At 70.1% G+C, this 229392-nt stretch carries 212 protein-coding genes and 2 riboswitches (2 of these 214 only partly in view); of the genes, 144 read left to right on the plus strand and 68 right to left on the minus strand.

The features are described from left to right. The 4 genes from rplL to OHT76_RS25840 form a co-directional block, all read left to right on the plus strand. Positions 1-234, plus strand: partial view of a 50S ribosomal protein L7/L12 gene (gene rplL, locus OHT76_RS25825; RefSeq protein WP_443049932.1) — the 3' portion only. 105 nt of this gene lie to the left of the window's left edge; 234 of the gene's 339 nt are visible here — the last part of the coding sequence; the start codon falls outside the window, past its left edge; its stop codon occupies positions 232-234. Between the two features lie 570 nt (positions 235-804). Then, positions 805-4290: a DNA-directed RNA polymerase subunit beta gene (rpoB, locus tag OHT76_RS25830; protein ID WP_328873244.1), complete on the plus strand. Its 3486-nt coding sequence runs from the start codon at positions 805-807 to the stop codon at positions 4288-4290. 97 nt (positions 4291-4387) lie between these two features. Then, positions 4388-8287: a DNA-directed RNA polymerase subunit beta' gene (locus tag OHT76_RS25835; protein ID WP_328873245.1), complete on the plus strand. Its 3900-nt coding sequence runs from the start codon at positions 4388-4390 to the stop codon at positions 8285-8287. 167 nt (positions 8288-8454) lie between these two features. Further along, the gene (locus OHT76_RS25840) at positions 8455-9126 is read left to right on the plus strand and encodes a hypothetical protein (protein ID WP_328873246.1); all 672 of its coding nucleotides are present in this window, start codon (positions 8455-8457) and stop codon (positions 9124-9126) included. A gap of 11 nt (positions 9127-9137) precedes the next feature. Here the strand turns inward: OHT76_RS25840 and OHT76_RS25845 are convergent, their stop codons facing one another. Then, positions 9138-10064: a hypothetical protein gene (locus tag OHT76_RS25845; RefSeq protein WP_328873247.1), complete on the minus strand. Its 927-nt coding sequence runs from the start codon at positions 10062-10064 to the stop codon at positions 9138-9140. 151 nt (positions 10065-10215) lie between these two features. Here OHT76_RS25845 and OHT76_RS25850 point away from each other — a divergent pair, with 151 nt between their 5' ends. The 39 genes from OHT76_RS25850 to truA all read left to right on the plus strand — a co-directional run bounded on the left by OHT76_RS25850 (position 10216) and on the right by truA (position 39658). Next, positions 10216-10707 carry a DUF1707 and DUF4190 domain-containing protein gene (locus OHT76_RS25850; RefSeq protein WP_328873248.1) on the plus strand — a complete coding sequence of 164 codons (492 nt, stop codon included), beginning with the start codon at positions 10216-10218 and terminating at the stop codon, positions 10705-10707. Between the two features lie 308 nt (positions 10708-11015). Then, a complete protein-coding gene (gene rpsL / locus OHT76_RS25855) occupies positions 11016-11387 on the plus strand; it encodes a 30S ribosomal protein S12 (protein WP_003948652.1) in 372 nt (123 codons plus the stop codon). A 2-nt stretch (positions 11388-11389) separates the two neighbouring features. Next, a complete protein-coding gene (gene rpsG / locus OHT76_RS25860) occupies positions 11390-11860 on the plus strand; it encodes a 30S ribosomal protein S7 (RefSeq protein WP_003992340.1) in 471 nt (156 codons plus the stop codon). A gap of 39 nt (positions 11861-11899) precedes the next feature. Beyond that, entirely contained in the window at positions 11900-14026 is a 2127-nt protein-coding gene (gene fusA / locus OHT76_RS25865; protein WP_328873249.1) for an elongation factor G, read from the plus strand. Positions 14027-14182: 156 nt separating this feature from the next. Continuing rightward, positions 14183-15376, plus strand: a complete 1194-nt coding sequence (tuf, locus tag OHT76_RS25870; protein WP_217237702.1) for an elongation factor Tu — start codon at positions 14183-14185, stop codon at positions 15374-15376. 228 nt (positions 15377-15604) lie between these two features. Continuing rightward, the gene (locus tag OHT76_RS25875; RefSeq protein WP_443049835.1) at positions 15605-16747 is read left to right on the plus strand and encodes an acyltransferase family protein; all 1143 of its coding nucleotides are present in this window, start codon (positions 15605-15607) and stop codon (positions 16745-16747) included. Positions 16748-16830: 83 nt separating this feature from the next. Then, positions 16831-21387, plus strand: a complete 4557-nt coding sequence (locus OHT76_RS25880; protein WP_328873250.1) for a DUF6531 domain-containing protein — start codon at positions 16831-16833, stop codon at positions 21385-21387. Next, complete coding sequence (locus OHT76_RS25885) at positions 21384-21968, plus strand: hypothetical protein (protein WP_328873251.1); 585 nt, start codon at positions 21384-21386, stop codon at positions 21966-21968. The genes OHT76_RS25880 and OHT76_RS25885 overlap by 4 nt, the downstream gene beginning before the upstream one ends. Positions 21969-22398: 430 nt before the next feature. Further along, a complete protein-coding gene (gene rpsJ / locus OHT76_RS25890; protein WP_003948644.1) occupies positions 22399-22707 on the plus strand; it encodes a 30S ribosomal protein S10 in 309 nt (102 codons plus the stop codon). A 17-nt stretch (positions 22708-22724) separates the two neighbouring features. Further along, positions 22725-23369: a 50S ribosomal protein L3 gene (gene rplC / locus OHT76_RS25895; RefSeq protein WP_123991105.1), complete on the plus strand. Its 645-nt coding sequence runs from the start codon at positions 22725-22727 to the stop codon at positions 23367-23369. Positions 23370-23374: 5 nt separating this feature from the next. After that, positions 23375-24031 (plus strand): 50S ribosomal protein L4, encoded by a 657-nt coding sequence (gene rplD, locus OHT76_RS25900; RefSeq protein ID WP_328873252.1) that lies wholly within the window; start codon positions 23375-23377, stop codon positions 24029-24031. After that, positions 24031-24450, plus strand: coding sequence for a 50S ribosomal protein L23 (rplW, locus tag OHT76_RS25905; RefSeq protein WP_328873253.1), 420 nt, complete (start codon positions 24031-24033; stop codon positions 24448-24450). Before rplD ends, rplW begins: the two co-directional genes overlap by 1 nt. A gap of 38 nt (positions 24451-24488) precedes the next feature. Then, positions 24489-25325 (plus strand): 50S ribosomal protein L2, encoded by an 837-nt coding sequence (gene rplB, locus OHT76_RS25910; protein ID WP_328873254.1) that lies wholly within the window; start codon positions 24489-24491, stop codon positions 25323-25325. A gap of 12 nt (positions 25326-25337) precedes the next feature. Next, complete coding sequence (gene rpsS / locus OHT76_RS25915; protein ID WP_003992359.1) at positions 25338-25619, plus strand: 30S ribosomal protein S19; 282 nt, start codon at positions 25338-25340, stop codon at positions 25617-25619. 44 nt (positions 25620-25663) lie between these two features. Further along, a complete protein-coding gene (rplV, locus tag OHT76_RS25920; RefSeq protein WP_003974262.1) occupies positions 25664-26011 on the plus strand; it encodes a 50S ribosomal protein L22 in 348 nt (115 codons plus the stop codon). Continuing rightward, positions 26011-26838 (plus strand): 30S ribosomal protein S3, encoded by an 828-nt coding sequence (gene rpsC / locus OHT76_RS25925; RefSeq protein WP_232650418.1) that lies wholly within the window; start codon positions 26011-26013, stop codon positions 26836-26838. The genes rplV and rpsC overlap by 1 nt, the downstream gene beginning before the upstream one ends. Before the next feature lie 5 nt (positions 26839-26843). Beyond that, positions 26844-27263: a 50S ribosomal protein L16 gene (gene rplP, locus OHT76_RS25930; RefSeq protein WP_004927269.1), complete on the plus strand. Its 420-nt coding sequence runs from the start codon at positions 26844-26846 to the stop codon at positions 27261-27263. Beyond that, positions 27263-27487: a 50S ribosomal protein L29 gene (rpmC, locus tag OHT76_RS25935; RefSeq protein ID WP_003998824.1), complete on the plus strand. Its 225-nt coding sequence runs from the start codon at positions 27263-27265 to the stop codon at positions 27485-27487. The genes rplP and rpmC overlap by 1 nt, the downstream gene beginning before the upstream one ends. Continuing rightward, positions 27487-27774 carry a 30S ribosomal protein S17 gene (gene rpsQ / locus OHT76_RS25940; RefSeq protein WP_328873255.1) on the plus strand — a complete coding sequence of 96 codons (288 nt, stop codon included), beginning with the start codon at positions 27487-27489 and terminating at the stop codon, positions 27772-27774. The genes rpmC and rpsQ overlap by 1 nt, the downstream gene beginning before the upstream one ends. A gap of 101 nt (positions 27775-27875) precedes the next feature. Continuing rightward, complete coding sequence (rplN, locus tag OHT76_RS25945; protein WP_003998823.1) at positions 27876-28244, plus strand: 50S ribosomal protein L14; 369 nt, start codon at positions 27876-27878, stop codon at positions 28242-28244. Positions 28245-28246: 2 nt separating this feature from the next. After that, entirely contained in the window at positions 28247-28570 is a 324-nt protein-coding gene (gene rplX / locus OHT76_RS25950) for a 50S ribosomal protein L24 (protein ID WP_269661072.1), read from the plus strand. Further along, the gene (rplE, locus tag OHT76_RS25955) at positions 28570-29127 is read left to right on the plus strand and encodes a 50S ribosomal protein L5 (RefSeq protein ID WP_053661885.1); all 558 of its coding nucleotides are present in this window, start codon (positions 28570-28572) and stop codon (positions 29125-29127) included. Before rplX ends, rplE begins: the two co-directional genes overlap by 1 nt. A 5-nt stretch (positions 29128-29132) precedes the next feature. Continuing rightward, positions 29133-29318, plus strand: a complete 186-nt coding sequence (locus OHT76_RS25960; RefSeq protein WP_003948630.1) for a type Z 30S ribosomal protein S14 — start codon at positions 29133-29135, stop codon at positions 29316-29318. Positions 29319-29529: 211 nt separating this feature from the next. After that, on the plus strand, positions 29530-29928 hold the full coding sequence (gene rpsH, locus OHT76_RS25965) for a 30S ribosomal protein S8 (RefSeq protein ID WP_015658459.1): 399 nt from the start codon (positions 29530-29532) through the stop codon (positions 29926-29928). 24 nt (positions 29929-29952) lie between these two features. Further along, a complete protein-coding gene (gene rplF, locus OHT76_RS25970) occupies positions 29953-30492 on the plus strand; it encodes a 50S ribosomal protein L6 (RefSeq protein ID WP_328873256.1) in 540 nt (179 codons plus the stop codon). A 3-nt stretch (positions 30493-30495) separates the two neighbouring features. Further along, positions 30496-30879 (plus strand): 50S ribosomal protein L18, encoded by a 384-nt coding sequence (rplR, locus tag OHT76_RS25975; RefSeq protein WP_328873257.1) that lies wholly within the window; start codon positions 30496-30498, stop codon positions 30877-30879. Between the two features lie 39 nt (positions 30880-30918). Beyond that, positions 30919-31527: a 30S ribosomal protein S5 gene (gene rpsE / locus OHT76_RS25980; protein ID WP_013001409.1), complete on the plus strand. Its 609-nt coding sequence runs from the start codon at positions 30919-30921 to the stop codon at positions 31525-31527. Further along, positions 31527-31709 carry a 50S ribosomal protein L30 gene (gene rpmD / locus OHT76_RS25985; RefSeq protein ID WP_005481207.1) on the plus strand — a complete coding sequence of 61 codons (183 nt, stop codon included), beginning with the start codon at positions 31527-31529 and terminating at the stop codon, positions 31707-31709. The genes rpsE and rpmD overlap by 1 nt, the downstream gene beginning before the upstream one ends. Before the next feature lie 2 nt (positions 31710-31711). Beyond that, entirely contained in the window at positions 31712-32167 is a 456-nt protein-coding gene (gene rplO / locus OHT76_RS25990; RefSeq protein ID WP_003974249.1) for a 50S ribosomal protein L15, read from the plus strand. A gap of 234 nt (positions 32168-32401) precedes the next feature. Beyond that, positions 32402-33715 (plus strand): preprotein translocase subunit SecY, encoded by a 1314-nt coding sequence (gene secY, locus OHT76_RS25995; RefSeq protein WP_328873258.1) that lies wholly within the window; start codon positions 32402-32404, stop codon positions 33713-33715. Beyond that, positions 33715-34377 (plus strand): adenylate kinase, encoded by a 663-nt coding sequence (locus OHT76_RS26000; protein WP_328873259.1) that lies wholly within the window; start codon positions 33715-33717, stop codon positions 34375-34377. Before secY ends, OHT76_RS26000 begins: the two co-directional genes overlap by 1 nt. Before the next feature lie 121 nt (positions 34378-34498). Further along, a complete protein-coding gene (map, locus tag OHT76_RS26005; protein ID WP_328873260.1) occupies positions 34499-35335 on the plus strand; it encodes a type I methionyl aminopeptidase in 837 nt (278 codons plus the stop codon). A gap of 202 nt (positions 35336-35537) precedes the next feature. Continuing rightward, positions 35538-35759: a translation initiation factor IF-1 gene (gene infA / locus OHT76_RS26010; protein WP_003948620.1), complete on the plus strand. Its 222-nt coding sequence runs from the start codon at positions 35538-35540 to the stop codon at positions 35757-35759. Positions 35760-35818: 59 nt separating this feature from the next. After that, positions 35819-35932: a 50S ribosomal protein L36 gene (gene rpmJ, locus OHT76_RS26015; protein WP_003998809.1), complete on the plus strand. Its 114-nt coding sequence runs from the start codon at positions 35819-35821 to the stop codon at positions 35930-35932. Between the two features lie 192 nt (positions 35933-36124). Continuing rightward, the gene (rpsM, locus tag OHT76_RS26020) at positions 36125-36505 is read left to right on the plus strand and encodes a 30S ribosomal protein S13 (RefSeq protein ID WP_328873261.1); all 381 of its coding nucleotides are present in this window, start codon (positions 36125-36127) and stop codon (positions 36503-36505) included. A gap of 66 nt (positions 36506-36571) precedes the next feature. Further along, positions 36572-36976, plus strand: a complete 405-nt coding sequence (rpsK, locus tag OHT76_RS26025) for a 30S ribosomal protein S11 (protein ID WP_003956432.1) — start codon at positions 36572-36574, stop codon at positions 36974-36976. Positions 36977-37119: 143 nt separating this feature from the next. Continuing rightward, a complete protein-coding gene (locus OHT76_RS26030; RefSeq protein WP_003966937.1) occupies positions 37120-38142 on the plus strand; it encodes a DNA-directed RNA polymerase subunit alpha in 1023 nt (340 codons plus the stop codon). A gap of 96 nt (positions 38143-38238) precedes the next feature. Then, positions 38239-38736 carry a 50S ribosomal protein L17 gene (gene rplQ, locus OHT76_RS26035; protein ID WP_328873262.1) on the plus strand — a complete coding sequence of 166 codons (498 nt, stop codon included), beginning with the start codon at positions 38239-38241 and terminating at the stop codon, positions 38734-38736. Positions 38737-38815: 79 nt separating this feature from the next. Beyond that, positions 38816-39658: a tRNA pseudouridine(38-40) synthase TruA gene (gene truA / locus OHT76_RS26040; protein ID WP_328873263.1), complete on the plus strand. Its 843-nt coding sequence runs from the start codon at positions 38816-38818 to the stop codon at positions 39656-39658. Positions 39659-39697: 39 nt separating this feature from the next. Here truA and OHT76_RS26045 read toward each other — a convergent pair whose 3' ends face one another. Then, positions 39698-41503 (minus strand): hypothetical protein, encoded by a 1806-nt coding sequence (locus tag OHT76_RS26045; RefSeq protein ID WP_328873264.1) that lies wholly within the window; start codon positions 41501-41503, stop codon positions 39698-39700. Positions 41504-41772: 269 nt separating this feature from the next. Between OHT76_RS26045 and OHT76_RS26050 the strand changes: the two genes are divergently transcribed. Further along, complete coding sequence (locus OHT76_RS26050) at positions 41773-43167, plus strand: polysaccharide deacetylase family protein (protein ID WP_328873265.1); 1395 nt, start codon at positions 41773-41775, stop codon at positions 43165-43167. A gap of 3 nt (positions 43168-43170) precedes the next feature. Here OHT76_RS26050 and OHT76_RS26055 read toward each other — a convergent pair whose 3' ends face one another. Beyond that, a complete protein-coding gene (locus OHT76_RS26055) occupies positions 43171-45093 on the minus strand; it encodes a glycosyltransferase (RefSeq protein ID WP_328873266.1) in 1923 nt (640 codons plus the stop codon). Next, complete coding sequence (locus OHT76_RS26060) at positions 45090-46361, minus strand: nucleotide sugar dehydrogenase (protein ID WP_328873267.1); 1272 nt, start codon at positions 46359-46361, stop codon at positions 45090-45092. The genes OHT76_RS26055 and OHT76_RS26060 overlap by 4 nt, the downstream gene beginning before the upstream one ends. Positions 46362-46649: 288 nt before the next feature. On the opposite strand from OHT76_RS26060, the gene OHT76_RS26065 reads away from it, so the two are divergent. Next, positions 46650-48071: a cellulose binding domain-containing protein gene (locus OHT76_RS26065; RefSeq protein ID WP_328873268.1), complete on the plus strand. Its 1422-nt coding sequence runs from the start codon at positions 46650-46652 to the stop codon at positions 48069-48071. A gap of 24 nt (positions 48072-48095) precedes the next feature. Here the strand turns inward: OHT76_RS26065 and OHT76_RS26070 are convergent, their stop codons facing one another. Next, complete coding sequence (locus OHT76_RS26070) at positions 48096-48986, minus strand: hypothetical protein (RefSeq protein WP_328873269.1); 891 nt, start codon at positions 48984-48986, stop codon at positions 48096-48098. Positions 48987-49060: 74 nt separating this feature from the next. Here OHT76_RS26070 and OHT76_RS26075 point away from each other — a divergent pair, with 74 nt between their 5' ends. From OHT76_RS26075 to glmM, 4 genes are all read left to right on the plus strand, one after another. Further along, a complete protein-coding gene (locus OHT76_RS26075; RefSeq protein WP_328873270.1) occupies positions 49061-50245 on the plus strand; it encodes a glycosyltransferase family 87 protein in 1185 nt (394 codons plus the stop codon). Positions 50246-50450: 205 nt separating this feature from the next. Beyond that, positions 50451-50894 carry a 50S ribosomal protein L13 gene (gene rplM / locus OHT76_RS26080; RefSeq protein WP_058923752.1) on the plus strand — a complete coding sequence of 148 codons (444 nt, stop codon included), beginning with the start codon at positions 50451-50453 and terminating at the stop codon, positions 50892-50894. A 42-nt stretch (positions 50895-50936) separates the two neighbouring features. Then, a complete protein-coding gene (rpsI, locus tag OHT76_RS26085; RefSeq protein ID WP_099930786.1) occupies positions 50937-51458 on the plus strand; it encodes a 30S ribosomal protein S9 in 522 nt (173 codons plus the stop codon). 201 nt (positions 51459-51659) lie between these two features. Continuing rightward, on the plus strand, positions 51660-53018 hold the full coding sequence (glmM, locus tag OHT76_RS26090) for a phosphoglucosamine mutase (protein WP_328873271.1): 1359 nt from the start codon (positions 51660-51662) through the stop codon (positions 53016-53018). Positions 53019-53075: 57 nt separating this feature from the next. Here the strand turns inward: glmM and OHT76_RS26095 are convergent, their stop codons facing one another. Both OHT76_RS26095 and coaA read right to left on the minus strand, forming a co-directional pair. Beyond that, complete coding sequence (locus OHT76_RS26095) at positions 53076-54017, minus strand: DUF389 domain-containing protein (RefSeq protein ID WP_328873272.1); 942 nt, start codon at positions 54015-54017, stop codon at positions 53076-53078. Positions 54018-54035: 18 nt separating this feature from the next. Further along, the gene (gene coaA, locus OHT76_RS26100; RefSeq protein ID WP_328873273.1) at positions 54036-55004 is read right to left on the minus strand and encodes a type I pantothenate kinase; all 969 of its coding nucleotides are present in this window, start codon (positions 55002-55004) and stop codon (positions 54036-54038) included. 195 nt (positions 55005-55199) lie between these two features. On the opposite strand from coaA, the gene OHT76_RS26105 reads away from it, so the two are divergent. From OHT76_RS26105 to glmS, 3 genes are all read left to right on the plus strand, one after another. Further along, positions 55200-56204, plus strand: coding sequence for an ATP-binding cassette domain-containing protein (locus tag OHT76_RS26105; protein ID WP_328873274.1), 1005 nt, complete (start codon positions 55200-55202; stop codon positions 56202-56204). Between the two features lie 2 nt (positions 56205-56206). Next, a complete protein-coding gene (locus OHT76_RS26110; protein ID WP_328873275.1) occupies positions 56207-57016 on the plus strand; it encodes an ABC transporter permease in 810 nt (269 codons plus the stop codon). 90 nt (positions 57017-57106) lie between these two features. Beyond that, positions 57107-58954 (plus strand): glutamine--fructose-6-phosphate transaminase (isomerizing), encoded by a 1848-nt coding sequence (glmS, locus tag OHT76_RS26115; protein ID WP_328873276.1) that lies wholly within the window; start codon positions 57107-57109, stop codon positions 58952-58954. Between the two features lie 7 nt (positions 58955-58961). On the opposite strand, the gene OHT76_RS26120 is transcribed toward glmS, so the two are convergent. From OHT76_RS26120 to OHT76_RS26130, 3 genes are all read right to left on the minus strand, one after another. After that, a complete protein-coding gene (locus OHT76_RS26120; RefSeq protein ID WP_328873277.1) occupies positions 58962-59450 on the minus strand; it encodes a hypothetical protein in 489 nt (162 codons plus the stop codon). Positions 59451-59716: 266 nt separating this feature from the next. Beyond that, positions 59717-61150, minus strand: coding sequence for an NAD(P)H-hydrate dehydratase (locus tag OHT76_RS26125; RefSeq protein ID WP_328873278.1), 1434 nt, complete (start codon positions 61148-61150; stop codon positions 59717-59719). A gap of 22 nt (positions 61151-61172) precedes the next feature. After that, positions 61173-61544, minus strand: a complete 372-nt coding sequence (locus OHT76_RS26130) for a holo-ACP synthase (protein ID WP_328873279.1) — start codon at positions 61542-61544, stop codon at positions 61173-61175. Positions 61545-61801: 257 nt separating this feature from the next. Between OHT76_RS26130 and OHT76_RS26135 the strand changes: the two genes are divergently transcribed. From OHT76_RS26135 to OHT76_RS26155, 5 genes are all read left to right on the plus strand, one after another. Continuing rightward, a complete protein-coding gene (locus tag OHT76_RS26135) occupies positions 61802-62668 on the plus strand; it encodes a L,D-transpeptidase family protein (RefSeq protein WP_328873280.1) in 867 nt (288 codons plus the stop codon). A 45-nt stretch (positions 62669-62713) separates the two neighbouring features. After that, positions 62714-63892 carry an alanine racemase gene (gene alr / locus OHT76_RS26140; RefSeq protein WP_328873281.1) on the plus strand — a complete coding sequence of 393 codons (1179 nt, stop codon included), beginning with the start codon at positions 62714-62716 and terminating at the stop codon, positions 63890-63892. 42 nt (positions 63893-63934) lie between these two features. Beyond that, complete coding sequence (locus OHT76_RS26145; RefSeq protein WP_328873282.1) at positions 63935-65152, plus strand: alpha/beta fold hydrolase; 1218 nt, start codon at positions 63935-63937, stop codon at positions 65150-65152. Then, positions 65124-65630, plus strand: a complete 507-nt coding sequence (gene tsaE, locus OHT76_RS26150; RefSeq protein ID WP_328873283.1) for a tRNA (adenosine(37)-N6)-threonylcarbamoyltransferase complex ATPase subunit type 1 TsaE — start codon at positions 65124-65126, stop codon at positions 65628-65630. The genes OHT76_RS26145 and tsaE overlap by 29 nt, the downstream gene beginning before the upstream one ends. A 130-nt stretch (positions 65631-65760) precedes the next feature. Then, complete coding sequence (locus OHT76_RS26155; RefSeq protein ID WP_328873284.1) at positions 65761-65925, plus strand: hypothetical protein; 165 nt, start codon at positions 65761-65763, stop codon at positions 65923-65925. Here the strand turns inward: OHT76_RS26155 and OHT76_RS26160 are convergent. Next, the gene (locus OHT76_RS26160) at positions 65922-66476 is read right to left on the minus strand and encodes a hypothetical protein (protein WP_328873285.1); all 555 of its coding nucleotides are present in this window, start codon (positions 66474-66476) and stop codon (positions 65922-65924) included. The genes OHT76_RS26155 and OHT76_RS26160 overlap by 4 nt on opposite strands. Before the next feature lie 108 nt (positions 66477-66584). On the opposite strand from OHT76_RS26160, the gene tsaB reads away from it, so the two are divergent. The 4 genes from tsaB to OHT76_RS26180 are packed head-to-tail and all read left to right on the plus strand — an operon-like array spanning position 66585 to position 69112. Beyond that, positions 66585-67241, plus strand: coding sequence for a tRNA (adenosine(37)-N6)-threonylcarbamoyltransferase complex dimerization subunit type 1 TsaB (tsaB, locus tag OHT76_RS26165; protein ID WP_328873286.1), 657 nt, complete (start codon positions 66585-66587; stop codon positions 67239-67241). Between the two features lie 17 nt (positions 67242-67258). Beyond that, positions 67259-67756: a ribosomal protein S18-alanine N-acetyltransferase gene (gene rimI, locus OHT76_RS26170; protein ID WP_328876622.1), complete on the plus strand. Its 498-nt coding sequence runs from the start codon at positions 67259-67261 to the stop codon at positions 67754-67756. Then, a complete protein-coding gene (gene tsaD / locus OHT76_RS26175) occupies positions 67749-68858 on the plus strand; it encodes a tRNA (adenosine(37)-N6)-threonylcarbamoyltransferase complex transferase subunit TsaD (RefSeq protein WP_328873287.1) in 1110 nt (369 codons plus the stop codon). The genes rimI and tsaD overlap by 8 nt, the downstream gene beginning before the upstream one ends. After that, positions 68855-69112, plus strand: coding sequence for a hypothetical protein (locus OHT76_RS26180; protein ID WP_328873288.1), 258 nt, complete (start codon positions 68855-68857; stop codon positions 69110-69112). The genes tsaD and OHT76_RS26180 overlap by 4 nt, the downstream gene beginning before the upstream one ends. Here OHT76_RS26180 and OHT76_RS26185 read toward each other — a convergent pair. Both OHT76_RS26185 and OHT76_RS26190 read right to left on the minus strand, forming a co-directional pair. After that, a complete protein-coding gene (locus OHT76_RS26185; RefSeq protein ID WP_328873289.1) occupies positions 69063-69578 on the minus strand; it encodes a hypothetical protein in 516 nt (171 codons plus the stop codon). The genes OHT76_RS26180 and OHT76_RS26185 overlap by 50 nt on opposite strands. Positions 69579-69596: 18 nt before the next feature. Further along, positions 69597-71891, minus strand: coding sequence for a glycoside hydrolase family 3 N-terminal domain-containing protein (locus OHT76_RS26190; RefSeq protein ID WP_328873290.1), 2295 nt, complete (start codon positions 71889-71891; stop codon positions 69597-69599). A gap of 122 nt (positions 71892-72013) precedes the next feature. Between OHT76_RS26190 and OHT76_RS26195 the strand changes: the two genes are divergently transcribed. From OHT76_RS26195 to OHT76_RS26215, 5 genes are all read left to right on the plus strand, one after another. Then, complete coding sequence (locus OHT76_RS26195; RefSeq protein ID WP_328873291.1) at positions 72014-73078, plus strand: LacI family DNA-binding transcriptional regulator; 1065 nt, start codon at positions 72014-72016, stop codon at positions 73076-73078. Positions 73079-73167: 89 nt separating this feature from the next. Then, positions 73168-74505 (plus strand): endo-1,4-beta-xylanase, encoded by a 1338-nt coding sequence (locus OHT76_RS26200; RefSeq protein WP_328873292.1) that lies wholly within the window; start codon positions 73168-73170, stop codon positions 74503-74505. Positions 74506-74578: 73 nt separating this feature from the next. Continuing rightward, on the plus strand, positions 74579-75610 hold the full coding sequence (locus OHT76_RS26205; protein WP_328873293.1) for an LCP family protein: 1032 nt from the start codon (positions 74579-74581) through the stop codon (positions 75608-75610). A gap of 100 nt (positions 75611-75710) precedes the next feature. Further along, on the plus strand, positions 75711-76067 hold the full coding sequence (locus OHT76_RS26210; RefSeq protein WP_328873294.1) for a YciI family protein: 357 nt from the start codon (positions 75711-75713) through the stop codon (positions 76065-76067). 39 nt (positions 76068-76106) lie between these two features. Next, the gene (locus OHT76_RS26215) at positions 76107-77357 is read left to right on the plus strand and encodes an RNA polymerase sigma factor (RefSeq protein ID WP_328873295.1); all 1251 of its coding nucleotides are present in this window, start codon (positions 76107-76109) and stop codon (positions 77355-77357) included. Here OHT76_RS26215 and OHT76_RS26220 read toward each other — a convergent pair. Then, complete coding sequence (locus tag OHT76_RS26220) at positions 77345-78505, minus strand: class I SAM-dependent methyltransferase (protein WP_328873296.1); 1161 nt, start codon at positions 78503-78505, stop codon at positions 77345-77347. The two genes, OHT76_RS26215 and OHT76_RS26220, sit on opposite strands and share 13 nt — an antisense overlap. A gap of 90 nt (positions 78506-78595) precedes the next feature. Between OHT76_RS26220 and OHT76_RS26225 the strand changes: the two genes are divergently transcribed. The 4 genes from OHT76_RS26225 to groL all read left to right on the plus strand — a co-directional run bounded on the left by OHT76_RS26225 (position 78596) and on the right by groL (position 82443). Next, entirely contained in the window at positions 78596-79513 is a 918-nt protein-coding gene (locus OHT76_RS26225) for a polysaccharide deacetylase family protein (protein ID WP_328873297.1), read from the plus strand. After that, entirely contained in the window at positions 79510-80205 is a 696-nt protein-coding gene (locus OHT76_RS26230; RefSeq protein WP_328873298.1) for a polysaccharide deacetylase family protein, read from the plus strand. The genes OHT76_RS26225 and OHT76_RS26230 overlap by 4 nt, the downstream gene beginning before the upstream one ends. Positions 80206-80393: 188 nt before the next feature. Beyond that, complete coding sequence (gene groES / locus OHT76_RS26235; protein ID WP_003998759.1) at positions 80394-80702, plus strand: co-chaperone GroES; 309 nt, start codon at positions 80394-80396, stop codon at positions 80700-80702. 112 nt (positions 80703-80814) lie between these two features. After that, positions 80815-82443, plus strand: coding sequence for a chaperonin GroEL (gene groL, locus OHT76_RS26240; RefSeq protein WP_328873299.1), 1629 nt, complete (start codon positions 80815-80817; stop codon positions 82441-82443). Between the two features lie 54 nt (positions 82444-82497). On the opposite strand, the gene OHT76_RS26245 is transcribed toward groL, so the two are convergent. The 3 genes from OHT76_RS26245 to OHT76_RS26255 all read right to left on the minus strand — a co-directional run bounded on the left by OHT76_RS26245 (position 82498) and on the right by OHT76_RS26255 (position 84807). Continuing rightward, positions 82498-83205, minus strand: coding sequence for an ester cyclase (locus tag OHT76_RS26245; RefSeq protein ID WP_328873300.1), 708 nt, complete (start codon positions 83203-83205; stop codon positions 82498-82500). 71 nt (positions 83206-83276) lie between these two features. Continuing rightward, positions 83277-84050 (minus strand): SDR family NAD(P)-dependent oxidoreductase, encoded by a 774-nt coding sequence (locus tag OHT76_RS26250; protein ID WP_328873301.1) that lies wholly within the window; start codon positions 84048-84050, stop codon positions 83277-83279. A gap of 88 nt (positions 84051-84138) precedes the next feature. Further along, positions 84139-84807, minus strand: coding sequence for an MOSC domain-containing protein (locus OHT76_RS26255; RefSeq protein WP_328873302.1), 669 nt, complete (start codon positions 84805-84807; stop codon positions 84139-84141). An 80-nt stretch (positions 84808-84887) separates the two neighbouring features. Here OHT76_RS26255 and OHT76_RS26260 point away from each other — a divergent pair, with 80 nt between their 5' ends. Next, positions 84888-85805 carry a LysR family transcriptional regulator gene (locus OHT76_RS26260; protein ID WP_328873303.1) on the plus strand — a complete coding sequence of 306 codons (918 nt, stop codon included), beginning with the start codon at positions 84888-84890 and terminating at the stop codon, positions 85803-85805. Between the two features lie 58 nt (positions 85806-85863). Here OHT76_RS26260 and OHT76_RS26265 read toward each other — a convergent pair whose 3' ends face one another. Next, positions 85864-86193: a WhiB family transcriptional regulator gene (locus OHT76_RS26265; RefSeq protein ID WP_328873304.1), complete on the minus strand. Its 330-nt coding sequence runs from the start codon at positions 86191-86193 to the stop codon at positions 85864-85866. A gap of 381 nt (positions 86194-86574) precedes the next feature. On the opposite strand from OHT76_RS26265, the gene OHT76_RS26270 reads away from it, so the two are divergent. The 4 genes from OHT76_RS26270 (at position 86575) to OHT76_RS26285 (ending at position 90948) form a co-directional block, all read left to right on the plus strand. Next, positions 86575-87186, plus strand: coding sequence for a response regulator transcription factor (locus OHT76_RS26270; protein ID WP_003948568.1), 612 nt, complete (start codon positions 86575-86577; stop codon positions 87184-87186). A gap of 284 nt (positions 87187-87470) precedes the next feature. Next, positions 87471-88058, plus strand: a complete 588-nt coding sequence (locus OHT76_RS26275) for a sigma-70 family RNA polymerase sigma factor (protein ID WP_127178445.1) — start codon at positions 87471-87473, stop codon at positions 88056-88058. A 142-nt stretch (positions 88059-88200) separates the two neighbouring features. Then, positions 88201-89709 carry an IMP dehydrogenase gene (gene guaB, locus OHT76_RS26280; RefSeq protein ID WP_328873305.1) on the plus strand — a complete coding sequence of 503 codons (1509 nt, stop codon included), beginning with the start codon at positions 88201-88203 and terminating at the stop codon, positions 89707-89709. Between the two features lie 114 nt (positions 89710-89823). Beyond that, positions 89824-90948 carry a GuaB3 family IMP dehydrogenase-related protein gene (locus OHT76_RS26285; RefSeq protein WP_315884827.1) on the plus strand — a complete coding sequence of 375 codons (1125 nt, stop codon included), beginning with the start codon at positions 89824-89826 and terminating at the stop codon, positions 90946-90948. 520 nt (positions 90949-91468) lie between these two features. On the opposite strand, the gene OHT76_RS26290 is transcribed toward OHT76_RS26285, so the two are convergent. Beyond that, positions 91469-92677 (minus strand): nucleotide sugar dehydrogenase, encoded by a 1209-nt coding sequence (locus OHT76_RS26290; protein ID WP_328873306.1) that lies wholly within the window; start codon positions 92675-92677, stop codon positions 91469-91471. A 294-nt stretch (positions 92678-92971) separates the two neighbouring features. Between OHT76_RS26290 and OHT76_RS26295 the strand changes: the two genes are divergently transcribed. Further along, positions 92972-94678, plus strand: coding sequence for a glycerol-3-phosphate dehydrogenase/oxidase (locus OHT76_RS26295; protein ID WP_328873307.1), 1707 nt, complete (start codon positions 92972-92974; stop codon positions 94676-94678). 108 nt (positions 94679-94786) lie between these two features. Here OHT76_RS26295 and OHT76_RS26300 read toward each other — a convergent pair whose 3' ends face one another. Continuing rightward, positions 94787-95842, minus strand: coding sequence for a serine hydrolase domain-containing protein (locus OHT76_RS26300; RefSeq protein ID WP_328873308.1), 1056 nt, complete (start codon positions 95840-95842; stop codon positions 94787-94789). A 170-nt stretch (positions 95843-96012) separates the two neighbouring features. On the opposite strand from OHT76_RS26300, the gene OHT76_RS26305 reads away from it, so the two are divergent. The 8 genes from OHT76_RS26305 to OHT76_RS26340 all read left to right on the plus strand — a co-directional run bounded on the left by OHT76_RS26305 (position 96013) and on the right by OHT76_RS26340 (position 110566). Beyond that, entirely contained in the window at positions 96013-97926 is a 1914-nt protein-coding gene (locus tag OHT76_RS26305; protein ID WP_328876623.1) for a serine/threonine-protein kinase, read from the plus strand. 175 nt (positions 97927-98101) lie between these two features. Then, positions 98102-100759 (plus strand): protein kinase, encoded by a 2658-nt coding sequence (locus tag OHT76_RS26310; RefSeq protein ID WP_328873309.1) that lies wholly within the window; start codon positions 98102-98104, stop codon positions 100757-100759. Between the two features lie 129 nt (positions 100760-100888). Then, on the plus strand, positions 100889-102487 hold the full coding sequence (locus OHT76_RS26315) for a serine/threonine-protein kinase (protein WP_328873310.1): 1599 nt from the start codon (positions 100889-100891) through the stop codon (positions 102485-102487). Positions 102488-102556: 69 nt separating this feature from the next. Further along, positions 102557-103651 carry a serine/threonine-protein kinase gene (locus tag OHT76_RS26320; RefSeq protein WP_443049836.1) on the plus strand — a complete coding sequence of 365 codons (1095 nt, stop codon included), beginning with the start codon at positions 102557-102559 and terminating at the stop codon, positions 103649-103651. An 81-nt stretch (positions 103652-103732) separates the two neighbouring features. Next, positions 103733-105394, plus strand: coding sequence for a serine/threonine-protein kinase (locus OHT76_RS26325; protein WP_328873311.1), 1662 nt, complete (start codon positions 103733-103735; stop codon positions 105392-105394). A gap of 70 nt (positions 105395-105464) precedes the next feature. Next, on the plus strand, positions 105465-107024 hold the full coding sequence (locus OHT76_RS26330) for a serine/threonine-protein kinase (RefSeq protein WP_328873312.1): 1560 nt from the start codon (positions 105465-105467) through the stop codon (positions 107022-107024). Positions 107025-107128: 104 nt separating this feature from the next. Then, positions 107129-108742: a succinic semialdehyde dehydrogenase gene (locus tag OHT76_RS26335; protein ID WP_328873313.1), complete on the plus strand. Its 1614-nt coding sequence runs from the start codon at positions 107129-107131 to the stop codon at positions 108740-108742. 48 nt (positions 108743-108790) lie between these two features. Further along, complete coding sequence (locus OHT76_RS26340; protein ID WP_328873314.1) at positions 108791-110566, plus strand: GMC family oxidoreductase; 1776 nt, start codon at positions 108791-108793, stop codon at positions 110564-110566. Positions 110567-110641: 75 nt separating this feature from the next. On the opposite strand, the gene OHT76_RS26345 is transcribed toward OHT76_RS26340, so the two are convergent. Both OHT76_RS26345 and OHT76_RS26350 read right to left on the minus strand, forming a co-directional pair. Next, positions 110642-111685 carry an LAETG motif-containing sortase-dependent surface protein gene (locus OHT76_RS26345; protein ID WP_328873315.1) on the minus strand — a complete coding sequence of 348 codons (1044 nt, stop codon included), beginning with the start codon at positions 111683-111685 and terminating at the stop codon, positions 110642-110644. Positions 111686-112309: 624 nt separating this feature from the next. After that, on the minus strand, positions 112310-112603 hold the full coding sequence (locus OHT76_RS26350) for a chorismate mutase (RefSeq protein ID WP_328873316.1): 294 nt from the start codon (positions 112601-112603) through the stop codon (positions 112310-112312). A gap of 308 nt (positions 112604-112911) precedes the next feature. Here OHT76_RS26350 and guaA point away from each other — a divergent pair, with 308 nt between their 5' ends. After that, on the plus strand, positions 112912-114486 hold the full coding sequence (gene guaA, locus OHT76_RS26355) for a glutamine-hydrolyzing GMP synthase (protein ID WP_328873317.1): 1575 nt from the start codon (positions 112912-112914) through the stop codon (positions 114484-114486). 19 nt (positions 114487-114505) lie between these two features. Here the strand turns inward: guaA and OHT76_RS26360 are convergent, their stop codons facing one another. Both OHT76_RS26360 and OHT76_RS26365 read right to left on the minus strand, forming a co-directional pair. Next, entirely contained in the window at positions 114506-114979 is a 474-nt protein-coding gene (locus OHT76_RS26360; protein ID WP_328873318.1) for a pyridoxamine 5'-phosphate oxidase family protein, read from the minus strand. 42 nt (positions 114980-115021) lie between these two features. Then, the gene (locus OHT76_RS26365; protein ID WP_328873319.1) at positions 115022-115633 is read right to left on the minus strand and encodes a hypothetical protein; all 612 of its coding nucleotides are present in this window, start codon (positions 115631-115633) and stop codon (positions 115022-115024) included. 163 nt (positions 115634-115796) lie between these two features. Here OHT76_RS26365 and OHT76_RS26370 point away from each other — a divergent pair, with 163 nt between their 5' ends. After that, positions 115797-116591, plus strand: coding sequence for a class II aldolase/adducin family protein (locus OHT76_RS26370; protein ID WP_328873320.1), 795 nt, complete (start codon positions 115797-115799; stop codon positions 116589-116591). Here OHT76_RS26370 and OHT76_RS26375 read toward each other — a convergent pair. Further along, positions 116588-117475, minus strand: a complete 888-nt coding sequence (locus OHT76_RS26375; protein WP_328873321.1) for a DUF4429 domain-containing protein — start codon at positions 117473-117475, stop codon at positions 116588-116590. The genes OHT76_RS26370 and OHT76_RS26375 overlap by 4 nt on opposite strands. Positions 117476-117641: 166 nt before the next feature. Between OHT76_RS26375 and OHT76_RS26380 the strand changes: the two genes are divergently transcribed. Together OHT76_RS26380 and OHT76_RS26385 are read left to right on the plus strand one after the other, a co-directional pair. After that, the gene (locus OHT76_RS26380) at positions 117642-118925 is read left to right on the plus strand and encodes a hypothetical protein (RefSeq protein ID WP_328873322.1); all 1284 of its coding nucleotides are present in this window, start codon (positions 117642-117644) and stop codon (positions 118923-118925) included. Positions 118926-119085: 160 nt separating this feature from the next. Continuing rightward, complete coding sequence (locus tag OHT76_RS26385) at positions 119086-119613, plus strand: DoxX family protein (RefSeq protein WP_328873323.1); 528 nt, start codon at positions 119086-119088, stop codon at positions 119611-119613. A 25-nt stretch (positions 119614-119638) separates the two neighbouring features. Here the strand turns inward: OHT76_RS26385 and OHT76_RS26390 are convergent, their stop codons facing one another. Continuing rightward, complete coding sequence (locus OHT76_RS26390) at positions 119639-119893, minus strand: hypothetical protein (protein ID WP_328873324.1); 255 nt, start codon at positions 119891-119893, stop codon at positions 119639-119641. Then, a complete protein-coding gene (locus tag OHT76_RS26395) occupies positions 119880-121328 on the minus strand; it encodes a PspC domain-containing protein (protein ID WP_328873325.1) in 1449 nt (482 codons plus the stop codon). The genes OHT76_RS26390 and OHT76_RS26395 overlap by 14 nt, the downstream gene beginning before the upstream one ends. A 179-nt stretch (positions 121329-121507) precedes the next feature. On the opposite strand from OHT76_RS26395, the gene OHT76_RS26400 reads away from it, so the two are divergent. Together OHT76_RS26400 and OHT76_RS26405 are read left to right on the plus strand one after the other, a co-directional pair. Further along, on the plus strand, positions 121508-122800 hold the full coding sequence (locus OHT76_RS26400) for an ATP-binding protein (RefSeq protein WP_328873326.1): 1293 nt from the start codon (positions 121508-121510) through the stop codon (positions 122798-122800). Continuing rightward, positions 122797-123507, plus strand: a complete 711-nt coding sequence (locus OHT76_RS26405; protein WP_328873327.1) for a response regulator transcription factor — start codon at positions 122797-122799, stop codon at positions 123505-123507. The genes OHT76_RS26400 and OHT76_RS26405 overlap by 4 nt, the downstream gene beginning before the upstream one ends. Before the next feature lie 12 nt (positions 123508-123519). On the opposite strand, the gene OHT76_RS26410 is transcribed toward OHT76_RS26405, so the two are convergent. Then, positions 123520-124581, minus strand: a complete 1062-nt coding sequence (locus OHT76_RS26410; RefSeq protein ID WP_328873328.1) for a C40 family peptidase — start codon at positions 124579-124581, stop codon at positions 123520-123522. Positions 124582-125030: 449 nt separating this feature from the next. Here OHT76_RS26410 and OHT76_RS26415 point away from each other — a divergent pair, with 449 nt between their 5' ends. After that, positions 125031-125384: a hypothetical protein gene (locus OHT76_RS26415; protein ID WP_328873329.1), complete on the plus strand. Its 354-nt coding sequence runs from the start codon at positions 125031-125033 to the stop codon at positions 125382-125384. Here OHT76_RS26415 and OHT76_RS26420 read toward each other — a convergent pair. Together OHT76_RS26420 and OHT76_RS26425 are read right to left on the minus strand one after the other, a co-directional pair. Further along, positions 125362-126384, minus strand: coding sequence for a tellurite resistance/C4-dicarboxylate transporter family protein (locus OHT76_RS26420; RefSeq protein ID WP_328873330.1), 1023 nt, complete (start codon positions 126382-126384; stop codon positions 125362-125364). The genes OHT76_RS26415 and OHT76_RS26420 overlap by 23 nt on opposite strands. A 100-nt stretch (positions 126385-126484) precedes the next feature. Continuing rightward, positions 126485-127669, minus strand: a complete 1185-nt coding sequence (locus OHT76_RS26425) for a C40 family peptidase (protein WP_328873331.1) — start codon at positions 127667-127669, stop codon at positions 126485-126487. Positions 127670-127676: 7 nt separating this feature from the next. After that, positions 127677-127849, minus strand: a riboswitch (cyclic di-AMP (ydaO/yuaA leader). A gap of 267 nt (positions 127850-128116) precedes the next feature. Between OHT76_RS26425 and OHT76_RS26430 the strand changes: the two genes are divergently transcribed. Together OHT76_RS26430 and pcrA are read left to right on the plus strand one after the other, a co-directional pair. Beyond that, positions 128117-129193 (plus strand): ScyD/ScyE family protein, encoded by a 1077-nt coding sequence (locus tag OHT76_RS26430; protein ID WP_328873332.1) that lies wholly within the window; start codon positions 128117-128119, stop codon positions 129191-129193. Positions 129194-129256: 63 nt separating this feature from the next. Continuing rightward, a complete protein-coding gene (gene pcrA / locus OHT76_RS26435; RefSeq protein WP_328873333.1) occupies positions 129257-131734 on the plus strand; it encodes a DNA helicase PcrA in 2478 nt (825 codons plus the stop codon). A 24-nt stretch (positions 131735-131758) separates the two neighbouring features. Here pcrA and OHT76_RS26440 read toward each other — a convergent pair whose 3' ends face one another. Further along, positions 131759-133162, minus strand: coding sequence for a M23 family metallopeptidase (locus OHT76_RS26440; RefSeq protein ID WP_328876624.1), 1404 nt, complete (start codon positions 133160-133162; stop codon positions 131759-131761). Between the two features lie 225 nt (positions 133163-133387). Next, complete coding sequence (locus OHT76_RS26445; RefSeq protein WP_328873334.1) at positions 133388-134248, minus strand: esterase/lipase family protein; 861 nt, start codon at positions 134246-134248, stop codon at positions 133388-133390. Positions 134249-134820: 572 nt separating this feature from the next. Here OHT76_RS26445 and OHT76_RS26450 point away from each other — a divergent pair. Then, positions 134821-135237 (plus strand): cobalamin B12-binding domain-containing protein, encoded by a 417-nt coding sequence (locus OHT76_RS26450; RefSeq protein ID WP_328873335.1) that lies wholly within the window; start codon positions 134821-134823, stop codon positions 135235-135237. Between the two features lie 32 nt (positions 135238-135269). Here the strand turns inward: OHT76_RS26450 and OHT76_RS26455 are convergent, their stop codons facing one another. Together OHT76_RS26455 and OHT76_RS26460 are read right to left on the minus strand one after the other, a co-directional pair. Continuing rightward, a complete protein-coding gene (locus OHT76_RS26455; protein ID WP_328873336.1) occupies positions 135270-136886 on the minus strand; it encodes a DUF5691 domain-containing protein in 1617 nt (538 codons plus the stop codon). Between the two features lie 58 nt (positions 136887-136944). Then, entirely contained in the window at positions 136945-138300 is a 1356-nt protein-coding gene (locus OHT76_RS26460) for an SWIM zinc finger family protein (RefSeq protein WP_328873337.1), read from the minus strand. Positions 138301-138432: 132 nt separating this feature from the next. Between OHT76_RS26460 and OHT76_RS26465 the strand changes: the two genes are divergently transcribed. From OHT76_RS26465 to sucD, 7 genes are all read left to right on the plus strand, one after another. Continuing rightward, positions 138433-139563, plus strand: a complete 1131-nt coding sequence (locus OHT76_RS26465; RefSeq protein WP_328873338.1) for an ATP-binding protein — start codon at positions 138433-138435, stop codon at positions 139561-139563. A 37-nt stretch (positions 139564-139600) separates the two neighbouring features. Then, positions 139601-141931 (plus strand): DUF5682 family protein, encoded by a 2331-nt coding sequence (locus OHT76_RS26470; RefSeq protein ID WP_328873339.1) that lies wholly within the window; start codon positions 139601-139603, stop codon positions 141929-141931. Positions 141932-142079: 148 nt separating this feature from the next. Then, the gene (locus OHT76_RS26475) at positions 142080-143246 is read left to right on the plus strand and encodes a VWA domain-containing protein (RefSeq protein ID WP_328873340.1); all 1167 of its coding nucleotides are present in this window, start codon (positions 142080-142082) and stop codon (positions 143244-143246) included. A 135-nt stretch (positions 143247-143381) separates the two neighbouring features. Next, positions 143382-144371: a hypothetical protein gene (locus OHT76_RS26480; RefSeq protein WP_328873341.1), complete on the plus strand. Its 990-nt coding sequence runs from the start codon at positions 143382-143384 to the stop codon at positions 144369-144371. A 227-nt stretch (positions 144372-144598) separates the two neighbouring features. After that, a complete protein-coding gene (locus OHT76_RS26485) occupies positions 144599-146500 on the plus strand; it encodes a hypothetical protein (protein ID WP_328873342.1) in 1902 nt (633 codons plus the stop codon). Positions 146501-146927: 427 nt separating this feature from the next. Continuing rightward, positions 146928-148109, plus strand: a complete 1182-nt coding sequence (gene sucC, locus OHT76_RS26490; RefSeq protein ID WP_328873343.1) for an ADP-forming succinate--CoA ligase subunit beta — start codon at positions 146928-146930, stop codon at positions 148107-148109. Positions 148110-148136: 27 nt separating this feature from the next. Continuing rightward, complete coding sequence (gene sucD / locus OHT76_RS26495) at positions 148137-149021, plus strand: succinate--CoA ligase subunit alpha (protein ID WP_328873344.1); 885 nt, start codon at positions 148137-148139, stop codon at positions 149019-149021. Between the two features lie 68 nt (positions 149022-149089). Here the strand turns inward: sucD and OHT76_RS26500 are convergent, their stop codons facing one another. Beyond that, positions 149090-150220 carry a helix-turn-helix domain-containing protein gene (locus OHT76_RS26500; protein ID WP_328873345.1) on the minus strand — a complete coding sequence of 377 codons (1131 nt, stop codon included), beginning with the start codon at positions 150218-150220 and terminating at the stop codon, positions 149090-149092. Positions 150221-150316: 96 nt separating this feature from the next. Here OHT76_RS26500 and OHT76_RS26505 point away from each other — a divergent pair, with 96 nt between their 5' ends. Continuing rightward, positions 150317-151885: a cell division protein PerM gene (locus OHT76_RS26505; protein ID WP_328873346.1), complete on the plus strand. Its 1569-nt coding sequence runs from the start codon at positions 150317-150319 to the stop codon at positions 151883-151885. Between the two features lie 285 nt (positions 151886-152170). Here OHT76_RS26505 and OHT76_RS26510 read toward each other — a convergent pair whose 3' ends face one another. After that, positions 152171-152935, minus strand: coding sequence for a hypothetical protein (locus tag OHT76_RS26510; RefSeq protein ID WP_328873347.1), 765 nt, complete (start codon positions 152933-152935; stop codon positions 152171-152173). A gap of 294 nt (positions 152936-153229) precedes the next feature. Between OHT76_RS26510 and purN the strand changes: the two genes are divergently transcribed. Together purN and purH are read left to right on the plus strand one after the other, a co-directional pair. Beyond that, positions 153230-153847 (plus strand): phosphoribosylglycinamide formyltransferase, encoded by a 618-nt coding sequence (purN, locus tag OHT76_RS26515; protein WP_328873348.1) that lies wholly within the window; start codon positions 153230-153232, stop codon positions 153845-153847. Beyond that, a complete protein-coding gene (purH, locus tag OHT76_RS26520) occupies positions 153844-155409 on the plus strand; it encodes a bifunctional phosphoribosylaminoimidazolecarboxamide formyltransferase/IMP cyclohydrolase (protein WP_328873349.1) in 1566 nt (521 codons plus the stop codon). The genes purN and purH overlap by 4 nt, the downstream gene beginning before the upstream one ends. A gap of 59 nt (positions 155410-155468) precedes the next feature. Here purH and OHT76_RS26525 read toward each other — a convergent pair whose 3' ends face one another. The 3 genes from OHT76_RS26525 to OHT76_RS26535 all read right to left on the minus strand — a co-directional run bounded on the left by OHT76_RS26525 (position 155469) and on the right by OHT76_RS26535 (position 157132). Next, positions 155469-155888 carry a peptidoglycan-binding domain-containing protein gene (locus tag OHT76_RS26525; protein WP_328873350.1) on the minus strand — a complete coding sequence of 140 codons (420 nt, stop codon included), beginning with the start codon at positions 155886-155888 and terminating at the stop codon, positions 155469-155471. Positions 155889-156026: 138 nt separating this feature from the next. Then, positions 156027-156608 carry a peptidoglycan-binding domain-containing protein gene (locus OHT76_RS26530; RefSeq protein WP_328873351.1) on the minus strand — a complete coding sequence of 194 codons (582 nt, stop codon included), beginning with the start codon at positions 156606-156608 and terminating at the stop codon, positions 156027-156029. Between the two features lie 116 nt (positions 156609-156724). After that, a complete protein-coding gene (locus OHT76_RS26535; protein WP_328873352.1) occupies positions 156725-157132 on the minus strand; it encodes a hypothetical protein in 408 nt (135 codons plus the stop codon). A gap of 177 nt (positions 157133-157309) precedes the next feature. On the opposite strand from OHT76_RS26535, the gene OHT76_RS26540 reads away from it, so the two are divergent. After that, positions 157310-158329, plus strand: a complete 1020-nt coding sequence (locus OHT76_RS26540) for an ArsR/SmtB family transcription factor (RefSeq protein ID WP_328876625.1) — start codon at positions 157310-157312, stop codon at positions 158327-158329. Here OHT76_RS26540 and OHT76_RS26545 read toward each other — a convergent pair. The 3 genes from OHT76_RS26545 to OHT76_RS26555 form a co-directional block, all read right to left on the minus strand. Then, a complete protein-coding gene (locus OHT76_RS26545) occupies positions 158287-159741 on the minus strand; it encodes a serine/threonine-protein kinase (protein ID WP_328873353.1) in 1455 nt (484 codons plus the stop codon). The genes OHT76_RS26540 and OHT76_RS26545 overlap by 43 nt on opposite strands. Next, positions 159738-160478, minus strand: coding sequence for an FHA domain-containing protein (locus OHT76_RS26550; protein WP_328873354.1), 741 nt, complete (start codon positions 160476-160478; stop codon positions 159738-159740). Before OHT76_RS26550 ends, OHT76_RS26545 begins: the two co-directional genes overlap by 4 nt. Positions 160479-160600: 122 nt before the next feature. After that, positions 160601-163924 (minus strand): ALF repeat-containing protein, encoded by a 3324-nt coding sequence (locus OHT76_RS26555; protein ID WP_328873355.1) that lies wholly within the window; start codon positions 163922-163924, stop codon positions 160601-160603. A 165-nt stretch (positions 163925-164089) separates the two neighbouring features. Here OHT76_RS26555 and OHT76_RS26560 point away from each other — a divergent pair, with 165 nt between their 5' ends. The 3 genes from OHT76_RS26560 (at position 164090) to OHT76_RS26570 (ending at position 168793) form a co-directional block, all read left to right on the plus strand. Beyond that, positions 164090-164566 carry a hypothetical protein gene (locus OHT76_RS26560; protein WP_328873356.1) on the plus strand — a complete coding sequence of 159 codons (477 nt, stop codon included), beginning with the start codon at positions 164090-164092 and terminating at the stop codon, positions 164564-164566. A gap of 38 nt (positions 164567-164604) precedes the next feature. Then, positions 164605-166707: an FG-GAP-like repeat-containing protein gene (locus OHT76_RS26565; protein ID WP_328873357.1), complete on the plus strand. Its 2103-nt coding sequence runs from the start codon at positions 164605-164607 to the stop codon at positions 166705-166707. Positions 166708-167071: 364 nt separating this feature from the next. Then, entirely contained in the window at positions 167072-168793 is a 1722-nt protein-coding gene (locus OHT76_RS26570; protein ID WP_328873358.1) for a hypothetical protein, read from the plus strand. Here OHT76_RS26570 and OHT76_RS26575 read toward each other — a convergent pair. After that, positions 168774-169364 (minus strand): hypothetical protein, encoded by a 591-nt coding sequence (locus OHT76_RS26575; protein ID WP_328873359.1) that lies wholly within the window; start codon positions 169362-169364, stop codon positions 168774-168776. The genes OHT76_RS26570 and OHT76_RS26575 overlap by 20 nt on opposite strands. Before the next feature lie 253 nt (positions 169365-169617). On the opposite strand from OHT76_RS26575, the gene OHT76_RS26580 reads away from it, so the two are divergent. The 5 genes from OHT76_RS26580 to OHT76_RS26600 all read left to right on the plus strand — a co-directional run bounded on the left by OHT76_RS26580 (position 169618) and on the right by OHT76_RS26600 (position 174562). Beyond that, positions 169618-170472, plus strand: a complete 855-nt coding sequence (locus OHT76_RS26580) for a bifunctional methylenetetrahydrofolate dehydrogenase/methenyltetrahydrofolate cyclohydrolase (RefSeq protein WP_328873360.1) — start codon at positions 169618-169620, stop codon at positions 170470-170472. Positions 170473-170488: 16 nt separating this feature from the next. Further along, positions 170489-170929: a DUF3017 domain-containing protein gene (locus OHT76_RS26585; protein ID WP_328876626.1), complete on the plus strand. Its 441-nt coding sequence runs from the start codon at positions 170489-170491 to the stop codon at positions 170927-170929. 246 nt (positions 170930-171175) lie between these two features. Continuing rightward, positions 171176-171661, plus strand: a complete 486-nt coding sequence (locus tag OHT76_RS26590; protein ID WP_328873361.1) for a helix-turn-helix domain-containing protein — start codon at positions 171176-171178, stop codon at positions 171659-171661. Positions 171662-172058: 397 nt separating this feature from the next. After that, on the plus strand, positions 172059-173225 hold the full coding sequence (locus OHT76_RS26595) for a helix-turn-helix domain-containing protein (RefSeq protein WP_328873362.1): 1167 nt from the start codon (positions 172059-172061) through the stop codon (positions 173223-173225). A 347-nt stretch (positions 173226-173572) separates the two neighbouring features. Continuing rightward, complete coding sequence (locus OHT76_RS26600; protein ID WP_328873363.1) at positions 173573-174562, plus strand: malate dehydrogenase; 990 nt, start codon at positions 173573-173575, stop codon at positions 174560-174562. A gap of 82 nt (positions 174563-174644) precedes the next feature. On the opposite strand, the gene OHT76_RS26605 is transcribed toward OHT76_RS26600, so the two are convergent. Further along, positions 174645-175529, minus strand: coding sequence for a bifunctional helix-turn-helix transcriptional regulator/GNAT family N-acetyltransferase (locus OHT76_RS26605; RefSeq protein ID WP_328873364.1), 885 nt, complete (start codon positions 175527-175529; stop codon positions 174645-174647). Between the two features lie 73 nt (positions 175530-175602). Here OHT76_RS26605 and OHT76_RS26610 point away from each other — a divergent pair, with 73 nt between their 5' ends. Further along, the gene (locus tag OHT76_RS26610) at positions 175603-176166 is read left to right on the plus strand and encodes a DinB family protein (RefSeq protein WP_328873365.1); all 564 of its coding nucleotides are present in this window, start codon (positions 175603-175605) and stop codon (positions 176164-176166) included. A 48-nt stretch (positions 176167-176214) separates the two neighbouring features. On the opposite strand, the gene OHT76_RS26615 is transcribed toward OHT76_RS26610, so the two are convergent. Then, complete coding sequence (locus OHT76_RS26615) at positions 176215-176964, minus strand: hypothetical protein (RefSeq protein WP_328873366.1); 750 nt, start codon at positions 176962-176964, stop codon at positions 176215-176217. A gap of 196 nt (positions 176965-177160) precedes the next feature. Here OHT76_RS26615 and OHT76_RS26620 point away from each other — a divergent pair, with 196 nt between their 5' ends. The 5 genes from OHT76_RS26620 to OHT76_RS26640 are packed head-to-tail and all read left to right on the plus strand — an operon-like array spanning position 177161 to position 184159. After that, on the plus strand, positions 177161-178654 hold the full coding sequence (locus tag OHT76_RS26620) for an aldehyde dehydrogenase family protein (protein ID WP_328873367.1): 1494 nt from the start codon (positions 177161-177163) through the stop codon (positions 178652-178654). Positions 178655-178687: 33 nt separating this feature from the next. Next, entirely contained in the window at positions 178688-180217 is a 1530-nt protein-coding gene (locus OHT76_RS26625) for a GMC family oxidoreductase (RefSeq protein WP_328873368.1), read from the plus strand. Beyond that, the gene (locus tag OHT76_RS26630; RefSeq protein ID WP_328873369.1) at positions 180217-181263 is read left to right on the plus strand and encodes a quaternary amine ABC transporter ATP-binding protein; all 1047 of its coding nucleotides are present in this window, start codon (positions 180217-180219) and stop codon (positions 181261-181263) included. Before OHT76_RS26625 ends, OHT76_RS26630 begins: the two co-directional genes overlap by 1 nt. Beyond that, the gene (locus tag OHT76_RS26635; protein WP_328873370.1) at positions 181264-183201 is read left to right on the plus strand and encodes an ABC transporter permease; all 1938 of its coding nucleotides are present in this window, start codon (positions 181264-181266) and stop codon (positions 183199-183201) included. 1 nt (position 183202) lies between these two features. After that, positions 183203-184159 carry an ABC transporter substrate-binding protein gene (locus OHT76_RS26640; protein ID WP_328873371.1) on the plus strand — a complete coding sequence of 319 codons (957 nt, stop codon included), beginning with the start codon at positions 183203-183205 and terminating at the stop codon, positions 184157-184159. A 3-nt stretch (positions 184160-184162) separates the two neighbouring features. On the opposite strand, the gene OHT76_RS26645 is transcribed toward OHT76_RS26640, so the two are convergent. Together OHT76_RS26645 and OHT76_RS26650 are read right to left on the minus strand one after the other, a co-directional pair. Then, the gene (locus OHT76_RS26645) at positions 184163-184867 is read right to left on the minus strand and encodes an isocitrate lyase/PEP mutase family protein (RefSeq protein ID WP_328873372.1); all 705 of its coding nucleotides are present in this window, start codon (positions 184865-184867) and stop codon (positions 184163-184165) included. Then, positions 184864-185382: a carboxymuconolactone decarboxylase family protein gene (locus OHT76_RS26650; protein ID WP_328873373.1), complete on the minus strand. Its 519-nt coding sequence runs from the start codon at positions 185380-185382 to the stop codon at positions 184864-184866. The genes OHT76_RS26645 and OHT76_RS26650 overlap by 4 nt, the downstream gene beginning before the upstream one ends. A gap of 47 nt (positions 185383-185429) precedes the next feature. Here OHT76_RS26650 and pdxR point away from each other — a divergent pair, with 47 nt between their 5' ends. Genes pdxR through OHT76_RS26665 form a run of 3 tightly spaced genes read left to right on the plus strand, consistent with a single transcriptional unit; the run spans position 185430 to position 188443 of the window. Then, positions 185430-186827: a MocR-like pyridoxine biosynthesis transcription factor PdxR gene (gene pdxR / locus OHT76_RS26655; RefSeq protein WP_328873374.1), complete on the plus strand. Its 1398-nt coding sequence runs from the start codon at positions 185430-185432 to the stop codon at positions 186825-186827. 39 nt (positions 186828-186866) lie between these two features. Then, complete coding sequence (locus tag OHT76_RS26660) at positions 186867-187235, plus strand: hypothetical protein (protein WP_328873375.1); 369 nt, start codon at positions 186867-186869, stop codon at positions 187233-187235. Between the two features lie 23 nt (positions 187236-187258). Then, positions 187259-188443, plus strand: coding sequence for a glutathionylspermidine synthase family protein (locus OHT76_RS26665; protein WP_328873376.1), 1185 nt, complete (start codon positions 187259-187261; stop codon positions 188441-188443). Positions 188444-188458: 15 nt separating this feature from the next. Here the strand turns inward: OHT76_RS26665 and rocD are convergent, their stop codons facing one another. Continuing rightward, the gene (rocD, locus tag OHT76_RS26670; RefSeq protein ID WP_328873377.1) at positions 188459-189664 is read right to left on the minus strand and encodes an ornithine--oxo-acid transaminase; all 1206 of its coding nucleotides are present in this window, start codon (positions 189662-189664) and stop codon (positions 188459-188461) included. Positions 189665-189765: 101 nt separating this feature from the next. Beyond that, positions 189766-189855: riboswitch (ZMP/ZTP riboswitch) on the plus strand. A 34-nt stretch (positions 189856-189889) separates the two neighbouring features. On the opposite strand from rocD, the gene OHT76_RS26675 reads away from it, so the two are divergent. Then, positions 189890-191338, plus strand: a complete 1449-nt coding sequence (locus tag OHT76_RS26675) for a glycine hydroxymethyltransferase (protein WP_328873378.1) — start codon at positions 189890-189892, stop codon at positions 191336-191338. Positions 191339-191376: 38 nt separating this feature from the next. Here OHT76_RS26675 and OHT76_RS26680 read toward each other — a convergent pair whose 3' ends face one another. The 4 genes from OHT76_RS26680 to OHT76_RS26695 all read right to left on the minus strand — a co-directional run bounded on the left by OHT76_RS26680 (position 191377) and on the right by OHT76_RS26695 (position 194423). After that, positions 191377-192081, minus strand: coding sequence for a hypothetical protein (locus OHT76_RS26680; protein ID WP_328873379.1), 705 nt, complete (start codon positions 192079-192081; stop codon positions 191377-191379). Between the two features lie 43 nt (positions 192082-192124). Further along, complete coding sequence (locus OHT76_RS26685; protein ID WP_328873380.1) at positions 192125-192862, minus strand: hypothetical protein; 738 nt, start codon at positions 192860-192862, stop codon at positions 192125-192127. Between the two features lie 99 nt (positions 192863-192961). After that, complete coding sequence (locus OHT76_RS26690; RefSeq protein ID WP_328873381.1) at positions 192962-193828, minus strand: hypothetical protein; 867 nt, start codon at positions 193826-193828, stop codon at positions 192962-192964. After that, positions 193821-194423 carry an RNA polymerase sigma factor gene (locus OHT76_RS26695; RefSeq protein ID WP_443049837.1) on the minus strand — a complete coding sequence of 201 codons (603 nt, stop codon included), beginning with the start codon at positions 194421-194423 and terminating at the stop codon, positions 193821-193823. The genes OHT76_RS26690 and OHT76_RS26695 overlap by 8 nt, the downstream gene beginning before the upstream one ends. Before the next feature lie 100 nt (positions 194424-194523). On the opposite strand from OHT76_RS26695, the gene trpS reads away from it, so the two are divergent. Further along, positions 194524-195537, plus strand: coding sequence for a tryptophan--tRNA ligase (trpS, locus tag OHT76_RS26700; protein ID WP_328873383.1), 1014 nt, complete (start codon positions 194524-194526; stop codon positions 195535-195537). Positions 195538-195673: 136 nt separating this feature from the next. Continuing rightward, complete coding sequence (locus OHT76_RS26705; RefSeq protein ID WP_328873384.1) at positions 195674-196252, plus strand: 2'-5' RNA ligase family protein; 579 nt, start codon at positions 195674-195676, stop codon at positions 196250-196252. Here OHT76_RS26705 and OHT76_RS26710 read toward each other — a convergent pair. Together OHT76_RS26710 and OHT76_RS26715 are read right to left on the minus strand one after the other, a co-directional pair. After that, a complete protein-coding gene (locus OHT76_RS26710; protein WP_328873385.1) occupies positions 196249-197004 on the minus strand; it encodes a decaprenylphospho-beta-D-erythro-pentofuranosid-2-ulose 2-reductase in 756 nt (251 codons plus the stop codon). The genes OHT76_RS26705 and OHT76_RS26710 overlap by 4 nt on opposite strands. Before the next feature lie 21 nt (positions 197005-197025). Next, on the minus strand, positions 197026-198381 hold the full coding sequence (locus OHT76_RS26715; protein ID WP_328873386.1) for an FAD-binding oxidoreductase: 1356 nt from the start codon (positions 198379-198381) through the stop codon (positions 197026-197028). A 133-nt stretch (positions 198382-198514) separates the two neighbouring features. On the opposite strand from OHT76_RS26715, the gene OHT76_RS26720 reads away from it, so the two are divergent. From OHT76_RS26720 to OHT76_RS26735, 4 genes are read left to right on the plus strand one after another with little or no spacing between them, the layout of a single operon-like run. Then, a complete protein-coding gene (locus OHT76_RS26720; RefSeq protein ID WP_328873387.1) occupies positions 198515-199057 on the plus strand; it encodes a phosphatase PAP2 family protein in 543 nt (180 codons plus the stop codon). After that, positions 199050-200033 (plus strand): decaprenyl-phosphate phosphoribosyltransferase, encoded by a 984-nt coding sequence (locus OHT76_RS26725; protein WP_328873388.1) that lies wholly within the window; start codon positions 199050-199052, stop codon positions 200031-200033. The genes OHT76_RS26720 and OHT76_RS26725 overlap by 8 nt, the downstream gene beginning before the upstream one ends. After that, the gene (locus tag OHT76_RS26730) at positions 200030-200527 is read left to right on the plus strand and encodes a GtrA family protein (RefSeq protein WP_443049838.1); all 498 of its coding nucleotides are present in this window, start codon (positions 200030-200032) and stop codon (positions 200525-200527) included. Before OHT76_RS26725 ends, OHT76_RS26730 begins: the two co-directional genes overlap by 4 nt. Next, positions 200515-201420, plus strand: coding sequence for a YihY/virulence factor BrkB family protein (locus OHT76_RS26735; RefSeq protein ID WP_328873389.1), 906 nt, complete (start codon positions 200515-200517; stop codon positions 201418-201420). Before OHT76_RS26730 ends, OHT76_RS26735 begins: the two co-directional genes overlap by 13 nt. Here OHT76_RS26735 and OHT76_RS26740 read toward each other — a convergent pair. Continuing rightward, positions 201374-202669, minus strand: coding sequence for a D-alanyl-D-alanine carboxypeptidase family protein (locus tag OHT76_RS26740; protein ID WP_328873390.1), 1296 nt, complete (start codon positions 202667-202669; stop codon positions 201374-201376). The genes OHT76_RS26735 and OHT76_RS26740 overlap by 47 nt on opposite strands. A gap of 91 nt (positions 202670-202760) precedes the next feature. Between OHT76_RS26740 and OHT76_RS26745 the strand changes: the two genes are divergently transcribed. The 3 genes from OHT76_RS26745 (at position 202761) to OHT76_RS26755 (ending at position 205989) form a co-directional block, all read left to right on the plus strand. After that, positions 202761-203003: an SCO4848 family membrane protein gene (locus OHT76_RS26745; RefSeq protein ID WP_186281261.1), complete on the plus strand. Its 243-nt coding sequence runs from the start codon at positions 202761-202763 to the stop codon at positions 203001-203003. 37 nt (positions 203004-203040) lie between these two features. Beyond that, positions 203041-204267, plus strand: coding sequence for a metallophosphoesterase (locus tag OHT76_RS26750; protein ID WP_328873391.1), 1227 nt, complete (start codon positions 203041-203043; stop codon positions 204265-204267). A 165-nt stretch (positions 204268-204432) separates the two neighbouring features. Beyond that, positions 204433-205989 (plus strand): ABC transporter substrate-binding protein, encoded by a 1557-nt coding sequence (locus tag OHT76_RS26755; RefSeq protein WP_328873392.1) that lies wholly within the window; start codon positions 204433-204435, stop codon positions 205987-205989. On the opposite strand, the gene OHT76_RS26760 is transcribed toward OHT76_RS26755, so the two are convergent. Further along, positions 205966-207435 carry a sensor histidine kinase gene (locus OHT76_RS26760; protein ID WP_328873393.1) on the minus strand — a complete coding sequence of 490 codons (1470 nt, stop codon included), beginning with the start codon at positions 207433-207435 and terminating at the stop codon, positions 205966-205968. The genes OHT76_RS26755 and OHT76_RS26760 overlap by 24 nt on opposite strands. Beyond that, positions 207432-208121 (minus strand): response regulator transcription factor, encoded by a 690-nt coding sequence (locus OHT76_RS26765; protein ID WP_328873394.1) that lies wholly within the window; start codon positions 208119-208121, stop codon positions 207432-207434. The genes OHT76_RS26760 and OHT76_RS26765 overlap by 4 nt, the downstream gene beginning before the upstream one ends. A gap of 167 nt (positions 208122-208288) precedes the next feature. Here OHT76_RS26765 and OHT76_RS26770 point away from each other — a divergent pair, with 167 nt between their 5' ends. After that, on the plus strand, positions 208289-210673 hold the full coding sequence (locus OHT76_RS26770; protein ID WP_328876628.1) for an MMPL family transporter: 2385 nt from the start codon (positions 208289-208291) through the stop codon (positions 210671-210673). Positions 210674-210678: 5 nt separating this feature from the next. Here OHT76_RS26770 and OHT76_RS26775 read toward each other — a convergent pair whose 3' ends face one another. The 3 genes from OHT76_RS26775 to OHT76_RS26785 all read right to left on the minus strand — a co-directional run bounded on the left by OHT76_RS26775 (position 210679) and on the right by OHT76_RS26785 (position 212925). Next, positions 210679-211401, minus strand: a complete 723-nt coding sequence (locus OHT76_RS26775; RefSeq protein WP_328873395.1) for a TetR/AcrR family transcriptional regulator — start codon at positions 211399-211401, stop codon at positions 210679-210681. 23 nt (positions 211402-211424) lie between these two features. Continuing rightward, on the minus strand, positions 211425-212393 hold the full coding sequence (locus tag OHT76_RS26780) for a trypsin-like serine peptidase (protein WP_328873396.1): 969 nt from the start codon (positions 212391-212393) through the stop codon (positions 211425-211427). Positions 212394-212514: 121 nt separating this feature from the next. After that, a complete protein-coding gene (locus tag OHT76_RS26785) occupies positions 212515-212925 on the minus strand; it encodes a VOC family protein (RefSeq protein ID WP_328873397.1) in 411 nt (136 codons plus the stop codon). Between the two features lie 67 nt (positions 212926-212992). On the opposite strand from OHT76_RS26785, the gene OHT76_RS26790 reads away from it, so the two are divergent. Further along, entirely contained in the window at positions 212993-213268 is a 276-nt protein-coding gene (locus OHT76_RS26790; protein WP_328873398.1) for a hypothetical protein, read from the plus strand. Positions 213269-213343: 75 nt separating this feature from the next. Here the strand turns inward: OHT76_RS26790 and OHT76_RS26795 are convergent, their stop codons facing one another. The 5 genes from OHT76_RS26795 to OHT76_RS26815 all read right to left on the minus strand — a co-directional run bounded on the left by OHT76_RS26795 (position 213344) and on the right by OHT76_RS26815 (position 217407). Then, positions 213344-214105 (minus strand): succinate dehydrogenase iron-sulfur subunit, encoded by a 762-nt coding sequence (locus OHT76_RS26795; RefSeq protein ID WP_328873399.1) that lies wholly within the window; start codon positions 214103-214105, stop codon positions 213344-213346. Further along, positions 214105-215859, minus strand: a complete 1755-nt coding sequence (sdhA, locus tag OHT76_RS26800) for a succinate dehydrogenase flavoprotein subunit (RefSeq protein ID WP_328873400.1) — start codon at positions 215857-215859, stop codon at positions 214105-214107. The genes OHT76_RS26795 and sdhA overlap by 1 nt, the downstream gene beginning before the upstream one ends. Before the next feature lie 19 nt (positions 215860-215878). Continuing rightward, positions 215879-216361, minus strand: a complete 483-nt coding sequence (locus OHT76_RS26805) for a succinate dehydrogenase hydrophobic membrane anchor subunit (RefSeq protein ID WP_328873401.1) — start codon at positions 216359-216361, stop codon at positions 215879-215881. A 5-nt stretch (positions 216362-216366) separates the two neighbouring features. Next, a complete protein-coding gene (sdhC, locus tag OHT76_RS26810) occupies positions 216367-216747 on the minus strand; it encodes a succinate dehydrogenase, cytochrome b556 subunit (protein WP_328873402.1) in 381 nt (126 codons plus the stop codon). Between the two features lie 147 nt (positions 216748-216894). Beyond that, entirely contained in the window at positions 216895-217407 is a 513-nt protein-coding gene (locus OHT76_RS26815) for a 2-oxo-4-hydroxy-4-carboxy-5-ureidoimidazoline decarboxylase (RefSeq protein WP_328873403.1), read from the minus strand. A 154-nt stretch (positions 217408-217561) separates the two neighbouring features. Between OHT76_RS26815 and OHT76_RS26820 the strand changes: the two genes are divergently transcribed. The 4 genes from OHT76_RS26820 to OHT76_RS26835 all read left to right on the plus strand — a co-directional run bounded on the left by OHT76_RS26820 (position 217562) and on the right by OHT76_RS26835 (position 221256). After that, positions 217562-219223 (plus strand): beta-N-acetylhexosaminidase, encoded by a 1662-nt coding sequence (locus OHT76_RS26820; RefSeq protein ID WP_328873404.1) that lies wholly within the window; start codon positions 217562-217564, stop codon positions 219221-219223. A gap of 110 nt (positions 219224-219333) precedes the next feature. Then, on the plus strand, positions 219334-220029 hold the full coding sequence (locus OHT76_RS26825) for a DUF4328 domain-containing protein (RefSeq protein ID WP_328873405.1): 696 nt from the start codon (positions 219334-219336) through the stop codon (positions 220027-220029). 88 nt (positions 220030-220117) lie between these two features. Further along, a complete protein-coding gene (locus OHT76_RS26830; protein WP_328873406.1) occupies positions 220118-220618 on the plus strand; it encodes a hypothetical protein in 501 nt (166 codons plus the stop codon). A gap of 86 nt (positions 220619-220704) precedes the next feature. Further along, positions 220705-221256: a hypothetical protein gene (locus tag OHT76_RS26835; protein ID WP_328873407.1), complete on the plus strand. Its 552-nt coding sequence runs from the start codon at positions 220705-220707 to the stop codon at positions 221254-221256. Position 221257: 1 nt separating this feature from the next. Here the strand turns inward: OHT76_RS26835 and OHT76_RS26840 are convergent, their stop codons facing one another. Continuing rightward, positions 221258-221788 carry a DUF1877 family protein gene (locus OHT76_RS26840; protein ID WP_328873408.1) on the minus strand — a complete coding sequence of 177 codons (531 nt, stop codon included), beginning with the start codon at positions 221786-221788 and terminating at the stop codon, positions 221258-221260. Between the two features lie 121 nt (positions 221789-221909). On the opposite strand from OHT76_RS26840, the gene OHT76_RS26845 reads away from it, so the two are divergent. Next, on the plus strand, positions 221910-222296 hold the full coding sequence (locus OHT76_RS26845; protein WP_328873409.1) for a hypothetical protein: 387 nt from the start codon (positions 221910-221912) through the stop codon (positions 222294-222296). A gap of 46 nt (positions 222297-222342) precedes the next feature. Here OHT76_RS26845 and OHT76_RS26850 read toward each other — a convergent pair whose 3' ends face one another. After that, a complete protein-coding gene (locus OHT76_RS26850) occupies positions 222343-224973 on the minus strand; it encodes an FG-GAP-like repeat-containing protein (protein ID WP_328873410.1) in 2631 nt (876 codons plus the stop codon). Positions 224974-225205: 232 nt separating this feature from the next. Between OHT76_RS26850 and OHT76_RS26855 the strand changes: the two genes are divergently transcribed. The 5 genes from OHT76_RS26855 (at position 225206) to OHT76_RS26875 (ending at position 229131) form a co-directional block, all read left to right on the plus strand. After that, entirely contained in the window at positions 225206-225637 is a 432-nt protein-coding gene (locus OHT76_RS26855) for a hypothetical protein (RefSeq protein ID WP_328873411.1), read from the plus strand. 132 nt (positions 225638-225769) lie between these two features. Then, positions 225770-226387, plus strand: a complete 618-nt coding sequence (locus OHT76_RS26860; protein WP_328873412.1) for an RNA polymerase sigma factor — start codon at positions 225770-225772, stop codon at positions 226385-226387. A gap of 100 nt (positions 226388-226487) precedes the next feature. Further along, positions 226488-227159, plus strand: a complete 672-nt coding sequence (locus OHT76_RS26865; protein WP_328873413.1) for a hypothetical protein — start codon at positions 226488-226490, stop codon at positions 227157-227159. Between the two features lie 311 nt (positions 227160-227470). Further along, positions 227471-228145 carry an RNA polymerase sigma factor gene (locus OHT76_RS26870; RefSeq protein WP_328873414.1) on the plus strand — a complete coding sequence of 225 codons (675 nt, stop codon included), beginning with the start codon at positions 227471-227473 and terminating at the stop codon, positions 228143-228145. Beyond that, positions 228145-229131 (plus strand): hypothetical protein, encoded by a 987-nt coding sequence (locus tag OHT76_RS26875; protein ID WP_328873415.1) that lies wholly within the window; start codon positions 228145-228147, stop codon positions 229129-229131. Before OHT76_RS26870 ends, OHT76_RS26875 begins: the two co-directional genes overlap by 1 nt. 187 nt (positions 229132-229318) lie before the next feature. Here the strand turns inward: OHT76_RS26875 and OHT76_RS26880 are convergent, their stop codons facing one another. Continuing rightward, positions 229319-229392, minus strand: the end of a protein-coding gene (locus tag OHT76_RS26880) for a L,D-transpeptidase family protein (protein ID WP_328873416.1). Its footprint extends 754 nt past the window's final position; the window shows 74 of its 828 coding nt (coding positions 755-828); its start codon lies beyond the right edge, outside the window; the stop codon is at positions 229319-229321.

Raw genomic sequence — 229392 nt, forward strand, 5'->3', positions numbered from 1 at the left:
CCGGCCGAGCAGGCCGAGGAGAAGGACGAGTTCGACGTCATCCTCACCGGTGCCGGCGACAAGAAGATCCAGGTCATCAAGGTCGTGCGTGAGCTCACCTCCCTGGGCCTCAAGGAGGCCAAGGACCTCGTGGACGGCGCCCCGAAGCCCGTTCTCGAGAAGGTTGCCAAGGACGCCGCCGAGAAGGCCGCCGAGTCCCTCAAGGGCGCCGGCGCCTCCGTCGAGGTCAAGTAACACCTGCGAGCTGAACGCGGCCCCGTAGGGCTGTAACGCGAGCGCACCGAAGAGCGATCATCCATCTGGGTGGTCGCTCTTCGGCGTTCCCGGAGGGGCGGCCGCGGTTGCCTTGCCGCCCCGGTGACGAGGGGTATGGTGATCTTCGTCGTGTCTCCTGAACGCCCCGGTTCGGGCAGGGGGGCCTTGACGAACCGCACGCAGCGCGCAATTCTCAGGACGCGTCGTCACAACGGTCCGAATCCGAGGCATGGATCGACGACGAAGAGGGCAGTATCAACGTGCATCGAGGGCGGGCATGCCGAGGGCGTTGAGAACGAGGGCGTTGAGAACAACGAGGGTCGCGAAAAACCCGCACTGGACATCAGTGTGCCAAGTGGCTACACTGACCCTTTGCGCTGCCTGTTAGCTGTCCCCTGCCCGTCACCAGGGGCATGCCCTCACCTGAGCACAGACGACCGGACCATCCCTGACCTGGCCAAACCGCCAAGAACGGGAATCTGTCTCTGCGCCCCGGATTGAGGGGCCGGTACGCGCGTAGTGAGTCCGAGCCCTCGGAAGGACCCCCTCTTGGCCGCCTCGCGCACTGCCTCGACCGCGAATACGAACAACGGCGCCAGCACCGCCCCGCTGCGCATCTCCTTTGCAAAGATCAAGGAGCCCCTCGAGGTTCCCAACCTGCTCGCGCTGCAGACCGAGAGCTTTGACTGGCTGCTCGGGAACACCGCCTGGCAGAGTCGGGTCGAGGCGGCTCTCGAGTCCGGTCAGGACGTCCCCACCAAGTCCGGTCTGGAGGAGATCTTCGAGGAGATCTCCCCGATCGAGGACTTTTCCGGGTCGATGTCGCTGACGTTCCGCGACCACCGTTTCGAGCCGCCGAAGAACAGCATCGACGAGTGCAAGGAGCGCGACTTCACGTACGCCGCTCCGCTCTTCGTGACGGCTGAGTTCACCAACAACGAGACCGGCGAGATCAAGTCCCAGACCGTCTTCATGGGCGACTTCCCGCTCATGACGGGCAAGGGCACCTTCGTCATCAACGGCACCGAGCGTGTCGTGGTGTCCCAGCTGGTCCGCTCGCCCGGTGTCTACTTCGACTCCTCCATCGACAAGACGTCCGACAAGGACATCTTCTCGGCCAAGATCATCCCGTCCCGGGGTGCCTGGCTGGAGATGGAGATCGACAAGCGCGACATGGTCGGTGTCCGTATCGACCGCAAGCGCAAGCAGTCCGTCACCGTCCTGCTCAAGGCTCTCGGTTGGACCACCGAGCAGATCCTGGAGGAGTTCGGCGAGTACGAGTCGATGCGCGCCACCCTGGAGAAGGACCACACCCAGGGCCAGGACGACGCGCTGCTCGACATCTACCGCAAGCTGCGTCCGGGCGAGCCCCCGACCCGTGAGGCCGCGCAGACGCTGCTGGAGAACCTGTACTTCAACCCCAAGCGCTACGACCTCGCCAAGGTCGGCCGCTACAAGGTCAACAAGAAGCTGGGTGCGGACGCTCCGCTGGACGCGGGCATCCTGACCGTCGAGGACATCATCTCGACGATCAAGTACCTGGTGAAGCTGCACGCCGGCGAGACCGAGACCACCGGGGACAGCGGCGGCACGATCGTCGTCGAGACCGACGACATCGACCACTTCGGCAACCGTCGTCTGCGCAGCGTCGGCGAGCTCATCCAGAACCAGGTCCGTACGGGTCTGGCGCGTATGGAGCGAGTCGTCCGTGAGCGCATGACGACCCAGGACGTCGAGGCGATCACGCCGCAGACCCTGATCAACATCCGGCCGGTCGTCGCCTCCATCAAGGAGTTCTTCGGCACCAGCCAGCTGTCGCAGTTCATGGACCAGAACAACCCGCTGTCGGGTCTCACCCACAAGCGCCGTCTGTCGGCTCTTGGTCCGGGTGGTCTCTCCCGTGAGCGGGCCGGCTTCGAGGTCCGTGACGTGCACCCGTCTCACTACGGCCGTATGTGCCCGATCGAGACGCCCGAAGGCCCGAACATCGGTCTGATCGGTTCGCTGGCCTCCTACGGCCGGGTCAACGCGTTCGGTTTCGTCGAGACCCCGTACCGCAAGGTCGTCGACGGCCAGGTCACCGACGAGGTGGACTACCTGACCGCCGACGAGGAGGACCGGTTCGTCATCGCGCAGGCCAACGCCGCGCTCGGTGACGACATGCGCTTCGCCGAGGCCCGCGTGCTGGTCCGCCGCCGTGGCGGCGAGGTCGACTACGTCGGCGGCGAGGACGTGGACTACATGGACGTCTCGCCGCGCCAGATGGTGTCGGTCGCGACCGCCATGATCCCCTTCCTCGAGCACGACGACGCCAACCGCGCCCTCATGGGCGCGAACATGATGCGTCAGGCCGTTCCGCTGATTAAGTCGGAGTCCCCGCTCGTCGGCACCGGCATGGAGTACCGCTCCGCGGTCGACGCCGGCGACGTGGTCAAGGCCGAGAAGGCCGGTGTGGTCCAGGAGGTCTCCGCGGACTACATCACCACCGCCAACGACGACGGCACGTACATCACGTACCGCCTGGCCAAGTTCGCCCGTTCCAACCAGGGCACCTCGGTCAACCAGAAGGTCATCGTCAACGAGGGCGACCGGATCATCGAGGGCCAGGTCCTGGCCGACGGTCCGGCCACCCAGAACGGCGAGATGGCGCTCGGCAAGAACCTGCTGGTCGCGTTCATGCCGTGGGAGGGTCACAACTACGAGGACGCGATCATCCTGTCGCAGCGCCTCGTGCAGGACGACGTCCTCTCCTCGATCCACATCGAGGAGCACGAGGTCGACGCCCGTGACACCAAGCTCGGCCCCGAGGAGATCACCCGGGACATCCCGAACGTCTCCGAGGAGGTCCTCGCCGACCTCGACGAGCGCGGCATCATCCGGATCGGTGCCGAGGTCATCGCCGGTGACATCCTCGTCGGCAAGGTCACGCCCAAGGGTGAGACCGAGCTGACGCCGGAGGAGCGCCTGCTGCGCGCGATCTTCGGTGAGAAGGCCCGTGAGGTCCGTGACACCTCGCTGAAGGTGCCGCACGGCGAGACCGGCAAGGTCATCGGCGTCCGCGTCTTCGACCGCGAGGAGGGCGACGAGCTTCCCCCCGGTGTGAACCAGCTGGTGCGCGTCTATGTCGCGCAGAAGCGCAAGATCACCGACGGTGACAAGCTCGCCGGCCGTCACGGCAACAAGGGTGTCATCTCCAAGATCCTGCCCATCGAGGACATGCCGTTCCTCGAGGACGGGACCCCGGTCGACATCATCCTCAACCCGCTCGGTGTGCCGTCCCGAATGAACCCGGGACAGGTGCTGGAGATCCACCTCGGCTGGCTCGCCAGCCGCGGCTGGGACGTCTCCGGTCTCGCCGAGGAGTGGGCGCAGCGCCTTCAGGTCATCGGCGCCGACTCCGTCGCCCCCGGCACCAACGTCGCGACCCCGGTCTTCGACGGTGCGCGTGAGGACGAGCTCGCCGGTCTGCTCGAGCACACGATCCCGAACCGCGACGGAGAGCGCATGGTGCTCCCGACCGGTAAGGCTCCGCTGTTCGACGGCCGCTCGGGTGAGCCCTTCCCGGAGCCGATCTCGGTCGGCTACATGTACATCCTGAAGCTGCACCACCTGGTCGACGACAAGCTGCACGCCCGGTCGACCGGCCCGTACAGCATGATCACCCAGCAGCCGCTGGGTGGTAAGGCTCAGTTCGGTGGCCAGCGGTTCGGCGAGATGGAGGTGTGGGCCCTCGAGGCCTACGGCGCCGCGTACGCCCTCCAGGAGCTGCTGACCATCAAGTCCGACGACGTCACCGGCCGCGTGAAGGTCTACGAGGCCATCGTCAAGGGCGAGAACATCCCCGAGCCCGGCATCCCCGAGTCCTTCAAGGTGCTCATCAAGGAGATGCAGTCTCTCTGCCTCAACGTGGAGGTGCTGTCCAGCGACGGTATGTCCATCGAAATGCGTGACACCGACGAGGATGTCTTCCGCGCCGCGGAGGAGCTCGGCATCGACCTGTCCCGGCGCGAGCCGAGCAGCGTCGAAGAGGTCTGACGGGAGTCCGGCGGGGCCCTCACCCACAGGGCCCCGCCGACCCCCAGGCCCCCGTATCAGACCAAAGACTCACGACCCTGAGAGGGATTGACGCATAGTGCTCGACGTCAACTTCTTCGACGAGCTCCGGATCGGCCTGGCCACCGCTGACGACATCCGTCAGTGGAGCCACGGCGAGGTCAAGAAGCCCGAGACCATCAACTACCGCACCCTCAAGCCCGAAAAGGACGGACTCTTCTGCGAGAAGATCTTCGGTCCGACCCGGGACTGGGAGTGCTACTGCGGCAAGTACAAGCGTGTCCGGTTCAAGGGCATCATCTGTGAGCGCTGTGGCGTCGAGGTGACTCGCGCCAAGGTGCGCCGTGAGCGGATGGGCCACATTGAGCTGGCCGCCCCTGTCACGCACATCTGGTACTTCAAGGGTGTCCCCTCGCGCCTCGGCTACCTGCTGGACCTGGCGCCCAAGGACCTCGAGAAGGTCATCTACTTCGCGGCGTACATGATCACGTACGTCGACGAGGAGCGCCGTACCCGCGACCTGCCCTCCCTGGAGGCGCATGTCTCCGTCGAGCGTCAGCAGGTCGAGAACCGCCGGGACGCCGACCTGGAGGCCCGCGCCAAGAAGCTCGAGTCCGACCTGGCCGAGCTGGAGGCCGAGGGCGCCAAGGCCGACGTGCGCCGCAAGGTGCGCGAGGGTGCCGAGCGCGAGATGAAGCAGCTGCGCGACCGTGCGCAGCGCGAGATCGACCGCCTCGACGAGGTGTGGACCCGGTTCAAGAACCTCAAGGTCCAGGACCTCGAGGGCGACGAGCTCCTCTACCGCGAGCTGCGTGACCGCTTCGGCACGTACTTCGACGGCTCGATGGGTGCCGCGGCGCTGCAGAAGCGCCTGGAGTCCTTCGACCTCGAGGAAGAGGCCGAGAAGCTCCGCGAGATCATCCGTACCGGCAAGGGCCAGAAGAAGACCCGTGCGCTGAAGCGGCTGAAGGTCGTGTCTGCCTTCCTGCAGACCTCCAACAGCCCCAAGGGCATGGTCCTCGACTGCGTCCCGGTCATCCCGCCGGACCTTCGCCCGATGGTGCAGCTGGACGGTGGCCGCTTCGCGACCTCCGACCTGAACGACCTGTACCGCCGTGTGATCAACCGGAACAACCGACTGAAGCGCCTTCTCGACCTCGGTGCGCCCGAGATCATCGTGAACAACGAGAAGCGCATGCTTCAGGAGGCCGTCGACGCGCTGTTCGACAACGGCCGTCGTGGCCGTCCGGTCACCGGTCCCGGTAACCGCCCGCTGAAGTCCCTCAGCGACATGCTGAAGGGCAAGCAGGGTCGTTTCCGTCAGAACCTGCTCGGTAAGCGAGTCGACTACTCGGCGCGTTCCGTCATCGTCGTCGGCCCGCAGCTGAAGCTGCACCAGTGCGGTCTGCCCAAGGCCATGGCGCTGGAGCTCTTCAAGCCGTTCGTGATGAAGCGCCTGGTCGACCTGAACCACGCGCAGAACATCAAGAGCGCCAAGCGCATGGTGGAGCGCGGCCGCACCGTCGTGTACGACGTCCTCGAAGAGGTCATCGCCGAGCACCCGGTGCTGCTGAACCGTGCTCCCACCCTGCACCGCCTCGGCATCCAGGCCTTCGAGCCGCAGCTGGTCGAGGGCAAGGCCATCCAGATCCACCCGCTCGTCTGCACCGCGTTCAACGCGGACTTCGACGGCGACCAGATGGCCGTGCACCTGCCGCTCTCCGCGGAGGCGCAGGCCGAGGCGCGCATCCTGATGCTGTCCTCGAACAACATCCTCAAGCCCGCCGACGGCCGTCCGGTGACGATGCCGACCCAGGACATGGTCCTCGGTCTGTTCTTCCTCACCACCGACGGTGAGATGCGCGGCGTCAAGGGTGAGGACCGCTCCTTCGCGTCCGTCGCCGAGGCGATCATGGCCTTCGACGCGGGCGAGCTCTCGCTGCAGTCGCCGATCGACATCCGCTTCCCGGTGGGCACCATCCCGCCGCGTGGCTGGATGCCGCCGGCGCAGGAGGAGGGCGAGCCGGAGTGGCAGCAGGGTGACAGCTTCCGGCTGCGCACCACGCTGGGCCGCGCGCTCTTCAACGAGCTGCTGCCCGAGGACTACCCGTTCGTCGACTACGAGGTCGGCAAGAAGCAGCTCTCCGAGATCGTCAACGACCTCGCCGAGCGCTACCCCAAGGTCATCGTGGCGGCGACGCTCGACAACCTGAAGGCTTCCGGCTTCTACTGGGCGACCCGTTCCGGTGTCACCGTGGCCATCTCCGACGTCGTCGTTCCCGAGGCGAAGAAGGAGATCGTCAAGGGTTACGAGGCGCTGGACGAGAAGGTCCAGAAGCAGTACGAGCGCGGTCTGATCACCAAGGACGAGCGCACCCAGGAACTCATCGCGATCTGGACCAAGGCGACCAACGAGGTTGCCGAGGCCATGAACGAGAACTTCCCGAAGACCAACCCGATCTTCATGATGGTGAACTCGGGTGCACGAGGCAACATGATGCAGATGCGTCAGATTGCCGGTATGCGTGGTCTGGTGTCGAACGCCAAGAACGAGACGATTCCGCGTCCGATCAAGGCCTCGTTCCGTGAGGGCCTGTCCGTGCTGGAGTACTTCATCTCCACGCACGGTGCCCGTAAGGGTCTGGCCGACACCGCCCTGCGTACCGCCGACTCGGGTTACCTGACCCGTCGTCTGGTGGACGTCTCGCAGGACGTGATCATCCGCGAGGAGGACTGCGGCACCGAGCGCGGTCTGAAGCTGAAGATCGCGATCCGCGGCGAGGACGGCGTCCTGCGCAAGACGGACGACGTCGAGACCAGCGTCTACGCCCGCATGCTCGCCGAGGACGTCGTCATCGACGGCAAGGTGATCGCGCCGGCCAACGTGGACCTCGGCGACGTGCTCATCGACCAGCTCGTGCACCACGGTGTCGAGGAGGTCAAGACCCGCTCGATCCTCACCTGCGAGTCCCAGGTCGGCACCTGTGCCATGTGCTACGGCCGTTCGCTGGCCACCGGCAAGCTGGTCGACATCGGTGAGGCGGTCGGCATCATCGCCGCCCAGTCCATCGGTGAGCCCGGTACCCAGCTGACGATGCGTACCTTCCACACCGGTGGTGTGGCCGGTGACGACATCACCCAGGGTCTGCCCCGTGTCGTCGAGCTCTTCGAGGCTCGTACGCCGAAGGGTGTCGCCCCGATCTCCGAGGCCTCCGGCCGCGTGCGGATCGAGGAGACCGAGAAGACCAAGAAGCTCGTCGTCACCCCGGACGACGGCAGCGACGAGACGGCGTTCCCGATCTCGAAGCGTGCCAAGGTCCTGGTCCGCGAGGGCGACCACGTCGAGGTGGGCCAGCAGCTCACCGTGGGTGCCACCAACCCGCACGACGTGCTGCGCATTCTGGGTCAGCGTGCCGTCCAGGTCCACCTGGTCGGCGAGGTCCAGAAGGTGTACAACTCGCAGGGTGTGTCGATCCACGACAAGCACATCGAGATCATCATCCGGCAGATGCTGCGCCGTGTGACGATCATCGAGTCCGGCGACGCCGAGCTGCTGCCCGGCGAGCTGGTCGAGCGCTCGAAGTTCGAGACCGAGAACCGTCGTGTGGTCCAGGAGGGCGGTCACCCGGCCTCCGGTCGTCCGCAGCTCATGGGTATCACCAAGGCCTCGCTGGCCACGGAGTCCTGGCTGTCGGCGGCGTCCTTCCAGGAGACGACGCGAGTCCTCACGGATGCGGCGATCAACGCCAAGTCCGACTCGCTCATCGGCCTCAAGGAGAACGTCATCATCGGTAAGCTCATCCCGGCCGGTACGGGTCTGTCCCGCTACCGCAACATCCGGGTGGAGCCGACCGAGGAGGCCAAGGCCGCGATGTACTCGGCCGTCGGCTACGACGACATCGACTACTCGCCGTTCGGCACGGGCTCCGGCCAGGCCGTTCCGCTGGAGGACTACGACTACGGTCCGTACAACCAGTAAGCGAGTCGCTTGAGTTGAGGGGCGGTCACCTGTATGGGTGGCCGCCCTTCGGCGTGTTCGAGGCTGGCGTTCGAGTGATCGCTCCGTGTCACCGGCGGGGGCCGCGCTGATCGCCTTGCGGCTGTGCGAGGTTGGGCCGGACCCAGCCCAGCGGAAGCGGAGGCGACATGACGTCAGCGAGGGCCCGGCTGTTCGGCGTAGCGGTGGTTACGGCCGTGCTGGCGGCGTGTGGGGGAGGCGGCGGGGGCGGCGGGACCCCGCAGGAGACGACGTCCGGGGCTGCGGAGACCGCGGCGACCGGGGCCGAGGAGGAGGACTGGACGGCGGACCCGGAGGAGACCGGGGGCGGACAAGGGGGCGATGGCGAGTCGGACGGCGAGGTCTTCCCCGGCAGCGACACCGAGAAGCCATCCGCGTCGTCGATCAAACTCTCGAGGACCGAGGTGGGTAAGCCGGTCCAAGGGGTTGTGGAGGTCAAGGGTTCTACGACGGCGGCGGCCAAGCCGCTTCAGAACGTCAACGGCACCATCGCCGGCGAGGAACTCGAACTCATCCAGAAGTGCCTGGGCGAGGTGCCCCCGGAGGGCTGCGAGGTGATCTTCGCGTACACGCCGACCGAACCGGGGCCCTACTCCGGAGAGTTGACCTTCACGATGGCCGACGGCTCCACCGTCACCGCCCCCATCTCCGGGGAAGCGGTCGGGGGCGCGACCTCGACCTCGGCGTCGCCCGTCGAGCCCACCACGACCGCGCCGCCGGCGCCGACCACCGAGACGGAAGAGTTGCCGCCGGAGGTCCCCACGGACACCCCCGAGCCGGACGACTACGACCTCCCCTGAGGGCGGCCCGCTCACGCCCCGCGGATCTCCAGCCAGGCGGTGCCGTCGTCGGGCAGCATCACCACCCGGCGGTCGTGGTACCGAGAGGCGTACGAGACCAGATAGAAGCGGTCCGGCGCCTTGGCGAGGACGCGGAAGCCCCGGTACTCGTACCGGTACGGCGCGCTCTCGCTTCCGTGGTCCTTGAAGGCGATGCGCTTGGCGTTGTGGGTGAGCGGCACCTTCGAATGGACCACCACGATCGGCGTGTCCACATAGCCCTCCTCCGCGTCCAGTTGGGCATCGCCGCGGCCGACGTCGGCCACGTACTGGGCCATGGCATAGAACAGACTCACCGTCAGCAGCCCGAGGAGCAGCGTGCCTCCCGCCAGCCACGTCCGTTCGGTGGCGGGGGCGTCTCGGACCCGGATTCCCGTGCTCTCGCTCAGCCGCAGATGGACGGCGCAGACGGCCAGCGTGGCCCCTACGGCCACCATCAGGGCCGGGATGAACCGGCGTGCCCAGCCCTCGGGGAACAGGCTCACCAGATCCGTGAAGAAGACCGGCAGGCCGAGGATCATCATGGCCACGCCGAGAGCGAGCAGCCAGATGACCGCCGTACGACGGCGCACCGCCCGCTGCGGTCCGGCCAGCGCCCGGCCCAGCCAGCCGAAGAGCAGGAACGCGGCCAGCCCGCCGGCCAGCAGCCCGCACAGCGGGACGAAGATCGCGCTGGTGCTGTTGGCCACAATGCCCTGCACGGAGAAGCCGAGGTCCTCCGGCAGCACCCCGAGGGTGGAGTAGTACGCCTTGATGTAGAGGCTGCCGTAGTAGTAGAGCAGCGCGAAGGTGACGGTGCTGGGCGCCGCTACGATCGCCGCCTTCTCCAGGAACGTCGACGTGGGTGAGCGTCGGGGCGGTGGCCCGGGATCGGCCGGCTGCTCCTGCGACGTGGACATGGCCAACAGTCTGTTCGCCCGGCACCGGCCCCGCACGTGGAGCCGGTCCCCTCGGGGACAGCTCCGGGTTTTCTCCGGGTACGTGCCCGGTGCCGGGAAAGCCGGTTCGGCGCATGATGGAGGGACTCCGACCGGTGCGGGGAGGTGCTCCATGACGCAACCCGTGTGGCCGTCCTGGCAGGGCGGCAGTCCGGCCATGCTCGCCTCGCACGCCGACCGTGAGCGTGCCGTGGATGTGCTGAGAGCGGGGTTCGGCGAGGGCCGGCTGGAGCAGCCCGAGTTCGAGAAGCGGGTCGCGCGGGCGTACGCCGCCCGTACGGTGGGGGAGCTGGGGCTCCTCGTCGCCGACCTGCCCAACGGTCCCGTACCGCAGCAGTCCGCGCCCTTCATCGCCGTATCGCAGCCTCGGACGAACGGGAAAGCGGTCGGGTCCGCCGTGTGCGGGGTGCTGTGTCTGGCCAGCTTCGGGCTCACCGGCATACCCGCCGTCGTCCTGGGGCACTCGGCCCGCGCCGAGATACGGCGGACCGGGGAGGGCGGCGACGGGCTCGCGCTGACCGGGCTTGTGCTGGGCTGGCTGTCCACCGGTGGGTGGGTCCTGTTTCTGACGGTGCTGATGGTGGCCGCCGCGGTCTCCGGATGATGCCGGGATTCATGGATTCGAAGATCAAATCCGGCGGGCGGTCTTGACATGGCACGTGCTGTGACGCAGGTGCGGTCCATTTGTTTTGACCGCAGCGAATGAGGTAGGTACGCTCAGACCTTGTGCCTGGGGTGTGCCCTGGCTCTCGTGCGTGCCTTCAAACCGCATAGCGAGCTGTGAGCGGCCACCGTAATCTGTGCTCTTTTCGCCTTGCGGCGGGAGTCCGCCGGATTCGACACACCCGACCGCGTGGGTCGGCGACGTTCCAGGTTAGCTTCACCATTCGGCACACAGAAACCGGAGAAGTAGTGCCTACGATCCAGCAGCTGGTCCGGAAGGGCCGGCAGGACAAGGTCGAGAAGAACAAGACGCCCGCACTCGAGGGTTCCCCTCAGCGTCGCGGCGTCTGCACGCGTGTGTTCACGACCACCCCGAAGAAGCCGAACTCGGCCCTGCGTAAGGTCGCGCGTGTGCGTCTGACCAGCGGGATCGAGGTCACCGCTTACATTCCGGGTGAGGGACACAACCTGCAGGAGCACTCCATCGTGCTCGTGCGTGGTGGCCGTGTGAAGGACCTGCCGGGTGTTCGCTACAAGATCATCCGCGGTTCCCTTGACACCCAGGGTGTGAAGAACCGCAAGCAGGCCCGCAGCCGCTACGGCGCCAAGAAGGAGAAGTAAGAATGCCTCGTAAGGGCCCCGCCCCGAAGCGCCCGGTCATCATCGACCCGGTCTACGGTTCTCCTCTGGTGACCTCCCTGATCAACAAGGTTCTCCTGAACGGCAAGCGTTCCACCGCCGAGCGCATCGTCTACGGCGCCATGGAGGGTCTGCGTGAGAAGACGGGCAACGACCCGATCATCACGCTGAAGCGCGCGCTGGAGAACATCAAGCCGACCCTCGAGGTCAAGTCCCGCCGTGTCGGTGGTGCGACGTACCAGGTTCCGATCGAGGTCAAGCCCGGTCGTGCCAACACGCTCGCGCTGCGCTGGCTGGTCGGTTACTCCCGCGCCCGTCGCGAGAAGACCATGACCGAGCGTCTGCTCAACGAGCTTCTCGACGCGTCCAACGGCCTCGGTGCCGCTGTGAAGAAGCGCGAGGACACGCACAAGATGGCCGAGTCCAACAAGGCCTTCGCGCACTACCGCTGGTAGTCGCAGTCCACATCGAGACCGAGAGAAGACTGAAGCCTTATGGCTACCACTTCGCTTGACCTGGCCAAGGTGCGCAACATCGGCATCATGGCCCACATCGACGCGGGCAAGACGACCACCACCGAGCGGATCCTGTTCTACACCGGCGTTTCGTACAAGATCGGTGAGGTCCACGACGGCGCTGCCACCATGGACTGGATGGAGCAGGAGCAGGAGCGTGGCATCACGATCACCTCTGCTGCCACCACCTGTCACTGGCCGCTGGAGGACGTCGACCACACCATCAACATCATCGACACGCCGGGCCACGTCGACTTCACCGTCGAGGTGGAGCGTTCGCTGCGCGTGCTCGACGGTGCGGTGACGGTGTTCGACGGCGTCGCCGGTGTTGAGCCCCAGTCCGAGACGGTGTGGCGTCAGGCGGACCGCTACGGCGTTCCGCGTATCTGCTTCGTCAACAAGCTCGACCGCACGGGCGCCGAGTTCCACCGCTGTGTGGACATGATCTCGGACCGCCTGGGCGCGCAGCCGATCGTCATGCAGCTCCCGATCGGTGCCGAGGCCGACTTCAAGGGCGTCGTCGACCTGGTGACGATGAAGGCCTTTGTCTGGTCCGCCGAGGCCACCAAGGGCGAGATGTACGACGTCGTCGACATCCCGGACACCCACACCGAGGCTGCCGAGGAGTACCGCGGCAAGCTGCTGGAGTCCGTGGCCGAGAACGACGAAGAGATCATGGAGCTGTACCTGGAGGGCCAGGAGCCCACCGTGGAGCAGCTGTACGCCGCGATCCGTCGTATCACCATCGCCTCCGGCAAGGGCACGGGCACCACGGTCACCCCGGTGTTCTGCGGTACCGCGTTCAAGAACAAGGGCGTTCAGCCCCTGCTCGACGCGGTCGTGCGCTACCTGCCTTCCCCGGTCGACATCGAGGCCATCGAGGGCCACGACGTCAAGGACCCCGAGCTTGTCGTCAAGCGCAAGCCGTCCGACGACGAGCCGCTGTCGGCGCTGGCGTTCAAGATCATGAGCGACCCGCACCTCGGCAAGCTCACCTTCGTCCGGGTCTACTCGGGCCGCCTGGAGTCCGGCACCTCGGTGCTGAACTCCGTCAAGGGCAAGAAGGAGCGCATCGGCAAGATCTACCGCATGCACGCGAACAAGCGTGAGGAGATCGAGTCGGTGGGCGCCGGCGACATCATCGCCGTCATGGGTCTGAAGCAGACCACGACCGGTGAGACGCTGTCCGACGACAAGAACCCGGTGATCCTGGAGTCCATGGACTTCCCGGCGCCGGTCATCCAGGTCGCCATCGAGCCCAAGTCGAAGGGCGACCAGGAGAAGCTCGGCGTCGCGATCCAGCGCCTGGCCGAGGAGGACCCGTCGTTCCAGGTCCACTCGGACGAGGAGACCGGCCAGACCATCATCGGTGGTATGGGCGAGCTGCACCTCGAGGTGCTGGTCGACCGTATGCGCCGTGAGTTCAAGGTCGAGGCCAACGTCGGCAAGCCGCAGGTCGCGTACCGTGAGACGATCCGCAAGGCCGTCGAGCGTGTCGACTACACGCACAAGAAGCAGACTGGTGGTACCGGCCAGTTCGCCAAGGTGCAGATTGCGATCGAGCCGATCGAGGGCGGCGACGCCTCGTACGAGTTCGTGAACAAGGTGACCGGTGGTCGTATCCCGAAGGAGTACATCCCTTCGGTCGACGCCGGTGCGCAGGAGGCCATGCAGTTCGGCATCCTCGCCGGTTACGAGATGACCGGCGTGCGCGTCATCCTGATCGACGGTGGCTACCACGAGGTCGACTCCTCCGAGCTCGCCTTCAAGATCGCCGGTTCGCAGGCCTTCAAGGAGGCCGCGCGCAAGGCCAGCCCTGTGCTCCTTGAGCCGATGATGGCCGTTGAGGTCACCACGCCCGAGGACTACATGGGTGAGGTCATCGGTGACATCAACTCCCGCCGTGGCCAGATCCAGGCCATGGAGGAGCGGGCCGGTGCCCGCGTCGTGAAGGGCCTCGTGCCCCTCTCGGAGATGTTCGGTTACGTCGGCGACCTGCGCAGCAAGACGTCCGGCCGCGCCAGCTACTCCATGCAGTTCGACTCCTACGCCGAGGTTCCGCGGAACGTCGCCGAGGAGATCATCGCGAAGGCCAAGGGCGAGTAACGCACCGCGTTCACACGCTTTAGGCTTGACTCCGGAGCCTCGTGGGGCATTCCACCGCAATCGTGGTGAGAGTGCCCCCGGGCCCGGGCTTTCCAGCAAAGATCACCTGGCGCCGATGAAGCAAGGCGTTCAGAACCACTCCACAGGAGGACCCCAGTGGCGAAGGCGAAGTTCGAGCGGACTAAGCCGCACGTCAACATCGGCACCATCGGTCACATCGACCACGGTAAGACGACCCTCACGGCCGCCATTACCAAGGTGCTGCACGACGCGTACCCGGACCTGAACGAGGCCTCGGCCTTCGACCAGATCGACAAGGCTCCTGAGGAGCGCCAGCGCGGTATCACCATCTCCATCGCGCACGTCGAGTACCAGACGGAGACGCGTCACTACGCCCACGTCGACTGCCCCGGTCACGCGGACTACATCAAGAACATGATCACGGGTGCGGCGCAGATGGACGGCGCCATTCTCGTTGTCGCCGCCACCGACGGCCCGATGCCGCAGACCAAGGAGCACGTGCTCCTGGCCCGCCAGGTCGGCGTTCCGTACATTGTCGTCGCCCTGAACAAGGCCGACATGGTGGACGACGAGGAGATCCTGGAGCTCGTCGAGCTCGAGGTCCGTGAGCTCCTCTCCGAGTACGAGTTCCCGGGCGACGACCTGCCGGTCGTCAAGGTCTCGGCGCTCAAGGCGCTCGAGGGCGACAAGGAGTGGGGCCAGTCGGTCCTGGACCTGATGGCCGCCGTCGACGAGGCGATCCCGACCCCCGAGCGTGACGTCGACAAGCCGTTCCTCATGCCCGTCGAGGACGTCTTCACGATCACCGGTCGCGGTACGGTCGTCACCGGCCGTATCGAGCGTGGTGTCCTGAAGGTCAACGAGACCGTTGACATCATCGGCATCAAGCAGGACAAGACCACCACCACGGTCACCGGTATCGAGATGTTCCGCAAGCTGCTCGACGAGGGCCAGGCCGGTGAGAACGTCGGTCTGCTCCTCCGTGGCATCAAGCGCGAGGACGTCGAGCGCGGCCAGGTCATCATCAAGCCGGGCTCGGTCACCCCGCACACCGAGTTCGAGGCGCAGGCCTACATCCTGTCCAAGGACGAGGGTGGCCGCCACACGCCGTTCTTCAACAACTACCGTCCGCAGTTCTACTTCCGTACGACGGACGTGACCGGCGTGGTGACCCTCCCCGAGGGCACCGAGATGGTCATGCCGGGTGACAACACCGAGATGAAGGTGGAGCTCATCCAGCCCGTCGCCATGGAAGAGGGCCTGAAGTTCGCCATCCGTGAGGGTGGCCGGACCGTGGGCGCCGGCCAGGTCACCAAGATCAACAAGTGATCTTGAACTGACCCGGTAGGTCTCTGAAGGGGCCCGTACGACTTCGGTCGTACGGGCCCCTTTGCCGTTCCAGCCGTCCTTTGCTGTCGCGTCCGGTCCCTGAATGAAACCTGGCCGAACCTTGTGCGACGGATTTGCGAGGGTTCCGGCAAGGTCGCCCTGTGCGTGCCGGTAATGGTCTTTCCTGTGTCGGGCCAGAGTTTTTCCCGAGGACGGCCAGGTTTTCTGATGCACCAAGCGCGCGGCGGACTGTCGATGCCGCTGCCGAAGCAAGTCCCGCTCGCGGTGGCCGAACGCCCGCTGCAGCCCCTCCGTACCCGGCGGCTCTACGTCGTCGACGGCATCCGCCTGGTCGCGGCGCTGATGGTGGTGCTGCACCACTTCGCGGGCACACGGCGGGTGAACGAACCCGGCAACGCGGTCTGGAGCCGGCCGGTGTCGGAGATCATGCCGTCGGTCTTCCATGTCGCGGCCTACGGCTGGATCGGCGTCGAGATCTTCTTTGTGATCAGCGGCTTTGTGATCTGTATGTCGTGCTGGGGCCGGACGCCTCGCCAGTTCTTCGTCTCGCGCGTGATCCGGCTGTACCCGGCGTACTGGTTCGCGGTCCTGTTCACAACGGCCGCGCTGGTAGCCGTACCGGGCGTCTGGGAGCGGCTCCCCGTGCGGGAGATCCTGCTCAACCTGACGATGCTGCAAGCGGGTTCGGACGTACCGAATGTCGACATGGTCTACTGGACGCTCTGGTCGGAGCTGCGCTTCTATCTGCTCTTCCTGGTGGTCGTGGCCATGGGCCTGACCTACCGCAGGGTGATCGTCTTCTGCTGCGTCTGGGGCGCGGCGGCGATGCTCGCGCCGGTCTCCGACTTCCCGCTGCTGGTGCTGCTCGCCAACCCCGACGGCGCCTGGTACTTCATCGCGGGCCTCGCGCTCTACCTCATGCACCGCTTCGGCCAGGACCTGCTCCTGTGGGGCATCCTCGCGATGGCCTGGCTGATGGGCCAGCTGGAACTGGGGGAGCGCGTCGAGTACGAGGGCGTCTCCAGCTGGCGTGGCGCGGTCCTGATCTTCACGGTCTTCATGCTGGTCATGGTGGCGGTGTCACTGGGCTGGACGGACCGCATCCGCTGGAAGTGGCTGGTCACGGCCGGATGTCTGACGTATCCGCTGTATCTGACCCACTACATGGCCGGTACGGCGATCATCGGCCGCCTGCACGGCACGATGGACGCGCGTCTGTTGCTGGGGCTGCTGATCGCCGGGTTCCTGGTGCTGAGCTGGCTGGTGCACCGAGTGGTGGAGCGGCCGGTGGCGCGGGTGTTGAAGCGGGGGTTGGACTCTTCGTTTGCGAGGTTGCGGGCGGGGCGGTAACACCTGGCCGTCGAACGACCGTTCCCGGTATGTTCACGTGTGCATACGGTTGTTGGTGATGTGCACGTGACGGGGGTTGCGGTATGGCGGGGCATCGGCCCACGGATTGGCATGTCCTGGACCTGGACAAGGATCCGGTGCCGGGGGATCCGCAGCAGGTGCGGCAACTCGCCAAGAAGCTGCATGACTTCGCGGACGATGTCTCGGATGCGTTGCGGTTGGTCAAGGGCATGGCGGGGGAGGGCGCTCTCGCGGAGTGGGCGGGCAAGTCGGCGGATGTGTTCAAGGAGGACTTCGCCGATGTTCCGAAGAATCTGAAGAAGCTGAAGAAGTCGTACGAGTTGTGCGGCGATGCGCTGGCGGATTACTGGCCGAAGTTGGAGCGGGCGCAGGCGTTGGCGGACCGGGCGCTGGCCAGGGGCCGGGAGGCGCAGTCGGACCTGTCGTCGGCCAAGTCCCGTCTCTCCACGGCCGATTCGTGGGTGGGGCGGGCTGGTAAGGAAGCCGACAAGTACAAGGACGACCCGACCGGCAGCAAGTCCACCGACAAGCCGGACGAGGCGAAGGTCCGTGCCGCGACCCGGGATGTGCAGCAGGCGGAGGCGGCTCAGGGGCGGGCCAAGTCGGACGTGGCCGATGCGCAGGGCGCGTTGGACGCGGCGAAGAAGATGGCCGAGGACGCGCGCAAGATGCGCGAGGAGGCCGCCCGGACTGCGAAGACGAAGATCGACGAAGCCTCCGACGCGGGGATCCAGAACCGGTCGTGGTGGGAGGACATCGGGGACTGGTTCGTCGACAACTGGGACACCATCGTCGCCGTGTGCAAGGTCGTCGTGGCCGTGGTTGGCGTGATCGCGATGATCATCGGTGGGCCGATCCTGGCCGCGATTGTGCTGGTCGCCGCGCTCGTGGTGCTTGCGGACACGCTCTACAAATACTCCCAGGGCCGGGCATCCCTATGGGATGTCGGCCTCGCCGCGCTGGACTGCATACCCGGCATGAAGGGCCTGACCACCCTCGGCGGACTCGCCAAGGGCCTCAAGGCCTTCGGCAAGACCGGTCTCAAGGGCATGGCCCTCGGCGTCAAGGGCCTGGGCAAGGGAGCTCGGGGTCTCGGCCGGCAGATGAAGAAGCTCATCACCCGGGGCGACCCGGTCGACATGGCCACGGGCGAACTGGTCATGTCGGCCACCGATGTCTCGCTGGACGGCATGCTCCCGCTCGTCCTCGAACGGCACCACCGCACCGGCGTCCGCAGCGGCCGCCTGCTCGGCCGTACCTGGACCTGCACCCTCGACCAGCGGCTCCTCCTCGACGCCACCGGCGCGCGGCTGGTGGTGGACGACGGCATGGTCCTGCACTATCCGGTCCCGGAGGCGGACGCCCCGGTGCTGCCGGTCGAAGGCCCGGCATGGCCGATGAGCTGGGACGGCAGTCCCGACGGCGAGATCACTGTCCACCGAGCCGACACCGCCCGGACCCTCCGCTTCCGCCGCCTGCCCGGCCGTTCCGCTGCCGAACTGCCGCTGGCCGCGATCAGTGACCGCCACGGCAACACGATCACCGTCGAGCATCGGGCCGACGGCACCCCCTCCGCCGTCGTCCACCACGGCGGCTACCGCGTCGGTGTGGAGTGCGAGCACGGCCGTATCACGGCCCTGACCCTGGACAGCCACCCCGAGCGCCCCACCCTGATCCGCTACGGCTACGACGAGCAGGGCCGACTGGCGCAGATCCGCAACTCCTCCGGGCGCCCGCTGCTGTTCTCCTACGACGACCGGCACCGCCTGAGCCGCTGGGAGGACCGCAACGGCTACTGGTACCGCTTCGACTACGACGACGCCGACCGCTGTGTCGGCGGTCGCGGCGCGGACGGCCGCCTCAACTGCCGCTTCGAGTACGACGAGGAGACGCACCGCACCCTCGCCGTCGACTCGCTCGGCAACACCACTGCGTTCCAGTTCAACGACGCCTACCAGCTGGTGGCCGAGACCGACCCGCTGGGCCACACCGTCCGCCAGGAATGGGACAGGCGCGACCAGTTGCTCAGCCGCACCGACGCCCTGGGGCGCACCATGCGCCTGGAATGGGACGCCCGCGGCAACCTGAGCGCGGTGACCCTGCCCGACGGATCCCGCTCCACGGCCCGCCACAACGACGACGCCCTCCTGGTCGAGCTGGTCGACTACGACGGCTCCGTGCGGCGCCAGGACTGGGACGAGCGCGGCAACTGCGTCGCCCTGACGGGCCCGGACGGCGGCGTCACCAGGTTCGCCCACGACAGCACGGGCGCCCTGACCACGCTGACCGATCCCTCGGGGGCCGTGCACCGCTGGGAGAACAACGCCGCGGGCCAGCCGATATCGGCGACCGATCCGCTCGCCGCCGTCACCCGGTACACCTACGACGCCTACGGCCGCGCCCTCGCCATCATCGACCCCCTGGGCGCGACGACCGCCATGTCCTGGACCGTGGAAGGCCTCCTCGCCTCGCGCACCGCCCCGGACGGCGCCACGGAGACCTGGGCGTACGACCCCGAGGGCAACTGCGTCCGCCACACGGATCCGCTCGGCCGCGAGACCCGGCTCAGCTACGGCGGCTTCGACCTCCTGGCCTCCCGGACGACGCCGGACGGAGCGCGGCACACCTACGCCTACGACACCGAGCTGCGCCCCTCGACCGTCACCGGCCCTCAGGGCCTCACCTGGGAGTACGCCTACGACCCGGTCGGCAACCTCGTCTCGGAGACGGACTTCGACGGCCGTACCGTCGGGTACGCGTATGACGCCGCGGGCCAACTGGTCAGCCGTACCAACTCGTTGGGCGGAACCGTGGCGTTCGGCTACGACGCCGTCGGCAACCAGACGGTCAAGACCGTCGACGGCCGGACCACCACCTACGCCCACGACCGCGCGGGACGCCTGCTGCGCGCCGCGGGCCCCGACGCCACACTCACCTACGCCTACGACCACGCGGGCCGCGTCACCTCCGAGGCGATCGACGCCCGGGCCCTCGTCACCGACTACGACGCCATCGGCCGCCCCGCCCGCCGGGTCACGCCGTCCGGGACCGTCACCACGTACACGTACGACGACTCGGGCAACCGCACCACCCTCAGCTCCGCCGGCCGGACCCTCACCTCCACCTACGACCCGCTCGGTCGCGAGACCACCCGCCGGCTCGGCGCGGCCGGCCCCGCCCTGAGCCACACCTGGGACGGTGCGGGTCGCCTGACCGGCCAGACGCTCACCGGCCCCGGCGCCCGGGACATCCTCAAGCGCCAGGTGTACGCCTACCGGCCGGACGGCCACCTGGCCCGGCTGGAGGACGCGGCCACCGGCCGCCGCACCTTCGATCTCGACCCCATGGGCCGGGTCACCGCGGTCCACGCGCCCGGCCGCACCGAGTCGTACGCCCACGACCCGGCGGGCAACCAGACGCACGCGGCCTGGCCGGACGGCTACCCCGCACCGGAGGCCCGCGGGGACCGCACGTACACCGGCCAGCGCGTGACCCGGGCGGGATCGGTCCACTACGGCTACGACTCCGCGGGCCGGATGATCGAGCGGCGCAGGACGCGGCTGTCGCGCAAGCCGGACGTCTGGCGCTACACCTGGGACGCCGAGGACCGCCTGACCTCGGTCATCACGCCCGACGGCACACTCTGGCGCTACCTCTACGACCCCTTGGGCCGCCGGATCGCCAAGCAGCGGCTGGCCGCCGACGGCGAGACCCTCGTCGAGGAGACCCGCTTCGCCTGGGACGGCGCCGATCTGGTCGAGCAGACCACAAGGCGCCCCGGGGCGGGGGAGGAGACCACGCTCACCTGGGAGCGGGACGGGGTGCACCCGGTCGCCCAGACCGAGCGCACGGCTCTGGCGGATGCCCCGCAGACGTTGATCGACGAGCGGTTCTTCGCCATCGTCACGGACCTGGTCGGCGCCCCGACCGAGCTGGTCACGGAGTCGGGCGAGATTGCCTGGCGCGCGGACGCCACCCTGTGGGGGCTGACCGCCGGGGACCCGGGCGCCGACGCCCGGACACCGTTGCGGTTCCCGGGGCAGTACGACGACCCCGAGACGGGCCTGTACTACAACCTGTTCCGCTACTACGACCCCCTGACCGCGGCCTACACCTCCCCGGACCCCCTCGGACTGGCCGCGGGCCCCCACGCGCGCCAGTACGTGCTCAACCCGCTGCACTGGATCGACTACCTCGGCCTGCTCAGCTGCCGGCAGAACGCCCGGCGGCTGCGCCGGAACATGCGACTGGAAGGGCGCCCGGTGGGGCGGGGCCAGGCCGCGGCGCACATCGTGCCGTCCGGCGGGTCAGCCGGCCACTGGGTGCCGGGAGCCCGCAGCCGCCAGCTGCTGGACCGGTACAACGTCGACATCAACGACGCGGCCAACGGCATCCCGCTGGGACACCCGAGTCCGCACAACTTCACGCACCGACAACCGTTCCTCCAGCGCGTCAACCAGCACCTGGACGCGCTCGTCCAGGACCGGACCGCCCGAGGCTTCGGTGACCGGGCGATCCGCACCGAACTCCGCAGGGAGTTGCGATCCATCGGTCGGCAGATCGAAGCTGAGCTCAGCACCGGAACCCCGTCGCCAAGCGCCTACTGGACGGCACCATGAACCTGAATCCGTTGTCCGTCTACCGTCTGCTCCCGAGCCTCACCGATCTCCGGACCATCCTGTTCGGCCCATCGCTCAGGAAAGTCATCCGCTGGCAGATCAGTGGCTCCGTCACGGACCTGCCCACCTCGCTGACGGCCGAGTGGGACGGCAATCCGCGGCTGCCGGAGTCGGAGTTTCCCTCCGGGTATCCGGAGGCGCCCGTGCTGAGCCGACGGGTCGCCGAAGAAATGCGGGACGACCTGCTGAAGGCGGGTCGTTTGGTGCCGGTGGAGATGGAGGGGGGCGAGGGGAACGCGTATTTCTTCTACGCCGTCGAAGCGGTCGTCGACTGTGTGGACACCGTTCACTCCTCCAAGCCGAAGCGGACGACCGGGGAGATCAAGAAAACCGTCTTCCGTCCGGACGTCCTGCCCGCCGAGCTGCCCGCCTTCCGCGTGCCGCAGTTCCCTGGCGCCGTCTACTGGAACGGCTGGGCCGTCGAGCGGCTCAGGGAGATCCTCGGCGAGGCCCTCGAGGCCCGCCTGATCTGGTCCGAGGATCCCGCGCTCAGCCCCCATCCCAACCCCTGGGGCTTCTGACGTCGCGCGAGCCCCGGGTTTGACCTGCGTCACTCCCGGGGTATTGTCTCCGGCTCGATTGGCCAGGGCCCTGCCCCATATGGCAGACTGTCGGAGTTGCTCGGTCGAGTGTTGATGCTGCACGCCTCCCGCCGGGAGGACCGGAAGCGAGTCCCACAGTACTCGTCGCCCTAACTGCCTTCGGGCAGCACTGGGGCGGACGTACGGGAATCTTTCGGGAAGTGTCAGTGCGGCACCGGCCAGGCACCCGGTGGGTCTTCACCCCCGGCTTGCGGTTCCGGAAGGGCCGTGCTTTCCCAGCAGGGAAGTTCCAGAGATGGGACATCTGTGTCGGCGAGAGTGCGACACGCCCGACCGCGTGGGTCGGAGGTGGAAGTGTTCGGAACACCGGGTTCCGGAGCGTTACTAGAGACAGGACTACTGAGTAGCCATGGCGGGACAGAAGATCCGCATCCGGCTCAAGGCCTACGACCACGAGGTCATCGACAGCTCGGCGAAGAAGATCGTCGAGACGGTGACGCGTACTGGTGCGTCGGTCGCGGGCCCGGTGCCGCTGCCCACTGAGAAGAACGTGTACTGCGTCATCAAGTCGCCGCACAAGTACAAGGACTCGCGCGAGCACTTCGAGATGCGTACGCACAAGCGCCTGATCGACATTCTCGACCCGACGCCCAAGACCGTTGACTCTCTGATGCGACTCGACCTCCCGGCCGGTGTCGACATCGAGATCAAGCTCTGAGGGTCGGTGATCTGAGAATGGCTAAGCAGATCAAGGGCATCCTGGGCGAGAAGCTCGGCATGACGCAGGTGTGGGACGAGAACAACCGTGTTGTTCCGGTCACCGTCGTCAAGGCCGGCCCGAACGTCGTGACCCAGGTCCGTACGAACGACACCGACGGCTACGAGTCGGTCCAGATCGCCTTCGGCGAGATCGACCCGCGCAAGGTGAACAAGCCCCTCAAGGGCCACTTCGCCAAGGCCGACGTCACTCCCCGCCGCCACCTCGTCGAGATCCGTACCGCTGACGCCAGCGAGTACACCCTCGGCCAGGAGATCACCGCTGAGGTGTTCGAGGCCGGCATCAAGGTCGACGTGACCGGCAAGAGCAAGGGCAAGGGCTTCGCCGGTGTCATGAAGCGTCACAACTTCAAGGGCCTCGGCGCCGGTCACGGCACCCAGCGCAAGCACCGCTCCCCCGGTTCCATCGGTGGCTGTGCCACCCCGGGCCGCGTGTTCAAGGGCCTCCGCATGGCGGGTCGCATGGGCAACGAGCGGGTCACCACCCAGAACCTGACCGTTCACGCCGTTGACGCGGAGAAGGGCCTGCTGCTCATCAAGGGCGCGGTTCCTGGTCCGAACGGCGGCCTCGTCCTGGTCCGCACCGCGGCCAAGGGGGCCTGAGGACTATGAGCACCATTGACATTCTGTCGCCCTCCGGCGACACCGCTGGGACCGTTGAGCTCCCGGCCGAGATCTTCGACGTAGAGAAGATCAGCGTTCCGCTGCTTCACCAGGTCGTCGTCGCACAGCTGGCCGCCGCCCGTCAGGGCACGCACAAGGTCAAGCGTCGTGGCGAGGTCCGCGGTGGTGGCAAGAAGCCTTACCGCCAGAAGGGCACCGGCCGCGCCCGTCAGGGTTCGACCCGTGCGCCGCAGTTCGCCGGCGGTGGCGTCGTTCACGGCCCCACCCCGCGTGACTACTCGCAGCGGACCCCGAAGAAGATGAAGGCCGCGGCCCTGCGCCACGCCCTCACCGACCGGGCCCGCAACAACCGCATCCACGTCGTCTCCGGCGTCATCGAGGGCGAGTCGCCTTCGACGAAGGCCGCGAAGACGCTCTTCGGCAAGATCAGCGAGCGCAAGAACCTGCTGCTCGTCATCGACCGTGCCGACGAGGCCGCGTGGCTGTCCGCCCGCAACCTGCCCCAGGTTCACATCCTGGAGCCGGGCCAGCTGAACACGTACGACGTTCTCGTCTCGGACGACGTGGTCTTCACCCAGGCCGCTTTCGAGTCCTTCGTGTCTGGCCCCAAGGCCGCTGACACCGAAGGGAGCGAAGCCTGATGGCTACGCGTCACCCGAGCATCGCCTCGAAGGCCGCCAAGGCCGCCAAGGCCGCGCGCGTCGCCAAGGCGCGTCGCCACGAGGCCGAGGGCAAGAACACCGTCGTCACGCCGGCGACCAAGGCGTTCACGGACCCCCGTGACATCCTGCTCAAGCCGGTCGTGTCCGAGAAGAGCTACGCGCTTCTCGACGAGGGCAAGTACACGTTCATCGTGGCTCCCGGCGCCAACAAGACCCAGATCAAGCAGGCCGTCCAGGCGGTCTTCTCGGTCAAGGTCACCGGGGTCAACACGATCAACCGCCAGGGCAAGCGCAAGCGGACCCGCACGGGCTTCGGCAAGCGTGCCGACAGCAAGCGCGCGATCGTGACCCTTGCCGAGGGCGACCGTATCGACATCTTCGGCGGTCCGACCGCGTAAGCGGGTCGGATCGTCCGATATCGGACGAGGACTGAGAAATGGGAATCCGCAAGTACAAGCCGACTACGCCGGGCCGTCGTGGCTCCAGCGTCGCCGACTTCGTCGAGGTCACGCGGTCCACGCCGGAGAAGTCGCTGGTCCGCCCGCTGCACAGCAAGGGCGGCCGTAACAACGCCGGTCGTGTGACCGTTCGCCACCAGGGTGGCGGACACAAGCGCGCCTACCGAGTGATCGACTTCCGTCGTCACGACAAGGACGGCGTGCCGGCGAAGGTCGCGCACATCGAGTACGACCCCAACCGCACCGCGCGCATCGCGCTGCTGCACTACGCCGACGGCGAGAAGCGCTACATCCTCGCCCCGCGCAACCTGCAGCAGGGTGACCGCGTCGAGAACGGTCCCGGGGCCGACATCAAGCCGGGCAACAACCTGGCGCTCCGCAACATCCCGGTCGGTACCACGATCCACGCGATCGAGCTCCGTCCGGGCGGCGGCGCCAAGTTCGCCCGCTCCGCCGGTGCTTCCGTGCAGCTGCTCGCGAAGGAGGGCCAGATGGCCCACCTGCGCATGCCGTCCGGTGAAGTCCGCCTGGTCGACGTGCGCTGCCGCGCCACGATCGGCGAGGTCGGCAACGCCGAGCAGTCCAACATCAACTGGGGTAAGGCCGGCCGTAAGCGCTGGCTGGGCGTTCGTCCGACCGTTCGCGGTGTGGCGATGAACCCGGTTGACCACCCGCACGGTGGTGGTGAGGGCAAGACCTCCGGTGGTCGCCACCCGGTCTCCCCGTGGGGTCAGAAGGAGGGTCGTACTCGTTCGCCCAAGAAGGCGTCGAACAAGTACATCGTCCGCCGCCGCAAGACGAACAAGAAGCGCTAGGAGCGGGTTTAGATGCCGCGCAGTCTCAAGAAGGGGCCCTTCGTCGACGACCACCTGATCAAGAAGGTGGACGCCCAGAACGAAGCCGGCACCAAGAACGTCATCAAGACCTGGTCCCGTCGCTCCATGATCGTGCCGGCCATGCTCGGCCACACGCTCGCGGTGCACAACGGCAAGACCCACATCCCGGTGTTCGTCACCGAGTCGATGGTCGGCCACAAGCTCGGCGAGTTCTCGCCGACGCGCACCTTCCGGGGTCACGTCAAGGACGACCGGAAGTCGAAGCGCCGCTAACCGCGGATCGCATTCAGACACGTAAGTAACTGAGAGGGACAACCATGGAAGCCAGGGCCCAGGCGCGGTACATCCGCGTTACGCCCATGAAGGCCCGCCGCGTGGTGGACCTTATCCGTGGCATGGACGCCACGGAGGCTCAGGCGGTCCTGCGATTCGCTCCGCAGGCCGCCTCAGTGCCCGTCGGCAAGGTGCTCGACAGCGCCATCGCCAACGCCGCGCACAACTACGACCACACCGACGCCGACAGCCTCTTCATCTCCGAGGCGTACGTCGACGAGGGTCCGACCCTGAAGCGGTTCCGGCCGCGCGCCCAGGGCCGTGCCTACCGGATCCGCAAGCGGACCAGCCACATCACCGTGGTCGTCAGCAGCAAGGAAGGAACCCGGTAATGGGCCAGAAGGTAAACCCGCATGGGTTCCGGCTCGGTGTCACGACCGACTTCAAGTCGCGTTGGTACGCCGACAAGCTGTACAAGGACTACGTCAAGGAAGACGTCGCCATCCGTCGGATGATGACGTCCGGCATGGAGCGCGCCGGTATCTCGAAGGTTGAGATCGAGCGCACCCGTGACCGTGTGCGTGTGGACATCCACACCGCGCGTCCGGGCATCGTCATCGGCCGCCGTGGCGCCGAGGCCGACCGCATCCGCGGTGACCTCGAGAAGCTCACGGGCAAGCAGGTCCAGCTGAACATCCTCGAGGTCAAGAACCCCGAGACGGACGCTCAGCTGGTTGCTCAGGCCGTTGCCGAGCAGCTCTCCTCCCGCGTCTCCTTCCGTCGGGCCATGCGCAAGAGCATGCAGTCCGCCATGAAGGCCGGCGCCAAGGGCATCAAGATCCAGTGCGGTGGCCGCCTCGGCGGCGCCGAGATGTCCCGCTCGGAGTTCTACCGCGAGGGCCGTGTGCCCCTGCACACGCTCCGTGCGAACGTGGACTACGGCTTCTTCGAGGCCAAGACGACCTTCGGCCGTATCGGTGTGAAGGTCTGGATCTACAAGGGCGATGTCAAGAACATCGCCGAGGTCCGCGCCGAGAACGCTGCCGCCCGTGCGGGTAACCGCCCGGCTCGCGGTGGCGGCGGCTCCGACCGCCCGGCCCGTGGTGGCCGTGGTGGCGAGCGGCGCGGTCGCAAGCCGCAGCAGGCTGCAGGCGCCGAGGCCCCCAAGGCCGAGGCTCCCGCCGCCGCTCCGGCTGAGAGCACCGGAACGGAGGCCTGACCGTCATGCTGATCCCCCGTAGGGTCAAGCACCGCAAGCAGCACCACCCGAAGCGCCGTGGTCAGGCCAAGGGCGGTACGACGGTTGCGTTCGGCGAGTACGGCATCCAGGCCCTCACGCCGGCATACGTGACCAACCGCCAGATCGAGGCGGCCCGTATCGCGATGACCCGCCACATCAAGCGTGGCGGCAAGGTCTGGATCAACATCTACCCGGACCGCCCGCTCACGAAGAAGCCTGCCGAGACCCGCATGGGTTCCGGTAAGGGTTCGCCGGAGTGGTGGATCGCGAACGTGCACCCGGGCCGGGTCATGTTCGAGCTGTCCTACCCCAACGAGAAGATCGCCCGTGAGGCCCTGACTCGCGCAGCCCACAAGCTGCCGATGAAGTGCCGGATCGTCAAGCGCGAGGCAGGTGAAGCGTGATGTCGGCCGGTACCAAGGCGTCCGAGCTGCGCGAACTGGGTGACGAGGAGCTTCTGGCGAAGCTCCGCGAAGCCAAGGAAGAGCTGTTCAACCTCCGCTTCCAGGCGGCGACCGGTCAGCTCGAGAACCACGGTCGGCTGAAGGCCGTCCGTAAGGACATCGCGCGGATCTACACCCTGATGCGTGAGCGCGAGCTGGGCATCGAGACGGTGGAGAGCGCCTGATGAGCGAGAGCAACGTGACTGAGAACACCGCTGAGGCCCGTGGCTTCCGCAAGACCCGTGAGGGTCTCGTCGTCAGCGACAAGATGGACAAGACCGTCGTCGTCGCCGTCGAGGACCGTGTGAAGCACGCGCTGTACGGCAAGGTCATCCGCCGTACCAACAAGCTCAAGGCTCACGACGAGCAGAACGCCGCGGGCGTCGGCGACCGTGTCCTCCTCATGGAGACCCGGCCGCTGTCCGCGACGAAGCGCTGGCGCGTCGTCGAGATCCTCGAGAAGGCCAAGTAATTCCTGCGGGGCTAATCCCGCAGGTCAGTTCCGCCAGGCTCGGCAGGGGCTCTCGTAACTGAAGCCCCTGCCGGGAACCGGCAGACAAACAGGAGATAGACGTGATCCAGCAGGAGTCGCGACTGCGCGTCGCCGACAACACTGGTGCGAAGGAAATCCTTTGCATCCGTGTGCTCGGTGGCTCCGGTCGCCGCTACGCGGGCATCGGTGACGTCATCGTCGCCACCGTCAAGGACGCGATCCCCGGTGGCAACGTGAAGAAGGGTGACGTCGTCAAGGCGGTCATCGTTCGCACCGTCAAGGAGCGCCGCCGTCCGGACGGCTCGTACATCCGCTTCGACGAGAACGCCGCCGTCATTCTGAAGAACGACGGCGACCCTCGCGGCACCCGCATCTTCGGCCCGGTCGGCCGGGAGCTGCGCGAGAAGAAGTTCATGAAGATCATCTCGCTCGCGCCGGAGGTGCTGTAAGCATGAAGATCAAGAAGGGCGACCTGGTCCAGGTCATCACCGGTAAGGACAAGGGCAAGCAGGGCAAGGTCATTGCCGCTTACCCGCGCGACGAGCGTGTCCTGGTCGAGGGTGTCAACCGGGTCAAGAAGCACACCAAGGCCGGTCCGACCGCTCGCGGTTCCCAGGCCGGCGGCATCGTCACGACCGAGGCGCCGATCCACGTCTCCAACGTCCAGCTGGTCGTTGAGAAGGACGGCAACAAGGTCGTCACGCGTGTCGGTTACCGCTTCGACGAAGAGGGCAACAAGATCCGCGTTGCCAAGCGGACGGGTGAGGACATCTGATGGCTACCACCACCACTCCGCGTCTGAAGACGAAGTACCGCGAGGAGATCGCGGGCAAGCTGCGTGACGAGTTCAAGTACGAGAACGTCATGCAGGTTCCCGGCCTCGTCAAGATCGTGGTCAACATGGGTGTGGGCGACGCCGCCCGCGACTCCAAGCTGATCGAGGGCGCCATCCGCGACCTCACCACGATCACCGGTCAGAAGCCGGCCGTCACCAAGGCCCGCAAGTCCATCGCGCAGTTCAAGCTGCGTGAGGGTCAGCCGATCGGTGCTCACGTCACGCTCCGTGGCGACCGCATGTGGGAGTTCCTGGACCGCACCCTGTCGCTCGCGCTGCCGCGCATCCGCGACTTCCGTGGTCTGTCCCCCAAGCAGTTCGACGGCCGTGGCAACTACACCTTCGGTCTCACGGAGCAGGTCATGTTCCACGAGATCGACCAGGACAAGATCGACCGCGTCCGGGGTATGGACATCACCGTGGTCACCACGGCGACCAACGACGCTGAGGGCCGCGCGCTCCTTCGTCACCTCGGCTTCCCCTTCAAGGAGGCGTGAGCGAGATGGCGAAGAAGGCTCTCATCGCGAAGGCTGCTCGCAAGCCCAAGTTCGGCGTGCGTGGCTACACGCGCTGCCAGCGCTGCGGCCGTCCCCACTCCGTGTACCGCAAGTTCGGCCTGTGCCGCGTGTGCCTTCGTGAGATGGCTCACCGTGGCGAGCTGCCGGGCGTGACCAAGAGCTCCTGGTAGTCCCTGCTTTTAGGGATTCCAGAGGCTCTCGGTAAGTAAAGGGTTTGGTCAGGGGCCCACTCTCCATGGCTTAGGCTAGGAGGGTTGGGCGCCCTGACGCCCGTACGACTTACTACGCCGTAGGTCCACCGCGCCGCACCCGTCCCGTCTCGGATCGGGGAGAGGGATGGCGCACCAGGAAACCCCGGCGAGAGAGGCCGAAGGCCAATTCATGACCATGACTGATCCGATCGCAGACATGCTTACGCGTCTGCGGAACGCGAACTCGGCATACCACGACACCGTGGCGATGCCGCACTCGAAGATCAAGTCGCACATCGCGGAGATCCTCCAGCAGGAGGGCTTCATCACGGGCTGGAAGGTCGAGGACGCCGAGGTCGGCAAGAACCTCGTTCTCGAGCTGAAGTTCGGCCCGAACCGTGAGCGCTCCATCGCGGGCATCAAGCGGATCTCCAAGCCCGGTCTCCGGGTTTACGCGAAGTCCACCAATCTGCCCAAGGTCCTCGGTGGCCTCGGCGTGGCGATCATCTCCACGTCGCACGGTCTCCTGACCGACAAGCAGGCCGGCAAGAAGGGCGTAGGCGGAGAAGTCCTCGCCTACGTCTGGTAGCGGAAGGGAACGGAGGAAACAGCTATGTCGCGTATTGGCAAGCTCCCCATCACGGTTCCCGCCGGCGTGGACGTCACCATCGACGGCCGTACGGTCTCGGTCAAGGGCCCCAAGGGTTCCCTGAGCCACACCGTTGTCGCGCCGATCGACATCGCCAAGGGTGAGGACGGCGTTCTCAACGTCACCCGCCCCAACGACGAGCGTCAGAACAAGGCCCTGCACGGCCTGTCCCGCACGCTGGTGGCGAACATGATCACCGGCGTGACCCAGGGTTACGTGAAGAAGCTCGAGATCAGCGGTGTCGGTTACCGCGTGCAGGCCAAGGGCTCGAACCTTGAGTTCGCGCTCGGCTACAGCCACCCGATCACCGTCGAGGCCCCCGAGGGCATCACCTTCAAGGTGGAGACCCCGACCCGTTTCTCGGTCGAGGGCATCGACAAGCAGAAGGTCGGCGAGGTTGCGGCCAACATCCGCAAGCTGCGCAAGCCCGACCCGTACAAGGCCAAGGGCGTCAAGTACGAGGGCGAAGTCATCCGCCGCAAGGTCGGAAAGGCGGGTAAGTAAGCCATGGCATACGGACAGAAGATCCTGAAGGGCGACGCCTACAAGCGCGCCGCGATCAAGCGCCGTCACATCCGGATCCGCAAGCGGATCGCCGGTACGGCGGAGCGTCCCCGTCTGGTCGTTACCCGCTCGAACCGCCACATCGTGGCCCAGGTGATCGACGACATCCAGGGTCACACCCTGGCGTCGGCGTCCACCCTGGACACCTCGGTCCGCGGTGGCGAGGGCGACAAGTCGGCGCAGGCCAAGCAGGTCGGCGCCCTGGTTGCCGAGCGTGCCAAGGCCGCCGGCGTCGAGGCCGTCGTATTCGACCGTGGTGGCAACCAGTACGCCGGGCGCATTGCCGCTCTGGCGGACGCCGCCCGCGAAGCCGGCTTGAAGTTCTGAGCCGTTCGTAGCTAGCGGATAAAGAGAGAGGTAATTCCAATGGCTGGACCCCAGCGCCGCGGTGGCGGTGCCGGTGGCGGCGAGCGGCGGGACCGGAAGGGCCGTGACGGCGGCGCAGCTGCCGCCGAGAAGACCGCGTACGTTGAGCGCGTTGTCGCGATCAACCGCGTCGCCAAGGTTGTGAAGGGTGGTCGTCGCTTCAGCTTCACCGCGCTGGTCGTGGTGGGCGACGGTGACGGCACCGTGGGTGTCGGTTACGGCAAGGCCAAGGAGGTGCCGGCCGCCATCGCCAAGGGTGTTGAGGAGGCCAAGAAGCACTTCTTCAAGGTCCCCCGTATCCAGGGCACCATCCCGCACCCGATCACGGGTGAGAAGGCGGCGGGCGTCGTCCTGCTCAAGCCGGCGTCCCCCGGTACCGGCGTTATCGCCGGTGGCCCGGTGCGTGCCGTGCTCGAGTGCGCCGGCGTTCACGACATCCTGTCGAAGTCGCTCGGTTCGTCGAACGCGATCAACATCGTGCACGCGACCGTGGAGGCCCTGAAGGGCCTGCAGCGTCCCGAGGAGATCGCGGCTCGCCGTGGTCTGCCCCTCGAGGACGTCGCTCCCGCGGCTCTGCTGCGTGCGCGTGCCGGGGCTGGTGCTGCGTAATGGCTCAGCTCAAGATCACGCAGACGAAGTCGTACATCGGCAGCAAGCAGAACCACCGTGACACCCTGCGCTCCCTTGGTCTCAAGGGCATCAACACGCAGGTCGTCAAGGAGGATCGTCCCGAGTTCCGCGGCATGGTGCACACCGTCCGCCACCTCGTGACGGTCGAGGAGGTCGACTGATCATGGCGGAGAACAACCCGCTGAAGATCCACAACCTCCGTCCGGCCCCCGGCGCCAAGACCGCCAAGACCCGTGTCGGTCGTGGTGAGGCGTCGAAGGGTAAGACGGCCGGTCGTGGTACCAAGGGTACGAAGGCCCGTTACCAGGTTCCGGAGCGCTTCGAGGGTGGGCAGATGCCCCTCCACATGCGTCTTCCGAAGCTGAAGGGCTTCAAGAACCCGTTCAAGACCGAGTTCCAGGTCGTGAACCTCGACAAGCTGGCCGCGCTGTACCCGGAGGGTGGCGAGGTCACCGTCGAGGGTCTCGTCGCCAAGGGTGCCGTTCGCAAGAACAGCCTCGTCAAGGTCCTCGGCCAGGGCGAGATCTCCGTGGCGCTGCAGGTGACGGTTGACGCCGTCTCCGGCTCCGCCAAGGAGAAGATCACCGCCGCCGGCGGTACCGTCACCGAGCTCGTCTGAATACATCAGGCGCCTCGATGACTTGAGCGATCCCGACCGGGGATACCCCACAAATGGGGTATCCCCGGTTGGTCGTTCCTAGGGTGGCAGTCTCGCGGGTAAGGTGGCCTGCACTGCCAACTTTTACTGAGTGCCTCACATGCGGCACTCTGAGCGGCAGTTGACCGTTACCTAATCGTCGAACCTCAAGACCGTCACCCTTGACGCAGTAGCGCGGGGGTCGCAGGAGGCACCGTGCTCACCGCGTTCGCCCGGGCGTTCAAGACGCCCGACCTGCGCAAGAAGCTGCTCTTCACGCTCGGCATCATCGTGATCTACCGGGTCGGTACGCATATCCCGATCCCCGGCGTCGATTACACGTCCGTACAGCAGTGTGTGGACGAGGCGTCCGCAAACCAGGGCCCCCTCGGTCTGATCAACATGTTCAGCGGCGGAGCGCTGCTGCAGATCACCATCTTCGCGCTCGGGATCATGCCGTACATCACGGCGAGCATCATCCTCCAGCTGCTGACCGTCGTGATCCCGCGCCTGGAAGCCCTCAAGAAGGAGGGCCAGGCCGGTACGGCGAAGATCACGCAGTACACCCGTTACCTGACGGTGGCGCTCGCGATCCTGCAGGGCACCGGTCTTGTCGCCACCGCCCGCAGCGGCGCCCTGTTCTCCGGCTGCACGGTCGCCGGCCAGGTCGTCCCGGACCGCTCGATCTTCGTGACCGTCACCATGGTCATCACGATGACCGCCGGTACGGCCATGGTCATGTGGCTCGGTGAGCTCATCACCGACCGCGGTATCGGCAACGGCATGTCGATCCTGATGTTCATCTCGATCGCCGCGACCTTCCCGTCCGCGCTGTGGGCCATCAAGACGCAGGGATCCCTGGCCGACGGCTGGATCGAGTTCGGCACCGTCATGCTCGTCGGGCTCGTCATGGTCGGCCTGGTGGTCTTCGTCGAGCAGGCCCAGCGCCGAGTCCCGGTGCAGTACGCGAAGCGCATGATCGGCCGCCGTTCCTACGGTGGTACGTCCACGTACATCCCGTTGAAGGTGAACCAGGCGGGTGTGATTCCCGTCATCTTCGCCTCGTCGCTGCTCTACATCCCGGCTCTGATCTCGCAGTTCTCGAGTGGTACTTCGAGCTGGAAAACCTGGATCGAAGCGAATCTCGTCACAGGCGACCATCCGATTTACATCACTCTGTACTTCTTGCTCATTGTTTTCTTCGCGTTCTTCTACGTGGCGATCTCCTTCAACCCCGAGGAAGTCGCCGACAACATGAAGAAGTATGGTGGCTTCATCCCGGGCATCCGGGCTGGCCGTCCGACCGCTGAGTACCTGTCCTATGTACTCAACCGGATCACCTGGCCGGGTTCGCTGTATCTGGGTCTGATCGCTCTCGTCCCGACGGTTGCGTTGGCCGGTTTCGGGGCCAATCAGAACTTCCCGTTCGGTGGCACCAGCATCCTGATCATCGTGGGTGTCGGTCTCGAGACCGTGAAGCAGATCGAGAGCCAGCTCCAGCAGCGCAATTACGAAGGGTTCCTCCGCTGATGCGAATCGTCCTCGTCGGGCCGCCGGGCGCGGGCAAGGGTACGCAAGCCACACGCCTTGCCGAGAAGCTGAACATCCCGCACATCTCCACGGGCGACCTGTTCCGCGCCAACATCAGCCGCCAGACGGAGCTCGGGAAACTCGCGAAGTCCTACATGGACGCGGGCAATCTCGTGCCGGACGAGGTCACCATCGCGATGGCCAAGGACCGCATGGAGCAGCCGGACGCCGAGGGCGGCTTCCTGCTGGACGGCTTCCCGCGCAATGTGTCCCAGGCCGAGGCGCTGGACGAGCTGCTGTCGTCCGAGGACATGCGGCTGGACGCGGTGCTGGACCTGGAGGCCCCCGAGGAAGAGGTGGTCAAGCGGATCGCCGGCCGGCGCACCTGCCGGAACGACTCCGCGCATGTCTTCCACGTGACGTACAGCCCGCCGAAGAAGGAAGGCGTCTGCGACGTCTGCGGCGGCGAGCTGTACCTGCGGGGCGACGACTCCGAGGAGACGGTCCGGACGCGGCTCGAGGTCTACCACACGCAGACCGAGCCGATCATCGACTACTACAAGGCGCAGGGTCTGGTCGTGACGATCGAGGCCATGGGTCCGGTGGACGAGGTCACGAGCCGTGCCCTGGCCGCGCTGAAGCGCGAGGGCGCCGAGAACTAGGTCTTTGTACGTCGCTGTAGCCGCGGTTCCCTTCCTGGGGCCGCGGCTGCTGCGTGCGGTGGCTGCGCACGTATGGTTGTGAAGTAGCCCTTACCCCGGTTTCAGAAAGGCCCCCGCCGCCATGGTGCAGATCAAGACCCCCGAGCAGATCGCCAAGATGCGTGAGGCAGGGTTGGTCGTCGCCGCCATTCACGCGGCCACTCGGGAGGCCGCGGTGCCCGGGGCCAGCACCAAGGATCTGGACGAGGTCGCGCGCAAGGTGCTCGCGGAGCACGGGGCCAAGTCGAATTTCCTCGGGTACGGCGGGTTCCCGGCGACGATCTGCACCTCCGTGAACGAGGTCGTGGTCCACGGCATCCCGTCCGACGAGGTCGTCCTCAAGGACGGGGACATCATCTCCATCGACTGCGGCGCGATCATCGACGGCTGGCACGGTGACGCCGCCTACACCGCCTTCGTGGGCTCCGGTCACGCTCCGGAGCTGATCGAGCTCTCCCGGGTGACCGAGGAGTCGATGTGGGCCGGTATCGCGGCCATGAAGCTGGGCAACCGCCTCGTCGACATCTCCAAGGCCATCGAGACGTACATCCGCCGCCAGCCCAAGGCCGGCGGCGGCCGGTACGGGATCATCGAGGACTACGGCGGCCACGGCATCGGCACCGAGATGCACATGGACCCGCATCTGCTGAACTACGTCGAGCGCCGGCGCGGCAAGGGCCCGAAGCTGGTCCCCGGCTTCTGCCTCGCCATCGAGCCGATGGTCTCCCTGGGCACCCCGAAGACCGAGGTCCTCGCCGACGACTGGACGGTCATCACCACCGACGGCACGTGGTCGTCCCACTGGGAGCACAGTGTCGCCCTGACCGAACAGGGCCCCCTCGTGCTGACGGCTCCCGACGGGGGTAAGGCGAAGCTGGCGGAGTACGGGATCGCTGCCGCTCCGGATCCGCTGGGCTGATCGCCTATGGGGGAGCGGGGGCTTGTCGCGCAGTTCCCCGCGCCCCTATCGGGGCGCTTAATGATCTGCCTGCTGGGGCAGGATCCCTCGATTCGTGTTTCCGGGTGCGCTGACGTAGACTGACTCGTCGGCTCTTGTGTACCCGCATGTCTGCATGCGCTCACTCTGAGTCGATCAAGGTAGTCGATTCGAAGGGCAAAGCGTGGCCAAGAAGCAAGGTGCCATCGAGATCGAAGGCACTGTCGTCGAGTCTCTCCCGAACGCCATGTTCAAGGTGGAGCTCCAGAACGGCCACCAGGTCCTGGCACACATCAGCGGCAAGATGCGTATGCACTACATCCGCATCCTCCCTGACGACCGGGTCGTGGTGGAGTTGTCTCCGTACGACCTGACGCGTGGCCGGATCGTCTACCGCTACAAGTAGATCTTGCCCGCATCCCGTTTCGGCGGGGTGGTGGCACTGACCCGGAGAACCTCAATCCCATGAAGGTCAAGCCGAGCGTCAAGAAGATCTGCGACAAGTGCAGGGTGATCCGCCGTCACGGTCGGGTCATGGTCATCTGCGAGAACCCGCGCCACAAGCAGCGCCAGGGCTGACGCACGACCTTTCCCTCTGCATCTTGATCGCAGAGACTTCGCGCGACGCGAGCTGAATATGTTCATACGCAGGGCCCAGGCGCTTGTCGCCTGATACCCCCGGTTCGGAGGCCGGGGACCCAGTTCGTACCTGGTACGGCGGCTGGGAGCCGGTTCTGCGGAAGACCTCCGAAGATCACCAGGAGCCATTGAATGGCACGCGTTTCCGGTGTTGACATCCCGCGCGACAAGCGCGTGGAGGTCGCCCTCACCTACGTGTTCGGCATCGGCCGGACCCTCTCTCAGGCGACGCTGGCCGCGACCGGCGTCGACCCGAACACCCGTGTTCGCGACCTCTCCGAGGAGCAGCTCGTCGCGATCCGCGAGTTCGTGGACAACAACATCAAGACCGAGGGTGACCTCCGTCGCGAGATCCAGGCCGACATCCGCCGCAAGGTCGAGATCGGCTGCTACCAGGGTCTGCGTCACCGCCGTGGCCTGCCCGTCCGCGGTCAGCGCACCAGCACCAACGCCCGCACCCGCAAGGGCCCGCGTCGCGCCATCGCCGGCAAGAAGAAGCCGGGCAAGAAGTAGTCCTCAGCGGACTTCGCAGTCCAGCGGTCTTCGCTGTAGGACCGACCACCTCCCGTAGGAGTACAGATGCCCCCCAAGGGTCGTCAGGGCGCTGCCAAGAAGGTGCGCCGCAAGGAAAAGAAGAACGTCGCTCACGGCCACGCGCACATCAAGAGCACGTTCAACAACACGATCGTCTCCATCACGGACCCGTCCGGCAACGTGATCTCCTGGGCCTCCGCCGGCCACGTCGGCTTCAAGGGCTCCCGGAAGTCCACGCCGTTCGCCGCGCAGATGGCCGCCGAGTCGGCTGCCCGCCGCGCTCAGGAGCACGGCATGCGCAAGGTCGACGTGTTCGTGAAGGGTCCGGGTTCGGGTCGTGAGACCGCGATCCGTTCGCTTCAGGCGACCGGTCTCGAGGTCGGCTCCATCCAGGACGTCACCCCGACCCCGCACAACGGCTGCCGTCCGCCGAAGCGTCGTCGCGTCTGACCTCGCTTCGCAGGGCTTTTCGGGCGGTACGGCTCTTCGGGGCGGTATCGCCCGTACCCTTGCAGTACCCGTCCCTTTTGCCGGGGACGGTTCCGTCGGGCGTCAAATAGCGGGCGTCCACGAAAGAAGGATCTGATCCACACATGCTGATCGCTCAGCGTCCCTCGTTGACCGAAGAGGTCGTCGACGAGTTCCGCTCCCGGTTCGTGATCGAGCCGCTGGAGCCGGGCTTCGGTTACACCCTCGGCAACTCCCTTCGCCGGACCCTCCTGTCCTCCATCCCCGGTGCGGCTGTCACCAGCATCCGCATCGACGGCGTGCTGCACGAGTTCACCACCGTGCCGGGCGTCAAGGAGGACGTCACCGACCTGATCCTCAACATCAAGCAGCTGGTCGTCTCCTCGGAGCACGACGAGCCGGTCGTGATGTACCTGCGCAAGCAGGGCCCGGGTCTGGTCACCGCCGCCGACATCGCGCCCCCGGCCGGTGTCGAGGTGCACAACCCCGACCTCGTCCTCGCCACGCTCAACGGCAAGGGCAAGCTGGAGATGGAGCTCACGGTCGAGCGTGGCCGTGGGTATGTCTCCGCCGTGCAGAACAAGCAGGTGGGCCAGGAGATCGGCCGTATCCCGGTCGACTCCATCTACTCGCCGGTTCTGAAGGTCACGTACAAGGTCGAGGCCACGCGTGTCGAGCAGCGCACCGACTTCGACAAGCTGATCGTCGACGTCGAGACCAAGCAGGCGATGCGTCCGCGTGACGCCATGGCCTCCGCCGGTAAGACGCTGGTCGAGCTGTTCGGTCTCGCCCGCGAGCTGAACATCGACGCCGAGGGCATCGACATGGGCCCGTCCCCCACGGACGCCGCCCTTGCCGCTGATCTGGCGCTGCCGATCGAGGAGCTCGAGCTCACCGTTCGGTCGTACAACTGCCTCAAGCGTGAGGGCATCCACTCCGTGGGTGAGCTCGTCGCGCGTTCCGAGGCCGACCTCCTGGACATCCGTAACTTCGGTGCGAAGTCCATCGACGAGGTCAAGGCGAAGCTGGCCGGCATGGGCCTGGCCCTCAAGGACAGCCCGCCCGGATTCGACCCCACGGCCGCTGCCGACGCCTTCGGCGCCGACGACGACGCGGACGCGGGTTTCGTGGAGACCGAGCAGTACTGATCAGTACTTGATCGGTCGTTGCCGGTGAGCATCCGCTCATCGGGTTCCTGACCCCGGTACCTGACACGGCCGGGGCAGACACACAGGAGAAAGAACATGCCGAAGCCCACCAAGGGTGCCCGTATGGGCGGCAGCGCCGCGCACGAGAAGCTGCTCCTCGCGAACCTCGCGAAGGCGCTCTTCGAGCACGGTCGTATCACCACCACCGAGGCGAAGGCGCGCAAGCTGCGTCCGTACGCCGAGCGTCTGGTCACCAAGGCGAAGAAGGGCGACCTTCACAACCGCCGTCAGGTGCTCCAGGTGATCACGGACAAGAGCATCGTCCACACGCTCTTCACCGAGATCGGCCCGCGCTACGAGAACCGTCCGGGTGGCTACACCCGTATCACCAAGATCGGTAACCGCCGTGGCGACAACGCGCCCATGGCTGTCATCGAGCTGGTCGAGGCGCTGACGGTTGCGCAGGAGGCTACGGGCGAGGCCGAGGCCGCCACCAAGCGCGCCGCCAAGGACGCCGAGGTTGAGCCCAAGGTTGACGTCACCAAGGCCGATGAGGCCGAGGAGACGCCTGCCGAGGAGTCCAAGGACGCGTAAGCGTTCTGCCCCTTGGGGCGTTGGCGGGTCCGTTCCTTTCGAGGGGCGGGCCCGCTTTTGTTGTTGAGAGGATCTCTGGGTGAGTGACGAAGTGCTGGCCGGGTTCGTGAGGATTCGGCTTGATCTGTCCTACGACGGTTCCGGCTTCTCCGGGTGGGCCAAGCAGGCCGGGGGGCAGCGGACCGTGCAGGCGGAGGTCGAGGGTGCGTTGCGGACCGTTACGCGGTCTTCGGAGACGTACGACCTCACCGTCGCCGGGCGGACCGATGCCGGGGTGCATGCTCGGGGGCAGGTCGCGCATGTTGATCTGCCTTTGGAGTTGTGGGGCGAGCATCGGGAGAAGCTGCTCAAGCGGCTTGCCGGGCGGCTGCCCAAGGACGTGCGGGTATGGGCGCTCACCGAGGCTCCGGAAGGGTTCAACGCGCGGTTCGCGGCTCTTTGGCGGCGCTATGTCTACCGGGTCTGCGACCGGCCTGGTGGCGTGGATCCGCTGTTGCGCAGTCATGTGCTGTGGCATGACTGGGAGTTGGACGCCGCCGTGATGGACGCCGCCGCCAAGTCCCTTGTCGGGGAGCATGACTTCGCCGCTTATGCGAAGAAGCGCGTGGGGGCTTCGACGGTGCGCGAGATCTTCGACTTCGGGGTGCGCCGTACCGCTGACGGGGTGGTGGAGATCGAGGTCCGGGCCGATGCCTTCTGCCACAACCAAGTGCGGTCCATGGTGGGCGCGTTGCTGTTCGTGGGGGACGGGCACCGCGGGGTGGAGTGGCCGCGGAAGGTGCTCGACGCGCGGGTGCGCGACAGTGCCGTCCATGTCGTACGGCCGTACGGGCTGACTCTGGAAGAGGTCGCCTACCCGGCCGCCGACCAGCTCGCTGAGCGGCAGCGGCAGGCGCGGCGGGTGCGGGGGCAGGTGCACTGAAGGGGGGCCCTGCGGCGCAGGGCCCCCCTTCGGTTTACGTCAGTCCTGCGCGCGGCGGGAGCGGGTGAACCGCATCGCGGCCCAGCCCAGTCCGGCGAGCGCCGCGGCCGCCCCGGCGAGGGTGCCGATGCCCGCGGCGCCGGTCAGGGCGAGGCTGCCCGAGTCGCCCTGGGTGTCGGTGCCACCGGTGCTGTCGGAGCCGCCGGTCGTGGTGTCGGAGCTGCCGGAGGGGCTCGGCGACGGGGAAGCGGTCGCGCCCTGCTCGGTCACCTCGACGGTGAAGCGGATCCCGGCGTCGCCGGCCGTCGCGAGGACGTTGTACGTGCCCGGCTCCTGGCCCGCGACCAGCTCGGTGGCGGTGGCCTCGCCGTCGGCGTCGGTGGTCACGTTCACGGAGTCCTCGTCGCCCTCGAAGGTCGGGGCGTCGTCGGAGTTGCTCTCGACGGAGAACTCCACCTCGGTGTCCGCCGCCGCAGCGCCGTTCTTGGTCACCTTGACGGTCAGCGGGTCGGTGAAGGTGTCACCTGGCTTCGCCTGCTGGTCGTCGCCGCCCGTGATCTCGATGGCGTGGCTCGTCTGCCCGACGTGGGCGGTGAAGGTCGTCGAGACGTCACCGGAGGTGGCGCGGACCGTGAAGTCGCCTTCCTTCTCACCGGTGATGACGCTGGGGGACTGGGCGCGTCCCTGGGCGTCCGTGTACACCTGGGTCGGGGAGTCCTCCCACTTCACCCCGAGGCCGCTCGGGTCCTCCAGGGTGTAGGTCACCTTCTGGTCGGGCAGCGGCTCGCCGTTCTTGTCGCGGGCCACGACCACCATCGGGTCGGAGACATTGATCGGGAGGATGGTCTGGTCGTCGCCGGACTCCCGGGTCAGCTCGGTCACCACCGGGACGCCGTCGGGCGACTTCCACTGGAGGACCACGCGGCCGTCGCCGCCGCGCTCGTTCCAGCCGCCCTGGCCGACGCCGGCGAGGTCCGGCGTGTTGTCGTCGAGCGGATTGTGCACCCAGAACGGGTCGTCCTTCGCCGCCGGATAGGGCGTGGTGCTGCTCAGCATGCGTACGTCGGAGGTGCGCTCGGGGTCGGCGTAGCTGGAACCGCCACCGCCGCTGCCGCCGTCGCCCTGCGCCTCCCGGAGGCCGCCGCCACCGCCACCCGCGTAGCCCGCGCCGCCACCGCCCGCCTTGGCACCGCCGTCACCACCGGCACCGCCCTGCGTGTGGTCGGCGCCGGGCTTGCCGCCCTCGACGCCGGCCGCGCCGCCCTGGCCGCCCTTCGCACCCTTGCCACCGAAGTCGTCGCCGGCGTCGCCGCCGTCGGGAGCGCCGCCGCTTCCACCCTTGCTCATGTCATGGCTGCCGTACCCGGCGCCACCGCCGCCGGCGGCGATGAACAGCGCGGAGCCGTCCGCGGCGCGGACCGCGGTGCTCGCACCGCCGTTCCCACCCCAGTTGCTCGCGCCGGCCTTGCCACCGAGCGCATCGCCGAAGAGCTTGCCTCCGATGCGCCAGCCGCCGACCTTCACGGTCAGGTGCTCACCGGGGGTGACGTCCAGCGAGCCCCCCACATACGCGGCGTTGCCGCCGGTGGCGAACGGATTGCCGTCGCCGCCCATGCCCCAGCCGCGGAAGTCCAACTCCTCCACCCCGGCGGGGACCTGGAAGTCCACGGCTGCGCCGGAGTGGTCGAAGATCTTGCAGTGGGTGAAGCCCTCTGTCGGCTTGCACGGCTCGGTCCCGGCCGCTGCGGCCGGCCAGGCGCCCCCGACGCCCAGGCTCGCCACCAGCAGCGCGGCCGCACCCACGGCGCGCGTGCCTTGGCGCAGCGCGGAAGAACGTCTGTTCATGAACCCCTCCAGAGCAGACACAGCCCCCCCTGGGGCGTGTGAAGAGTGGTGGGGGAGGCGAGATTCCCCTGTCTCGTCCGGCATCTCGTCCAGGCCCTTGAAAAGAAGGAAGGACCGTGCGCATCATCCCCACCCGTCAACCGCTATTTTACTGTCACACCAGTCGCATTGGACACTTGAATTAAGAACGTCTTTGCGAAGCAGGGGGGTTGGGGCATTGATGCCAGTGGGGAGTCACTTTGAGTAAGGGCAGTAAGCATTCAGGTCAGGTGGGCAGACGCTCGGCATTGCGGGCCATGGGGCTCGGGGGTCTGGTCACGGTCGGCGGGATAGGGGCGCTGGCCACCGCGGACGCCGCGCCGGCCGAGGGCCTGGGGGTGCCGCCGTACGCGCCGACCGGTCGGCGGCCGCGTTATCGCCGGGCGACCTGGAGCCAGCAGTTCCAGTCGGGGCACGGCTGGACGGCGGGCGGCGCGGGGACCGCCTCGTCGGACCCGGCCGACACCGCGGTCTTCACCCGGGGCGCCTCCTCGGTCCGTGTGACCACCGCGGGCACCGGTGTGCAGTCGTACGTCCGCAAGACCGGTATGACCGCCATGGATCTGAGCGGCAAGATGATCCGGCTCATCTTCCGGGTCACGGACGCCACCCATCTCAGCAGGGTTGTCTTCTACCTCGGCAGCTCCGGGCTGAAGAACGCCTTCAGCTGGAAGGTGCACAACCATGCGAAGACCGGGGCCAATTACGTGCAGTCCGGGGAGTGGGTGACGGTCCATCTGCAGTGGGCCGACGTCACCTCGGCGTCCGGGACGTACACGCTCTCCGCGCAGGGCGAGCCGTCCGTGCGGACGGGGTTCACCGATATGTCGTTCGCGGTCTACGACGACGCGGCGGCCCCGGTGACGTACCACCTGCAGACGGTCGAGCTGGTACCCGACACCGAGTCCGTCTTCTCCAAGGGCGTCGTGTCCATCACCTTCGACGACTCGCACAAGTCGGTCCACGATCTCGCCCGTCCGGTCATGGACCCCTTCGGCATGCCGGGGACGCTCTACAACATCGCCGATGTGATCGGCACCGGCTCTTTTGTGAACCTCGCGCAGATGCGCTCCCTGCAGGACTCCTCCGGCTGGGAGATGGCCGGGCACTCCTATGCCAACGCGACGCACACGGCGAGTTATCCCAAGCTCACCGCTCAGCAGGTCGACGCGGATTTCGCAAAGCTGCGGGAATGGCTCGTCGGCAATGGATTCACCAGCGAGCACTTCGCCTATCCGCACGGCGCATTTCAGAACACCACCGACGGAGTGCCCGTCGATCTGCTCGCCGCGCGTCACTTCACCACGGCCCGCTCGATCATTTCCGAGACCATCGAGAGCTACGCCCCGGCGATGCCGTATCGCCTCAAGGCACTGACCGGCATCACCGACGGGACGGGTATCGGGGGCACCGCGCTGAGCAAGGTGGTCGGCGCGGGTGGGGCGCTGGACCGCTGTGCCCGTAGCGGCAGTTGGCTGATCCTGTGTCTCCACAAGATCGTCGCCGGTACGCCGGCGGCGAGCACCGAGATCAGCCAGGCCGGTCTCCGTACGCTGATGACGGAGATCCAGAAGCGGGAGATCGAGGTGCTCACCGTCCAGGAGGCGATGGCGTACTACAACTGACCGCTACCGGCGGTCACCGAACCAGCCGTCGTCCTGGTGCTCCGGGGCGTACGGCTGGTTCTGGTTCTCCGGGGTCCAGTGCTGCTGCTGTTGCGGCTGCTGGGGGTACGGACCGTGCGGCTGCTGCGGGATGTACGGCTGCTGGCCGTGGCCCTGGTGGGGCTGCTGGCCCTGCTGCTGGCCCTGCCACTGGTCGTAACCCTGCACGTGCTGCTGCTGGTACGGGCCCTGCTGCTGGCCGCCGTACGGCTGCTGCTGGTGCTGCGGCTGCTGGAACTGCTGCTGCGCGCCGTAGCCCTGCGGCGGTATCGGCTGCACCTGCGTCACGCCGTTCCACGCCACCTGCTGCTGGGGCGCGTTGCGGCCCATGTCGTGCAACTCGCCCTGGGTGTGGCCGGTGTAGGCCTGGGCCATGCCGTTGGGGTTGCGCGGGGAGGCGTGCGGGGCGGTACGCGCGAGGGCGATGCCCTCCAGGCGCATCATCTCGATCGTGGAGGAGACCTGCTGGGACGAGTACTCGTCCTCTTCCTCGTAGACCGCGGAGACATCCTGCTCGTGGTCACCGGCGACGGAGACCTCGACGCCGCCCTGACGGGTGCCCCAGCTGCCCTTGTGCAGGGTGACCAGCGCGTAGAAGCGCAGCGGGGTCAGCAGGAGCAGCTGGATGACGCCGTACAGCGGGGCCAGCAGGAACATGCCGAAGCGTCTGATGAAGCCCATGCCGCGGCGGGGGAAGTCCAGGTACCGGACGTTGCGCAGGTACCCCATGAGGACCATGAAGACCAGGTAGTCGCCGATGTGGTTGACGAACCGCTCCGGCTGCATGATCGGCAGGATGACCATGGAGTAGAACATCGCCGAGCCGAAGACCAGCCACAGCGCCAGTTCCATGCAGGTCAGCCAGAACGCGGGCCGGAACTTCTTCTGGTTCTTGAAGGCCCACAGGGACTCGCGGAAGAAGGACTTGTTCCAGCGGACCTGCTGGCGCAGGAAGTGCGGCAGCTTCTCGGGGACGGCGGTGTAGCCGACGGCCGTCTCCTGGAAGACGACCTGGCCCTCCATCAGGCAGTAGTTCGTCATGCGCCGGTCGTCGCCGAAGACGGCCGGCTTGCCGAGGAACTGCTGGTTGAGGAAGTCCGGCAGGTACTTGCGCACCAGCGTGCCGCGGTACACCGAGAGCGCGCCGCAGCAGCAGAGCACCGACTTCAGCCGGGAGTACGCGGCCCGCTCGAACAGGAACGAGTTGCCGTACCGGAGGTCCTGCAGGCGCGTGAAGATGTTGCTGTCGTGGTTGAGCGCGAGGACCATGCCCGTGGAGGCCATGATCTTCGGGTCGGCCATGGGCAGCAGCAGCTCACGGACGGTGTCCCGGGACAGGATCGTGTCCGAGTCCACGCACAGGAACAGGTCGGTGTAAGGCGCCGCCTCGAAGCCGAGGGCGAGGGCCTCGCGCTTGCCCTTGTTCTCGGGCTGCACGCTGACCGTGTACTTCACGCCCTGCGCCTCGAACTCGCGGCGCATCTTCTTCGCCGCCTTGATGCCGGAGTTGTCGGCGCTGGCGTCGTCGATGATGTGGATCTCGTTGGGGAGCCGGCTCTGCGCGAGAAGGCTGCGCATGCCCTGCTCGAACATCACTGGGTCCTCGTTGTAGATCGGGATGACCGCGGTGACCCAGGAGTTGTCCAGCAGCATCAGCTCCTCGCGGTCCGCCTTGGCGGGCCGGTAGAAGAGTGCACCGAACATCTTGAGGGCGAGCAGCCCGAGCGCGCCGAACGAGTAGTAGTGGAGCGACTCCGGGTCGAGCTTGGTAACGATGACGGCGGCGATGGCGAGGAAGAAGAAGTACGAGACCTTCAGATGCCGTCGGCGCTTGTGACGGCGGCGGCCGTCGGTGTCGACGGCCCCCGGTATGTAGGTGTCGGTCACAGCTTGACCACCTGGGGATGGTCGGCCGACTTGCCGCGCGTGTCGAAGAGCAGACGGGCACGGTCGGCCAGCGCGTCCAGGTCGAGCTCGCTGTGGTGCTGAAGAAGGATGGTCAGGTCGGCTTCGGCCGCACCGGCGAGGTAGTCCTCGACGCGGGGCACCGAGGTGCCCTCGACGGTCCAGTCCTCGACGCGGGGGTCGTAGTAGGCGAGGTCGGCGCCGCGCTCCAGCAGCAGCTCGGCCACGTCCACCGCGGGGCTCTCCCGCTGGTCGGAGATGTCCGGCTTGTAGGTGACGCCGAGCAGCAGGACACGCGTGCCGCGGATCGGCTTGCCCTGCTCGTTGAGCAGGTCCGCGGCGCGTGAGACGACATGGGCGGGCATCCGCTGGTTGATCTCCTGGGCCAGTTCCACGAACCGGAACGGTATCCCGAGCGAACGCACCTTGTAAGAGAGGTAGTTGGGGTCGATCGGGATGCAGTGACCGCCGACGCCGGGGCCCGGGTAGAAGGGCGCGAAGCCAAAAGGCTTGCTGGAGGCGCAGCGGATGGCGTCCCAGAGATCGACGCCGATCTCGCGGCAGAACATCGCCATCTCATTGACGAGCGCGATGTTCACGTGCCGGTAGGTGTTCTCCAACAGCTTGGCCATCTCGGCTTCACGCGTGCCCTTGGCCTCCACCACGCTGCCCACGAAGCGCTCGTACAGCGCGCGGGCCGCCTTGGTGCAGTCCGGGGTGGTGCCGCCGACGACCTTGGGCGTGTTCTCCAGGCCGTAGGTCGGGTTCCCCGGGTCGATGCGCTCGGGGGAGAAGGCGAGGTAGAAATCGACGCCCGCCTTGAGGCCGCCGGCCTCCAGACGCGGACGGACGACCTCGTCGGTGGTGCCCGGGTACGTCGTGGACTCCAGGACGACCAGGGTGCCCGGCTTGAGGTGGGCGGCGATGTCCGCGACCGCGGAGTCCACCGCGCCGAGGTTGGGCGCGCCGTGCTCGGTCAGCGGGGTGGGCACACAGATGACGACCGCGGCCGCGTCCGCGATGACCTCGGGTGAGGAGACCGCGCGGAAACCCTGGTCGAGCATGGAGCGCACATCGGCGTCGCTGATGTCGTCGACGTGGGAGGACCCGGAGGTCAGCCCCTGCACCACCGACTGGCTGCGGTCGAGGCCCACGACCTTCAGACCGGAAGCGCTTGCTGCCCGGGCAAGCGGCAGCCCGACGTAGCCGAGCCCGATGATCACGAGATCGACAGTGGAGTTTCGGTTCACGGCAATACTTCCCACCCCGGCGCCACCCAAGCCCCCAGCCCGGGCGCACAGTCATCCATCGAATACAAGGAGCGCAAAGGCTAACAGCGCCCACACATGTGTTCACACCTCGCACACAGTCGTTTTTGTCACGCGAAGCTGCGTACAACCCTTGTGCATGGTCATGAGTCGGCCCGTTTGTCGCCGGTTTCTGCCCGGAAGCGACCACTGGTGCCCGGCGCCGGGACAGGTACCCTCTTGCCGATTCATCCGCCGGGCGCATGCCCCGCGCCCCGAAGGAGTCCCCCCGTGGCGTCCCGCCGTCAGCCCAAGCGTCGCAGTGGCATAGCCCGCGCTTTCAAGGTCCTGCTCGTGGTGGCCGTCCTCGCCGGCGGCGTCCTGGCCGCCAAGCCGGTATGGAACCACTTCAACCCGGAGGAGCCCGAGCTCACGATCCGCTACCGGACGGAGACCTCGGCCGAGTCCGACGCCGTCCGGCCGTGGCTCGAGGTCTTCAACACCTCCGAGAAGCCGGTGCCGCTCAGCGATGTCGCCCTGCGCTACTACTTCACCGCCGACGGGGACGCGTCGTACGGCTTCAACTGTGTGGAAGCGGCGGTCGGTTGCTCGAATCTGACCGGTGCCGTGGTCGCCATGGACGCGCCGCACGAGGGCGCCGACCACTACCTGGAGCTCGGGTTCACCGAGAAGGCGGGCGTGCTCGAGCCCGGCGCGAACAGCGAGGGCCTGGAGCTCCAGCTCTACCGGACCGACCACAAGCCGGTGAACCAGGACGGCGACTGGTCCTACGACGCCTCGAAGAAGACGTACCAGAACTCCGACCGGATCCCCGCCTACAAGCGCGGCGCCCTGGTGTGGGGCGAGGAGCCCGGCGGCAAGGGCGCCGAGGCCTCGGCGAAGCCCGTGTCCGAGGCCGTGCCCGAGCTGCCCGAGGGCGGGTTCTTCGACGACTTCAACTACCGGGGCCCGAAGGACACCGCGCTGTTCAAGCACGGCTGGCTGGTGCGCACCAGCGAGGGCGGCCCCGGCATCGAGAACACCTGGACCGCGAAGGGCGTCACCTTCCCGGGCGAGGAGGAGGCACTCGGCGGCCAGGTCCTCAACCTGCGCGCCTCGACGGACGGCACGAAGGCCGGTACGAAGCAGGCCGCGCTCGGCACCAAGGAGGCGAAGTTCCGCACCGGCACCTACGCGGCGCGGATCCACTTCACCGACAAGCCGACCAGCGGCGAGAACGGCGACCACATCAACCAGACGTTCTTCACCATCGGCGGCTCGGGCAGCAAGTACGCCGAACTCGACAACGAGTACATGCCGAACGGCGGTTGGGGCGCGCCCGGACCGAAGCTGGACACCACCACCTGGCGCAACGCCGACGAGGGCGACCGCGTCACCAGCAAGACCGAGAAGAGCATCGCCGGCTGGCACACCATGGTGATCACGGTCGAGAAGGACGCCGTCACCTACAGCCTCGACGGCAAGACCCTCTACCGCAGCGGCGCCGACTACGCCCCGCGCGCCGACATGGCGATCAACTTCAACACCTGGTTCGTGGACCTGCCGTTCACCGGCGACCGGGCCTGGGACATGAAGGTGGACTGGATCTACCACCAGGCCGGCGAGAAGCTCACCGCCGAGGAGGCCGAGGAGGCCGCCAAGGAGTTCCAGGGCAACGGCGTCGGCTGGTTCGACACGCTGCCCGCGTCCTGAGCGGCCCTGAGAGGCCCTGAGGGATCAGCCCGCCTGAGCCGCCGCCGACGCCTGGGCCTCGCCCCGGCGTCGGATCTGGTAGAGCGTGAACTCGGCCAGATCGTCGCCGGCCGCGAAGACCTTGGTGTCCTTCTCCGTCACGTCCTTGCCGCTGGTGAACCCGGCGACCGTGAAATAGGCGTACCGGCCCACGGAGTTGCGCGTCGAGCGGCAGACGGCGGAGTTGCAGAAGGCCTTCACGCCCTTGCCGGACAGCGACTTCACGATGCTCTTGTCGTCCGTCTGGGTCCGGGCCTTGGTCGCCTGGGCCTCGGTGTCGAAGACGGCCACACCGACCGTGACCGCGACGCCGTCCTTGACGTACGTCACGCGCATCAGACGCGTGCAGTCGTTGGCGTCGAGCACCTTCGGCAGGGTCTTCAGGGCGGCCGAGGAGCAGTCCTTGGCGTCGGCCGTCGGGCCCTTCTTGTAGACGGTCTCGCTCCAGGTCACCTGGGTGCCCGGGAAGAGCGTCGCGGGGCTGAGCGGGGCGGTGTCCTTCTTGGCGCTCGCGATGAAGTCGTTCGGATCCAGCGGGGGCGGCGCGCTCGTCGGCTCGAAGGACGGCGCCGGGCCGGTGGACCCGCTCGGTATGTCCGCGGTCGCGGGAAGCTGCGCGGTCGGCTTGTTGGAGGCCTCGTCGCCGCCGTTCGCCGACACCACGGCCACGGCGACCGCCGCGGCCACCCCGACCGTGGCCAGCGCGCCACCGCCGATGAACAGCAGCCGACGTCGCTTGTTACGGGACTCGGACGCCTCGGCGAGCGCGGCCCAGTCCGGGGTCTGGCTGTCGCCGCCGTTGTTCCACGGCTGCTGGGATTGCGGTTTCCAGGGATCCCACTGGGACTGGGGTCCCCCCTGCTGCCCGAAGCTCATGGGCCGCATCTTAGACGGGGACCGGGGTGTGCCGTTCCGCCTCAAGGGCCCCTGGGGCGCCTAGCGTTGCGCCGGTGAGCGAGGGCAAAAGCGACATCTCCGGGTGGTTGGTACGACCCGCGTCCTGGCATCTGTGGGCGCTCCTGGCGGCCGTGCTCGGCGCCGCGACGGTCCGCACCACCCGCCTGACCTCGGACGGCGGCATGGACAACGCCATCGTGGTGCGGGCCGCGCGGACCTGGCTGGACGGCGGCTCCCCCTATGACGATCCGCACTTCCTCTATCTACCGGGCGCCGTGCTCGCCGCCGCCCCCCAGGCCCTGCTCTCCCCGACCGCGCTGCGCATGCTGGTGCCGCTCGCGGTGACCGCCTGTCTGGCCGCCGGCTGGGCCTGCGCCCTGCGCCTGCACGGCATCCCGCCGCGCAGCCGTCTCGCCGCCCTGGGCCTGGCAGGCCTCACCGCCGGCTTCGCGCCCTTCGCCCATCTGATCCTTCTGGCGAACTGGACGGCGACGGCCGCGCTTGCGCTGCCGCTGGGGCTGCTGCTGGCGAGCCGGGGCCGGTGGGCGGCGGCGGCCGTGGTCTTCGGTACGGCGATCGCGTTGAAGCCGGTCCTGCTCCCGATGGCGCTGCTGCTCGCCTTCGCCGGACGATGGCGGGCCCTGGCCCTGATGATCGCCGTCCCGGTGACGGCGTCGACGGCCTCGGCCCTGTTCCTCCCCGACCCCACGGGCTTCTTCACCCGCACCCTGCCCTTCCTGCTGAAGGGCGACGACGATTTCGTACGGCTCTACGAGGCATCCCCCGCGGCCGTGCTGCCCAGGCTCGGGGTGCCGCCGGGGTTGGCCGTGCTGCTGGCCCTGCTCGCGGCGGCCGCCGGGGTGGCCTGCGCCTACCGGCGCTGGCGCCGCGCCGACCCCGGCCCGCTCAGGCTCACGGAGACTGCGGCGGCCCTGATGCTCTCGGCGTTCCTGGTGTCCAGACCGTCGTACGACCACTATCTGGTGATCGTCGTCCCGCTGCTGCTCGCTTCTCTCCCGTGCGCGGGCTCGGTGGCCCGGGGGCCCTGGTTCTGGCTCGCGCTGGTGCCGCAGCTGCCGGGGGTGACCTGGCCCTATCTGGAACCGGTGCAGCGGCGGGCCTTCAAGGACGCCCTCACGCTGTGTGCGCTCACCTTCACGATCGTTCGGCACGGCTGGGCGGGGCAGCGCAGGGTGCCGGTAAAATCGGCTCCTGTGACAGCAGTGACCTCGTTTTGACCCGTCCGGGGCAGCCCAGGTATTCTGCTTGTTCGTTGTGTATTGGCTTGCTCATTCTCACGGGACGGGCCCTTACACCGGTCCACCGGGCCGATGACCAGCGACCCCACGTACGCGGTATGCGTCGCCGCAGTGCGGTCCAGGCTGTCGTGATCGTTTCGGTGACCTTGTCAGGACCATTCACTCGAAGCGAAGGCTACGAACCGTGCGTACGTACAGCCCCAAGCCCGGCGATGTGACGCGCCAGTGGCACGTCATTGACGCTCAGGACGTCGTCCTGGGCCGTCTCGCCACCACCGCCGCGTCCCTCCTCCGGGGCAAGCACAAGCCGATCTACGCCCCTCACGTCGACACCGGTGACTTCGTCATCATCATCAACGCCGACAAGGTGCACCTGTCCGGCAACAAGCGGACCCAGAAGATGGCGTACCGCCACTCCGGCTACCCGGGTGGTCTGCGCTCCGTCCGTTACGACGAGCTGCTGGACAAGAACCCCGAGAAGGCCATCGAGAAGGCCGTCAAGGGCATGCTCCCCAAGAACACGCTGGGCCGTCAGATGCTCTCGAAGCTGAAGGTCTACAAGGGTGACCAGCACCCGCACGGCGCGCAGCAGCCGCAGCCGTTCGAGATCACCCAGGTCGCGCAGTAAGTCCGGCCACCCCCTAAGACTGAAGAGAATCTGAGGAGCATCGTGGCCGAGACCACCGTTGAGCAGCCGGTCGAAGAGACTGAGCTCGTCGACATTGACAGCTACACCACCGAGTCCGAGGTGCCCGTCGAGGGCGAGTACACCTCGGAGTCCCTCGCGTCCCGCTTCGGTGAGCCCCAGCCGGCCGCCGGCCTGGGCCGCCGCAAGAACGCCATTGCCCGCGTCCGGATCGTCCCGGGCACCGGCAAGTGGAAGATCAACGGTCGCACCCTTGAGGACTACTTCCCCAACAAGGTGCACCAGCAGGAAGTCAACGAGCCCTTCAAGGTGCTCGAGCTCGAGGGCCGCTACGACGTCATCGCCCGTATCTCGGGTGGCGGTGTCTCCGGTCAGGCCGGTGCGCTCCGTCTCGGTGTCGCCCGTGCGCTGAACGAGGCCGACGTCGACAACAACCGCGGCCCGCTCAAGAAGGCCGGCTTCCTCAAGCGCGACGACCGTGCGGTCGAGCGCAAGAAGGCCGGTCTGAAGAAGGCCCGTAAGGCTCCGCAGTACAGCAAGCGCTAAGCTTCGCTGCCTGCAGCGCGTACTCGCACTTCAGCAGTACGTCCGAACGCCCCGGCGGCACGCCACAGTGCCGCCGGGGCGTTCGTTTATCACAGTCTTGGGCGTATAACGGCACAAGGTGCTCAAAGGCTTGTGTGATCGGGTGATCTTGGGATGATCTCCGAGAGTGATCTCGAAAGTGACGCTTCATCAGGAGGACAAGTGGGACGACTCTTCGGCACGGACGGCGTGCGCGGTGTCGCCAACGCGGATCTGACCGCCGAGATGGCGCTCGGTCTGTCGGTCGCGGCGGCCCACGTGCTGGCCGAGGCGGGCACCTTTGAGGGCCACCGGGCGACAGCGGTGGTCGGACGGGACCCGCGCGCGTCCGGGGAGTTCCTGGAAGCCGCCGTGGTCGCGGGGCTCGCGAGCGCGGGTGTCGACGTGCTGCGGGTCGGTGTGCTGCCGACGCCCGCCGTGGCCTATCTCACCGGCGCGCTCGGCGCCGACCTCGGCGTGATGCTCTCCGCCAGCCACAACGCCATGCCGGACAACGGCATCAAGTTCCTCGCACGCGGCGGGCACAAGCTCGACGACGAGCTGGAGGAGCGGATCGAGGCCGTCTACGAGGAGCACCGGCGCGGTGAGCCCTGGGAGCGGCCCACCGGCGCGGGCGTCGGCCGGGTCCGGGAGTACGACGAGGGCTTCGACAAGTACATCGCCCACCTCGTCGCCGTACTGCCCAACCGGCTGGACGGGCTGAAGATCGTCCTCGACGAGGCGCACGGGGCCGCTTCGCGGGTGTCGCCGGAGGCGTTCTCGCGGGCCGGGGCCGAGATCATCACGATCGGGGCCTCGCCGGACGGGCTCAACATCAACGACGGCTGTGGATCGACCCATCTCGATCTGCTGAAGGCCGCCGTCGTCGAGCACGGCGCGAATTTCGGCATCGCCCACGACGGTGACGCCGACCGCTGTCTGGCCGTCGACCACACCGGTGAGGAGGTGGACGGCGACCAGATCATGGTCGTACTCGCGCTGGCGATGCGGGAGCGTTCCGCACTGCGCTCCGGCACCGTTGTCGCGACCGTGATGTCCAACCTCGGGTTCAAGCTGGCGATGGAGCGGGAAGGGCTGAAGATCGTCCAGACCGCCGTCGGTGACCGGTATGTGCTGGAGGAGATGAAGGAGCACGGGTATGCGCTGGGCGGTGAGCAGTCCGGGCACGTGATCATCCTTGATCACGCGACGACCGGGGACGGCACGCTGACCGGGCTCATGCTCGCGGCTCGGGTTGCTGAGACCGGGCGGTCTCTGCGGGAGCTGGCCTCTGTGATGGAGCGGTTGCCTCAGGTGCTGATCAATGTGCCTGATGTTGATCGGTCGCGGGTGAAGACGTCCGGGGAGCTGGCTGCGGCTGTTGCCGAGGCGGAGGCGGAGTTGGGGTCCACGGGGCGGGTGCTGTTGCGGCCGTCCGGGACCGAGCCGCTTGTTCGGGTGATGGTTGAGGCCGCCGATATCGATCAGGCTCGGGCTGTTGCCGGGCGGCTGGCCGATGTTGTGAAGTCTGCGCTGGGTTGAGGCTCCGGGTTCGGGGCAGGCGCGCTGACGCTGATGCCAGGCGTGGGGCGCGCTGCCCTAGGTGGGCTCGACGGCCCGGCGTTTGGAGTGTGACCAGATCCATTTCTGGGCCAGCAGCGTCAGCGTGCCTGCCAGGACGATTCCCAACAGGTTCAGCAGGAGTTGTTCCGTTGAGCCCCAGGTCTGTTTGGTGTCGCCGTAGCTCAGGGCTACTGCCGCGTTGGCTGCTGCCGGGACCGTGGTGACCGAGATGGCCACGCCCACCAGGGCGCCCGACTTCGATGAGGTCAGGGAGAGGGTGCCGGCGGCGCCGGCCAGGACCGCGACGATGAAGGAGAACCAGTCGGGGGCGTAGACGAAGGCGGTCTGGGGGCGGTCGGCGTCCAGTTGCTCCTGGCTGAACAGATCGATCGAGTCCATGAAGAAGCTGAAGCCGACCGTGACCGCCATGGCCACCGCGAAGCCCACCAGCAGCGCGATCAGTGACCGCAGTGCCAGGCGCGGGGCGCGCTGCACCAGGGCTGTGCTGAAGCCCGCCAGTGGGCCGAACTCCGGGCCCACGGCCATCGCGCCCACGACCAGGATCGCGCTGTCGAGCACCACACCGCAGGCCGCGATCATCGTGGCGAGCGTGATGAACGCGAGGTAGGTGACGGAGAGCGTCGACTCCTCGTGCGTCGCGTCCGTGAGGTGCTCCCAGAGCACCGCGTCCGCGCCCTCGCCGGGGGCGTCCGCCTCGGCCTGGTCCGCGCGTTTGGACAGGGAGAGGTCGATGTTCTCCACCGCGATGGACCCGCAGTCCTCGATGTCCAAGTGCTGGAGCCCGGCGAGGAGTTCGTCGCCCGCCTCGCGCGCCACATCGCACATCACCACGTCCCCGGCGGGGTTGCGGGCGGCGCCCGGCAGCACCACGAGGTGCGTGGTGCCGACGGTGCTCTCGATCAGACTCACCACGTCGGCGGTCTTCTCGGTCGGCGTGATCAGGCGCAGATGCAGCATGGCGCCTTTTCTAGCAGCTCACAGCTTGCGCAGGCTCAGCCGCTGCACTTTGTGGTCGGGACCCTTGCGGAGGATCAGGGCGGCCCGGCCTCGCGTGGGGGCCACGTTCTCCACGAGGTTGGGCTTGTTGATGGTCCGCCAGGTCGTACGGGCGTAGTCCAGGGCCTCGTCCTCGGAGACCTGGGTGTACTTGCGGAAGTACGAGGACGGGTTCTGGAACGCGGTGTCGCGGAGCTTGCGGAAACGATTCAGGTACCAGCGCTCGATGTCCTCGATGCGGGCGTCGACGTACACGCTGAAGTCGAAGTAGTCGGCGAGGCCTACGCGGGTGCGGCCGTCCTTGCCGGGCAGGGCGGGCTGCAGGACGTTCAGGCCCTCGACGATCAGGATGTCCGGGCGGCGGACCGTGAGCTTCTGGCCCGGGACGATGTCGTAGATGAGGTGGGAGTAGACGGGCGCCGTCACCTCGTCCTTGCCCGCCTTGATGTCGGCGACGAAACGGGTCAGGGCACGGCGGTCGTACGACTCCGGGAAGCCCTTTCTCGACATCAGGCCGCGGGCCTCCAGCTCCTTCGTCGGGAGGAGGAAGCCGTCCGTGGTGACCAGCTCCACGCGCGGGTGCTCGGGCCAGCGGGAGAGCAGGGCCTGGAGGAGACGGGCGACGGTGGACTTGCCGACGGCGACGGATCCCGCGACCCCTATGACGAAGGGGGTGCCGGACTGGGAGCCCTGTTCGCCGAGGAAGGTGTTGAGCGCGCTTCTGAGGCCGTCCGTGGCGCCGACGTAGAGATTGAGCAGGCGGGAGAGCGGGAGGTAGATGTCCCGCACCTCGTCGAGGTCGATGACATCGCCGAGGCCGCGCAGCTTCTCGACCTCCTCGGCGGTGAGCGGCAGCGGCGTCTTGTCGCGCAGCGCGCTCCACTCGGCTCGGGTGAGGTCGACGTAGGGAGTCGCCTCCGGCCTGGGCCGGTGGGCGCTCCGGGGCATCGGAGAGACCGGAGAGATCACAGTCCATTGTTACGGGCGGACGAACGGACGGTGGGGTGGGATCCGTCACGCGCCCAGGATTTCCGGGCGAACCGGGACAAGGTGGGGAATGTCAGTGGCGTGCGTCACAGTTGTGGGAGAGGTGGGCCCAGGCCAGGGTCCACCCGGACATGACGTAACCCCGAGGGGTAACCCATGACGTATGCGATTGAGGCGGAAGGCCTGGTCAAGCGGTTCAAGGACACCGAGGCGCTGGCCGGGGTCGACCTGGGGGCCCGGCAGGGCTCGGTGCTCGGGCTGCTGGGGCCCAATGGCGCGGGGAAGACGACCGCGGTGCGGATCTTCGCGACGCTGCTCCAGCCGGACGGGGGCCGGGCTCATGTGGCCGGGCACGACGTCGTGCGGGAGGCGGGGATCGTGCGGTCGCTGGTCGGGCTGACCGGTCAGTACGCCGCGGTCGACGAGAACCTGACCGGTACGGAGAATCTGCTGCTCATCGGCAGGCTGCTCGGTCTGCCACGGGCCGAGGCGAAGGCGCGGGCGCGCGAGCTGCTGGAGCGGTTCCAGCTCATGGACGCGGCCGGACGGGCCGTGAAGACGTACTCGGGCGGTATGCGACGGCGCCTCGACCTCGCCGCGAGCCTGGTCGGCCGGCCCCGCATCCTCTTTCTCGACGAGCCCACGACCGGACTCGACCCGCACAGCCGAGGTGAGCTGTGGGACCTGCTGCGCGGCCTGGTCGCGGACGGGGCGACGGCCCTGCTGACCACGCAGTATCTGAACGAGGCCGATGTGCTCGCCGACGACATCGTGGTGATCGACAAGGGCCGGGTGATCGCCGAGGGCACCCCGGACCAGCTCAAGTCCCAGGTCGGCGGCCAGGTGCTGCAGGTGCGGCCGCTGGTCGCGGCGGAGCTCGGGCGAGTGCACGCGCTGGTGGCCCAGGCGGCCGGCACCCAGACCCAGATCGAGGGCGAGACGGTCACGGCCCCGGTGAAGGACCCCGAGCTGATGCCGGCCGTGGTCCGCACACTGGACCGGGAGGGGATAGCGGTGGGCGAGCTGGCGCTACGGCGCTCCTCGCTCGACGAGGTGTTCCTGGCGCTGACGGGACACCGTGCCGAGCCGGAGCCGGAGCCGGAAGAGGACGGCGGGGAGCCCGTCAGTGAGGACGCCGAGCTGGAGAAGGCGGTGAACTGACCATGGCCGCCACCACCATCACGGCCCCCATCACCAAGTCGGGCCGGGTACGCCCCCTCGCCGGACTCCAGCAGACCTTCACCATGGCCTGGCGGAGCCTGGTCGCGGTCAAGCACAACCCGCTCGAACTGGTCGACTACAGCATCACGCCGATCATGTTCGTGTTCCTGTTCACCTACGTCCTGGGCGGGCAGATGGCCGGATCGCCCGAGGCGTATCTGAAGTACGCGCTGCCCGGGATCATCGTGCAGAACACCCTGTTCATGACGATGTACACGGCGATGGCGCTCAACACCGACCTCACCAAGGGCGTCTTCGACCGGCTGCGGAGCCTGCCGATAGCCCGCTCGGCGCCGCTGATCGGCCGGATCACGGCGGACCTCGCCAAGCACCTGTGGGCGCTGCTGCTGATGATCGGGCTCGGACTGCTGCTCGGCTTCCGGGTCACGGGCGGGCTCGACGGGTTCCTGCTCGGCACGCTGCTGGTGATCGTCTTCGCGGCGGCGGTGTCGTGGAGCGCGGTGCTGATCGGGATGCTCGCGGGGGACGCGGAGAAGGTGCAGGCGTTCGCCTTCACCCTCATCTTCCCGATCACCTTCACCAGCAGCGCGTTCGTCATGGTGGACACGATGCCGGGGTGGCTCCAGGCGTGGAGCGATGTGAACCCGGTGACCCACCTCTCCGACGCGTTCCGCGGGCTGCTGCTCGGCGGTCCGGTCGCGGAGCCCGTGCTGTGGTCGCTGGTGTGGGCGGCCGGGATAGCGCTCGTGTTCTATCCGCTGGCGATGCGGGCGTACCGGGCGAAGACATGAGGCTTTTCTGCTGCGGTAGGGCGTGGGAATTTCCGAAATCGGGCACGCAGTGGCCGGTTCGGCGATGGATTCGATCGTAGGCTGCCGCTCATGTGCGGAATCGTGGGATACGTGGGGTCGCAGTCGGCGCTCGATGTCGTGATGGCCGGGCTGAAGCGATTGGAGTACCGGGGTTACGACTCGGCGGGCGTGGCCGTGCTCGCGGACGGCGGTCTGGCCGCCGCGAAGAAGGCCGGGAAGCTCGTCAACCTGGAGAAGCAACTGGTTGAGCGTCCGCTGCCGAGCGGCTCCACCGGCATCGGGCACACCCGGTGGGCGACACACGGCGGACCCACGGATGCCAACGCGCATCCGCACCTGGACAACGCCGGACGCGTGGCCGTGGTGCACAACGGCATCATCGAGAACTTCGCGCTGCTGCGGGCCGAGTTGGCGGAGCGGGGGCATGAACTGGCCTCCGAGACCGACACCGAGGTCGTCGCGCATCTGCTCGCCGAGGAGTTCTCCTCCTGCGCGGACCTCGCGGAGGCGATGCGGCTGGTGTGCCGGCGGCTGGAAGGGGCGTTCACGCTGGTCGCGGTGCACGCGGACGAGCCGGACGTGGTGGTCGGCGCGCGTCGCAACTCGCCGCTGGTGGTGGGCGTGGGGGAGGGCGAGGCGTTCCTGGCCTCGGACGTGGCGGCCTTCATCGCCCACACCCGCTCCGCCATCGAACTGGGCCAGGACCAGGTCGTGGAGCTGCGCCGCGACGGCGTCACGGTGACCGGCTTCGACGGCAGCCCGGCCGAGGTCCGCTCGTACCACGTCGACTGGGACGCGTCCGCGGCCGAGAAGGGCGGCTACGACTACTTCATGCTCAAGGAGATCGCCGAGCAGCCGAAGGCGGTCGCCGACACCTTGCTGGGCCGCATCGACGCGTCCGGCGCCCTGACACTGGACGAAGTGCGGATCTCGGCTTCCGAGTTGAGGGAGCTGGACAAGGTCGTCATCGTCGCCTGCGGTACGGCCTTCCACGCGGGGCTGATCGCCAAGTACGCCATCGAACACTGGACGCGGATTCCCTGCGAGGTGGAGCTGGCGAGCGAGTTCCGGTACCGGGACCCGATCCTGGACGCGCAGTCCCTGGTCATCGCGATCTCCCAGTCCGGCGAGACCATGGACACGCTGATGGCGCTACGGCACGCCCGTGAGCAGGGCTCCCGAGTGCTGGCGATCTGCAACACCAACGGCTCGACGATCCCGCGCGAGTCGGACGCGGTGCTGTACACGCACGCGGGCCCGGAGGTGGCGGTCGCCTCGACCAAGGCCTTCCTGACCCAGCTGGTGGCCTGCTACTTGGTGGCGCTGTACCTGGGCCAGGTGCGCGGCACCAAGTGGGGCGACGAGATCCGGGCGGTCGTCCGGGACCTGGCGGAGATCTCCGGCGAGGTGGAGCGCGTACTGGAGACGATGGAACCGGTGCGGGAGCTCGCCCGGTCGCTGGCCGCCAAGGACACGGTGCTGTTCCTGGGGCGGCACGTGGGGTATCCGGTGGCGCTGGAGGGGGCGCTGAAGCTGAAGGAGCTCGCCTATATGCACGCCGAGGGGTTTGCGGCGGGCGAGTTGAAGCACGGGCCGATCGCACTCATCGAGGACGATCTGCCGGTGGTGGTGGTCGTGCCGTCGCCCCGGGGGCGGTCCGTCCTCCACGACAAGATCGTGTCCAACATCCAGGAGATCCGGGCCCGGGGTGCGCGGACGATCGTGATCGCGGAGGAGGGGGACGAGGCGGTGGTGCCGTACGCGGACCATCTGATCCGGATCCCGGCGACTCCGACGCTGCTGCAGCCGCTGGTGGCGACGGTGCCGTTGCAGGTGTTCGCGTGCGAGCTGGCGACGGCTCGGGGGAACGAGGTGGATCAGCCTCGGAACCTGGCGAAGTCGGTGACGGTGGAGTAGGTGGAGGTCACCACGTCAGGGTGAGCGTGCCTCCGACCGGCAGCGCGTGCCAGCGTTCGGCGTACTCGTCGAGGCGGGAGACGATCCGGTCGACCACCGGGGGAATCTCCCGCACCGTCACATACGCCGGCAGCTCCGCCGCGTGCCCGTGCCGCACCTCCCACACCGGCACCGCGATGCCCGCCAGCTCCTCCGACCTGGCCATGTCGGTCTGGGCCTCGGGGGATGACTTCGGGCGCTTCGACTTGCGGTGCCGGGCGGCCTTGGCGCGCTCCGCGGGGTCGGCCGGCCAGAACAGGCCGTTGTCACCGGCGGCCAGGCGGCCGTAGACCCCGAGTTTGATGCCTGCTTCCGCCTCGACCAGGAAGTGCACCAGGTCGTGCGGGAGGTAGGGGTGTCCGCCGGGGCCGTTGCGCGGGGCCAGCGCGGCGCCCGTCTCGCGGTGCACGGCGATGTCGTAGCTCGTCCCGGGACCCTTGGCGAAGACCACGCGCATGCTCCGCACGGTAGGCGGCCGTGGGGGCGGCGCGCATCCGGTTTTCAGGGGGCTCGCGGTCGCGTGCGCCCGGACTTGCGGGGGCAGCCGCACGCACGGATTTCCGGGGTCAGTCGCGCACCGGTTTCCGGCGGTCAGTCCCGCGCGCCCCGCGGCGCCCGCGCGATCGCCTCTGCTTTCAGTCCCGTGCGCCCCGCGGCGCCCGCGCGATCGCCTCCCTTTTCAGTCCCGTGCGCCCCGCGGCGCCCGCGCGATCGCCTCTGCTTTCAGTCCCGCACATCCCGCCAAGCCCGCACGATCCCCTCCGCCACATCCTGCGCCCCGGCCGGTGCCCCGTCCGCCGCGTACCGTCCCGCGAGGCCGTGCAGGTATGCCGCCACGCTGCCCGCGTCCCGGGCCGGAAGTCCCGATGCGAGCAGGGAGCCCGCGAGGCCCGACAGGACGTCGCCGCTTCCCGCCGTGGCCAGCCAGGCGGTCCCCGTCGCGTTCACCCGTACCGCCGTCTTCGCGTCCGGGTCCGCCACCAGTGTCGTCGAGCCCTTCAGCAGCACCGTCGCCCGGTACAGGCCCGCCAACTCCCGTACCGCGGACAGGCGCGCGCCCTCGACCTCCTCGCGTGAGACACCGAGCAGAGCCGCCGCTTCCCCGGCGTGCGGGGTCATCAGGGTCGGGGCCGTGCGGGCCCGTACCGTCTCCCGGGCCGCCAGGCGCAGGCCGTCCGCGTCGATCAGCACCGGTACGTCCGCCTCCAGCACCTGCGCCACCGTCGCCGCGTCGTCCCCGGCGCCCGGGCCGACGACCCAGGCCTGTACCCGGCCGGCCTTCTTCGGCCCCTTGTCCGACACCAGCGTCTCCGGGAAGCGGGCAAGCACCGCGTCCCCGGCCGGGCCGACGTACCGTACGGCTCCCGCGCCGCCCCGCAGCGCGCCCGCCACCGCCAGCACCGCCGCTCCCGGGTACCGCGCGGAACCGGCCGCGATGCCGACCACGCCCCGCCGGTACTTGTCGCTCTCCGCCCCCGGCACCGGCAGCATCCGTGCCACGTCCGCGTGCTGCAGCGCCTCCAGTTCCGCCTCTTCCGGCAGCTCGAGGCCGATGTCGACCAGGCGGACCGTACCGGCGTACTCACGCGCCGGATCGACCAGCAGCCCCGGCTTGTGCGTGCCGAAGGTGACCGTCAGGTCGGCGCGGATCGCCGCCCCCTTGACCTGGCCGGTGTCCACGTCGACCCCGCTCGGCAGGTCCACGGCGACCACGGCGGCCCGGGTCCGCGCGGCGGCCTCGGCGAGGGTCGCGGCGTCCGGGCGCAGACCGCCCTTGCCGCCGATCCCGACGATGCCGTCGAGGACCAGGTCGGCCCGGTCGATCAGCGTCGCCGCGTTGTCGGTCCCGGTCACGGTCCCACCCGCCCGGCGCAGTGCCGCGAGCCCGCCCGCGTGCGCACGTTCGGGCGCCAGCAGGACCGCCGTGACCCCCGCGCCCCGCCGGGCCAGCCGGGCGCCGGCGTAGAGCGCGTCGCCGCCGTTGTCGCCGCTGCCGATCAGCAGCACGATCCGGCTGCCGTACACCCGGCCGAGGAGGTCCGCGCAGGCGGCGGCAAGTCCAGCCGCGGCCCGCTGCATCAGCGTCCCCTCCGGCAGCCGCGCCATGAGTTCCCGCTCCGCCGTCCTGACCGTCTCCACGCTGTACGCAGTACGCATACGGTCGAGTCTCTCGCGCCCCTCAGCCTTCCGCGACCACCACCGCCGAGGCCACGCCCGCGTCATGACTCAGCGACACATGCCAGGCCCGCACGCCGAGTTCCGCCGCCCGGGCAGCCACCGTCCCCGACACCCGCAGCCGCGGCTGCCCGCTGTCCTCGACGAAGACCTCCGCGTCCGTCCAGAGCAGGCCCGCCGGGGCGCCCAGCGCCTTGGCCAACGCCTCCTTCGCCGCGAACCGCGCGGCCAGCGAGGCGACGCCCCGCCGCTCCCCGCTGGGCAGCAGCAACTCGCTGTCCAGGAACAGACGTCGGGCCAACCCGGGCGTGCGCTCCAGGGATGCCGCGAAACGGTCGATCTCCGCCACGTCGATACCGACCCCGATGATGCTCATGCCGAGCACCCTATGACCGGCGGCACGACTGTCAGAGGTGGCCTGGGGGGCGAAGGTGTGAGCAGGTCGGCCGGGCCGTCGTGCCGTCGCCGGCGCGCTGGTGGCCATATCGAGCAATGGCTGCTGATGCGCACGACATGGAGGTTGTACAAGGCGCGCCAACGCAGGCCGGGTTGAGCTGCGCCGCGTGCGTACGTCCGAGTGACCCCGCCGCGCGGCACGCCCCCGGTGGTTCGGGGGCGCGGTTCGCTGATCGCATGATCTGTTCGCGTATCGCTTGTCGGGGTGTCGCGGTTGTGGTGGCCGCGGCTTTTGTGTTGCCGGTGGGGAGTGCCGCCGCCGTGCCCGCGCCGCCTGTTCCCGAGGGGACCTTGGTGCCGGGCGTCGCGCCGACCTCGTGGGTGATCGACACGCCCGATCAGGTGCTGGCGCCGGACGTTTACACACCCAGTGCTCGGGAGGACGCCGTTGAGCCGCGGGAGGCCGATCCAGGGGCTTATGACCTCGTCGAGTACGTGCCGCTCGGGGACGCCGTCTCCCGTGTCTCGTGCAGCAAGCAGACCGGGCCCTATCAGCGGCAGGTCGAGCGGTGGCTCAAGCTCAAGGTGGACGGGAAGCAGTCCGCCGCCGACTGCCGGGCCGTCCGGGCCTTTCAGGTCAAGCACAAGATCAAGCCCGCCATCGGCTTCGCGGGGCCCGTCACCTGGGCCACCATGCAACTCGTCGGCGCGCGCAAGAACCCGAACGCCGCCAAGAAGTGCCCTGTGCGGTCGTATCGCATCGCCTGTGTCGATCTCAGTCGGCAGTTGACCTGGGTACAAAAGGGGAAAAAGGTCATCTACGGGCCGGTGCCCATGCGGAGCGGCCGGGCCGGATACGGGACGCGGGTCGGGTGGCACAAGGTGTACTGGCGGCACAAGAACCACGTATCGACCCTGTACCACCAGCCCATGCCCTACTCGCAGTTCTTCAGCGGCGGACAGGCCTTCCACGCCGTCTACGGCACGATCTTCACCACCGTCGGGTCGATGGGATGCGTCAATCTGCGGCTCGGGGACGCGAAGAAGCTGTGGGGTGTGCTGAAGAAGGGGGACCGGGTCTACGTATGGGGGCGCAGGCCCTGAGGGCTCGACCGGTCTGTCAGACCCCTCTGAGACACTGGGGGCGCCATGACTGAAACAGCTGTCCTGCGGACCGCGCCCCTGCGGGCCCGCGCCGAGATCGATCTCGCCGCCGTGCGGGCCAATGTGCGGACCCTGCGCGCGCTCGCGCCGGGCGCGGCCCTGATGGCCGTCGTGAAGTCCGACGCGTACGGCCACGGCGCGCTGCCGTGCGCCCGGGCGGCCGTGGAGGCCGGGGCGACATGGCTGGGCACCGCCACGCCCGAGGAGGCCCTCGCACTGCGGGCCGACGGGCGGCTGCCGGACGACGTACGGATCATGTGCTGGCTGTGGACCCCGGGCGGGCCCTGGCGGGAGGCGATCGAGGCCCGTCTTGACGTCTCGGTGAGCGGGATGTGGGCGCTGCGCGAGGTCACCGCCGCCGCCCGCGAGGCCGGCCTTCCCGCGCGCGTGCAGCTCAAGGCCGACACCGGTCTCGGACGCGGCGGCTGTCAGCCCGGCGACGACTGGGCCGAGCTGGTCCGGGAGGCGCTCGCCGCCGAGGGCGAGGGGCTCCTGAAGGTGACCGGGCTCTGGTCCCACTTCGCCTGTGCCGATGAACCCGGGCATCCGTCCATCGACGCCCAGCTCGAACGCTTCCGCGAGATGATCGCCCACGCCGAGGACCAGGGCGTACGCCCCGAGGTACGGCACATCGCCAACTCACCGGCCACACTCACCCGGCCCGACAGCCACTTCGATCTCGTACGGACGGGGATCGCCGTCTACGGCATCTCGCCCAGCCCCGAGCTGGGCAGCCCCGCCGACTTCGGGCTGCGGCCGGTGATGACGCTGTCGGCGTCTGTGGCGCTCGTCAAGCAGGTGCCCGGCGGACACGGCGTCAGCTATGGGCACAAATACACCACTGCGGGTGACACCACCCTTGGACTCATCCCCGTCGGGTATGCGGACGGTGTCCCCCGGCACGCCTCCTCCGCCGGTCCGGTGCTGGTCGGCGGCAAGTGGCGGACGATCGCGGGGCGGGTCGCGATGGATCAGTTCGTCGTGGACCTGGGCGGCGACGTACCCGAACCGGGTGAGCGCGCGGTGCTGTTCGGGCCCGGTGACGGCGGTGAGCCCACCGCCGAGGACTGGGCGCAGGCCGCCGGCACCATCGCGTACGAAATCGTCACCCGGATCGGAACCCGTGTTCCCCGCGTCTATGTGAACGAGGGACAGGCTGGGTGATGGCCCAGTGCCCAGCAGCAGTCCGGTGAAGAGGAGCGGTACGTGAGCGAGAGCAGTGCGGAGGCCGTCGCGGCCGTCGCCTCCGCCGGTAACTGGCGCCGGGCGACCGGTTTCGCGGGCGCCGCGATAGGCGTGGTCGCCGCGGGCGCGGCGGCCGGGGTCGCCATAGAGCGGCTCACCGTCGGCCGGGGGATGCGCCAGAAGGCCCGTCTCGCGCTCGACTCGGCGGGCCCCTACGGCTCGCTGCGCGGCATGCCCGGCAAGGCCTACTCCGACGACGGCACCGAGCTCTACTACGAGGTCGACGACGTCGAGCCCGAGGGCGGCTCCGCCCCGCGCCGGCGCCGCCTCTTCGGCCGCAAGGCCCCGGCCCCCGTCACGGTCGTCTTCAGCCACGGCTACTGCCTCAGCCAGGACTCCTGGCACTTCCAGCGGGCGGCGCTCAGAGGCGTCGTACGGACCGTGCACTGGGACCAGCGCAGCCACGGTCGCTCCGCGCGGGGCGTGGCGCAGGTGCAGGACGGGGTGCCGGTCGACATCGAGCAGCTCGGGCGGGACCTGAAGGCCGTCATCGACGCGGCCGTGCCGGAGGGGCCGATCGTGCTGGTCGGGCACTCCATGGGCGGCATGACCGTGATGGCGCTGGCCGACCAGTATCCCGAGCTGATCCGGGACCGGGTCGTCGCCGTCGCTCTGGTCGGCACGTCGTCGGGGAAGCTCGGCGAGGTCAACTTCGGGCTGCCGGTCGCCGGCGTCAACGCCGTACGGCGGGTGCTCCCCGGTGTGCTGAAGGCGCTGGGGCAGCAGGCCGCGCTGGTGGAGAAGGGGCGCCGGGCCACCGCCGATCTGTTCGCCGGGATCATCAAGCGGTACTCCTTCGCCTCCCGGGACGTGGACCCGGCGGTGGCGCGGTTCGCCGAGCGGATGATCGAGGGCACGCCGATCGATGTCGTCGCCGAGTACTACCCGGCCTTCGCCGACCACGACAAGACCGAGGCCCTCGGCCACTTCACGGACCTGCCGGTGCTGGTGCTGGCGGGGGTCAAGGACCTGGTCACGCCGAGTGAGCACAGCGAGGCGATCGCCGACCTGCTGCCGGACGCCGAGCTGGTGCTCGTGCCCGACGCCGGGCACCTGGTGATGCTGGAACACCCGGAAGTGGTCACCGACCGTCTCGCCGACCTGCTCACCCGCGCGGGTGCCGTGCCCGCGGGCGCTACGGTTGGTGGCTATGGAAGCAGCACCGCACAACCGGGCTGAGACCCGGCTGACCGTCACCTCTCCCGAGCAGATGCGAGAGCTCGGCCGCCGTCTCGCCAAGCTGCTGCGCGCCGGGGACCTCGTGATGCTCAGCGGGGAGCTCGGCGCGGGCAAGACGACGCTGACCCGGGGGCTGGGCGAGGGCCTCGGGGTCCGGGGCGCCGTCACCTCGCCGACGTTCGTGATCGCGCGCGTCCATCCGTCCCTCGGCGACGGCCCGCCGCTCGTCCACGTCGACGCGTACCGCCTCGGCGGCGGGCTCGACGAGATGGAGGACCTCGACCTCGATGTCTCGCTGCCCGAATCCGTGATCGTCGTGGAGTGGGGCGAGGGCAAGGTCGAGGAGCTGACCGACGACCGGCTCCAGATCGTCATCCACCGGGCCGTCGGCGACACGATCGACGAGGTGCGGCAGGTGACGGTCACCGGGCTGGGTGCGCGCTGGGCCGAGGCGGAGCTGGAAGCACTGTCCGCCTGAGCCGTCCATGAACATTCCGACAAGACGTCGGCAAGATATTGCTTTCGGTGTCCCGGGCGTGGTCACATGGTACCCAGCCCGTAGTTAGGTGTACCTAACTACGTCCGCCCCCGGCTCCCAGGAGGCGTCCATGTCGGCCACGCAGCGGGACACGACGCACCCGCGTCCGTTGTCCGGAGTGTCCATGCGCGACCTGCTGGCGGCGTGCGCCGCGGCAAGCGCCGTATCGACGCCACCGCGTGCCCCGGAACCGGCCGCTCCGCGAGCGCCGGTGCAGGAACGCGAAGCCGCCTAGCGAATAACGACGACCTTCTGCCCGATCGTCGCGAAGTCCCACATCGCGTCGCCGTCCGCCCTCGATTCGCGGATGCCGCCCGTCCGGGCCGTCGTGCCCGGGGCGGGGGCCGAGCTGTCGACCGCCGCGCTGAAGCCGATGGCGACGCCGTTCACGCTGGTGAAGCGGACCACGTGCTCGATGGGGACGCCGTCCGTGCCGGTGACCGCGTTGGAGCGTGAGGTGACCGTGTAGACACCCGGGGCCGGGTCCACCGTGCCGGGGGTCACCGTGAAGGTGCGCTTGACCTTGTCGCCCGCGCCGACCAGCCATACCCGGTCGTCGTCCACCGAGTACACCACCCGTTCACCCTTGCCGGACCCGGCGGGCAGAGCGGCGGGGTGCTCCTTGTCGCGGGGGGCCTTGGAGGCGGCCGCCGCGGGCGTGCTGCTGGTGTGTGTGCGGCCCAGGTCGGCCGGGACGGTCGCCGAGGCCTGATAGGCGAGGAAGCCGACGGTCATGAGGGCCGCCGTGGTGAGCCCGGCCACGAATCCGGAGCTGCTGCTTGCCACCGTCGCCCACCTCTTTGTCGTACGTCGTGCTTCCCGGCGACCGTAGCAGTCGGTGACCGCTCCTCCCGGGCGGCCGTGCGTCGGCGCGGGGAGCCGTAGGCTGTTTGCGTGCTCTTGCTCGCTCTGGATACCGCCACCCCCGCCGTCACCGTCGCGCTGCACGACGGTACGGACGTCATCGCCTCGTCGAGTCAGGTGGACGCCCGCCGTCACGGCGAGCTGCTGCTGCCGGCCATCGACCGCGTGCTCGCCGAGGCGGGGCTGAAGCTCGACGCCGTCACCGGCATCGTCGTAGGGACCGGGCCCGGCCCGTACACCGGGCTGCGGGTCGGTCTGATGACCGCCGACACCTTCGGGCTCGCGCTCGGCGTCCCCGTGCACGGTGTGTGCACCCTCGACGGTCTCGCGTACGCGGCCGACATCGCCAACGCCCCCTTCGTCGTGGCCACCGACGCCCGGCGCAAGGAGGTCTACTGGGCGACGTACGCCGACTCCCGCACCCGTCTGACCGACCCGGCGGTCGACCGGCCCGCCGATATCGCCGAGCGGGTCGCGGGACTGCCCGCGGTCGGGGCCGGGGCGCTGCTGTACCCCGACACCTTCCCCAAGGCGCACGAGCCCGAGCATGTCTCCGCCGCGGCCCTGGCCGCCCTCGCCGCCGAACGGCTGGCCGCGGGGGAGGAGCTGCCCGCGCCCAGACCGCTGTATCTGCGCAGGCCCGACGCCCAGGTCCCCAAGAACTACAAGGTGGTCACCCCCAAGTGACAGCGGTGCTGCGCGAGATGCGCTGGTGGGACATCGATCCCGTGCTGGAGCTGGAGAAGGAGCTCTTCCCCGAGGACGCCTGGTCCCGGGGGATGTTCTGGTCCGAGCTGGCCCACGCGCGCGGCGCGGAGGCGACCCGTCGGTACGTCGTCGCGGTCGAGGGCGAGCGGATCGTCGGGTACGCGGGGCTCGCCGCCTCCGGAGACCTCGCCGACATCCAGACCATCGCCGCCGCCCGCGACTACTGGGGCACCGGCCTCGGCGGACGGCTGCTGGCCGAGCTGCTGCGGGCGGCCACCGCCTTCGAGTGCGCCGAAGTGATGCTGGAGTGCCGGATCGACAACGTCCGCGCCCAGAAGCTGTACGAGCGCTACGGCTTCGAGGCCATCGGGTTCCGGCGCGGCTACTACCAGCCGGGCAATGTGGACGCCCTCGTGATGCGCCTGACCACAGATTCCACCAGCGGCTCCGCCGCGGGCTCAACCTCCGGACAAGGAACCGAGATCCATGGCTGACGAACCCCTGGTCCTGGGGATCGAGACCTCCTGCGACGAGACCGGCGTCGGCATCGTGCGCGGGACGACCCTGCTGGCCGACGCCATCGCGTCCAGCGTCGACGAGCACGCCCGCTTCGGCGGGGTGGTGCCGGAGGTCGCCTCCCGGGCGCATCTGGAAGCGATGGTGCCGACCATCGACCGCGCGCTGAAGGAGGCGGGGGTCAGCGCCCGCGACCTGGACGGGATCGCCGTGACCGCCGGTCCCGGTCTCGCGGGCGCGCTACTGGTCGGCGTCTCGGCCGCCAAGGCGTACGCCTACGCGCTCGGCAAGCCGCTCTACGGGGTGAACCACCTCGCCTCGCACATCTGCGTGGACCAGCTGGAGCACGGCGCGCTGCCCGAGCCGACGATGGCGCTGCTGGTGTCCGGCGGGCACTCCTCGCTGCTGCTCTCGTCCGACATCACCTCCGACGTCCGGCCGATGGGCGCCACCATCGACGACGCGGCCGGCGAGGCCTTCGACAAGATCGCGCGGGTGCTGAACCTCGGCTTCCCGGGCGGTCCGGTCATCGACCGGTACGCGAAGGAGGGCGACCCCCGGGCCATTGCCTTCCCACGCGGGCTCACCGGGCCCCGGGATCCGGCGTACGACTTCTCCTTCTCCGGTCTGAAGACGGCCGTGGCCCGCTGGATCGAGGCCAAGCGGGCCGCGGGGGAGGAGGTGCCGGTGCGGGATGTGGCGGCCTCCTTCCAGGAGGCGGTCGTGGACGTGCTGACTCGCAAGGCGGTGCGGGCCTGCAAGGACGAGGGCGTCGACCACCTGATGATCGGCGGCGGGGTGGCCGCCAACTCCCGGCTGCGGGAGCTGGCCCGGCACCGCTGCGAGGCCGCCGGTATCGAACTGCGGGTACCGCGGCCGAAGCTGTGCACGGACAACGGCGCGATGGTCGCCGCGCTGGGCGCGGAGATGGTCGCGCGGAACCGGGCGGCGTCGAGCTGGGACCTGTCCGCCGACTCCTCCCTGCCGGTGACCGACCCGCATGTGCCCGGACACGATCATGTGCACGAGGTCAGCAAAGAGACTGCATCCGACAGCGGCTCCGCCGCGGAGTACCCGTGACGGTCGCGTTGATGTGGGAGGCGCGGGCGGCCGAGGGGCGGGGCGAGGAGCTGCTGGCCTGGGTGCGTGAGCAGCGACTTCCCGAGCGGCCCCTGCGCCGGGAGACGTTCCGGGCCCCGCAGGACCGGGTGCTGGTGATCACCTGGTGGGACGGCGACTACGACGCCGTACTGCCCGAACTGCCCGAGCCGGACGGTGAGTTGGTCACTCGGGCAGTGCACCGGTGGCGGTTCGAGTCAGTGGCCGGGGGCTGACGGAGAGCCGCCAGGGCTTGTCCGGGTCGTGGCCCCGCCACAGCACCTTGTCGTGCCGGCGCTCCCAGTTGACGGCCAGATAGGCCTGGCCCAGCCAGGCCAGCGCCAGCCAGAGCGGGAACAGGGCGGCCGCGGGGTCCAGGGCGAAGGCGAAGCCCAGGGTCGCGGCCGTCATCATGGTGAACAGCCAGGGATTGATCGGACGCCGGAGCAGCGGCGTCTCGACGGGCGCCTCCTCCAGCGGGACCGCGGTCTCGAAGTCCAGCACCTCGCTGAGCCACTTGATCCGGGTCGACTGGAGGAGCGTGAACACGGTCGCGAAGGCGATCAGGCCGAGCAGGAACAGCGGCAGCCCGACCGCGCTGACCAGCGCCCCGTGGACCATGCCGGTCACCGGCACACAGACGGCGGCCACGGCCAACGCGCTGAACACGGAACGCAGTTCATGGTGGACATACCTGTCCATCGCGCCCCTCCCCGAGGCTCAGGTCACCACCGCCTCGCACCTCAGCCGTCGGTCCGGGCCGAGCACCCGTACCGGGCCGGTGAGAGTCAGTCGCGCCGTATGCAGTATCTCCGCGCTGGATGTCCCCAACCGTAGTTCCAGCGCGCCCGGTTCGACCACCTTCAGCTGTGAGAGGTCGGTGAACGCCGACAGATCCGCATGGAAGCGGAAGGTCACACGACGGGATTCGCCGGGCGCCAACTCCAGCCGCTGATAACCGATCAGCCGGACATCGGGGCGGGTCACCGAGGCCACCGGATCGTGCAGATACAGCTGCACCACCTCCGCACCCTCACGGTCACCGGTGTTGCGGACGGTCACGCCCAGGTCGTACGAGCCGTCCGTGCCGATCTCCGCCTGTGCCGCGTCGGACTCCCAGGCGAAGCTCGTGTACGAGCGTCCGTGGCCGAAGGCGTAGAGCGGGGTCGGGTCCAGGTTGCTGACCTCGCCCGCGAGGCCCAGTGGCGGCTGGAGATAGGTCCAGGGCTGCCCGCCGGGCACCCGGGGGACGCTCACCGGGAGGCGTCCCGAGGGGTTGACCCGGCCCGACAGCACTCCGGCGACCGCGGGGCCGCCCTCCTCGCCGGGGAAGAAGGCCTGGACGACCGCGCCCAGGCGGCCGTGCCAGCGGCCCAGCGCGTAGGGGCGGCCGGTGAGCAGGACCAGCACCACCGGGACGCCGGTCGCCACCAGCGCGTCCAGCAACTCGCCCTGTACGCCCGGCAGTTGGAGATCCGTCACATCGCAGCCCTCGCCCGAGGTGCCGCGCCCGAACAGGCCCGCCCGGTCGCCCAGTACCGCCAGGCACACATCCGCCTCGGACGCCCGCGCCACCGCCTCCTCGAAGCCGGAGGGATCGGGGTCCGACACCCCGCAGCCCTCCGCGAACGTCACCTTGGCGTCCGGGAGTTCGGTGCGCAGCGCCTCCAGGACGGTCGGGATCTCGATGCCCATCGGGATGTCGGGGTGGTGGGTGAGGACGTGGGACGGGAAGGAGTAGCAGCCCAGCATGGCCAGGGCGTCCGCGGCGCGTGGGCCCACGACCGCGATCCTGGTGTCCGGGGCCAGCGGCAGCAGCCCATTTGGGTTGTCCAGCAGCACCACCGACTCCTCCGCCAGGCGCCGGGCCAGGGCACGGTTGGCGGTGGAGTCGAGGTCGATGCGCGTCGCCGGTTCCGGGTCCCAGTCCTCGTCCAGCAGGCCCAGTTCGCACTTCTGGAGCAGGACGCGGCGGGCCGCCAGATCCACCAGCTCCTCGGGGACCTCGCCCGCTCGGACCGCCTCCACGAGGGGCTTTCCGTAGCACTTGAGGGTCGGCAGCTCCACATCGATGCCGGCCCGCAGAGCCGCGTGCGCCGCCTCGGCGTCAGTGCCGGCCACGCGATGCAGCGACTGCAGGAAGCCGATGCCGAAGTAGTCCGCGACGACCGTGCCGGTGAACCCCCACTGGTCCCGCAGGAGGTCGGTGAGCAGCCCCGGGTCCGCCGACGCGGGGACTCCGTCCGTCTCGGTGTACGCGGCCATCACACTGCGCGCCCCGCCCTCGCGCAGCGCCATCTCGAACGGCGGCAGCGTCACATCGGCGAACTCCCGCACCCCCGCCCGCACCGGCGCGAGATTGCGGGCGCCCGCCGAGGAGGCGTACCCGGCGAAGTGCTTGAGCGTGGCGATCACCCCGGCGGACTCCAGGCCCCGCACATAGGCGGTGCCGATCGTGCCGGTCAGATACGGGTCCTCGCCGATCGTCTCCTCGACCCGTCCCCAGCGCGGGTCGCGGACGACGTCCAGGACGGGCGCGAGCCCCTGATGGACGCCGACCGAGCGCAGGTCCTCGCCGATCCGGCGGGCCATCTCCTCGACGAGCGGCGGGTCGAAGCTCGCTCCCCAGGCCAGCGGCACCGGATAGGCGGTGGCCCGCCAGGTGGTGAAGCCGGCCAGGCACTCCTCGTGGGCGACGGCCGGGATGCCGAAGCGTCCGGCGGCCGCGATCCGGCGCTGGGCGCGGGCCAGCGCCTGCGCGCCCAGCGCCGGGTCCACGGGGGCGGTGCCGAAGGAGCGGGTGAGCTGGCCGAGGCCCTGGGTGATCAGGTCGTTCCAGTCGTACTCGGCGGTCATCTCGCGTTGCAGTGGCGCGACTCCGTCGCCGTCCGTGGCGGCGCCCACCCATACGCCGTAGAGCTGGGCGGTCTTCTCCTGAAGGGTCATCCGGGAGAGCAGGTCGTCGACGCGGGCGGAGGCGGGCAGAGCGGGGTCGCGCCAGGGGGCGGTGGTCATGAAACTCCTGTCGGGGCGGATGGCCTCTCACGAATGTTTCGTTATTCACCTCGAATGTTCCGGGAACCTAGGGGCGGTGAGAAGGGTTCGTCAAGAGGGGGCGCAGGGATACGATCGCCGCCATGACACCCTCCGAGCCCGCTGAAACCCGGACGACAACCCGCGCGACAGGTCGGTCCGCGCAGACCGCGACGCTCGCCGAGATCGCCCGCGAGGCCGGCGTCTCGGCGCCGACTGTTTCGAAGGTCCTCAACGGCAGAGCCGATGTCGCCCCCGCCACCCGCAGCCGGGTCGAGGACCTGCTGCGCGCCCACGGCTACCGGCGCCGGCGCGCCGAGGCCAGCCGTTCACCCCTCATCGACCTGGTCTTCCACGAGCTGGAGAGCGCGTGGGCGATGGAGGTCATCCGGGGTGTGGAGAACGTCGCCCGGGACGCCGGACTGAGCGTGGTGCTCAGCGAGAGCGCCGGCCGGCTGACCCCCGGGCGCACCTGGGCCGACCAGGTCGCCGCCCGCCGCCCGCACGGCGTGATCCTGGTGCTGTCGGGACTCGACGAGTCCCAGCGCGCCCTGCTCATGAGCCGCTCCATCCCGTTCGTGGTGATGGACCCGGCCGGCGACCCGGGCGCGGACGTGCCGTCCATCGGCGCCACGAACTGGCAGGGCGGGCTCGCCGCCACCCGGCATCTGGTCGAGCTCGGGCACACCCGGATCGGCGCCATCACCGGACCGTCCCGGATGATGTGCAGCCGTGCCCGGATCGACGGCTACCGGGCCGCCCTGGAGACGGCCGGACTCCCGGTCGACCCGGCGCTGATCCGGCCCGGCGACTTCCACCACGAGACCGGTTACCGGGAGGGCCTGAAGCTGCTGCGCGGCCCGGACCGGCCCACCGCCGTCTTCGCCGGCAACGACCTCCAGGCGCTCGGCCTGTACGAGGCCGCGCGCGAACTGGGCCTGCGCATCCCCGAGGACCTGAGCGTCGTCGGCTTCGACGATCTGCCGGTCGCCCGCTGGGTCGGACCGCCGCTGACGACCGTACGGCAGCCGCTGACCGAGATGGCCGAGGCGGCCGCCAAGCTGGTGCTGGACCTCGCCAAGGAGGACGGCGACCCGGCGGCGACCCGGGTGGAACTGGCCACGAGCCTGGTGGTGCGCAGCAGTACCGGTGCGCCTCCGGCGGTTTGAGGGGTCTTGTATTGACGGGCGATCGGTGTCCCCGCACACTGCTCCGAAGCCAATCGGTTGCACAACCGAAACTTTCGGAGGCACCCGCAATGAGATCTCTGAGAACCGGCTTATCCCTGGCATCCCTCGTCTCCGGCCTCGCGCTGCTGCTCGGCGCACCCCCGGCGCAGGCCGCCGACGCCCCGCTGCGCGATCTCGCCGACGCCAAGAGCAAGGTCATCGGCACCGCTGTGACCGGCTCCAAACTCACCGGCACCTACGGCGAGATCGCCGCCCGCGAGTTCAACGCGCTCACCCCCGGCAACGCCATGAAGTGGGGCTCGGTCGAGCCGACCCGGGGCACCTTCAACTGGGCCGAGGCCGACCAGATCGTCAACTTCGCCGAGGCCAACGGCCAGCAGGTGCGCGGCCACACCCTGGTCTGGCACAGCCAGAATCCGAGCTGGCTGACGAACGGCACCTGGACCACCGCCGAACTGCGTCAGCTCATGACCGACCACATCGCCACCGAGGTCGGCCGCTACAAGGGGCGGCTGGAGACCTGGGACGTCGTCAACGAGCCGTTCAATGAGGACGGCACCTACCGGCAGACCCTCTGGTACAACGGCCTCGGCGCCGACTACATCGCCGAGGCCTTGACCGCGGCCCGCGCGGCCGACCCGAGCGCCAAGCTGTACATCAACGACTACAACGTCGAGGGCGTCAACGCGAAGTCCACCGCCCTGTACAACCTGGTCAAGTCCCTGAAGGAGCGCGGCGTCCCGATCGACGGCGTCGGACTCCAGGCCCACCTCATCCTCGGCCAGGTGCCGGCCACGCTCCAGCAGAACATCCAGCGCTTCGCCGACCTCGGCCTCGACGTGGCGATCACCGAGCTGGACATCCGGATGAACCTTCCCTCGGACAGCGCCAAGCTCGCCCAGCAGGCCGCCGAGTACAAGCAGGTCATGAACGCCTGCGTGGCCGTGGCCCGCTGCGTCGGCGTCACCGTCTGGGGCTTCACCGACTCCGACTCCTGGATCCCGGACACCTTCCCCGGCCAGGGCGCGGCGACGCCGTACGACGAGAACTTCGCGCCGAAACCGGCGTACCACGCCATCGCGGAGGCACTCGGCGGTACGACCACACCGCCGACCGGTTGCACGGTGACGTACAGCGTCGTCCACCAGTGGAACGGCGGCTTCACGGGGCAGGTGCGGATCGACTGCTCCGGGGCCTCGCTGGCGTCCTGGAAGGCGAACTGGACGTTCGGCGCGGGCCAGCAGCTCACTCAGGCCTGGAATGCGAACTGCACCCAGTCGGGGTCGGCGGTCAATTGCTCCAACGCCTCCTACAACGGCACCGTGCCGGACGGTGGTTCGGTGACCTTCGGCTTCAACGCGTCCTGGAGCGGGAGCAATCCGGTGCCGGTAGTGACCCTGGGCTGAGAAGTCTGAGAATTTCCGAAGAAAGCGGTCCCGCGGGCGTTCGCCGTAACAATTCGGACGTACGTTCCTGTCCGTGACGGGAGACGACGAGGCAAGACCAGTGGGCCGGCGGTCGAGAGCGCTGAAGGCCGCCGGCCTCGCACTCGCGGGTGCGCTGGTCCTGGCCGCCGCCGCGGCGGGCTGGGCGTACTGGCAGCTCAACGACAACATCAAGAGCGTCGACATCAACAGCGCGCTCGGCGACAACCGGCCGGCGAAGGCGACACCCTCCCCCGAGGCGTCCGCCGAGGAACTGCCCACCGAGGCCCTGAACATCCTGGTCCTCGGCTCCGACTCGCGCAGCGGCGCGGAGAACCAGGCGCTCGGCGGCGGCGACAGCACCGGCGCCCGCTCCGACACCGCGATGGTGGTCCACCTCGACGCGGGACGGTCCGAGGCGACGGTGGTGAGCATCCCGCGCGACACCCTCGTCACCCGTCCCTCCTGCCCGCTGGAGGACGGCGGTTCGACCGAGGTCGCCTACAACGCGATGTTCAACAGCGCCTACGCGGTGGGCGGTCCCGTCTGCGCGGTGAAGACGGTCGAGTCGATGACGAACGTCCGCATGGACCACTACATCGAGATCGATTTCGCGGGCTTCGCGAAGCTGGTGGACGCGCTCGGCGGGGTCACGGTCACCACCGAGGAGGACATCGACGACGAGGACAGCCACCTCACGCTGGAGGCCGGCACCCACCATCTCGACGGCGAGCAGGCCCTCGCCCTCGCCCGCACCCGGCACGGCATAGGCGACGGCAGCGATCTGGGCCGCATAGGCCTCCAGCAGCAGCTGGTGAAGGCGCTGCTGGAGCAGATGTCGGCGACCAGTCTGCTCACCGACCCCGCCCAGCTGTACCGGGTCGCCGACGCGGTCACCGGCAGCCTCACGACGGACACGGGCCTGGACTCCCTGACCGAGCTGACCGGCCTCGGCCGGAGCCTGCAGGCCCTGTCGGCCGACTCGGTGCGGACGGTGACCATGCCCGTCGTACCGGCGCCGTCGGACGCCAACCGGGTGGTGGCGGAGGAGCCGGAGGCGGGCGAGCTGTGGGAGTCGCTGCGCTGAAGAAGTTTTTTCGGCGAGGGTGTCGATCCGGGCGGCTGCCGTTCGACGCAGGGGTGAGAGGCGGGGAGTGACCCCGCCGCTTCGAACCCGAGGAGTCACCATGCCCCGCTACCTGTCACTCGTGCAGATCGACGAGAAGAACGCGCCCGCCGAGGGCCCCAGCGAAGCCCTGATGCAGCGCATGGGGGAGCTGATCGAGGAGATGACCAAGGCCGGGGTGCTGCTCGACACCGCCGGGCTCACCCCCACCGCCCAAGGCGTCCGGGTGCACTACCAGGGCGGCGAGACGTCCGTCATCGACGGGCCGTTCACCGAGGCCAAGGAGGTCGTGGGAGGGTATGCGCTCATGCAGTGCAAGGACCGGGCCGAGGCGATCGAGTGGACCAAGCGGTTCCTGAAGGTCCACGAGCCGCACTGGAGCGTGACCTGCGAGGTGCGCGAGGTCATGGAGGGCTGAGCTTGGCCGCTGCCCCGTACGGGTGTCTGATGGTGGGCTGTGACACCACAGCCCACCGCCGACCCCCGCGGTGCCGTAGAGACCGTCTTCCGTATCGAGTCCCCGCGGATCGTCGCCGCCGTCGCCCGTGTGGTCCGGGACGTCGGCCTCGCCGAGGAGCTCGCGCAGGACGCCCTGGTCGCCGCGCTGGAGCAGTGGCCGCGGGAGGGCGTGCCCGACAACCCGGGCGCCTGGCTCATGGCCACCGCCCGGCGCCGCGCCGTGGACCTGATCCGGCGCCGCGAGAACTACGCCCGCAAGCTGGCCGAGATCGGCCGCAGCCTGCCCGAGGCGGCCCCGCCCGAGGAACCCGCCGACCCGGACGACATCGACGACGACCTGCTCCGGCTGATCTTCACCACCTGCCACCCGGTGCTGTCCACCGAGGCCCGGATCGCCCTCACCCTGCGCCTCGTCGGCGGCCTGACCACACCGGAGATCGCCCGCGCGTTCCTGGTGCCCGAGGCCACGCTCGCCCAGCGCATCGTCCGCGCCAAACGCACCCTCGCCACCAAGAACATCGCCATCGAAGTCCCCTACGGCCCCGACCGCGAGGCCCGCCTCGGCTCCGTCCTGGACGTCATCTACCTGATCTTCAACGAGGGTTACGCCGCCACCGCCGGCGACGACTGGCTGCGCCCGTCCCTGTGCGAGGACGCCCTGCGCCTGGCCCGCGTGCTCTCCGCCCTGATGCCCAAGGAACCCGAAGTCCACGGCCTCACCTCGCTGTTGGAGTTCCAGGCCTCCCGCGCCGCCGCCCGCACCGGACCGGACGGCGAACCGGTCCTCCTCAAGGACCAGAACCGCAGCCGCTGGAACCGCATGCTCATCGCCCGCGGCATCAAGGCCCTGGCCCGCGCCGACGCCACCGGCAGCCCCGGCCGCTACACCCTCCAGGCCGCCATCGCCGCCTGCCACGCGCACGCGTACACCTACGAGGAGACCGACTGGCGTTCCATCGCCACCCTCTACGCCCTGCTCGCCGCCCGAGCCCCCTCCCCGGTCGTCGAACTCAACCGAGCCGTTGCGGTCTCCATGGCCGACGGCCCGGCCCCGGCCCTGAAGATCGTCGACGCCCTCGCGGACGAACCGGCCCTGCGCGACTACCACTTGCTCCCGAGCGTCCGAGGCGACCTGCTGCAACGCCTCGGCCGTACGGAGGAGGCGCGGGCGGAGTTCGAACGGGCGGCTTCCCTGACCCGCAACGAGCGGGAGCGGGAGCTGTTGCTGCGCAGGGCTCAGGCGGGCTGACCCACCAGCATCGTGGGAGCGCCGTGCACCCGGGTCAGGAACACCGTCGCGGAGTGGGGCCCCTGCGGCTTGACCTTCTTGCGCAACTCCTCCGGCTCGACGGCGGATCCGCGCTTCTTGACGGTGAGGATGCCGACCTCACGCTCCCGTAGCAGGGCCTTCAACTTCTTGACGCTGAAGGGGAGTTGATCGGTGATCTCGTACGGCGTCGCGAAGGGCGTGGGGCGCAGTTCGTCGGCGGTGATGTAGGCGATGGTCGCGTCGATGAGCCCGCCGTCCAGCGAGTCGGCGACCTCGGCGACCAGATGCGAACGGATGACGGCGCCATCGGGCTCGTACAAATACCGCCCGACGGGCCGGACTCCGGGGTCGGGCAGGCCTCGGGAGAGGAGGGTGCGCGGTCCGGGCAGCAGCGTCGCTCTGATCGCCCCTGGCGCGGTCCCGAACCACAGCACCGCCTCCTTCACATCCCCGCCGTCCGAGATCCACTCTGCCTCGGCCGGGCCGGGGATCGCCTCGTGCGGGATGCCCGGGGCGATCTTCAGGGCGGCGTGCGGGGCCTTGGCGGCGGCCTGGACGGCCCAGGAGAGGGGCGGCGAGTAGGCCTCGGGATCGAAGATGCGGCCCCTGCCGCCTCTGCGTGCCGGGTCCACGAACACCGCGTCGTACCCGGCGGTGTCCACCTCCGTCACGTCCGCCTCGCGCACCTCGATGAGGTCGGCGAGGCCGAGCGCGTCGGCGTTGGCGCGGGCGACGGCCGCCGTCAGGGGGTCCCGGTCCACGGCCAGCACCCGGATCCCGGCCCGCGCCAGCGCGAGGGCGTCCCCGCCGATCCCGCAGCACAGGTCGGCGAGTGAGGTGACGCCCAGCTCCCGGAAGCGCTCGGCGCGGTACGTCGCCACGCTCGCCCGCGTCGACTGCTCCACCCCGTTCGGCGTGAAGTACATCCGGTGCGCGTCCTCGGCGCCGAACTTCGCCTCCGCCCGCTGCCGCAGCCGCGCCTGTCCGAGCGCCGCGGACACCAGCTCGGCGGGGTGGTCCCGGCGCAGCCGGGTGGCGACGGCGAGTTCGTCGGCGGGGGCGGTGCCGCGCACTTCGTCGAGGAGGGCGCGGCCCTCGGGGGTGAGGAGGGGGGCGAGGTCGTTCACCGGGTCATTGTGGGCCAGTCGGTGGATGGTGCGCCTGCGGCGGAGGTGTCGGCCGGGGATCGGGGCGGGGGCCTGGGAGGATCCGGCTCCATGCGAGTAGTAGTACAAAATGATAAAAATAGGCCCATTCGAGGGCTGCGGATCCGCGGCGGAATCGCCGTGCTCGCCGTCGCCGCCATCGCCTCCGGCTGCGCCGAGGGCACCGGCTCCAAGGCCCGCCCGGCCCCCGGCCAGCAGCCCCTCCTGGCGCCGCCCGCCCGCGCCCTGGACTCCTACGCCACCAAGCTGCGCGCCTCCGTCGCCATGGCGAAGCGATGGGGCCTGCGGAGCGCCCCGCTGGTACCCCCGGCGCCGCCCGCGAAGAAGCCGAGAATCACCACCCGCAAGGGCTTCGAGGTCGACGGACACGCCGAAGACAACCTGCCCCCGGTCTTCACCACGATCCCCACCGAGCAGAAGATCGTCTTCCTCACCATCGACGACGGCGCCGAGAAGGACCCGGCGTTCCTGCGCATGATGACCGAGCTGAAGATCCCGTACACCGCCTTCCTCAGCGACTACCTGGTGAAGGAGGACTACGGCTACTTCAAGCGCATGCAGGTGCGAGGGGTCGGCCTCAACAACCACACCCTCCATCACCCCTTCATGCCCGGCCTGTCCTACGCCCGCCAGAAGCGCGAGATCTGCGGGATGCAGGACGTGATCGAGAGGCGGTACGGCAAACGGCCCGTCCTCTTCCGCCCGCCCTTCGGCAGCTACAACGAGAACACCCTGCGCGCCGCCAAGGCCTGCGGCATCACCCACGCGCCCCTGTGGAACGAGGAGGTCTTCGTCGACCGCTGGGAGTACCGCGAGTGGGACCGGGACATCCACCCCGGCGACATCGTGCTCAGCCACTTCCGGGGCAAGGAGCACTGGAAGGGCACCATGCCCGACATGATCCGCCGGTTCCTCGACAAGATCACCGCCAAGGGGTACTCGGTGGCGCGTCTGGAGGACTACCTGTGAGGCCCCGGGGCCCGCTCGCCGGGGCGGTGGCGGCCGTACTCCTGACGGGCTGCGCCCAGGCCGCGGGCCCCTCGGACAGGCCGGGAGAAGAGGCGGTACGCGCTCCCCTGCCGCCGGTGGTGGAGCACATCCCGACCCGCGACAAGGTCGTCTTCCTCACCTACGACGACGGCGCCGAACAGGACCCCGCCTTCATCGCCCTGGTCCGTGAACTACGGCTCCCGGTCGCCATGTTCCTCACCGACAGCGTGGTCGGACCGGGGTACGCCCACTTCGCCCGCCTGCAATCGGTGGGCGCCTCGATCCAGAACCACACCCTCGACCACACGGCCCTGCGCGGCCTGCCGTACGCGGGGCAGCGCGCCGAGATCTGCGGCCAGCAGGACAAACTCCGCGCCCGCTTCGGCGTCCGCCCCCGCCTCTTCCGCCCACCGCACGGCACGTACGACACGACCACACTCCGCGCGGCGGCCGGCTGCGGGATCTCGGCGGTGGTGCTGTGGCGGGCGGCACTGGGGAGCGACGGCACCCTGACCTACGCCCGGGGCCCGCACCGCCTGCGCCCCGGCGACATCGTCTCGCTGCCCTCGCAGGACCCGACGGGGGTGCGGCTGGTGGAGCGGACGAGGCGGTTGCTGGCGGAGATCCGCGAGCGGGGGCTGAAGGTGGGAAAGCTGGAGGATTACCTCTAGCTCCACGGGACGCGATTAGCAGTCCGCTTGACCGAGTGCTAATCACGGTCATAGTCTCGGCTCTGGCACTCCCCACTGGAGAGTGCCAACTACGCGACGGGCAGGTCCGGCACCCGCGACGACGGATCCACCTGGTCGCCACCTCAGACAGTTAACCCCGTGAGATCTCCGAAGGGGGAGGTCGGATCGTGACGACCACCAGCTCCAAGGTTGCCATCAAGCCGCTCGAGGACCGCATTGTGGTCCAGCCGCTCGACGCCGAGCAGACCACCGCCTCTGGCCTGGTCATCCCGGACACCGCCAAGGAGAAGCCCCAGGAGGGCGTCGTCCTGGCCGTGGGCCCGGGCCGCTTCGAGAACGGCGAGCGCCTGCCGCTCGACGTCAAGACCGGCGACATCGTGCTGTACAGCAAGTACGGCGGCACCGAGGTGAAGTACAACGGCGAGGAGTACCTCGTCCTCTCGGCTCGCGACGTGCTCGCGATCATCGAGAAGTAGAACCACCTCAGTTTTTTGAGCTGCGCCCCTGGCCCCCGCGACCATTAATGAGCCGGGCGCCCGGGGCGCAGTGTCATTTCCACCCACAGATTTCGAGAGGGCTCCCGCTGTCATGGCGAAGATCCTGAAGTTCGACGAGGACGCCCGTCGCGCCCTCGAGCGCGGCGTCAACAAGCTGGCCGACACGGTCAAGGTGACGATCGGCCCCAAGGGCCGCAACGTCGTCATCGACAAGAAGTTCGGCGCGCCCACCATCACCAACGACGGTGTCACCATCGCCCGCGAGGTCGAGGTCGAGGACCCGTACGAGAACCTCGGCGTCCAGCTGGTGAAGGAGGTGGCGACCAAGACCAACGACGTAGCGGGTGACGGTACGACCACCGCCACCGTGCTGGCCCAGGCGCTCGTCCGCGAGGGCCTGCGGAACGTCGCCGCGGGTGCCTCCCCGGCCGCCCTGAAGAAGGGCATCGACGCCGCGGTCAAGGCGATCTCCGAGGAGCTCCTCGCGACCGCCCGTCCCATCGACGAGAAGTCCGACATCGCCGCCGTCGCCGGTCTGTCCGCCCAGGACAGCCAGGTCGGCGAGCTCATCGCCGAGGCGATGGACAAGGTCGGCAAGGACGGTGTCATCACCGTCGAGGAGTCCAACACCTTCGGTCTGGAGCTGGACTTCACCGAGGGCATGGCCTTCGACAAGGGCTACCTGTCGCCGTACTTCGTGACGGACCAGGAGCGCATGGAGGCCGTCCTCGAGGACCCGTACATCCTCATCAACCAGGGCAAGATCTCCTCCATCCAGGACCTGCTGCCGCTGCTGGAGAAGGTCATCCAGGCCGGTGCCTCCAAGCCGCTGCTGATCATCGCCGAGGACCTCGAGGGCGAGGCCCTGTCGACCCTGGTCGTGAACAAGATCCGCGGCACCTTCAATGCGGTCGCGGTCAAGGCCCCCGGCTTCGGTGACCGCCGCAAGGCGATGCTGCAGGACATGGCGATCCTCACCGGCGCCACGGTCATCTCCGAGGAGGTCGGCCTCAAGCTCGACCAGGCCGGTCTTGACGTGCTGGGCTCCGCCCGCCGCGTGACCGTCACCAAGGACGACACGACCATCGTCGACGGCGCCGGCAAGTCCGACGACGTCCACGGCCGCGTCAACCAGATCAAGGCCGAGATCGAGAACACCGACTCCGACTGGGACCGCGAGAAGCTCCAGGAGCGCCTCGCGAAGCTGGCCGGCGGCGTGTGCGTGATCAAGGTCGGCGCCGCCACCGAGGTGGAGCTGAAGGAGAAGAAGCACCGTCTGGAGGACGCCATCTCCGCGACCCGCGCCGCGGTCGAGGAGGGCATCGTCTCCGGTGGTGGCTCCGCTCTGGTGCACGCCGCCAAGGTCCTGGAAGGCGGTCTGGACAAGACCGGCGACGAGGCCACCGGTGTTGCCGTGGTCCGCCGCGCGGTCGTCGAGCCGCTGCGCTGGATCGCCGAGAACGCCGGCCTGGAGGGCTACGTCATCACCTCCAAGGTCGCCGAGCTCGACAAGGGCCAGGGCTTCAACGCCGCCACCGGCGAGTACGGCGACCTGGTCAAGGCCGGCGTCATCGACCCGGTGAAGGTCACCCGCTCCGCCCTGGAGAACGCCGCCTCCATCGCCTCCCTGCTCCTCACGACCGAGACCCTGGTCGTCGAGAAGAAGGAAGAGGAGGAGCCGGCCGCCGGTCACGGCCACGGTCACGGCCACTCCCACTGATGTGACTCAGCACTGAGGCCCGGCACCCCGAGGGTGCCGGGCCTTCGTGTTGCCCTACTGCTCCAGCGCGTCCAGCACGCCCAACTGCTCCATCAGCCCCAGCCGGTCGTACTGCCACCAGCCCTCGGCGATCTTCCCGTCCGGAGTGCACCGCTGGATGGTGCACCCGGTCATGGACACCTTCTTCCCGGTGGCCTCAATGCCCATGAAGTCGCCCTTGTGCAGGCCGTTCCAGGTCCAGCGGGTGCACACCAGGTCACCCTGGGCCAGCTGGTCCTCGATCGTGAACGTGAAGTCGAAGCCGCTCCGCCACATCTCCACCTCGCGCCGGATCGCATCGAGCCCGATGTTGTCCTGCGGGTTGGCGGGATCGTGGTCGTGATAGTCCTCGATGAGCACGTCGTTGAAGGTGGGAGCAGCCCCCTTCCCGGCCACCTCCTCGAAGAACCGCCGCGCGGTCGCCTCGTACAACTGCTCGTCCCGCACGACGTCCAGATCGGTGAACGTCGGCATCTCGTCGCAGAGGGCGACCATCTCCTGGAAGATCCGGTCGGTCTCCGGGAGATTCGAGTTCCGCATCGCCTCCTCGTACGACGGGAACTCCACGATCTCGATGAAGTGCGACGCGTCGGACCGGTCCTTGCCGATCACACTGTGCGTCGCGGTCCGCTTCCCCTTGGTCTGCTCGACCCACGTGTCCATCAGCCGGTTCATCTCGTCGAACCGGCTCGTCTTGCAGTCGATGAGCTGTACGAACGTCATGGCGTCGCCTCCGTCCCCCGAGGGTCCGGTCGAAACAGCTCCATTCTCCTCCGGTTGCCCGAACTCGCGCTCTACTGCGGTCCGTACTTGCGCCCCGTCTTCGAGCTGATCCCGCCGAGCATCCGGCGCGGTACGACCTTGGTGACGCCCATCAGCACCTTGTACCGGGGGTCCGGGATCGACAGCGTCTTGCCGCGCGCCAGATCGCCCAGGGCGGAGGCGACCAGCTTGTCGGCGTCCAGCCACATCCAGCCGGGGATGTTGTCGGTGCCCATCCCGGCCCGCTCATGGAACTCGGTGCGCACAAAGCCGGGGCACAGCGCCATCAGCCGTACGCCGCTGCCCGCCAGATCCCGGGCCGCGCCCTGCGTGAACTGCACGACCCACGCCTTGGAGGCGCCGTAGGTCCCGCGCGGCACGAAGGCGGCGACGGAGGCGACATTGACGACTCCGCCCCGGCCGCGCTCCCGCATCGCCTCGGTCGCGGCGGACGTCAGCCGCAGCACCGCCTCGCAGTGCACCTTGAGCATCTTCAGCTCGTCGGCCATGGAGACGTCGAGATAGCGGCCCTTGTTGCCGAAGCCGGCGTTGTTGATCAGCAGGTCGACGGGGTTCCTGCGGTCGGCGAGCCGGGCGGCCACCGCCTCGATGCCCTCGTCCGTCGCCAGGTCCGCGGTCAGGACCTCTGCCTCGATGCCGTGCCGGTCGTGCAGCTCGGTCGCCTGCTCGTGCAGCCGCTTGGTGTCCCGTGCGACGAGGACGAGGTTGTGCCCGTCGGCGGCCAGCCGCCGCGCGAACGCGGCGCCGATGCCCGCGGTCGATCCCGTGATGAGAGCCGTTGTCATGGCGCAAGATTAGTGACCCGGACGGGGACAGTCCGCTCCACGCCCGGCTCCTGCCCAGGACCTACCCACCTCGTCATCGGGCGTTACGTCAGACCCCGTGCTGCGCCACGTATTTGCGCGCCGCCGTCAGCGACTCCGGATGCAGCGCCTCGCCCGCAGGGAGCAGCCGGGGCAGCAGCTCCCGCTGGGTGGTGATCGCACGGAACTGGAGCGCCACGGTCACCTCGTGGTCCGGCCGGTGCAGGATCTCGACGGCGTCGCCCGCCCGCACCTCACCGGCCTCGATCACCCGCAGATAAGCCCCCGGCGCCCCCTTGGCCGTGAACCGCTTCACCCACCGCTGCTCACCCACATGGCCCTGGAAGGTACGGCACGGAATCCGCCCGCACGTCACCTCCAGCACCACCCCGGAGCCGATCCGCCAGCGCTCACCGATGAGGGCGCCGGACACGTCCAGGCCGATCGTCGTGAGGTTCTCCCCGAAGGCGCCGTTGGCCAGCGGACGCCCCAGCTCCCGCTCCCAGTCGTCCAGGTCCTCGCGCGCCACCGCGTACACGGCCTGGTCGTCCCCGCCGTGATGCCGCAGGTCGCAGACCTCGTCCCCGGCAAGCCCGCTCGCCCCGGTCCCCTTCGGCCCCGGCGCCGCCACCCGCACCGCCGCGTCGGTGGGCCGCTTGTCGATCCCGGTCACGCCCTCGGGATGGTCCGTGTAGGGGACGGACGTGCGGCGGCCCAGGTTCACGGAAAGAAGCTTCATGGCAGCACGGTAGGCGAAGGCCGACCAAAGCTGCCGCGCATTAATCAGCGTCGTATCAAAGCTTCGCTTATCCTTGAAGGGTGATCGAGGCTCGACATCTCCGCGTGCTGCGCGCCGTCGCCACGACCGGCTCCTTCTCGGCGGCGGGGCGCGAGCTGGGCTGCACCCAACCCGCCGTAAGCCAGCAGATGAAAGCGCTGGAGGCGTCCGTCGGCACACCCCTGCTCATCCGCAGCGGGCGCGAGATGCGGCTGACCCAGGCGGGCGAGGCCCTCGTCCGGCACGCGGCCGGGATCCTCGCCGGGCTCACCGCAGCCGAGGAGGAGGTCGCCGCCATCGCGGGCCTGCGCGCAGGCCGGGTGCGTCTGGTCTCCTTCCCCAGCGGCAGCTCCACCCTCGTCCCCACCGCCCTCGCCGCCCTGCGCGCCGCCCACCCCGGCACCCGTGTCTCCCTGGAGGAGGCCGAGCCGCCGAAGTCGGTCGAACTGCTCCGCGAGGGCGACTGCGACCTGGCACTCGCCTTCCGCTACGAGGGTGCCGCCCAGGAAGGCGAGTGGGACGACCTCGTCGTACGGCCGCTGCTGAGCGACCGCCTCGTCGCCCTCGTACCCGAGCGGCACCGGCTCGCGAGCGCCGAGTCCGTGGCGATCGGCGACCTCGCCGCCGAGCCCTGGATCGCCGGATGCCCGCGCTGCCGAGGCCAGTTGGTCGAGGTGTGCGAGGGCGCGGGCTTCACCCCGCGCATCGACTTCGCCACCGACGACTATCCGGCGGTGGTCGGCCTGGTCGGCGCGGGTCTGGGCGTGGCGGTCCTGCCCCAGCTCGCGGTCGAGTCGGTACGCCCGCGCGGGGCGCGCATGGTGACGCTGGAACCGGCGGTACGACGGGAGATCGTCGCCCTGACCCTGCCCGACCTCGCCCAGGTGCCGGCGGTGACGGCGACGCTGGAGCAGCTGGCGCGGGCGGCGGATCGTCAAGTGCGGGACGCGCGACGGTAGTCGGGGCGCAAGAAGTAAGGGCACGCGTGCGCGTGCCCTGGTTTGAAGAAACGTTACTTCAGTTGTTCGAGCCGGTCTGAGCGCCGCCGGTCGATGCCGACACCAGCCGGTGGCGCGCCCGCCCCATGAGCTCTTCGCGCTCGTCCTCGGTCAAGCCGCCCCACACGCCGTACGGTTCGCGCACCGCCAGCGCGTGCGCCGCGCACTGGGCACGGACAGGGCACCTCATGCAGACCTCTTTGGCCGAGTTCTCACGAGCACTCCGAGCCGCCCCGCGCTCGCCCTCCGGATGGAAGAAGAGCGAACTGTCGACCCCGCGGCAGGCGGCCAGGAGCTGCCAGTCCCACAGGTCCGCGTTCGGTCCGGGAAGGCGGGAGAAATCTGCCATTGCGTGACCCCTTGTAGCCGTTCTGGGCGGATACGGTGTCCACGACCGTACATCTACGATCTAAGGAGATGAAAATATGACTCATTGCGAATCTAGCCGCAGACACCAGTAAATGGGAAGAAAAAGGGCTGAATGGGGCACGGCTTGTGATGAAAGCTTGAGGGTCTGCCCTGCATGTCTGCACCGTGTCCGCCCCCTCACGTAGAGTGCCGAAGACGGCGCACGGCCCCGTAACTCTTTCGAGTGACCGTCGTTGAGAGTGCGGAGGCGGTTGAAACAACAAGCGCTCGGGCAGGCGTCCGAGACGGTCGACCGCACAGGTGACGATTTCGTACCAGCCTGGAGGCTCAAGGTGACGTGCATCAGCTGCGGAGGGCGGCCATGACATCCGTCCTCGTCTGCGACGACTCCCCGCTTGCCCGAGAGGCGCTCCGCCGCGCGGTCGCGACCGTGCCCGGTGTCGAGCGCGTGACGACGGCGGCCAACGGCGAGGAAGTCCTCCGCCGCTGGGGCGCCGACCGCTCGGACCTGATTCTGATGGACGTACGCATGCCCGGTCTGGGCGGCGTCGAGACCGTGCGGCGGCTGCTGTCCGCCGACCCCGGTGCGCGCATCATCATGCTCACCGTCGCCGAGGACCTGGACGGTGTGGCCCTCGCGGTCGCCGCCGGCGCCCGGGGCTATCTGCACAAGGACGCCTCGCGCGCGGAGCTGCGTGCGACGGTGACGCAGGCGCTGGCGGATCCGACGTGGCGTCTTGCTCCTCGTCGACTGCGCTCCGCCGAGATGGGCGCCGCGCCGACGCTCACGGCGCGTGAGATCCAGGTGCTGGAGGGTATGAGTCACGGGCGGTCCAACGCCGAGATCGGGCGTGAGTTGTTTCTCTCCGAGGACACCGTCAAGACGCATGCTCGGCGGTTGTTCAAGAAGCTCGGTGCCTCTGACCGGGCGCACGCTGTGGCGCTCGGGTTCCGATGGGGCCTGGTTCGCTGAGAGCTCGGTCGTGCGGGCCGTCGCCTTGGAGCGGGCCGGTTGTGCCTGGTCGCGCCCGCGCGGCGCAGTCACATATGGACGCAGCCCCGCGCCCCTTTGGGGCGCGGGTGCTCGTTTCGCCGCGGATGCCGCATCCTTGAGGTGTGGAGTCTCTCGGGGACAAGTCGGTCGAGCGGAAGGGGAGGGCGCAGGAGATGAGTTCCGGCGCACCTGCTCATAACGCTTCGGTGCACAACAACGGACGCGGTGCCACGGACCGCGGCGCCGCAAGGCACCATGGACCGATGCGCGACGACGAGGCGGCCACTGCCGCAGGGGCGATCGGTGCACTCGTCCATCGCGCCGTGGACGGGGACGAGCAGGCCACGCACGACCTGCTCGCTCATGTCCACCCCTTGGCGCTGCGCTACTGCCGCACCCGTCTGTCCCGGCTTCCGGGCGACGCCCGGCACTTCGTGGAGGACCTCGCGCAGGAGGTCTGCGTCGCCGTCCTGCTCGCCCTGCCGCGCTACAAGGACACCGGACGCCCCTTCGAGGCGTTCGTCTTCGCCATCGCCGCGCACAAGGTCGCCGACCTGCAGCGGGCGGCCATGCGCCACCCCGGCTCGACGGCGGTCCCCTCCGACGAGATGCCGGAGCGACCCGACGACTCCCTCGGCCCCGAGGAGCGCGCGCTGCTCAGCAGCGACGCCGAATGGGCCAAGAAGCTCCTGGCCAACCTCCCCGAGAACCAGCGCGAGCTGCTCCTGCTGCGGATCGCGGTGGGGTTGACGGCGGAGGAGACGGGTCAGATGTTGGGAATGTCACCCGGTGCGGTGCGTGTTGCCCAGCACCGGGCGCTGAGCAGGCTGCGGGCACTGGCCGAGCAGTAGTCCGCCCTTGCTTGAACAGGCGTCCCGTCGATTCCGTACGAACATACGAAGCCTGGAGTCACCAGGAACCGTGGAATTTGATGACCTCGCTTCCCGTTAGCATGGACATCCGCACCGATCAAGGCCATTTGGGGAAGGTGTCATGACTGCCAACGTCGACGGAGTGCCCGCCAAATTCGCGACACTCGGGCTGACCTACGACGATGTGCTGCTGCTGCCGGGCGCGTCCGACATGGCGCCCGACGACATCGACACCGCCTCGTACGTCTCCAAGAACGTGCGGGTCAACATCCCGCTGCTGTCCGCCGCCATGGACAAGGTCACCGAGTCGCGCATGGCGATCGCGATGGCCCGCCAGGGCGGCGTCGGCGTACTGCACCGCAATCTCTCCATCGAGGACCAGGCCAACCAGGTCGACCTGGTGAAGCGCTCCGAGTCCGGCATGGTGGCCGACCCGATCACCGTGCACCCGGACGCCACGCTCGGCGAGGCCGACGCGCTGTGCGCCAAGTTCCGCATCAGCGGTGTGCCGGTGACCGACGGCGAGAAGAAGCTCCTCGGCATCGTCACCAACCGTGACATGGCCTTCGAGACGGACCGCTCGCGCCGGGTCCGCGAGGTGATGACCCCGATGCCGCTGGTCACCGGCAAGGTGGGCATCTCCGGTGTCGAGGCCATGGAGCTGCTGCGCAAGCACAAGATCGAGAAGCTTCCGCTGGTCGACGACGCGGGTGTCCTCAAGGGCCTGATCACGGTCAAGGACTTCGTCAAGGCGGAGAAGTACCCGAGCGCCGCCAAGGACGCCGAGGGCCGCCTGCTGGTCGGCGCCGCGGTCGGTGTGGCCGGTGACGCCTTCGAGCGCGCCCAGGCCCTCATCGAGGCCGGTGTCGACTTCATCGTCGTGGACACCGCGCACGGCCACTCCCGGCTGGTCGGCGACATGGTCGCCAAGATCAAGTCGAACTCCGGCGGCGTCGACGTCATCGGCGGCAACATCGCCACCCGCGACGGCGCACAGGCGCTGATCGACTCCGGCGTGGACGGCATCAAGGTCGGCGTCGGCCCCGGCTCCATCTGCACCACCCGCGTCGTCGCCGGCATCGGCGTCCCGCAGGTCACCGCCATCTACGAGGCGTCCCTCGCCGCCAAGGAGGCCGGTATCCCGGTCATCGGCGACGGCGGCCTCCAGTACTCCGGCGACATCGCCAAGGCCTTGGTCGCGGGCGCCGACACGGTGATGCTCGGCTCGCTGCTCGCGGGCTGCGAGGAGTCCCCGGGCGAGCTGATGTTCATCAACGGCAAGCAGTTCAAGTCGTACCGCGGCATGGGCTCGCTGGGTGCCATGCAGTCCCGCGGCGACCGCAAGTCGTTCTCCAAGGACCGCTACTTCCAGGAGGGCGTCGCCTCCGACGAGCAGCTCGTCCCCGAGGGCATCGAGGGCCAGGTGCCCTACCGCGGCCCGCTCTCCTCGGTCGTCCACCAGCTGGTCGGCGGTCTGCGCCAGTCGATGTTCTACGTCGGCGGGCGCACGGTCCCCGAGCTGCAGGCCAACGGCCAGTTCGTCCGGATCACCTCGGCGGGCCTCAAGGAGAGCCACCCGCACGACATCCAGATGACGGTCGAGGCGCCGAACTACAGCCGTAACAAGTAGTCGCGCGGTCGCGAGGCTTCCTCAAGGGCGGCCCCGGAGCATCCGGGGCCGCCCTTGTCGTGCCCGTCGGCGATACTGGAAGACGCTGAAACGCATCAGGGAAAGGCCACAGACGTGACTGAGATCGAGATCGGGCGCGGCAAGCGCGGCCGCAGGGCGTACGCCTTCGACGACATCGCCGTCGTCCCCAGCCGCCGTACGCGGGACCCGAAGGAGGTCTCGATCGCCTGGCAGATCGACGCCTACCGCTTCGAGCTGCCGTTCCTGGCCGCCCCCATGGACTCGGTCGTCTCCCCGGCCACCGCGATCCGCATCGGTGAGCTCGGCGGCCTCGGCGTGCTGAACCTCGAGGGCCTGTGGACGCGGTACGAGGACCCGCAGCCGCTGCTCGACGAGATCACCGAGCTGCCCGACGAGGCCGCGACCCGCCGCCTCCAGGAGATCTACGCGGCTCCCATCAAGGAGGAGCTGATCGGCGCGCGCATCAAGGAGGTGCGCGACTCGGGCGTGGTCACCGCGGCGGCGCTCTCCCCGCAGCGCACGGCCCAGTTCTCCAAGGCCGTGGTGGACGCGGGTGTGGACATCTTCGTCATCCGCGGTACGACGGTCTCGGCGGAGCACGTCTCGGGTTCGCACGAGCCGCTGAACCTGAAGCAGTTCATCTACGAGCTGGACGTCCCGGTGATCGTCGGCGGCTGCGCCACGTACACGGCGGCCCTGCACCTGATGCGGACGGGTGCCGCGGGCGTGCTCGTCGGCTTCGGCGGCGGCGCGGCGCACACCACGCGCAATGTGCTCGGCATCCAGGTGCCGATGGCGACGGCGGTCGCGGATGTGGCTGCGGCCCGTCGTGACTACATGGACGAGTCCGGCGGCCGGTATGTCCACGTCATCGCGGACGGCGGCGTCGGCTGGTCCGGCGACCTGCCGAAGGCGATCGCGTGCGGCGCGGACGCGGTGATGATGGGCTCGCCGCTCGCGCGTGCGACCGATGCGCCGGGTCGCGGTCACCACTGGGGCATGGAGGCCGTCAACGAGGAGCTTCCGCGCGGCAAGAAGGTCGACCTGGGCACGGTCGGCACGATCGAGGAGGTGCTGACGGGTCCGTCGCACACTCCCGACGGCTCGATGAACCTCTTCGGTGCGCTGCGTCGGGCCATGGCCACGACTGGGTACAGCGAGCTGAAGGAGTTCCAGCGGGTTGAGGTTACGGTCGCCGACTCGCAGCACAAGCGGTAACCCGTACGTCTACGTCAGGGAAGGGCCGGTCACCCCGGGTGGGGTGACCGGCCCTTTTCGTGCCCAACTGCGCCTGGGCGCGGGCGCGTTGTGTGGGAGGGGGTGCACCCCAGACGGCCCGCCTACCGGGTCTATGGGCGGCATCGTGGAAGGGGGCGCGCCCATGGGCCGTCACCGCAAGCCCACCCGCTGGGATCGACTTCGGCTTCGGCTGGTGAAGTTCCGGAGGAGGTGCGTCTTGTGGATCAACAGCTGGTGAGCGGCCGCCCCCAAGAGGCATAGGGGCGGACACCCGTGAACCAGCTAGGAGCCCGCTGCAGCGGCCACTGCGGTGGGCTCCACCTTGTTGGCGTGATGGTGAGCGGCCGTCCCTACGAGAACTAGGGGCGGACACTCCGTGATCCATCCGCGAGCCTGCCGCAGTGACCGCTACGGCCGACCCCACCTGTCTCCGTAAGGTACCCGCGCCCCGCCCCGCATGCCACCAGTCGCCGGGGCCCGCCCACCCATGCGCCCCCCTTCACAACCGATGCGCCGCCCCCGTGGGCGTGGCCCCCCGCGTGTCGAGCAGCAGCTGCGCTTTCACCGAGAGCCCCTGCAAGTCGTACGTCCGATGCTGCTGGAGCAGGATTGTCAGGTCCGCGTCGGCGGCGGCCTCGTAGAGGGAGTCCGCGCGCGGGACGGGGCGGTCCAGGACGTTCCAGGAGGGGATGTGCGGGTCGTGGTAGCTGACGGAGGCGCCGAGGCTCATCAGGCGGACCGCGATCTCCTCGGCGGGGGTTGACTGTTGGTCGGCGAGGTCGGGCTTGTAGGTGACGCCGAGGAGCAGGACGCGGGCCCCGCGCGCGGACTTCCCGTGCTCGTTGAGGAGGGTCGCGGCACGCTGGACGACGTAGCGGGGCATCTGGTTGTTGACCTGCTGGGCCAGTTCGACCATGCGCAGGGTGCGGCCGGTGTGGCCGGTCAGGTCCTGGGGGACGGCGTGGCCGCCGACGCCGGGGCCGGGGCGGAAGGCCTGGAAGCCGAAGGGCTTGGTCTCCGCGCAGCGGATGACGTCCCAGAGGTCTACGCCCATGTCGTGGCAGAGGACGGCCATTTCGTTGACGAGGGCGATGTTGACGTGGCGGAAGTTCGTCTCCAGGAGCTGGACCGTCTCCGCTTCTCGCGGGCCACGCGCGCGTACCACCTTGTCGGTGAGCCTTGAGTAGAACGCGGCGGCGGACTCGGTGCACGCGGGCGTGAGGCCGCCGATCACCTTCGGGGTGTTGGCGGGTGTGAAGTCGCGGTTGCCGGGGTCCACTCGGCTGGGGGAGTAGGCGAGGTGGAAATCGCGGCCCGCGCGCAGGCCCGAGCACTCTTCGAGGAGCGGGCGCAGGACGTCCTCGGTGGTGCCCGGGGGGACCGGTGACTCCAGGATCACCGTCGTGTGCGGACGCAACCGCGAGGCCAGGGTGCGGGCGGCCGACTCCACCTGGGCGAGGTCGAGCCCGCCGTCCGCCCCGCGCGGGGTGGACGCGCAGATGACGGCCGTGCGGACCCGGCCGAGTTCGGCGGGGCTGGTGGCGTGCCGGAAGCCCGCCGCGAGCATGCGGCGCAGTTCTGCGGGGCTGAGGGAGCCGGGTTCGGGCCCGGTCCGGTAACCGAGCGTGGGGATGCCGGCGGCCACGGCGGCCTGGGCCAGCGGCAGGCCGTACGGGCCGAGTCCGATGACGGCGAGATCTGCGGGCATGGCGTGGGCCGTCCTTCCCAGTAACCGAAGCGGGACAGGTGCGCAAGCCCTGTGGACAGGATGGGCGAAGCGCAATGTCAGACTAGGAGTAAATATGACCGAAATACGGGATTGATCCGCTGTGTCTTTCGGGCGGGCGGGCGACGTCCGCCGGACAGATCCGTGAAGGTTGTCCACAGGCTGGGGGCGACTGGTGGCTGAAGTCGGGCAAGCCGGTCAGAATTTGGGCATGGGGGATTCGACCGGGCTTCGCCCCACGGGTGCGGCCGGTGCGACCTACAGCGGGAGGCAGCGGTGAGGACAGCGACACTGGGGCCGGCGCAGCGCGCCGAGTCACTCGCATCAATGGCCGAGCGCGAGCTGGACTTGCTGGTCGTGGGCGCCGGAGTGGTGGGCGCGGGCACCGCGCTCGACGCGGCGACCCGAGGCCTTTCCACCGGTCTGGTCGAGGCGCGTGACTGGGCGTCGGGCACATCGAGCAGGTCCAGCAAGCTGATCCACGGCGGCCTGCGCTATCTGGAGATGCTCGACTTCACGCTCGTCCGCGAAGCACTCAAGGAGCGCGGCCTGCTGCTGGAGCGGCTCGCCCCGCACCTGGTGAAGCCCGTGCCGTTCCTGTACCCCCTTCAGCACCAGGGCTGGGAGCGGCTGTACGCCGGTTCCGGTGTCGCCCTCTACGACGCCATGTCGATGGCGCGCGGCCATGGCCGGGGCCTGCCCATGCACCGCCACCTGAGCCGCCGTCACGCCCTGCGGGTCGCGCCCGCCTTGAAGAAGGACGCGCTGGTCGGAGCGTTGCAGTACTACGACGCTCAGATGGACGACGCCCGGTATGTCGCCACCCTCGTCCGTACCGCCGCCGCGTACGGCGCCAAGGTCGCCAACCGCGCGCGGGTGACCGGATTCCTGCGCGAGGGCGAGCGGGTGGTCGGCGCCCGGGTGCAGGACGTCGAGGCCGGCGGGGAGTACGAGATCCACGCCAAGCAGATCGTCAACGCCACCGGTGTGTGGACCGACGACACCCAGGCGATGGTGGGGGAGCGGGGGCAGTTCCACGTACGCGCCTCCAAGGGCATCCACCTGGTCGTGCCCAAGGACCGCATCCACTCCTCGACCGGGCTGATCCTGCGCACCGAGAAGTCCGTGCTGTTCGTCATCCCCTGGGGGCGGCACTGGATCATCGGCACCACGGACACCGACTGGGACCTCGACAAGGCACACCCGGCCGCGTCCAGCGCGGACATCGACTATCTGCTGGAGCATGTGAACTCCGTGCTCGCGGTGCCGCTCACCCGGGACGACGTACAGGGTGTGTACGCGGGCCTCAGGCCGCTGCTGGCCGGTGAGTCGGACGCCACCAGCAAGCTCTCGCGCGAGCACACCGTGGCCCATCCGGTGCCGGGGCTCGTGGTGGTGGCGGGCGGCAAGTACACGACGTACCGGGTCATGGCCAAGGACGCCGTCGACGAAGCGGTGCACGGGCTCGACATGCGGGTCGCCGAGTGCGTCACCGAGGACGTCCCGCTGCTGGGTGCGGAGGGCTACCGGGCGCTGTGGAACGCGCGGGCGCGCATCGCCGCCCGGACCGGGCTTCATGTGGTGCGCGTGGAGCACCTGTTGAACCGGTACGGCGCCCTGGCCGAGGAGGTGCTCGACCTCGTGGCCGCTGACCCCTCGCTGGGCGAGCCGCTGCGGGCGGCCGAGGACTATCTGCGCGCCGAGGTGGTGTACGCCGCCTCGCACGAAGGCGCACGGCACCTGGACGACGTGCTGACGCGGCGCACCCGCATCTCCATCGAGACCTTCGACCGCGGCACGCTCAGCGCCCGCGAGGCGGCCGAGCTGATGGCGCCGGTCCTCGGCTGGGACAAGGACCACATCGAGCGCGAGATCCAGCACTACGAGAAGCGGGTGGAGGCGGAGCGGGAGTCCCAGCGGCAGCCGGACGATCTGACGGCGGATGCGGCGCGGTTGGGGGCGCCGGACATTGTGCCGCTGTGACCGCATCGCGGCCCTGCTGAGCCGCTGTGACGCCTGGGCTGCTGCCATCCCCGCGCTTCACTCGAACGAGTGTCGTGAACCGGGATCTTCGTTCGGAACCCGGGCGTTCTACGAGGTGCGGGGGCAGAACTCGGCGGTGAGCAGCCGGGGTTCGAGGCCAGGGTCTGCCACCGCCGTCGTGTTCACCCGGTAGGTCAGGACACGGCGTCCGTCGACGGTGGCCGCGGTGCGCACATAGCTGCCGGAGATGAGCCCGTTGTGTCCCCACACCGTGGTGCCGCAGGGCAGCTTCACGGGAAACAGGCCCATGCCGTACGAGCCGTGTGCGGCGCGGGTGTCGAGCATCTCGCGCAGCCGGCGCGGGGGCAGCAGCTCGCCGCCGAGCAGCGCTCCGTAGAAGCGGTCCAGATCGGCGAGCGTGGTCACCAGCTCACCCGCGGCTCCGGCCACCCGCGGGTCGAGCTCGGTGACATCGCGACCGTCGGCGGTGTAGGCGCGGCCGTGCGGGGAGGGAAGAGAGGTGCGTGAACCAGGAAAGGAGGTGCCGGTCAGGCGCAGGGGAGTGAGGATGCGCCGCTCGGCCTCGGCCGCGTAGGAGCGGCCGGTGACCTGCTGCACGACGAGGCCGAGCAGGACGTAGTTGGTGTTGGAGTAGGCGAAGCGGCCGCGGTCGTCCGGGGGGTGGGTGAGAGCGAGGCGTACGGCCTGACGAGGGGAGAGGGGGACCAGGCCCCCGGTGTCGGCGGTGAAGTCGTACAGACCGCTGGTGTGGGTGAGCAGGGCACGCAGGGTCAGCGCGCGCCCGTCGTTGCCGGCTCCGCGCACCAGGCCCGGAAGGTGCTTCTCCACCGTGTCGGACAGGGACAGCCGGTGTTCGGCGGCCAGTTGCAGGACGACCGTGGCGACGAAGGTCTTCGTGATGCTGCCCGCCCGGAAGTGGTCGGCGGAGGAGATGCCGAGGCCGGCCCGGGCGTAGCGGGTTCCGCTCTCCTCCTGGGCGAGCAGTGCCGCGGCCGGGGCGCCGCCCCGGGTGACCAGCAGCGGAAGCACTGCCTCCGAGGTCGGTGCGGTCGGCGCGGAGGAGGCGGCCGGGGTGAGCGCGAGGAGGGCCAGGGTCACAGAAACGGCCAGTAGCGTCTTGGGGCCGGTCCTGAGCGGGGGCATGGTGGGACCTCCTTGTCGCGGCCCATCATGCAGGGTGCGGAAGGGCCGGTTCCGCCGGGGGTGCCCCCGGGTGTCGGAGCTCTCGCGCACCACCGGCACCCTGGGCGTCGGGCACTTGTCGGGTGAGAGACAATGGAGGCTCTGTCAGGGCGGGTTGCATGAGGGGACGCATGTCGGAGGCGGAGCGGGCGGGAGCATCCCGGCAGGACAACAGCGGTCGTCTCCTCGCCGGGCGGTACCGGCTGGGAGATGTGCTGGGCCGCGGCGGCATGGGCACGGTGTGGCGGGCCGAGGACGAGACCCTGGGCCGGACGGTCGCCGTGAAGGAGCTGCGGTTCCCCTCGAACATCGACGAGGAGGAGAAGCGCCGGCTGATCACGCGGACGCTGCGCGAGGCCAAGGCCATCGCGCGGATCCGTAACAACAGCGCGGTGACGGTCTTCGACGTGGTCGACGAGGACGACCGGCCGTGGATCGTGATGGAGCTCGTCGAGGGCAAGTCGCTCGCCGAGGCCATCCGGGAGGACGGCCTGCTGGAGCCCAGGCGTGCGGCGGAGGTCGGGCTCGCGGTGCTCGACGTGCTGCGCTCGGCCCACCGCGAGGGCATCCTGCACCGGGATGTGAAGCCATCGAACGTGCTGATCGCCGAGGACGGCCGGGTCGTGCTCACCGACTTCGGTATCGCCCAGGTCGAGGGCGACCCGTCCATCACCTCCACCGGCATGCTCGTCGGCGCGCCCTCCTACATCTCCCCGGAGCGTGCCCGCGGGCACAAGCCGGGACCGGCGGCCGACCTGTGGTCGCTCGGCGGGCTGCTGTACGCCTCGGTCGAGGGTGTGCCGCCGTACGACAAGGGCTCCGCGATCGCGACGCTCACCGCGGTGATGACCGAGCCGTTGGAGGAGCCGAACAACGCCGGGCCGCTGAAGGACGTCATCTACGGGCTGCTCACCAAGGACCCGGCGCAGCGGCTCGACGACGCCGGGGCGCGTTCGATGCTGAACGAGGTCATCCACGCGCCCGAGCGCAGTGCCGCCGAGCCGGAGGCGCAGGACGCGACGAAGGTCGTGCCGCTGCCGGCTCAGCCCGACGCGCCTGCGGAGGCCGGGGAGCGGTTGCGGGGGGCGCTGCGTTCCGTGCGTAAGGCCGCCGTCTCGGCAGGGGCCGGGGCTGCGGCCGCCTCTCGGGCCAAGTCGGGTGGTGAGACGGCGGCTTCGGACTCGGGCAGTGCCGGTGCCGAGCAGCGGAGTGCGTCTGCGGGGAACGGGCAGTCGGGCGGGCGTAGTTCTGGGTGGCCCGTGATGACGCCGCCGGATCTGCCGCCTCGGCCGGTGCCCAGGGCGCCGCTGACCGATGTGGTGCCGCGGCGGACCTTGGTGATTATCGCCGTGGTCGTGGTGCTGGCTGTCATCGGTGCCGTGCTGGCGTACGCCTTCAGTGGGGACGACTCCAAGGACTCGGCGAGCGGTGGTGGCGCCAAGGCGTCGACCAAGGCGAGCGCGAGCGCCGATACCAAGGAGGACGAGAGCGGCGGGGCTCAGCCGGACGGGCAGGCGAGTCAGTCGGCGACGACCGGATCGACGCCGAGTGCCGGTGCGAGCGCATCCGCCGGCGGTGATACGGGCACGGGCGGTTCGTCCGGCGACGACAGGGGTGTGGCGTCAACCCATCAGGGCAGCCAGGGGTATTCCATCGGGCTGCCCAAGGGGTGGAAATACCAGTCGACGGGGATCGCGGGTGATCGGTTCACCGGGCCCAACGGGCAGAAGCTGCTCATCGGTTGGACCACCACGCCCAAGGACGACCCCGTCGCCGACTGGAAGAACCAAGAGGGCGCCATGCAGCGCTCCCAGTACCAGCGGATCCGAATAGAGGCGGTGGGCTACCGGGGCTGGAACACGGCCGACTGGGAGTTCACCTATGTCGAGAGCGGCACGAAATACCGGAGCATCGACCGTGGGTTCGTCGTCGATGACGATCTCGGATATGGGCTGATGTACACGGCGAAAGCCGCCAATTGGGGCAGTGAGCTGCGTAAGGACACATGGCGGACGCTGACGAAGTCCTTCGAACCGAAGTCGTGATCCACCGCGTGTACTGAGTGGTCACGGTTTGGTGCGTGAGATCTGGCATCCCCTCTTTGTGGGTTGCCTACGGCACGTATCGTGAGTGCTTGCGGACCGTACGCATCCAGGTAGGTATGCACAACGGCACGCAAGGCGAACGGAATTGACCAACCGGGCGGCCGGGGGAGGCGTCGTGGAGGACTATGCGGGTCGGGTGCTCGCCGACCGCTACCGCCTGCCGCTGCCGCCGTCCGACGAGTACGAACTCACCGAGACCCGCGCCTTCGACACCTACAGCGGACAGGAAGTCCTGGTCAGGCAGGTGCCGTTGCCGGAGGTCGTCGAGGCGGAGGTGCTCGACGACCAGGGGCTGCCCGACGGTTTCACCGCGCGTGAGCGGGGTGCGGTGCGGCGGCCCGCGGCGCGTGGCAGTACCCGGCGGCCCAGCGATCCGGCCGTGCGGCGGGCGGTGGAGGCCGCGCAGGCGGCGGCCCGGATTCCGGACCATCCCCGGCTGGACCAGGTCTTCGATGTGTTCGCCGAGGGCGGTTCGCTGTGGATCGTCAGCGAGTTGGTGTCGGCGCGACCGTTGGCCGCGCTGCTCGCCGAGAAGCCGCTGACGCCGTACCGGGCGGCCGAGGTCGCCTCCGATGTGCTGATGGCGCTGCGGGTGCTGCATGCGCACGGCTGGGTGCACCGGAACATCACGGCACGGACCGTGCTCGTCTGCGAGGACGGACGGGTGATGCTGACCGGGCTGGCCGTCGGGGCCGCGGAAGAGGCGCTGTGCGGGTACGACCCGGTGCCGGCGGACGATGACGAGAGCGGCGCGGGCTTCAGCGGGCACGGCGGTGCCCCCGGCGGTCCGGGTGGTCCGGGTGGTCCGGGTGGCCCCGGTGGTCCCGTCTCCGTCGAGGTGGACCCCGAGGCCGCACGGCGGGCCGCGATCGAGGCCCGGGAGGCCGGAGGGCTGCCCCCGATCGCCGAAGCGGGCGGCAACACGAACCCGGGCGGCGGTGGAGCCGGTACGCCGGCGCCACGGGCCGTGGAGGCCGGCGGGGACATCCGGGCGGCGCGCGCCGGAGCGATCGCCGCGTACCGGGCGGGGGCACGGGCCGCGGCCCGGGTGCAGGAGGCCCAGAACGGCCGAGCGGCCCTGCCGGGTGCGCGTCCGGCCCCCGAGGCCAACGGTGCGGGCCAATCGCCGTATCCCTCGGCAAGCGGCGCGGCGCCATCGTCGTATCCCTTGGCCAATGGCTCGGCGCAGCCGCCGTACCCCTCGGCCAACGGTGGCCAGCAGTCCAGCCCGGCCGCAGGCCCCCCGGGACAGATCGCCGACCCGTACGGCGTGCGCGCCGGGTCCTGGCACGGTGCCGCGCCTCGCGCCGGGGCCGGTGGCGTCCTGCCGGAGGCCGGTGAACGGCAGACGGGCCAGGCCGGACCTGGTCGTACCGCGCTGCCCCCGGGCGGGGCCGGCGCCGGATTCGTACCCCACCCCACCGCGCCCGCCGGTGCCCCAGCCTCCGTCCCCGCCGCCCCACCCCCCAGCCGCTGGGACGACCTCGCCGCCACCGCCCCCGTCCGCCGCGGCCCCGCCACCGCCCTCGCCGCAGAGCGCGCCCGACAGGCGCGGATGGCCGTCGTCGGTCCCGTCACCGAGCGGTGGGCGCCCGAACAGGCCGGGCCTGTGCATGAGAACTGGCAGTTGGCGGCGCCGATCGGGCCCGCGACCGACCTGTGGGCGCTCGGGGCGCTGCTGTTCCGGTCCGTGCAGGGGCATGCGCCGTATCCTGAGGAGTCGACCGCCGAGCTCGTGCAGATGGTGTGTGCCGAGCCGCCCGCCTTCGCTGAGGAGTGCGGGCCGCTCAGGCCGGTCGTCGAGTCGTTGCTGCGGCAGGACCCCACCGAGCGGCTCGACTTCGAGGAGCTGCGCGGCTGGCTGCGTTCCCTCGTGCGGTCCGCGCCCGAGCCGGAGGCCGGGGCGCATGTCGTCGCCGCGCCGCCCGCCGACGCCAGCCGGCTGCCGGTGGTGCGCCGCAGGGGCGAGCTGGTGCGCAGACGGCGCGCCGGGCTGCCCGCGCACCACGGACGGCACAAGCGGGCCCGGCAGGAGGCAAGTTCGCCGCGCCGCCTCGGCCGTACCCTGCTCGTGCTGATCCTGCTGCTGATGGCCGGGGCCATCGCGTACGCCATGCTCTTCATGCCCAAGGCCGACACCGGCGGCGCCGACGACACCGACCGGACCGGCGCCACGGGTGAGGTCAGCCAGGCGCCCGAGGCCAGCAGTGAGCCCCGGCCCGACCAGACCTCGCCCGCCGAGGAGCCCGAGAAGCCCGGCGGGAACAGCCCCTCGGAGTCCGCCGGTTCGACCGGGTCGCAGACCACGGGCCCCGATGTCGCCGACGGCTTCGCCCTCCGCGCGGACGACGAGGGGTTCCGAGTCGCCGTCGCCAATGGGTGGGACCGTACGGGGAAGAACGGTCGCGGGCAGGTCGTGTACGCGCACGGCGACTTCGAGCTGATCGTCGTACCGGGAAGGGACACCGCCGACGAGTTCGGCGACGACCCGATGGCGTACCAGCGCGAGGACGAGCCCGAGCTCCAGCCGTACCGGGACTCCAGCTGGGCCACCTCCACCGGTCTGAAGACCATCGAGGTGGGCGGGCGGACCATGGCCGAGGGCCAGTTCACCTGGACCGATGACGCGGGGCGCGAGCGGTTCGTACGCAATCTCGCGATCCTGATCGGCGACCGGTACCACGTGGTGCAGGTGCGTGGTCCGGAGGCGGAGCGGGACGAGGTGACGCGGCTGTTCGAGCAGGCGTCGGCCACCTATCAGGTCACCGGCTGATCCACACCCCGGACTCTGGGTGACGGCAACCGTCACAGTGCTGTCTCTGTGCCACCCCGCTTGTTCCCTGCACGCGACCCGGTCCCTAACCTGACCCTGTCAAGAGCATTGCGGGGCAACGTGAATCAGATGCAGGGCCAGCTCCTCGCGGGGCGCTACCGGCTAGCCGACGCCATCGGCAGCGGCGGTATGGGCCGGGTGTGGCGTGCGCACGACGAGGTGCTGCACCGGGCCGTCGCGATCAAGGAGTTGACCGCCGCGCACTTCGTCTCCGAGAGCGACCAGGAACGGCTCCTCGCCCGCACTCGGGCGGAGGCCAGGGCAGCGGCGCGGATCAACCACTCCGCGGTCGTCACCGTGCATGACGTGCTCGATCACGACGCCCGACCGTGGATCGTGATGGAGCTGGTCGAGGGCCACTCGCTGGCCGACGCGGTCAAGGAGCGCGGCCGGGTCGAGCCGCGCGAGGCCGCCAGGATCGGCCTGTGGGTGCTGCGCGCCCTGCGCGCCGCGCACTCCGCGGGCGTCCTGCACCGCGACGTCAAGCCCGGCAATGTCCTCCTCGGCGACGACGGCCGCGTCCTGCTCACCGACTTCGGCATCGCCCAGATCGAGGGCGACACCACCATCACGCGCACCGGAGAGGTCGTCGGCTCCGTCGACTATCTCGCCCCGGAACGCATCCGCGGCCACGATCCGGGCCCGGCGTCCGACCTGTGGGCCCTCGGCGCCACCCTGTACACGGCGGTGGAGGGCCGCTCGCCGTTCCGCCGCACCTCCCCCCTGACGACCATGCAGGCGGTCGTCGAGGAGGAGGCCGCGGAGCCCGCGTACGCCGGTCCGCTCGGCCCCGTCATCGCCGCGCTGCTGCACAAGGACCCCGCCGTACGCCCGGACGTGGCCGCGGCCGAGCTGATGCTCGCCGAGGCGGCGGAGGGACGGCGGCCGAGCGCGGCGCAGATGTACGTGCCGACACAGCATGCGTACCAGCACGTGCTGCCCGAGACGCCCACGGCACCGGAGCCGGCCGCGGCCACGCCGTATCCGCGGACGCCCGGCCCGTACGCCCCAGCCGCCGCCCCGCCGAAGCGCCGTCGGCTGCGCACGCTCGCTCTCGTCGTCGTCCTCGCGGCGCTGGTCGGCGGCGGCACGGTCGTGGCCCTCCAGAAGTGGGACGAGGGACGGCAGACCGAGCAGACGTCCACGTCGCCGAGCCCGACGCCGACAGCCGAGAAGACCCCGGAGAGCACCGGCACCGTCCCCGCCGGCTGGGAATCCGTCGACGACCCCCTGGGTTTCAGCCTCTCCCTGCCCAAGGGCTGGCAGCGCAGCGTGTTCAGCGACGAGGACGGCCTTCAGCAGATCGACTACTCGCCCGACGGCGGCCGGCACCTTCTGCGTATCGCCGTGGACAGCTCACCGGACATCGACGACTCGTACGTGCACCAGGTCGACCTGGACAAGCAGTTGAGCGAGCGGCTGGTGGACTACACGCAGGTCAGCCTGGAGCGCAAGGTCTACCGCGACCGGCAGGGCTCGCGGCTGGAGTACACCTGGACCGCGCTGCCGAAGGACACGGCCTACCCGGGGCCGTACCGGGCCGTCGACCAGATGTACATGGCCCGCAGTGGCGTCGAGTACGCCCTCTACATGGCCGCCCCGGTGGGCGAATGGGCCACCGCGGAGCAGCGGTTCGAGACCGTGCTGAAGAGCTGGCGCGAGGGCTGACGGCCCGAGACGCCTTTTGGCCGGTCGGCGATCCGGAGAACGCCGCTCCGGTGCCGCATCATGGGGCGCATGGGGACCGAGAGCGACAGTTTCCGTGTCATCGCGGGCCGTTACCGTCTGGAGGCCCGGATCGGCCGCGGCGGCATGGGCGTCGTGTGGCGCGCCACCGACCAACTGCTCGGCCGAAGTGTGGCGGTGAAGGAGTTCCCCTTCGACGGGACCGAGTTGCTCTCCCCGGCGGATCTCCGGCGGCGTCGCGAGCGGACCCTCCGCGAGGCCCGCGCGGTCGCGCGGCTGCGGCATCCGCACATCATCGTCGTGCACGACGTCGTGGAGCACGCCGAACGGCCATACATCGTCATGGAGTTGATCGACGGCGGCTCTCTCGCCGACCGGATCGTCACGCACGGCCCCGTCGACGCCGTCGAGGCTGCCAGGATCGGCGCCGATCTGCTGAGCGCGCTGCGGACCGCGCACGCGGCCGGTGTGCTGCACCGTGACATCAAGCCCGCGAACGTCCTCATCGACGCCGGCACCGGCCGTGTCGTGCTCACCGACTTCGGGATCGCCCAGGTCGCGGGGGCCAGCACCCTCACCGAGACCGGCACCTTCGTGGGCTCACCCGAGTACACCGCGCCCGAACGGATGTCCGGCGCCAGGACCGGGCCCGCCTCCGACCTGTGGTCGGTGGGCGCGCTGCTGTGCACGGCCGTCAGCGGTGAATCGCCGTTCCGGCGCGACTCGTTGGGTGGCATCCTGCACGCGGTCGTCTTCGACGAGATACGGCCGCCCCCGCAGGCCGCGCCTCTGCTGCCCGTCGTACAAGGGCTGCTGGAGCGCGATCCGTTACGGCGTCTCGAGGCGGCGCGGGCCGAGCGGATGTTGCGGGACTTCCTGGCTACCGGGCGCCCCCCGGGACCGGCGCCGGTCCCGTCGGTCTGGCGGTCCCCGCGGGGCGTGCTGGTGAGCGTGCTGCTGGTCGCCGCGGTGGCGGGCGCCGGGGTGTCGGCGGTGGCGATGCTGGTGAACGGGGAGAGCGGCGGAAACGTTCCGTCACCGCCGAGTTCGAGTTCCAGTCCGGCGACTTCGGCGAGTACGTCCCGCTCTCCCTCGGTGACCCCATCACCGTCGCTGTCCCCGCGCACGTACATAAATGGGAGATAAGACCCACCCCGAGTCACGGGTCTGTGACCGGACAGTGTTCGAAGTGGATTGCAGGGCCCTTGGCGCGATATGGATACACGCATGAGCAACAACGGGGGAGCCCCTTACGGGTCCGACGAGCCAACCAGTTTTGGCCTGCAACCGCCGAGGCAGCAGGCGGCCGTGCCGCACCCGGACCATGTGCCGCACCCGGGCAACCCGTACGCGGCGCCCACCCAGGTCGTCCCGCCGCAGCAGGCCGCCGCCGCCCAGGACCCCGGTGCCGGGCGGCTGATCGGGGGCCGGTACCGGCTGTTGAGCAAGCTCGGGCACGGCGGTATGGGCACCGTATGGCGGGCCAAGGACGAGACCGTGGACCGCGAGGTGGCCGTCAAGGAGCCCCGCATCCCGGACCATCTTCCCGAACGTGAACGCGCCAACGCCTTCGAGCGGATGCGCCGCGAGGCCCGCGCCGCAGCCCGGCTCGACCACCCGGCTGTCGTGAATGTGCACGACGTTGCGGTCGTGGACGACCAGCCCTGGATCGTCATGGAGCTGGTGCAGGGCCGTTCCCTCGGCGATGTCCTCCAGGAGGGCACCCTCGGCGCCCGTGAGGCGGCCCGGGTCGGCCTCGAAGTGCTGGGCGCGCTGGAGGCCGCACACGCGGCGGGCATCCTGCACCGGGACGTGAAGCCGGACAATGTGCTGCTCGGCCGGCACGAGCGCGTCGTGCTCACCGACTTCGGTATCGCCCAGATCGAGGGCGAGACCAATCTGACCGACACCGGCGGCTTCGTCGGCTCGCCCGAGTACATCGCCCCCGAGCGGGTGCTGGGCCAGCGTCCGGGCCCCGCGAGCGACCTGTGGTCCCTCGGTGTGGTGCTGTACGCGGCGACGGAGGGCGTCTCGCCGTTCCGCCGCAGCAACACCCCGGCCACGCTCCAGTCCGTCCTCAACGCGACCCCGGCCGCGCCCGCCTCCGCGCAGGGCCCGCTTGCCGAGCTCATCACCGGCCTGCTCCAGAAGGACCCGGCCCGCCGACCGGGCGCCGCGCAGACGCGGGCGCTGCTGGAGAAGGCGGCGAACCCGCCGGCGCCCGCGCCGACGCAGGTGGTCCAACTCGGGGGCACCGAAAGGGGCATCCGGCTCGGCGCCAAGTCGCTGACCGCGATCGGCGCGGCGTTCGTGGCGGTCGCGGTGGCTGCCGCGTACCTGGTGATCGCCGACCCGTTCGCGGGCGAGAAGACGGACTCCTGGAAGACGCAGGACCTCGGCACGAAGGTCGGGGCCACCATCAAGGTCCCCCAGGGCTTCAAGAAGCTCCCCGACGCGACCGACTCGGACGGGACCGTCGCGGCGTGGGCCGACCCCAGCGGGGTGGTGCGGATCACCGTCGACCGCGACGTGAAGAAGGACGACACGGACGGCGAGATCCCGGCCACCGCAAGCGAAAAGGCCTTCGCCGACTGGGAGATGCTCAAGGACGGCGAGTACACCTGGGACATCGCCGATTCCCCCGCGCCGAAGGGGAAGCCGAAGGAGACCACGTGGAAGGAGCGGGAGGCCGCCGAGAACACCGTCTTCTACACGACGACGAGCTCGACGGCCCCGCTCAAGCGTGAGGCTCGGGTGCTCTACTACCGGGCGGGCAACGGCGACATGTACCGGCTGTGGATCGACTACCCGGGCGAGGGCTACTTCACCGACGAGAGCCGCGAGATCGCCCGGACGACGATCGACAACTGGGAGATCCACAAGCCCTGAGCAAGCCCGTGAGCAAGCCCTGAAACCCCCCGCGTCGACAAGCACCCGCCGCGCACGATAGGCATGGGGCATGAGTGACGGCGGCGAACGCCAGCGCGACGGACGTGTGGTCGGTGGGCGCTACCGGTTGATCGAGCGGATCGGCTCCGGCGGCATGGGTACCGTCTGGCGCGCCCACGACGAGCTCGTGAGCCGCGAAGTCGCCGTAAAACAACCGCGGTTGCCCGGCGAACCCGAGGACGAGGCGTACCAGCGGGCCGCCCACCGGCTCTACCGTGAGGCCCGCGCCGCCGCACGCGTGGACCATCCGTCCGCCGTCTCCATCCACGACGTCGTCGTCGAGGAGGACGGACTCCCGTGGATCGTCATGGAGTTGGTGCGCGGCGAGTCCCTGCACGAAATGCTCCGGCGCGGTCCCCTGGAGCCCGCCGAGTGCGCCCGTATCGGCCTCGCCGTCCTCGGCGCCCTGCGCGCGGCGCACTCCGTCGGGATCGTGCACCGGGACGTCAAGCCCGCCAACGTCCTGCTCGGCCGGCACGACCGGGTCGTCCTCACCGACTTCGGCATCGCGCACATCCAGGGCGAGGAACCCCTCACCGCCACGGGCGAGTTCGTCGGCTCGCTGGAGTTCATCGCCCCCGAGCGCATGTCCGACCGCACCGCGGGCCCCGCCTCCGACCTGTGGTCCCTCGGCGTCCTCCTCTACGCGGCCGTGGAAGGCTGGTCGCCTTTCCGTCGTACGACGATGGAGTCCACGCTCGCCGCGATCCTCGCCGTCGACCCGCCCGAGCCGAAGCGGGCGGGCGCCCTCGGCCCGCTCCTGACGCGGCTGTTGGCGAAGGACCCCGCCCTGCGCCCGCGCGCCGAGGAGACCGCGGCGGCGCTGGAGGCGGTGGCGCCCGAGGAGCCCGAGCCTCAGGACGCCTCCGAGCTGGAGGAGTACGGCGACGACATCGGGACGATGCGGCTGGCGGCGGACGAGGACACGTCCGCCGAGCCGATATCCGTCATAGGGCCGCCCGCAGTCCAGCGCCGCCGCCCGCTCCACCGCCGTGCCCTCCCCGTGGCCCTCCTCGGCGCCCTCCTGGTCGGCGCCTCCTGGCTGGGCGCCGCGTTCCTCAACGGCCCCGACAGCGGCGCGGCGACGCAGAACACCGGCGCCCAGAAGGGCCGCACCGACACCTGGACCTCCCACCCCGAAAAGGCCATGCACGCCACCCTCGCCCTCCCCGCCGAGTACGAGGAGTTCGCCCGGCAGGGCAGCCCCACCTACCAGCCCCGCATGGTCGAGTACGCGGCCGGAACCCTCCAGGTCCGCCTCACCCAGTGGGACAAGGCCCCCGGCACCCCCCTGAGCCAGGCGAAGCAGCACGCGGCGACCTGGGAGTTCTTCGGCGGGGCGAGCACGCAGTACACGGACACTAGCCTCAAGGGCTGGGAGGCCGTGCAGTCGGACAGCACCTACGGTGACAAGGACGCCCGGCGCCGAGTGATGGAGCTGTTCGTCCGGACCGACGACGGCCGGCTGTACGAGCTGCGTGTCGAGATGCCCAAGGGCACGGCGGACGAGAAACAGGGCACTGCTCTCTTCAAGGGTGCGCGTGATCGGCTCGCGATCACAACGCCCTGATCAGCGCATTCGTTGCCAGTGGACGCTGGCAACATGTGAGCACTCGGTGAATCCCCGTTACCGCCGGGTACACAAAGGCTCCGCCGCGGCATACCCTGCGCGTCATGACGGACTCGCAGGCCCCGGTACAGACCGGCACGAATCCCCTCGCCCCCGCCCCTGAGGGCGCCCGCACGGCCGCCGACGTGGTGACCCCCGAGCTGGTCGCCCAGCTGACCCGGGGTGTGGTCGGTTCGGGCCGGACCGCCAACCACACGCCGTTCACCGGCGAGAAGCTGGCGGACCTGCCGGAGTCCACGCCCGAGGACGTGGAGAAGGCGTTCGTGGCGGCCCGCGTCGCCCAGGCGGTCTGGGCCGAGACCCCGGTACGGCAGCGCGCCGCCGTCCTGCTGCGCTTCCACGACCTGGTGCTGGAGCGCCAGGCCGAGGTCCTGGACCTGATCCAGCTGGAGACCGGCAAGGCGCGGCTGCACGCCCACGAGGAGGTGCAGGCCGTCGCCGTCGCGGCGCGCCATTACGGCCGTAAGGCACCCGCATATCTCAAGCCCAAGCGGCACACCGGAGCCATCCCGACCCTCACCAAGGTGACCGAGCTGCGCCACCCGCGCGGAGTCGTCGGCCAGATCGCGCCCTGGAACTACCCGCTGGAGCTGTCGGTCGGCGACGCGCTGCCGGCCTTCGTCGCGGGCAACGCCGTCGTCATGAAGCCGGACACGGAGACCTGCCTGACCGCCCTGTGGGCCCGTGACCTGCTGATCGAGGCCGGTCTGCCCGCCGAGGTCTTCCAGGTCGTGCTCGGCGACGGCCCGGTCGTCGGACCCGAGGTCGTCCGCCACGCCGACTACGTCTCCTTCACCGGCTCCACCCGCACCGGCCGCGAGGTCGCCCAGGGCGCCGCGGCCCGTCTGGTCGGCGTCTCCCTCGAACTCGGCGGCAAGAACGCCATGCTGGTCCTCGAGGACGCCGACATCGAGAAGGCCTCGGCGGGCGCCGTCCGCGCCTGCTTCTCCTCCGCGGGCCAACTCTGCATCTCCATCGAGCGGTTGTACGTCCACGAGTCGATCGCCGACGCCTTCCTGGAGCGCTTCGCCGCCCGCACCAAGGCCATGCGCCTCGGCCGCTCCCTCGCCTACGGCGCCGATATGGGCTCCCTGGTCGGCGAGCGCCAGCTGGAGACCGTCAAGCGGCATGTGGAGGAGGCCGTCGCCAAGGGCGCCAAGCTCGTCGCCGGTGGCACGGCCCGCCCGGACGTCGGCCCGTACTTCTTCGAGCCGACCATCCTCGACGGCGTCGAGGCGCCCATGGCGGTCTGCACGGAGGAGACCTTCGGCCCGGTCGTCTCCATCTACCGCTTCAAGACCGAGGCCGAGGCGATCGAGCACGCCAACTCCACGCCGTACGGCCTCAATTCCTCGGTGTGGACCAAGGACGGCAGCCGTGGCCGCGCGGTCGCCGCCCGGCTGCGCACCGGCACGGTCAACGTCAACGAGGGCTACGCCCCCGCCTACGGCAGCGTCCAGTCCCCGATGGGCGGCATGAAGGACTCGGGCCTCGGCCGCCGCCACGGCTCCGAGGGCATCCTCAAGTACACCGAGGCCCAGACGGTGGCCCACCAGCGCCTGCTGCCGATGGCGCCGTCGCTGGGCATGGACGACGAGAAGTACGCGGCGTTCATGAGCCGCAGCCTGCGTCTGATGAAGGCGTTCCGCTTCCGCTAGACCTGTTTGAACTCCCCCCGCACTGCTTGCTCAAAGGAGAGAACGCACGTGCCCCAGGACGCATACGACTATGACGTCATCGTCGTCGGATCAGGCTTCGGCGGCTCGGTGACCGCCCTGCGCCTGACGGAGAAGGGCTACACCGTAGGCGTCCTGGAGGCCGGCCGCCGCTTCACCCGCGAGACCCTCCCCAAGAACTCCTGGGACCTGAAGAACTACCTCTGGGCGCCGAAGCTCAAGATGTTCGGCATCCAGCGCATCCATCTGCTCGGCAACGTCATGGTCCTGGCCGGCGCGGGCGTCGGCGGCGGCTCGCTCAACTACGCCAACACCCTCTACGTACCGCCGAAGCCGTTCTTCGAGGACCCGCAGTGGCGGGACATCACCGACTGGCAGGAGGAGTTGAAGCCGTACTACGACCAGGCCCAGCGCATGCTCGGCGTTCGGCTCAACCCGACCATGACCCCCTCCGACGTCCATCTGAAGGCCGCGGCGCAGCGGATGGGAGTCGGCGACACCTTCCACATGGCGCCGGTCGGTGTCTTCTTCGGCGACGGCGAGGACGCGGACGGCGCCACGAAGGCCAAGCCCGGCGCGCAGGTCGCCGACCCCTACTTCGGCGGCGCGGGACCGGCCCGCAAGGCCTGTACCGAGTGCGGCGAGTGCATGACGGGCTGCCGCCACGGCGCGAAGAACACCCTGAACGAGAACTACCTCTACCTCGCCGAGAAGGCCGGCGCGGTCGTGCACCCCATGACGACGGTCGTGTCGGTCACCGACGACTCGCAGGGCGGCTACGCGGTCGCGACCCTTCCGACGGACCGGAAGAAGAGCGAGGGCCGCGTCTTCAAGGCCCGCCGTGTCGTCCTCGCCGCCGGCACCTACGGCACCCAGACGCTGCTGCACCGGATGAAGGAGAGCGGGCAACTGCCGTATCTCTCGCCGAAGCTGGGCGAGCTGACCCGGACCAACTCCGAGGCGCTGGTGGGCGCGCAGACCGACAACCGGCGCTATCGCAAGGTGACGGGCGAGAAGAAGGTCGACTTCACGCGCGGGGTCGCGATCACGTCGTCGGTCCATCCCGACGGCAACACCCATATCGAGCCGGTCCGTTACGGCAAGGGCTCCAACTCGATGGGCAGCCTGACGATACTTCAGGTCCCGTACACAAAGGGCGCCTCACGCGTCGCGGCCTGGCTGGGCAACGCCGCCCGGCACCCGCTGCTGATCCTGCGCTCCCTGTCCAACCGGCGCTGGTCGGAGCGGACCATCATCGGCCTGGTGATGCAGTCCCTGGACAACTCCCTGACGACGTATCTGAAACCGGACGGCGTCGGCAAGGGCATGCTCACCGCCCGCCAGGGGCACGGCGCCCCCAACCCCATGCAGATCAGCGCCGCCACCGAGGCCGCCTCGGCGATCGCGGCCGAGATCAACGGCTTCGCGGGCTCCAACGTCGGCGAACTGATGGGCACCCCGCTCACCGCCCACTTCCTCGGCGGCTGCCCGATCGGCGCCTCACCGGAGACCGGCGTGATCGACCCGTACCACCGGCTGTACGGCCACCCGGGCATCTCGGTGGTCGACGGCGCCGCGGTCTCCGCGAACCTGGGCGTCAACCCCTCCCTGACCATCACCGCACAGGCCGAGCGGGCGATGTCGTACTGGCCCAACAAGGGCGAGGAGGACCCGCGTCCGGCGCAGGAGCGGCCGTACGAGCGGCTCCAGCCGGTCGAGCCGAAGCAGCCCGCGGTCCCGGCGGAGGCGTTCGGCGCGCTGCGGCTGCCGTTCCTGGGGATGCCGGCGGTGCCGCCGAAGAAGTGACGGGAAACGAGAAGGACCTGCACCCCCCTCCGAGTGCAGGTCCTTCTCTTTTCTTGCGTTGAGTCTGTCGAGGCCTTACGCCTCGGCGCCCTTGCGGCGCTTCATCGCGAACACCACGCCCGTACCGGCGACGATCGCGATACCACCGATGGTGGCGAGGACGGGCAGGTTCGAGTCCGAGCCGGTCTCGGCGAGCTCACCGTCGACGTCGACCTCGTTGACGTCGGTGATCTCGTCCTTGCCGCCGGTCTGCGGCTTGGAGTCGTTCGGCTTACCGGGGTTGGAGCCGGCCGGCAGGACCTCGAAGAAGTAGATGCCGTAGTTCTCGTCCTCGGAGGTCCAGCAGGCGTCCTCGGTGGAGTACTCGGCCAGCCCGATGGCGATGCCGACCGCGCTCGGGACCTCGCGGCTGATGTTCACCCGCAGGTCGTAGCTGATCGACTGGCCGCCTTCGAGGGTGAAGGCGTTGAGCGCGCCGCCCTCGCCGAACTGGGTGGCGATGTCGACCCAGGAGCCGCCCTTGTTCACCTGCACGGTGACCAGGTCGGTGTAGTCGTCCTCCAGCACCCAGTCCATCGCGGCGACGCCGACGACGGGCAGGATGTCCTCGATCGTCTCGTCGCCGGAGTTGGTGACGTTGAACTTGAAGTTCGTCCAGCCGCTGCCCGCCACCACGGTCTCGGGCAGACCGGTCAGCGAGCTGTGCAGCACCTCGCTGATGTCGTAGATCGGGTAGCCCTCTTCGTCGACGGGGCACTCCTCGACGATCTCGTCGTCGCCCTCTTCGTCCTCGGACTCGTCGTCGGACGGGGTGCTCGCGGTCGGGGCCGGGGAGCTCCCGGTGGCGGCGGGGCTGCTCTCGGCCGGGGCCGGGCTGCTCTCCTCGGCGGCCGGGGAGGAGCCGGTGGGCGCGGGCGTGGTGGTCTCGGCGGCCGGGGTCGACTCATCGGCGCCGGGCGTGCTCTCGGGGGTGCTCTCCGGAGCGCTCGGCGTGCTCTCGGTCGCGGACGGCGACGGCGAGGTCTCCTCCGTGGCGAACGCGGCCGGAGCGGACATCAGCGCGATCGGCGCGATGGCGGCCGTCGCGGCCGCGGCGGCCAGGGCACGGCGAAGCTTCATGAAGACCTCGAAAACTCGATGCTGAGGCCTCCGCGTGGGGCGCGGGTGTGGCCCTTGGTTCGCATGGTTTGATCCGCGAGGTCTGTGAATGGTTGTACCGCGCGCTCACAAAATTTTTATGTACGGGCGAACGGCCCGGCATTTTTATGAACGGCGAAGGGCCCCGCGGCGCTCGGTCGCGGGGCCCTTCTTTCGTCAGCACCGACGTCAGGGCAGCGCCGGTGCCTGGGAGCGGCGCCGGGGGGTTGCGCCGCTTGTCTGTGGATGCTGTGGGTAGAGGTCTGGACCTCTGGGACTTCGGGGGCTTCCTCGCATCGTGCTGGATCGCAGCGGCCTCCGCAACCGTTTGACCCAGCTTTGGACTTGAGTTGTGCATTCCCGCCGGCCGGCCCCGGGCGTCCCCGGAGCCGACCGTTCTCTTGGGTGACCGGGCTGCTGTCCCCTGCCGTCCGGTCACTTGACTGGAGCGAGGTCCCACGACGCACGGCACGATCCGTACGTCTCATCGCTCCAGTGAGCCACGCGTGGTTCTTTCGGGCCCGCCCCTGGCTGACACGGACACCACCACCAACGAAGCGTCTCGCGTCACGGTCACGCGCCGTACGGGTGAGGGCGGGCTCGAACTCAGATGCGGCCGCGGCACAGTTCGAGGAGCGTCATCGCGAGGGCGGTGCCCGGCTTGCCCAGCGCCTCCCTGTAGTGGTCGAGGATCTCCATCTCGCGGGAGAGGTTCACCCGGCGACCGCCCGAGGCGATCCGGGCCTCCTGGACGACGGCCGAGACGGCCATCCGTTCCTGGATCAGACCGATGATCCGGTCGTCGAGCGAGTCGATGCGGTCACGGGCGCCGGTGATCACGGAGGCGGCCTCGTCGGTACGGGCGCCGGTCTTCTCCGTGGCGATGGCGTTGGCGGTCATGTCGGGGGCTCCTTGGTGGTGACGGGTGCCCCGGAGCGGCAAGATCCGGAAAACACCAGGCGCCCCGGACCTTGTCGGCCCGGGGCGCCTGGGAAGTCGCTTGTCAGTTGCTCAAGCAGCACGACCATGGCAGCCGGTGGGCCGGATGCCATAGGTAAAGAGGAAGGTCGGGTGCGTGAGCATGTGGTCAGTATGCCGTGGCCCACGGTGACCGCCCAACCCGGTTCGCATCCTGAGACGCAATCCGCCGTTGGCCGCCCCGTTAGAATCGGTGGCACAGCCCTTTTCAAGCCGCCGGAAGGCAACCCGTGTCACCAGCGACCCCCGCCGCCCCCGACACCGTCCTGGTAGTCGACTTCGGCGCGCAGTACGCCCAGCTCATCGCCCGTCGCGTCCGTGAGGCCCGGGTCTACAGCGAGATCGTGCCGAGCACCATGCCGGTCGCGGAGATGCTCGCCAAGAACCCGGCGGCCATCATCCTCTCCGGCGGCCCCTCGTCGGTCTACGAGGAGGGCGCCCCCCGTCTCGACCGCGCGCTCTTCGAGGCCGGCGTCCCCGTCTTCGGTATGTGCTACGGCTTCCAGCTGATGGCCCAGAGCCTCGGCGGCACCGTCGACAACACCGGCGCGCGCGAGTACGGCCGTACCGACCTGCATGTCTCCCGCTCCTCCTCCACCCTCTTCGAGGGCACCCCGGCCGAGCAGCACGTCTGGATGTCGCACGGCGACGCCTGCTCCGCCGCCCCCGAGGGCTTCACCGTCACGGCCTCCACGGACGTCGTCCCGGTCGCCGCCTTCGAGAACGACGAGCAGAAGCTCTACGGCGTCCAGTACCACCCCGAGGTCATGCACTCCACGCACGGCCAGCAGGTGCTGGAGCACTTCCTGTACCGCGGTGCCGGGCTCACGCCCTCGTGGACCACGGGCAATGTCATCGAGGAGCAGGTCACCGCGATCCGCGAGCTGGTCGGCGACAAGCGCGCGATCTGCGGTCTGTCCGGCGGCGTGGACTCCGCGGTCGCCGCGGGCCTGGTCGCCAAGGCCATCGGCTCCCAGCTGACCTGCGTGTACGTCGACCACGGCCTGATGCGCAAGGGCGAGAGCGAGCAGGTCGAGAAGGACTTCGTGGCCGCGACCGGCGTACAGCTGAAGGTCGTGGACGCGGAGGAGCGGTTCCTCAAGGCGCTGGCCGGGGTCTCCGATCCCGAGGAGAAGCGGAAGATCATCGGCCGCGAGTTCATCCGGGTCTTCGAGCAGGCCCAGGCCGAGATCATCGCGGACGCGGGTCCGGCGGTGGAGTTCCTGGTCCAGGGGACCCTGTATCCCGACGTGGTCGAGTCCGGTGGCGGCACCGGCACGGCGAACATCAAGTCCCACCACAATGTGGGCGGCCTGCCCGAGGACCTCGAGTTCCAGCTCATCGAGCCGCTGCGCCAGCTGTTCAAGGACGAGGTCCGGATGGTCGGCCAGGAGCTGGGCCTGCCCGAGGAGATCGTCCAGCGCCAGCCGTTCCCCGGCCCCGGCCTGGGCATCCGTATCGTCGGTGAGGTGACGAAGGACCGGCTCGATCTGCTCCGCGACGCCGACGCCATCGCCCGCGAGGAACTGACCGCGGCCGGCCTGGACCGCGACATCTGGCAGTGCCCGGTGGTCCTGCTCGCGGACGTCCGCTCGGTCGGCGTCCAGGGCGACGGCCGGACCTACGGCCACCCGATCGTGCTGCGCCCGGTCTCCTCCGAGGACGCCATGACGGCCGACTGGTCGCGTCTGCCGTACGACGTCCTCGCGAAGATCTCCACGCGGATCACCAACGAGGTGCGGGACGTCAACCGGGTCGTGCTCGACGTGACGTCGAAGCCGCCGGGCACGATCGAGTGGGAGTAGGTCTCCCGCTTTGTGAAAGTCAGGTCCGCTTGAGCGTGCGCACCGGCGCTCCGGGCTTCCAGACCTGGACGACCAGGTACTTGTCGTCCTCGATGTAGGTCCGCGTGACCTCCGTCAGCTCGGTGCGGAAGAGGTGGAACGGCTCCGGCGGTTCCACCTCTTCGCTGTACCCGGCCTTCTGCGCGGGGTCGTGGACCTCGATCGCCCGCCCGCTGATCCGGACGTCTCCGCCGCCCATGCCGGTGCCCTCTCCCGGGTTCGCCTGGAGCGCGAAGCGCGGGTCGCGGCGCAGGTCGAGCGCCTTGAGCGAGTCCGGCATCATGCCGAGCCACAGCTCGCCGTTCAGGAAGCGGACCTCCAGGCCGGTGGTCCGGGGGGAGCCGTCCTTGCGGAGGGTGGCGAGGATGTGGTGGGTGTAGGCGCCGAAGCGCTCCTCCACGAGCTTGGCGAGTTCGGGTTCGGCGGTGGTGAGGGCGGCCCAATTGTTCGTCATACGAAGAGTGTGACGCCGATACCCGACATCTTCTGTCTGCTATCAGGCGCGGATGTAGCGTTCCCGGCCCTGCTCGTCCCGCACCGGCGTGCAGCCCGCGGCGCTCAGACGCCGGGCCAGCTTGGCGCGCCGGGCCTCGTTCACGCGCAGGGTGATCAGCAGGAACGCCGGGGTCAGGGCGGCGAGCGGAAGCAGGACCACGAACTTTCCGGTCAGCGCGGCCAGCAGCACGAACAGCAGCGGGAACGCCCAGGCCATGGTGAGCAGCTGCTTGCGGTTGGCGGCGGCGCCCAGGGCGTCGTACCGGATGAGCGTCGTGATCAGGTCGACGTCCGGCTGTGCCTCGGGGACGGGCGTCAGGGAGCCCTGGTACATGCCGGGCACCGGGCCGCCCGCGCCCGCATTCGGGAACGCGGCCGCGTTGGCCGCCGCGCGCTGCTGGGCCCGGGGGCCGGTGTCGCGGACCAGGCGGATGTGGGCGGTCTTCTCCTTGCCGACGAGACGGACGTCCGCGTACCGGAAGCCGTAGCACTCGGCGATGTACGCGAGGGCGCCGAAGGTCTGCCACTCGGCGAAGGGGTGGACGAGCTCGACCACGTCCTGGGAGGCGAGCTGCCGCATGAGGGCGGTGACGTGGCGGTCGGCGATGCTCACGGGGGCTCCTGGCTGAAAAGTGGTGCTGAATTTCTGGTTCCGCATCACAGACCGGCGAGTCCCTGAAAGGGTTGCGCGTCATCTTTACAACTCGGCCCTGCCCTTTTGCCCTGACCGACGGTAACTTCCGGGCCGTAAAGGAACCAGTGCAGGAGGCTGCCACATGCTCGGGTCCACGCCGCCGCTTCCGCTCCCCACCGACCGGCTGCGCTTCGCCATGCCGCCGATGCACGAGTCGGTCGAGGACGAACGCCGGCACCGCAAGGAACGGCTCGCGGGCGCGCTGCGGATCTTCGGGCGCCTCGGCTTCGAGGACGGGGTCTCGGGGCACATCACTGCACGCGATCCGGAGTTCAGCGACTGTTTCTGGGTGAACCCCTTCGGGATGCCGTTCAGGCACGTCACGGTCAGCGATCTGGTGCTGGCCAACTCGGACGGACAGGTCATCGACGGCCGCTATCACGTCAACCAGGCCGCCTTCACCGTCCACGCCCAGGTCCACGCCGCTCGCCCGGACGTCGTCGCCGTCGCCCACTGCCACTCCGTGCACGGCCGCGCGCTCGCGGCCCTCGGCGAGCTCCTCGACCCGATCACCCAGGAGAGCTGCGCCTTCTACGAGGACATCGCCCTGTACGACGCCTACAGCGGTGTCGCCGTCGACGCCGAGGAGGGCCGCCGTATCGCGACCGCGCTCGGCTCGAACAAGGCGCTCGTGCTGCGCAACCACGGACTGCTGACCGTGGGCGACTCGGTGGACGCGGCGGCCTGGTGGTTTCTGTCGCTGGAACGCTCCTGCCAGGTGCAGCTGACCGCGAAGGCGGCGGGCCGGCCGGTCCTGATCGACCACAAGGCGGCGGTCGCGACCCGCGAGCAACTCGGCGGGGATCTGGTGGCGTGGATCAACTATCAGCCGTTGTGGCAGGACATCAGCCGGAGCGAACCGGACCTGCTGAGCTAGAAGCCTCTGAGCACGACCGCCTTGGTCATCGCGAACTCCTCGTCGGTGAGGACCCCGTCCCTGTGCAGCTCCCCCAACTCCCGCAGCCTGCGCAGGAGTACGTCGTGATGGTCGGCCGGCGGCGGTACGGCCGCGGTGAGCGGGCGGGAGCGCTCCGCGTACTCCACGCCGGTGCGGGTGGAGGGGTGCGGCAGCCGGGCGGTCACCGCGGTGGCGACGAGCGCGGTGAGCAGATCGCGGCGGGCGCTGCCCCACAGGTCGAGGGCGTAAGGGTCCTTCTCCGGCGGGAGTTTGGAGAACGACGTCTCGCGGGTGACGAAGCGCAGAAAGCCGTCCTCGTAGCCGGAGTTGGGCAGCCACTCGACCCCGGTGACATCGGCGAGGTTGATGATGCGTGGCCCGGTGGCCCGTTTGACCCGGTCGGAGGTGTCGGCCCAGTCGATGCGCACCTGGATTCCGTCGAAGGAGACCGTGCCGTCGGAGGAGCGGACCGAGACCGGGACCGGGGGGCCGGGCAGCAGATAGGCCTTGGTGGGCTCGGTAGGGATCTGGTCCAGCAGCAGGGAGCGGCGGATCTCCTCGGCCACGTACTCGGCGACCCCGGCGCGGTCCACGTCCACCGTCAGCCGGTACGGGTCCGCCGGGTCGGGCAGCCGTCCCCCGGTCGCGTGCAGAAGCGGATCGGCGCCCTCGCGCAGCCGCATCCGCAGTCGGCCGCGCTTGCGTTCGGGTTCGAAGACGACCCCGGCGACGGCCTCCAGCGGTACGGCGATCTCCCCGTACGTCTGCCGGAACAGCGGCACCGAGCGGTGCAGACCCGGCGTGATCCTGACCGTGGTGCCGTCGAAGGCCCAGGTCCCGTCGCGCTGGATGATCTCGGCCATGGGGAAATTCTCCCAGCCGGGTCAACACGGCGACCCGCGCATCACTCCCGACAGGCCTGCCGCGGACCCGCCCTGCTGGGGTGGCCCGGGGTGGCGTAGGGCACAATTCGCTGCCAGTGCGCTGGAGTTGTGGCGGTACCGAGCACGGGGAAGGCGGGCGTCGGACGTGGCGGTGCAGGAGGCGAGACAAGGCGCGGACGCGGGCGCGGGTGCGCACGCGGGTGGCTGCACCTGCGGGGACTGTCCGCACGGGGCGCGTGCGGGGCACCGGCGCGCGGTGGCCGAATTCCTGCTGAAGCGGGACGAGTTCGCGGCCGGCCATGGCCTGCCCGCGGCGGTGGCGCACTCGGCGTCGGCATCCCGGCAGTGGGTCTCGGAGGAACTCACCCAGTCCGCCGAACTGGTCGCCGAACGCGGCCGCGCCGAGGGCGAGGCCTGGCTGGCCCGTCTGTGGCGCCGCACCGCGTACACGGTGTGGGCCCTGGTGATCGCCCTGCTCCTCGCACAGGCGCTCACCGCGATCGGCGCGGGCTGGACGAGCGCGCGTACGGCCGGACTGCTGGCGGCGGTGGTGACGGCGGGCGCGCTGACGGCGGCGTCATGGTTCCACCGCGCCCGGGGCGGCGCGCTGGCCCCCGTCATCGGCGAGGACAACCGGCTGTCCACCTCCCGCGCGGTGGCCGCGGTATGGGTGCTGTTCGTGGCGTACGCGGTGCTGGTCCTGGTGGGCCGCCTCGCCGCCGCCTCCGAGCCCGGGGAACGCGACGCCCTGATCGCCGGCCTCGAACTCGCCCGCGGGGCCGGTGCGGTGACCGTCCTCGCGGTGGTCTGCGCCATCGCGGTGCTGGTCCGCCGGGTCGTGAGCCTGCGCGTGCTGGGCCAACGCCTGCAGAAGGTACGCGCGGAACGCCCCCGCGCCTCGGACCTCCTGACGGACGACGCCGGCCGGGGAACCTTCGCCGACATCCAGTACCTGGTGATCAGCGCGGTGGCCCTGCTGTTCGCCGCGGTACGCCTGTCCCGCCGCCCCGACCAGCTCCCGGATCTGCCCTGGGGCCTTGCGGTGGTCGTCCTGATCTCCGCGGCGACCTACCTGGCCGGCAAGTACGCCGAGGGCGGCCGCCCGGTGATCCTCTCCGTGGTCCGCTCCCGGGAGGCCGGCGACCTGGACGGCCCGATCCGCACCGGCGACGACATCGAGATCCGCGGCGCCGGCTTCGTCCCGCCCGGCGCGGGCACCGCCGACCGCCTGTCCCGCATGGTGGTCCGCATCGGCCCGGTCAACGTCCATGTCCCCCTGGTCCCGGTGACCGGAGGCTTCAGCAACCCGACGGACACGGTCCTGACGGTCCCGGTCCCGGCGGATGTGGAGCCGGGGAGGGTGGAGGTGCAGGTGGTGACGGCCGCGGGCGTGGAGACCGGGCGGTACGCGATCGATGTGACGGAGTGACCGTTTCCTGGGCGATGAGGTCGGGGCGTCTTCGGCGGTGAGGCCGGGGGCGAAAAACCGTCAAGCCGGAGAAAATGGTCGGGTCAGGATTGAGCGGGCCCAGGTCGGTGTACGTATCGTCCCTTGAGGGGCACGTCCCGACGGGCGAGAGGCGGCACCGATGACTCATGGCTTCCGTACCGACACACACGACCCGTACCTGGACGGCGGCCACGACTGGCGGGACCTGGCCACGCGCTACGCCCTCCTCCCTCTCCGCATCTTCCTGGGCGTCACCTTCATCTACGCCTCCCTCGACAAACTCACCGACAGCTCCTTTCTGAAGGACTCCGGCTCGGGCTCCATCGGCGACATGATGCGCGCCGTCCGTGACACCGCTGCCATCCCCGAGCTGGTCGACATGTCCCTGGAGAACCCCGTCGCCTTCGGCTACGCCATCGCCTTCGGCGAGCTGGCCGTCGGCATCGGCACCCTCCTGGGCCTCTTCGCCCGCCTCGCCGCCCTGGGCGGCGCCCTGATCTCGCTCAGCCTGTGGCTGACGGTGAGCTGGGCCGCGGACCCGTACTACTACGGCAACGACCTCGCCTACCTGATGGCCTGGCTCCCCCTGGTCCTCGCCGGCGCCCCCTGCCTCTCGCTGGACGCCATGCTCCGGGCCCGCAAACGGCAGCGAGCCGGTTACCAGTAGCGGGCGAGGGGCACGGCGCCCCCGGTCACCGCGAGGCCCCCTGCTCCGTCGGTATCGCCCCGGAGCCGCCTTCCGTGCGGCCCACCCGGCGGCGCCTGCGTATGCCCCGGGCCATCAGGGCCACCCCGGCCGCCAGGCTCAGGCCCGCCAGTACCACCGGGATGACCACGAACCACGGCGTCTCCCAGGCCCCGCCCGCGTCACCGGCGTAGATGACGCCCGCGAGGGTCAGAACGGCACCCGCGACCAGCCGCCCGGGCTGGAACTCATGACGCAGCACGGCTCACCTCCGCCTGTCCCACGCCCACATTGAGATCGAGTTCGATGCTGCCCGCGGCCTCGGTGCCCTTGGCCGGCTTCAGGGTGACGTCCTTGTTCTTGCCCGGTGCCACATCCACGTCTTCCTTGTCGTCGCCGGGCAGTTGGATGTCTCCCACGCCCACGTCGATGTTCACCTTCACCGTCACCTCCGGGGGCACGATCACCTTCAGCTGTCCGACGCCGACCTCGGCGCTGGTGGCCACCGTCTTGCCCTTGGCTATGTCCAGCCCGCTCAGATCGAGCGTGCCGACACCGGTGCCGAGGTCGTACTGCGTCCTGACGGCCGCCACGGTGTCCGGCTGCCAGGTCGTGCGTATCCACTGGGTGCCGATGTCCTTGGGAAGGGCGGCCGAGGCGGCCAGCAGTCCCGCGGTGACGACGGCCAGGAAGATGGACCCGGCTCCCGTGCGCCCGAGGAACGCGCTGACCGCGATGCCGACGCCGAGCACGATCAGAGCACAGGCCAGGCCGGTCTGGAGGCTGGTGCCGAGCGGGTGCTCGTCCCAGGTCAGTCTGGTGCCGAGGCCGCCCGCGACCAGGGCCAGCAGCAGGATCCAGCCGCCGATCCAGCGGGGGCCGCGCGGTTTCGGCGGCTCGGTGCGGCGGACGCGCAGATCCTCGCGGCGGTGTCCGTAGGAGGCGCCGAGGCTGATGTCGACCGCCGCCGCGATGTCCCGGTCGCGGGAGTCGCGGGGGCCCCACAGATAGCCGGTGCCGCCGTCGTGCGTGCCGTCCTTGACGATGGGGTCGCGCCACCAGGAGGGGTAGGCGGTGGGCACCGGGGGCGCCTGGGCCTCCGGTGGGGCATCGGCGACGGCCTGCGCGGCGAGCGGATCGGGATCGGCACCGCCGCGCTGCCGCGACCAGTACCCGGCGCCCGCGAGCAGCAGGGAGAGTATGACGGCGAAGGTCAGCACCCCGCCGTTGCTCAGCATCGTCAGGAACACTCCGCAGCCGACCAGCGCGAACAGCACCGCGGTCAGCGCCTGGCCGTCGACCCGGCCGGTCAGGAGCTTGCGGACCTCGTTCTGCTCCTCGTCCTCGTACGGGATCAGGAGCCAGGCGAAGCCGTAGAAGATCAGGCCGAGGCCACCGGTCGCGGAGAGCACGGTGAGAGTGATCCGGAAGATCACCGGGTCCATGTCGCACTGCCGTCCGAGCCCCGCGCACACCCCGGCCAGCATCTTGTGCCGTCGGTCCCGGCGGAACCTGCCGGGCGGCTCGGTGCCTCCTCCCTCTTCCTGCGCGCCCGCCCGCCCGGGTGCGCGCGAGCCCCCGCCCGCGCCGGGAGCGGAGTCCGCGGCGGGCGCGGCATCCTGCGGCCCGGCGCCCGCTACGGGGCTCGGGCCGGTGCCGGGTCCCGGACCCGTCGCGGCGTGGTCGTGATCAGTCATGCGTCCATGGTGACGGGCGCGGCGCCCCGATGGCAGTGGGAACGACCCTGGCCGGACCCTGATATCGACCCCGAGCCGGCGCCCGGGACCCGTTCGACCGGGCGGCCGCCCGAAGATCGGGGGAGTCTCGGGGGTCAACCCTGATGCTCCGCTCGACCGACCGTGTGACCATCGATGGCATGTCGGAAGCCGCAGCAGCGCCCCTCGTCGAACCGCGGCCGCCGCGCAAGCTCTACCGCAGCAGCGACGGACGCTGGCTCGGGGGTGTGGCGCGGGGGCTCGCCGGGCACCTCGGACTGCCCGTGATCTGGGTGCGGCTCGTCTTCGTCGGCCTGTTCATGGCAGACGGCCTCGGCGCGCTGCTGTATGCCGCGTTCTGGTTCTTCGTGCCGCTCGGCGTCGGCGGCGTCGCCGGACAGCGGCCGCCCTCCCTCGTCACCACCGAGACCTCGGCGGACGGCCGCCGCAGACTCGTCACCCGCAAGCCCGACAAGGGTCAGATCGTCGCCCTGCTCCTCATGGTCGTGGTGGCCATGGTCTTCGTGGGCAGCGTCGACCTCGGCAGCGGCGCCCAGGCCTACCTCTGGCCCGCCGTGCTCGTCGCCGCGGGTGTCGCCCTGGTCTGGCGGCAGGCGGACAACGCCCGCCGGGCCCGCTGGATGGAGGTCGGCCGCCGTCGGCGCACTCTGACCCTGTTGCGCGCGGCCGGCGGAGTGCTGCTGGTCACCACCGGTGTCTCCGGCATCTTCGTGCTCCAGGGCTCCGCCGCCCACCTCGGCTCCGTGCTCCAGGCGGCCCTCGCGGTCCTCGTCGGGATAACGCTCCTCGCGGGCCCGTACCTCGTGCGCATGACCCAGGACCTCTCCGAGGAGCGTCTGATGCGCATCCGCGCCCAGGAGCGTGCGGAGGTCGCCGCTCATGTCCATGACTCGGTGCTGCACACCCTGACCCTGATCCAGCGCAACGCGGAGAACGCCGGCGAGGTGCGCCGCCTTGCCCGCGCCCAGGAGCGCGACCTGCGCACCTGGCTCTACAAGCCCGAGGGCACCGGCAAGGACGAGGCCGACGAGCCCGACACCCTCGCCGACGCGGTCCGGCGCAACGCCGCCGAGGTGGAGGACAAGCACGGCGTCCCCATAGAGGTCGTCGTGGTCGGCGACTGCCCGCTCGACGAGAAGATCGGCGCACAGATGCAGGCGGCACGCGAAGCGATGGTGAACGCCGCCAAGTACGGTGGCGAGGGCGGCGCCGTGCAGGTCTACGCCGAGGTCGAGGGGAAGAGGGTCTTCGTGTCCGTTCGGGACCGCGGGCCCGGCTTCGATCTCGACTCGATACCCGCCGACCGCATGGGCGTCAGAGAATCGATCATCGGCCGTATGGAGCGCAACGGCGGCACGGCGCGGCTGCGCGCGGTGCCCGACGGCGGCACGGAGGTCGAACTGGAGATGGAGAGGGCGGAGAAGACGTCATGAGCGACGAGGCAAGCGGTACGGCGGAGGCCACCGGCAGCGCGGGTGAGCGCCGGGTGCGTGTGGTCCTCGTCGACGACCACCGCATGTTCCGTACGGGAGTTCAGGCCGAGATCGGCCAGACCGAGCAGACCGGCGTCGAGGTCGTCGGCGAGGCCGCGGACGTCGACCAGGCGGTCACGGTCATCACCGCGACCCGGCCCGAGGTCGTGCTGCTCGATGTGCATCTGCCGGGCGGCGGCGGGGTCGAAGTGCTGCGCCGCTGCGCCCCGTTGATGGCCGACGCCGAAGAGCCGGTCCGCTTCCTCGCGCTGTCCGTCTCGGACGCCGCGGAGGATGTGATCGGGGTGATCCGCGGGGGCGCGCGTGGCTATGTGACCAAGACGATCACCGGCACCGACCTGGTCGACTCCATCTTCCGGGTCCAGGAGGGCGACGCGGTCTTCTCGCCGCGTCTGGCCGGCTTCGTCCTGGACGCCTTCGCCTCCACGGACGCCCCTCCGGTCGACGAGGACATGGACCGGCTCACCCAGCGCGAGCGCGAGGTGCTGCGCCTCATCGCCCGTGGCTATGCCTACAAGGAGATCGCCAAGCAGCTGTTCATCTCGGTGAAGACGGTCGAGTCCCATGTCTCTGCGGTACTGCGGAAGTTGCAGTTGTCGAACCGGCACGAGCTGACTCGGTGGGCGACGGCTCGGCGACTGGTGTGAGGCCGGTGCCTCTCACACCACCCGAGTCGCCCCCGCGAACGGCATCTCGGTGAGCGGCGCCAGCCGTACGGGGGCGGACGGGTTCGGGGCGTGGATCATCTGGCCGTTGCCGACGTAGATGCCGACATGGCTGATGCCGGAGTAGAAGAACACCAGGTCGCCCGGGAGGAGTTCGGAGCGGGCGACACGGCGGCCGGAGTCGATCTGGGAGTAGGTCGTGCGGGGCAGCGAGACGCCCGCGGCGCGGTAGGCGGCCTGGGTGAGCCCCGAGCAGTCGAAGGCGTCCGGGCCGGTCGCGCCCCACACATAGGGGCTGCCGAGCTTCTGGTAGGCGTAGGCGACGGCGTCCGCGGCACGGGAGTTGGGGGCCCGCGTCGTGGCCGTTCCGGGGGCCGCGAGCCCTTCTCGCGCGCCCGAGACCGACCGGGAGGCACGATCGGCGCCCCCGTCGAACTCCGCGCGCTCCTCGGCCGACAGCCGGGACAGCAGCCGGTTCGCGGCGTCCAGCTTGCCGGTGATCGTCTGCTTGTGCCGCTTCAGCTCCGCCTGGCGTGACTTGAGCGAGGCGAGCTCGATGTGCGCGGCCCCGCGCAACTGCTCGATCTCCCGGAGCTGTTTGCGCACATCGGCGACGGAGGCGGCCTGCCGGGTGCCGACCCGCTCGGCGAACTCGGCGCCGTCCAGATACCGCTCGGGATCGTCGGAGAGGACGAGCTGTACGGCGGGGTCGAGACCGCCGTCGCGGTACTGGGCCGCGGCCATCGAACCGAGCGAGTCCCGCGCCGAGTTGAGCTTCTCCGTCTTGCGCGCCGCCTCGTCCCGCAGTGACTTCAGCCGCGCCTCGGCCGAGTCCGCCTTCTCCTTCGCGCCGTTGTACTTGTCGGTGGCGGCCTCCGCCTCCTGGTACAGCCGGTCCACCTTCGCCTTGACCTGCGCCGGTGTCAGTTCGGGCTCGGCGTGCCCGGTCCCGTCGAAGCCGGTCGCGGTCGCCGCGCCCGCGAGGGCGACCGTGGCGGCCGTACGGACGGTGTTGCCGCCGGCCGAGCGCTGTCGGGGCTTGCGGTGCGCTGCCACGTGGACTGCACGTCCTTTCGCACGACTCCTACGACCCGCCCGGTCCGTACGGCCGCCAGGGGGAGCGTCGTACGGGCTTACACGTCCGGCGGCGGCCCGCACAGGGGGAGCAGGCCGCCGCCGGACCTTCTCGGCGGTGGTGTCCGACTGCCGCCCCTGGCCCGGGCGGCGGTGGGGAGCCGGTCACCTGGTGGAGGACGCTAAACCGGGGTGTGTCGGCTTGGTAACGCGTTGTGCGGAACTGCCATCAGGGGATCGCCAGGTGACCGTATGTGACCGTGATCCGCGAATGGGGCGGTCACCTTCACGCTGTGCGATGACCGAAGTGGTGGTTTCGGGGCGAGTGGCGGTGACGGGGTGCTATGGAGCGCATATATGCAAGATCCGTTGGCGGGGGAAGGCGGGCCGGTGTCGGGCGTCCCGGGGGCCCCTGATTAGGCTCCGGCCTCATGGACGTACTCATCCATCTCTTCGTCGGCCTGCACATCATCGGCATCGCCTCCCTCCTGGGCGGATTCCTCACCCAGATGAAGGCGATGGGCCAGGGCACCGCCCGCTTTGTCCCGGCGATGCTGCACGGCGCGCTGACGATGCTGGTCACCGGGGTGATCCTGGTCGGGCTCAACCAGGCGGACGACCAGACGGTCGACAACTTCAAGATCGGCGTGAAGCTGGCCCTGCTGATCGTGATCCTCGGGCTCGTCTATGTGAAGCGGGACGACGAGAAGGTGGACAAGAACCTGTTCGGTCTTGTGGGGCTGCTCACCACGGCGAACATCTTCATCGCGGTGCTGTGGACGTGAGCCTGGCGTCCTCGGCCGAGGCAGCCGCGGCGGCCGAGGCGTAGGCCCGCTCCTCCCGTACCGCCCCCACGGCGACGGCCAACCAGACCGCGACCGCGATCCACAGCAGGACCTCGCCGGGGCCTTCCAGCCAGGAGACGTCCACCGCGGCGGCGACCGACAGGGTCGCCGCCGCGGTCATGCCCAGCGAGAACACGGTCGCCCAGCGGCGGACGTCGTAGCGGGTCCGCGGCCGGATCACCTCGGCCACGAGGAGTGCGGCGTACCAGGCCAGGTCGAGCACCAACAGGGCGACGGTGACCTTGCGCAGGACGTCGTCGGCGTCGTTGTTCCACAGGTACAGGCGCGCGCTGTCGGCGGCGATCAGCTTGGACCCGGCGAGCGCGGAGATGGCCATCGCACCGCCCGCGACCCACTGGTCCCCGGCGCCCTCGAGCACCTGGCGCAGATCGAAGCGGGTGAGGGCGACGACGTAGAGGACGAGACCGAGCCAGAACAGCACCAGGGCCGCGTGCGCGAGCCAGGCCGTCGACTCCGCCGCGGCGAGCGTGGCGCCGAGTACGGCGAGGCCCTGCGTGGCCACGCAGCCCAGGAACACCGCGCCGGGCATACGGCGGTGCCAGTGGCGTACGACGACGTAGAGCAGGCCCGGCCACAGCAGGGCGGCCAGCGCCAGCAGGGCCGCGGCCAGGGGCTGCCAGTCCTCGGCGGAGAAGCGGGTGCCGAGCACGGTCGTCGCCGCGACGGCGGTGAGCGCGGCGGGGGTGCCGGCCTCCTGCCGCCAGCGCTCCGGCTGCCGCACCAGTCGTACGACGAAGTCCGCGGCGAGTCCCAGCCAGGCCAGGCAGGCCACGATCAGGGCGATGAGGGAGAGGACCTCGTACCCGGTGAGGTGCAGACCGACCGACACCGTGCCGGTCGCCATCACCGCCGCCCCGGCCGCCGGAGGACGCAGCGCCCACCAGGCGCGAAGTGAGCGAAGCGCAGAGGTGCCGGACATGCGCCGATGCTAAGGAGCGGGGCGCGGGTTACGAGGGGGCACGCGCGCGTGGGTGAGGAAACCGGGCGTCGAATCACCCCCGCGCGCGTGCCTCGCTGTCTCAGGCCGGCCGTACCACGCTGTGGATCGAGCCCTCGCCGTCGTAGAAGATCGACTCCTCGCGGACGTAGGTGCCGGGCTTCGGGGCGTGGATCATCATGCCGTTGCCGATGTAGATGCCTACGTGGGTGACGTCGTCGTAGAAGAAGACGAGGTCGCCGGGCTGGGCGCTGGAGACGGGGACCGTGGTGCCGGCGTTGACCTGGTCGTAGGTGGTGCGGGGGAGGGAGATGCCGGCGGCGTTCCAGGCGCCCTGGGTGAGGCCGGAGCAGTCGTAGGAGTCGGGTCCTGTGGCACCCCAGACGTACGGCTTGCCGATCTGCGCGCGGGCGAACGCGAGCGCCTTCTCGGCCTTCGCGGCGTAGGAGGAGTCCGTTGTGGACTCGGATGCGCTGCTGCCCGAAGTCGAAGAGTCGGAAGAGCTGCTCTCCTGCTGCTGTGCCGCCGCCTCCGCGGCCTCCTGGCGGCGCTGCTCCTCCTCCGCCTGCTGCTCGGCCAGCTCGGCCGCCTTGCGCGCGGCCTCCTCCTGGCGCTTGCGCTCGATCTCGGCGAGCCGCGCCTTCTCTTCCGCCGTCAGCTCGGAGAGCAGCTCCCGCGCGTCGGCGAGCTTCTTCTGGACCGTGGTCTTGGCGGTCTTCAGATCGGTCTGCGACTCATTGAGCGTCTGGAGGCTCTCGGTGGCCTCCTTGCGCTTCTTCATCGTCGCCGACTGCTGCGTGACGTAGTCGTCGACCGCTTCCTTCTGACGGCCGGTCATCCGGCTCATCAGCTGGCTCTGGTCGAAGTAGTCCTGCGGGGTGTCGGCGAGCAGGAACGTCGCGGTGTCGGGGGCGGCGGCGCCGGTCCGGTACTGCGCGGCGGCGAAGGAACCAAGTTCCTCCCGCGCGTCGTTGAGCTTCTGGGTGCGCTTGGCGACGTCGTCGAGGAGGGTGTCGACCTGCTTGCGCTGCTTGGCGGTCTTCTCCTTGGCGGCGTTGTACTTCTCGGTCGCCGTCTCCGCCTGGCGGTAGAGGTCGTCGACCTTCTTCTCGACCTCTTCGAGGCTGGGCTTGTCGTCCGTGGACGGGGTGGCGTTGGCCGTCTGGGACAGCAGGGCCACGGAGGTGAGCGCGGCCGTGGCCAGGGCGGGGGTCCGTATGCCTGCTACGCGCGTACCCGCGGGACGCGACTTGCGGTGCGACGCCAAGGGAGGCGACTCCTTCCAATGGTCCGCCTACCGAGTTAGCTGTCGGGTTCGGGCGGGTGGTTAGGAAGGGTTGCCCTACGACCCTTTTCCCGTAAGGGAGTCGGGTCGATTCACCCCAATGTCGGTGGGTCCCCGGCTCCGGCTGCCGTGGGCGGGCAGCGGACTCGGCGGAGGCCGCGCGGCCCGGCGAGGTTCGCCGGTGGGGGTCGTACGGCCTGTCCGGCACGGTAGCCAACTGGTGTGGCCCCTGTGAAGGTTGATGGGTGATATGCCCGATACATTTTCGTGACCTTAGGTCAGGGCGTCGCTGGGCGTGGTCAATCCGGACGGATCTGCGCCGACTTGTACGTATTTTCTCCGGAGTGACATCGTCCGCCCGCTTCCGGGCGCTAGCTTCCAGCCAGCCGTGGTCGTGTGAGCCGCGGTGGGTGAGTAGGGGGTACGGGCATGAGGAAGCGCACATCACTCGTCGTCGCCACAGGCGTCGCGCTAGCCGCCACCGCGGGCATCGCGCCCGCCGGGGCGAGCGGGGGAGGGGAAAGCCGCCCGGTCGTCCGCGTGATCGCGAGCGGACTCGACAATCCACGCCAGCTCTCGTACGACCAGGGGCGGCTGTATGTCGCCGAGGCCGGCCGGGGCGGCAAGAAGTGCATCGGACAGGGGCCCGAGGGGGAGACCTGCGTCGGTCTCACCTCCGCCATCACCAAGATCTACTGGGACGGGGGCGCGTGGAAGCATCACAGGGTGGTGAAGGGGCTGCCCTCGGGCGCCGCCCCGGACGGCGGCTTCGCCACCGGCGTCGACGGTGTCTCCGCCCTGTACGGAGAGGTCTGGGCCGTGGAGACCTTCGTCCCGCCGGAGGCCGGGGTGCCCACGACGCCGCCCTGGAACACTCTCGGCAAGCTGCTGCGCGTCAACCACGGCAAGGCGAAGATCGCCGCCGACGTGTCCGCCGTAGAGCTGAAGTACAACCCGCACAAGGCCAACCTGGAATCCAACCCGTACGCCGTCCTCGCGCTGCCGGACGGTCGGAAGATCGTCGCGGACGCGGCCGGGAACGACCTGGTTGAGATCTCGAAGTCCGGCAAGGCCCGCCCCTTCACCGTCTTCCCGGACCACAACGGGCGCGAGTCCGTCCCCACGTCCCTGGCGCTCGGCCACGACGGCAAGCTCTACGTCGGCGAGCTGAACGGCCTCACCGAGAAGCCCACCGCGCGCGTGTGGCGCGTCGACCCCTGGACCGGCAAGATCCTCGGCTGGAAGTCCGGCTTCGGCCCGATCAGCGGCCTCGCCGTCAACGGCAGCGGCGACCTGTACGTCAGCCAGCTCTTCAACGGCGTTGTGACCAAGGTCTCCGGCGGCAAGCGGACGAACGTGAAGGTCCCGTTCCCGGCGGGCGTGACCGTCGACCCGTACGACGGAAAGGTCTATGTCTCGGCCTGGTCGGTCGCGGACCGTGACGGCACGGTCATGGAGGGCAAGAAGACACCCGGCGGCCAGGTCTGGAAGATCCTCGGCTTCTGAATCGGGGGATGTTCCCAAGGGCGGCGGCGGGGTGTCAGTGGGGAGCCCTAGACTCGGAGAGCGATGAGCAGCCTCTTTGACGACAGCTTCCTGGCGGACCTCCAGACCCCTCGTGGGCACGAGGAAGAAGCCCCGCCGCCGCCCGAGGACGAGCACGCCCCGGAGCCGGTTCCGGACGATCTGTTCGGTGGGAAGTTCGACGTGCCGCCGGACCGGGACGCCTACTACCGGGACGGCGCCCCGCGCCCGGCCATCGACGCGGCCGCGCTGATCGAGGGGCTGAACGAGAACCAGCGCGCGGCCGTCGTGCACTCCGACACCCCGTTGCTCATCGTGGCCGGCGCCGGCTCCGGCAAGACGCGCGTGCTCACGCACCGCATCGCCTATCTGCTCGCCGAGCGGAATGTGCACCCCGGGCAGATCCTCGCGATCACCTTCACCAACAAGGCCGCGGGCGAGATGAAGGAGCGCGTCGAGCAGCTCGTCGGCCCGCGCGCGAACGCGATGTGGGTGATGACCTTCCACAGCGCCTGCGTGCGGATCCTCAGGCGCGAGTCGAAGAAGCTCGGCTTCACCTCGTCCTTCTCGATCTACGACGCCGCCGACTCCAAGCGCCTGATGGCCCTGGTCTGCCGTGACCTGGACCTCGACCCCAAGCGCTTCCCGCCCAAGTCCTTCAGCGCCAAGATCTCCAACCTCAAGAACGAGCTGATCGACGAGGAGGACTTCGCCGCTCAAGCCACCGACGGCTTCGAGAAGACCCTCGCCCAGGCGTACGCGATGTACCAGTCCCGCCTGCGCGAGGCGAACGCGCTGGACTTCGACGACCTGATCATGACGACGGTCAATCTGCTGCGCGCCTTCCCGGATGTCTCCGAGCACTACCGCCGCCGCTTCCGGCATGTCCTCGTCGACGAGTACCAAGACACCAACCACGCCCAGTACGCCCTCGTGCGGGAGCTGGTGGGCACTTCCGAGCACCCCGTGGACGTACCGCCCAGCGAGTACGACCTCCCGCCCGCCGAGCTCTGCGTCGTCGGTGACGCCGATCAGTCGATCTACGCCTTCCGCGGCGCGACCATCCGCAACATCCTCCAGTTCGAGGAGGACTACCCGGACGCGACGACGATCCTGCTGGAGCAGAACTACCGCTCCACCCAGACGATCCTCACCGCCGCCAACGCCGTCATCGAGCGCAACGAGTCCCGCCGCCCCAAGAACCTGTGGACCAACGCGGGCGCGGGCGCGCGCATCACCGGCTATGTCGCCGACACCGAGCACGACGAGGCGCAGTTCGTTGCCGACGAGATAGACCGCCTCACGGACGCGGGCGACGCGAAGGCCGGCGATGTCGCCGTCTTCTACCGCACCAACGCTCAGTCCCGAGTCTTCGAAGAGGTCTTCATCCGCGTCGGCCTGCCCTACAAGGTCGTCGGCGGCGTCCGCTTCTACGAGCGCAAGGAGGTCCGGGACGTCCTGGCCTACCTGCGCGTGCTGGCCAACCCGGAGGACTCCGTCCCCCTGCGGCGCATCCTCAACGTCCCCAAGCGGGGCATCGGCGACCGCGCCGAGGCGATGATCGACGCCCTCTCCCAGCGCGAGAAGATCAGCTTCCCGCAGGCCCTCAAACGCGTCGACGAGGCGTACGGCATGGCCGCGCGCTCCACCAACGCCGTCAAGCGGTTCAACGCGCTGATGGAGGAGCTCCGCACGATCGTGGAGTCCGGCGCGGGACCCGCGACCGTCCTCGAGGCCGTCCTCGAACGCACCGGCTATCTCGCCGAGTTGCAGGCCTCCACCGACCCGCAGGACGAGACCCGGATCGAGAACCTCCAGGAACTCGCCGCCGTGGCCCTTGAGTTCGAGCAGGAGTCGGAGGAAGCCCCGGCAGGGCTGGCCGCCTTCCTGGAGCGGGTCGCGCTGGTCGCCGACTCCGACCAGATCCCCGACGAGGACGAGGACGGCTCGGGCGTCATCACCCTGATGACCCTGCACACCGCCAAGGGGCTGGAGTTCCCGGTCGTCTTCCTGACCGGCATGGAGGACGGCGTCTTCCCGCACATGCGCGCCCTCGGCCAGACCAAGGAGCTGGAGGAGGAACGGCGGCTCGCCTACGTCGGCATCACACGCGCGCGTGAACGGCTGTATCTGACGCGCTCGTCGATGCGCAGCGCGTGGGGGCAGCCGTCGTACAACCCGCCCTCCCGCTTCCTGGAGGAGATCCCCGCGCAGCACGTCGACTGGAAGCGCACCGGCGCAACCTCACCGGTGTCCTCCGGTCCCGCGTCCGGTGTGGCGGCCTCGCTGTCGTCGTCCCGTTCGCGCTCCTCGGCGTCCGGCGCGTCCGGCTTCGCCACCCGGCGGACCTCCGAGAAGCCGGTCGTCTCGCTCGCGGTCGGGGACCGGGTGACGCACGACCAGTTCGGGCTCGGCACCGTGATGGCGGTCAAGGGCACGGGCGCCAACGCCGAGGCGACGATCGACTTCGGCGACAAGCCGAAGCGGCTGCTGCTGCGGTACGCGCCGGTGGAGAAGCTGTAGCCCCGAGGGGAGTTGAGGGGGGAGCTACGAGGGGTCGAGGCCGTGGCTGCGCAGCCAGGCCAGCGGGTCGATGGCCGACCCCCCGCCCGGGCGGACCTCGAAGTGCAGGTGCGGACCGGTCGAGTTGCCGGAGTTTCCGGAGAACGCGATCGGGTCGCCGGCCTTCACCGTCGTACCGGAGGCGACCTGGTACGTGGAGAGGTGGCAGTACCACGTCTCCGTGCCGTCCATCGCGGTCACGATCATCATGTTGCCGTAGGCGCTGTTCCACTGCGTGCGCACAGTGCCGTCGGTCGCGGCCAGCACCGGAGTGCCGTAGGACACCGGGAAGTCGATGCCGGTGTGCACGGACATCCAGTTGATGCCGGCCTGGCCGTAGTAGGCGCTGAGCCCGTGCTGCGCGACCGGCAGGGCGAACTTCGGGCGCAGCCGCTCCTTGCGGGCCGCTTCCTCGGCCGCCTTCTTCCGCTCGGCCTCCTGCTCGGCCTTGAGGTCGATGCGCTCCTGCGTCCGGCTGGCCCGGTCGGCGAAATCGTCGGCACCGGCCGAGAGGCTCTCCAGCTGGGTGTCCAGCTTGTTGTTGGCCGTCGACGGCTTGACCGCCTGCGCGTCCGACGCGGTCGTCGAGGTGTCCTTGTCGTCGGTCGTCAGCGTGCCGACGGAGGCGGCGGCGATCCCCGCCACACCCATGACACACGCCGACGGCACGGCGACGGTCAGCAGTGCGGAGCGCTTGGCGGGGGCCTTGCGGCGGGACCGGGACGCGGTGCGGGCGGCGGTGCGGGAGCCCGGGGCCGGGACGGGGGCGGCCGCCGGGGTGGCCTCCTCCTCGTCGTCGAGGAGGGGGGCTACGGCGTGAAGTTCGCCGGTGTCGCCGGTGGCGGCCGACTCGGCTTCGCCGGAGAGGGGTTCCTCGTACTCCTGGGCCCCGGTGGTGGCGCCGTCGGAATTCCACTGCGTGGCGTCGTAGGCGCCGGTGTCGAAGGTCTGCGTGCCCCATTCCCAGTGCTGGGTCTGGTCGGCGGGACCGGCAGGCTGGTCGGGCTGGAGCCAAGCGCCCGCATCCCACTGTCCGCTGGCCTCGGGGCTGGTGGACTGCGGTGGAACGCTGGACAGTTGCTGGTACTCGGCCGACCAGGCGGTCGTCTCGTACGCGCCGGTGTCGTAGGAGGCGTGGTGCTGGGCCGCGTACGCGTCGTAATTCAGGGTCTGTTGGCCGGTGGACCACTGACCCGAGTCGTACGAGCCGGTGTTCTCGCCCGGCATCGAGCCGAACAGCGGGTCGGTGTCGAAGGTCCCGGTGGTCTGCTGGAAACCGGTGGCGTCGTAGTGACCGTACGTGGTGAAGTCGCCGTACTGGGCTTCCTGGGTGCCGTACGACGCGTAGTGCGCCGAGTCGGCTTCGGAAGCCGGAGCCGGGGTGGTCATGGTCCCCGACGGGTGACGGTCGTTCACCAACTTCTCTTTCGCCTCGACAACAGGGGCTGCCAGAGCAGTGCGGCGACTGTACCCGGCGGTACGCGGGCACGACAATCTTCGGCAGGTTTCGCGCTTCCAGGAAACGGGCATTCGGCCGTGTTTCGGGGGACTGTGGGCGCGAAGTTGGCCTTGTGTTCGAAGAGCGTTCGAGGCTTCAGTCGGTTCGGGGAAGGCTCACGCCACTGTCAGACCGCCGGCGCGGGAGGCTTCGGCTCCGGTCCGCTCGGTGTCGAGGGCCTGCCGTATCCCCGCCGCCACGGCAGGGTGCACAGGCAGGGCGAGATGTCCGACCCCGCTCACCCGCACGTTCTGCGCCAGCAGATCGGGGTGGTCTATGCAGGCCGTCTCCAGCGGGTCCATCAGGTGGTCGAGGTCGCTCCAGAAACTGACGAAGTGCGTACGGCAGCCGGGCGCGGGCAGCGTCAGCTCCTCCAACACCGGCGAGCCGGGGCGCATCTGCCGGACGATGGGGTGCGCGTTCGCCAACGGCACCACGCGGGTGCCGGAGTGCGGGGTGCCGAGGGTGACCAGCGTGCGGACGCGGAGGTCGCCGCCGAGCCGCTGCACGTAGTAGCGGGCGATGAGCCCGCCGAGGCTGTGCCCGACGACATCCACCTGCTTGCTGCCCGTACGCGCGCAGATCTCCTCGATGTGCCGGCCGAGCAGCTCGGCCGCCGTACGGATGTCGCAGGTCAGTGGCGAGTAGTTGAGCGACTCGATCTGGTGCCTGCCGTGCTGGGCGAGGCTGCGGCGCAGCAGCACGAAGACCGAGCGGTTGTCGATGAAGCCGTGCAGCAGCACCACCGGGGGCTTCGCCTCGGTCGGCAGATGAGGCGTGTCCGGGGAGCCCTGTGGGGGGAGCGGGGTCCTGCGCTCCTGGGTGATTCCGGAGGGATAGAGGAGGAGGTGTCCGGCGAGGATCGCGATCTCGAGGGCGGTGGCCTTCAACAGCGCCATGGACAGTCCGGCCAGTCGGCTCGGGAGGAGCCGCTGACAGAGCGGAATAAAGGGCAGCACTGCCTTGGTGACCTTCATGGCCGACCTCCTGTCGGCACACCCGAGGACGCCTCTGTCCCCCGTGTGCCCTCATGGGAAGTCGCGTCGAGGCCGGCCGACGGTGCGCGAACGGGCGGCGCGGGGTGGGAGCGGCTTGTGGCGTGCGTGACGCCGATGACGTGACGAGGCTCTCTGCCGGTGTGGCTACGAGGCTCCCCGCTGTCGTGCCTTACCTGCCCTACGTGCTCTTCGTGCCCTCGCCGACGCGCCGCACCACCACGCCGCGCGGCCTGCGGCGCGGTGGTGCGGCGACCTCGTTGCGGCTCCCTGTGCGCGTGTTCCGGCTGTGGCCCGACGGCCGCCTCTGTCTGCGGTCCGTGAGCCGCAGAGGATCGGAACGGTGCGCGGCGAACGTGTCCCACCGTGTGATTTCCCCCTCGGTCTCCACCGTGAAACTGCGGGTTGCGGGATGCTGGCGATAACGTTCGTTCACTTCCCCGGGCAGTGTGGCGCGGGGCGTCCGTGCCACGGCGTGTGCGGCGTGTACGGCGCGAGTGATGTGTGCGGTACTTGACGGTACGGATGGATGTAGTCGCTTCATGGAGGCAGTGATGGGTGTGGCAGCCGGTCCGATCCGCGTGGTGGTGGCCAAGCCGGGGCTCGACGGCCACGATCGCGGGGCGAAGGTGATCGCGCGGGCGTTGCGCGACGCCGGTATGGAGGTCATCTACACGGGCCTTCACCAGACGCCCGAGCAGATCGTCGACACGGCGATCCAGGAGGACGCCGACGCGATCGGTCTCTCCATCCTCTCCGGCGCCCACAACACGCTGTTCGCCGCGGTGATCGCGCTCCTGAAGGAGCGCGACGCGGAGGACATCCTGGTCTTCGGCGGCGGGATCATCCCGGAGGCGGACATCGCTCCGCTGAAGGAGAAGGGCGTCGCGGAGATCTTCACGCCGGGGGCGACGACGCAGTCGATCGTGGACTGGGTCCGGGCCAACGTGAGGCAGACGGCCGAGGCGTAGCCCGTATCCGCCCAGCCCAGCAGCGGCCCAGGTCAGCCATTGACCTGGGCCGACCCCAACTCCTCGATCATCGCCGCCCGCAACCGCAGCGTCGTGACCAGCCGTTGGAACGCCTCCGCCCAATACCCCCCGGCCCCCGGCGACGCGTCCTCCGATTCGTCCGGTACGGCCAGCAGGCCGTCGAGGCGGCTTGCCTCCGACGGGTCCAGGCAGCGTTCGGCCAGCCCCATCACTCCGCTGAAACTCCATGGATAACTCCCCGCGTCCCGCGCGATATTGAGCGCGTCGACGACCGCCCGCCCGAGCGGCGCGGCCCATGGCACGGCACACACCCCCAGCAGCTGGAACGCCTCGGACAGCCCGTGCCGCGCGATGAAACCGGCGACCCACTCGGCCCGTTCGGCCGCGTCCAGCGTGCCCAGCAGCTTCGCCCGCTCGGCCAGCGACACCGCCCCGGGCCCGCCGGCCTCCGGCGCCGACGGCGTCCCGAGCAGCGCCCGCGCCCACCCGGCGTCCCGCTGTCGTACGGCCGCCCGGCACCAGGCCGCGTGCAGCTCGGCCTGCCAGTCGTCCGCCACCGGAAGCGCCACGATCTCGGCGGGTGTACGGCCGCCCAGCCGCGCCGGCCAGGTGCCTAGCGGTGCCGCCTCCACCAACTGTCCCAGCCACCACGACCGTTCCCCGCGTCCCGCCGGAGCCTTGGGTACGACACCGTCGCGCTCCATGCTCGGATCACACTCGTGCGGCGCTTCAACAGTGATCGTCGGGGTGTCCTGGGTGCGGTCCACGGCCACGCACGCCCCGGCCCGCACCGCCATCCGCCCGGCCAGCGCCGATCCGGGCAGCGCCGAGAGCAACTCCGCCGCCGTCGCCCGCACATTGCGGCTCCGGTCGGCCAGCGCCTGCTCCAGGAACGGCTCGTCCGACGGGCCGAGCCCGGTCCGCAGCGAGTCCAGGAACATCAGCCGGTCCTCGGCCCGCTCCGTGGCCCAGGTCGTCGCGAGCAACTCCCGCGCGGCGGCGGGCTCACGCGCGCGGATCGCGGCGAGCAGGGCGACCCGCTCGGCGAACAGTCCCTCCTGCCACAGCCGTTGCACCCTCTCCTGGTCCTCGGGGCCGGGCAGTGCGGTGCCGCCACCGGGCGTCGCGCGCAGGGCGAACCGCCAGTCCGGGTTCAGCCGGGCGAGCCACACCGCGCGCGGGCCCGCGAAGCGCAGTGCCGCAGGGCGTAGGTCCGTCCGTCCCCGGGCCGCGTCCAGCAGGGCGGGCAGCATCTGCGGGGGCGCCGCGTAGCCGTGGGCGTTGGCCGTCGTCAGCCACTGGGGCAGCAGCTCCATGAGGTCCGGTGCCGTGCCTCTGCGCCCGCCGCCCGTACCTCCCGCGCGGTCGGCCAGCAGCAGCGCCAGCCTGCGGGCCGCCGCCGAGGGCAGCGCGGGGCGGGCATCCTCGGGGGCCGGTTCGGGGCGGTCCGCCGCGCGCGCGGGACGCAGGCCCGCCCGGCGCCGTACGGTCTCCACGGCCGCCGCGTCCAGCAGGGCGACCGGTGCCTCCCGGGCCGGGTCGCCGCCCGGCGGGGTGCGACGGTCGGTGCCGAGCAGGGCGCTGGTGACGAGCTCTTCCCAGGCGGGCGCGTCCGGGGTCCTGTTCATGAGGGTCGTCCCTTCTGTGGGGTGCCGGGGAGAGGCCTTGGGGTGTGTCGGCTTCGGCTCAGCACAGCTGCACCGCCTCGCCCGGCCCCTGCGGCCAGGCCGCGAGCGGGGTGAAGCCCCGGTGGCCGCACTCGCCGAAGACCTTGACCGGCCCGCCGCCCGAGAGGGCGACCAGCTTCCACAGGCCGGGGCGGGAGCGGGCGCTGGGTGTGAGCGGCAGGGCCGTGTCCGCGTCGGCATCCGCCAGTTGCCAGGACTCGCCGTCCGGAGTCGGTATCACCCGCTCCAGCGTCACCGGGACCGAGTCCAGCCAGGGGTCGTCCCGCAGCGCCTCGCCGTAGCGGGCGGCCGCCTGCGCTGTCGTCAAGCCTGGCGGACGTATCGCAGTGGGCGCGGGCGCGGCGAACCGCTCGCCGAGCGACGCCCGCAACTGGCCTGCGCCCGGATAAGGGGACACCTCCGCCTCCAGGGTCAGCCCGACCGGCAGCGCGAGCTCCGGAGCGCGACCCGCGGCGCCGTAGGAGAGGAGCAGTGCGGTGTGGGTCGAGTCGGCACCGTGGAGCCAGATCCGGCGGGTGGTCAGGCGGGTGTCCGCCGTGTCGTACTGGGCGAGGACCAGCCAGTGGTCGCGGATCGGCGGACCCTCGGGTGAGGCGGGCAGGCCGATACGGGAGCGGACCGTCGCCGCCAATTCCTCCGGCAGCCGCTCGCGGTGCAGCCAGCCCTGGTCGAGGAGGTGGAGCAGCGCGCACTCCTCCAGCAGCCGCACCGGCCAGCCGGGCCCGGAGGACGGGATCGCCCCCAACTCCCGGACGCGCGCCGCCAGTCCCGACGCCTGGGCGTCGACCATGCGGGCCGCGGTCTCCTCCCACAGCCCGTACCCCGCCTGCTCCGCGCCGGCCAGCCCGCCGCGCAGCAGATCCGCCAGCCGCTGCTCCAGCTCCGTCGCCCCCGCGGTGACCTTCTCGGCCCGGCGCTCCGCCCGCCGCCGCGCCGCCTCCGGATCAGCCGAGCCGGACGAGGACCCGGAACCGCCCTCCGCCCGCTTCTGCTCCGCGCGCTTCTTTCTGCCCTCCATCCACTCTTCCGCCCAGTCCGGCGGCTGACCCTGCGGCACGGCTCCGTCCCCGCCCGCCCACAGCAACAGCAGCCCGAGCGCGTGTTTGCACGGGAACTTCCGGCTCGGACAACTGCACTTGTACGCGGGCCCCGACGCGTCCGCGATGTCGACGACCGTCTGATACGGCTTGCTGCCACTGCCCTTGCACAGCCCCCACACCGTCCCCTCCTCAGTACTGCCCGCCTCGGACCACGGCCCGGCCGCGCCGAGTTTGCCGCCCGCTTTGCGTGATGCGGCGTCAGGCGCCAGTGCCAGCACCTGTTCCGCGCTCCAGCGCACCCCCTGCTGAGTCATGCCATCGAAGGTAGGTCCCCCCACTGACAATCGCCCCGGCGAGGGCGTCTGCGCAGGTCAGGACGGATTGTCAGTGGCGTGGTGCACGGTTGGTGTCAGACCGAACCGGCCGAGCTGGAGGGGGACTTAGCCATGCCTGTGTCCGCAGCACCGACATCCGCCGATACTCGCGAGAGCGCACCGACCGAGGCATTGCGACCGCACGCCGAGAACGCCTTCGCGGCCGAGCTGACCGCGCTTGCCGCGCAGGACGACCGCCCGCGCCCGGCCCGCTGGAAGCTGTCGCCATGGGCCGTGGCGACCTACCTGCTCGGCGGCACCCTGCCGGACGGCACGGTGATCACTCCGAAGTACGTGGGGCCGCGCCGCATCGTCGAGGTCGCCGTCACCACCCTCGCCACCGACCGCGCCCTGCTCCTGCTCGGCGTGCCCGGCACCGCCAAGACCTGGGTGTCCGAGCATCTGGCCGCGGCCGTGAGCGGTGACTCGACCCTGCTGGTGCAGGGCACCGCCGGCACCCCGGAGGAGGCGATCCGGTACGGCTGGAACTACGCGCAGCTGCTCGCGCACGGCCCGAGCCGGGACGCGCTGGTGCCGAGCCCCGTCATGCGGGCCATGGCGGAGGGCATGACGGCCCGGGTCGAGGAGCTGACCCGGATCCCGGCCGACGTACAGGACACGCTCATCACCATCCTGTCGGAGAAGACCCTGCCCATCCCGGAGCTGGGCCAGGAGGTCCAGGCCGTGCGCGGCTTCAACCTCATCGCCACCGCCAACGACCGCGACCGCGGCGTCAACGACCTGTCCAGCGCCCTGCGCCGCCGCTTCAACACCGTCGTGCTGCCGCTGCCGGAGAGCGTCGACGCCGAGGTCGACATCGTCTCCCGGCGCGTCGACCAGATCGGCCGCTCCCTCGACCTGCCGGCCGTGCCCGAGGGCATCGACGAGATCCGCCGGGTCGTGACCGTCTTCCGCGAGCTGCGCGACGGGGTGACCTCCGACGGCCGGACAAAGGTGAAGTCGCCCAGCGGCACCCTCTCCACGGCCGAGGCGATCTCCGTCGTCACGAGCGGCCTCGCGCTCGCCGCCCACTTCGGGGACGGCGTCCTGCGGCCGGGCGACATCGCCGCGGGCATTCTCGGCGCCGTGGTCCGCGATCCGGCGGCCGACCGGGTCGTCTGGCAGGAGTACCTGGAAGCGGTCGTCCGCGAGCGCGACGGCTGGACCGACTTCTACCGCGCCTGCCGGGAGGTGAGCGCGTGACCGGGTACAAGGGGGACGGCTGGATGAGGTGGCAGGCGTGACCACGGGAGCCGACCCGGGCGCAGGGCCGCTGCTGCTCGGCGTACGGCATCACGGGCCCGGCTCCGCGCGGGCCGTACGGGCGGCGTTGGACGCGGCCCGACCGGGCGCGGTGCTGATCGAGGGGCCGCCCGAGGCGGACGCGCTGATCCCGCTCGCCGCCGACGAGGACATGCGCCCGCCGGTCGCCCTCCTCGCCCACGCCGTGGACGAGCCGGGACGCTCGGCGTTCTGGCCCCTGGCCGAGTTCTCCCCGGAGTGGGTCGCGATCCGCTGGGCGCTGGAGCACGGGGTACCGGCCCGCTTCATCGACCTTCCGGCCACCCACACGCTGGCGTGGGAGAAGGAATCGGTGGAGGGGACCGCCGAGGACCCTGAGAAGGTGAGCACCGACGTCCGGATCGACCCCCTCGCCGTGCTCGCCGACGCCGCCGGATACGACGACGCCGAGCGCTGGTGGGAGGACGTCGTCGAGCATCGCGGGGTCGGTGCGGCGGGGGATCCGCTCGCGCCGTTCGCCGTGCTGGCGGAGGCCATGGCCGCGCTGCGGGAGGTGTACGGCAGCGGCGGGCACGAGCGGGATCTGGTGCGCGAGGCGTACATGCGGCTCCAAGTCCGGGCCGCGCAGAAAGAGTTCGGGGATGCGGTGGCCGTGGTGTGCGGGGCGTGGCATGTGCCCGCGCTCAGCGAGCGGACGTCCGTCGCCGCCGACCGGGCCCTGCTGAAGGGCCTGCCCAAGGTCAAGGCGGACATGACCTGGGTGCCGTGGACGTATCGCAGACTGGCGCGGGCCAGCGGCTACGGGGCGGGCATCGACTCGCCGGGGTGGTACGGGCATCTGTTCCGCGCGCCCGACCGGCCGGTGGAGCGGTGGCTGACCAAGGTGGCGGGGCTGCTGCGGGCCGAGGACCGGATCGTGTCCTCCGCGCATGTCATCGAGGCGGTGCGGCTGGCCGAGACGCTCGCGGCGATGCGCGGCCGCCCGCTGCCCGGCCTCGGTGAGACGACCGACGCGGTGCGGGCGGTGATGTGCGACGGCTCGGACGTGCCGCTGGCGCTGGTGCACGACCGGCTGGTGGTGGGCGATGTGCTGGGGGAGGTGCCGCAGGACGCGCCCGCCGTGCCGCTGCAGCGGGACCTCGACCGGATCCAGCGCCGGTTGCGGCTCAAACCGGAGGCGCTGGAGCGCGAGTTGGAGCTCGATCTGCGCAAGGAGACCGACGCCGGGCGCAGTCGGCTGCTGCACCGGCTGCGGCTGCTGGGCGTGCCGTGGGGAGAGCCGGTCGCCTCGCGGGGGAGTACGGGCACGTTCCGGGAGACCTGGCGGCTGCGCTGGGAGCCCGAGCTGTCCGTTCGGATCGCCGAGGCCGGGGTGTGGGGGACGACCGTACTCGCCGCCGCGACCGCCAAGTCCGAGGCGGACGCCGTCTGTGCGCAGCACCTCGCCGATGTCACCGCGCTCGCCGAGCGGTGTCTGCTGGCCGAACTGCCGGACGCGTTGCCGACGGTGATGCGAGTGCTGGCCGACCGGGCCGCGCTCGACACGGACGTCGGCCATCTCGCCCAGGCTCTTCCGGCGCTGGTCCGTTCGCTGCGGTACGGCGATGTGCGCGGCACCGACACCGGGGCGCTCGCGGAGGTCGCGGCGGGCCTCGCCGAGCGGATCTTCGTCGGGCTGCCCCCGGCCTGCGCCGGCCTCGACGCGGATGCCGCCGAGGAGATGCGGCGCCATGTGGACGCGGTGCACGGAGCGGTGGGCCTGCTCGGCGACGCACCCGCTCCGGGCCATGGCGAGCTGCGCGGACGGTGGCGGGCGGTGCTCAGGGTGCTGTCCGTGCGGGACACGGTTCCCGGCGTGATCCGCGGGCGTGCTGTGCGGCTCCTGCTGGACGAAGGGGAGTTGGCGCAAGAAGAGGCGGCTCGGCTCATGGGTCTCGTGCTGTCGCCGGGGACACCGCCCGGGGACGCGGCGGCCTGGATCGAGGGCTTCGTCGGCGGCGGCTCGGGCGGCGGGATGCTGCTCGTGCACGACGAGCGGCTGCTCGGTCTGGTCGACGCATGGCTGACCGGGGTGCCGGCGGACGCGTTCACCGACGTGCTGCCGCTGCTGCGGCGCACCTTCTCGGCGTATGAGCCGGGTGTGCGCAGAACACTCGGTGAGCTGGTGCGGCGCGGGCCCGGGCAGCGGGACGGTGGGGCCGCTGCGGGAGCCGGTGTACCCGGGTTCGCGGCCGAGCTGGACCCGGCGCGGGCGGATGCCGTGCTGCCGGTGGTGCGGCTGCTGTTGGGGCTGGACACGGACGACAACGACCTGGTGGGGGCGGCGTGATGACGACCGAAGGGCTGAGGGAGCCGAGGGACAGGGCCCGGGCGGCGGACTGCGCAAGGCAGGGGCAGGGACCGCGGGCGGAGGTTCGGCCGACGACGACCGTGCCCGTGATCCCGCTGTGGGAACGGCTCGGCGGAGGGGTGCGCGGATGACGACGGCGGACGTGACGGACGCGGCGCAGGAGCGGCTGCGGCGCTGGCGGCTCGTGCTCGGCGGAGACACGGCCGACGGCACCGGATGCAGGCTCGCCGGGCAGGACTCCGCGATGGACGGGGCGCTCACCGCGCTCTACGGAAAGGGGGACAGACCGCAGACGGGGAAGGACCGTTCGGCGGGGCTCGGGGCCTCGGCGCCGTCCGTCGCGCGCTGGCTCGGGGACATCCGGACCTACTTCCCGTCCTCCGTCGTCCAGGTCATGCAGCGCGACGCCATCGACCGGCTCGGTCTGTCCACGCTGCTGCTCGAACCGGAGATGCTGGAGGCGGTGGAGGCCGACGTGCATCTCGTCGGGACGCTTCTCTCCCTCAACAAGGCCATGCCGGAGACGACGAAGGAGACGGCACGGGCCGTCGTGCGCAAGGTCGTCGAGGATCTGGAGAAGCGGCTCGCCACCCGCACCCGGGCCACACTCACCGGCGCCCTCGACCGCAGCGCGCGGATCAACCGGCCGCGCCATCACGACATCGACTGGAACCGCACGATCGCCGCCAACCTCAAGCACTATCTGCCGCAGTACCGGACGATCGTGCCCGAGCGGCTCATCGGCTACGGGCGGGCCTCGCAGTCGATGAAGAAGGAAGTCGTGCTCTGTATCGACCAGTCGGGGTCGATGGCGGCGTCGGTGGTGTACGCGTCGGTGTTCGGGGCGGTGCTGGCGTCCATGCGGTCGATCGACACCCGGCTGGTCGTCTTCGACACCGCGGTCGTCGACCTCACCGACCAGCTCGACGACCCGGTGGATGTGCTGTTCGGCACACAGCTCGGCGGCGGCACGGACATCAACCGGGCGCTGGCGTACTGCCAGTCGCAGATCACCCGGCCCGCCGAGACGGTGGTCGTCCTGATCAGCGACCTCTACGAAGGGGGCATCCGCGACGAGATGCTGAAGCGGGTGGCGGCGATGAAGGCGTCGGGGGTGCAGTTCGTGGCGCTGCTCGCGCTGTCCGACGAGGGGGCGCCGGCCTACGACCGGGAACACGCGGCCGCGCTCGCCGCGCTGGGCGCACCAGCGTTCGCCTGTACGCCGGATCTGTTCCCCGAGGTGATGGCGGCGGCGATCGAGAAGCGGCCGCTCCCGATACCGGACCCCGCGTGATGAAACGGATATGAGTGCGCATCGGTAACAGAGGGCTTGCGCAACCTCGGGAGTCCCGTGCGAGGATCGACGCTCGTCAGCGGTGCGCCGCGTCACGCGTCTCTTGTTCCGCCGCACGGGAGGACCCGCCCCCTTTTGACTCTGCCAGCAGCCCTGCCCGGTGCCGCTCTGCGCATGCTGCGCACGGCGGCCGGACGGCGTGCGCTGTATCTGGCGCTGCTGGTGGGCGGGTTGTTCGCGCTGGGGCTCCTCGGTGGGCAGCAGGCGCAGGCGGCGGAGGATGCGCCGACGGCGCTGTCGGTCGAGTCGGTCGAGTCGGTCGAGTCGGTCGAGTCGGTCGAGGTGCACACGCCGATTGAGCGGGTGGCCGAGGCGGTGGTTCAGGAACAGCCCGTCGAGGAACCGCCCCTTCAGGAACAGTCCGTTCAGGAACCGCCCGTCCAGGAACCCCAGGTTCAAGAGCCCACGCTTCCGAAGCAGCCGTCGCTTCCCGCAGCCGCCGATGCCGTCGGCGCCGTCGGTGAGCGTGTCGTGCGGCCGGTCGGTGAGGTGGTCGGGACGGTGACCGACGGGCTGGACGACGTACGGGGCAAGATGCCGCCGCTGTCGTCGTTGCCCGCCCTGCCGGAACTGCCCACTGTGCCGGAGCTGCCCCAGTCGCCCGAGCAGCCGGGCCTGCCTCTGCTCCCCGGCTTGCCGGAACTCCCGGTACTGCCGGGGCAGACGCTGCCCGCACCAGCCGTCACGGCACCGGAGCCGGGGCCGGTGATGACCTCGCCGGGTCGCGAGGAGGACTCCGAGGGTCCGTCCAAGAAGGCCGCGGCGCACGGTCCGCGAGGCATCACCTCGTACGACACCACCGTGCCCCGCTCCTCCACGCACCCCCACCGCCACCATGCCGACTCCGTCCGGCCCGCGCCCGCGCGGCACGCGCCCGGTGGTGATCCGGGCGGTGCGTTGGACCACCACGCGACGGTCGACAACGGCACCCCCAGGCACGGCGACGCCCATGCCGTCGCCCTGAACCACCGGGCCCCGCTGCGCCTTGTGCCCGGTGCCGCCGCGCGCGTCAGTGCGGACGAGACCCGGGACGCGTACCGGGACATTCCCGTATCCCCCGCCTAGAGCAGGCCTTTCCCGCGCAGTAGACCTGCCGCGCGGGGGCGGAACAGGTCTGCCCGCCCGTCCGGACCCCCTTTCCGAACTCCCGGACGGAAGCGCCGTAGTTGTCGAACCGGCGCCGGAATGTCCCCCAAGTCCCGTCGCAGGAGGCCCAGGCCGAGGCCGCGCCTCCGCATCCGGTGCATCTGATGCATCCGATGTCTCGGAATCCTTAAGGATCTGACGCACGCATGAACAAGAACATCCGCCGTTCCATCGTCATAGCCGCCGGTGTCACCGGCGCGTGGGCGCTCGGCTCCACCGCGGCCAACGCGTCCGAGCTTCCCTCCTCCACCCTGTCCGTGCCGGACGCCACCGCCGACCCGGTCGGTGACACCGTCGGAGATGTCGTCTCCGGTGTGCAGGACACCGTCGCCGGTGTGACGGAAGACGTCACCGAGGGCGTGACCGAGACGGTCGCCGACGCCTCGAAGCAGACGGCGCCCGTCGAGACGACCGCGAAGAAGACCACCAAGTCCGCCAAGCTCAAGGGCGGCGCCGCGCAGCTCACCGAGGGCGTGAAGGCGGCCCGTGCCACGCAGGCCGCGCAGCAGACGGCCGAGGAGGCGACGGTCACCGCCGAGTCCACCGCCCGTGCGACCGTGGCGGCCGGGGCGAGCCTTCCGCAGAACGCTCCCGAAATCCCCGACGCGCCCACCACGCCGGACCCCTCCGACGCCGTCGACTACCTCTTCGGCCCCCTCGCCGCCTTCGCCCCCGAGCTGGAGCAGGCCCTCGCCGCCGCGCAGACCCGCATCCAGGGCACCCAGGCGGCGGCCCGCGCCCAGGCGCAGGGCGTGGAGGGCGTCGTACGGACGAAGGCGCAGCACACCACGGCCGCCGCGGGCCGCACGGCAGGCGCCACGACCGGCGCCGCCCGGGCCGCGGTGACCGGAGCCCAGAGCCGCGCCGCCGGTGTCACCGCCACAGCCGGCGCCCAGGCCGACGCCGTCAGGACCGCCGCGGAGGCCGGCGTCTCGGCCGTCCCGAGCCATGTCACCGGCACGGTCGGCGGCGTCCAGCAGCAGGCCCTCGGCACCGTCAGCACCATCCCCGGCACCATCACCCCCATCGTCGAGGAGACCACCGCCGCGGCCGTCCCGCCCGTCGTCACGTCCGCCGTCGGCGGGGCCCTCCCCACAGCCGGTCACGCCGTCCACGGCGTCACCCCGGTCGCCGGGCAGGCCGTCGGCGGGATCGCGCCCGCCGTCGCCCACGCGGTGCAGGGCGTGCAGCCGGTCGCCGGGCACGCGGTCGACGGCGTGCTGCCCGTCGCCGGGCAGGCGGTCGGCGGCGTCGGTTCGGCCGCCGGGAACGCCGTCGGCGGGGTCACCCCGGTCGCCGGGCAGGCCGTCACCGGAGCCGCTACGGCCGTTGGGCACACGGTCGACGCCGCCACCGCGCTGGCGTACGGCGTCGTCGCCGACGGCCGGCTCATCGCGGACGGTGTCGTGCGGGACGTCCAGCCGGTCGCCACCGGCACCGTCCACGACGTGCACACCGCCGCCCACGGCACCGTCCTCGGGGTCCAGCCCGTCGCCCATGGCGCTGTCGCCGACGTGCACGGCGTGGCCGCCGGGGCTGTGGCGGACGTCCACCCCATCGCCACCGGCGTCCAGCCGGCCGTCGACGGCGCCCTCGCCGACGTACCCCCGTACGCCACCGGACTCGTCGGCCAGGTCGCCGCGGACGCGCAGGGTGCCGTGCTTCCGCCCGTCGCGCACAGCGCGGTGCACGGCGTCGTGCCCGTCGCCGGGCAGGCCGTGGCGGACGCGGGCGCGCTGGCGTACGGCGTCGCGGGCGATGTGCAGCCCCTCGCCCACGGCCTGGTCGGCGAGGTCGATCCCTTCGCCCACGCCGTCGCCGGTCATGTCGCCCAGCCCGTGGCGGACCTCGTCCAGCCGGTCACGCACGCCGCCGAGGCCGTGGCGTACGGCGTCGCGGGTGACGTCCAGCCCTTCGCGTACGGCGTCACCGGTCATGTCGCGCCCGTCGCCGAGGACCTGGCCGCCACCCCCCTGGCCCACCACGCGGTCACCGGCGTCGAGGGCGTCGCCCAGTCCGTCGCCCCGGGCTACCTGCGCAGCATCTGAATCCCGACTCCGTGAGGCGACAGGACCCGGACGGCCGAAAGCCGTCGGACCGTCCGGCCGAGACCTCACGGACGGCCCGGGCGGTCCCCATTGGGGTGGGGACCGCCCGGCCGAAGCCCCCGGGGGCGGATCGATTCGTGCCCCTTCGGGCTGTTCAAGGGGCCTCACCGGGTCAACCCCAGCCCGGTGAGGCCCTTCACTTCAGGCACCCCGTGCCAGTGAGCGCGGCATCATGTGACAGGTATCACCGCTCAGGTGTGACCCCTGATTTAGAAGCCCCCGTCCAGCGGCGATAACCTGCGAGACGGACATGCCGCGCGCTCGGACACCGTGTGCGCCTCCCTTGTGACAGCGGACGTCACGTTGCCCTTCGCGGCACGCCCACGCATCCATCGAACCGCGAGATCACTGATAGGGACGGAAGCGCGTGGACCTGTTCGAGTACCAGGCGAGGGACCTCTTCGCCAAGCACGATGTACCGGTGCTGGCCGGTGAAGTCATCGACACGCCTGAGGCGGCCCGCGCAGCCACTGAGCGTCTCGGTGGCAAGTCCGTCGTCAAGGCCCAGGTGAAGGTCGGCGGCCGTGGCAAGGCCGGTGGCGTGAAGCTCGCCGCCACCCCGGACGAGGCCGTCGCCCGCGCGACGGACATCCTCGGCATGGACATCAAGGGCCACACGGTCCACAAGGTGATGATCGCCGAGACGGCCCCGGAGATTCTGGAGGAGTACTACGTCTCCTTCCTGCTGGACCGTGCCAACCGCACCTTCCTCTCCATTGCCTCCGTCGAGGGCGGCATGGAGATCGAGGAGGTGGCGGCCACCCGTCCGGAGGCCGTCGCCAAGACGCCGATCGACGCGATCGACGGTGTGACCGAGGAGAAGGCACGCGAGATCGTCGCGGCCGCGAAGTTCCCGGCCGAGGTCGCCGACAAGGTCGTGAACGTCCTCGTCACGCTGTGGGACACCTTCATCAAGGAGGACGCCCTCCTGGTCGAGGTGAACCCGCTGGCAAAGGTCGCCTCCGGCGAGGTCATCGCCCTGGACGGCAAGGTGTCGCTCGACGACAACGCCGAGTTCCGTCACCCCGACTTCGAGGAGCTCCACGACAAGGCCGCGGCCAACCCGCTCGAGGCCGCCGCCAAGGAGAAGAACCTCAACTACGTCAAGCTCGACGGCGAGGTCGGCATCATCGGCAACGGCGCGGGTCTGGTCATGTCGACCCTGGACGTCGTCGCGTACGCCGGTGAGGCGCACGGCAACGTCAAGCCGGCCAACTTCCTGGACATCGGCGGTGGCGCCTCCGCCCAGGTCATGGCCAACGGTCTGGAGATCATCCTCGGCGACCCGGACGTCAAGTCCGTCTTCGTCAACGTCTTCGGTGGCATCACCGCCTGTGACGAGGTCGCCAACGGCATCGTCCAGGCCCTGAAGCTCCTCGAGGACCGCGGCGAGAACGTCACCAAGCCGCTCGTCGTCCGCCTCGACGGCAACAACGCCGAGCTCGGCCGGCAGATCCTCACCGACGCCAACCACCCGCTGGTTCAGCGCGTCGACACCATGGACGGCGCGGCCGACAAGGCCGCCGAGCTGGCCCACGCCGCCAAGTAAGCACTCAGGACGAGGACAGAACACACCATGGCTATCTGGCTCAACAAGGACAGCAAGGTCATCGTCCAGGGCATGACCGGCGCCACGGGCATGAAGCACACCAAGCTCATGCTCGGTGACGGCACCGAGGTCGTGGGCGGCGTGAACCCGCGCAAGGCGGGCACCTCCGTGGACTTCGACGGCACCGAGGTACCGGTCTTCGGCACCGTCAAGGAGGCCATCGAGGCCACCGGCGCCAACGTCTCCGTCATCTTCGTGCCGGAGAAGTTCACCAAGGACGCGGTCGTCGAGGCCATCGACGCCGAGATCCCGCTGGCCGTCGTGATCACCGAGGGCATCGCCGTGCACGACTCGGCGTCGTTCTGGGCGTACGCCGGCAAGAAGGGCAACAAGACCCGGATCATCGGCCCGAACTGCCCCGGCATCATCACCCCGGGTCAGTCGAACGTCGGCATCATCCCGGGCGACATCACCAAGCCGGGCCGTATCGGTCTGGTCTCGAAGTCCGGCACGCTGACGTACCAGATGATGTACGAGCTGCGTGACATCGGCTTCTCGACCGCCGTCGGCATCGGTGGTGACCCGATCATCGGCACCACGCACATCGACGCGCTCGCCGCGTTCGAGGCCGACCCCGACACCGACCTGATCGTCATGATCGGTGAGATCGGTGGCGACGCCGAGGAGCGGGCCGCGGACTTCATCGCGAAGAACGTGACCAAGCCGGTCGTCGGCTATGTCGCGGGCTTCACCGCGCCCGAGGGCAAGACCATGGGCCACGCCGGCGCCATCGTCTCCGGCTCCTCCGGCACGGCCCAGGCGAAGAAGGAGGCCCTCGAGGCCGCCGGCGTCAAGGTCGGCAAGACGCCGACCGAGACGGCGAAGCTGGCGCGCGAGATCCTCGCCGGCTGACCTTCACAGCTGAACGTCGGTGGGCCCGTTCCCCTTGCTGGGGGCGGGCCCACCGACGTTTTCGCTCCTCATCCGGGCTGCGGCATCAGCCGCTCCGGCCCGCTCACCGTCTCCTCCCGCAGCTTTGCCCGGAGTTCCTGTTCCGCCTCCGACAAGGGGCCCGGGGCCACCTTCGGGGGCACTCCCTGGATGGTGGCGCCCGGGGCGATGGGGGGCTCGTACTGTCTCGGGGCCGTGCGCAGGGTCAGGGCCGTCGTGCCGATGAGGGCGACCGTGAAGGCGATGGCGGCGCGGGTCCAGAAGCTGGCTCGGCGTTCGCTGCCGGTGCGTACCGTCGGTGGCTTGGCGGCGCGCAGACGTTCCGCCGCGGCCACCTCGGCCAGGCGGCGGTGGAGTTCGGCCGGTTCGGCCAGCTCCGGCAGCCGCGCGGCCACGGCCTCGCGCGCGTGCAGCAGCCGGTTCGCCGCGGCGGGCGTGCTCGCCTCCGTCTCCGCCGCCGTGTCCGGGAGATCGAGGCCCACCCCGTCGTAGAGCAGCAGTGTGCGGCGGTACGGCGGTGGCAGGGTGAGGAGTACGTCCATCAGCGCGCGGTCGGAGGGGTTGGCGGGCGGTGGTTCGGGGTGCCGGTAGCGGGGCCGGAGGCGATGCCAGGGGGAGAGGGCGTACTCGTACGCCGAGGCCCGCACCCAGCCCGCCGGGTCCCGGTCGACGGCCACCTCCGGCCAACGCTGCCAGGCGAGTTGGAAGGCCCGCTCGACCGACTCCCGCGCCAGCTCGCGCCGCCCGGTGAGCAGATAGGCCTGCCGTACGAGGGAGGGCGCGCAGAACGCGTAGAGCGCGTCGAAGGCCTGAGCGGGCGTCAGGGGTGAGCCTTCCGACGCGGGGCGGCCCGGGCTCAGCTCCGGCGGATCCGTTCGTACGGGGGTCTCGGCGGCGTCGGTGTCCTGCCGGCGTGCGGTCACCTCGGCCTCGGCCAGGGCCTCTTGCGCGACCGGCGGCTTGGTCAGCTCGCCTAGCAGTCGCGCGTACGCCTCCCGTTTCCGGCCGCGCGGAGTCGTACGGCCGGTCTCCCACGCGCGCACGGTCTCACGGGTCACGCCCACCCGCGCCGCGACCTGAGCCTGCGTCAACGACTGGGACTCACGCAGGCGTCGGCGTTCCTTGGGCGGGGGCAGCGGGGTTGCAGGGCTCTGCGTCACCGGGCGCCCCTTCGTACGAAAAAGTACATAAACATATATTGAGCGACACAGCGGGGGTTCGCCTGTTACGACGGGAAAGCGCGTGTCGTTGGGAGCATGGCGGGCGTGATCCAGCTGACCGTTCGTCGATCGCCGTTGTCGTCCCTGCTCAATCGGTTGCGTGACCGATCACCCGGACTGGCCGCGAGCCTCCTGGCTGGTGCGGTGGCCGCGGGTCTTGGGCTCGGGTCGTTCGCCGTGCTGGTGATGGTGCTGTGGATCAGTTCGCCGTATCCCGACAGTGGGCCCGGGGGTGCGCTGCATGTGGCGGCGGCGCTGTGGCTGCTGGCGCACGGGGCCGAACTGGTCCGCGTCGACACCCTGTCCGGCGTGCCCGCGCCGGTGGGTGTCACGCCGTTGCTGCTGCTCGCGTTGCCGCTGTGGCTGGTGCATCGGGCGGCGCGGGACGCGGTGGACGGGCCCGAGGTTTCGGGCCGTACGGCGTGGGTGGGCGTCGTCGTCGGCTACCTCGTGGTGGGGGCGGCAGCCTCGCTGTACGCGGCGGGTGGCGTGTTGCGGCCGGACTGGGTGTGGACGGGGTTGTGGGTGCCGTTGGTCGTGGTGGGTGCCGCCGGGGCGGGGGTGTGGGCGGCGTACGGGCGGCCCCGGGACGCGGTGGACGAGGTGCTGATCCTGATGCCGGCGGGGGTGCGGCGGCTGTTCGTCGGAGCTCAGGCGCGGGAGCGGCTGGATGCGGCGGCGCGGGCGGCGGGGGCGGGGGTGGCGGTGCTGCTCGGGGGTGGGGCGCTGTTGCTGGCGGTGTCGTTGGTGTGGCACGGCGGGGCGGCGCGGGCGTCGTTCCTTCAGCTCACGGAGGGGTTGTCGGGGCAGTTCGCGGTGCTGCTGCTGTGTCTGGTGTTGATGCCGAACGCGGCGGTGTGGGGGACGGCGTATTCCCTAGGGCCCGGGTTCTCGCTGGGCGCGGGGCATGTCGTGGGGCCGCTGTCCTCTTCGCCCGCCTCGCTGTTGCCGCCGTTTCCCTTGCTGGCGGCGGTGCCGGAGGCCGGGGCGGGGGCGCCGGTGAACTGGGCGGCGGGGGTGGTGCCGGTGGTGGCCGGGGTGACGGTGGGGTGGTTTGTGGGGCGGGCGGGGGGCGAGGGGCCGGTGTGGTCGCGGGGGCGGACCGCTGGGGTGGCCTTGGTGGCGGCGGTGCTGTGTGCGGTTGCCGTGGCGGGGTTGGGCGCGATGGCGGGTGGGGCGCTGGGGGTGGGGGCGCTTGCCGGGTTCGGGCCGGTGTGGTGGCAGGTGGGGGTGGCGGCGTTGGCTTGGGGTGTGGGGGTGGGGGTGCCTGTGGCGGTGGGGGTGCGGGGGTGGCGGTGCCGGGGGGTGGAGCCTGGGGTGCGGGTCGGAAGGCCGCGGGTGGGAGAGGCCGGGGAAGAGGGGGTGGCCGAGGAAGAGGGCGGCGTGGCCGGGCGGCGCTGGTTCTTGCGGCGGAAGGACTCTGGGGCGAGGTCGGGGGAGGGTGTCGAGAAGGCTGCGTACAGCGAGGACGACGGGAGCTTTGAGCCGTACGACTTTCTGCCGGCCGAGCCGGTGCCCTGGCCGGGGGATGACGCGGCGCGGGAAGCCCGGTGGGCGGCGCTACGGGAGGCGTCGGGCCGGGGGGACGCCCCGGAGGCCCCATGATTCCGCCCCCGCCGCCCCTACCCATTCCCATCCCTGGGGGCTGCCGCCCCCAGACCCCCGCTGTCGGCCCTGAAGGGGCCTCGTCCTCAAACGCCGGACGGGCTGGGGGTGGCTGGGCTGCGTCGGCCCCAGCGGGTGGGGTGGGGATTGGGGATGGCCACGGCCTCGTCCGCAAGCTCCGGACGGGCTGGGGGTGGCTGGGCTGCGTCGGCCCCAGCGGGTGGGTGGGGGGTAGGGATGGCCACGGCCTCGTCCTCAAACGCCGGACGGGCTGTAACGACAAACTCAGCCGTTGACCCCCAGCACCCCCCTCAACTCCTCCGGCAGCAAGTCGTTGCACGCCTGCTTCGCCTCATTCGTGAGGGCGTCGTTCGTGCAGGTGTAGTAGTCGCTGTACACCAGCTTCGCCGTGAAGCCCGCTGCTACCAGGGCGATGGCCAAGGAGGCCGTGACCAGGCCGCTTACCGCTGCTGTGGTTTGCGGGCGGCCGGGGTTCTGGGGGGCCGGGGTGTCGGGGTCGGGGGTGCGGGGCTTGGCTCTGAGGGCGGTGATGCCCCAGTACAGGGCGAGCGCGCCGAGCAGCAGGGCGACGTACGGCCAGTTGAACAGGGCGAAGAAGAAGGCCCACATACCGCAGAGCAGGGCGTAGCGCGCGCGGCGCTGGGCCGGGTCCGTCGGGTCCCAGCGCATGTTCGTACCGGGGCCGCCGTTGCCGCTCGGGCCCTCGGGGCCCGCACCCGGGCGCTCGCCGAAGCCCCCGGACGAGCGACCGGGCTGGCGGTCGCTCCACTGGCTGCCCCAGGGCGAGCCCTGGTCGCCGTTGCCGGAGTCGCCTTCTCCCGACGCCGGGCGGCGCGGCTTCCACGGGCGGTCCGGGGTGCCCTCCGGCGGCGGCGCGAACGGGTTGTCGTCCTTGGACGAACCGGTGTTCTCGCGCTCATCGCCGTCCGGCGGCGAGGCGGGCCGCTCGCGCAGCAGCACGCCATGGCGCTCCCCTCCCTGCACCGACTGCGGGGGGAGCGTGAGGAGTCGCAGGCTGCGGTCCGGCATCAAGTGAGCGTCTTCCCCTTGGTGATTACGGCTGACTATTGCTGGCGGCACCAGGTCCGTCACCTTGTGAACGCACCGTCCACCAACGGCGTTCCCGACCCGGCCCCTCCCAGACGCTACCTTCCGGCCACGCCCCCGTCCCGTGGGGGCTGCCCGGTGTGCCGGTATCGTTGCTGACGGTCGGCCGCTTCGTAGGCTTCCCCGTATCCGGGGGCGCGAAGCATTCGTACGAACGTACAGGCGGCGAGCGTGCCCGGCCACCGTACCGACGCACCCCCGAGAAAGGCCCCCGCTGTGGCTGTCAAGCGCCTTGTCGTGCTGGTCTCCGGATCCGGCACCAACCTCCAGGCGCTGCTCGACGCCATCGCCGCCACCGGCATCGAGGCCTACGGCGCCGAGATCGTGGCCGTGGGCGCCGACCGCGAGGGCATCGAGGGGCTGGCCCGCGCCGAGCGCTCCGGGATCCCCACCTTCGTGCGAAAGGTCAAGGACTTCGGCAGCCGCGAGGAGTGGGACGCGGCGCTCGCCGAGGCAGTCGCCGAGTACGAGCCCGACCTCGTCGTCTCCGCGGGGTTCATGAAGATCGTCGGCAAGGAATTCCTCGCGCGCTTCGGCGGCCGGTTCGTCAATACGCACCCCGCCCTGCTGCCCAGTTTTCCCGGCGCCCACGGCGTCCGTGACGCGCTCGCGTACGGCGCCAAGGTCACCGGCTGCACCGTCCACTTCGTCGACGACGGCGTCGACACCGGACCGATCATCGCGCAGGGCGTGGTCGAGGTCCGGAACGAGGACGACGAGAGCGCTCTGCACGAGCGCATCAAGGAAGTCGAGCGCAGGCTGCTCGTCGAGGTCGTGGGGCGGCTCGCCCGCAACGGCTATCGCATTGAGGGACGAAAGGTAGTTATCCAGTGACCGCCACCGCCGAGAGCAACAAGCGGGCCATTCGCCGGGCGCTTGTCAGCGTCTACGACAAGACCGGGCTCGAAGAGCTCGCGCGCGGGCTGCACGAGGCGGGCGTGGAGCTCGTCTCCACCGGGTCCACCGCCTCCCGTATCGCCGCCGCCGGCGTCCCCGTCACCAAGGTCGAGGAGCTCACCGGCTTCCCCGAGTGCCTGGACGGCCGCGTCAAGACGCTGCACCCGAAGGTCCACGCGGGCATCCTCGCCGACCTGCGGCTGGAGAGCCACCGGCAGCAGCTCGACGAGCTGGGCGTGGCGCCGTTCGACCTCGTGGTCGTCAACCTCTACCCCTTCAGCGAAACCGTCGCCTCCGGGGCCTCCCCCGACGAGTGCGTCGAGCAGATCGACATCGGCGGGCCCTCCATGGTGCGCGCCGCCGCCAAGAACCACCCGTCCGTGGCGGTGGTCACCAGCCCCGTGCGGTACGCCGACGTCCTCACCGCGGTCCGCGAGGGCGGCTTCGACCTCGCCGCCCGCAAGCGGCTGGCCGCCGAGGCGTTCCGGCACACCGCCGAGTACGACGTGGCGGTCGCCGGCTGGTTCCTCGGGGAGTACGCCGGTGACGGCGAGGAGTTCCCGAGCTTCCTCGGGGTGACGTACGAGCGCAAGCAGGTGCTGCGGTACGGCGAGAACCCGCACCAGCCGGCCGCCCTCTACACAGGCGGCTGCGGCGGCCTCGCCGAGGCCGAGCAGCTGCACGGCAAGGAGATGTCGTACAACAACTACACGGACACGGACGCCGCCCGCCGTGCCGCGTACGACCACGACGAGCCCTGTGTCGCGATCATCAAGCACGCCAACCCCTGCGGCATCGCGATCGGCGCGGACGTCGCCGAGGCGCACCGCAAGGCGCATGCCTGTGACCCGCTGTCGGCGTTCGGCGGCGTGATCGCCGTCAACCGCCCGGTGTCGAAGGAGATGGCCGAGCAGGTCGCCGAGATCTTCACCGAGGTCATCGTCGCGCCGGACTACGAAGAGGGCGCTCTCGAAGCCCTCGCCAAGAAGAAGAACATCCGCGTGCTGCGCTGCCCCGAGGTGCCGCAGCCGCCCGCCGAGTTCCGCCCGATCGACGGTGGCGGCCTCGCCCAGGTGACGGACGTCTTCCAGGCCGAGGGCGACAACCCCGCCAACTGGACCCTGGCGACCGGCGAAGCGCTCTCCGAGTCGGAGCTGGCCGAACTGGCCTTCGCCTGGAAGGCCTGCCGCGCCGTCAAGTCCAACGCCATCCTCCTCGCCAAGGGCGGCGCCTCGGTCGGCGTCGGCATGGGCCAGGTCAACCGCGTCGACTCCGCGAAGCTGGCGGTGGAGCGGGCGGGCGCCGAGCGCGCCCAGGGCTCGTACGCCGCCTCCGACGCGTTCTTCCCCTTCCCCGACGGCCTGGAGATCCTCACCGAGGCCGGCGTCAAGGCGGTTGTCCAGCCGGGCGGTTCGGTCCGCGACGAGCTGGTCGTCGAGGCGGCGAAGAAGGCGGGCGTGACGATGTACTTCACGGGGACGCGGCACTTCTTCCACTGATGCGCGACACGGGTGCCCCCTGACCGGGGGCACCCGTCGGGCTGTCAGTGCATTACCGGTCAGCGCTTGGCGCAGTACCCGGTGAAGTACCCGCTCTTGTTGAACCTCGGCCACTCCAAAGCGTCGCGGGTCAGCGGTCCGTAGATGCCGTCGTCACCGGTACCGGCCTCGGCCTGCGCGTCCCGGAGGGCGTTGTAGGTCTTTGTACCGAAGATCGTGTCGGCGTCCAGGCCCGCTCCGTAGCAATTGTTGAGCGCATTCTGCAGCGCTCGGACGTGGGGGCCCTGAGCGCCCTGGCTCATTTCGCAGGTGATGTTGCCACCGCTGGTGGTGGGCAGCTGGATGTAGGTGCTCTCCGTCTTCCAGATCGCGACGTTGGACGCGCAGGACGTGGCGGCCGTCGCCGTGCTCGGAGCGATGAGCCCCAGGCCGGAGAACATCAGGGTGGCGGCACCCAGCGATGCCAACTTCAGCTTCATGTACTTCCTCTCCACAGCTTGCGTGGCCCCAACTGTGAGTCAGGCCGGGGGAGAGCACTACCTCGAAAGTTCCAGGGCGGAATGGGCGATGGCCCGCCGGTCATCAGTCGGCGGGCCATCCGGTACTGCGGGCGGATGTCAGCTGCAGCCGCTGTTGCTCTTGTACGTCGCGTAGTGCCACACGTTCTTGTGGTAGAAGCGGTACTTGCCGTCGCCGGTGCGGAAGATGTCGAAGTAGTAGCGCGTGCCGTGGTAGCGGATCTTGTACTTGGTGGCGTTGGTGGAGCCGGTGCTGCGGTACTCCAGTTCGCCCGCGCGGGTGGAGGAGTTCCACTTGTCGTCGGCGGCGCCGAAGGTCTTGTTGCCGACCTTGCCGTCCTGGGTCAGACCCCAGGCCTTCTGCAACTGCTTGGTGGCGTAAGCGGTGTTCGAGTCGTACGTGCCGTCGATGTCGGCGTAGTCGTACAGGCTGCCGTTGCTCTCCTTGACGCCCTCCGCGTACAGGATGATCTGCCACAGGCAGGTCGCGTTGGTGTCCTTGTACGACGACGTCGACAGGGTGCCCTCGTCGGCGAAGTCGTCGTAGAAGGAGCCGCCACCGCTGACGTAGCCGCTGGACGCGGCCGCCGAGGCCGGGGAGGCGCTGATCGCGAGCGTCCCTGCGACGGCGGCGCTGATCGCGGCGGTGGCCAGACGGGTGCGGGTTATGCGGAAGTTCATTCGGGTCTTTCCCCCGTGGAAGTCGATATGGAAGTGGCGCTTGCCGTGATCATGATGACGGAGATCGTCGGGCGCGCGGTAGTTGCTTCTGTAACGGGGGTGCCCCAGTTCGGTCCTCAGTCGGCCGTGGCGACGCAGGACGCGGCCACGAGGTACGTCACGACCCAGACCGCCGCCATGATGAGGTCCTCACGGCCGAAGGACGCCGTGGTCATGCAGTCGAGGTTCTCGGCGTAGGCCGGATCCTCGGGGTCGTAGGCGATACGGAGTTCCTCGCCGACCTGGGGAACGCGCTCGCGGGTGCGGACGACGGCGCGGTATTCCCCTCGGTGCGGCTCCACCTGGAAGCCGCAGCGGATCCGCATCGGCCCTTCGGGCTCGGCCGGGTTGAGGATCTCCCGGCAGATCGCGGTCGCCGTCCGGCCGTGTTTGCGCAGTCGGCGTTCACGCCGCGCCCGCGGGGTCGCGAGCAGGGCGGACAGGATGCCGAGCACCGCGCAGAAGATGCCCAACCCCAGCTGCACCGGCCCCTCCGTCCGGCTCCGCCGCCGCTGTCCGGGTGGTGCCCCCGGCCATGGTGGGCGGAGGCGGACAACGACGCGGCGCCTGAAACGCTTCACGCCGATTGTTGCCCCGCGCCGCCGCGTCCGGCCATGCTGTTGCAGTTGAACGCAATTGCTGAGTTCACGGGGGAGAACGACATGCTCCGCGTCCACTTCAGCGATGCCGACCTGGCCAGAACCCGGTTGTGCACCGCCTCCGACCCGCTCTGGGACATCGCCACCAGTCTGCACCGCTTCCAGACCCGGCAGGGCCGCTGGGCCCACGCCGAGTGGTACCGCACCACCCGGCAACGGCTCCGGGAACGGGGGCTGGAGCGGGCGGTGCGCAGCATGCTGATCCCGCTTTACCGCAGGGCCGCCTACTTTCCCGACTTCCTGACGCCGTTCCGGGCCACCACGGACGGGCTGGACGCCGGTCTCGAAGCCATCCTCGCCACCCCCGGCCGGCGGGTCCGGGCCGAGGTCGCCCGCCTCGACCGCATCGTCGGGGCGCCCACCTGGGCCGCCCGGCTGGCCGAACGGTCGGCCCGCGAGGAACTGGTGCGGCTGCTGCGCGCCTATCACGCCGTAGCCGTCGCCCCGTACGAGGAACAGGTGCACGCCCGAGTCGAGGCGGAACGGGCGGCGCGGGCCCGGGAGTTGATGGACCGCGGGTTGGAGGGGATGCTGTCCGGGCTGGGGCCGTGGGTGCGCTGGGAGCGGCCCGTTCTGTACGCCGACTACAACCCCTCCGTGGACCGGGATCTGTATCTGGACGGACGCGGAATGCTGTTCGTCCCGGCGTACTTTCTCCTTGAGCGGCCGATCTCCTTCGCCGACCCGGGCCTGCCTCCCGTGATGGCCATTCCGCTCATCCACGAGCCGCAGGCCCCACCTCCGTCGCGGGCCCCCTTGACCGCCCTCCTCGGCCGGGCCCGCGCCGCGGTCCTCCACTCCGTTGCCCACGGCGCCACGACCGGGGAGATCGCGCGTGCCGTCGGCATCTCCGCGTCCTCCGCCAGCCGGCACGCGACGGCCTTACGGGATGCCGGACTCATCACCAGCAGACGGCACGGCGCGTCCGTACTGCACACGCTCACCCCCGTGGGGGCGGCGCTGCTGCGGGCCGGGCGGGCTCAGAAGAGTGAGCGCAGCACCCCCCACAGCGACGGACTGTAGGTACAGCTGCCGACCAGCTGATGCGAGAGCGGGGCGTAGGTGCCCGCCAGGTTTCCCTGGGCGTTCACGCCGGTGCAGCCGGTGCGCTGTGCGCTGCGGCGGCGGTCGAAGCCCGCGGGGTTGTAGTCGGTGCCGCGGTAGTACACGACGCCGTCGAGGTCACGGCTGCCCGCGATGTTGTTGAAGATCGACCGGATGGGGCTGTGCGCGGCCCACGCGCACGTCTTGTTGCCCGACTGCCAGTCCGGGTCGCTGTCCTTCCAGTGGCACATCTTCCCGTTGCCGTAGTGCTCGCTGAAGAAGCAGACGCTGTCGGCCGGGCAGCGCTCGTAGCCGTAGCCGGACGCCGGCGCTGCGGCCACCGCCACGGCTTCGTACACCGGCGTTCCGTCGTACTCGGTCGCCTGCTGGTGGGCGATTCCGGCCGCGATCCCGAGCGCGGTCGTGACCACGAGGAGCGTGGTGAGGACCCCGGCCAGGACCGGGTGCCGACGCCAGGAGAGGCGGCGCAGCCTCGGCAGACGGCGTGAACGGGCGACCCCGGCCGCCGCCTCCACCCGGCGCAGCAACGCCTCGGTGCCGATGCGCTCGGCGTGCGTACGGGCCAGACAGTCCCGGATGATCTCCTGCCAGGCGTCCGGGAGTTCGGGGGACAGACGCAGCTCCTCCGCACCCCGCGCATACCGCGTCGCCGCGTCGCCGCGGGCCTCCGTCGTGCCGCCCGGCAGCGGAAACGTGCCGGTCAGCACGACGTGGGCGAGGACCCCGAAGGCCCACACGTCCGCGGAGGGCCGGATCCGCGTCCCCCGCTCGTCCACCTCCGGCCAGAGCAGCTCCGGCGGGGTGTAGTCGGGGGTCGCGAAAGCGGGGGCGTAGGCGTGCGTGCCCTCCAGTTCGGCGGCCATGTTGAAGTCGGCAAGCCGTACCGAACCGTCCTTCATCAACAGCACGTTGGCGGGCTTGAGGTCACCGTGCACCCAGCCCGCGTGGTGCAGCTGCGCCAGCCCCTCGCAGATCTGCGCGAGCACGGGTCCGGGATCCTTGGGCGGTACGGCATCCAGGGACCCCTCGGCCTGTTCCAGTACGAGGACGGTGGCGCCGTCGAGTTCGGGATGCTCCGGGTCGTCGACGGTGAACGTCTCGTACATCCGGATCAGCCGCGGTGCCTGGAGGCGCCCGAGGAACTCGACCTCCCGCTCGGCCAGTTCGCGCAGGTGCCGGAGCTGACGGGGGGTGCGGGTGCCGGTGGGTAAGAACTTCAGGGCCGCGGTGCGGGGTGGGCCGTCGCCGGCGGTACGGCGTCCCGCGTACACGGTGGCGAACGCACCCGACGCCAGCGGCTCGCGGACCTCCCACTCCCCGACCCGGTAACCCTTCGGCACGACAACGGCGTACACCTGCTCGCCGCTCATCCGCACACCTCGCTCGCGGGCGCGGTCAGCACGATGAGGTCGTCCTCGCGGACCAGGTCGAAACGGAGGGCGAGGGAGACGAGGGTCTCCTTCTTGCCGTTGACGCGCTGACCGGGTTCCGCCGTGTCCGGGGCCGAGCGTAGCCGCAGCTTGAGCGCGAGGTAGTCGATGTTCCAGTAGACGGACGACCTGCTGACCGTCGGCCACACCGGGCGCAGCCGCTCCACGAGTTGCTCCACGGCGGGGAGCGGGGCGTGCGGTTCGCCGCGCAGACGGGGTTCGCACAGGGCGGCCAGGACCGCGAAGTAGCGCTTGGTGCGGTCGAGCGTGAAGGCGGGTGCCGTGAGGGCTCCGGAAAGCCCGGCCCTCAAGGTGCTGCGGAAGACATGGCGCGGCGCCCAGACGTCGAAGGTGAGCAGGTCACCGGCGGCGGGCAGGACGACCCGCGCGAACTCGAACGGCACCGGTGCGTCGACCCTGCCGGGGGCGACCTTGATGTGCTCGCCGGCGCCCTCCGGGTTCTCCACGACGTAGGTCTGGTCCTCGCTGAGATTGCTCAGCAGCCAGAAGTTGCGGTGCGCGGTGATCTCCCCGGCGATCCGGGGGACTCCCTCGTGCGCGATGGTCAGCCCGCCGTCCGCCCCTTCCCTGCCGAACGCGAGCCGCTCACCGGTGCCGATCCTGATCTGCCCGTCCGGACGTGCGCATGCCGGAGGCACGATGATGACGCTGTACATGGACTCGTCCCCTTGTCCGATCCCATGAGGGCCACCCTCCCCCAGTCCAACTTGGGGGAGGGTAAGCGATTTCGGTGAGAATCGAGAAAGGGTGTTCCGGGTTCGGTGTGTCGGCGGTGGCGTTACCAGGTGAGCCAGCTGATGACCGTGTCCGCCACGCCGTTGGCGGCCTCCGCCCCCTTGGCGCCGAACTTGCTCAGCAACTGACCCTTGCCGAAGAAGAGGCCGCTCAGCGCGAACTCACCGAGTGCGGCCCGGAAGTCGTCGCCTTCCACGCCGTATTCGACCCCTGTGAGGACCACCTTTGCTGCCGACAGGCCCAGCCCCAGGAGCGAGAGGCCCAGGCCGATCGGTGCAAGGGGAGTGAAGGAGAGGATGAGTCCGGCGGTCCCCACGATGGTGCCCCAGTGGCCGAGGACGTTCGCCCAGTCTCCGGCGTCCGAGACGTCCTCGGGCCAGATTCCCCAGTCCACATACCAGGGCTTGTCCTGCTCGGAGTTCTGTGACGGGTCCGTCCCGTTCCGCTCGTTCTCCAGCGCCTCTTGCGCTGCCTGCTGCGCGGCGGCCTCCAGCTCCGCCTGCCGCCTCGCCGCCGCGGTCTCCTGTGCCTGGCTCGCGGCGTCGGCGGCGGACTGTGCGTCCTGGCCGGCCTGGTCGGCGGATGCCTGCGCCTGGGCAGCCGAGCTCTGGGCGCTCGATGCGTGCGACACGGCCTGTTCCGCCGATGCCATCGCCTGTCGCATCGAGTAGTTGGCGCTGCGTGCCGCGCTGCGGGCCACCGACGCGGCCTGCTCGGCGCTCGCGGCGGACCGGGCGGCGTCGGCTGCCGACTTGTCGGCGGCATCCGCATTCGCCTTCGCCTGTTGAGCCGAGTTCGCGGCGTCCGTGGCGTAGTTCTTGGCCTTCGTCGCCCAATCGGACGCCTCGGTCGCGGCCTGGCGGGCCTCGGCTGCCGCCTTGGACGCGAGAGCGGCGTCCTCCAGGGCCTTCGCGGCGATCTTCGCGGCGTGGGCGATGGCGGCACGGACGGCGGCGACGTGGGTGGCGTGGTCGTGATCGAGGCGGGCGATGGTGAACTTGTCGTGGACGACGAAGTGCCGCCGCATCTGGGCGGGGCCCTCCAGGGCGATCTGCGCCGCGGACTTCATGTACAGGCCGCCCGAGTCGAGGAGGCGGAGGATCTCGACCCGGTCGTCCTCCTTCACGGCCTCCGGAAGCTCGATGGTGAGGAAGCGGTACAAGGCCGTGGCGCTTCCGTCGTTCAGCGCACCCTCGGCCTTGGCCCTGACAGCGGTGCCCGGGTTCTCGGCAAGGATCTTGAGCACGGCGACCCGATAGTCGGCTTCCGCCGCCGCGATGGCCCCGCTGGTGAGGAAGTCCGCAGCGGCGTCGGGACTGTCACTGGTCAGGGCCGTGTGCGCGGCGTCGGCGACGGACGCCCAGGACGCCTTGGCGACGGCCAGCACGGTCTCGCGGTCGTCCTGCCGCTGGGCGAGGACCCGGTCCGCGTCCACCCAGTTGAGGACGGACTCATCCGTACCCGCGAGCGCGAACTCGGCGGCCTCTCGGGTCCAAGTGCCGGTTGAGTCAAGGAGCTTGACCGCGGCCTTGCGGCCTGTCGTGGCCGCCGCGGAGGTGTCCCCGCCCTTCAGCGCCGACTCGGCCGCCGCGATGAGGTCCTTGATCTCCGAGGCCGTCTTGCCGGCCTGCGTCCGCTCCCGGTTGACCCGCTCGGCCTCCTCGGTATCGGCCTGTGCCCTGAGCCGGGCCTCCAGGACGCCCAGTTCGGTGTCCTGGGCGATGCGGGCGATCTCGGCGTCGCGAGCTGCCTGCTCCACTGCCTGCGCTTCCTTGACCGCGTCCGAGGCCGTCGTCGCCGCCTCCACCGCCGCAGCCGCATACGCCGTGGACCGCTTCGCGTACTCGATCGCCTTCCCCGCGTTCGCCGCGGCCTCGTCCGCCGCGTCCGCCGCCGCGTCCGCATGGTCGGCCGCGCTGTTGGCCGCGTCACAGGCCACCCGGGCCGCCGCCGCGGCGCGGTTCGCCAAGGTCTGCGCGGTGCCCGCGGCCCGGGTGGCGCGCGCCGCGGCGGCGTCCGCCTCGGCTGCCGCCTGCCGGGCCTTCGCGGCCTGGGACTGGGCGACGCCCGCCGAGGCTGCGGCGTCGGCCGCGGCGTTCGCGGCAGCCGCTGCGTTGCCCGCCGCGCTCGCGGCGGCCGAACCCGCGGCAGAGGCCTCCGCGGAGGCGACGGCGGCCTGGTCGGCGGCCGCCGCCGCGGTGCGCGCCTGGCCCGCGGCGGCCCGCGCACCCTCGGCCGCGGCTCGGGCAGCGGACGCCTTGGAGGCATCGGCGGACGCGGCGATCGCGGCGTTGTACGCGCGGGAGGCGGCGTTCCCGGCAGCGGCGGCGGCAGCGGCAGCCGCCTGTGCGGCCTGCGCCGCGCGCCCCGAAGCCGCCTGGGCCGTGCGGGACGCGGCGATCGCGGTGTTGGCCGCGCTCGCGGCACCCCGCGCCGCACTCGCCGCGTCGTTCGCCGCCTTGGCCGACTTCGCCACGTCCTCCTTGGCCGCCAGCGCCTCCGCCGCCGCCTTCAGAGCCGCGGCCTTGGCTTTCTCGGCCGCATCCTTCGCGCGCGCGGAGGCGGCGACGGCCTGCTCCGTCTGGAGCTTCGCCCGCCTGCCCTCGCGCTGCACGATGGCGACCAACTGGCCGATCGTCGCGGCCTCTTCGTCACGGGCACGGGCGATGTACTGGCCGGAGGACAGGAATTGGCCGATGGCCTCTGGCGAGCCGTCGTTCAGTGCGCGCTCGGCGTACTTCTTCACCTCGGGGGAGGTGGTGCCCAGCATGGTGAGGACCGCGACCCGGTCGTCCTCCCGCTGTGCGGTGTACTGCGTGTCGGTCAGGAAGGTCCGCAGCGCCGCCCAGGTGCCGGTCTCCAGCGCCTGGGCGGCTGCCTTCTTCACCGCGGAGGCACCGTGGTTCGACACGGTGAGGACCTCGACCCGCAGATCCTCCAGTACGGGCGCCTCGTGGCCGTCGCTCAGGAAGGCGGCGACCGCGTCATCCCCGGCGCCAATGGCCGTGTTGGCGGCCGCGCGCGTCGCCTTCCCTGCATACGCCAGGCTGGAGATGACCGCGAAGCGGTTGTCCTCGGCCCGGGCGGCCGGCAGTCGGTTCGTCAGGAAGTCGGTGACGGCGGCCGGCGTACCGACGGCGAGCGCGGCCGCCGCGGCCTCCCGCACGGCACGTCCGCCGATCTTGTACGCCCAGACAACCCGCCCCCGTTCCGTATCGGGCAGGCCGTTGTACGTGCCCGAGGGGTCCGGCTCCGCGGCGTACGCGGGGGCGGCGGTCAGGGTGAGGGCGGATGGCAGGGCGGAGGCGGCGGTGGCTCCCGCGAGGGACGCCAGTATGCGGCGTCTGCTCCACAGTGAAGGCGACAAAGCGGACATCCTTCCCGTGCGAACACAGGCATGCGACTTGGGTGTCGCACGCTAACCACCGGTACGGAAGGGCACACCCTGCAACTTTCGAGGGCGATGGGGAGTAAGTCCGTTGATATGTGTATGGGTCTCACGCACCGTCAACTTCCGTACCGAGGAGCCCCAGTGAGACGCTGGCTTCCCTTGAGCCTCGCCACCGCCGCCACGGCCGCGGTCACCGCCGTAGCCCTGCTGTTCTCCCCCGCCCCGCAGGCCGCGGCCGAGGACATACCTCCGGTGGCCGTCGAGGACTTCGCGTATCCGAACGCGGATCAGATCTACGCCGACACCGGCATCCATCTGACCACCGGTGACGGCAACATCCTGCTCGCCGACTGCGGCGCCACCGGGCTCATCGAGGTCTGGGCGCGCGACATGGACAAGTTCTGCTTCTCCGTGCGGGGTGCCTCCGGCCGGGTGGCCATGGAGGTGCCGGCGGTCTACGGCATCAAGGGCAACGACTACAAGATCGTCGCCGACATGACGGTGGACGGCACCGAGACCTCCTACGACATCGACCCGAACAGCTGGACCGCGGTCGGCGAGAGCGCCGACCCGGAGGGCCGCGACCACACGCTCGTGGAGCTCCGCGCCACCAAGTAGGCCATCCGGCACGTTCGTTCAGCTGAGAGGGATACCCCATGTTCTCGCCCCGCCGCCTCAGACCGGTCCTGGCCCTGCTCGCCGCCGGCGCGGTCCTGTCCGTGCCCCTTCCCGCCGCGCACGCCGTGGTCGGCACCCCGGCCCCGGACGGCACCCACGCCTTCACCGCCCACCTCGACATCGGCGGCACCCGTTCCTGCTCGGCCGCTCTGGTCGACCCGGAGTGGCTGGTCACGGCCGCTTCCTGCTTCGCCGACGACCCGCAGTCCGGTACCGCCCCGGCGGCCGGGAAGCCGAAGCTGAAGACGGTCGCCACCATCGGCCGCACCACGTTGAGCGGCACCGGCGGCCATGTCGCCGAGGTCACCCAGATCGTGCCGCGGGCCGGCCGCGACCTGGTCTTCGCCCGGCTGGCCTCCCCGGCGACCGCCGTCACCCCGGTCAAGCTCGCCGCCACCGCGCCCGCCGCCGGTGACGCGCTGACCGTCCTGGGCTACGGCCGCACCAAGACCGAATGGGTGCCCGGCAAGCTCCACCAGGCCAACTACACCCTGGACGCGGTCGCCGACGGCACCCTCGCCATGACCGGCAAGAGCGCCGACGACTCCGTCTGCAAGGGCGACACCGGCGGCCCGGTCCTGCGCGCTACGAGCGGGGGCTCGTACGAGCTGGTCGCCGTCAACTCCCGCTCCTGGCAGGGCGGCTGCCACGGCACCACCGAGACCCGTACCGGCGCGATCGCCGCCCGCACCGACGGCAAGCCGGGCGGCGCGAGCCTCACCGCCGGTCAGACCCTGGCCTCCGGCGACTCCCTGCTGTCGAAGTCCGCCAAGGTCACCATGGGCACCGACGGCAACCTGACGGTTGCCTCCAACGCCGGCAAGACCCTGTGGTCCTCGGGCACGAGCGGCAACGCGGGCGCCACCGCCACCCTCAGCGCGGCCGGCAACCTGTCCGTGAAGTCGGCCGCCGGCGCCTCCCTGTGGGAGTCGAAGACCTCCGCGGCGAACGGCACCCTGCTCCTCCAGGACCGCGGCAATCTGGTCGTACGCACCGCCTCTGGCGACACGATCTGGTCCAGCAACACCGTCGTACGCAACGACCTCAGTGGCGACGGCCGTTCCGACTTCGCCGTCTGGTACGACAACGCGGACGGCCGGGACGGCATCCACCGCTTCACCACGGCCGCGGACGGCACCTTCCAGACGCCCGGCAACGGCTACATGTCCACTGCCGACACCTGGAACGCCGCCAACGCGAAGACCGTGACCGGCGACTACAACGGCGACGGCCTCGCCGACGTCGCCGGCGTCTACGGCTACTCCGACGGCGCCCTGGCCATCTGGACCTGGCTCGCCAAGGCCGACGGCACCTACGCCACGCCGTTCCGCACCGCCAATGTCAGCGGCTGGACCTTCACCCGTCTCAGCTTCTTCAGCGGCGACTTCGACGGCGACGGCCGCGACGACATCGGCGCCTGGTACGACTACGCCGCCGGCCACGACCGGCTGTTCACCTTCCGGTCCGCCGAGAACGGCGGCTTCACCGCGCCCACCTCGTCCCTCACCATCGAGGCGGGCAACTGGACGGCGGACCTCGCCAAGCTGGCGACCGGTGACTACAACGGCGACGGCCGCGACGACCTCGCCGCCTTCTACACCTACGACAGCGGCGTGGCCCGCATCTGGTCCTTCCTCGCCAACGCCGACGGCGGATTCAACTCCGGCGTCAAGAACTGGGAGGCGCCGAGCTGGGGTGTCCGCGACCGCACCACCGTCTACTCCGGCGACTTCGACGGCGACGGCCGTGACGACCTGGTCGCCTGGTACGACTACAGCGACGGCAGCGACGGCGTCCACACCTGGCTGGCCGACACCGGCGGTCTCCTCAGCACCCACAAGGCGTCCACGAGGGTCGCGGCCGGCAATCTCACGCGCGCCAGCATGAAGATCGCCGCCGGTGACTACAACGGCGACGGCCGGGACGACCTCGGCTTCCTGTACGGACGCGGCGACGGCTCCGTCAGGATGTGGACGATGCCCTCCCTGGCGGGCGGCACCTTCGGTGCATACACCGGCGGCTGGAGCGGGACGACCTGGACCTTCGCCCGCGCCGGCGTGATCGAGCGGTACCCGTCCTGACAAGGCGCAGCGGCCTCCGGCCCTTCCGTAGGGAACCGGAGGCCGCTTCTCTGTCGCACGATCTGATGAGGTGCCGTCGGGTCGGTGGCCGCGATCAACAGCCGACGATCGACCGGCAGTTGTTTGTTCGGGGGCAGGAGCAGAGGAACAGGTGGCTGCGGCCCCGGGATGGACTCGGAGGCGGTGCCGACTGGTGATTTGGTTCTTGGCAACAGCTGACCAGGAGGTCCCTCGATGGGGTGAACGGCAGCTGTTCCCGGGATCTTGTGGATGTCTTGAATGCATGATCGGCGGTGGCGGATGAGTTCGATTTGGCCTGGACGGGAGGTGGCCGGTGGCACGCAGACGAGAGCAGAAGCGTAAGTTGCGTGCGATCGCTGCCCCGTTCACGGTGACGGCTCCGGCGGGGGCGCGGATCCGGGACCGGCTGAAGGATCTGACGGCGGCGGATGTGAAGGTCCTGACCCTGGTGGGCGAGCATTTGGGCCGCCACCAGCGGGCGGATCTCGCCGCGCGTGTGCGGATCGGGAACGTTCCGGCAACGGACACCGGCCGGACAGGACGGAAGAAGCGACTCACCGCTGTTTCCTCGTCGCGATGGGCAGGAGCGATGACCCGGGCATCGGAGGATCAGTATCAGCTGTCGATGCGCTGCCTGATCGATGAACGGGCCGGTCTGCGGCGCCGGATCCGGAAGATCGGGCAGCGGCTGGCGGTCCCGTGTGGGCAGAAGCGCGGCCGGGTGCGTGGATACGCGGACCGGAATGAGCGCTGGCAGAAACAGCGGCAGCTGAACAATCTTGAGGCTCGGCTGGCGATCGTGGATCGGCGGATTGAGCAGGGGCGTCCCAGGATCGTGGTGGGAGGGTGTCGTCTGGCCAGGATTCGCCACCACCTCGCCTACGCCGGGCTGACCGAAGCCGACTGGCGGGAGCAGTGGGATGCCGCCCGGCTGTTCCTGACCGCCGACGGCGAGTCCGGCGCCCCACACGGCAACTACACCATCACCGTCCACCCGGAGACCGGCGAGGTGAGCCTCGTGCTTCCGGAGCCGTTGCGGCATCTGGCGAACGTCCCACGCGGCCGGTATCGGCTCTCGTGCACGATCACCTTCCACCACCGGCGTCAGGAGTGGCTGGACAGGGTGGAAGCCCATCGGGCCGTGCGTTACGACATCGTCCGCGATCCGGCACGGGGCCGCTGGTACCTGGACGCATCCTGGTCGGCCGCCACCACGGCCCTGTCCAGCCCTCACGAGATCCGGGCATCCGGTGGGAAGCTACTCGCCGTCGACCTCAACGCCGACCACCTCGCCGCCTTCGTGGTCGATGCGCACGGTAACCCGGTCGGCGAACCGCATACGATCCCCTTGGAGTTGACCGGCCCTACCGCCACCAGGGACGGGCGGCTTCGCCAGGCCATCACCGAACTGATCTGCATCGTCAAAGATCACGGCTGCGCGGGACTCGTGGTGGAGAACCTGGGTTTCGAAGACGCGCTGGCCACAGGCCGGGAGACGATGGGACGCGGACGCCGGGGCAAGGCTTTTCGGCGCACGGTTGCCGGCATCCCCACCGCGCGCTTTCGGGAGCGACTGCGCGGCATGGCCTTTCACCAGGGCCTGGTCGTCATCGCCGCGGACCCCGCCTACACCTCGGTCTGGGGCGAGAGGTACTGGAATGCCTCCCTCCAGCAGCAATCGAAGACGCCCGTCACGCGGCATCACAGTGCCGCAGTGGCGATCGGCAGGCGGGGCCTGGGCCATCGGGCACGGCGTCGGCCAGGTGTGACCGCACCCCACCAGAGGATGGGAATGCGGAGAGCTACCGGCCAGACCATGCCCGCGCCCAGGCCACGCGGGATCGCGAGCCCACCCAGGACAGCGAGCGCGCCCAACGCGGGCGGCGAGACTCGACTGTGCCGAGGTGACCAACTCGCGCTGTTCCCCGGCCCTCAGGACCGTTCGGAGGGCCACCGGATCACCGATCCGGTCACGGCGAACTGGCCAGTACCGGCCAACAACGCCAGGAACGGTGAGACACAGCCCTCGGATAGGCGCGAACTGTTCAGTAGCGCGGGCGCCTGAACCACTCGGCGCTGGACCGCTTCGCGGCGAAGATGATCACCAGGATCGCGAGGATCATGATGAGCAGGCCCAAGAGGTATATGCCGAGCGCGAAGATGCCGCTGACTATCGCGAACGACGCGTACACGATCGAGCAGACGCGGACGCCGTTGCCGCCCTTGGCGTACTGCAGCAGCAGCACCAGACCGAGGATCGCGAAGACGGCGGCCAGGCTCAGGAAGAAGACCACGACGCCCTTGCCCAGGTCCGCGTAGCGCTCGGCCTCGGCGTCACCGGTGATGCCCGCCTCGAGCATCGTCTGGTCCCAGTTGGCCAGCGCGTCGCCGTACACGGCGGCGATGACGATGTGGCACAGGGCGATCACGCCGAGCATGATCTGCGCGGCCCGGGTGATGCCGGGCATCTGTGCGGGACCGGCCGGCGGGTAGCCGTACCCCATGCCGGGGTGCTGCACCGGCGGGGCCGCCGGGTAGCCGCCGTACCCCTGCGGGGGCTGCTGCGGGTAGCCGTAACCGGGGGCCGGCTGCTGGGGCGGGGGCCCGTACGGGCTGTTCGGTTCGCCGAAACTCATGGCGGGGTTCCTCCGTGTGAAACCGATGTGCGGGGACGACGAGCGGCACGGTCGGAGGAAAGTCTGTTGCGGTTGCGGTTCGTCCCCCCGGTACAGCCCGCGGCACTGTGGCGACAATCGTTCGTCAGTGACCGGTTTGTTGTCCAGTCGTAGTCCCTATGTGTTGTGCAAGTGCAACCCGCTGATCATGAGGCGATCACGGCTCGGGCACCCGGATTGGAACCGGGACCCCGTCATCCGCGAGGATGGGGCCATGACCGCCCAGATTCTCGATGGCAAGGCCACCGCAGCCGCGATCAAGTCCGATCTGACCGCCCGCGTGGCGGCGCTGAAGGAGAAGGGCGTCACGCCCGGCCTCGGCACGATCCTGGTCGGGGACGACCCCGGCAGCCAGAAGTACGTCGCCGGCAAGCACCGCGACTGCGCCGAGGTCGGCATCGCCTCCATCCAGCGCGAACTGCCCGGCACCGCGACACAGGAAGAGATCGAGGCGGCCGTACGGGAGCTGAACGAGGACCCGGCCTGCACCGGCTACATCGTCCAACTGCCGCTCCCCAAGGGCATCGACGAGAACCGCATCCTGGAACTGATGGACCCGGACAAGGACGCGGACGGCCTGCACCCGATGAACCTCGGCCGCCTCGTCCTGAACGAGCCGGCCCCCCTGCCCTGCACCCCCAACGGCGTCCTCACGCTGCTGCGCCGCTACGGCGTGGAGATCAAGGGCGCCGAGGTCGTGGTCGTCGGTCGCGGTGTGACCATCGGCCGCCCGATGCCGCTGCTGCTGACCCGGCGCAGCGAGAACGCCACGGTGACGCAGTGCCACACGGGGACGCGGGATCTGTCGGCGCACCTGAAGCGGGCCGACATCATCGTGGCGGCCGCCGGTTCGGCCCACCTCATCCGTCCCGAGGATGTCAAGCCCGGCGCCGCCGTCCTCGACGTCGGCGTCTCCCGCAGCGCCGAGGGCAAGATCGTGGGCGATGTCCACCCGGGCGTGGCCGAGGTGGCCGGCTGGATCTCCCCGAACCCCGGCGGTGTCGGCCCGATGACCCGGGCCCAGCTGCTGGTCAACGTGGTCGAGGCGGCGGAGCGCAGTGTCGCCTGACCACCCCGAGGAGGACATGGAGGTGCGGGACGCGGTCAGCGCGCCGGACGCCGAGGGCACACCTCGCCGTACGACCCGCCGCTTCCCGCTGTTCACGAGGGACACCGCGCGCCCCGAGGGCGGCGGTCGCGCGGCCCGCGGCGACGCCCCGGCACCGGCCCGCCAGTGGCCGGTCCTGCTGGTGCTCATACTGGTCGGCGTCGGTCTGCTGGTGACCGCCCTGGACGCCTTCCGCATCGGCACGCTGCTGATCGGCGTCGCCCTGCTCGGCGGCGGGGCGCTGCGCTGGCTGCTCCCGGACGTCGGCATGCTCGCGGTCCGCTCCCGCTTCACCGACATCGTCACGTACGGAGTGCTGGGCACCGCGATCGTCCTGCTGGCGCTGATGGTGCAGCCGAACCCCTTGCTGGAGATCCCGTTCCTCAAGGACACGCTGCACTTCACGGTCAGCAACTAACCCTGCGTACATACAGCGGCGGTCCGTCCTCTCCCCCGAGCAAGGACGGGCCGCCGCCGCGCATTCACCTTCCCGCGGCGGGAAGTTCCTGTTCAACGGCTGTCAGGGCGCTGTGGCACAGCGGTGACCGTTCCGCCACCGTGTCCGCGACCTGCCACAACGTGCGGCACCGCGGAACCGATCACCGCTCGGTGTCGTCACTCGATCGGGGCGGGGAACGTGTGGGACGCGCCGTGGAGGTGAGCGATGGGCGGCTGGCAGCCGCTGCCGGACGAGCTGCCGCCGGAGGTGCGGCACTTCGTGACGCAGCTGCGGCTCCTGAAGGACCGCACGGGCCTCAGCCTGGTCGCGCTGGGCGCGCGCACGGCGTACAGCAAGTCCTCCTGGCAGCGCTATCTGAACGCCGTCCAGCCGCCGCCGCGGCAGGCGGTCATGGCGCTGTGCCGGGTGGCGGGGGAGTCCGGGGAGGACGCCGAGCGGTTCGTCGTGCGCTGGGAGCTGGCGGTGCATGCGTGGCCGCGGCCGGCGATGCCGAAGGAGTCCTCGTCCTCGGACGGGTCCTCGTACGGGTCCTCGGACGGTTCGGAGGTCGAGGCTTACGAGGACGATCCGACCCTGCCGTGGTGGGACACGCCCCCGCAGGAGCCGTCGCGGCGGCTGCTCTACGCGGCTCTGGGGCTGGCGGTGGTGCTGGTGCTGACGGTGGTGATCGGTGCTTTCGCCGTGGGCTGAGACCCCAGTGAATGCAGGGCTGTTGTGTGCAGTCCGTGACGGGATATGTGCGTTCTGTGTGTCGATGTGTTGACAAGTTTGCGGATTTCGACGGAAGTCGTTCAACAGTCGGGCTAGCGTGGCCAATCGGGACGGTCCGGGACGTCCCGAACGGCTGTCAGCGGTGTCACCGGGGGGAGACCGGCCGAGGGGGAACGGGCGGTGGAAGACTGGACCGCGGCCCAGTGGGCGTGCAACGGTGCATGCCCACGGCCTCCTGTGCTCCCGTGCGCCCCCACCCCGGGAACTGAGATCCTGACTGGGCGCATCCCTGTGGGTAGCCAGAACGGGGACTCGGCAGAGGGCGACACGCGCGGGGGATAAAGACAGCACGACCGGGGGGAAGAGGGGGGAAGCAATGCCTCGTTGGAGGGCCTTGCCGGATGAACTGGATCCGCAGGTAAGGGAGTTCGCGAGCCAGTTGCGTCGGCTTGTGGACCGCAGTGGTCTGAGCATCGCGGCGGTGGCGGACCGGACGGGCTACAGCAAGACGTCCTGGGAGCGGTATCTGAACGGACGGCTGCTCGCGCCGAAGGGCGCGATCGTGGCGCTGGCCGAAGTCACCGGAACGAATCCCATCCATCTGACAACGATGTGGGAGCTCGCCGAACGCGCTTGGAGCCGTTCGGAGATGCGCCACGACATGACCATGGAAGCGATCCGGATCTCCCAGGCGCGTGCCGCGCTCGGGGAGTTCGGCGCGCCTCCGCCGAACGCCAAGGGCAGCAAGACGGCCCGCAAGAGCAGCAGCGCGACGGCGACGCCGGGGGTTGCGGGACCGGCGGGGGTGGCACCTACGGTGCCGCCACGGTCGGTGGACGCCGATGTCGTCCGGGACTCGGTGGAGGAAGCGGCGGCGTCGGGGAGCAACTCGTGGGGAGTGGCGGGGTACCGGGGCCCGTCGCGGACGGGGACGACGGGAGGCGGCGGTACGACACCGTCCGCGAGCCCGGCACCGAGTACTCCCTCTTACGGTGAACCGCCGCAGACACCTCGGCCGGGGCACGCCGGCGGGCCTTCGGGGGAGAGCCGGGGCAAGCGTCGGCTGACGATGTTCCTCGCGGGTGTCGTGGGCGTGCTGGTGGTGGTCGGGGCCGCGTACTTCCTGACGGAAGGCGGAGGCGGGGAGAAGAACGAGGGCGGTGCCAAGTCCCCGTCGCCGACGGTTTCGGCGGATACGGAGCTGCCGCCGGGCGTCGAGTGCAGCGGAGCGTCCTGCACGGGCAAGGACGCGGAGAGCATGGGCTGCAGCGGCGACTTGGTGACGACGGCGAAGACGGCGACGGTCGGCACGGCGGTGGTGGAGGTCCGTTACAGCGAGACCTGCGGCGCCGCGTGGGGCCGTATCACCCAGGCGGCACAGGGCGACGAGGTACGCGTGACCGTGGGCGACACGGACCAGACCGGCACGATCACAACTGCCGGCGACACGATCGCGTACACCCCGATGGTCGCGGTGAAGGACGCGGGCGACGCGACGGCGTGCGTGACGACGGCGACGGGGGAGGAGGGGTGCACGCAGTAGCCGTGCACTTCGGTGCCGGGGACGCATTTCTCAGCCCGTCCGGCGTTTGAGGACGCGGCGAAAGAAATCCGGGCCCGCAGGAATAGTCGCCCCCATCGAGGGCACGCGCACCGTACCCCCACGGGAGTCCGGCAACCCGGCACCCCCACCCGGCGGCCGCCAGTCCCTCCTCTCCCGGACCTGGCGGCCGCTCCTTTGGGGTGTCTGTGGGGTGGGCCACACCGACCCGGACGTCGGGGATCCCGGATGCGCGATAGCCTGACCGCTGGATCTCTCTTGACGCCAAGAGATCGATCAAACGTCCGGGGCAGGGACGCCCCACCGCCAGCTGTCATACGGAGAACGCCATGACCCGCACTCCCGTGAACGTCACCGTCACCGGCGCGGCCGGCCAGATCGGTTACGCCCTGCTCTTCCGCATCGCCTCCGGCCAGCTGCTCGGCGCGGACGTGCCGGTCAAGCTGCGCCTGCTGGAGATCACCCCGGCGCTGAAGGCCGCCGAGGGCACCGCCATGGAGCTGGACGACTGCGCGTTCCCGCTTCTGCAGGGCATCGAGATCAGCGACGACCCGAACGTCGCCTTCGACGGCGCCAACGTCGCCCTCCTCGTCGGCGCCCGCCCCCGCACCAAGGGCATGGAGCGCGGCGACCTCCTCGAGGCCAACGGCGGCATCTTCAAGCCGCAGGGCAAGGCCATCAACGACCACGCCGCGGACGACATCAAGGTCCTCGTCGTCGGCAACCCGGCCAACACCAACGCCCTCATCGCCCAGGCCGCCGCGCCCGACGTACCGGCCGAGCGCTTCACCGCGATGACCCGCCTGGACCACAACCGCGCGCTGACCCAGCTCGCGAAGAAGACGGGCTCCACGGTCGCCGACATCAAGCGCCTGACCATCTGGGGCAACCACTCCGCCACCCAGTACCCGGACATCTTCCACGCCACCATCGCCGGCAAGAACGCCGCCGAGGTCGTCAGCGACGAGAAGTGGCTGGCCGAGGACTTCATCCCGACCGTCGCCAAGCGCGGCGCCGCGATCATCGAGGCCCGTGGCGCCTCGTCGGCCGCCTCCGCCGCCAACGCCGCCATCGACCACGTCCACACCTGGGTCAACGGCACCGCCGACGGCGACTGGGTCTCCATGGGTATTCCGTCGGACGGCTCCTACGGCGTCCCGGAGGGCCTGATCTCCTCCTTCCCGGTCACCACCAAGGACGGCAAGTACGAGATCGTCCAGGGCCTGGAGATCAACGAGTTCTCCCGCACCCGTATCGACGCCTCCGTCGCGGAGCTCGCGGAGGAGCGCGAGGCGGTCCGCGCCCTCGGCCTGCTCTGAGTCGAACCCGAACCCGCACAGGCCCCGTTCCGGTTTCCGCCGGACGGGGCCTGTGGCCTGTTCCGGGGAAACGGCGCGGGACCTAAGAGAGCCGCTTCTCGAACCAGTGGCTGGCATAGACGTTGTCGTCGTACCGCGGGATCTCCGTGTACCCGCACGCCCGGTACATCGCCTGCGCCTCCGTGAGCGCGGCATGCGTGTCCAGGCGTACGACGGACAACTCCCGTGCGCTCGCCTCGCGTTCGAGCGCGTCGAGGAGACGGCGGGCGAGCCCCAGGCGGCGAGCCTCCGGATGCACCCACACATGCCGGATCTCGCCCACGCCCGGTTCCAACTTCCGCAGCGCCCCACAGCCCACCGGCAGACTCTCCTCGTACGCCACGAAGAACGCCCCGGCGTCCCCGGACACCTCCTCGGGCCGTACGAGATCGGCGGGGTCGAAGCCTTCCGGGAAGCGGGCGTCGATATCGGCGGCGTAGGCGTCGAGACACGCGCGTGCGTCCGCTGAGGCGCCGTCGACGCGCTGGACGGTGATGGCGGCGAGGCGCAGCAGGCGCCGGGTCGTGGCCATCGCGTCGGTCAGCTCGGTGCGCTGTCCCTGGGTGAGGCCGCCGAGGAGGTCCGCCACCAGGGCGTTGGCGCGCCGCTGCTGTTCCTTGAGCTCGACGCGCCCGGCCGGGGTCAACTCCACCAACCGTGAACGACTGTCGTCCGGATGTACCCGGACCCGGATCACACCCTGGGCCTCCAGCGCCTTTGCCATCCGGCTCAAATACCCGGCGTCCAGACCGAGTCGGCTCCTGAGCTGCCGCAGGGACACCCCGTCACCGATCTCGAACAGCAGGCGGGCCTCGCCGAGGGGGCGGTCCTGGCCGAGGTAGTGGTCGTCGAGGGCGCCGATACGGCGCGTGAAATAGCGGTTGAAACGGCGGAATGCCGTCACATGCTCCGTCGACACGGGTTCCATATTTCTTTGACTTTAGTCAAAGAATCCGGGGAAGTCCAGTGCATTGTCGGTGCCCGCCCCTAGGCTGCCGCGCATGAGTGAGAACACCGAGATCTTGCTTGAACCCCCGGTCGCGGGCGACGAGGCCGACACCCTGGTCGGCTCCCTGGAACGGCAGCGCCGCATCTTCGCCTGGAAGTGCGAGGGCCTGGACGCGGCGGGCCTGAGCACACGCCTCGCGCCCTCGGCGCTCACGCTCGGCGGGCTGCTCAAGCACCTGGCGCTCGTGGAGGCCGAGTACTTCACCCTGCGGCTGCTCGGGGAGGACCCGGGCCCGCCGTGGAACGCGGTGGACTGGGAGGCGGCGCCCGACTGGGAGTGGCGTTCGGCGGCCGAGGACAGTCCCGAGGAGCTGTACACGCTCTGGCGCGAGACGGTGGCCCGCTCCCGCGCGAACATACGCAAGGTCCTGGCTGAGGGCGGCCCCGGACAGCTGGTCGCGTACAAGTCGAGAAGCGGCGAATCCCCGAGCCTGCGCCGCCTGCTGATCGACATCGTCGAGGAGTACGCCCGCCATGTGGGCCAGGTCGACCTGATCCGTGAGTCGATCGACGGCCGGGTGGGAGAGGACCCGCCGGAGGACTATCGGCCCTTCTGAAGGGGGGCGGGGTGACGCAGGCCAGGGCCGCGGGGCCCCGGGGGGCTCTCAAACGCTCTGCAACTCGTCCTGCAACTCCGCCACATCCACCGACTCGTCCGCCGCCGGAGTCCTGGACGGGACCGGCTTGTCGTACTCGGAGAAGGTCAGCCGCACATCGATGTCCTCGCCCCGCTGCGTCGCCTCGACCAGCCGGTGCGGTGAGTCGGACGTGACGTAAAGGATCGTCCGCGCGCCGTCCAGCTCACCCTCCAGCGGGATGACCTTCGTACCGTCGCGCGTCGTCTCCTCGCCCTTCTTCAGCGAAGTGCCCTCGGGGGAGGAGCCGGTGCCCACATCTCGCTGGAAGTTGTTCAGATCGCAGGTGTCGGCCATGCCCTTGAGCAGGGCGTCATCCGTGGAGCCATGGATGTAGCGGTTCTTGAACAGCTCGGCCGCCGCGTCGCCCTCACCGCCGGGCACCTGCGCCTTCCAGAACGCGGTGTCGGGCTTCATCCACACCTCTTCGCCCCGCTTGACGATCTCCACGCTGCCGCCGTCCGAGCCCATCTCCATCGTGCCGACGCAGTTGCCGTCCCGGTCCAGGGCCAGATCCATCGAGGTCGGCTGGGTCCTGCTGCTCTCCGTCCCCGCGCTGCGGTCCGTCAGCCTCAGATGGACGGACTTCGCGTCGAGGAGGTGGTCCTCCGCCTCGTCGGCGAGCTCCTGCGCGGTGGGATCGTCCCCGGCCATCGCAACCGCCGGCGCCAGCAGCAGCGTCGCGCTCACCGCGGCCGAGATCAGCGCCCGTACGGCCATGGCGTCACCTCCGTGGTGCGCATCACGCTCCTCAGCGTACGGTTCGCCCTATTTGCCCGCATGTTCAGTGACACGGCCCACTTTCGGCCATGGATTGCGCATGCATCCGGGAGCCCAGGGCAGGCGGAGCCGGTCCCCGAAGGTGACACCTATGTGACTCAGGGGCACTGAACAGGAACGGAAGGCAATACCGATCATGGCAAGGCAGCACGAACAACGGACGATCCATGTCGACGGCGAGTGGCGTGAAGCGATCTCCGGCGCCACCCGCGACATCATCGACCCAGCGGTCGCCCGGCCCTTCGCCGTGGTCGCCGAGGGCGACGAGAAGGACACCGACCTGGCGGTCGAGGCCGCCCGGCGCGCATTCCGCGAGAGCGACTGGCCGCGCACCCCGGTCGCCGAACGCGCCGCCCTCCTGCGCCGCGTCGCCGACCTCCTGGTGCGCGACCGCGAGGAACTCGGCGCGCTGGAGAGCCGCGACGCGGGCAAGACCCTGGAAGAGGGCCGCGTCGACATCGACTGTGTCGCCGACGCCTTCCGCTACTTCGCCGACCTCGTCGCCGGCGAGGCCCCGGGCCGGGTCGTGGACGCGGGCTCGCCCGATATCCACAGCGTCGTCGTGCATGAGCCGGTCGGCGTCTGCGCCCTGATCACGCCCTGGAACTACCCACTGCTCCAGGCCAGTTGGAAGATCGCCCCCGCGCTCGCCGCGGGCAACACCTTCGTCGTCAAGCCGAGCGAGATCACCCCGCTGACGACCGTCGCGCTGATCGACCTGCTGGCCGAGGCGGGCCTGCCGTCCGGCGTCGCGGGCATCGTCACCGGGCCCGGCCATTCGGTCGGCGCCCGGCTCGCCGAGCACCCCGACGTCGACCTCGTCTCCTTCACCGGCGGTCTGATCAGCGGCGTCAAGGTGGCCCAGGCGGCCGCCGTTTCGGTGAAGAAGGTCGCCCTCGAACTCGGCGGCAAGAACCCCAACGTCGTCTTCGCCGACGCCTGCGCCACCGAGGAGGGCTTCGACACCGCCGTCGACCAGGCCCTCAACGCCGCCTTCATCCACAGCGGCCAGGTCTGTTCGGCCGGCTCCCGCCTCATCGTCGAGGAGTCCCTCAGGGACCGCTTCGTCACCGAACTCGCCCGCCGCGCCGCGAAGATCCGCCTCGGCCGCGGCACCGACGAGGGCGTCGAATGCGGCCCCCTCGTCTCCGAACAGCAGCGCGCGAAGGTCGAGACGTACGTCGCCTCCGCGCTGGAGGAAGGCGCGGTGCTGCGGACGGGCGGCAAGCGCGGCGAAGGGCCCGGCTACTTCTACGAGCCGACCGTCCTCGACGCCTGCCACCGCGAGATGAAGGTCGTACGCGAAGAGGTCTTCGGCCCGGTCCTCACGGTCGAGACCTTCCGTACGGAGGACGAGGCCGTCGCCCTGGCCAACGACACCGAGTACGGCCTCGCGGGCGCCGTCTGGACCGCCGACGCGGGCCGCGCCCGCCGCGTGGCCGGACGACTGCGCCACGGCACCGTCTGGATCAACGACTTCCACCCCTATCTCCCGCAGGCGGAGTGGGGCGGCTTCGGCAAGAGCGGCGTCGGCCGCGAGCTGGGCCCCGCCGGCCTCGCCGAGTACCGCGAGAGCAAGCACATCTACCAGAACCTCGCGCCGAAGCCCGTCCGTTGGTTCACCGGCTGACCCCCTCCCCGCACCTCCCTGGAGTAACCCCCCATGCCTCAGAACACCCATGTCTACGATTACGTCGTGATCGGCGGCGGCACCGCCGGCTCCGTCATCGCCTCACGCCTGACCGAGAACCCCGATGTCACCGTCGCCGTCATCGAGGGCGGCCCGAGCGACGTCGGCCGTGACGACGTCCTCACCCTGCGCCGCTGGATGGGCCTGCTCGGCGGCGAGCTGGACTACGACTACCCCACCACCGAGCAGCCGCGCGGCAACTCCCACATCCGGCACAGCCGCGCCCGCGTCCTCGGCGGATGCTCCTCGCACAACACCCTGATCGCCTTCAAGCCCCTGCCCTCCGACTGGGACGAGTGGGAGGCGGCCGGCGCCAAGGGCTGGGGCGCGGTGCCGATGGAGGCGTACTACGCGCGGCTGCTGAACAACATCGTCCCGGTCGACGAGAAGGACCGGAACGCCATCGCCCGCGACTTCGTCGAGGCGGCTCAGGAGGCCCTCGGCGTCCCGCGCGTGGAGGGCTTCAACAAGAAGCCGTTCACCGAGGGCGTCGGTTTCTTCGACCTCGCCTACCACCCGGAGAACAACAAGCGTTCGTCCGCGTCGGTGGCGTATCTGCACCCGGTGATGGACGAGCGGCCCAATCTCCGCATCTACCTTGAGACCTGGGCCCACAAGCTGGAGCTGAACGGCACCCGCGCCGAGGGCGTGCACGTCCGCGCCAAGGACGGCGAGGAGTTCCTCGTCCGCGCCCGCAACGAGGTGCTGCTCTGCGCCGGCGCCGTCGACTCGCCGCGGCTGCTGCTGCACTCGGGCATCGGGCGCCGCGAGGACCTCGAGGCGCTCGGCATACCCGTCGCGCTCGATCTGCCGGGCGTCGGCGAGAACCTGCTCGACCACCCCGAGTCGGTGATCGTCTGGGAGACGAACGGCCCCATCCCGGAGAACTCCGCGATGGACTCCGACGCGGGCCTGTTCGTGCGCCGCGACCCCGAACACGCGGGCCCGGACCTGATGTTCCACTTCTACCAGATCCCGTTCACGGACAACCCGGAGCGACTGGGCTACGAGCGCCCGGAGTTCGGCGTCTCGATGACCCCGAACATCCCCAAGCCGAAGTCCCGCGGCCGTCTGTACCTGACGAGCCCGGACCCGTCCGTGAAGCCCGCCCTGGACTTCCGCTACTTCACCGACGAGGACGACTACGACGGGCGGACACTGGTCGACGGCATCCGCATCGCCCGCGAGATCGCCAAGAGCGAGCCGCTGGCCGGCTGGCTCAAGCGCGAGGTCTGCCCGGGACCGGAGATCCTCGGCGACGCGGAGCTGAGCGAGTACGCCCGTAAGGTCGCGCACACCGTGTACCACCCGGCGGGCACCTGCCGGATGGGCGCGGCCGACGATGAACTGGCGGTGGTGGACCCACAGTTGAGGATCCGTGGCCTCCAGGGCATCCGTATCGCCGATGCCTCGGTCTTCCCGACCATGCCCGCCGTGAACCCGATGATCGGCGTGCTCATGGTCGGGGAACGAGCCGTGGACCTGATCGGTGGTGATGCGTGATGAACGGCACCCCGGTCTTCTCCGTGGACGGCCTGTGGAAGGTCTTCGGCCCGAAGGCGGACCGAGTCCCCACGGACCCCGAACTGTCCGCGCTCTCCCCTGCCGAACTCCGCTCCCGCACCGGCTGCACGGCAGCGGTCAGGGACGTCTCCTTCGACGTCCGCAAGGGCGAGGTCTTCGTCGTCATGGGCCTGTCCGGCTCGGGCAAGTCCACCCTGGTCCGCTGTCTGACCCGCCTGATCGAGCCGACGTCCGGCACGATCGCCATCGACGGCGAGGATGTCCGCGCCATGGACAAGTCCCGCCTGCGCGAACTGCGCCGCCACCGCGCGGCGATGGTCTTCCAGCACTTCGGCCTGCTGCCCCACCGCACGGTCCTCGACAACGTCGCATACGGCCTGGAGATCCAGGGCGTCGGCAAGTCCGAACGCCGCGAACGCGCCGCCGAGGTCGTCGCCAAGGTCGGCCTGGAGGGCATGGAACAGCGCAAGCCGAGCCAGCTCTCGGGCGGCCAGCGCCAACGAGTGGGCCTGGCCCGCGCGCTGGCGGTGGACCCGGAGGTGCTTCTCTTCGACGAGCCCTTCAGCGCCCTCGACCCCCTGATCCGCCGGGACATGCAGGAGGAGGTCATCCGCCTGCACCGCGAAGAGGGCCGCACGATGGTCTTCATCACGCACGACTTGAGCGAGGCCCTGAAACTGGGCGACCGCATCGCACTGATGCGAGACGGCCGAGTGGTCCAGCTCGGCACCCCGGAGGAGATCGTCGGTTCCCCGGCCGACGACTACGTCCGCGAGTTCGTCCGGGACGTACCGCGCGAGCAGGTGATGACGGTGCGTACGGCCATGCGTCCCGGCGACTGCGGTGGCCCGGACCATGTGGGTGCGCTGGCCGCCGACGCGGTGGTCGCCGAGGCCATCAAGGTCGTCGCCCGCAGTCATCAGCCCGCCTGTGTCATGGAGGACGGTCGGTGTCTGGGGGTTGTCGACCACGAACGGTTGCTGGACGTCGTGGCCGGAACGGAGCTCCACAAGGAGGCGGTCTGAATGGCTACGGTCACCGCATCGACCCCTGGTGTGCTCCCCGGCGGCCTGCTCAGGCACCGGGCCGTCCACAAGCTGCTGCTCCTGGCGCTCGCCGCCGCGATCCTCGTACCCCTGGCCAACTCCCGCTGGGCCAGCGGCACCTGGCCCGACGCCCTCACCGTCGACCTCACCACCCCGCTGACCACCACCAGCGACTGGATCATCGACAACCGGGACAGCCACCCGCTGTTCCTCCACTTCCTCGGCCACATCAGCAACGCGGTCGTCATGGGCGTACGCGTCGTCTATCTGTTCCTGCTGGCCGCGGGCTGGGCCGGTGTCACCGCGCTCGGCGCCCTCGTCGCCTGGCGGGTCGCGGGCGCCCGGCTCGCCCTGGGCACCGCTGCCGCCTTCCTGACCTGCGGCGCCCTCGGTATGTGGGTGCCCACCATGCAGACGCTCGCCCTGATGGTGGTCGCCGTGCTGGCGTCCGTCGTCGTGGGCGCGCTGCTCGGGCTTGCCTCGGGCCTGTCCGACCGCCTGGACAGGGCCCTGCGCCCGGTCCTGGACACCATGCAGGTGCTCCCCGCCTTCGCCTACCTCCTCCCGGTCGTCCTGATCTTCGGCATCGGCGTACCCGCGGCCGTCCTCGCCACCGTCGTCTACGCCGCCCCGCCCATGGCCCGCCTCACAGCCCTCGGCCTGCGCGGCGCCGACAAGGAGGTGCTGGAGGCCGTCGACTCCCTCGGCGCCACCGCCCGCCAGCGACTGCTGACCGCCCGCATTCCGCTGGCCCGCAAGGAACTCCTCCTCGGCGTCAACCAGACGATCATGATGGCGCTGTCCATGGCCGTCATCGCGTCGGTCATCGGCGCCGGCGGCCTGGGCGACCGCGTCTACCAGGCCCTGGCCTCGGTCGACGTGGGCGCGGCCCTGGCAGCCGGCATTCCGATCGTGCTGCTGGCGGTCGTACTGGACCGCGTAACGGCCGCGGCGGGCGACGGCACCGAGCGAACAGGCCGCGCGGGCTGGGTGTACGCCCTTGTCGCCGCCCTGGCCGTCGCCGTGGCCGGACGTCTCATGGGCCGCCTCGACTGGCCCGACGCCTGGGTGCTGAACATCGCCGAACCGGTCAACCGCGCCGTCGACTGGATGACCGCCCACCTCTACTCCGGCGTCCCCGTCATCGGCGGCACAGCCGAATGGGCGGGACACTTCACCACCTGGGTCCTGGACCCCGTACGCGACGGCCTCCAGTGGCTGCCCTGGTGGGCCGTACTGCTCGTCGTCGCCGCACTCGCCTGGCTGATCGGCACCTGGCGCACCGCGCTCACCGCGACCCTCGCCATGGCCGCGATCGGAGTGCTCGGCGTATGGGAGCCGTCCCTGGACACCCTGTCCCAGGTGCTGGCCGCCGTCGCCGTCACGTTGGTCCTCGGCGTCGCGACCGGTGTCGCGGCGGCCCGCAGCGATCGGGTGGACCGCGCCCTGCGCCCGGTCCTGGACATCTTCCAGACGATGCCGCAGTTCGTGTATCTGATCCCGGTCGTCGCGCTGTTCGGCGTCGGCCGCGCCCCCGCCGTCGCGGCGGCCGTCGTCTACGCGCTGCCCGCCGTCGTCCGTATCACCGCACAGGGCCTGCGCCAGGTCGACCCCGCCGCCCTGGAGTCGGCCCGCTCGCTCGGCGCGACCCCTGCCCAGCAGCTGTGGCAGGTCCAACTCCCGCTCGCCCGCCGCTCCTTGCTGCTCGCCGTCAACCAGGGCGTGGTCCTGGTCCTCGCCGTCGTCATCATCGGCGGCCTGGTCGGCGGTGGCGCGCTCGGCTACGACGTCGTCTTCGGCCTCGCCCAGGGCGACCTGGCGACGGGCCTGGTGGCCGGTGCCGCGATCGTCTGTCTGGGCCTGATGCTCGACCGGGTGACCCAGCCGACGGATCGCCGTACGAAGAAGGGAGCGTGACATGCGAGTTCGCATCACTGTGACCGCTGCCGTGGGCGGCGCGCTGCTCCTGCTCACCGGCTGCGGCGCCGCCGACATGACCAAGCAGGCCTCGCCGTTCGCCAACGCCCAGGGCGCCAAGACGGTCACCCTGTCCGTCCAGTCCTGGGTCGGCGCCCAGGCCAACGTGGCCGTCGCCCAGTATCTGCTGGAGCACGAGCTCGGCTACCGCGTCGACACCGTCCAGGTCGACGAGGTGCCCGCCTGGGACGCGCTCAGCCAGGGCCGGGTCGACGCGATCATGGAGGACTGGGGCCACCCCGACCAGGAACAGCGATACGTCCAGGACAAGAAGACGATCGTCAACGGCGGCGGCCTCGGCGTCACCGGCCACATCGGCTGGTACGTCCCGACGTACTTCGCAAAGCAGCATCCGGACGTCACAGACTGGAAGAACCTCAACAAGTACGCCGACCAGATGCGCACCCCGGAGAGCGGCGGCAAGGGCCAGCTGATGGACGGCTCGCCCTCCTACGTCACCAACGACAAGGCGCTGGTGCAGAACCTCGACCTGGACTACCAGGTGGTGTTCGCCGGTTCGGAGGCCGCCCAGATCACCCAGATCAAGCAGTTCGCCAAGGAGCAGAAGCCCTTCCTGACCTACTGGTACGCCCCCCAGTGGCTGTTCAAGAAGGTCCCCATGACCGAGGTGAAGCTGCCGGCGTACAAGGAGGGCTGCGACGCGGACCCGGAGAAGGTGGCCTGCGCCTATCCGCACACCCCGCTGCAGAAGTACCTCAACGCCGACTTCGCGAAGGACGGCGGCGAGGCCGCGGCGTTCCTGAAGAAGTTCAAGTGGACGACCGAGGACCAGAACGAGGTCTCCCTGATGATCGCCGACCAGAAGCTGACCCCCGAGGAGGCGGCGAAGAAGTGGGCGGACAGCCACGAGTCCACCTGGCGGTCGTGGCTGTCCTGACGGTCACCGCAGCAGCCCGGCGATCCCTTCCGTCGCCCGGCGCTGCAAGTACGGCCCGAAGGTGATCCGCGTGGCCCCTCGCTCCCCGAGCTCGGCGGGCGAGGGGCCCTCACCCACCTTGGCGATCACATTCATCGGCCCCTGGATCCCGGCCCGCAGCAGCGGCAGTACGGCCGTGGGGGCGCCGATCGGATACACGCAGTCGGCGCCCGCGGCGACGTACAACGCGGCCCGCTCGATGACCCGTTCGGGTTTCGCGACCCCCCGGATGAAGGTGTCGATACGCGCGTTGACGAAGAGCCGGTCCGCGGCGGCGGCCCGTACCTCGGCGAGCCAGTCGGCATGCTCGCGCGGATCCTTGAGCACACCCTCTTCGGAGTCCTCGAGGTTGCACCCGACGGCCCCCGCCTCCAGCAACCGCTCCACCAGTTCCTTCGGCGCGAGCCCGTACCCGCCCTCGACGTCCGCCGACACCGGCACGTCCACGGCCCGCACGATCCGCGCGACCGCCGCGAACATCTCGTCGGCCGGGGTCCCCCCGTCCTCGTACCCGAGCGAGGCGGCGACCCCGGCGCTGGGCGTGGCGAGCGCCGGGAACCCGGCCTCCTGCAGGGCACGCGCGCTCGCCGCGTCCCATGGGCCCGGCAGGACGAGCGGATCGCCCGGGGTCCGGTGCCGGTGCAGGGCACGAAAGACCTCGACGGTCACCGATGGCCGCCCGGCTGGTAGTGGCCCGGCGTCATCCGGCAGGTCACCCCGAACCGGTTCCAGGCGTTGATCACCGTGATCGCGGCGATCAGCTGGGCCAGCTCCGGCTCCTCGAAGTGGGCGGCGGCCTGCGCGTACACCTCGTCCGGCACGAAACCGTCCGTGAGCACGGTGACCGCCTCGGTCAGCGCGATGGCCGCGAGCTCCTTCTCGGTGTAGAAGTGCGCCGACTCCTCCCAGGCGGAGAGCTGGATGATCCGCTCCACGCTCTCCCCGGCCGCCAGCGCGTCCTTGGTGTGCATGTCCAGGCAGAACGCGCAGTGGTTGAGCTGCGAGGCGCGGACCTTCACCAGCTCCAGCAGCTTCGGGTCCGTGCCCCGGCGGGCGGCGGCGTCGAGCCGGACCATCGCCTTGTACACCTCGGGCGCGTGCTCGGCCCAGAGCAGTCGAGGGGCGTGCTCGGGGGCGTATTCGGCAGGGGCTTCCGGGGCGGTGTGATCAGTGGTCGTCGTCATGCCCTCGACCCTACGAAGGGAAAGGCCCAGGAGTATGGTCCATTTCCATGGCAGATACATGGGCCACTTCTGGAACCCTGGGCATCGACCTCCACCTGGAGCCGACCGCCGGACCCGGGCTGCGTCGAGGCCTGACCGACGCCCTGCGCGAGGCCGTCCGCACCGGCCGGCTGGCCCCCGGCACCCGGCTGCCCTCCTCCCGCTCCCTCTCCGCCGACCTCGGCATCGCCCGCAACACCGTCGCCGACGCCTACGCCGACCTCGTCGCCGAGGGCTGGCTCACCGCCCGCCAGGGCTCGGGCACCCGAGTCGCCGAGGGCCGCTCCACACCCCCCACGGCCACCGCCCCGACCCGCCGAGTCCGCCCCCGCCCGGTGCATGACCTGACCGCCGGCACCCCCGACCTCGCCTCCTTCCCCCGCGCCGAATGGCTCAAGGCGGCCCGCCGCGCCCTGAACACGGCCCCCTACGACGTCCTCGGCTACGGCGACCCACGCGGCCGCATCGAACTGCGCACCGCCCTCGCGAGCTACCTCTCCCGCGCCCGAGGCGTACGCGCCGACCCCGACCGCATCGTCATCTGCGCCGGCTTCCCCCACGGCGTGCGCCTCCTCGGCACAGTCCTGCGGGCCCGCGGCGCCCGAACAGTCGCCGTCGAGTCCTACGGACTCCCCGAACACCGCAAGGTGTTGGCGCGGACAGGACTCACCACCACCCCCCTCCCCTTCGACGAACTCGGCACGGACCCCGATGAGTTGACGGACGCCGGTGCCGTACTGCTCACGCCCGCCCACCAGTTCCCCATGGGCGCCGTCCTGCACCGCTCCCGGCGTGCCGCCGTCGTGGACTGGGCCCGGCGCACCGGCGGCCTGATCCTGGAGGACGACTACGACGGCGAGTTCCGCTACGACCGCCAGCCCGTCGGCGCACTCCAGGGCCTGGACCCCGACCATGTCGTCTACCTGGGCACCGCCAGCAAATCCCTCGCCCCCGGCCTGCGCCTGGCCTGGCTTGTCCTGCCGCCCGCCCTGGTGGAGCCGGTGACGACGGCCAAGGGCGACGTGGACACCTGCGGGGTGCTCGACCAGCTCACCCTGGCCGAGTTCATCGCCCACGGCGCCCACGACCGCCACGTCCGCGCGTCCCGGCTGCGCTACCGCCGACGCCGGGACGCCCTGGTCGCCGCCCTCGCCGAGCGCGCCCCGGACGTCCGCGTCACCGGCGTCGCGGCCGGCCTGCACGCCGTCCTGTGCCTGCCACCCGGCACCGAGGCGTCCGTCGTCCAGGCGGCCCACTGGCAGGGCCTGTCCCTGCACGGCCTGGCGTACTTCCGCCACGAACAGGCCACCGCCGAGCCCCTCGACGCCCTCGTCGTCGGCTACGGAACCCCGCCCGACCACGCATGGGCGGGGGCCCTCGAAGCCCTGTGCAGGGTGCTGCCGTAAGGTGATCGCGCAGCCGAAGGACACGGGGAGAGACGGGACATGGCTCAGACAAAGCGCCGACTGCGGTCCAGCACGGTGGTGCTCGGCGGTATGGGAGTCGTCGCGGCGGCACTGACCTCCTGCAGCTCCGAGCCCGACCGCCGCTGTGTCGACCGGGACAGCTACACCTGGGACGGCTACAAGGTCATCGCCGACAAGAACTGCAAGTCGGGCACCTCGGGTTCCTCCGGCTCGGCGTACGGCAAGAGCGGCAAGAAGAAGACGGGCAAGGGCGGCAGCAGCGACGCCGCCTGGTACTACGACGCCGAAGTCGACGGCGGCCACGCCGACTACGGCACCTTCAGCCGCAGCGAGGCCGTCGACCGCGGCGGCTTCGGCTGCTCCGGCTCCGGCAGCGGCGGCGGCTGAGCGGGCTTTCACGGACGTACGCCATGGAACGCCGCACCATCGAACCCCGCCCCGGCTGGCAGCAGACCGTCGAGGAACAGGGGCTGATCTACCCGCTCACCCGCTACCCCGACAACTCCCTGCGCCCGTACTGGGACGAGAGCGCCTACTACGTCTTCTCCCTGGAGGAGGTCGAGGCGCTGGAGGAGGTCGTCGAGGAGCTTCACCGCATGTGTCTGCGGGCGGCGGAGCACATCGTCACCTCCGGGCGCCTCGCCGACCTCGGCATCACCGACCCGCGCGTGGCGCAGGCGGTCACCGAGGCCTGGCGCCGCCGCAGCGAACTCCCGTCCGTCTACGGCCGTTTCGATCTGCGCTATGACGGCCGTGGCCCGGCGAAGCTCCTGGAGTACAACGCCGACACGCCCACCTCCCTGGTCGAGGCCGCCTCCCCGCAGTGGTTCTGGATGGAGGAGCGCTTCCCCGGCGCCGATCAGTGGAACTCCCTCCATGAACGCCTGATCGCCGCCTGGAAGAAGCAGGCCGCCCTCCTCCCGCCCGGCAGCCCCCTGTACTTCGCGCACTCCTCCGCCGACGAGCTCGGCGAGGACCTGATGACGGTGGCCTACCTCAAGGAGACCGCCGAGCAGGCCGGCCTCGACACCGACTGGATCTCCATGGAGGAGATCGGCTGGGACCGTCTCTCCGGACGCTTCGTCGACAACCGGCTCCGCTTCATCCGCAGTTGCTTCAAGCTCTACCCCTGGGAGTGGCTCACCACCGACCGCTTCGCCGACCACGTCCTGGACACCCTCGACAACGGCGGCGGTACCGGATCCACCCTCTGGATCGAACCGGCCTGGAAGATGCTCCTGTCCAACAAGGCCCTGCTGGCGATCCTCTGGGAGCTCTACCCCGGCCACCCCAACCTGCTCCCCGCCCATCTCGACGGCCCACGCGAACTCGCCCACACCGCCGGCTACGTCGCCAAGCCCCTGCTGGGCCGCGAAGGCGCGGGCGTCACGGTCCACGAACCGGGCGCCGACCCCGTGATCCGCGACGAGCCCTGCTGCTACCAGGAGTTGGCTCCCCTGCCCGACTTCGACGGCAACCGGGTCGTCCTCGGCGCCTGGGTCGTCGAGGACGAGTCGGCGGGCCTAGGCATCCGGGAGTCCTCCGGACTCATCACGGACGAGTACGCCCGCTTCCTGCCACACGTCATCCTCTAGAGGGTCCCCCAGCCTCTAGACCCCCAGCACGGCCCGGAGTTGGGCAAGCCCCCAGTCCAGATCCTCCTTGCCGATCACCAGCGGCGGCGCGATCCGGATCGTCGGGCCATGGGTGTCCTTCACCAGCACCCCGCGATCCATCAGCTTCTCCGAAACCTCGCGCCCGGTTCCGTACGCCCGGGCGATGTCCACGCCCGCCCACAGTCCGCGGCCCCGCACCTCCGTCACCCGTCCTGTGTCGGCCAGCGCCGCCAGCTCCCGGTGCAGATGCTCGCCGAGCTCCGCGGAGCGCGCCTGGTACTCGCCCGACCGCACCATCGCGATCACCTCCAGCGCCACCGCACAGGCCAGCGGATTCCCCCCGAACGTCGACCCGTGCTCCCCGGGCCGGAACACCCCCAGCACCTCCGCCGACGACACCACCGCCGACACCGGCACCACACCGCCCCCGAGCGCCTTGCCCAGCACATACATGTCCGGCACCACCCCCTCGTGCTCGCACGCGAAGGTCCGCCCCGTCCGCCCGAGGCCCGACTGGATCTCATCGGCCACGAACAGCACGTTCCGCTCCCGAGCCAGCTCCCGCACCGCCGGCAGATAACCGGACGGCGGCACGATCACCCCCGACTCGCCCTGGATCGGCTCCAGCAGCACCGCGACGGTGTTCTCCGTCATCGCCGCCCGCATCGCCGTCAGATCTCCGTACGGCACGATCTCGAACCCCGGTGTGTACGGCCCGAAGTCGGCGCGCGCCTCCGGATCGGTGGAGAAGCTGATGACCGTCGTCGTACGGCCATGGAAATTGCCGCCCGCGACCACGATCTTCGCCCTCTCGGCGGGCACGCCCTTGACCCGGTACCCCCACTTCCGGGCGGTCTTGACCGCGGTCTCCACCGCCTCCACGCCGGTGTTCATCGGCAGCACCATCTCCATGCCGCACAACTGCGCGAGCTCCTCGCAGAATGCGGCGTACCGATCGTGATGGAACGCCCGCGACGTCAGCGTCACCCGCTCCAGCTGCGCCTTGGCCGCCTCGATGATCCGCCGGTTGCGGTGCCCGAAATTGAGGGCCGAGTAACCGGCCAGCAGATCCAGATACCGCCGCCCCTCCACATCCGTCATCCACGCCCCGTCGGCAGAGGCGACGACGACCGGCAGCGGCGCGTAGTTGTGCGCACCGTGCGCCTCGGCCGTGGCGATGAGGGTTTCCGTAGTGCTCACGGGACCTCCAGAAGACACCGGAAGACAAGCGGGACCCCCTTCCTATCCTTGCTCGGATGGTGGACGCGGGACCTTCGCCCGACGGCGCGCCCGGTAGGCTGGCGGCGGGCCGTGACTGGCGCGCTGGGATGGGACCGACCATCGGGGAGCGGCCCGGTCGTGACTGTGTGCCGTGCGCCTGGGCCGAACCGTGAACGCTGAACGCCACGCCGTCCGGAGGCCGACTTGTCCGAGCAGCCCTTGTCCAATGAATCCACCGCCTTCCGCGCCGCCCTCGACGTCATCCGCGCCGTGGAGCCGCGGGTCGCCGATGCCATCGGCCAGGAGGTCCACGACCAGCGCGAGATGCTCAAACTGATCGCGTCCGAGAACTACGCCTCCCCGGCCACCCTGCTCGCGATGGGCAACTGGTTCAGCGACAAGTACGCCGAGGGCACCATCGGCCGCCGCTTCTACGCCGGCTGCCGCAATGTCGACACCGTCGAGTCCCTCGCCGCGGAACACGCCAAGGAACTCTTCGGCGCCCGCCACGCCTACGTCCAGCCGCACTCCGGCATCGACGCCAACCTCGTCGCCTTCTGGTCCGTCCTCGCCGCCCGCGTCGAGGCCCCCGCTCTGGAGAAGGCCGGCGTCCGCCAGGTCAACGACCTCTCCGACGCCGACTGGGCCGAGCTGCGCCAGGCCTTCGGTAACCAGCGCATGCTCGGCATGTCCCTGGACGCCGGCGGCCATCTCACCCACGGCTTCCGCCCGAACATCTCCGGCAAGATGTTCGACCAGCGCTCCTACGGCACCGACTCGGCCACCGGCCTGATCGACTACGAGGCGCTGCGGGTGTCGGCCCGTGAGTTCAAGCCGCTGATCATCGTGGCCGGGTACTCCGCCTACCCCCGTCTGGTGAACTTCCGGATCATGCGGGAGATCGCCGACGAGGTCGGCGCGACCCTGATGGTCGACATGGCCCACTTCGCGGGCCTGGTCGCCGGCAAGGTCCTCACCGGCGACTTCGACCCGGTCCCGCACGCCCAGATCGTCACCACCACCACCCACAAGTCGCTGCGCGGCCCGCGCGGCGGCATGGTCCTGTGCGACGACTCCCTCAAGGACCAGGTCGACCGCGGCTGCCCGATGGTCCTCGGTGGCCCGCTCCCGCACGTCATGGCCGCCAAGGCGGTGGCGCTGGCGGAGGCCCGCCAGGACTCGTTCCGCGACTACGCCCAGCGCATCGTCGACAACTCCCGCGCCCTCGCCGAGGGCCTGATGCGCCGGGGCGCGACCCTGGTCACGGGCGGCACGGACAACCACCTGAATCTGATCGACGTGGCCGGCTCGTACGGCCTCACCGGCCGCCAGGCCGAGGCCGCGCTGCTGGAGTCCGGCATCGTCACCAACCGCAACGCCATCCCGGCCGACCCCAACGGCGCCTGGTACACCTCCGGCATCCGCATCGGCACCCCCGCCCTGACCACCCGCGGTCTCGGCACCGCCGAGATGGACGAGGTCGCCGGCCTCATCGACCGCGTCCTCACCACCGCGGAGCCCGGCACCACCAAGTCCGGCGCCCCCTCCAAGGCCGCCCACGTCCTCGACCCCAAGATCGCGGACGAGATCTCGCACCGGGCGACCGATCTGGTGGCCGGTTTCCCGCTGTACCCGGAGATCGACCTCGGCTGATCAACACTCTCTGTTGAGTTGTCAAAGAACGGCGACTCTCACAGATCGATGAGCTGCTGTCGTGGCTCCTCCCGCGGCGGTCCCCCTCCAGGGCGGGCCGCCGCGCGGCGTATCGCGAGCGTGCCGCCCACCCCGGTCGCGAAGCCCACGGCAAGGCCCGGTATCGCCCACCACACGGCGTCCGCGGCCGGGACCGAGCCGTCGGCCCCGGCCGCGGAGCCGCTCGCCGGTGCGCCGAGCAGGCCGGCCCGGTCCAGCCGCTCGAAGACCGAGCGCGGCGCCCGATGCCAGCGGATGTCGTCGTCCTCCACATCCGGCGCCGGATCCGAACGCACCCACGGTGTGCCGTCCTCGGCGACGAGCAGCTGATCCTGCCGCTCTATCGCCACGTCACCGCCCGGCGGACTGTCGGTCATGGGCCAGCCGCCCACTCCCGTCAGGCCCCACACCACCGTGATCCGCACGGGCGGATGCCGGCCCTCGGTCCAGGCCTCGGGCACCTGCTCCGTCCCGGTGTACATCGGCTCCAGCAACTGCCACAGCCGGGCGAACCGCGGCTCGCCGGACCGCACCGCGGTCGGCTGCCCCGCACCGCCCGCGACGACCATCGCCAGATCGGGCGCCTGACCTGCGCTGCCGGCCGCCCCGGCCGCCGGTGCCCCGCCGCACAGAGCCAGCGCCGCCGACACCGGCCCCAGCAGCGCGAGCCGCGCCGCGACCCGCCGCCCCCAACAGCCCCTCATCCGTCCTCGACCTCCCCCTGTCGATCCCATCCGCCCGACGACCTCACGCGTCCAGCAGCTCCTGCCGGGGCCCCGATTCCCCCTTCCGACCGCCCAGCGGCAACCGTGTGGCGAAGGGCCGCAGCGTCAGCGCCATCACCGCCCCGGCCGCCCCGCCGGGCAGGGCCCACCACCAGTCGGTGTCCTCGCTCGTCCGTGATGCCGCCGGCCGGGGCGCCGGGGCCGCTTCCGCCGGTGCCGCCGCCTCCGGCGCGGGCCCGCTCTCCTCGGTGATCGTGTACATCTCCCGGAGCGAGAAGGCCGACAGGTCCTCGCCTCCGTCGCTCTTGCCCAGCACCCCCAAGTCGCTCAGCAGGGCCCGCAGCCGCCCGGGGTTCGGGGCGCGGTGCCAGCTGCCCTTCGTCGGCTCGGTGATGTTCATCGACTGGTGCACCCAGACGTCCTCACCGTCGACGACCGGGAAGATCCAGTCGACCCTCCAGGGATCCACGTCGTGTATGAGCCAGGTGACGTTGACGCGCCGGTCGGCCATCACGCCCCTGGGCGGGGCGCCGAGAGTGCCCGCCTGGAGCAGGGACTCCAGCTGGTTGTACTCCCGGTCCGAGTAGTACAGCCCCGCCGTCTCCCCGGTCTCCGGCGAGGTCAGGAACGCGCTCGTCGGCCCCCCGGCCGCAGCAGGCTCCGCACCCCACACCAGCATCGCCAGCGTCACCGTCAACGCCCCGGCCGACGCCGTCAGTCGACGCCATACGTCCCTCGGGCCAAGCACTCGCCTGCGCATCCGAACCCCCAAGCAGTCGATCGCCGTGCGGCCCGTCCGCGAGCCGCGTGTCACTTCTGGTACACCGCCCGACCCGCCGGGGTTCCCACCCCAGCCCGACTATTCGGAGGACTTCTCCAGCGACTTCGCGATCTCCACCGCCCGCTCCTTCGACGTCACGCCCTCCAGCCGCAGTGTGCGGGTGTCGTCGTCCGCCGTGCCCGTCCCGTGCATCCACAGCAGCGTCGGTCCGGCCGTCCGCTCCTTGCGTGTGTAGGGAGACCCGTCCGCACCCACCAGCCAGAAACTCAGCAGATGCGGCCGCGCGAACCACAGAGCGGGCTCCGGCACCGAGGCCCCGTCCAGCGTGATCCACTCCGGCTGCTCGCGCACGGTCTTGATGAAGCCGGTGTCCAGGCGCGCCGAGAACTCGTCCAGCCGTATCGTCCGCCCGTCCTCCTGCCAGCACAGGCTCACCAGGAACCGCCCCCGCGGCTCGCCGGTCACCGTCACCGCGTCCGGCGCGCCCAGCTCCGGCGGCACGACCGGCGCGAACCCGGCCCGGCGCTCGGCCTGCGCCAGCGACACCGAGCCGGAGCGCTCACAGCGAGGCACGTCGGCGCTCGCCGAAGGACGGGCCGACGGGTCGTAGCGCACCTCGACCCCGCCGAAGTCGAACCAGTCGAAGACGGCCGCCCGCACCGGGGGCGTGAGCACGAGCACCGTGAGCAGACCGCACAGCACCGCGGTCAGTGAGCGCCACCGCGCCCGCGTCCAGCGCCGCGCCCAACGCAGCCGCTCCCCGGCCCCCGCCGGCTCGGCCACCGGCACCGGGACCTGCTCCGCCAGTATCTGCCCCAGCACCCGCTCGACCATCGTCTCGGCGCCGTCCGACCCCGGCCGGTCCAGGGACCGTCCGAGCGACCGCAGCTCCTCCGGCAGCCCGGGGCCGCCGTCACCGTCGTACGAACCGCGCTCCTCACTCATGCTCCTCACCCCCTTCCCCGGGCTCGAAGTCCGGCAGCAGTTTGCCCAGCCTGCGCAGGGCGCGATTGAGGCGGGATTTCACCGTCCCCCGGGGCCAGCCCAGGGCCTGGGCCGTCTCCGGCTCGTCCATCTCCAGCAGATAGCGGTAGGTGACGACCAGACGGTGCTCCTCGCTCAGCTTCTCCAGGGCGGCCAGCAGGGCCGCGCGGCGCTCTATGTGCAGCGTCGCCACCGCCGGGTCCGCCGATTCCGGTATCAGCGGCTCGGCCTCCACGAGGGCCGCCTCCCGGCCGGCGAGCGTGCGCTGCCGGGCCGCCGTACGCACTGTGTTCCTCGTCTCATTGGCCACGATCGACAGCAGCCACGGCCGGAACGCCGAGCCGTGCCGGAACCGCCCCAGTGCGCAGTACGCCTTGACGAAGGCCTGCTGCACCACGTCCTCCGCGTCCGCACCGGCCCCGAGCGCGGCGGCCGCCCGTAGCGCGATGCCCGTATGGGCACGCACCAACTCCGCGTACGCCTCCGGCTCTCCGGCACGTACACGAGCGATCACCGCGGCCTCATCGACGATGCGGCCCCCCTCCCGCGTTCTCACACTCTTGTTACACCGCAGGAGACGGATCGGTTCCCACCTGTTGCCGACCAGTTCGCCATCGGTTCCGGATCGGGCGGCCGGACCTGAGAGAATGGTGAGCATGGCCTCTGATCGTCCCCGCGTGCTCTCCGGAATCCAGCCCACCGCAGGCTCGTTCCACCTCGGCAACTACCTCGGCGCCGTCCGTCAGTGGGTGGCCCTGCAGGAGACCCACGACGCGTTCTACATGGTCGTAGACCTGCACGCGATCACGGTCCCGCAGGATCCCGCGGAGCTGCGCGCGAACACCCGGCTGGCCGCCGCCCAGCTCCTCGCGGCCGGTCTCGATCCCGAGCGCTGCACGCTCTTCGTCCAGAGCCATGTTCCCGAGCACGCCCAGCTCGCCTGGGTCATGAACTGCCTCACCGGCTTCGGCGAGGCCTCCCGCATGACCCAGTTCAAGGACAAGTCCGCCAAGCAGGGCGCGGACCGGGCCTCCGTCGGCCTGTTCACGTACCCGGTCCTCCAGGTCGCCGACATCCTGCTCTACCAGGCCAACGAGGTCCCGGTCGGCGAGGACCAGCGCCAGCACATCGAGCTGACCCGCGACCTCGCCGAGCGGTTCAACGGCCGGTTCGGCGCGACCTTCACGGTCCCCAAGCCGTACATCCTCAAAGAGACGGCGAAGATCTACGACCTTCAGGAGCCGTCGATCAAGATGAGCAAGTCGGCGTCCACGCCGAAGGGCCTGATCAACCTCCTCGACGACCCGAAGGCCACCGCGAAGAAGGTCAAGAGCGCGGTCACCGACACCGACACCGTCATCCGCTACGACGCCGAGAACAAGCCGGGCGTCAGCAACCTGCTCACGATCTACTCGACCCTCACGGGCGCGGGAATCGCGGAACTGGAGCAGAAGTACGACGGCAAGGGCTACGGTGCGCTCAAGACGGACCTCGCCGAGGTCATGGTCGAGTTCGTGACGCCGTTCCGGGAGCGGACCCAGCAGTATCTGGACGACCCGGAGACGCTCGACTCGATCCTGGCCAAGGGCGCGGAGAAGGCGCGTGCCGTCGCCGCGGAGACGCTGGCGCAGGCCTACGACAGGGTCGGCTTCCTGCCCGCCAAGCACTGAGGCGTACCCGCACAGACGTACTACTGGGCAGAGCGCTGCACATCACTACGGTTGCGCCTGCCCGCAGCACAGCCGTGGCCGTACAGTCGATAGCCGACGGCTGAGAGAATCAACCGTCACGACGACAGGAGACGACGTGGGGACCGTAACGATCGGCGTGTCGATCGCGGTCCCGGAGCCTCACGGCAGCCTGCTCCAGGAGCGGCGCGCGGGCTTCGGCGACGCCGCGGCTCACGGCATCCCCACGCATGTCACGCTGCTGCCGCCGACAGAGGTGGACGCCTCGCTGTTGCAGGCGATCGAGACGCACCTCGTCGAGGTCGCCGCCTCGGGGCGGCCGTTCCCCATGCGGCTGTCCGGCACGGGGACCTTCCGGCCCCTGTCGCCGGTCGTCTTCGTCCAGGTCGTCGAGGGGGCGGCGGCCTGTTCGTGGCTGCAGAAGCGGGTGCGGGACGCGTCCGGTCCTGTCGCGCGTGAACTGCAGTTCCCGTACCACCCGCATGTGACGGTCGCGCACGGTATCGACGAGGCGGCGATGGACCGCGCGTTCGAGGAACTCGCCGACTACGAGGCCGAGTGGCCCTGCACCGGGTTCGCGCTCTACGAGCAGGGCGCGGACGGCGTGTGGCGGAAGCTGCGGGAGTTCGCCTTCGGCGGGGCGGTGGTGCCGCCGCAGGCCAGTCACGTCGAACGTGGATCGATCCCGGCGAGTTAGACCGGCAGCCGTCGGAACAGCGCCCTGGGCATGTGCCGCAGCGTCGACATCACCAACCGCAGCGCACCCGGTACCCACACCGTCTCCGCGCGGCGCCTCAACCCCAGTTCGATCGCCGTCGCCACGGCCTCCGGAGTTGTCGCCAGGGGTGCTTCCTCGAGGCCGGCCGTCATCTTGGAGCGTACGAAGCCAGGGCGTACGACCATGACGTGGGCGCCCGTGCCGTGGAGGGCGTCGCCGAGGCCCTGGGCGAAGGCGTCCAGGCCTGCCTTGCTGGAGCCGTAGATGAAGTTGGCGCGGCGGGCGCGTTCGCCGGCCACCGAGGACAGGACGACCAAGGAGCCGTGGCCCTGGGTCTGGAGGGCACGGGCGCAGATCAGGCCCGCCGAGACCGCGCCGGTGTAGTTCGTCTGGGCCACGCGCACCGCGGCCAACGGCTCGCGTTCGTCGTGGGCTTGATCACCGAGGATGCCGAACGCCAGCAGGACGAGGTCGATGTCGCCCTCGGCGAAGATCTTGCCGAGCACCCACTCGTGGGACTCGGTGTCGAGCGCGTCGAAGGCGACGGTATACACCTGGGCGCCCAGGGCGCGCAGTTGCTCGGCCGACTCCTCCAGGGCGGGCGTCGGACGCCCCGCCAGCCACACCGTACGGGTGCGCCGGGCGATCAGCCGGCGGGCGGTGGCCATCGCGATCTCGGACGTGCCACCGAGGACGAGCAGGGACTGGGGGAGGCCGAAGGCGTCCTTCATGACGGCTCCTAAGGGGGAGGGCTAGAGACCGAGACGGCGGGAGAGGTCCGAGGTGAAGACCCCGCGCGGGTCCGCCTCGCCGCGCAGGGCGCGGAAGTCGGCCACGCGCGGGTACATCGCGGTGAGGAGCTCCGGGCGCAGCCGGGAGTCCTTGGCGAGATAGACGCGGCCGCCGGCCGTGGCCACCTCCTCGTCCAGTTCGTCGAGGAAGGCGCCGAGGCCGGGGAGGCCGGCCGGGATGTCCAGGGCCAGCGTCCAGCCCGGGAGCGGGAAGGACAGCCAGCCGGGATCGGCATCCCCGAAACGCTTGAGGACGGCCAGGAAGGACGGGCACCGGTGCTCCGAGATGCGCTGCACGATCCGGCGCAGGGCGTCTTCCTGGCCGTACCCGACGACGAACTGGTACTGCACGAAGCCGCCGCGGCCGTAGACGCGGTTCCAGTGCGGGACGCCGTCGAGGGGGTGGAAGAACGTGGAGATCCGCTGGAGTTCGCCGGTACACGCGCGTGGGGCCTTGCGGTACCAGAGTTCGTTGAACAGGGCGACCGTGCGGCGGGTGAGCAGACCCTCGGGGAAGAGGGCGGGCGGGGACGGCAGTTGGGAGGGACGGAAGGCGAGCGGGTCCCTACGCGCGCGTGTGCCTTCGCGCAGGGCCTCGAGTGGGGCGTGGTCGCCGCGGGTCAGGATCGCGCGGCCGGTGGCGCCGCCGCGGGCCAGGAGGTCGATCCAGGCCACCGAGTAGCGGTAGCGGTGATCGGTGGCGGTGAGGCGGGCCATGAGGTCGTCGAGGTCCGTCGCGCGTTCGGTGTCGACCGACATCAGCGAGGTCTCGACCGGCAGCAATTGGAGGGTGGCCGTCAGGATCACGCCCGTCAGACCCATGCCGCCCGCGGTCGCGTCGAACAGGGGGGTGCCGCGGCTGACGGTGTGGATCTCGCCGTCCGCCGTGAGCAGTTCGAGGGAGCGGACATGCCGGGAGAAGGAGCCGGACACATGGTGGTTCTTGCCGTGGATGTCCGCGCCGATCGCGCCGCCGACGGTCACCTGACGCGTGCCGGGCGTCACCGGCACGAACCAGCCGAGCGGCAGCAGCACCTCCATCAGACGGTGCAGGGAGATGCCCGCGTCGCACAGGACGGTGCCGTCGTCGGCGTCGATGGCGTGCACCCGGTCCAGGCCCGTCATGTCGATCACGGCCCCGCCCGCGTTCTGCGCCGCGTCCCCGTACGCCCGCCCCAGGCCTCTGGGGATGCCGCCCCGGGCCCCGCACGCGCGGACGGCTGCCGCGGCCTCCTCGTACGTCCGTGGACGGATCAGACGGGCGGCGGTGGGAGCGGTGCGGCCCCATCCCGTGACGGAAACGGTGTCGGCAGGCATGTCGGCGACCGTATCGCCGGTTAACGAGCGATTGGTTGTGAAACATCCCATCCCTCCCCGAAATGGGTGATTAATGGGATGTCGCTCAATATTGCCGGAGTTACGGCGAGGTCGGCGTGAACAGTGAGTCCGCATGGACCACCTGGACCACCGAATCCTTTCGGCGCTGCGTATGTACGGCTGCGACCCGCGCGTCGCCGGCGCCGCGCGCGCCCTGTCCTGGGCCGGCGAGCACGGTGCCGTGTGGCTGGCGGCGGGCCTCGCGGGAGCCGCCGTGGACGGTGCTCGGCGCGGCGCGTGGTTGCGCGGAACCGCGCTCACCGCGGGCGCGCACCTCGTCAGCATGGGTGTGAAAAGGGTGGTGCGCCGCCCCCGCCCCGCGCACATCGACCCCCTCGTACACACCGCGGGCCGCCACTCCTTCCCCAGCTCGCACGCGGCCTCCGCCACGGCAGCCGCGGTCGCCTTCGGCATGCTGGGAGCGCGCGGCAGACTCGGGGCACACGCAGCCCTCACCGCAACCCGCGCCGCCCTCCCACCCCTCGCCACCGCCATGTGCCTCTCCCGCCTGATCGTCGGCGTCCACTACCCCTCCGACGTAGCGGCAGGCGCGGCCCTGGGGGCGCTCACGGCGCGTGCAGGTGCGCGCTGGATGAGAGGCGGCGCACATGACTGAGACCGCGCCACTCACCGGCACCGCGCGCGGCACCGGAGAACCCGCGCTCCTGGAACAGCGCACGCCCCCGCGGACCGGCACCCCGCCCCCCGACCGCGGCCTCCTGCGCGGCCTGCTCAGGACCGCCCGCCCCAAGCAGTGGGTCAAGAACGTCCTCGTCGTGGCGGCCCCCGCGGCCGCGGGACAGCTCTTCACCGCCCGCGCCCTCACCCAACTCGCCCTCGTCTTCGCCCTCTTCACCGCCTGCGCCGCCGCCGTCTACCTGATCAACGACGCCCGCGACGCCGAGGCCGACCGCGCCCACCCCACCAAACGGCATCGCCCGGTCGCCGCGGGACAGGTCCCCGTACCGGTCGCCTACGCAGTCGGCGGCGCCCTCGCCGTCCTCGCGCCGGCCGTCGCCGCATGGCTGAGCGAGCCCCTCGTCGCCGCCCTGCTCACCGCCTACCTGGGCATGCAACTGGCGTACTGCGTCAGCCTCAAGCACGTCCTCGTCGTCGACCTCGCCGTCGTCACGACCGGCTTCCTGATGCGGGCCATGGTCGGCGGGCTCGCCCTCGGTATCCCGCTCTCACGCTGGTTCCTGATCACGACGGGCTTCGGCGCACTGTTCATGGTGTCGGCCAAGCGCTACTCCGAAGCCGTGCAGATGGCCGGAAAAGCGGGCGCCACGCGCGCGTTGCTCACCGAGTACACCACCGGCTATCTCCGCTTCGTCTGGCAGCTCGCGGCCGGGGTCGCCGTCCTCGGGTACTGCCTGTGGGCGCTGGAGGAGGGCGGCGTCCCGCACACCAGCGTGCTGCCCTGGCGGCAGTTGTCCATGGTCGCGTTCATCCTCGCGATCCTCAGGTACGCCGTCTTCGCCGACCGCGGCACGGCGGGCGAACCCGAGGACGTCGTGCTGGGGGACCGCGCCCTCGCCCTGATCGCCCTCGTCTGGATGGCCATGTACGGCCTGGCGGTGGCCAATTGGTGAGCCCGCGCGCGTGGGGAGGCCGTTCGCCGAACACGCCCCCTCCAGCGCACCGCTCGCCGCACACGCCCCCCTCGCCGCACCGCCGTGAACTGCTCGGCTTCGCCGCCGTCGGCCTGCTCGCCTACGCCGTCGACACCGCCGTCTTCGTCGCCCTGCGCGGCCCCGCCGGGCTGGACCCGCTCACCGCCAAGGTGCTCTCCTTCGTCGCCGGCTGCTCGGTGGCCTACGCGGGCAACGCGCTCGGCACCTATCGGCACACCCGCCCGCGGGGCCTGCGCCCCTACGCCGCCTTCTTCGCGGTGAACGTCGCCGGGGCCGCCGTACAACTGCTCTGCCTGACCGTCAGCCACTACGGCCTCGGGCTCACCTCCCCGCGCGCGGATCTCGTCTCGGGCGCCGGAGTGGGCATGGCTCTGGCGACTGTCCTGCGGTTCTGGGGAACCCGGACATGGGTCTTCCGTAGCGAGGGGAGAGTCGGATCATGGACTGGCTGAAAAAGCTCCCCGTCGTCGGGCCGCTCGTCGCCCGGCTGATGACCACGCACGTGTGGCGGTCGTACGAGCGCATGGACCGGGTGAAGTGGACGCGGCTGGCCGCGGCGATGACGTTCACCAGCTTTGTCGCGCTGTTCCCGATGCTGGCCGTGGCCGCCGCCATTGCCGCGGCGACGCTGAGCCAGGACCAGCAGGACACGCTGGAGGAAAAGATCGCCGACCAGGTGCCCGGCATCTCCGACCAGCTGAACATCGACGGCCTGGTGGACAACGCCGGCACCGTCGGACTCATCGCCGGCGCCCTGCTGCTGGTCACCGGCATCAGCTGGGTCGGCTCCATGCGCGAGAGCCTGCGCGCGGTGTGGGCGCTGGACGACGAGGAGGAGAACCCCGTCCTGCGCAAGGCCAAGGACGCGGGCGTCCTGGTGGGCCTGGGCGGCGCCGTGCTCGTCACGATCGCCGCCTCCACCGTCGCCTCCGCGATGGTCGGCTGGATCACCCGCGAGCTCGGCATCGACGAGGGCGGCTGGGGCGGCATCCTGCTGCGCGTCCTCGCCTTCTCGATCGCCGTCCTCGCCGACTTCCTGCTGCTGCTCTACGTCCTCACCCTGCTGCCCGGCGTCGAGCCGCCGCGCCGCCGCCTGATGGTGGCCGCGCTGATCGGCGCGATCGGCTTCGAACTGCTGAAGCTGCTGCTGAGCGGCTATATGCAGGGCGTGGCCGGGAAGAGCATGTACGGCGCCTTCGGGGTGCCGGTCGCCCTGCTGCTGTGGATCAACTTCACGGCGAAACTGGTCGTGTTCTGCTCCGCCTGGACGGCCACGCCCAGCAAGGCGGAAGAGGGTGTCACCGACGACGGCGTACCAGATCAGGCAGCGGCCACCGGCGGTTGACCAGGAAGGCGCCGGCCGCGAGCAGCACCAGCAGACCGCCGGTCATCGCGAGCGCGATCCCGATGCCGCTGGAACCGCCCTCGGCCGCCGCGCCCACCACCGGCTTCTGCGACGACGAGCTGTCCCCGGACCCGCCCGCCTCACCGGAGCCGGAGCCCGAGCCGGAATCGTCATTGGCGCCCGGCTGCGCGCTCGCCTCGGCCGCGCCCTTCGGCGGCACCAGCTCACCCACCGGCTGGACCTTGCCGGCCGCCTTGAAGCCCCAGTCGAAGAGCTTCGCGGTCTCCTTGTAGACCTCGTTGCTCTCGTCCTTCTCCGGGTTCATCACCGTGACGAGCAGCACCTTGCCGTCGCGCTCGGCGACACCGGTGAAGGTGGCGCCCGCGTTGGTGGTGTTGCCGTTCTTCACGCCCGCGATGCCCTGGTAGACCGGGATGTCGGAGTCGCCGCTCAGCAGCCGGTTGGTGTTCTGGATCTCGAAGGACGTACGGACCGACTTGCCCTTCTTGTTCCTCTTTGTCTCGCCCGGGAACTTCGCGCTGACCGTCGAGCAGTACTCGCGGAAGTCCTTCTTCTGCAGCCCGGATCGGGCGATCAGGGTCAGGTCGTACGCGGAGGAGACCTGCTCGGGGGCGTCGTAGCCGTCGGGGGAGACCGCGTGGGTGTCGAGGGCCTGGAGCTCCTCGGCGTGCGCGTTCATCTGCGCCACGGTCTCCTTGATGCCGCCGTTCATCTTCGACAGCACATGCACGGCGTCGTTGCCGGAGCGCAGGAAGACGCCCAGCCACAGATCGTGGACGGTGTAGGTCTCACCCTCCTTTATCCCGACCATGCTGGAGCCGGACCCCACATCCACCAGGTCGGAGGGGACCACCCTGTGCTTGGTGGAGGAGGGGAACTTCGGCAGCAGGGTGTCGGCGAACAGCATCTTCAGCGTGCTCGCCGGAGCCAGCCGCCAGTGCGCGTTGTGCGCCGCGAGCACCTCGCCGGACTCGGCGTCGGCGACGATCCACGACCGCGCGGACAGGTCCTTGGGCAGCACGGGCACCCCGCTCGCCAGCTCGACCTGTGTCCCCGGCTGCCCGAGCCGCTCACCGCCCACCGTCGACATGTTCGCCGGGGGAGTGGCGGACGGCGTCGGTGACGGACTCGGGGCCGCGTACGAGACGGGCACGCTCAGCGCCAGGGACGAAAGAACGGCGGAAGTGACCAGCAGTGATCGCCTGGTGGTCTTCTGGGGTGCGGACACGGACGAGAACGTACAGGGCACAGCACGTGAAGTCCCGCCCCGACCCCCACCCCGGCCACGGAACCGGACAGGCGGCGGCGATACTGAACGTATGAAGCTCAGCCGCCCCGTCTCCTGGTTCCTGCTCGCCTTCGGGGTGTGGAGCTGGGTCATCTGGATCACTTTCGTCAAGAACCTCGTCAAGGACGGCAGCGGGCTCGCGTTCGACGACGCGGGCGACCCGACGGGCTACTTCTGGGTGCACCTGCTGCTCGCGGTCGTCTCCTTCGTATTGGGGACGGTCGTCGGGGGCATCGGGTTGCGCGGAGTGCGCGCATTGCGCCGGACGTCATAGCCGGACGTCACAGAGACAACAAAGGGATACGACTTACGTGGTCATCGTCTTCTTGGTGCTCGTCCTGGCGGTCATGGTGACGGCCAACTGGTACGTGTGGCGCCGCCTGTTCCGCGACACGACCAGCGGCCCCGGCTGGGTCCGCCGCGCGGGCGCCGCGCTCGTCGCGGGCGGCTGGGTGATGGCCTTCGGCGCGCTGATCGCCGAGCGCACCGGCGCGCCCTTCTGGCTCCAGCGCGTGCTGGCGTGGCCGGGCTTCCTGTGGCTGGCGCTCTCGATCTACCTGCTGCTGGGGCTGCTGGCGGGTGAGGCCGTACGACCGCTGCTGCGCCGCCTGCTGGAGCGGCGCAAGCCCGCCGAGGTGCCCGTACGGCAGGCCGAGCCGGTGTCGGTCGGCGCGCCCCCGGCGCCCGAGCCCGAGGACTCCGGCCTCCTCGTCGCCGCCCCCTCCCGCCGCCTCTTCGTCTCCCGCGTCATCGGCGGCGCCGCCGCGGCAGTGGCCGTCGGGACCGTCGGAGTCGGCACGTACGGCGTCCTGAACGGGCCGAGCGTGAAGCGGGTCACCGTTCCGCTCGCCAAGCTCCCGCGCGCGGCGCACGGTTACCGCATCGCGGTGGTCAGCGACATCCACCTGGGCCCGGTCCTCGGCCGGGGCTTCGCGCAACGGGTCGTCGACACCATCAACTCGACCCAGCCCGACCTCGTCGCGGTCGTCGGCGACCTGGTCGACGGCAGCGTGAAGGATCTTGGCCCGGCGGCGGCGCCCCTGCGGCAGCTCAACGCCCCCGCCTACTTCGTCACCGGCAACCACGAGTACTTCTCGGGCGCCGAGCAGTGGGTCGAGGAGGTACGGCGGCTCGGCCTGCTCCCGCTGGAGAACGCCCGCACCGAACTGCCCTGGTTCGACCTCGCCGGCGTCAATGACATCGCGGGCGAGGACGAGGGCCAGGGCCCCGACTTCGCCAAGGCGCTCGGCGACCGCGACCGGGCACGCGCGTGCGTGCTCCTCGCCCACCAGCCCGTCCAGATCCACGACGCTGTCGAGCACGGCGTCGACCTCCAGCTCTCCGGCCACACCCACGGCGGCCAGCTCTGGCCCGGCAACCTCATCGCGGCCGGGGCGAATCCGACCCTGGCGGGCCTTGAGCGGTACGGCGACACCCAGCTCTACGTCAGCCGGGGCGCCGGTGCGTGGGGCCCGCCCACGCGGGTCGGGGCCCCGTCCGACATCACGGTGATCGAACTGGCCTCCAGGCAGGCCTGATCCTGTGTGCAAGCTGTGAAACCTGCCGGAAACACCCTTCGGTAAGTTCTTTCCCATCTCGGCCAAACTCCCCTTCCCCCAGGTGAAATACGTGTGATTAGGTGTGCGCGCCACTAGGGGAGTGGCATATGCGCTGGGGTCCGTGACGGGCCCGGGGAGGGCACCATGCGATCTGTTCGCATGCGGATTCTCGCGACGCTGCTCGTGCTGGCGGCCGTGGGAGTGGTCGGCTGGCAGATGCTGCCGTCGGAGGGTGACGAGGACCGGACCATCACGGTCGGTACGACGGACGCGGTCACTTCGCTCGACCCGGCCGGCGCCTACGACGCCGGGTCCTGGGCGTTGTTCAGCAATGTCTTCCAGACGCTGCTGACCTTCGAGGCGGGCGGCGCCTCGCCGGTGCCGGACGCGGCGGAGAGCTGCAAGTGGGCCGACGGCGGACTGCGCACCTACCGCTGTGAGCTGCGGGAGGGGCTGACCTTTCCGAGCGGACGCACGATGACCGCGGAGGACGTCAAGTACTCCTTCGACCGGGTGCGGGAGATCAAGTCGGACGTCGGCCCCGCGTCGCTCTTCGACACGCTGGACTCCGTGGCGGCCGACGGTCTGGCGGTCACCTTCCGGCTGTCCTCGCCCGACGCGACGTTCCCGTTCAAGGTGGCCACGGGCGCGGGCTCCATCGTCGACAGCACCAAGTACCCGAAGAACGGGCTGCGCACCGACAACGGCGTCGACGGCACCGGGCCGTACGAGCTGTCGTCCTACAAGAAGGGCGACAAGGCGGTCCTGGTGCCCAACGGGCAGTACCAGGGCGCGGTTCAGGAGACCGGACGGCCCATCCAGCTGCGGTACTTCGCGGACGCGGACCAGTTGGAGCGGGCCTGGCGGGGGCGGCGGATCGATGTCGCCACGCGGCAGTTGCCGCCGGACGTGCTCGCCGAACTCGATCCCGGTGACCCTGGTCAGCGGGTGTCCGAGGCGGACAGCTCCGAGGTCCGCAATCTGTACTTCAACACCCGTGAGGGTTCTCCGCTGCACGATGTGCGGGTGCGGCAGGCGATGGCTTGGCTGATCAATCGGGAGAAGCTCGCGGCGACGGTGTATCAGGGGACCGTGGATCCGCTGTATTCGCTGATTCCGACGGGGATCACGGGGCATACGACGTCGTTCTTCGAGTCGTATCCGAAGCAGGATGCCGGGAAGGCGCGCTCGCTTCTCGAGGACGCCGGGGTCGAGCTTCCCGTCCGCTTCACCTACGGCTATGCGACCGGGCGGGGCGCCGCCGCGGAGGAAGCCGCCGAGCTGAAGGCGCAGTTGGAGGCCGGTGGGCTGTTCAAGGTGACGCTCAAGGGTTATGAGTGGACCGATTTCCAGAAGCGGTGGGCCACGGGGAAGCTGGACGCGTACGGCGTGGGGTGGGTCGCGGACTTCCCCGATCCGGATACCTACGGGGCGCCGCTTGTCGGGTCCGGGGGCACCATGAACACCGGGTACAGCAGCAAGGTGGTCGATCGGCTCATTCAGGAGAGTCAGCGGTTTGCCGATCGGGGGGAGGCTGTGGATGACTTCCGTGAGGTGCAGCAGGTGATTGCCGAGGACGTGCCGGTGATTCCTCTTTGGCAGGCCAAGGAGTATGTGGTCAGCAGTGAGGATGTGGGGGGCGGGCAGTATTTGTCGGACGGGACGGGTGTGTTTCGGCTATGGCGGCTCGGGTGGATCTGACCCGTAAGTCGGAATCGTGACCGTCACGCTCAATCCCTCACCCGGCGCCGTATTCACCGCCACTTTCCCCCCGTGCGCCTTCACCACCCCCTGCACGATCGCCATCCCCAGACCGCTCCCCGCGCCTCCTCCCGCCCTGAAGAAGCGGTCGAAAATGCGCCCCGCGTCCTCCTGAGCGAGCCCCGGGCCCTTGTCCGCCACGCACAGCCGTACGATGCCGTCCTCGCGCTCCAGGCCCAGATGGACCGGCGCATCCGTCGGCGTATGGATGCGGACGTTCGTCACCAGGTTGCCCAGCACCTGCCGCAGCCCCGACTCGTCGGCCCGGATCAGGAGGGCGCCCTCCGCCGCCACCGTGATCGGGCGTTCCGGCTGTTGCATACGGAGGTCCTCCGCCGCGTCCCGGACCAGGCGGCTCACGTCCACGTTGCGGAAGCGGAGTTCGGGTTGCTGGTCGAGGCGGGCCAGGGTGAGGAGTTCGTCCACCAGGCGGCCCATTCTGTCGGCCTCCGCCATGACCCGCTCCCAGGCCCGTTTGCGCTGGTCGGGGTCGTTCAGCATGCCCTTGTCGTAGAGCTGGAGATAGCCGCGTATCGCGGAGAGCGGGGTGCGCAGTTCGTGGGAGGCGTCCGCCACGAAGCGGCGGAGTTGGGCCGCGCTGCGTTCGCGGGTGCGGTAGGCCAACTCCACCTGGTGGAGCATGGAGTTGAGGGACAGCCTTAGCTGCTCCACCTCCAGGGTGGCCTCCTTGCTGGAGGGGACTCTGCGGGTCAGATCGCCCTCCGCTATGGCCGAGGAGGTCTCCACCATGTCCTCCAGCGGGCGCATTCTGCGGCTGACGCTGAACAGGGTCAGACAGGCCAGGAGGGCCAGCAGCAGGGTGCCGAAGGTGAGGTCCAGCTTGAGGGCCTTGGCCATGCCTTCGTGCAGGGCATCGGTGGAGATGGCGATCAGGACCACCGGGCCGTCGGAGAGGCGGGCGGCGATCACCCGGTACGGGGCGCCCGCCACGTCGATGTCGCGGGGCTCCGCCTCGGCGGCCAGGGCCCTGGGATCACTGACCTCGGCGGCCACCGCGCGCTGCCGGGGCGTCGGTTTGAGCGGGCCGAGGGCCACCGCGCGGCCCTCGGAGTCGACGGCCACGAACACCGAGCCGGTCGAGCTGGGCAGGGATTCGGCGCCGCCGCCCGCGAACTGGTCCATGGCGGTGCCCAGTTCGCCCAGGGACTCGATCTGGCGCATGGTGAACCCGGCGTTCTGCAGGGTGGAGCGGGTCGCGAGGAGCTCCGAGTCGACCTTGTCCAGGAGATAGTGGCGGGCGGCCATCAGGCTGATCGCGGTCGCCGCGACGATGCCGAGGGCCAGCAGCGCCACGTTCGCCAGCGTCAGCTTGGCGCGCAGCGAGTGGATGCCGCGATGCCCCCGGCCCAGGCACCGGATCTTCATGCCAGTCCGTAGCCCACGCCCCGCCGGGTGGTGATGACCGGCGGTCCGAGGGCGTCCAGCTTGCGGCGCAGATAGCTGATGTAGGTCTCCACGACGGTCGACTCGGGCGGGGTGTGCTCGTACTGCCAGACATGCCTGAGGAGCTGCTCCTTGGGCACGATCCGGCCGCCGTTGCGCACCAGGAAGCGCAGCAGGGCGTACTCGGTGGGGGTGAGCTCGACCGAGCGGCCCGCGCGGTGCACGGAGTACGTCGACTCGTCCAGCTCCAGATCGCCGTAGCGCAGCGGTGGGCGCTGGGGGAGGACGTCGGCGGCGCGGGTACGGCGCAGGACCGCGGTGATGCGGGCGATCACCACGTCGATGTCGAAGGGCTTGGTGATGTAGTCGTCGCCGAAGCCGAGGGCGCCGACGATCTCGGCGGGGGAGTCGCGCGCGGTGAGGAAGACCAGGGCCAAGTCCGGTCGCTGTATGCGCAGTTGGCGGCCGAGGGCGCGGCCGTCGCCGTCCGGCAGCATGACGTCCAGCAGCGCCACGTCGGGCCGGGTGCGCCCGGCGAGCGCCAGGGCCTCGCGGACGGAGCCCGCGGTCATCACCTCGAACCGGTGGTAGCGCAGGGCGATGGCGAGGACGTCGGCGATGCTCTCCTCGTCCTCCACGACCAGCACGGTCCCCACAGCCGTAGTCATGCCCCCAGTATCGGCGCGACCACTGACAGCCGGGCCGGTTCCCGCTTTGGAGTTCCTTGAGAGTCAAGCCCGCCGCATGTTCGCGCGCGAGTCGCGCCCCCAATTCTGGTGTGCAGGACCTGGGGGACCGACCGACGACCGATGAAGGAGCGTTGAGCGTGGCGACATTGGCACGGTGGTGCTATCGGCACCGGCTGGTGGTCCTGTTGCTGTGGGTGGGGGCACTGTTCGGCCTGGGCTTCGGCGGTTCCGCCGCGGGCACGGACTACGCGAACGTCTTCTCCCTGCCGGACACGGACTCCAAGAGCGCGTACGACCTGATGGAGAAGGCCTTCCCGGAGCGCGCCGGAGACACCGACACGGTGGTGTGGAAGGTGGACGAGGGTTCCGTACGGGACGAGGCCGTACGGAACCGGATCGAGCCGGCCCTCGAGGAGATCGGCCGGATGGACGGAGTCGGTGAGGTCGCCGATCCGCAGGTGAGCCAGAACGGGCGGATCGCGTACGCCCAGATCACCTTCAAGGAGCAGGCCAACGCCATCGAGAAGGAGGTGATCGAGGACATCGTCGACACCGCGCAGGCCGCCGAACAGGACGGACTCCAGGTGGAGCTGGGCGGCCAGGCCATCGCCCGCACCCAGGAGCCCCCGGCGGGCACCTCCGAGACGGTCGGCATCTTCGCCGCGGCGATCGTGCTGTTCCTGGCCTTCGGCTCGCTCTTCGCGATGCTGCTGCCCATCGTCGTGGCCATCGCGGGCGTCGGCACCGGCATGCTCTCCACGATGCTGCTCAGCCATGTCACCGATGTGCCCGAAGTGGCCCCGCTGCTCGGCTCGTTGATCGGCCTCGGCGTCGGCATCGACTACGCGCTGTTCATCGTCACCCGGCACCGGCGCGGCATCCTGCGCGGCATGAAGCCGGAGGACGCCGCGGTGACGGCCCTCAACACCTCCGGGCGCGCGGTGCTGTTCGCGGGCGGCACGGTGTGCATCGCGCTCGCCGGCATGCTCGTGATGAACATGCGGTTCCTGGACGGCGTCGTCATCGCGACCTCGCTGACGGTGGTGCTCAGCGTGCTGGCCGCGATCACCCTGCTGCCCGCGCTGCTGGGCCTGCTCGGCCCACGGGTCCTCAGCCGCAGGCAGCGCCGCCGGCTGGCCGCGACGGGACCGGAACCGGAGGAGGCGAGCGGCCTCGCGGCGCGCTGGTCGGTGTATGTCCAGAAGCGGCCGCGTTCCATCGCGGCGGGCGCCCTCGTGGTCATGGCGGTCCTCGCGCTGCCGGTGCTGTCGATCCGGCTCGGCGCCACCGACCAGGGCAACCACCAGGAGTCCACGACCACCCGGCAGGCCTACGACCTGCTCGCCGAGGGCTTCGGCCCCGGCGTCAACGGCCCGCTCCAAGTGGTCGTGGAGGGCCCCGCGCCCGACTCCCTCGTCACCACCATCGAGTCGACCGAGGGAGTCGCCCAGGTCGCCGCCGCGCCGCCCGCGAACGGTGTCTCGGTGATCAACGTGGTGCCGACGACCTCACCGCAGTCGGAGAAGACCGACCAGCTGATCGACCGCCTGCGCGACGATGTGATCCCACAGGCCGGCGTCGAGGCCCATGTGGGCGGTGTGACGGCCGTGTTCAAGGACTTCGCGTCGGTGACCGCGGACCGGCTGCCGTACTTCATCGCGACGATCATCGCGCTGGGCTTCCTGCTTCTGCTGGTGGCGTTCCGCTCGCTGGTCGTGCCGCTGACGGCCGCGCTGATGAACCTGATCGCGGCGGCCGCGTCCTTCGGTGTGCTGGTGGCGATCTTCCAGTGGGGCTGGGGAACCGAGCTGATCGGCGTCGGCAAGGAGGGCCCGATCACCTCGTTCCTGCCGGTCATCATGCTCTCGCTGCTCTTCGGCCTCTCCATGGACTACCAGGTGTTCCTGGTGAGCCGGATGCACGAGGAGTGGGTGCACACCAAGGACAACGCCCGCGCGGTCCGGGTCGGCCTCGCGGAGACCAGCCGGGTCATCAACTGCGCGGCCCTGATCATGATCTGCGTGTTCTCCGCGTTCGTCCTCAGCGGCGACATGGAGGGCGCGATGGCGGGCGTCGGCCTCGCGGCGGCGGTGGCACTGGACGCGTTCATCCTGCGTACGGCCCTGGTGCCGGCCGCGATGCATCTGCTCGGCAACTCCAACTGGTGGCTGCCGGCCGGTTTGGAGAAGCGGCTGCCGCATCTGGCGGTCGAGCCGAAGGAGGATCCCGTGGAGCAGCAGCCGGTCGCCGAGGGCCGTGCCTCCGTGGTGCACGGCTTCATCCGTACGACCGACGGCGACCCGGTGTCGGGAGCGGCCGTGACCCTGCTGTCGAAGGGCGGCCGTCAGCTGGACCGGGTGACCTCCCTGGCGGACGGCTCGTACATCCTCTCCGTCCCGTCGCCGGGCACCTATCTGCTGGCGGCGACGGCCCCGGCGTACGGATCGCGTGCGCGGCACGTCGTGGTCGACGGTGAGCCGCTGGTGTACGACGTGGAGCTCGCCGAGGGCGAGGTGGACGCGGTCAACTGAGGTGACTACGGCTTCTTGCCGGGGTTCGGCATCACCTTCGTCATCCCCGGCAGGAAGTCCGTGAACAGTTCGTGCACCTCACGCACGAGTGGGCGCAGCACCCGGAAACGGGACAGCGCCACCCCGCGCGCGGTGAGCCGGGCACCCCGCTCGGCGAGCTTGTAGCTGCGCTCGCGGCCCGGAGTCCGGTCGAAGATCCAGTACAGCACCAGGCCCATCTGGGACAGCCACATCAACTCCGGCAGGACGTCCCGGAGTTCCTCCGGCACCTTCGTCTTCGTGGCGCCCGCGAGGACCGCGCGGTGGACACTGATCGCCTCCACGCGCGCGTGCTCCGACTCCGGGGAGAAGGGGCTGAGCGGGGAGTCGGGATCGGCGGCGTTCTTGAAGAACTGCACCGCGAACTCGTGGTACGGCGTGGCGATGTCCAGCCACGCCCTGAGCACCCCGGCAAGCCGCGCCTCCAGATCGGTCTCCCGGGCCAGGACCTCCCGGACCGCCACCTGGTGCTCGGCGGCGATCCGGTCGTAGAAGCCCTGGATCAGATGTTCCTTGCCCTCGAAGTAGTAATAGGCGTTGCCGACGGAGACCCCGGCCTCCTGGGCGATGGCCCGCATGGTGGTCTTGTCGTAGCCACGCTCCTGGAACAGCCGCATCGCCGTCTCCAGGATCAGCGCGCGGGTCTGCTCGGACTTGCTGGGCTCGGGGCTGTCGTTCTTCGAGGGCACGGAGCGAGACTAACCAGTGCGGATCAGGACGACTGCGCCGCCTGGTACAGGTTCTGGGCGTCGGCGCCGAAGTACGGGCCGTACATCCGGTTCGGGAAGAAGTTGTACTTGAAGCTGTTCACCGACGACAGCAGTCCGGTGCCGGTGGACTCGTTGAACTGCGTGAACCAGGGGCCGCCGCTGGAGCCGCCGGTCATGTTGCAGGTCATGCCGTGGTCGTTGGACAGCAGGAAGTCGCGGTTGGTGGTGCCGCTGCAGTAGATGAACTTCTCGCCGTTGTAGGGGCTCGCGGCCGGGAAGCCGAAGGAGTACATGCGCAGGTTGTAGCCGGTGTTGAAGGCGAGGCCCTGTGCGCCGACGACGTCCGTCAGCGACTGGCCGTTCAGCGGGGCCACAACGGCCGCGCCGATGTCGTAGTTGATGTCCTCGCTCGCTGTCCACTGGGGTGTGGACAGGGTCTTGGTGGCGGTCCAGCGGCCGTAGGGGGACTGTCCGTCGTGGTAGCCGGGCACGAAGACCCAGTTGGTGTGCCAGGCGCCCTCCAGCTTCACGCAGTGGCCGGCCGTGATCACGGTGCTCTTGTTGGCGCTGGTGACGGCGTTGCCGGAGCATGAGGCCGTACGGCCCTGGTAGGTGAAGAACACCCGGCCCGCCGTGTTCACCACGGCCCCGCCGCCGGTCCAGGCGCTGCCGCCGTTCGGGAAGGCCTGGATGCCGACGTCGGCGGGCGTGGCCGGGACGGTGCTCTTCGCGCCCTTGGCCGGCTCCGAGCCGCGCTGCCCGCTCACGGAGAGCAGATCCAGGGGCTCGGCCGCCCGCATCCGCGCGGGCGTCCAGAACTCGGCGGCCTTTTCCCGCGCCGCTTCGGTGACCGAACGGACGCCAGTGTCGGACCGGGGCCCGGCGCTCGCCGGTGCGGCGAGCGCCCCGGCGGCGAGCAGGGCGGTGACGCCGACGACCAGGGAACGGGATATCCGAGGTATGCCTCTCACACGTACTCCTTCGGTGAGGGGTGCGGAGTGGATCGAGCCGTCCAGCAGCGTCCCACCTGAGCGCGATTTTGGAAGAGTGCATGCCAAAACAGGCCGGAACCCGGCCGATGATGACCGTCCGTCACGGTCTCCGGCCGAGCGCCGGGCGCTTGGAGTAGTCGGTGAACCCGACGACGTTCCCCCACGGGTCGGCGACCTCGACGGTCCACCCGGTGGCCACCGGGAACGGCTCGTCCAGCGGCGCGATCCCGGCCCCGGCCAGTCGGCGGGCGGCCGCGCGGGCGTCCGGCACCTCCAGCCACACCCGGGGCGAGTGCCAGGGCGGCGGCCGATGATTCAGCCCCTCCTCCTGCCGCAACAGGATCCCGGGCGTCTCACCACCCACCTTCAGCAGCGCGATCCCCGCCTCGTCGAACCGGAACGCCACCGCGAACCCGGCGCGTTCATAGAACCCGACGGCCTCACCGAGGTCACCGACGGGCAGCAGCACGTTGTCGAACCCGAGCAGTTCGTAGGACTCGTCATCTGACACACAGTCAGAGTAGAGGGATGATCGGCACGATCCCGGGATTGTCAGTGGCGTCTCGTACTGTCGGCGTATGGGACAGGTGACCTTCGTCGACGAGACGACCATGGGACAGCGCGAGCCGGGCCCACGGCTCGACGTCGCGGAAGAGCGGCTGACGGTCCGGGAGTTGATCGGGCGCCGGATGCGTCGGAAGGCCGACAGGGAGCGGGCCCTGAAGGCCTTCACCGCGAACGGCTTGATCGTCCTGGTCGGCGACCGCCAACTCACCGACCTGGACGAGCAGGTCGACCTCACCGCGGACACGGAGGTCACATTCCTGAAGCTCATACCCCTGGTCGGCGGCTGAACAGGGCCCGGAAAAGCCCGAGGGCCCCGATCCCGAAGCGACGGGAGCAGGGCCCAGTGGCCGGAGCGCGGAGGCTCAGAAGCGGCGCGTGATCAGCGCCTTCTTGACCTCGGCGATCGCCTTGGTGACCTCGATGCCGCGCGGGCAGGCGTCCGTGCAGTTGAAGGTCGTGCGGCAGCGCCACACGCCGTCCTTGTCGTTGAGGATCTCCAGGCGCTGCTCGCCGGCCTCGTCACGCGAGTCGAAGATGAAGCGGTGCGCGTTGACGATGGCCGCCGGGCCGAAGTACTGGCCGTCGTTCCAGAAGACCGGGCACGAGGACGTGCAGGCGGCGCAGAGGATGCACTTCGTCGTGTCGTCGAAGCGCTCGCGGTCCTCGGCCGTCTGAAGGCGCTCGCGCGTCGGCTCGTTCGTGTCCTTGGTGATCAGGAACGGCATGACGTCGCGGTACGCCTGGAAGAACGGCTCCATGTCGACCACGAGGTCCTTCAGAACCGTGAGGCCCTTGATGGGCTCTACCGTGATCGGCTTCTCGGGGTTGATGTCCTTGATCAGCGTCTTGCAGGCCAGGCGGTTCTTGCCGTTGATCCGCATGGCGTCCGAGCCGCAGATGCCGTGGGCGCAGGAACGACGGAAGGTGAGAGTGCCGTCCACGTCCCACTTGATCTTGTGCAGACCGTCGAGGACGCGCTCCTTCGGGTCGATCTCCAGCTGGAAGTCTTCCCAGGTCGCCTCGGCCGAGACCTCCGGGTTGAACCGGCGGACCCGGAAGGTGACCGTGATGTAGGGGGAGGCCGCGGACTCCGCCTCGACCTTGTCCAGAACAGGGGTAGCCATCAGTACTTACGCTCCATCGGCTGGTAGCGGGTCTGGACGACCGGCTTGTAGTCGAGACGTACGGACTCCGTGCCGTCGTCGCCCACCTCGCGGTACGCCATGGTGTGGCGCATGAAGTTGACGTCGTCGCGGTTCGGGTAGTCCTCGCGGTAGTGACCGCCGCGGGACTCCTTGCGGGCGAGCGCGGAGACGGCCATGACCTCGGCCAGGTCGAGCAGGTTGCCCAGCTCGATGGCTTCCAGCAGGTCCGTGTTGAACCGCTTGCCCTTGTCCTGGATCGAGACGTTCCGGTAGCGCTCGCGCAGCTCGGCGATCTTCTCGACCGCCGTCTTGATCGTCTGCTCGGTGCGGAACACCATGACGTTGGCGTCCATGGTCTCCTGCAGCTCACGGCGCAGCTCGGCCACCCGCTCGGTGCCCGTCGACGTGCGCAGCCGCTCGACCTGGTCGATCACCAGCTCCGCCGGGTTCTCCGGGAGCTCGACGTACTCGGCCGTCTGGGAGTAGTTCGCCGCGGCGATGCCCGCGCGCTTGCCGAACACGTTGATGTCCAGCAGGGAGTTCGTGCCCAGACGGTTGGCGCCGTGGACGGACACGCAGGCGACCTCGCCGGCCGCGTACAGGCCCGGGACCACCGTGGTGTTGTCGAGAAGGACCTCACCCTCGACGTTCGTCGGGATGCCGCCCATGGCGTAGTGCGCGGTCGGCTGGATCGGGATCGGGTCCGTGTACGGCTCGATGCCCAGGTACGTCCGCGCGAACTCGGTGATGTCCGGGAGCTTGGCGTCCAGCTGCTCCGGCGGGAGGTGCGTGAGGTCGAGGTAGACGTGGTCGCCCTCGGGACCGCAGCCGCGGCCCTCACGGATCTCCGTGTAGATGGAGCGCGAGACGACGTCACGGGACGCGAGGTCCTTCATGACCGGCGCGTACTTCTCCATGAAGCGCTCGCCGTCCTTGTTGCGGAGGATGCCGCCCTCACCACGGGCGCCCTCCGTCAGCAGGATGCCCATGCGCCAGATGCCGGTCGGGTGGAACTGGAAGAACTCCATGTCCTCCAGCGGCAGACCGCGACGGTAGACGGCGGCCTGGCCGTCACCGGTCAGGGTGTGCGCGTTCGACGTCACCTTGAAGAACTTGCCGCAGCCGCCGGAGGCGTAGATGACGGCCTTCGCCTGGAAGACGTGGATCTCACCGGTGGCCAGCTCGTACGCGACCACACCCGCGGACCGCTTCACACCATCCACCTCGGTGATCAGCTGGTCGAGGACGTAGAACTCGTTGAAGAACTCCACGCCCTCCTTGACGCAGTTCTGGTACAGCGTCTGGAGGATCATGTGGCCGGTGCGGTCCGCGGCGTAGCAGGAGCGGCGGACCGGGGCCTCGCCGTGGTTCCGGCTGTGACCGCCGAAGCGGCGCTGGTCGATGGTGCCGTTCGGCGTGCGGTTGAACGGCAGGCCCATCTTCTCCAGGTCGAGGACCGAGTCGATGGCCTCCTTCGCCAGGATCTCGGCGGCGTCCTGGTCGACCAGGTAGTCACCGCCCTTGACCGTGTCGAAGGTGTGCCACTCCCAGTTGTCCTCCTCCACGTTGGCCAGCGCGGCGGCCATACCGCCCTGCGCGGCGCCCGTGTGGGAGCGGGTGGGGTAGAGCTTGGTCAGCACGGCGGTGCGGCTGCGCTTCGTCGACTCGATGGCGGCGCGCATACCGGCGCCACCGGCGCCGACGATGACGGTGTCGTACTTGTGGATCTTCATGATTCTCGCAGCCCCGTGCCTAGCGGATGTTCGGGTCGAAGGTGAAGATCACCAGCGTGCCCAGCAGGATGGTGAACGCCGTGGCGGTGTAGAGCAGGCCCTTGAGCCACAGCCGCGTGTTGGCGCGCTCCGCGTAGTCGTTGATGACCGTGCGCAGGCCGTTGGCGCCGTGCAGCGTCGCGAGCCAGAGCATCAACAGGTCCCAGACCTGCCAGAACGGGGACGCCCAGCGGCCCGCCACAAAGGCGAAGCCGACCTTGGAGACGCCGCCGTCGAGCACCAGCTGGATCAGCAGGTGGCCGATGACCAGGACGACCAGCACGACGCCGGACAGGCGCATGAACAGCCAGGCGGCCATCTCGAAGTTGCCGCGCGTGGACTTCGGGGTCTTCTTGGTGCGCTTGCGCGGGGCCTCGATGAGCGGGGCCGGGTTGTCGACGTTGTACAGGGACGCGCCCTCGACGGGGCCGATCCCGGACGCGGTCTTCTCAGTCGTGGACATGGGCGTCAGCTCCCGAAGAGTTCACGAGCGGCGTGGCCGAGGAGGGGGTAGATCGCCCCCAGCATCAGCACCAGCCACAGACCGACGGCGGACCAGAGCATCTGCTTCTGGTAGCGCGGGCCCTTGGACCAGAAGTCGACGGCGATGATGCGCAGGCCGTTGAGTGCGTGGAAGAGGACGGCGGCGGAGAGGCCGTACTCCATCAGCGCGATGATCGGCGTCTTGTACGTCGCGACGACCTCGTCGTAGGTCTCGGGGGAGACCCTGACGAGTGCGGTGTCCAGCACGTGAACGAACAGGAAGAAGAAGATGAGGACGCCGGTGACTCGATGAGCCACCCAGGACCACATTCCTTCCCGGCCGCGGTACAGCGTTCCAGCCGGCACGGAAGTCCCTCCGGGAGCGGGGATTGGGGCCGCGCCGGCTTGTGCTGTCGGTCGGGCCCGGCCGGGTACGGTCCACCGGCCCCCAGCATGTTATCTATCTGGCCGGGATTGGCTTACGCGGGGGCGGCCCCGGAGTGGTGTGTCCCGTTATTTGCCGCTGAGGAGCTCGCCCAGCCGTCCCCTGGCCAGTCGCCGCAGTTCCTCCCACGCCACCACCCGCTCCTCCTCCGGATCGTTTGTCAATCGTGACCGGATGCCCGCCAGGACGTGGTCGACGGTCTCGCGCGGGGGCAGGCCGTCCAGGCAGATGACGAACGTGTGGCCGAATTTGGCCTCATATGCCGCATGCGCCGCCTGCATGGCCGTGGCCGCGGCGGAGTAGGTGCCCTCGGGCAGGGGTGGCAGGCCCTCTCCCGACAACGCCTCCGACAGGTCCGCCGTCGTCAGGTCGTACGCCGCCTCGTCGGATGCCGCCAGCAGCGCGTCCAACGTGGGGTACGGGCGGTGGGCCGTGATGCGGTGGGCCCAGCGGAGGCTGCGCAGGCAGGTCAGGAGGGTGTGCTGGACCTCGTCGGCGGGTGCCGTGTTGAAGCGCTCCAGGGTGGTGCCGCGCTTCTGGTGGGGTATGGCCACTCGGCCAGGCAGGTGTGTGGGCGTCACGTGCGTTTCGGCAGGGGATCCAGTGAGAGATGTGGCGCCACGTTATCGACAGTGAGCGTGAGGCGTCCGACCGATGCCCGAATTTCAGCCGAACGGGAGAGTTTCGGAACGTGTGGTGGACGCGTCCCGCGCTCACCGGTCGTAGGTTGGCAAGGTGAGCCAGCACAGGCGCCGGGCGCCGGACAAGAAAGTCGGTCAGCGGGCCCTCCTGGTCGGGGCCGTCGTCGCCGCGTCCGGGGTGGGCCTCGGACTGTGGGCTTCCGGCGGTAACGGCGACTCCGGGCCCACGGGGGCGGAGGTGCGGCAGCCGACCGGTACGGCCACGTCCGGGACGGCGCGGGCATCGCGGACCGCGGCGGCGGATCCGACGCCGAGCCCCAGTCGGTCGTACGCCCTCTCCAGTACTCCCCGGACCATCCCGGCCGTCCGCTCGCACACGCCGGCGCGTGGGCCCGGGTGGCGCCCGGTGTCGGGGGAGCGGGTGGTCGTCGGGGACGCGGACCTGGCCGACGAGGGGCGGCTGATCGCGCGGGAGCTGGGGCTGACCTACGCGGGCGAGAAGGACGACGTGCGGGCCGGGGACGTACGGCTGTCGCTGAACGACGACGAGGGCGCTGATCCGGAGTCGTACTCCCTGACCGTGCGCGGCGGGCGGGTGAACATCAGCGGGGCCGCCGACGCGGGCGTGTTCTACGGGACCCGGACGCTGAAGCAGGCGGTGCACGGCGGTGGTACGGCGCCCGAGGGTGTCGTACGGGATGAACCGGCGAAAAAGGTGCGCGGGTTCATGCTGGACATCGCGCGCAAGCACTTCACCGCCGAGTGGATCGAGAACCGGGTCCGGGAGCTGGGCGATCTGAAGTTCAACCAGCTGGGGCTGCACTTCTCCGACGACCAGGCGTTCCGGATCGAGTCCTCCTCGCATCCCGAGGTCGTCTCCGATCCGCATCTGACGAAGGCCCAGGTCCGGCGAATCGTCGAGCTCGCGGCGGAGCGGCACATCACCGTGGTGCCCGAGATCGACTCGCCGGGGCATCTGGGGGCGGTGCTCGCTGCCCATCCCGGTCTGCAACTGCGCAATACGAGCGGGGCGGCGACGCGCGGGGCGATCGACATCTCCCAGGACGAGTCCCACGCGATCGTCGACGACCTGCTGAACGAGTACGCCGGACTCTTCCCGGGCGATCAGTGGCACCTCGGCGGTGACGAGTACCAGGCGCTGACCGTCTCCGACCCCGAGGCGTCCTTCCCGCAGCTCGCGACCGCGGCGCGGGAGGCCTACGGCTCCGGGGCGACCGTCGCCGATCTGGCCACCGGCTGGCTCAACGACCGCGCCGCCACGGTCCGCGTCCACGACAAGGTCCCGAGGGCCTGGAACGACGGCTTCTTCAGCGGGACCTCAGTCCAGGCCGACAAGGACATCCAGGTCGCCTACTGGACGGGCAAGGAGATCGGTGCCCGGCTGCCGGTGGAGTATCTGGCGGCGGGACGGCAGGTCATCAACTACAACGACGAGTTCCTGTACTACGTCCTCGGCCAGCCGCAGACCTTCGTCTATCCGACCGGGCAGCGGATCTACGAGCAGTGGACCCCGCTGGTCCTGCGCGGCACCCAGCCGGTCGCGGCGAAGTACGACCCCCAGATCCTCGGCGGTTCCTTCGCCGTCTGGTGCGACCTCGCCGACTCCCAGACCCAGGACCAGGTGGCGGCCGGCATCCGGATGCCGCTGCGCGCGACCGTCGAGAAGCTCTGGAACCCGGGCACGCCGAAGCAGTCCTGGGCGGACTTCACAGCGCTGGCCGGCCGACTGGGCTGAACGGAATGGACGTACGGCATCGCTGAACCGTATGTTCCGCATGCCGTGCGTGAGGTTCTGGGGAGAGCCGCGCCCGGCGTTCCGTTTCAGGACTTCGGGGGGACAGCCTCATGACCGACCTTCAGCACGGCCATCTCCGTACGCCACCCGCCGCCTGGCTGCGTTCACCGATCGGGCTCGGCCGTGCCGCCGTCGCCGCGCTCGGCCTGGTCATCGCCACCGACCTGGCCGCGGTCTGGGCGGACGTCGGTATGCACGAGCTGTGGGCCGACTACGCGGACGGCTCCTACGACGCCGTTCTCGACGGGCGGGCCGACCGCGTGGAGCGGCTCTACTCCTGGACCGGCATCGCCCAGACGGTCGCGATGATCGCGAGCATGGTGCTGTTCCTGTGCTGGTTCCACCGGGCGCGGGTCAACGCCGAGGTGTTCAGCCCCTTCGGGCACAGCAAGAAGCGCGGCTGGGCGGTCGGCGGCTGGTTCGTGCCGGTGATCCATTTCTGGTACCCGCGCCGGATCACCCTGGACATCTGGGACGCCAGTAGCCCTTGGTCCGCGCCCCGGCCGCACGGTCTTGTCAACGCCTGGTGGACGCTGTGGGTGATCTCGCTGATCGCGGGGCGGGCCTCGTTCACGCAGTACAAGAACGCGAAGACCCCGGAGCAGATCCGTGACGCCGTGGAGTCCGTGATGATCACGGATGTCATCGACATCGTGGCGGCGGCCCTCGCCATCGCCGTCGTGCTCCGGCTGACCCGGATGCAGCACGAGAAGGCACTTCAGGGACCCGCACCCGTGCCCGCGTAGACACCGGATTGTCCGATCCGGCTGCGAACGGACGTACGGCTGTGGTGTATTCGGCCCGAGCCGAAGCGAACAGCCTGGGGGAACGGACATGGGCTACTGGGGGTACTTCGTCGTGGGGCGCGGCGAGCGGCCGCTCGCGGAGCTGGCGGCACTGGCGGGTGCGCCGGGCCTGAGCCTGCGCCAGGAGGCGCCGGACGGCTGGCAGGTCTGGGAGTACCCGAGCGGCGAGGGCGACGTCGGGAACATGCATGAGCTCGCCCATCAGACCGGGGCGCCCGCGCTCTTCGGGTACGTCATGGACAGCGAGTGCGCGGTGGTGGAGGCGGCGGGCCCGGAGAGCGGGGCGTGGACGACCTGCCTCGGGCGGGACGCGATGGCGAACCGGCTCGGCGCGGGTGAGGGGCTTGCCCTGGAGGACTACTTCCTGGAGCCGCGGGACGCCGCCGAGCGGGCCGTCGCCTGGGCCGCCGAGGCCGGGCACACCGTGGCGGTCGAACCCCTGCTCGACGTCTTCGGCGCCGACCCCGACCCCTTGGCCGAAAACCTCTTCTTCCGGCTGCTCGACCGGCTCGCTGTGGTGCCCCTGTGACACTCCTGGGCCGTCGCACGCAGTAAGGGGAAGTGCGGGCTCCGTTAGGGAAGGGGCCTGTTGAGACCCCGCCGAAGGAGTGCCGGATGAGCCTGGTGGAACTGATCGCTCAGGCCGATGAACGCGGACTGGCCGCCAGCGGGTTGGCTTGTTTGGACCGGTGCGTGCCCCTGCTGGGCGGTGACGACGAGCTGCTGCGCCCCCTGTGGGCGAGCCTCGCCGACCCGTCCGGCGACTGGGCCGGACAGCTGGAACAGGTGCGCGGCAAGGTCGACGGTACGGCGGACTCGCCGGACGAGGCCACGCTGCTGGCCCATCGGATGCTGGCGGCCGCCCCGGCCGACCGCACGGCCGCCGAGATACGGACCTGGGCCGACGCCTGCTCGGTCGCCTCGCTCCAGATCCACCGCATGCTCGACCTGATCGACGACGAGGCCTCCTCGGTCGACGCCCGCCGAGAGGGTCGTACGGAGGGCATGTCACCGCTGGTCGCGGCCGAACTGCGGCGCCAGATCACCGTCCTGGAGCTGCTGGCCGCTCATGGCACGGGTGGGCTCCGGCCCGCGCTGGAGGTGTCCGTGGAGGGGCGGCGGGTGTTGCGCGCCGTGGTGTCGCGCAGGGCGCGGGGGAGGGTCTGACTCAGACCATCAGCCACTTCACCACCGCGTCGCCGTACTGGGCCGTCTGCGCATAGAACGCCGTCAGGTCCCGGTGTGCGGCGGCGAAGGCGCCCCGCACGTCCCGCTCCGCCTCCGGCATGCCGTACGGCCGCATCAGCTCCTCGCGGGCCTGGCCCCAGAGCTCCTCGAAGTCCGTCTGGGCCAAGTAGTCGGCGACCCGGCCCGCCTGAGCCGCCGTGAGCAGCAGGAAGGGCGGCAGGGACGGGTCGGGGTGGGAGACCGGGCGGCCGCCCAGCACCACATGGGTGCGTGGGCCGTCCGGCGCCTGGTGCGGGGGGATGCCGGCGTACAGCACCGCGTGGTGCAGATACCCCTTGTCCAGCACCTCCTCGCGGTGCCGGCCGATCCGCTCCCGGACGGTGTTCCAGTCGTCGGCGAACAGCCGGCGGAACCAGGACGCGCTGTTGCGCAGCGCCGGGGGCGGCACCGCGCGCAGATGGAAGTACATGCTCATCAGTGACTGGAGCGCACGGGCGCGGTCAGACGTCACACCTGTTTTTCTGCGGGGTTCCTGTGGCAGTCCTGAGGTGGAGCCGGGGCGGTCCTGCACCCATCCCGGGCAGCCCCCGGATCCGGGTGACGAAACCCGCGGCGGCCACGCTCTTGTCGATGTGACGACAGAGCAGCAGACCAGGCCCTCAGCTGCGGCGAAGCCGGTGCGATGGGCGGCGGACGCGGTTTCGGCGATGCGTGAGGGGGCGCGGCTGCGCCTCGACTACTCGGCGCAGAGCCTGTGGCGGGTGGACCGGATGATCGAGGATCTGCGCCGGGAGGGCACGCCGCGGGGCGCCGTGGAGAGCGTGCTGCGCGGCTTCGGGGCGTACGCCGGTGAGGTGATCGCCCGTCAGACCGGCGCCGAGTGGTGGGCGTCGGGCGGCGACCACTGGATACGTACGCCCGACGGCAGGTTGTGGGACCCCTTCGAGGAGGCCCGCCGGTGCTTCGGCGGCGACGGCTCGCTGCGGCTGCTGTGCCGGGACGCGACCAGGGGGAAGTGAAACGGCCGGGGTCCCTCGGGACCCCGGCCGTCTCGGTGAGCTGCCCTTACGGCGCCAGTACGGCCCCGAGGCCGCCGTCGGTCGGCGTACCGAGCGTGGTCTTGCTGTAGATGAGCGAGTCGCCGTAGCCGAGGCCCGTGCTGTTGCTCGGGATGTGCAGCAGGATGCCGTCCGTGCCGTCCTCGCCGTCGGCGCCGATGGTGAGGTCGGCACGGCCGTAGCCGGACAGGTCGGTCAGCGACACCGACGTACCGAACAGGTCGCCCGCCTCCGCGGTGCCGGGGACGCTCGTGGTGTCCTGCGAGACCGCCAGCGAGCCGGAGCCGGTCAGACCGGCCGAGCCGCCCTTGACGAGGACCACGGTGCCCGCGTTGGCGTAGCTGACGCCGCTGCGGGTGAGGTCCTCGCCGCGGGCGCCGGTCAGGGCGTCGGCGTAGCCGTCGGCGTTGAAGTCGCCGGCCGAGACGGAGATGCCGAAGGAGTCGCCGGACTCGTTGCCGCCGGGGACGCCCGAGGTGTCCTGGTGGATGACCTTCATGCCGGTGGTGGTGAAGCCGGTCGAGGTGCCGAACAGCATGGTGATCTGGCCGCCCGAGATCGCGCCCGACTCCGAGGCGACCGGCTGGCCGATGACGATGTCGTCGTAGCCGTTGCCGTTGAAGTCACCGGTGGCTATGGAGCGGCCGCCCTTGACCGACAGCACCCCGGCCTTGGTCAGACCGGTCGCCGAGCCCGCGAAGCGGACCACGCGGCCGATGCCGCCGCTGTCGCGGTAGTTGAGGGCGACGTCGGAGTAGCCGTCCCGGTTGAAGTCGCCGGTCGTGGCGTCCAGGTAGGCGATCGCGCCGGTGGCGGTGGTGAGGGTGCCGTAGGCCGTCGAGCCGCCGGTCAGGCGGACGTTGTAGGTGCCGCCCTTGCCGGTGCCGGCCGAGAAGACGTCCGCCTTGCCGTCGCCGTTGAAGTCGCCGACGGTGACGGCCGAACCGAGCTTGGCGCCGGCCGCGGTGACGCCGGTCGTGGTGTACGAGAAACCGGTGTTCAGGGCCGGGCCGTACATCACCGTGACCTGGCCGCGGTCGGTGTTGCCACTGGTGTCGTCCTCGCCCGGCGAGCCGATCGCGAGGTCGGCGTGACCGTCGCCGTTGACATCGCCCCAGGCGGTCGCGGCACCGAAGGAGTCACCGGTCTCGGAGGTGCCGGGGACACCGGCGCTGTTCTGGGTGAAGCCGATCCTCGACGCCGTGACAGGACCGTCGATCCCGCCCGGGACCACGGTGACGCGGTTCGCCTTCGGGGTGCCGGCGACCAGGTCGCTGACGCCGTCGCGGTTGAAGTCGGTGGTGGCCAGGGCGTGCGAGATACCCGGAGTCTTGGCCAGCGAGGCGATGCTCCCGAGCTTCGGGTAGAGGTTGAGGCCGGGGCAGGCCGTGGCGTTGGTGTCCTTGTGCCCGAACACCCGCGGCAGCGTGATCTGCTGGCCCTCCGCGACCTTGTTGCCGCTGTAGTTCAGCGGCGCGCGCGAGGTCAGCGCGACCTTGCCGGTCGGGTCGATGCCGTACATGCCGAACTTCCAGGCCACGACCCGGGCGATGGCGTCGAGGGCGGCCTTGGACGGCTTGGCCGACTCGAAGTTGCCGATGTAGGAGATGCCGAGCGTGTCGGTGTTGAAACCGGCGTCGTGCGCACCGGTCACCGGCAGGTCCATACCGCCGCTGCGGCCCTCGAAGATCTGGCCGCACTTGTCGACGACGAAGTTGTAGCCGACGTCGAAGTAGTCCTGGGCGAAGTGCGCCTGCTGGATCGTGCGCATCCGGGCCGCGGACTCGGCGCAGGACAGCGTGTTGTCGCTGTCGACGCCGGTGTGGTGGATGACGGCGGCCTTGATGTCGGTGCCGTAGCTCGGCGTGCCGTTGTACTCCGTCGACGCGCCCCACTCGGCCTGCGTGATGATCGGGGGCTTGACGACCGTGGAGGGCCGGGGGGCGGGGACCGTGGGGGTCGGCGTCGGCGTCGGCGTCGGGGAGGTCGAGGCGGTGGCCGTCGGGGAGGTGGTCTCCGTGGGAGTGGCCGTAGGCGAGGTGGTCTCCGTGGGAGTGGCCGCGGGCGGGCTCGTCTCGGCCGCGAAGGCCGCCGGCTCCATCCCGCTCTCCGGATCCGTCCCCGGATCCAGCAACTTGACGTCCATACCGGCCGGCTGCCCGCCGACCTCGGTGCCGTCGGCGTTCACGACCCGCACCTCGACGCCGTCCGACTCACCGGTCCACACCGACTCCGTACCGCCGCGCAGGGCGGCCCGTTCGGCCTCCGCGCCGTCGGCCTGGCTCGGCTCCAGGACCAGCTTCCGCCAGCCCGACCACTCGCCGGTCTCGACGTCCCGGGTGCGTACCTCGGGCGTGCCCTTGGTCTTCGCCTCCGGGTCGTCCCAGGTCACCACGACCGCGCTGAAGCGATCCGTGCCCTGCCTGTCCAGGCCCTTGCGGCCCGCGCCCTCGTTCTCGAGCTTCAGCGTGTGCACGGACGGCTCGCGCTCGCCCGCCTTGTCGTCGGACGGCGTGGACTGGTCCGCCATCGCATATGTGACGACCCCCGCCCCACTGAGGACGACCGCCCCGACGGTGAGCCAGGCCCGCCGTTTGAGACTGAGCGGCTTGTACGCATGGGTCCTACGAGGACTCAACTACCCCACCCCTAGATATTGGACACGAACGCCACACCTGTAACAGGCGCGCTCTCCTCTCAGCGTTGGGTCCGGTCCAAACATCACCCGGCCAAAAGGTTGTACGGCTCTGTGACTTTTCTGTGTGCGAATGAGCACAGCCGTAACCCGTGATGCCCGCGTGACGAAATCCGCTTGATTCTGTGGGGGAGGCGTAAGCCTCCCCCGCGGATCGACCGGAGGGGTGGGGCCGATGGACCAGGTGGACGAGCGAGTGCCGCGCGCGAGCGGGATGCGCGGGCAGACGGCGGCTTTCGTCGCCCGTGTCACCGCCCGGAACCGGCTGCCGCTCGACTACTCCGTGGCCAGCCTGCGGGTCGTCGACTTCCTGATCGACGGCCTGCGCAAGGGCGGCGCCGACCGGGAACGCGCCCACGAGACGCTCTTCGGGCTCGGCGCGTACGTCGGTGAGGTGCTGGTGCGCCGGGCGGGCGCCGTGTGGGTCGACTTCGACGACCACGAGCGGGCCTACTTCGGCCAGCCGGTCGGCGTACGGATGCCGGACGGCCGGGTCTGGAACCCGCTCGGCAAGGTCCACAACCGCTTCGAGGCGGGTGGTCCCGAGGATTCCCTGCAGACCTTCTATCTGACGCTGCACGGCCGGGTCCGGCGGGCCGTGGCATGAGACGAGTGGGGTGACAGCGGTTGCTGTGACACTTCTGTGAAGCCCGGCGCTGTTGACCGTGGGGGGCGGCAAAGGGCGGAGCCGTGCCGTGCGGGACGGGTCCGCCGTGAACTCGTAGGACGAGGACAGTACTTGGGCCAGGGAGCGGAACCCCGTCGCGGGCACGCGTACGACGGGGAGCTGGGCGCGGCCGTCGCGCGGGCGCAGGAGGGTGACGAGGCGGCCTTCGCGGTCGCCTACCGGATCGTGCAGCCCGGACTCCTCGGCTATCTGCGCGGCATCGTCGGCGACGACGCCGAGGACGTGGCCTCCGACGCCTGGCTGGAGATCGCCCGCGACCTCGGCCGGTTCAAGGGCGACGGGGCGGGCTTCCGCGGCTGGAGCGCGACCATCGCCCGGCATCGGGCGCTGGACCATCTGCGCAGACAGCGGGTACGGCCCCGGTCGACGGCGACCGAGCAGGACGTACTCGATCTGCCGGGCCCGCACAGCACGCACGACCAGGCGCTGGAGTCGATCTCCACCGAGTACGCCCTGGAACTGGTCCGCGGGCTGCCACGCGACCAGGCCGAGGCCGTGCTGCTGCGGGTGGTCGTGGGTCTCGACGGCCCGGCGGCGGCCCGGGTCCTCGGCAAGCGCCCCGGCGCGGTACGCACCGCCGCGTACCGGGGTCTGAAGCGTCTGGCGAACCAGCTCGGCGTGGAAGGTGTGACGGATGACGGCCCCCGCACGCTGGGGGAGTCGAAATGAACGGAGAGGGAAGCGCCGGCGTAGGACGGGGGGAGCGCCACGCTTCCGGCGCGGACAACTCGAGCAAGTCGGGACAGGTCGGACAGGAATGGAAACGGACATGGGTGAACAGCTGAACGGCGGCGGCCCCGCCGCCCGTCGGCACGCCCACCCCGACGGCCCCACGCCCGACCTGGAAGCCCTGCTCGCCGCCGCCATGCGCCCCGCCGATGTCGACGCCGACGGCGAGCGGCGGGCCCTGGACGCGTTCCGGGCCGCCCGGGAAGCGGGCGCGCACCGGGCCCGCACCCGACGCCGGGACGACTGGCGGCCCCGGACGCGGCGCCGTACCGCACGCTCCCTGCGCGCCACGCTCTCGCTGTTCGCCGCGAGCCTCACCCTCGGCGGGGTGGCCTTCGCCGCGATCGGTACGACGGGCTCCTCCTCGGACACCTCCGACGACCGGGGCAGGCCCACGCCCACGCCCTCGGTGGACGACACCCCGTCCGCTGCGGCCACCGCGCCCCACGACCGTCCGGCCACCGCCAAGGACACCGAGGCCAAGTGCCGTGCCTACGACAAGGTGGCGGGCAACGGCAGCGCGCTGGAGTCGACGGCCTGGCAGCGGCTCATCGAGGCCGCGGGCGGCGAGGACAAGGTCGCCGCGTACTGCGCGCAGCGGCTCGCGCCCGCCGACAAGGGCAAAGGCACGGGCGAGAGCAAGAGCGGCACGGGCGAGAGCAACAACAGCGGCACCGGCAAGACCAAGGGCAAGGCCGACAAGAAGAACTGACCCCGCGAGCACGGGAGTCGGACGCGTAGGTCCCTGCCAAAGGCGCTCGTAGGTCCCTGCCAAAGCAACGGCCGGGGCCGCCACCCCCCACAGGAGAGGCCCCGGCCGTCGCGCGGCACGGGCCGCGCGGCGGCCCGTACTTCCTACAGCGCCAAGAGTGCGGTTTCTGTCACACCCCGTGCCGTCACCAGCCCGTCGCTCCTTGTGCGGACATGGACGAGCAGCGGTTTCAGGTCGTAACGTGCCTTTCGCGCCGCACGGGGCGGGCCGCCGTGCCGGGGCCAACAACCGACCATCTACCGAGGTACCGAGTGCTGGGGGACGACGCGGAGCTGACTGCCGCGGTGCTTGCGGCACAGGACGGGGACGAGACCGCGTTCCGGACTGTGTACCGCTCGGTGCACCCGCGGCTGCTCGGATACGTACGGACGCTGGTCGGCGACCCGGACGCCGAGGACGTGGCGTCGGAGTCCTGGCTGCAGATAGCGCGTGACCTGGATCGCTTCAGCGGGGACGCGGACCGCTTCCGCGGCTGGGCCGCCCGGATCGCCCGCAACCGCGCGCTGGACCACATACGTATGCGCGGCCGCCGCCCCGCGATAGGCGGCGACGAGACGGAACTGACCGGCCGGGCCGCCGAGTCCGACACCGCGGGCGAGGCCATCGAGGCCCTGGCCACCGACAGCACCCTCTCCCTGATCGCCCGGCTGCCGCAGGACCAGGCCGAAGCCGTCGTCCTGCGCGTGGTCGTGGGCCTCGACGCGAAGACCGCCGCGGAGACGCTGGGCAAGCGCCCGGGCGCGGTCCGCACGGCGGCGCACCGGGGTCTCAAACGCCTTGCCGAACTGCTCGGCGACCGTCCGGAGCACGATCCGGAATCGGCCGGCGTCCTCGACGGCCTGCCACCCCAGAGAGAACCGCGCGACCGCGCGGTGACGTCCGGCAGTGTGACGCATACGCGTGCGCGGACGCAGAAGGATGTGTGATGGCCGACGAGCAGTACAGGTGGCTGGACCCGAAGACGGCGGAACGTCTACTGAGCGGGGAGCCACTGGAAGCTGTCGACGCGGCCGACCGGGAGCAGGCCGAACGCCTCGCCAAGACGCTTGAGGCCCTGACCGTCGAACCCCCGCCGATCAGCGCCGAACTCCCCGGCGAGGACGCCGCGCTGGCCGCCTTCCGCGCCGCCCGCACCGAGCGCGCCGACGCCCCCGCGACCCTCGGCCACCGCTCCCGCCCGCACTCCTCCGACGCCGGACTCGTCCGCCTCGGCACGCCCCCGCGCGGCGACCGACGCCCCCGCTGGGTGCGCCCGGTGCGCCTCGGTCTTGCCGCCGCGCTGGCCGTCGGCATGGTCGGCGGGGTCGCGGTCGCGGCCGGAACCGGAGTCCTGCCCACGCCCTTCGACGGCGGCGAACCGGAGCCCGCCGCCTCGGTCTCGGCGGCCGTACCGCCCAAGCGCCCGCTGGTGTCGCCGTCGCCGGACGACGCCGTGGAGGGCGAGTCCGTACCCGACAGCGAGTCCACCGCACCCGTCCCGGACGCCTCGCGCGAGACGCCGGACGCCACCCCCGAGCACGGGGACCCCGCCGGCGGCTGGTGGAACGGCAATGTCACCTCGGCCTGCCGCGACATGCGCGACGGCAAGCGCCTGGTGGACGACGCCAGACGGGCCCTGGAGGGCGCGGCGGGCGGCCACAAGCGCGTGGAGACGTACTGCGCGGGCCTGCTCGGCGACTTCGGCAAGGGCGAGAGCAAGGACAAAGGGAAAGACAGCGAGAAGGACCAGGGCGAGGACGACGAGAGCGGCCGGTACGGCGACGGCGACGACGAGGGCCGGGGCGGCAATGATCACCACACCGACGGGGCCCTCGACACGACGTCCTCCGCGCTGCCCCTGCTGCCGAGCCTGACCGAGTCCGCGGCCCCGGTCGCCCCGGTTGTCCCGGACACACTGCGACACGCTCGCTGACCTGCGATTTCGTAGAGCGTCGAACTTTTTTCGCGCAGGGTGTGACGTTTTCGCCGGTCCCGGCGCAGTATTCAGTGAGCCGACTGGTCATCGGCCGTCGCACGGAGCCGGGGTTCCCCCCGTACCTACGGCTCGTGCACACGGCGCGGGCGGGACACGTTCCCCCGGTCCCGCCCGCGCCCCACAGCTACCAGGAGACGACGACCTTGTCGCCGTTCCTCACCTGCGCGAACAGCTCCGCGATCGCCCCCTCGTCCCGTA

The sequence above is a fragment of the Streptomyces sp. NBC_00287 genome (assembly GCF_036173105.1).
GTDB lineage: Bacteria > Actinomycetota > Actinomycetes > Streptomycetales > Streptomycetaceae > Streptomyces.

Excerpts from the sequence above, each read along its gene's own strand:
- OHT76_RS26760 (WP_328873393.1), bottom strand. The coding sequence starts at position 207,435 with ATGAAGATCCGGTGCCTGGGCCGGGGGCATCGCGGCATCCACTCGCTG.
- OHT76_RS26320 (WP_443049836.1), top strand. The coding sequence starts at position 102,557 with ATGGGGACCGAGAGCGACAGTTTCCGTGTCATCGCGGGCCGTTACCGT.
- OHT76_RS26465 (WP_328873338.1), top strand. The coding sequence starts at position 138,433 with ATGCCTGTGTCCGCAGCACCGACATCCGCCGATACTCGCGAGAGCGCA.
- OHT76_RS26360 (WP_328873318.1), bottom strand. The coding sequence starts at position 114,979 with ATGACGAACAATTGGGCCGCCCTCACCACCGCCGAACCCGAACTCGCC.
- sdhA (WP_328873400.1), bottom strand. The coding sequence starts at position 215,859 with ATGAAGATCCACAAGTACGACACCGTCATCGTCGGCGCCGGTGGCGCC.
- OHT76_RS25850 (WP_328873248.1), top strand. The coding sequence starts at position 10,216 with ATGACGCAACCCGTGTGGCCGTCCTGGCAGGGCGGCAGTCCGGCCATG.
- OHT76_RS26270 (WP_003948568.1), top strand. The coding sequence starts at position 86,575 with ATGACATCCGTCCTCGTCTGCGACGACTCCCCGCTTGCCCGAGAGGCG.
- OHT76_RS26335 (WP_328873313.1), top strand. The coding sequence starts at position 107,129 with ATGACGGACTCGCAGGCCCCGGTACAGACCGGCACGAATCCCCTCGCC.
- OHT76_RS26105 (WP_328873274.1), top strand. The coding sequence starts at position 55,200 with ATGACGTATGCGATTGAGGCGGAAGGCCTGGTCAAGCGGTTCAAGGAC.
- OHT76_RS26305 (WP_328876623.1), top strand. The coding sequence starts at position 96,013 with ATGTCGGAGGCGGAGCGGGCGGGAGCATCCCGGCAGGACAACAGCGGT.
- OHT76_RS26790 (WP_328873398.1), top strand. The coding sequence starts at position 212,993 with ATGGGACAGGTGACCTTCGTCGACGAGACGACCATGGGACAGCGCGAG.
- OHT76_RS26185 (WP_328873289.1), bottom strand. The coding sequence starts at position 69,578 with ATGGACAGGTATGTCCACCATGAACTGCGTTCCGTGTTCAGCGCGTTG.
- OHT76_RS26325 (WP_328873311.1), top strand. The coding sequence starts at position 103,733 with ATGAGCAACAACGGGGGAGCCCCTTACGGGTCCGACGAGCCAACCAGT.
- rplQ (WP_328873262.1), top strand. The coding sequence starts at position 38,239 with ATGCCGAAGCCCACCAAGGGTGCCCGTATGGGCGGCAGCGCCGCGCAC.
- OHT76_RS26045 (WP_328873264.1), bottom strand. The coding sequence starts at position 41,503 with ATGAACAGACGTTCTTCCGCGCTGCGCCAAGGCACGCGCGCCGTGGGT.
- OHT76_RS26805 (WP_328873401.1), bottom strand. The coding sequence starts at position 216,361 with ATGTCCACGACTGAGAAGACCGCGTCCGGGATCGGCCCCGTCGAGGGC.
- OHT76_RS26110 (WP_328873275.1), top strand. The coding sequence starts at position 56,207 with ATGGCCGCCACCACCATCACGGCCCCCATCACCAAGTCGGGCCGGGTA.
- OHT76_RS26690 (WP_328873381.1), bottom strand. The coding sequence starts at position 193,828 with ATGAGTGAGGAGCGCGGTTCGTACGACGGTGACGGCGGCCCCGGGCTG.
- OHT76_RS26565 (WP_328873357.1), top strand. The coding sequence starts at position 164,605 with ATGTTCTCGCCCCGCCGCCTCAGACCGGTCCTGGCCCTGCTCGCCGCC.
- OHT76_RS26865 (WP_328873413.1), top strand. The coding sequence starts at position 226,488 with ATGGGTGAACAGCTGAACGGCGGCGGCCCCGCCGCCCGTCGGCACGCC.
- rplX (WP_269661072.1), top strand. The coding sequence starts at position 28,247 with ATGAAGATCAAGAAGGGCGACCTGGTCCAGGTCATCACCGGTAAGGAC.
- rpsH (WP_015658459.1), top strand. The coding sequence starts at position 29,530 with ATGACCATGACTGATCCGATCGCAGACATGCTTACGCGTCTGCGGAAC.
- OHT76_RS26835 (WP_328873407.1), top strand. The coding sequence starts at position 220,705 with ATGAGCCTGGTGGAACTGATCGCTCAGGCCGATGAACGCGGACTGGCC.
- OHT76_RS26725 (WP_328873388.1), top strand. The coding sequence starts at position 199,050 with ATGACTGAGACCGCGCCACTCACCGGCACCGCGCGCGGCACCGGAGAA.
- OHT76_RS26200 (WP_328873292.1), top strand. The coding sequence starts at position 73,168 with ATGAGATCTCTGAGAACCGGCTTATCCCTGGCATCCCTCGTCTCCGGC.
- OHT76_RS26395 (WP_328873325.1), bottom strand. The coding sequence starts at position 121,328 with ATGACTGATCACGACCACGCCGCGACGGGTCCGGGACCCGGCACCGGC.
- OHT76_RS26855 (WP_328873411.1), top strand. The coding sequence starts at position 225,206 with ATGGACCAGGTGGACGAGCGAGTGCCGCGCGCGAGCGGGATGCGCGGG.
- OHT76_RS26370 (WP_328873320.1), top strand. The coding sequence starts at position 115,797 with ATGCTCGGGTCCACGCCGCCGCTTCCGCTCCCCACCGACCGGCTGCGC.
- rpsJ (WP_003948644.1), top strand. The coding sequence starts at position 22,399 with ATGGCGGGACAGAAGATCCGCATCCGGCTCAAGGCCTACGACCACGAG.
- OHT76_RS26610 (WP_328873365.1), top strand. The coding sequence starts at position 175,603 with ATGAGTGAGAACACCGAGATCTTGCTTGAACCCCCGGTCGCGGGCGAC.
- OHT76_RS26385 (WP_328873323.1), top strand. The coding sequence starts at position 119,086 with ATGACTCATGGCTTCCGTACCGACACACACGACCCGTACCTGGACGGC.
- OHT76_RS26350 (WP_328873316.1), bottom strand. The coding sequence starts at position 112,603 with ATGACCGCCAACGCCATCGCCACGGAGAAGACCGGCGCCCGTACCGAC.
- OHT76_RS26550 (WP_328873354.1), bottom strand. The coding sequence starts at position 160,478 with ATGTACAGCGTCATCATCGTGCCTCCGGCATGCGCACGTCCGGACGGG.
- OHT76_RS25885 (WP_328873251.1), top strand. The coding sequence starts at position 21,384 with ATGAACCTGAATCCGTTGTCCGTCTACCGTCTGCTCCCGAGCCTCACC.
- OHT76_RS26135 (WP_328873280.1), top strand. The coding sequence starts at position 61,802 with ATGATCTGTTCGCGTATCGCTTGTCGGGGTGTCGCGGTTGTGGTGGCC.
- OHT76_RS26735 (WP_328873389.1), top strand. The coding sequence starts at position 200,515 with ATGGACTGGCTGAAAAAGCTCCCCGTCGTCGGGCCGCTCGTCGCCCGG.
- OHT76_RS26475 (WP_328873340.1), top strand. The coding sequence starts at position 142,080 with ATGACGACGGCGGACGTGACGGACGCGGCGCAGGAGCGGCTGCGGCGC.
- groL (WP_328873299.1), top strand. The coding sequence starts at position 80,815 with ATGGCGAAGATCCTGAAGTTCGACGAGGACGCCCGTCGCGCCCTCGAG.
- OHT76_RS26605 (WP_328873364.1), bottom strand. The coding sequence starts at position 175,529 with ATGGAACCCGTGTCGACGGAGCATGTGACGGCATTCCGCCGTTTCAAC.
- OHT76_RS26250 (WP_328873301.1), bottom strand. The coding sequence starts at position 84,050 with ATGACAACGGCTCTCATCACGGGATCGACCGCGGGCATCGGCGCCGCG.
- OHT76_RS26450 (WP_328873335.1), top strand. The coding sequence starts at position 134,821 with ATGGGTGTGGCAGCCGGTCCGATCCGCGTGGTGGTGGCCAAGCCGGGG.
- OHT76_RS26710 (WP_328873385.1), bottom strand. The coding sequence starts at position 197,004 with ATGAAGGACGCCTTCGGCCTCCCCCAGTCCCTGCTCGTCCTCGGTGGC.
- tsaD (WP_328873287.1), top strand. The coding sequence starts at position 67,749 with ATGGCTGACGAACCCCTGGTCCTGGGGATCGAGACCTCCTGCGACGAG.
- OHT76_RS26030 (WP_003966937.1), top strand. The coding sequence starts at position 37,120 with ATGCTGATCGCTCAGCGTCCCTCGTTGACCGAAGAGGTCGTCGACGAG.
- OHT76_RS26315 (WP_328873310.1), top strand. The coding sequence starts at position 100,889 with ATGCAGGGCCAGCTCCTCGCGGGGCGCTACCGGCTAGCCGACGCCATC.
- OHT76_RS26600 (WP_328873363.1), top strand. The coding sequence starts at position 173,573 with ATGACCCGCACTCCCGTGAACGTCACCGTCACCGGCGCGGCCGGCCAG.
- OHT76_RS26875 (WP_328873415.1), top strand. The coding sequence starts at position 228,145 with ATGGCCGACGAGCAGTACAGGTGGCTGGACCCGAAGACGGCGGAACGT.
- OHT76_RS26440 (WP_328876624.1), bottom strand. The coding sequence starts at position 133,162 with ATGACCACCCCGGCTCCGGCTTCCGAAGCCGACTCGGCGCACTACGCG.
- OHT76_RS26755 (WP_328873392.1), top strand. The coding sequence starts at position 204,433 with ATGCGATCTGTTCGCATGCGGATTCTCGCGACGCTGCTCGTGCTGGCG.
- rplW (WP_328873253.1), top strand. The coding sequence starts at position 24,031 with ATGGCTACGCGTCACCCGAGCATCGCCTCGAAGGCCGCCAAGGCCGCC.
- OHT76_RS26635 (WP_328873370.1), top strand. The coding sequence starts at position 181,264 with ATGGCTACGGTCACCGCATCGACCCCTGGTGTGCTCCCCGGCGGCCTG.
- rpsS (WP_003992359.1), top strand. The coding sequence starts at position 25,338 with ATGCCGCGCAGTCTCAAGAAGGGGCCCTTCGTCGACGACCACCTGATC.
- rplF (WP_328873256.1), top strand. The coding sequence starts at position 29,953 with ATGTCGCGTATTGGCAAGCTCCCCATCACGGTTCCCGCCGGCGTGGAC.
- pdxR (WP_328873374.1), top strand. The coding sequence starts at position 185,430 with ATGGCAGATACATGGGCCACTTCTGGAACCCTGGGCATCGACCTCCAC.
- coaA (WP_328873273.1), bottom strand. The coding sequence starts at position 55,004 with ATGCCCCGGAGCGCCCACCGGCCCAGGCCGGAGGCGACTCCCTACGTC.
- OHT76_RS26415 (WP_328873329.1), top strand. The coding sequence starts at position 125,031 with ATGGACGTACTCATCCATCTCTTCGTCGGCCTGCACATCATCGGCATC.
- OHT76_RS26210 (WP_328873294.1), top strand. The coding sequence starts at position 75,711 with ATGCCCCGCTACCTGTCACTCGTGCAGATCGACGAGAAGAACGCGCCC.
- OHT76_RS26615 (WP_328873366.1), bottom strand. The coding sequence starts at position 176,964 with ATGGCCGTACGGGCGCTGATCTCGGCCGCGGTGAGCGCGACGCTGCTG.
- OHT76_RS26685 (WP_328873380.1), bottom strand. The coding sequence starts at position 192,862 with ATGCGCAGGCGAGTGCTTGGCCCGAGGGACGTATGGCGTCGACTGACG.
- OHT76_RS26485 (WP_328873342.1), top strand. The coding sequence starts at position 144,599 with ATGAACAAGAACATCCGCCGTTCCATCGTCATAGCCGCCGGTGTCACC.
- OHT76_RS26525 (WP_328873350.1), bottom strand. The coding sequence starts at position 155,888 with ATGAAGCTGAAGTTGGCATCGCTGGGTGCCGCCACCCTGATGTTCTCC.
- rplD (WP_328873252.1), top strand. The coding sequence starts at position 23,375 with ATGAGCACCATTGACATTCTGTCGCCCTCCGGCGACACCGCTGGGACC.
- OHT76_RS26580 (WP_328873360.1), top strand. The coding sequence starts at position 169,618 with ATGACCGCCCAGATTCTCGATGGCAAGGCCACCGCAGCCGCGATCAAG.
- sucD (WP_328873344.1), top strand. The coding sequence starts at position 148,137 with ATGGCTATCTGGCTCAACAAGGACAGCAAGGTCATCGTCCAGGGCATG.
- OHT76_RS26375 (WP_328873321.1), bottom strand. The coding sequence starts at position 117,475 with ATGGCCGAGATCATCCAGCGCGACGGGACCTGGGCCTTCGACGGCACC.
- OHT76_RS26120 (WP_328873277.1), bottom strand. The coding sequence starts at position 59,450 with ATGCGCGTGGTCTTCGCCAAGGGTCCCGGGACGAGCTACGACATCGCC.
- OHT76_RS26625 (WP_328873368.1), top strand. The coding sequence starts at position 178,688 with ATGCCTCAGAACACCCATGTCTACGATTACGTCGTGATCGGCGGCGGC.
- glmS (WP_328873276.1), top strand. The coding sequence starts at position 57,107 with ATGTGCGGAATCGTGGGATACGTGGGGTCGCAGTCGGCGCTCGATGTC.
- OHT76_RS26680 (WP_328873379.1), bottom strand. The coding sequence starts at position 192,081 with ATGAGGGGCTGTTGGGGGCGGCGGGTCGCGGCGCGGCTCGCGCTGCTG.
- rpmD (WP_005481207.1), top strand. The coding sequence starts at position 31,527 with ATGGCTCAGCTCAAGATCACGCAGACGAAGTCGTACATCGGCAGCAAG.
- OHT76_RS26195 (WP_328873291.1), top strand. The coding sequence starts at position 72,014 with ATGACACCCTCCGAGCCCGCTGAAACCCGGACGACAACCCGCGCGACA.
- rplP (WP_004927269.1), top strand. The coding sequence starts at position 26,844 with ATGCTGATCCCCCGTAGGGTCAAGCACCGCAAGCAGCACCACCCGAAG.
- OHT76_RS26665 (WP_328873376.1), top strand. The coding sequence starts at position 187,259 with ATGGAACGCCGCACCATCGAACCCCGCCCCGGCTGGCAGCAGACCGTC.
- OHT76_RS26825 (WP_328873405.1), top strand. The coding sequence starts at position 219,334 with ATGACCGACCTTCAGCACGGCCATCTCCGTACGCCACCCGCCGCCTGG.
- OHT76_RS26125 (WP_328873278.1), bottom strand. The coding sequence starts at position 61,150 with ATGCGTACTGCGTACAGCGTGGAGACGGTCAGGACGGCGGAGCGGGAA.
- OHT76_RS26715 (WP_328873386.1), bottom strand. The coding sequence starts at position 198,381 with ATGCCTGCCGACACCGTTTCCGTCACGGGATGGGGCCGCACCGCTCCC.
- OHT76_RS26430 (WP_328873332.1), top strand. The coding sequence starts at position 128,117 with ATGAGGAAGCGCACATCACTCGTCGTCGCCACAGGCGTCGCGCTAGCC.
- OHT76_RS26585 (WP_328876626.1), top strand. The coding sequence starts at position 170,489 with ATGGAGGTGCGGGACGCGGTCAGCGCGCCGGACGCCGAGGGCACACCT.
- rplO (WP_003974249.1), top strand. The coding sequence starts at position 31,712 with ATGGCGGAGAACAACCCGCTGAAGATCCACAACCTCCGTCCGGCCCCC.
- OHT76_RS26620 (WP_328873367.1), top strand. The coding sequence starts at position 177,161 with ATGGCAAGGCAGCACGAACAACGGACGATCCATGTCGACGGCGAGTGG.
- rplE (WP_053661885.1), top strand. The coding sequence starts at position 28,570 with ATGGCTACCACCACCACTCCGCGTCTGAAGACGAAGTACCGCGAGGAG.
- rplV (WP_003974262.1), top strand. The coding sequence starts at position 25,664 with ATGGAAGCCAGGGCCCAGGCGCGGTACATCCGCGTTACGCCCATGAAG.
- OHT76_RS25880 (WP_328873250.1), top strand. The coding sequence starts at position 16,831 with ATGGCGGGGCATCGGCCCACGGATTGGCATGTCCTGGACCTGGACAAG.
- rpsK (WP_003956432.1), top strand. The coding sequence starts at position 36,572 with ATGCCCCCCAAGGGTCGTCAGGGCGCTGCCAAGAAGGTGCGCCGCAAG.
- rplB (WP_328873254.1), top strand. The coding sequence starts at position 24,489 with ATGGGAATCCGCAAGTACAAGCCGACTACGCCGGGCCGTCGTGGCTCC.
- OHT76_RS26505 (WP_328873346.1), top strand. The coding sequence starts at position 150,317 with ATGGCGGGCGTGATCCAGCTGACCGTTCGTCGATCGCCGTTGTCGTCC.
- OHT76_RS26255 (WP_328873302.1), bottom strand. The coding sequence starts at position 84,807 with ATGAAGCTTCTTTCCGTGAACCTGGGCCGCCGCACGTCCGTCCCCTAC.
- alr (WP_328873281.1), top strand. The coding sequence starts at position 62,714 with ATGACTGAAACAGCTGTCCTGCGGACCGCGCCCCTGCGGGCCCGCGCC.
- OHT76_RS26400 (WP_328873326.1), top strand. The coding sequence starts at position 121,508 with ATGTCGGAAGCCGCAGCAGCGCCCCTCGTCGAACCGCGGCCGCCGCGC.
- rpsQ (WP_328873255.1), top strand. The coding sequence starts at position 27,487 with ATGAGCGAGAGCAACGTGACTGAGAACACCGCTGAGGCCCGTGGCTTC.
- rplC (WP_123991105.1), top strand. The coding sequence starts at position 22,725 with ATGGCTAAGCAGATCAAGGGCATCCTGGGCGAGAAGCTCGGCATGACG.
- rpsM (WP_328873261.1), top strand. The coding sequence starts at position 36,125 with ATGGCACGCGTTTCCGGTGTTGACATCCCGCGCGACAAGCGCGTGGAG.
- OHT76_RS25845 (WP_328873247.1), bottom strand. The coding sequence starts at position 10,064 with ATGTCCACGTCGCAGGAGCAGCCGGCCGATCCCGGGCCACCGCCCCGA.
- OHT76_RS26650 (WP_328873373.1), bottom strand. The coding sequence starts at position 185,382 with ATGACGACGACCACTGATCACACCGCCCCGGAAGCCCCTGCCGAATAC.
- rpmC (WP_003998824.1), top strand. The coding sequence starts at position 27,263 with ATGTCGGCCGGTACCAAGGCGTCCGAGCTGCGCGAACTGGGTGACGAG.
- OHT76_RS26345 (WP_328873315.1), bottom strand. The coding sequence starts at position 111,685 with ATGAAGCTTCGCCGTGCCCTGGCCGCCGCGGCCGCGACGGCCGCCATC.
- rimI (WP_328876622.1), top strand. The coding sequence starts at position 67,259 with ATGCGCTGGTGGGACATCGATCCCGTGCTGGAGCTGGAGAAGGAGCTC.
- OHT76_RS26130 (WP_328873279.1), bottom strand. The coding sequence starts at position 61,544 with ATGAGCATCATCGGGGTCGGTATCGACGTGGCGGAGATCGACCGTTTC.
- rpsE (WP_013001409.1), top strand. The coding sequence starts at position 30,919 with ATGGCTGGACCCCAGCGCCGCGGTGGCGGTGCCGGTGGCGGCGAGCGG.
- OHT76_RS26765 (WP_328873394.1), bottom strand. The coding sequence starts at position 208,121 with ATGACTACGGCTGTGGGGACCGTGCTGGTCGTGGAGGACGAGGAGAGC.
- OHT76_RS26095 (WP_328873272.1), bottom strand. The coding sequence starts at position 54,017 with ATGCTGCATCTGCGCCTGATCACGCCGACCGAGAAGACCGCCGACGTG.
- pcrA (WP_328873333.1), top strand. The coding sequence starts at position 129,257 with ATGAGCAGCCTCTTTGACGACAGCTTCCTGGCGGACCTCCAGACCCCT.
- OHT76_RS26630 (WP_328873369.1), top strand. The coding sequence starts at position 180,217 with ATGAACGGCACCCCGGTCTTCTCCGTGGACGGCCTGTGGAAGGTCTTC.
- OHT76_RS25875 (WP_443049835.1), top strand. The coding sequence starts at position 15,605 with ATGCACCAAGCGCGCGGCGGACTGTCGATGCCGCTGCCGAAGCAAGTC.
- OHT76_RS26275 (WP_127178445.1), top strand. The coding sequence starts at position 87,471 with ATGCGCGACGACGAGGCGGCCACTGCCGCAGGGGCGATCGGTGCACTC.
- guaB (WP_328873305.1), top strand. The coding sequence starts at position 88,201 with ATGACTGCCAACGTCGACGGAGTGCCCGCCAAATTCGCGACACTCGGG.
- OHT76_RS26455 (WP_328873336.1), bottom strand. The coding sequence starts at position 136,886 with ATGAACAGGACCCCGGACGCGCCCGCCTGGGAAGAGCTCGTCACCAGC.
- rpmJ (WP_003998809.1), top strand. The coding sequence starts at position 35,819 with ATGAAGGTCAAGCCGAGCGTCAAGAAGATCTGCGACAAGTGCAGGGTG.
- OHT76_RS26540 (WP_328876625.1), top strand. The coding sequence starts at position 157,310 with ATGCTCCGCGTCCACTTCAGCGATGCCGACCTGGCCAGAACCCGGTTG.
- OHT76_RS26640 (WP_328873371.1), top strand. The coding sequence starts at position 183,203 with ATGCGAGTTCGCATCACTGTGACCGCTGCCGTGGGCGGCGCGCTGCTC.
- OHT76_RS26830 (WP_328873406.1), top strand. The coding sequence starts at position 220,118 with ATGGGCTACTGGGGGTACTTCGTCGTGGGGCGCGGCGAGCGGCCGCTC.
- OHT76_RS26745 (WP_186281261.1), top strand. The coding sequence starts at position 202,761 with ATGAAGCTCAGCCGCCCCGTCTCCTGGTTCCTGCTCGCCTTCGGGGTG.
- OHT76_RS26290 (WP_328873306.1), bottom strand. The coding sequence starts at position 92,677 with ATGCCCGCAGATCTCGCCGTCATCGGACTCGGCCCGTACGGCCTGCCG.
- OHT76_RS26405 (WP_328873327.1), top strand. The coding sequence starts at position 122,797 with ATGAGCGACGAGGCAAGCGGTACGGCGGAGGCCACCGGCAGCGCGGGT.
- OHT76_RS25840 (WP_328873246.1), top strand. The coding sequence starts at position 8,455 with ATGACGTCAGCGAGGGCCCGGCTGTTCGGCGTAGCGGTGGTTACGGCC.
- OHT76_RS26420 (WP_328873330.1), bottom strand. The coding sequence starts at position 126,384 with ATGTCCGGCACCTCTGCGCTTCGCTCACTTCGCGCCTGGTGGGCGCTG.
- OHT76_RS26445 (WP_328873334.1), bottom strand. The coding sequence starts at position 134,248 with ATGAAGGTCACCAAGGCAGTGCTGCCCTTTATTCCGCTCTGTCAGCGG.
- OHT76_RS26225 (WP_328873297.1), top strand. The coding sequence starts at position 78,596 with ATGCGAGTAGTAGTACAAAATGATAAAAATAGGCCCATTCGAGGGCTG.
- OHT76_RS26545 (WP_328873353.1), bottom strand. The coding sequence starts at position 159,741 with ATGAGCGGCGAGCAGGTGTACGCCGTTGTCGTGCCGAAGGGTTACCGG.
- OHT76_RS26530 (WP_328873351.1), bottom strand. The coding sequence starts at position 156,608 with ATGAACTTCCGCATAACCCGCACCCGTCTGGCCACCGCCGCGATCAGC.
- OHT76_RS26190 (WP_328873290.1), bottom strand. The coding sequence starts at position 71,891 with ATGACCACCGCCCCCTGGCGCGACCCCGCTCTGCCCGCCTCCGCCCGC.
- tsaE (WP_328873283.1), top strand. The coding sequence starts at position 65,124 with ATGGAAGCAGCACCGCACAACCGGGCTGAGACCCGGCTGACCGTCACC.
- OHT76_RS26245 (WP_328873300.1), bottom strand. The coding sequence starts at position 83,205 with ATGACGTTCGTACAGCTCATCGACTGCAAGACGAGCCGGTTCGACGAG.
- fusA (WP_328873249.1), top strand. The coding sequence starts at position 11,900 with ATGGCTACCACTTCGCTTGACCTGGCCAAGGTGCGCAACATCGGCATC.
- trpS (WP_328873383.1), top strand. The coding sequence starts at position 194,524 with ATGGCCTCTGATCGTCCCCGCGTGCTCTCCGGAATCCAGCCCACCGCA.
- map (WP_328873260.1), top strand. The coding sequence starts at position 34,499 with ATGGTGCAGATCAAGACCCCCGAGCAGATCGCCAAGATGCGTGAGGCA.
- rplR (WP_328873257.1), top strand. The coding sequence starts at position 30,496 with ATGGCATACGGACAGAAGATCCTGAAGGGCGACGCCTACAAGCGCGCC.
- OHT76_RS26660 (WP_328873375.1), top strand. The coding sequence starts at position 186,867 with ATGGCTCAGACAAAGCGCCGACTGCGGTCCAGCACGGTGGTGCTCGGC.
- OHT76_RS26575 (WP_328873359.1), bottom strand. The coding sequence starts at position 169,364 with ATGAGTTTCGGCGAACCGAACAGCCCGTACGGGCCCCCGCCCCAGCAG.
- OHT76_RS26795 (WP_328873399.1), bottom strand. The coding sequence starts at position 214,105 with ATGGCTACCCCTGTTCTGGACAAGGTCGAGGCGGAGTCCGCGGCCTCC.
- OHT76_RS26070 (WP_328873269.1), bottom strand. The coding sequence starts at position 48,986 with ATGAGCTTCGGGCAGCAGGGGGGACCCCAGTCCCAGTGGGATCCCTGG.
- OHT76_RS26265 (WP_328873304.1), bottom strand. The coding sequence starts at position 86,193 with ATGGCAGATTTCTCCCGCCTTCCCGGACCGAACGCGGACCTGTGGGAC.
- rpsG (WP_003992340.1), top strand. The coding sequence starts at position 11,390 with ATGCCTCGTAAGGGCCCCGCCCCGAAGCGCCCGGTCATCATCGACCCG.
- OHT76_RS26000 (WP_328873259.1), top strand. The coding sequence starts at position 33,715 with ATGCGAATCGTCCTCGTCGGGCCGCCGGGCGCGGGCAAGGGTACGCAA.
- rpsC (WP_232650418.1), top strand. The coding sequence starts at position 26,011 with ATGGGCCAGAAGGTAAACCCGCATGGGTTCCGGCTCGGTGTCACGACC.
- OHT76_RS26300 (WP_328873308.1), bottom strand. The coding sequence starts at position 95,842 with ATGCCCCCGCTCAGGACCGGCCCCAAGACGCTACTGGCCGTTTCTGTG.
- OHT76_RS26510 (WP_328873347.1), bottom strand. The coding sequence starts at position 152,935 with ATGCCGGACCGCAGCCTGCGACTCCTCACGCTCCCCCCGCAGTCGGTG.
- OHT76_RS25960 (WP_003948630.1), top strand. The coding sequence starts at position 29,133 with ATGGCGAAGAAGGCTCTCATCGCGAAGGCTGCTCGCAAGCCCAAGTTC.
- OHT76_RS26155 (WP_328873284.1), top strand. The coding sequence starts at position 65,761 with ATGTCGGCCACGCAGCGGGACACGACGCACCCGCGTCCGTTGTCCGGA.
- OHT76_RS26460 (WP_328873337.1), bottom strand. The coding sequence starts at position 138,300 with ATGACTCAGCAGGGGGTGCGCTGGAGCGCGGAACAGGTGCTGGCACTG.
- OHT76_RS26330 (WP_328873312.1), top strand. The coding sequence starts at position 105,465 with ATGAGTGACGGCGGCGAACGCCAGCGCGACGGACGTGTGGTCGGTGGG.
- OHT76_RS26595 (WP_328873362.1), top strand. The coding sequence starts at position 172,059 with ATGCCTCGTTGGAGGGCCTTGCCGGATGAACTGGATCCGCAGGTAAGG.
- OHT76_RS26720 (WP_328873387.1), top strand. The coding sequence starts at position 198,515 with ATGGACCACCTGGACCACCGAATCCTTTCGGCGCTGCGTATGTACGGC.
- OHT76_RS26590 (WP_328873361.1), top strand. The coding sequence starts at position 171,176 with ATGGGCGGCTGGCAGCCGCTGCCGGACGAGCTGCCGCCGGAGGTGCGG.